This is a genomic window from Cellvibrio sp. OA-2007, assembly GCF_000953825.1.
GTDB lineage: Bacteria > Pseudomonadota > Gammaproteobacteria > Pseudomonadales > Cellvibrionaceae > Cellvibrio.
In genome coordinates this window covers 1-230,686 of the sequence record NZ_BBUL01000095.1, presented here as the reverse complement: position 1 = coordinate 230,686, position 230,686 = coordinate 1, and the positions used below count along the sequence as shown (strand labels likewise).

The following is a 230,686-nucleotide window of genomic DNA, read 5'->3' as shown; positions in this document are numbered from 1 at the left end:
CACACAAATGGCGACGGCTAAAACAACCACAATTGGGGTGTATATTTTGGCGAATTTTCGAATGAACAATTCAGTGGGAGCTTTTTGCGCAGCAGCGTTTTGTACTAACTCCAAAATCCTCGACAGTTTACTGTCGGTATAAGCGGTGGTAACTTTGACTTGTGATACGGTGTTGAGATTGATCATCCCCGCCAAAACTGCATCGCCTTTATTTTTCGTGTCAGGTTTACTTTCACCCGTCAGGGCGGCGGTGTTGAATGAGGCGCTTTGGGATAGAAGTTCACCATCCAGCCCTAATTTTTCACCTGCTTTAAGCTGGATAATATCGCCAATGTTGACTGTCTCTGCCTTAAGCGTAACGGCTTGATTATTGTGTATTACTGTCACTTCGTCGGGACGTTGATCGAGCAGTGTTTTGATATTGGTTTTGGCTCTTTTTACTGCCAAGGTCTGGAACACTTCACCAACAGAATAAAACAACATTACGGCAACACCTTCTGGGTATTCGCCAATCGCGAAGGCGCCGATTGTTGCAATACTCATCAATAGAAATTCTGAAAATACGTCACCCTTGATGATACTCTCAACCGCTTCTCTCAAAACCGGCAGACCAACGGGTAGATAGGCACCCACGTACCAACCAATACGCAACCAGCCAGTAAACCAAGGTTGCGGAAAATAATTATCCAGGATTAGCGCAATCAACAATGCTATTAAACTAATCGCGGCGGGCAGAAACAGTTTGACGTTACTGTCGCTACTGTTGGCATGATCGTGTCCGTCATCATTGGTGAGCTGATTGTGGTCGTCAGTCACACAACAACAGTCTTTAACGGATTTGTTTTTTATTAGTGCATCAGCTTGAGCGTTTATTTTTTTTTCTTCTGTACAGCACAGTTGTTTTCCCTGTGCATCGTAGCTGTGTGTATGTTTCATGGTGTTCCCTCTTGAGAAGTGGCGATTAAATTTGGGGGCATCATTGATGAATACTCAACATGGGCAAGCTCACAGTAAACCTCGTCAATATCACCGGGGTCAGTAAATTTCATGTGGTTTTTTTTGATAGCTCGTTTTAATGATCAATGTCTGCCGTTGTATGTCATTGATCACAACCGAAAAATATCCTTTGCGCCGAGTATTAGGGCGGTAATGCAGGTGACAAGGTGCGTAATCTGCATTGAGAGTTTTTAACAAAACGCCTTGGGAATCGAATATCTGAAGCTGCAACTGTCCGCACGCGACATGCGGTCTTTTTTGTGTTGGCCAGACGCCACTGCTTATCGTCAGCGCGCCGTTGTTAAATTTGGCGGTCGCGTTGCTCAACTCAAGGTTGAACTGACGCAACGCGTCGTCCTCGAACACAATATCAGCGACATTGGGATCTGTTGTTTGGCAAGCATTCAAGAACACGCCAATTGATAGCAGAATGAGTAGTCTTTTCAGAGTAGTCATGATTCATGCTCCTGCGAGGAAACCGGTCGATGACCTGGCAATGTGCCCAGGCCATCGGTTTTCATTTGATCTGCGCAATCAGCACCAAACACTAAGCCTTCTTAGAAAGTTAAGTCTTTGATGGAGTCGAGCTAAACTTGCTATGAAGCCAGTGATATAAAACCGGTAACACCAACAGAGTCAGTAGCGTTGAGGAAATGATCCCGCCGATAACAACTGTGGCCAAGGGGCGCTGTACTTCTGCGCCCGTTCCCGTATTGAGTGCCATTGGCACAAAACCAAGACTTGCCACTAATGCGGTCATGAGGACGGGACGTAAACGAACAAGCGCTCCTTCCGTCACAGCCAACATCAAATCGCCTTTTTCATGCCAGAGATCGCGAATAAAAGCGAGCATGACTAAACCGTTGAGTACTGCCACACCAGAAAGTGCAATGAAACCTATGCCCGCCGATATGGACATAGGCATATCTCGAATGGCTAACGCCAGCACTCCACCGGTGAGCGCCAACGGCACTCCACTAAAAATAATTAACGCATCTTTTAGTGAGCCAAAAGCCATGACGAGAATGCCGATGATAAGTAGCAGTGTCAGTGGCACCACAAGAGAAAGGCGCTTACTTGCCGATTCGAGTTGCTCAAACGTGCCACCATAATCCAACCAATACCCTGGAGGCATATCCACCTTGGCGGCAATTTGCGCTTTAACATCTTGCACAAATCCGCCCAGGTCTCGACCCCGGACATTTGCAGTCACAACGACCCGACGCTTACCATTTTCCCGGCTAATTTGTGCAGGCGCGGGAGAAATGTCGATGGTTGCTACTTCAGCGAGTGGAACATAATCACCGTTAGGCAATGGCACAGGTAAAAACTGGAGTTTCTCGACATCGCGCCGCACAGCCTCGGGTAATCGCACGATGAGTTCAAAGCGTCTATCGCCCTCATACAAGATACCTGCACTTTCACCACCAACGGCAGAGGCAACCCAATTTTGAAGTGCTGAGACATTCAAGCCATAGCGTCCCAACGCACTTCGATTTGGAATGATCGAGAGTGTTGGCAATCCTGTTACTTGCTCGACACGCGCGTCGGCCACACCTTCTACTTTACTGAGTGCTTCGAGTATGTCATTAGCCGTCAGTACCAACTGATCCAGGTCATCGCCAAACACTTTTATGCCAAGATCGGCTCTGACCCCTGAAATAAGTTCGTTGAACCGCATTTGTATGGGTTGGGTGAACTCATAATTATTGCCCGGTAATTCTTCTAACGATTTTTCCATTTCCTCAACCAGTTGCTCTTTGGTTTTATTGGGATTGGGCCATTCGGAACGCGGTTTTAAAATAACAAAATTATCGGCGACATTTGGAGGCATCGGATCGGTTGCAACTTCGGCGGTACCTATGCGGGCAAAAACTTTATCCACTTCGGGAAAAGATTTGATACGCTTTTCTAGAACTTCCTGCATCTCCACCGCTTGTTCGAGGCCGGTACCAGGGATTCGCATGGCATGTAAGGCGATATCGCCCTCGTTGAGTTGAGGAATAAATTCAGACCCCAGTGTCGTGGCCAGCCATGCGCAGAAAATGACAAGTCCGGTCGCGCCGCCAATCACAAACCAACGGAATTTAAATGCCAGCAACAATAAAGGCTTATACATTTGCTTCGTACCGCGAATGACAACGCCTTCTTGTTCACTGATTTTTCCACTTAAAAAAACCGCGACAGCAGCCGGAACAACTGTGAGGGATAGAACCATTGCGGCGACAAGTGCCATCACGACTGTTGCCGCCATGGGGTGGAACATTTTGCCTTCCACTCCAGTGAGGGAGAAAATCGGGATATAAACCACCGTGATGATGGCGACACCAAACAGGCTGGGCCGAATCACTTCCGAGGTTGCCTCGAAAACCACTTCCAAGCGTTCACGCAGACTAAGAGTTCCTTCGCGCTGGGCATGGGATAATCGTCGTATAGCGTTTTCCACAATGATCACGGTGCCGTCTACGATGATCCCGAAATCCAGTGCCCCTAGGCTAATTAAGTTTGCTGACACCCCGGTTTTTACCATGCCGGTTATCGTCGCCAGCATGGCCAATGGAATTACTGCCGCCGTGATCAGTGCCGCACGCAAATTCCCGAGCAAAAGGAAAAGCACCACAATCACCAATAACGCGCCTTCCAGAAGGTTTTTGCTGACCGTAGCAATGGCTTTATCGACCAGTGCTGTACGATCATAAACCGGCGTGGCAACTATGCCTTCGGGGAGAGAGGCTTGAATTTCAATCAGCCTTGCTGCTACGTCTCGCGCCACTGTGCGTGAGTTTTCCCCGATGAGCATCATTGCTGTACCTAGGACAGTTTCGACACCGTCCTGGGTTGCGGCACCGGTTCGAAGCTCTTTTCCGATAGCAATCTCGGCAACATCACTGATTTTGATGGGGACGGAATCGTGCTGCGCAACAATGACATTAGCAATGTCGTCCAGCGTTTCCAGTTGACCCGGCGAGCGCACCAGTAACTGTTGCCCATTGCGTTCAATGTATCCCGCCCCACGGTTGTCGTTATTGGATTCAAGTGCGCCAACTAAATCGTCCATCGACACACCGAAGTGCAGGAGTTGCTGTACGTCTGGCATAATGTGATATTGCTTGTTATAGCCACCAATACTGTTTACTTCTACCACACCCTTAACTTGCGCTAACTGGGGTTTGATTATCCAATCTTGAATTTCACGCAAGGCGGTGGAATCGTAAGGTTTGCCATCTTCCGTTTGTGCATCGGGAGCCGCTTGAACGGTATACATAAATATCTCACCCAAACCCGTCGAGATTGGTCCCATTTCAGGTTCCATGCCGGGAGGCAGCACACTTTTCATCGACCCCAGTTTTGTGTTGATAAGGTTCCGTGCAAAGTAGATATCGGTACCTTCGTCGAACACCACGGTAACCTGCGATAAACCATAACGGGATAACGACCGGGTATAGGACAAATTGGGTAAGCCAGCCAGCGCGGTTTCTATAGGATAAGTAATTCGTTGTTCGGCTTCTAAAGGCGAATAACCGGGTGCAGCGGTATTAATTTGCACCTGTACATTGGTGATGTCGGGTACGGCATCAATAGGGAGTTTTTGATAACTCCAATATCCGATGCCGACGATTAATAAAACAAAACTTAAAAACAGATAACGCCGCTCGATGGCTAAGCGTAGTAGTGAATCAATCATGCTACACCCCTTAGTGTTCGTGCTCGGCTTCAGATTTTTCGATATCAGCTTTAATGAGATAGCTATTTCGGGTTACGTACTCGATGTCTGGTTTCAGGCCAGATATCACCTCGGCATAGCTGTCATCTTTTCGCCCCACCACTAGAGGGATAAATTCGTATTTATTATCGTGTTTGACAAAAACCCCGGTACGCCCCCCTAGGATCTGAAGCGCGTCTATTTTTACGGCTACATCCACGCTGAATTCATCGATAACAATACGTCCTTCCGTCATAGAACCGGGAGAGAACATTGACATATCGTTGTTTAGTTTTGCGCGTGCAATAAGATACGGCTGCTCGTTATCGGCTGGGAGAAGGTGTTCAATCTTAGTTTTAACTTTTTGCCCGCTAATTCCCAAGAAAACCTCTTGCCCGGTTGTGACAGAGGAACGATGGGAAGGGAAAATACGCAACTCGGCCCACAAACTGTCGAAGCTCGAAATAGAGAACAATGTCTCCTCTCCTGTGACTTCGCCAGGATTGGCATGTCGTTGCACAATCATCCCGGCAATGGGCGCGCGGATAGCGTATTTTCGCAAGCTCTCGTTTGATTCGACCTCAGCGAGAAGATCACCGGCTGCAACTGTCTCTCCAATGGTTACCTGGACGGAGGATATAACGCCTGAAAATCGTGCTCGCACATGACTGGTTTTCTCAGGGGCTGTGGTTAATCGTCCATAAGTGACGATTGTTTGATGAAGTGTTTGTTCACCGGAGCGTTCCGTCACAATACCCACAGTTTGTGCCATGGTGTCTTCGATTTGACTGGTTCCTTCCTCATCCTCGTGACCATGTCCACCACTTTCCTCATGGCCATGCTCATCTTCATCTTCATGTTTCTTTTCGTCCCCTTGCTTATCTTCGTCTTCATGCTTCTCACCGTCCGCATGGTCGTGTCCAGATAAGCTGGGCTCCTCAGTGTGTTCATCTTCCTTATGTTGGTGATCATCGCTCTCCGCTGCTGCACTGGCCATGTAAATATCGGCAACAAAAAACACCAGTAATAATGCAAAAATAAAAACCACTCCCGGAGCGGATTTCAACGGATTTTTGGATGCAGGTTTCGTTAGGCGTTTATTCGTTGTTTTCATGGGTTAACCTCAACATTCTGTTCGTTCAGGGAGGAGCCAATCATTCGCTCCAGCTCAATTCGGGTTTCCTGCATGCGGGCAGCGGCTTCCACCAGCGCTTGCTGGACTTCCAGCAATTGGCTTTGCGCAAGGTTTAATTCCAGATAGCTGTAGCGCCCCCGGTCAAATGCATTTGCGGTGCTGCGCATAGCTTTCTTCAAAGACGGAAGGATCTGGTCACGCAACACCATCACTTCATCAACGGCTAACTGATGAGTTTCGTAAGCGGCGATCAGTTGGGCTTCCAGTTGGATTCGTGTTGCGTCTTTGTACCATTCCGCTTGTTGTTGGTTGGCGGTAGCCGTGGCGATTGCGCCACGAGCTCTCCCACCGCTACCCAAGGGCATACTCAGTCCAACCACCACAGCAGAGTCATCGCTTTCCTGAAGGCGGCGAACTCCCGCACTCCATTCCAGCGCTGGGCGACGCTCGCTTTGTGCTCGGCGCACTTCTGCCGAGCGGACATCGATCTCAGCTGAGAGAAATGCCAGATCAGGATTATTTGATAGTTTTTCCAGCAGAACAGGCAAGGATGTGGGTGACGGAACACCGTAGAGATCTGCTTTTACGGCGGTAAAGTCTGGAGAGGTATCAGCCCAAAATGCACTTAGCTTGATTCTTTCCGTCCTGACTCGCTGACTCGCTTGTCGCAACGCCAGCGTGGCGCGGGTTAGTGCGGCGTTGCCGCGCAAAAGCTCACTTTCGGCAGTGCCACCCGCTTGTACCTGCCGGGTAAGTGAAGTCAGGGTCTGTTGAAGTAACTGATGGGACTCCTCCTGAAGCGTGAGTTCTTCCTGCGCAACCAACAGGCGTATGAATTGCTGTGTAACAGCTGTCACCACATCCAATGTAATCACACGCTGGGATGACGCTAATTGTTGCTGGCGAGCAGTGACCAGATCGATCCTGGCATCACGTTGCCCGCCCAGCTCAATGGCAGAAGACAAGGAAATGGTTAACTCACTGGCTTTAGTCCCGCTAAAGGCGCCGGAGCCAGCCACATTTTCAAGATCGGTGTTAACCCGCAGCTCAGGTCCAAGTGCGGCTGTTTGTTTTTCCCCTGCGAGGGCATTGGCTTTGAAGCTATAGCCGACGAGCTGAGGGTTGTGCTGTAACGTGGCGCGAACGGCCTCGCTTAGCGATAATGTTGACTCCGCAGCCGCTACTGAAAACGCGCTACAGGACACAGCAATAGCCGAAATAGCCATTGCCCGATGGAAAAGTTGCATAGAAAACTCCAATCTAATTGGCAGTTTCCGACGCCGCTACAGGAACCCTGAGCGTGACTCGGAAAATGCAAAAACGCCCGTTATTACAGGGCTGTTAATAACAATCAGAAGGAAGTTACAGGAGGGGCGCGCAGTGGGGGGCGAATCCCGGCACGACGACGGGGATGATGAGCATTTTGGTAAAAGAAGAATAACGGTGTGGACTTTACTGCCAGCAATACAAAAATCGCTGCCAGCAGTATCGGTAATGATGGGTCAAATTTCAGGAGTTTTGCCAGAACCGACTTGGATACTTCTACATCAATATCCTGGTGCAATTCATCTGGCGTGTGGTGGGTTTGATGATCATCCATAACATCCAAGTGCATTGAAACCGGAGGTTCCTGTCCATCAAAACAGAAATGCCCATGCACGCCTGACCAGCCGATCATCAGCCACAGGAGCAATGCAAGGAGCACAAATGTTTTATGAACAGGACGAATTCTCACCTGGAGCAACACCCGGATAGTATATTCCAATTAGGATATATCAATTTATTCTCCTCAGCTACAGCTGAGCTTGCTAATTCGATTGCCGTTATTTGGGGTCGCAGCATGACTGCAAACCTGGAACTCCATCGTTTCTTATCTGCGCAATATGAGCATTCATTTTTTTGTAAAAATAGTGGCGGTATAGCCACCCTTTAATACCCTTCAAGTTAGTGGGATGCTTTGCATAAAACTCATCAGGGGTAGCAAAAATGCCGAATCGCTGTTTGATTCCTTCGCTTTGAATAAACGTACTTTTACCCGTCCACTCAACATTCGGGTTCTGAAGATCCTGCGTTGCCACCGCATAACCCAAAAATGGATGATGGCAATCAGGATATTTTTTCTGAACACTTTTTAGATAGGCTTCGTCGAGAATCAAGCCCTCCAACGAAATCCAGTTGTCCTGATAAAACGCCTCAACCCAAGTATGTACAATTTCATTAGGAGCCAGCCAATATACGAGTCCCGTAATTGCCCCTTTTTGCAATTTTTTATCAATTGTAAATCCATGCAGGCGGCAAGGTATTTCAATTGCTCGGAATAAGGCCATGAGCAATGTAGATTTGGTATTGCAATGTCCAAGTCCTTCACTCAGAACGGCAGACGCTTTCATGTCATCAGCTTGGGCGTTGTAGCCAAAGGGAATTTCATTTCTACAAAAATTATATATTTCTTTTGCCGCCTGTTCTTGCGGCATTTCTTTCCAGCGTCGCTGTTTAATTAGCGATTGAATATTCGGTGAATTGAAATCAAGAATGCGGGATGGTGCTAAAAGCGTTGTTAAATCCATAGTCTGTTACCTCGGTTATCGTTAGAAAATATACGTCAACTCGGTAAATGCAGTGTTATTTTTTTTTCGACTACCGAAATACGACTGTTGCTTTCCTGAAAAGTTATCCCATCCTAGCGTGATCTTTACGCTGTCATTCATAGAAAAATATCCCCGAGATCTTATCAAGTAACTACCGTGATTAATGTCACTGATCGCACTTAATTCAAATTTCAATCGGTCATTCATAAAACGATTGGAAATACGTAACGTGAAGCCTTTTTCGAAAGAGTCATAATCGCTATTAAGTCGGTCGATCCCGGCAGAAAATGGGATGGGTAATGTAAGAGTTGATGATGCTAAGGGGTAATTACGGTCGATAAAAAACATTTGTATATTAATATTGGCTGCGTCAAAAAAATCACGGTCCATGCCAAATGTGGCTCGCGTTACCCCTCGATCATTTTCAGTGAGCTGATCAATGTCAGTATGATTTAATTGAGAGTGGCTAATCTCACCACGCGCGGTCCAACAGGAAAAAGCTGTAGCAAAATCCAATCCGATGGATTTTGCTACAGGGTAATATCCCCTTAAGAATGGGGAAGGAGAGGATACTTCGGGTACGAATCGCAAGAAGCGGTCATAACCATGAAAATAAGAAAGGGACCAATCGAATTGCTCTCCGGTATGATCAATCTTGAACGCGTACTCCGCATCATCCGGTTCCGCTTCCAGCGTCAAGTTAGGCGGCAGCTGACCGGTTGGAATTCGATGATCTTCGAATCTGGCGAGCACCACAGCAAATGTGGTTTCGTCGGTAAAATTATATTGCACTTGCAGTGAGTTGATGCCCTTCCGCTGATCTTCATCTTCCGGTACTAGCAAAGTGAAATCACGTGCAGAGAAATAATCAGTCGGATTAATTCTATCGGCTCGGCCCCACGCAATAATTTGTCGTCCCACGCGTACCGACCACTGATCGTACTCAATTGAAAAATATGCCTCACGCGGATTGAAACGATCCCCGGTAACGTCGTTGTGATTAGTTTCATGCGCCTGGACGTTTAGGTTAAAAGACGTGTGCTCGGATATCGCTGGCTTCCAGTTAACAAAACACAGTGCTTGGCCAACGTCCTCGGCATTATCTAGATTACGGGTAGACGACCAATAACCCAACCGACATTCGCCGAAGGGAAGTGTCTGTGCCGCGAGATCGCAAGCAGACAAACTGATAACAGTTGAGACACCCGAGAGCAATCGGGTAAACGCGTATTTACTCATCAAATTATTCTTCTTTCTCCAAATAACGTTTGGAAAAATAGGATTCTTTAGCATCGTCCGTATTGGCCTTATAAGACTCCATAATCACCTGGGTTGAATGACCTGTTTGATGGTTGGTCACAGCAACGTTCATGGGCTGCCATTTCTGATTAGCGGAATCGACGTTTTGAATATTGGTATTCAAAACCGTTTTTAGATGCTTGCTGGACAGATCGTAAAATTCCATCTTATCGGCAACAAAATGTGTTTTGTTTACCCAGGTAGTGCGCTTGCTATAACCGGCTTTTTTCCCCACTTCAGCTGTCTTTGGCAGTGAATCAACCACGTACTGCGTATCAGTTTGACTCACCAACGTGTGGATCCACTCCTGCGGCTTGTGCCCAAGAATATCCCCATAAGAGAGGTCGGTACCGACGAAGCTGCTTTTTTTGTTGTCGGATGAAATGCGACGGCTTTTTTTCATCGCTGGCAGATACACCCAAATTTCATCTTCTCCGCCCAGATTCTCAACCAATAACGTTGTGGTGTTGCGGACGTCATTGGGTGATAAAAATCGGATGACGCGTTTGTTGATTGCTCCATCGCTCTCCAACGCGGTAACACCAAAGGTTTGCCTTACGCGTTGCTGACCCTTGTTATTCGTCAGCGTAAATGTTGCATTTGACACTGAGTTAATCACACGGGTTACCTGATAATTTTTTTCCATGACGTCTTGTGCTGACAACTCAGCCGCATAACTGTCATTGGGAGTTAAAAAGGCAAACATGAGAGCCAGCGCCAAGCAAGGGAATGTTGCTGTCGCCGCTTTGGCAGGTTCTGATGAAGTGTTACGTAAAAAATTCAATGGAAACCACTTTAAGAGTGAGGGCACAACCAGCAACGCTGCAATTGCACTGATTAACATCGAGGTAACGATTAACACACCAAACCAGATATGCACGTAGAATCCTTTTGATAACATCAGGACTGAATAGCCTCCCGCAATTGCCGTTGCAACATAGACAATGGCTTTTCCAGCTGTTCTCATTGTGCTTCTTAACGCGCGATCATAATCGTCATGCCCACGCAACTCTTCGCGCATGCGGTATAACAAATAAATAGCGTAGTCTGCCCCAATACCGATTGCCATTGCCGAACTCACAGCGTTGGGTGTATTCAATGGGATGCCAGTAAGACCCATTACGCCAAAATTAATCAGCACCGTAATCGCAAGCGGAATAACCAAACATACACCGGCTAAAAACGATCTGAAAATAACGATGCCGACGACAAATACAACGGCCATCATTTGAAGGATATTGCGAATTTTTCCTTCTACCAGCGTCTCGCTCAACGCCGATGATTGAGGAACACTCCCGCCGATCAAAATATCTATCCCAGTGCTAGCAAGTTTTGGGGCGAGAAAAGTCCGTATCTGCTCAACCGTAGCTTGTGAGAATTTACTGCTGTCATTTTTCATCCACACAATTAAATTGGCGTTTTGGTAGTCATAATCGACATACGAATCAAAATCGACTGGATCCGCAGATAGCGAGTAGAGAAACAGATATTGAGATATTAGTTCTGATGTGGACGGGAGCTGACGGAATTCCGGTTTTCCATCATTTAGGGATTGATTCATTTGCTTGATGAAATCCACCAACGATACCGTTTTTCCGACGCCGTCCATCTCCTCGATGTAGCGTTGGGTCTGCTCAATTAACTGCAGCGCTTCGGGCTCCTTCATTTGATCAACCCGCGAACTTTTAAAGACAACATATAACGTATTCGTGCCCGCCAAATGTGAATTTAAAAATGCATCGTCCTGACGAACTGAAATATTTTCAGCAAAATAACTTTTAGTAGAGTTTTCCTGATTGATATTGACGGCAGCGGCAAGCCCACCTAATGCTATGACACCGAATACAAGCAAAACGCGCTTGTAATGGATAAGCACTAAATCGCTAAAGCTGTCCGCCAATCGATCCCATTTTGAAGGAATATTGTGCAGTGCTTCTGAACTTCGTGTTTTCGGCGGCGGTAAAATGCTACGCAATGCGGGAATGAAGGTCATTTCGATTAGCAGTGCGCTGAGTATGCCCAAGCCTGTAAACATGCCAAACGTGCGTATGGTAGCGATATCAAAGGTAATCAAGGAAAAGAAGCCAACAATCGCTACTCCACAAGCCGTCATCATTACCGGTGCAACTTTTGTTAGCGATTCAATCACAGCCGTCTGGTTCACCTCCTTAGGAGGGAGGTCGGGAAACTGGGTTCGCTGGCGATCATATTCTTCGTAGTAGCGCTTCAAAATTTGAACCGCGTGACCGGCTGCCACTGCAAGAATAAGAATTGGAGTCGTTGCATTAAATGCATCCATCGGCACTCGCGCAAGACCCATAATGCCAAGCCCCCAGACTACAGCGAGAAGTGCTGTGACGAGTGGAAGCACTAAACCTTGAATGGATCGAAACGCTTCAAAATGAATAAGACCAATAATAATCAGGGCGATAGGAAACAAAATACCCATGCGTTGCGCGAACCGTTCAACCTGTGCAAAAAATATTGGCGTCCCACTGGCGGTAATCGTTACACCAGTTGATCGTTGAGCTTCGATAACGGCTTGCACCTGATCCATAATTTGACGAAATCCGCCGTCGCCTGCACTGATCGCAAACGATACCGAAACAACTCGTCTATCCGCCGACACCAATGTGCCCTGATATATCGGATTGGCGGCAATACGATTTTCTAATGAATCAATTGATTCTTGGGTAAACGGAGCCTCCAGCATAGGCTCGATCACCATTTCTTCCGCTTTTCCTGAGATAGCTTTTGCTTTGTTCGCAACAAGGCTCATTAATGTATGGCCTTTCACTCCCTCAATTTTGGGAAGCTCATCTGATAACGCTTCAATAACGGTAAGCACTTCGGGCGTCAACGCCGTCTCACCATTTGCAGCGCTTACACCAATAACAACCACGTGCTTGGAGCCAAACAATTCTTCGGCCGTGTTTGTGCCGATAACGTTCGGGTGGTGCTGGGGTAACATTGTGGTTGGATTGATGACAATTTTTAAATTCTTGATCTGCAATGCCAAGAAAACCGTCATTAGCACAACAGAGATTATGAATAAAACACGGAAACGTAAAACGGTATAAAAAAACGATCTCATGACGATTGATATCCTTCCTGCGTAACTTTTATTGCTGGCGCCAAATATTCTTGAACAAAATTCACAACGCGTGTTGTGTCGCGATCAGCACCCAAGATTAATTCTGAAGCACGGCAAGACAACCATTTTCTACCTACAACGAAAAACCCTGGTTCGGGAGTGATTCCTTTTTTCGCAACCAGATCATCAACCGAATTAACTCCTGGCAGACGCAACCAACTGACATTTTCTTTGTAACCGATGCACCAGATAACAACATCGGCTTGCACAACAGTACCGTCACTAAACAGTATATTATTCAATTCCGCGTTCACAGCCCGAGGCTTGATATCGACACCTTGTTGGATCAGCGCGGCGTTATTAGCGTAGGCAACTGGTATGGGGTCGCGCCTTTTTAGAATGCGGGCGATGGGTGATCGGGAACTTGCGTAGAGTACTCTAGCTTTGTGAAGCCACCAGAAAATGTCATGCCCGCCTATACGATTGGGTACCAACTTGCGCACGCGGCCGCATGCAAGCGTCACATTGTGTTTACCAGATAGTTCCGCTGCGATTTGCCGACCGGTTGCGCCATCGCCACATACGACAACATTGGAATTTGGAGCTATGGCTGTGTCATCAACATAATCAGAGCAGCGGATTTGTTGAACTTCTGACCAGAGATTTTTGGCAAACGGCGGAACAATCGACACTTGATTGGCACCACTGGCATTGATGACCGTTTTAGCGTGGATAGCCTGGCCCGTTTGGGTTTTTGCTACGAAATGATCACCCACTTTAGTGAGATTTACTATCTGCGTTTTTAATTGCAATTTTAAATCGTTAATAGCAGCAAAATTGGCCATATGTTCAGCAAATTCTTGTCCGGTTGCATAACCCTCCGGATCCCCCGGCAGAGAATATCCAGCCAGTTTGCAGAATTGGCGTGAAGTAAAGAGTCGCAAACTTTTCGGGCGATGCCGCCATACATCACCGATGTTCTCGCCGCCATCAACGATGAGGTAGGACAACTCCTTCCGATCAAGCAGATTACCGCATAGCAGGCCGCAATGGCCCGCCCCAACAACAAGACAATCCAACATTTAAATACCCAGAGCCTTTTTCATATCCATGGGGGTTCCGGATATCTCTGACCAGATAAATTCGGCAAGTGAACCGACAGTGACAAAATCGTAAGCGGCCGTAGGCTCAAGCTTTACACCGAAATGTTTCGCTAATTCAGTCAGCATATTTACGCGGGAAAAAGAATCGAGACCTATATAATCGAAGGACATGTTGTCATGAACCTCTTCATTAAAATCAGGATGATCGCCCTTCAATTGTTGCGTCAGGTGTTGACGAATCATCGCACTGACATCAGCCACACTTTGTGCAACAACGGGAGTTTGCATAGGAAGATTCATGATGGTTTCCTTTCACTAAAAATTAAACTGCCATGGCAGAAACGGGAGTTAATTGGGCCGGGGCTTGCCGTGCAGCCCGCGTTGAGAAGACAAGACGCTGATCAACATCAATCAAGGTGTTTTGATACATTTCCGCACATTTTAGCCGCTGGGTTTTACCACTTGATGTGCGCGGTATTCCGCCGAAACTTAAAAAGAAAATATCCTTGAGCTGAAGGTCATGAATTTGCGTAACCGCTGATCGTAATTTTCCGACAAGCTCTTGTAGGTCTGTGGTGTCTAACTTGGGCCCACGTCGTGGCAATTCGATAAAGGCAGCGACGCCTGGTGCATTGCCGTACTCATCCGCAAACACGGCAGCCTGAATGGATAAATTTTCAGCGAGAACGTTAATCAACGTTTCTTCGATATCGTGGGGATAATGGTTCTTTCCACGAATGATCATCAACTCTTTGATGCGGCCTGTTACAAACAATCCTTCCTCGCGCAAAAATCCCATATCCCCAGTTCGCATAAACGGACCGCGCCCACAGGCAGTGTAACCATTGAAGGTTGCCAACGTTGCGCGCGGATTTTGCCAATAACCAGCGGCAATACTTGGACCGGCCGCCCATATTTCCCCGACCGAGCTGTCACTCAATACGTGGTGGGTGTCCGGATCGACAATTATTAGCTCATGATCTTTCACGGCATTTCCGCAACATACCACCTTCTTTGCGTGCTCTGAGTATTCGTCCACGATATGTAACTGGTTGAGTTTCAACTGTTCACGATCAACCGATAGATAGCGTGGTGCGCGATCAGCAATTCCACCTGACAAGATCAGGGTCGCTTCCGCGAGGCCATAACAAGGTTTAACGGTGTCCGGATGTAAATTGCATACCGAAAAGAATTCATTGAATTCCGATAATGTTTTTTGTGCGACCGGCTCTGCTCCACAAAAAACTGTTTTTAACGCCGTTAAATCAATACCCTCAACCGAACCAGCTTTCGCTGCTTTTACACAATGCTCCAATGCAAAATTAGGTGCGGCAGTGGCAACTGCTTTGTATTTCCCCAATAACCGTAACCAACGAAGGGGGCTTTGAATAAAATGCAGTGGAGACATAAATATATAGCAACCACCCATAGCGAGCGGCTGCAACATCGCGCCTATCAGTCCCATGTCATGAAATTGCGGGAGCCACCCACCCACTACGGCGAATTCAGGCATATCTGCTGACACCTGAATTGCACGCTCATTCGCAATCAGTTGTGCGTGAGTAACAATGACGCCTTTTGGATTGCCGGTTGATCCGGATGTGTATTGAATAAATGCTGGAAAATTTGGATTAAGCGTTGCGACAAGATTGTCTTCAATTAGAGCACTGGCAGTCTCTACTTCAGCAAGCACGCTGATGGATTCCAAATTGATACCCGCATTGGACAGTCCAGTCATGGTTACTGCCTTCAATGATTCTGTCGTTAAAACCGCCTTCGCATTTGAATCCTGAATAATTTGTTTTAGTCGAGCGTAGTGGTGACCGTTTCTTGCCAAATTGGCTGGCACTGCTATCGCACCTGCGTACAAACACGCAAAAAATGCCACGACAAAATCCAAACCGGCAGGAAATAAAAGTAATATCGCTTGATCTTTGAGATCTACACTTCGCAAACCTGTGGCAAGTTGTTGAGCTCGCGTTTGCAATTCCTTATACGTTAACGACAATTCTTGCGAATCACCATCCTCTAGGAAAACATATGCACGTTCATCCGGACGAGTTTGGACGTAGTGTTCGATACAGGAAACAATTGTTTGTACATGATTAAGTGGTAAGGACATGATCTTCGCTCACGGGTTTACTGATTCGATTGAGAATGGACACGGCATTGGCAACAGCGTCGGTGAAAAACTTTATGTCCTCTTCCTGCGTATAAAGCCCCACGCTGACTCGCAAAGTTGATTTCACTTCCTCGTCCGTCAAACCCATTGAAAGTAATACATGCGATAACGACATTGTCTTGTTATTACTACACGCGGATCCCAAACTGACCTGAATACCGTTCAAGTTATCCAGAATTGCGGCGAGTGCTTCTGCCCGTATTCCCGGAATGCAAATACTCAAGGTATTCGGTACTTGCATGGAGAGATTTTTAGGGCCGTTAAAAACGACCGTCGGAACTTTTTGCGTCAGTTGCTTGCGTAACAAATCAGAGTACTGCGCAAACCGCTGTAAATTTTCGTCGAGTTGCTCGCTCGCCAATTTGGCAGCAGCCCCCATGGAAACGATCATTGCTACAGCCTCGGTGCCGCCACGATAGCCACGCTCCTGACCACCACCGTGTATCAAAGGCTCAAGAGTTACACCCCGGCGAATGTAAAGGCCGCCACAGCCTTTAGGGCCGTAAAATTTATGACCTGAAAATGACAAGGTATCCATACCCAGCATATGCGCATCCACTTTGATCTTTCCGACCGCTTGAACTCCATCTACATGAAAATGAATATTCCGGTCTCGTAATACCCGTGAGATGTCACAGATTGGCTGAATAGAACCGACTTCATTATTGGCGAGCATTATGCTGACGACGCGGGTATTAGGGCGCAGGGCTGCGAGTACCGATTCAGCTGAAATAATGCCTTCATTGTCAGGATTTAAACGACTCACCTCACAATGGAATGTACGCTCCAAATACCGAACCACTTCCAGAATAGAAGAGTGTTCCAGCGCGGAGATAATGATGTGGGCGGACTCCCCAGGCGCGGCAGTAAATTCACGCAGAAATACCCCCTTTAATGCCCAATTGTTCGACTCTGTGCCGCCTGACGTAAAGAACAGCTCATCTGTTGCGCAACCGACCAACTTGCATAAGCTTTCTCGCGCCTCACTTAAAAATGCGCCTACAGGTTTGACCAGAGCATATTTACTTGACGGATTAGCAAACGCTTTCGCTGCATTTACAAACGCATTTATTGCTTCTGAGCACACAGGTGTAGTTGCGTTGTAGTCAAAATATCCTTGTATAGACATGGTAGGGCTCCTCATCACTATGCGTGAAAAGTTTGCTGAAGTTTGGCAAACAAGTTATGAAGCATTTCCAGACAGTGATGCTGTGCAGGCTCAAGATCCCCGAGCATTTTATCGATTTCCTCTTTCGATAAATTACATACATCTGCAACGCTTGTGCCTTGAATTTTTTGACAGAAAACATTGCCTGTTGCTAAAGATGTCGCGCAACCCCAAGCAGCATAGGCTGCTTGTAGAATTAGGCCGTCTTGAATATTGAGTTGTACTTTGATGCGATCACCGCAAACCGGATTACCCAGCTCTATAGTGTTGGTGGATTGCACCAATTCAGCCGCATGGGTTGGGTTAGAAAAATTTCGAACAATAATGTCGTTAAACATGACAATTCCTTTACGTTTGTACGTTTGGAAATTCGGTGGGGTTCTGGTTCTTCCCCACCGTTATAGCGCTGTTAAGATCAGGCAGTGACGGGGCAGCTATTCTCAGCCTTTTCGTCTTCATCCATTTTGCGTTCGAGATTTACGGCGCAACATCCAAATTCCAGTGAGGATGGTGCACGCATGATGTATTCCATACGCTGGCCACTGCGACCTGAAGGACTCTCACCAGGAACGAGCGATACTATATCTTCAGTCAAAATCATCCCTGGCGTAGCTAGCGCAAGTGGGTCGAGAATTGCCAATACTCCATGCTCGCCATCCGCCACTTCCTTGCTTAAATCATTCATGTCACGCACGCTAAAGTGAACATAGGGAGACACGTGCTTAACTTGATGCTCGTCATCGATTGCCATTACGTTGGATTCAACTAGCGCATAAATATCGCGAATGCCGCTCGGTGGGATTCCCAAGTACTCTTCACACAACAAAGCAAATTCACGACGGGAGATCATCTGACCTGTGAAGCGTTTCCAGCCACCTAACGTGATAACCATACTGCCTTTATCAAGTGTCAATTTTTGGCCGGTTTGTTTCAGGAATTGCAACAAGCGATGAATCAAAAATGGTGGGCCAATGATGTGACGGGTAAATTGATTTTCCCAATTGGTAAGTTGGGCGATAGCATCTTCAGGAACAAAACGCTCTTCCCGAACCATAAAGCGATGCGTATCCAAAAGGCCAGCCAACATATTCAACGCCTTTATCATACCCATCTCTGGAATTTCTTCGGTTGACGGGCAAATATATAAGCCTGCCCCTTTGGAGATACCCAAGAATTCACGGTACATGGCGTAAATTGCAGATACCGCCAAATCAATTGTTGGCGCACAACGACGTGAAACACTGGGTATGCCGCTGGTTCCTGTACTGCGCATTTCATGTTCGATGGCATTCAGTGGTTTGGATAGCAGTTCGTGATTGCTTGCCGATTTAAATTTTGCAATTGGAATGAGGGGGATCTTGATTAGGTCGTCAAATGTATTGACGCTTGCAGGTGTAATGCCTTTTTCATCACAGGCTTCGCGGTAATACCGATTATTTTCATAGTGAAAACGAAAGCTGTCGATAATCAACTCTGCTTTAATCGCATCAAGCTTATCTTGAGGTAGGCGATAGAGTTCAGAAACGGATGCCACGGAAGCTTTAAGCGGGTCAATGCCCATATTTCGTAATGATTGGGTGATAGATAGTTGTTGCATGATCGCTCCTTAAGTAGCGTAGTTTAAAAAATAATCCTTCGTCGAGAGTTCGACAGAAATTAGAAAATCAATCGATAAATCACTACAGCTCTACAAATTGATTTATGTGCATTTGTTTCTATAACAACTTCCTCTGTGACCTTGTAGCCATTTTTTTGTGATTCAACAGAGAGTCGCTTGGTTTTAGCTCTAACAGAAGTTTCCGATTTGAGTGGGGCTAGAAATTGAACCTCTAATAGGCCGCAGTTAATAATGGATTTAACTGGTTTTCCCTTTGTATCAAAAAACTGTCTGTGAGCAGTAAGTACGGGAACCAACGATAAAATTAGAAAACCATGCGCTACTGTTGATTTGCATGGAAGTTCGCGCTGCGCCCGAGCCACATCCAAATGAATCCATTGTTCATCACGTGTCACCGCAGCAAATTCATTTATTATTTTTTGCGAAACCAATAGCCACTCCCCGACGAATTCTTCGGGTGAAGGATCAAATTGAAGATTTTTATCGTCAGTTGGTGAGACTGCTGTCGCGTGTGAATTATTGTTATTTTTGGTCAATAAATTGCGACTTATGTGTTCTTCAAAAAACGAAATATTATCAGTGTAGCGCTGTACGGCGCCAGATTTATACGCCTTTAATTGGTGCAATACGTACCCGACAAGTTCTGATTTTTGCTTAGCAAAACGATCTTTTGTGATGATCAACTGCTCAATCATACTCATAAAATTTCCTTTTGTTTTATCAGATCAACTTTTAAACATTTCATGCGACAGTCATCAGAATCTATTCCTTAGAGTTGTAATGTCTTCGTGTCAGGTGGCGAATTGTTGCATTAATTTCAGAAAAGTAAAGGCAGTAATGCCGTAAAGCAAACAAATTTTTACAAATTTTCAGTCAGTCATGATGACTAAAGCGACAGGCGTATTTGTTTTGTTAGGTTTATCATAAAATAGTGACATTAATGTTGAACTATGAAAATTTAAAATTCACAAATAAAAAATAAACTTAAATATATGCAGCAATTTTTTATTGGATGACATAGACGACAAAAATTAACTTGGATACAGCCCTGCGTTGATGTAAAGATATGCAGCAGCTAGTGCGGCAACGCCAAGTAGAATTATCCATTTAATGGTCTTCATAAAATCGCTCTCCTAATTCAAGAATGGATGTACTGCATGCGCCGTCATCTGTTGCAATATCGCGGGTTGCTCATGACATGCAATGAGCAACCGCGTATAACCGATTAATGATTGCCATGCCCCTCATGACTTGCGCTGGAGGTAGATTTATCCATGTCCATACCTTCGTGATTCATGCCTTCCATCTTCTCGTGATCCATGCTTTCCATATCTTTGTGTGAATCCATATCAGCCGATTTGGTGCTGCACTTTTTCATTAACGCCTGCATTACCGGATCATTCATATCCATCTTGGAGTGATCCATATTTTTCATTGCGTCACAATCCGGCGCTTCTGCCGTCATGGCATGTTCCGCTGGATCATGAGCAAAAACCGGTGCAATCATTAATAAACCAGAGAGCGCCAAAGCGCAGCCTAATAGTGATTTTTTCATTGTGAATTCCTCATTGTTTGTTGATAAAAACTAAGTAGAACCGCGTGATTTAAAACCACGCACGAATGCCCGCAACCCATTGGGTATCGCTGGAGGCTTCCCCATGTTCGCGTACAAAATCGGCGGTATTGCCGAAACTTTTTGTCCAATTAACGCCGATGTAAGGCGCAAACTCCCGGCGGATTTCATAACGCAATCGCAATCCAGCTTGGCCATCGGCAAGCCCCGAACCCGTCATCCGATCCATATCATTCTGGCCATAAAAGTTGAGGGTAATTTCAGGGGATAACACCAGCTTTTGCGTGAACATCCATTCATATTCCGCCGACAAACGCGCGGCGGTATCACCCGAATCACCAATAAAAAGTGCTGCATCAACTTCGAAAAAATAAGGTGCTAAACCTTGAATGCCAATAACACCCCATTCACGATCCGGTTCTGGTTTTAAGTCTTGGCGAAAGCCCATTTGAAGATCCCAAAAAGGAGCAACAGCGCGGCTGTATAGCGCCTGGATTTCTGCCTCTTCGATGGCACCATCCACTTGCTCTACATCGGTTTTAATCCATAACTTATTGAGGTCTTTCCCAATCCAGCCTTGCGCCTCAAGCACGTAGGGTTCAGCATCCTCGGCGTCGCGCCATTCCAATTGGTCGATCATCACTCGTGCCAGGAGTGGATCATCGCCTTCGTGGGCAAGCGTGGGGATACTGTGAAGCAAGGCCACAGCGAATAAGCTCAGGGCGAATTTTCCAGATAATGGTTTCATTGTTATCTCCTAAATGACCCGCACTTCACGCATCATGCCGGGCATGTGGTAAAGCAAGTGGCAGTGGTAAGCCCATCGACCTTTAGCATCAGCCGTGACGAGGTAACTAATGCGCGCTCCGGGTTGAACGATGATGGTGTGTTTGCGTGGAATGTATTCCGGATCCCCAGTTTCCAATTCACTCCACATGCCATGCAGATGAATGGGGTGGGTCATCATGGTGTCGTTAATGAGGATGATGCGTACACGTTCCCCATAACTCAGTTCGAGCGGTTTGGCATCGGCGAAATTGAGGCCGTTGATCGACCACATATAGCGACGCATATTGCCGGTCAAATGCAACTCAATTTCCCGTGAGGGTTCTCGTTTGTCATGGGTGGGATGAAGACCGCGAAGATCCGCATAGGTTAATACCCGGCGACCGTATAACTTCATGTGATCGCGCAGACCAATACCGGGATCAGTCAGTCCACTTTTGGGGGCTTCGGCATGACTGTCTACATGAGGACCAAATTCCGACTCTGCGTGGTTAATGTTGGCGAGAGGGTCAAAATTGCTGCCAAAACCAGCTTTGGCCAGCCGCGCCTTGCCCTTGTGCTGGCTGTGATCCATTTTCATCGCGGACATGTCGTGGCCACTATGATCCATTGCCTTCATGTCGTGAGCCGAATGATCCATTCCTTCCATTGCAGGCATTGAATGTTGGCTGTGATCCATCCCCGCCATGCCTCCCGCCATATCATGGCCACTGTGATCCATCGCCTTCATGTCATGGCTCGAATGATCCATGCCTTTCATTGCCGACATATCCTGGCTCATGCCACCCATATCGTGACCACTGTGATCCATGCCGGACATATCCATCCCCATTTCACGGTGACCTAAAGTGGGGGCTGGATCCATCGCGGGTATTTCGGCACGCAAGGCGATATCGGTGGTCAAGATGCCACGCGCATAGCCGGTGCGGTCATTGCTTTGGGCAAATATCGTGTAGGCACTATCAGCGGCTGGTTCAACGATGACATCGTAGGTTTCAGCCACACCTATGCGAAATTCATCAACCGTTACTGGCTGGATATTCTGGCCATCGGCTGCCACCACCGTCATCTTCAAACCGGGAATTCGAACATCGAAGATACTCATGGCCGCGCCGTTGATAAAACGCAAACGCACTTTTTCACCGGGTTTGCAGATCCCTAACCAACCATGATCCGGAGTAACACCGTTCATCAAATAGGTGTAGGTATATCCGGTCACATCCGAAATATCGGTTTCGCTCATGCGCATTTGGTTCCACATAGCGCGCTCTTTCCATGTGGCAGACAAGCCCTTGGTTTTCAGATCGCGCACCAGATCACCCACCGTACGCTCACGGAAATTGTAGTAATGGCTCATCTTTTTCAGGGTGCCATAGACTTTTTCCGGGGCGGTGTCGGTCCAGTCCGACAGTAGCACTACCATGTCCCGGTCATACGCCACAGGGTCGGGATCTTTGGGGTCTATAACGATGGCGCCCATCAAGCCAGTCTGCTCTTGGAATCCCGAATGACTGTGATACCAATAGGTGCCGTTTTGCTGGACATCAAACTCGTACACAAACGTTTCGCCCGGTTTAATGCCGTTAAAGCTCATTCCCGGCACCCCATCCATTTCAGAGGGCAGAATCATTCCATGCCAATGGATGGAGCTGTCGTGATCAAGTGTGTTGGTGACTCGTAAGGTCACACGCTCACCTTCTTTCCAGCGTAATACCGGAGCTGGCAGGCTTTGATTGACTGTCGTAGCAATGCGCTGCTTGCCGGTAAAGTTGACCTTTTGGTAGCCGATGGTCAGGTCAAATTGATTGCCTGATAGCGTTTCGGGGCCATTCACTGCCGCAGGCAATGCTGCCCAAAGGCGTCCGGATATCGGTAATGTACTGAGAGCTAACAACGATGAAGCCCCAAGTACAAAGCGACGCCGGGATTGCCCCCGCTGATCTATCAGCGCAGATGAATCCGTGTTTAGCGTGGCCGGAAGATTGTGATCAGCAGTTGCTAATTCCGGCAGTTGGTCAATCCCGGCAATGCAGGTGGGGGGAATTTTCATGCCCAATTCTCCTTAGTGAGACTGTTGTAGAGTGGTGATACGGGTATAAACCGCGCTGCCACCATTGGCTTTGAGTAACAGCACGTCATAAGGCGTGAATCGTTGGCCCATTTCCATGCCGGGGCTGCCAACCGGCATACCAGGTACCGCGAGCCCGAGAGCGTCTTTGGGTTTTTCAGCCAGAAAGCGGGTAATTACCCACGCAGGGATATGCCCCTCAAAAATATACCCCTCAGCCGATACAGCGGTGTGGCATGACTGAAATTGAGGGGCAATTTGATAGCGGTTTTTGATGGCATTGAGGTCATCAGGGTGGTGAATTTTGGATTGGTAGCCGTTGGAGTGCAGATGGTCTATCCATTCCTCGCAACAGCCGCAGGTCGGGCTTTTGTACACGTCCAGTACTGGCTGCGATGAGGCGGAGGTTACTGATGAATCCAACGAATTGGCGTGAGCAAAACTGGCGCTGAATAACGCCAACATGACTACCCGGAATGCAAAAAGCAATCGGGGAAAACGCAGGTTAAACATAGATGCTCCTAAACAACCTGAGGTTGTTAAACATCAATTTAGGATTAGGAGCAGTAGAGGCTCCCGTTAATAAGTCGGTGGACTTGTGCGCCAAAATTCAGGCGTAGCTGTCCTGTATTAACGGAAAATGGGTGGGCGATAGAGCGAAGATACGGGAGATTTAGGCGTTTGATTGTTATAGGAATCAGTAACCAAACTGTTTTCGATTAAGGCGTTTACGGACAAGCTATAGGCGAGCGCTGGTAACGAACAACTGCTGGACGAACAGTGACTCATTGTTTTGCAGCAGTCATGGGTTTGATTGAAGTCGGAATTAGTGTCAGAGGATCCCATCTGACTCATATCGTGATGCATTCCCATCATCGAGTGATCAATTGCCGTCATATCATGATCGTTGGCGGAGCTAGTCTCCATCAACTGACATGGCATAGCCACTACCGCCAACGACTGACCTAAAAAGATCAGAATTAGCAGTGCGATTATCCAGTGCTGATGACGGTGCGCAGTAATCATAAGATAAACATATAGGAAGAATGACCTAAAGCATATTCAATTGTAAGTAGACAGTCCAGCAGTCGGGCTGATTAATAGTCAAGGTTCACACTCTTTGCATTTTTAGCTAGTCTCAATGTGTCGGGAATACCTGAGTGGAGTAACCATTTAATTCCACCGTAATGTGCACCAACTCTTCATGAATACCCAATTGTTCTTTGAAGTAATCCGGACGGACATCACCATCTGTCACAAGTGAAAGAATACAGGCATATTTACCTTTCGCTACGCGCCAAACGTGTAAGTCGGTAATATCAGCTTTGACTGGACTTGCGGCAATAACGTCACGAATTTCAGCCACTACCGGCGCATCCATTTCTGCATCAAGCAAAACACGCCCCGTATCACGCAATAGACCATAAGCCCACACTGTCACCAGCACAGCCCCAGCAATACCCATTAAGGGATCGAGCCAATCCGCTCCCCACAGTTTGCCGCCTATCAGCGCCACAATCGCCAGAACTGAGGTCGCGGCATCCGTCAGCACATGTAGATAAGCCGAGCGCAAATTCAAGTCGTGATGATGGTGGCCATCTGCTGCATGATGATCATGGTGGTCGTGATGGTGCGCATGGTTACCCTTGAGCAACCAGGCACAGACGAGGTTAACCAGCAGGCCAATACCCGCAATTGCAATGGCTTGATCATAGTGAATAGGGGTTGGTGATAACAGGCGTTCAACTGACTGATACATCATGAGACCAGCTACGCCTAAAAGGAAAATTGCGCTGGTATAGCCACCTAGAACCTCAATTTTCCAAGTCCCGAAGGAGAATCGTGCATCCTGAGCAAGGCGTCGAGCCGCCGCATAAGCGAATACGGATAATCCAAGCGCCAGTGCATGGGAACTCATATGCCATCCGTCTGCCAGCAATGCCATCGAATTGTAAATCCATCCACCGCCAATTTCTGCGACCATCATTACCGCAGTCAATAGCACAGCCCAACGGATGTTCCGCTCCGCCAATGGGTTGCCCTCATTAAAGACGTGCGAATGTCGAAGAGCTTTTATATCGATATCGGGAGATTGCATTTGGAAGTATCCTTGGGACAGTTTCATATTAATATACTCCCCCCTAGTATATTCATAATGCGGTGATATTGTCCTATGGCTCATACAAACAAATCCAAAAAGCAACTGTTAAGCCGTGTGCGACGAATCAAAGGACAGGCCGAAGCACTAGAAAAAGCGCTGAACGAAGGTACTGAGTGTTCTGCAATTCTCCAGCAGATATCAGCTATTCGCGGTGCGGTTAATGGATTAATGACGGAAGTTCTGGAGGGCCACATTCGTGAACATCTTGGTGTGGGTGACGCTTCCTCAGAACAACGGCAGGAGGATTTGGATCAGGTAATAGACGTAGTGCGACGTTACATGAAGTGATACTTGTTGCGAGCGGATGAGTTCGATTTACCTCTATTGATTTACCTTCCTGATAGGCTATCTGTACTCATTTTTTTGCTTTTGGCAGATTTTATAGGCCTAACATTAGATAAGTCCTGATTATCTAATGTTATTTTAGGTTATTAATTGATCTTTTAATCCGCTTTGCTTAGTATGTAATTACATGGTATGTATTACAGTACGAAATAATCAGGGCGGAAACGATGGCAAACAGCGGCATTAATAAACACCAGGTCAAAAAGGCACGGGATGCGCTTGTTGCCAAGGGGCAAAACCCCTCTATCGATGCGGTGCGCATTGAGCTGGGCAATACCGGCTCCAAGGCCACTATTCACCGATATTTGCGGGAACTGGCAGAAGAAAACCCACTACATCCCGGCAATAAGCCAGCCATCAGCGAGACACTGGGTTCACTGGTTGAGCAGCTCGCTGCCCAGTTGCACCAGGAAGCCCAGGAGTTGATTGCCGAACGGGAAACCAGTCTGCAAGCCACTACCGACGCCCTGAAAGCCCAACTGGAAAGCCAGCAACAGACACTGGCCAGCACGGCCAACGAAAACCAGCAGCTGAAAGCCCGGTTAGCCGACTATGAGCAACTCCATAAGACTTCGACGGCTGACGTGGAGGCGCAAAAGATTTTGCTGGGACGCTTAGAGCAACAACTGACAGATAAAGGTGTATTGATAGCGGAGAAAGATAACCATATCCGTTCATTGGAAGAAAAACACCAGCACGCCCGAGAAGCCTTGGAGCACTACCGCCAGTCAGTTAAAGACCAGCGCGATCAAGATCAACGCCGTCACGAACATCAGGTACAACAACTACAAGCGGAGCTGCGCCAGCTAAACCAGACTTTATCGATCAAACAAACCGATTTGACCCAACTCAATACTGCCAATGCCGAGCTGACCGTTGAAGTGCGCCAGCTTCGCAAGGCTTCCAATGATGCAGGACAGCAGCTAAAGGTAGCAGAATCGAAATTGTTGGCCGTCAACGAGCAATACCAAACAACAACTCATCAAGTCGTCGAACTCACCGTCGTGCGCGATCAACTGTTTAGCGATAAGAACGACCTTAGTGAACGACTGGGACTGATGGAAAAATCATTCAAGGCTATCGAGATTGAGTTGGTGACAGTCAAAACCGAGCTGGCCGTGAAAAACCAATTGCTGGAGTCACTAGGCAACCAATTCACTCTCGCCAACCAAAACACGTAACGGAAAACAAGGATCAGATGACATGGCGAATTCAACAATCTCAGAAGCAACTCGGCGAGACATTTCTGACCTTATTCTCATCGAAAATATTGCCTGGAGCGGCAGGCTTGAGGAACCGGAGTTCCTTTCACGCTTGTACAATTTAAAAGAAATGCCATCCACGGATCACCGTTACGAAAATGCGTATGGCGATATTTGGCAGCACCGTGTGAATAATGATGACTGGAGTGATGACTGGGTATTTACCGACTCCCGATTCGATCTGATGCATACAGAAGCTGATATATTTCTGCGGTTCTTATGCGAAACACTGCATCCCGTAGTGAGAACATCCCAGGAAGACATCGAAAAATTAAAACAGGCATACAATTTATTATTAGCGAATGACGGTTACGAAATTGTGCCCAAAACAAAGGTCGGAAATCGGGAGTTGTATGCCGCACGCCAAATTGCATTATCCGCTGAACTCAATATCGCCTCCTTGAAAAAAGAATTTCTGGCAGCTGATGCCAGTTATGTGAATGCGCAAATTACGCGCATGGAAAGCGCTGTTGATAATGACCCGGGACTTGCGATAGGGACAGCGAAAGAGCTTGTTGAAACCGTGTGTAAAACCATATTAGAGGAACGAGGTATAACACTCGATGGCAACCTTGAACTACCCAAACTGGTAAAACAAACAGCGGCGGAATTAAAGCTAACACCTTCTGATATTCCTGATGAAGTGAAAGCGAGTGACAGTATAAAACGGCTGTTGAAAAATCTTGCCGATATCACCTACGGTGTTGCTGAATTAAGAAATAGCTATGGTACTGGCCATGGCAAAAATGCAAAATCCCGGGGGCTCAGCTCGCGGCATGCCAAACTGGCTGTTGGTGCGGCATCTACCCTAGCAATTTTCCTGGTTGAAACCCATGGCGAACGATAAAGCAGCTAAAGGAGACTGTATGGTCATACAATCGATTAAAACACAGTATAAAGGTTGCCAGTTTCGCTCTCGCCTGGAAGCTCGATGGGCAGTATTTTTCGATGCACTAAACATTATTTGGGAGTATGAAAAAGAAGGTTTTCGGCTCTCCGACGGAACCTTGTATTTACCCGATTTTTGGCTGCCCGAATTGGATTGTTTTTTTGAAGTAAAGGGTGCGGAACCAACGGATCGAGAAAAAAATATTGCAAAGCAGCTTAGCAGTGAAGCGCACAAACTGGTCATCATTGCGTCTGGCACCATGAACGTTGAAGAGTTAAGGGCCGGAGATGTATCCTACGGTGATTGGCCGGCGAAAGGTTTTGTGATGACCGCCTACGGTGGCGCTGCACAACATATGTGGAAACCCAAGGCTTTTTCTTTTGGTTTATGGGATTGGCTAGTCGGCACCGATCTTCCTCCCTTTATTGCATCCGAATTCCCATCCATCTCAATTCCGAACGAAGATTCTGAGTCAACGCGCGAGTTAATCATACGATTGGATCAGGAATACTATTTCAAAAAATATGGCAAAGATCATCCTCGATACCAGTGGGGGCGCAGCGAGAAAAACATTTCGTGGTGCCATGAAGATTCTTGTTATCAATTTGGCTTGGAGCCAGATCGAGAAAACTTAAACATACGCGCTGCATATGCAAGCGCACGAGGCGCGCAGTTTGAATTTAAGAAATAAAGTGATGTTTTATTAATCCACCTACTCATTGTGCACAGGTTTAGGATGCGTCCCAATTTGGTAATTTTTGATTTGTACGGAACCCTCATCCAGTTTGGAGTGAAGCATCATCCATTTCGTAAAGTGTTGCAGTGGGCGCGACAACAAGGCCGGTCTCCAGAACCTGATGACGCTCGAACCTTGATGACGTGCCCAGAAGATCCCGTTGAGCTATTCGCAGCGATGGGGATCTTTCCACCCGCACACATGATTGCACAGCTTCAGAAAGAGATCGAGCAAGAACTTGCCAGCCTGGCATTATTTGACGATGTGATCCCCACACTACGCCAGTTATCGGATTGGCGCATTCCCATAGCAATATGCTCCAACCTCGCAAAACCCTACGGTGCAGTGCTCGAACAATTATTGCCTGATGTTCCACTTCTCAAATGCTTGAGTTATGACGTGGGTTACATAAAGCCCGAGCAAGAAATTTACCAATGGATTGTGGATAGAGCGAAAGTGGATCCGGCACACTGTCTTTTCGTGGGCGACACCTTGTTGGCCGATTATGAAGGTCCAACGCAATTTGGTTTTCGCGCAAGGCATTTGATAAGAGGAACAAAACGTTCCACCGAAACGATTGGTACCCTTACCGACATTTTAGCGCTCAAGGAAATTGCATGTTAGTACCCGTTTATAAAGGAAGAAGTGCTGAGGAAATATTGAGCGACCACGTCTATTTTGATTCAGCGGGCTATTTCTATAGAGCGATGTCCTGGATCGATTATTACCATCGGAATAGAACATTTACTTCAATAATTTACGCGTGTGCTGATGCAAGGCTCGGAACTGAGCACCTGATGTTTGAAGAATTGGTCCTGCTTACAGATGCAAAGTTGTCAGAGGAAGCTTATAAAAAGTGTACCAGGGAAACCAATAAATTTCTAAAAATGATTAAGACACTAAACCCTGATCATGAAAAGCTCAACCTATTTACAAAAGCGCTGATTGAACTGGAGCCAGATGCTCCGAAATTGATTTTTTGGGATCTATCCGAAATGTCAAAATATTGGGGTAAGTATTCGCATTACTTACATTGGTTTGGTTCGCAAGACCGAACTACGGGTGAAAAAGTTTGGGTCGAAGACGCAGTACGTGAGGTATCAGAAATTACCCAAAAAATCTGGGTAAAAATGACCTCCGGTAGTAGAGGCGTTATGCCAATATCCGACATGACACAAGAAACACAGGCGATTTGGGAAGACTTTAAAAATGAAAAAATCAATTACAGCGATATTAAAATCCGGTTGCAATATTGATTTGCGGGTCTTGGTGAAACGGAAATCGTGGATAACAAGGTAAAAGGAAAAAAATGGATCACGTGGCTTTCAAGTTTCCAGACTATACCATGCTTATTATTGACCAACTGAGGCAATCTGATTGGTTCGCCAATTGCCTGCAAGTGGACACCGACGATGATATCTATAATCCGGCGCTGTATCTTTATCATAATCAGATAAACGGTGTCGCGTATCATTTAATTTTCGATCTCAATATCTATCAGTATGTACTGAGCGCCTATAAAAAGGCTGACAAGAAGCAGATCCACAGGGATGCAATTGCGTTAATGGTATTTTGTAAGTTCACCGATATCCTGGTGGATCCAACTTTCGCCATCTATGAAAAAATTAATTATGAAAATGATTTTTCTGATGAGATTCTTGACGATTTGATCCTTTTTAGGCAGCTCGATAATGCCGACATGGATCAATTTTCCCAGTTCGCCCTTGGCCATACAGATCTAATCGCATTACCGGCTCCGCCAGAAACCGATAAGGGGCAACTTCGACACGAATTGACTAAATACCATCGTTTAAAAAAATGGGACACGTTGTACCTGATAGTGTTAAAAATTACCTACCTTTGCCATTGCGATTCTGCGCCAACACATCAAAAAGTGCAGAAACTGCTTGATTGGTGTCATGAGTATTTTCTATTTAGCCTGGCTGCCACGAGCTTTGCGATAAGCCTGTTTGCTGCCTCATCGAGTTTAATGAAATATAAACCCGCCGCATCTCAGCAGGATAGGAAAAAAGCATTGTTGAATATGACGTGGGATTTATTCTACGTGGATAAATTTTTTGAAAAATGGGTCGCAAAAGATGGTTCGGTGGAATCTATCTACGCCACCAATGATGGACCGCTGAAAGACGTTCTTCACAGAGCAATCTCCCTACAGCTACAGCCTGATGCATTGCAGTTTGTGGAGGAGTTGCCAGACACTCTGATAACAGTCATCGCAGCGATTCCAGAACGGATGGCTGTTGAAAAAGGACGCAAACTGCGGAAAGGTATGGACTTCAAAACGTATCGAGACGCATTAATTTCGGAGCTTGAATTATCATTGCACGTCCGATGATCTCATTCTAAATATGGCGGCCAAACTTGGGGGGGTAAAAGACGACAGTCATCGGGATTGATTGCTTATACAGAGTGGCCATATCATAATTGACCTGCGGGGCGACTGACCGGATGAGATTGAGCGCCCCCCAGCGGGGAAACCCGTAACCGCGCAAGGCGGTTCGAGGCGAAAGCCGAAGTGATTCTGGATACGTACGATGAAAAGGCACCTTTGGGTGCCTTTTTTTATGAATCTCATAAATTAGATGTACTCAAAGCAATCCCGAATTTATTGGATTTCCCACCTATTTTTACGAAGTTCCACGCTTAGGTAGGAAACCTTATTCCTGGTCATCCAAGGATGTGGTCAGATACGTCTCGTTACGGATGACCATACGTCAACTCTGGGGCAGACAGATCGCGCTTAATGAGAATCATTTGCTATGGATAAAATTGGGGTTTTGTTTAAAGTTAACCTTATTTGGTGGCACTCCCAAGATGGAACGCTCTCTATTCGTGCGATCAATACTAGGCGAAGGGAATATTTTTACTGGCTGGCAATATTAGTAACTTTTGCCTTGGGTACAGCCCTTGGGGATTGGATTTCTGAGGGGTTAAAGTGGGGCTATTTGGCTGCCACATCTATTTTTGGCGGTTTAATATTACTCACCGCAATAGCGCATTACAAATTCAAAGCGAATACTGTCGCTTGTTTTTGGGTGGCTTACATATTAACCCGCCCGTTAGGGGCATCTATTGGCGACTTTCTTTCTCATTCAGTAAGAAAAGGTGGGCTTGGGTTTGGCACAGTTAACACCAGTCTTGTTTTTTTAATCATCATTATGGCCTTAGTTATTTATCTAACACTAAGCGATAAAACTCCGGACCGCAGGAACTACAATGAGTGATTTTCTGCGGATGAAAAAACAAAACCCGGCGTGAGTGCCGGGTTTATGGATAAGACATTGCTCGGTTTTTTACTTCGCCATTTTCTCAATTAATTTCTGGAATTCTTCATCGGTGCAATCCATGCATGTACCCTTGGGTGGCATTGCGTTAAAGCCTTCTTTTACATGTTTCAACAATACCTCGTTGCCTTTTTCTAGGCGCGGAGCCCAGGCTTCTACATCGCCAGTTTTGGGTGCGCCCATTAAGCCTCCATCATGACAGAGTTTGCAGGATTTTTCGTACTTGGCATTAATGGCTGCATCATCAGCAACTGACACGCCGGATACCATGATCAAGGTTACAAGTGCAGTAGACGCTAATTTCATCATGTTGTCGTTTTCCTCTTGGTTACACGGTTTACCCCTGGGGGATATTTTATATATTGCATTGATTAGTATAGGCAGGCTTTTGGTTTTGCTTTTACATAATAGCTTTTATAATTCTTTGCTTTTTTATCCATACAGCCTTCCAGATTTAATAGTCGCACCTTGCGGAAATCAATTGGATGGCTCTCAGCCTGCAGGGCAATAAAACCACTGCTATTCGGCGTGCGGTCATCCCACTGCAAATCAGTGTACTCCAGTACTTTTTTTCCGTTAATAAAGTGTTCGGCTTTTTCGCTGCCCTGTACGACTAATTCAGCAGTAACCCACTGATCGCCGTGAAATGTGTCGCTTGTAGAATTAATAATGTGATCTTCAGTAAATTTTCCATTAAATACTACGTGTGTGCCGGGAGTGCACAAATTGCCGGTCGAGCGCGGTTCTGTGCCATTACCACCCAGCAGTTGGTATTCCATACTACCGGGAAAATCCTGTTCCACTGCCATGGTTTTAGGATCTTGCGTGTGATACATAATGCCGTTATTGCGAAACGCCCAGGCCGGGCCACCTTTTACTTGCTCACCAACAAAGCGATACTCAACGTGAATTTTGTAATGAGAAAATTCGCCCGCATTAGAAAAAATATGACCAAAACGTTTGTCAAAATCTGTGTATTGATCATAGCGCACTTGCATCATGCCATCGGCAACACGGAAAGTATTAAACGCATTTTCGCCTAAAGGAAAGCCGCGTATTTTGATCGACCAGTTACTCAGGTCTTTGCCATTAAACAGATCGATCCATTCCTCCTGATCAGGATCATTCGCTGCGCAAGCTGTCTGGGTTAATAAGATCACAGCTGCCAGCGCAGCCCCGGTAAACCGCTTAATCATTTTTTATCCCCTTATCTGTTTTATTGGAGTTCATAGGTCTGAGCGAGTTAGAGCCAAACCTAAATCTACCTCAATTATCAGATAAATGATAAGGGATTTACAAAACCAAACCTCTCTCAGCGATGGCTAATCAAGCCAGCGTCGAATAAAAGTAGAGTCGGGATCATAGGTCTGGCGCTGTTTTTCGATATTAAACCGCCTCCGCCCACGCGGATCGGTACCTACTCCAGCAAGGTACTGCCAATTACCCCAATTAGCTGCTAGGTCGTAATCGATAAGCTGCTGTTCAAACCAGGCTGCACCGTAGCGCCAATCAACGCCTAATTCATTAATTAGATAACTAGCGACAATTTGACGGCCACGATTCGACATCCAACCGGTACGAAGTAACTGCCGCATAAACGCATTTACAAAATTATTTCCCGTATTGCCGTAACACCATGCAGTAAATTCCGACGAATAAAAACTCAGCAGCGGATTTTTATTTTGGATGCCGCGCAGCGCAAACATTTTTTTGCCGTAACAAAATGCGAGCCACTGAAAATACTCACGCCAAAGTAATTCGAAATATAACCAATAGGTGGATTCGTTAGCCTGATGCTCAGCTTCATAATCGCGAATCGCCTCCGCAACCTGACGCGCAGAAATGCAGCCAAATGCGAGCCAGGGCGATAACTTTGAGGAGAACCCCCAGCCATCAAGCTGATTGCGTGTTTCTTTGTAGGATGCAATCTTGTGTGAGCCTTGTAAAAAATATTTTAATTGCTTTAAACCCGCCTCGGTACCACCAGAAAACGCCAGAGCTAGTGGATGCGCAGGCATACGCTGCGCAGATAAGATTGCACACCACTTATCTAACACGCACACTGAATTATCTATTGTTACCTTGTGACGCAGGCGTTGCGGTTGAGGAAGCGCGCGACTTAGCGGTTGCTGCTCTACCCGCTTGCGAAATTGTGAAAAGATATCTGGTAGATCCTGTAAATCAAAGGGCAATTCGGCGCGATCAAACAGCGTAAAGTTCTCGCATTCAACAACACGAATATCAAGCGCACCTTTTACCCGAATCAGGTCATCGCATTCATGGCTACCCGGGTGCAACCCTACCCCTATACAACCCACATCCAAATGCTCGGCCAATCTCACCAGTTCGCTAGCGGGGTCACCATCAAGCACAATCAAATCACTGCCGCAGGCGCGTAGCTGGGAGCGAAGATCAACAAGGGATTCGAGTAAAAATGCCAGGCGATAAGACCCTATGCCTTTACTTTGATAGCGGCCCGGTACAAACCAGCGGTTGGGCAATACAAACACGCCCACCACCCCATCGCAGGATGCGACCAGTTGAGACCAACCGGGGTTGTCAGCCAAACGAAGGTCATACCTGAACCAATAAATCGCTGTTTTCATTCGTAAATAGCCCAAGAAACTAATGAACAACAATACGATTCGGCCGGGCTTTTGTATCATTCAGGGTGACCCACTTAACCGAAAAGTACGATAAAAATGTCTTTTATGAAAATCTAATCTAGCAAATAGGTACGCTACACATTGGAGCTTTTATAACGCTACGCAATACTTAAACCGGTGCCTGCGGAGCAGGTAAAAAGTGTGATTCCCACACGGAGATTTAAGCTCACAATGAGGTAGAAGATGGACTTGATTAGGAAAGATATAGAACTGATTCGCGAAGTTAGATGTTTGTGCCTGAAACATGATTTTGAAATCGCCGTTAGCAAGGCGCGCACTGTCACTGATCCTGAAACACGGGAAACCTTGTTGTTTATCTGTCGCTCGTTTAAGGCTGCACAGATAAACGTACAAGCAGCCTAACTCCTACGTAACAGGTTTTTTATTTGCGCGACTAGAAATAAAAGGCTCTCTGAACAAACAGAGAGCCTTTTCAATTATTGTGCGTGGATTTTATCCCCCACTCTCGCCAAACGCACCATAACCCCGCTGCGTAGGTGCCGCATTACCAAACGATTTTTAAGATGACGATAATTAAATGTTAACTCGGAATCCGTTAAATAAATTTGCTTGTCATTAGCTTGGTACTCTTCATCTTCGATTTGCTCTTCAACTCCCTCGATGGTGCGATACACGGCAAATTCACTAGACGGTGAAAATGTCACCAGATCATTTCGTTTTAAGGTGACATTACCCTGGGTTGCGATGATTATCCAAGTGCCCCAAAGTTTGCCGAGGTTAGTTTTTTGTTTAAGCTCTGATTCATGGCCAGCTAAAAATGCTAATCGCTCTTGCAACCCGCGCACTAACTTTTGTTCCCCTGCCAAGCTCTTTTGCATAGTAGTGGGAAGCGAAGGATCGCTCAGTTTTTCCAATAAACGAGTCAAAATTTGATAAGCAGATTCTTGATCATTATTTAAATAGTGTTCCGCGGTAGCGCGGTAAAGACTGGTGTATTCATCTACCAAATGATGGCCAAGTTGAATGCCTTCGCTCGGGCTGGTTGCTTGATTGAATACTGCTAGCGAATCTTTATGTTGTGTTTTGTCGCTTGCGGATACATACGACAGACTGATGTTGGCGATCGGCAGCGCCTTATCAATTGTGCGAGCGGGGAGATGGCTATCTTCCAGACGGTTAGCCAGAGTAAAAAATATTGCTCCGCCATTGCTGCTAAGAAAGACGGTAGGAATAGTAACTGAAACAGATTCGGTTCCCTGCCAACCCAGCATTGATCCGGGAATACCATAAATACCTGCAATGGCATAGTTTGCATTGGGCGTGATGGTTAGCGTTAAATCATGAGCCAATTGGCTCACCATAAAATCCAACTCGCGTTCAAACAAATTATTTACATCATTGGTGCTGCCCAGAAAAAATAGATTCCCTCCGCGCACACTGCTAATGCGAGTTGCCAGTTCTGCATCAAATTGTTCGCCGACTCCAATAGTGGTTAAACCTATATCATTTTTTGCGGCCGCAATCGCCATGCCCATAAAGGTATTGGCCTCGGTGCTGCCTACGTTAGGGCGTTCATCAGTAAATAACATTACCCGCGTATTGCCTGCAAAGTTTTTGCTGGTTTTGCTGGCGGTGTCATAACCCAAGCGCAAACCCGCTTCCATTGCGGTAGAGCCTTCCGAAATAATTTTCTCAATCTGGCGCAGTATAGTTTTTTTATTCTTTTTAGTGGCGGCAGTGGGCGCCAAATACACCTCAGTTGTATCGCCATAGAGCACGATAGAAATTTGATCTTTGTCGTTTAGCAAGCCCGTGACTTTGGCCAGGCTTTCACGCACCAGCTCCAGTGGGTGGCCGTCCATAGAGCCAGATTTATCCACTACTGCAATCAGGTTTAGCGGCTGGCGCGTCCAAGTGTTGGCATCTAGATTGGAGCCAAAACCAAGGCCCACTAATAATTTTGCCTGCGGCTGTGTAATTAACGATGCTGCAGTCACCTCTGAGGTGAGGCAAAATAATTGTGCGCAAGGCGTTGTAGAAGGAAATAGTAGATTGTGCTGGCTAAATAGACCTTCTGCTGTAATGGTGTCCGGGTGGGGGATACGTGCCTGTGCAACTTCGCCACGAAAATAATCAATATCCTGCGCACCGCCTTGTGTTACTTGAAAGCCAGTAACGATAATTTCTTCAACCGAATCATCCTCATCCTGTGCCGTCGCATAAGTACTGGTAAAAAAACCGAGCAACAGGGTTGCACTCAAGAACCAACCACACGTTTTAGTATGAAATTTCATATGCACTCCTTGGTAGTTATTGTTAAGCCGTTCAATTCATTTGCGGTTAGCGCCAAACGTCGCCATAAAGATTATCGTAGCTGGATTCTTTTACTACCTCGCAACCCACACTTTTTAAAAAAATCATCTGTCCTTGGGAAATATCCCGCCCTGCGTAAACGTAGTAGGCTTTTTTGGTGCGTTTGGGAAAGTGTTTAAAATACTTGGCGCGCTCGATCAGCAGCCAGCGCAAAAATATTTCAGAGGTATCCAGCCCTAAACCTAAAAATACTAAATTATTATTAAAAATGCAGTGCAGCCAAGTCTGCTCGCCGTTCCAGCGAGTGACGGTGTCATCGGTATATAAACGCTGCTCTCCTTTATGGATAAGCGCCCTCGCCCGCTCGACTGAGCCCATATAATGGCTTAAACCCAGGCGGATGCTACGCGAATAGCGCTGAATTCCGTTTATGTGCCAGATGCCAAATTCACGCGCTGGGTTGCGAATTTCACTTTCAGAAAAACAACTTCCCCAGGGGTAAAAGTCTGTAAAGCGCTGACCATCGGCATGGTGCAAATTCAGCGCTAAACAGTTAGATAATGTCTCGTCGAAATTAGTGGTTAAGATAGGTGTTTTATTATGTTTAGCCCAATTTACAATCCGCTGGTGATGCTCTTTTGCCGTCCAGCCGGTTAAAAAATCGCAGAATTCTTTTTGCAGATTTTTTTCTTTTAATTGGCTGCTTAGATCCAATGCGTCATAGAATTCAGTGAGCGAAATCCCGAGGGGGATGATTTGTGCATCTTCTTTAGTGTGACGCTGCCACAATTCAAGCAACATAGCATCCCACGAATTTAAACCCGCATCGCTGTTATAGCGATTAATGCCATTGCCAATTACCAAGGCGAGTTGATCTGGTTGGGTGCTGAGCAGAGTTTTTAAATTCATTATGAGCGCTCTATGGTGTGTTCTCGGATCTTATTGTTTATTCGGGGCAAGCATTCCACGCAAAATTGCCATTGTGTTGTTGTACGAGAATTTGTTTGGCATTAGCAACGCCAGCGCACTCATGGGTTAATATCACGCTGCCTTTTGGCAAGTTTAATCGCCATTCCAAACCCTGCACACCTAAGGCCGCAAACTGATGTTCATTGGCCACACTGACTAATAAAGGCGAGTTAATCGGTTCTTGTTGTAAAAATTCTATCTGTCGCTCAGCCCAAAATGCGCGTTCAATCACTGCAGGATAATCAGCAGAGCGAGTGCCTTGCACGGCAATCAGCGATGAAACTCCCACCAGTAACAAACCGATTTTTAAGTGATTCCCCAATACCAGCGCACGCGCAACCAACAGCAAGGGCAATATAATCGCTACTGCAGCGTAGTATTCATAAGACTGATGAGCCAGTAAAAAATAAGGGCCGTAAGCGATAATTAAAAAAGCCAATGCGGTCAGCCATTGCATAGGCGTCAGCGTGTTTTTTAAGGTGCGGATGCTTATCCAGTACACTATCGCCATAGGAACAAAACAAGCAGCGGCCCAGATCGCACCCAAAACATATCGCTCCATCACCAGCATGCGCAAGGCTTCACGCGGCACATTCAAAATCCATGCGACAAAGCTAAGTGAATTAATCACCAGGTTTTTGCCCAGGGTTAAACTGTAGGCTGAATGGTGGCTAGGCGTGAATTCTTTATAGAAATACAGCCATACTAAACAAATAACCACGCACAACAACCACACAATAAAATCGCCAGTTTTATAGGTTAGTTTGCCGTGCAAAAAGAATGCGAGTACCACGACCAATGCAGGAATCAAAATCGCTAATTCTTTGCTAAATAACGCTAGTAATTGCAATAGCGGCAAGATCACCAAAGCCAACCAACGCACACCGCCCTGCAAACGAGGCAACGCGATCCATAGCGCAAGCGTAGCACTAATAAAAAGCACCAGCGTTGGGCTGTTCATCGCCGCCACCCAATGCAAGGGCAAATAAGTAACCACATGCGCCGCATGCATGGCTGCTGTGAGCAGTGCAATCAGTTTTGGCTGCGGCCACTGCATCGCTCGCGCAAATTCAAAAGCGAACCAGGCTATGGCAAATAGCGACAAAAGCGTTAAACACCACAAATACACATGTGCATAAAACACATCGCCTTGTAGAAACTGCTCTACAAACCGCCAGCCCATATCCATACTCAATGGCCGCCAAAATCCGGTTTCCGACGCAGTCACAAACGGCAACCACCAAGGATCGCCATTCAAACGCGCCTCACGCGCCTGCGTCAGAAAGAAATAATCATCGCCCCAGAAGGGAGTAAACAGCGAGGGAAACCAGAGTGCAAAAGCAAACAGAATAAATGCTGAGATGCAGAAGTGCGGGGATTTAAATGTAAACAAAATAGGCCTTTTGAAATTTTTTTGATTAACCGTGGGGTGTTGCCAAAATCGAATACTTGCTGATAGCTAATTTATTTGCCGAACGTAGGTTGGCGCTGAGGAACGAAGCCCAACATGACCATGCGCATTTATTTCGATAATTCCCGAGCAAAAAACTTCTGGCTCACACGCGCCAGTTTTCCGTAATTATGCCCAACACCGCTGACGATATTTAACTGCACATTGCCCTTTCGTCCGTGCTCTTGCGCAAATTTGTTCATTGATTCAACCCAAAATTTGGCTCTATCAACATGGGTGTCGCCACCAATACCGTCAACATGACGCATTTTATCCAGATCCAACTCACCCACCACAACCTCTACAGGAATTTGTGTGGCAGTCAGCCAAGTGGACACTCGTGGCCGAATATCAATTGCTTGCCCTGCATTTTCACCTGGCCAATATGCGGTGTATTTACGCTTTGCCATTCCAAGTGGCCATTTATGTTCGTTGGATGGCAATGCAAACCATGCTGGCGCACTAAACGATGTTGCAATAACACGGTGCGGATGACGCACTAAATAGCGATTGGAAAATTGTGCGCCTGCAGAATGCCCGTAAAGATAAAAACGACCATCATAGGATTTTTTTGCCGCCTTATATTCGTCGATGATGTCATGAAGAAATATATCTGCACCCACTTTGCGCCCAAATAATCCACGATACCCACCATTGCCTGCACCATTAACCGTTGCAGCATAGTTTTCATTATCAAACACTGGAGCCACGAGGATTAACTTATGTTCGTCGGCAAACTTGCGCCAAATTTTGAGCGTATTGTAGGATGCCTCAACCGCTGTTTCCTTATCGCTGAACATGCCATGATTAACAACAAGAACCGTAAATTTATCGAGAGCACCTTCTGCGACATATTGATGGTACTGCCCATAACCGACAGCTTTCAACACAATACCGCCCTGTTCGCCCGCCAATCTCTGCATTTTTTTACTTGCATCGTCAGCTAAAGAAGTTACTGGCTGATTATTTTTTGGCGGCTTATCGGTAAAGTGAACACGCCCTTGTGCATCCGTCCATTTGTAAATCTCTGCCGAAACGGATAGCGAGCAAAACATAAGACCCGCTAAAAAAATAATTCTGAAACTCTTATTGAACTGCATCACAGTCATCCAATGTTGCTTATTCGTTACCTGCTTGAATAATTCTGTGTCTCAGGTGGTAATTTATATTTCAATCAAACCCTTTTTGATTTCATCCATTTTTTGAAGGGTTTACTTTTGATGAGGTCACCATAAACTTCCTGATCTTGAAAGTCTTCCGCGTGAAACTCCAACAAGAATTGGGTTTCGTATCGCTTCAACCACTCAACCGCAGTTTCATATTCCTCTTCACTCAATGCAGCTGTTACACCACTCCAGTAGGCGGCTTCAAAATCTGGCTCATAGTCAACAGCATATTTCAAAGTAGTTTGGGCACGCTTATAGTCATTCTTTAGAAGATAAACGCCGGCTTTTGTTGTTAACAGCGATGCATCCTCTTCGTAACGTAACTGTAATAGATCGATATTTTTTAATGCCTGATCATAATCCTTCATTAAAACATAGTGATCTATTAGCATGAATGTGTACCGCGGATTGTCGCCATGTATTTTTGCAAAGCTCGAAAGTTCAGCTTGATAGGTTTTGTCATCAACACTGGAGGCTAACATAACTATCGTAAGGTGTATGATGTCACTTTCAATGATGTAATCAGGCAAACTCCTCATAGATTTATAGGCATCTTCAAAGTTGCCATTCCGTTTTTGTTCCATAGCATCTGTCAGAATGGTATTAATCGAGTGCAATTCACTATCTGTGATTTTAAACATCGATAGTAAACCGCTTGATTGATTAAAAATCAGAGCCATAGTTTGGGCGATAGACTCACTCATAAAATGAGCATTTGCCATTACAAAAATATCATCAATGAAATATTTTCCCTTCTCTCTGTAAAGACTCAATTCATAGTAATTAGAGCCAGCGCCATCAAAATTTATGCGCACTATGGGTACCGGGCCGGTTTCTTTATGGACTACGCGCAGTGTTTTGGCCTTCGTGTTTTCCAGCGAAATCCCACTCAAGGCATTTTTGAATATCATCTCCAAGCTAATAATTTCAATAATCTTATTTTTTATTGCACCAGCAAGCTTTCTCTCTGGATTCATAAGTTTGATAGTTTTTTCTGCGAAGGCAGTTTTATCGAAGCGTTCATCTATCGCTTCAAAGTCACCGGTTTCAAGTGCGTGCACTAGCCAATCACTTATCTGGCTAGGTGACTCCTTCATTTGATTATTAAGGGGGCTAGATATTACCTGCTGGCTTATTAATAGCAGAGTGAATAAAAATCCCCAGATTATTTTAGGCATGATCCATCCTTATTAATTTCGTTTGTAAAAGCTGTTGGCGCACGCGAGCTTAGGTCAGCCTACCTGTCCATTATATTTTTCAGCCTGAACGTGTAGCCAATATCGCCGTAATGTCCAACGGTTCGCGATAAAGTGCAAAATCGGTTTCGCGGGATTGAATAGCAAGGATGGACATGCGGTCGGCGAGTTCATTGCCTTGAACGCCTACGTGGCCGTTTACGTGTAAGACTTGTACTTTGTCTTGCAGGGTTTGGTGCAGTGCATAAATCTCTTTAATCAGTTCGAGGTTTTTAATCTCACCGGTTTTCTTTTTCCATCCGGCTTTTTCCCAACCTTTTGCCCATTGCACAATACATTGAATGGCGTATTGGGAGTCAGAAAAAACCGCTGCGGTTTTGCCTTTGGCGATTTCATCTTTTGCCAATAACAAACCTTGGTGCAAGGCATTTAATTCCGCCGTATTGTTAGTGCCCATTGGGCTATACAAACCATACCAAAGCTCGGTGACTTTGTTATCTACATACACCGCCACACCCGATCCAGCCTCACCTGGGTTTGGTTCGCAACCGCCGTCGGTAAATATTTTTACCTGTTCAGGTAACGCATTAACTTCAGCCGCATTATAGGTTTTGATTTTGGCTCCAGTCGCCGCGCGACCACCGGTACCGGCAGAAGGTTTGGCATTACCAAACGCGGCTTCGGCTTCTTCGCGGGTTAAAAACGATTTATAACGCGCGCCATTAAACCCATCGACATTCTTTTTGCAAGTCGCCCAATCGGTAAAAATCCCCGTCTCCCGCCCTGCCCATACCACATAAAATTTTGAAGCCATTACACTCTCTTTAATCTATTAACAACGAATACTCGCGAATACTTAATTCATATATCGAACGTAGGTTGGTGCTGAGGAACGAAGCCCAACATGACTATATTACCTAACCATCCAAAGCTATTTTCACACAATGAAAATTGTCGTATTTTTTAATAATCATAAAAACGCTAACTTTTCTATTAAATTAATTGACTTTCTTCATCTGCCCCATCAACCGAACCGCAACTCCCACCAACACCAAAACCGCACCAATCATAATTCCCCAAAATAACAGGGTCTTCCAACCAATTTGCATTGAGTGGCGGGCGAAGTAGTTTATGTTGGGTTTTAATTCGGTGAAGGTTGTTTGTGCCCACTCTAACTCTTTGCCGTTCACTAACTGCGAAAAAATTTGGCTGCTGGTGTATTGGTTGTCGGGGGCGGCTTGGGTGTCTATGGCGATATTAAAGGGGGCGCTGTTGTTGGCGATAAATTGTAATAACTCGGGTTGGCGAGTGAATACCAGTTGTGGGTTGGCGTGAGTGCGGAGTAATTCATTGAGTTCAACGCGCCAGTGGGTATCGCTGTTTTGATGGATGTGGAGTGCGTCACTTTGCTGCCATGTACTGCCGACCTGGGCGTTAAACCAAATGCCTTGGTGGATTAATTGCCAAGGTTGTTTTTCGCTGCGGCGGGAAAATACTTTGATTTGATCACCATACACCACCTCACCGAGGTTGATGCTTAAACGGCTGATGGGTGCAATATCATCGCGCTCAAATTCCCATGCGGCGACGGCGGCTTTTTTGCCGCTGTTAATGGCGTGCAGTGCGGTTTGCTGTTTTTCAGCCAGAGTGCCAGATACTTGCCAACTATCGGGTGCGGGCGCGTTGGTGGTTTTATCGGTATTTTCAATTGCGACTTGGGTAAGCTGTAAATTTTCACCACCGCGCATAAATTTCAATTGCAAATAAGCGTATTCAAATTCCTTGAGGTTAAGCGTGATTTTATTGCGGGTTAATTGCTCGCCATCTTTGTGCAATTGCACCAGTGTTGTTTCGGTGATGGGTGTCCAGTTGGTCATATCGTTGGTGCCATTGACTTGCACTTCCAGATATTGATGCTGCTCACTCACTGGCCACAACACCATTAGCGCATCCGCACGAGTGCGCAAATCACTTAAATCCACCACATAAAAATCCGTAGGCGCGGTTTGGTCGAGCAGTTCTTCTTTATCGCTCTTTACTACACTCACGGAAATTTCATTTGCATCTAACCGAATGGACGCACTGCTTAACGCCAACAAGGTTTCCGGCGGGGCACCGACAGCTACCGGAAAAAAACGCACCGGCATTTGTTGCGACTGCTCAGTATTTTTTGCACTGGGCGCAACAAGGCGATACGGCAACTTATTGCCCTGCTGATCCGTCACCACCAGATCATTTAAGCGCGCATCGGCACTGTAGCGGTAAATATCATGTGTAAGTGTGGTTTGTACATAAATACCGGGAGCGGCATCGATTTGATAAACGGGGATGACTTCCGCGTTAACAGTCATCCCCAGCAAGCACGACAGAAATAAAAACCGCTTTTTAATTACATACATGAGTAACTCCACAATAAAACCTTTTCTTCTATTATTTATTTCGCTCGTAGATTTGGTTATACATCAATCCTAATCCCTAGATTTACGGACCCATAAAATAGATTCAAAGCCATAAAGAGCCCAAGTAGATCCGTCAAATGCTACTTTTCGTTTGAGCATATGATACGGTTCGGTAATTAATCCTTTTAATGCCAGTAGAAAAGGCCTGTAACGTTCACGAGCGTATTCAATTTTTCCTCCGGCAGATTGAAGCTTGGAAACCATTAAATCCAGCTCCACCGGTGCAACATGTTCGGAATCGTCAAAAAAATTTAGTGTTCCTGATCTGCTTGGAAATTTTACACTTGCACCGCAAGGTGTCGAAAGGTAAATCAATCCGTCAGGCTTAAGGGCATTCATCATAGCTCCGAGCACGCGCATTGGTTCAGCACAATGTTCGATGTTATGTGAACTAACAATGGCATCAAAACGATTGGGCATATTTTCAATGGCGCCTGCAAAATCATCGGGAGGAACCAAAATATATTCATTTGCAACTTCTGATGGTTTACCGACTTGATTATAGTCACCTATATCCAAGCCAACATAGTAGATATCGGGACGTTTTGATTTAAACCAATGAGGAGATCCATTCCCGCACCCCACATCAAGTAACATTGCATTTTGCGGCAAGGCCATCAAAAATCCTCCTTTGCCTCGGGCCGTCTCCCACAAAGGTTTAAGTTCAAATACTTTTGTTAATTTTCGAGAGAGTTTCATTTCTTGTCCTATTTAAAAACCCAACTATCCCACTAACTCTGTGTTAGTGCCCTAAAAATTACATTCAGCTATCACTTAAATCAGTTGATTAACATCAAAAATGCGGCTTATATCTGCCATTTCTATTCCAGAGTATCTTGTTCCACAGTTTTCGCCTTTGCAGGAATCGGTGATAAATAACCGATCAACAACATCAAACCGCCGACTACCATAAACGACACGATACGCGCGAGTGTGCCGGTGCCGGTTAGGTCTTTGGTGAAGAGTTTTAATAATACCAAGCCCAATAAACCGGCACCGAGCATCCATAATTTTCGCTCTTGCAAACGGCGCGATAGATTCATAATCGCCAGCGCGCAGACTGCCCACAAAATGGATAGTGACATTTGCACCACAATCGAATCCCACATCACGGCGGCGTTGTAGTCGATTGCGGCGTATTGGTGGATCGCGCGCAGTAACACAACATTGATCCACGCAAACACTAATACTCCCATCGCACCATAACGCAATTCTGTGGGTGTATTAGCAAGGCCGATAAAACCGCGTTTAACTGCATAGGCGAAAATAACCAGCACTGCCGCTTGCGCGAGATCGAGCGGATTTAAAATGGGTAAATAGAATTGATCTGTCATGCCCGAGTAGTGGCAGGCAGCTATAAACCAGAACAACAAACCGAGCATAAGCGGTGCGGGAATCAGGCTTTTATAATCGTTGGGATATTGCGCAAAAGGCCACATGGTTTTGTTAGTTAAATACAACAGCGCGAGCATAGGCGCCACTAAACAGACGAACCATAAAATAGCAGCACTGGTGCCGTACCAATGCAATTCGTTTTGCCAATAACTCGCTTCCCAACCCACCAGGCTAAACAAAAACCATGCAGTGAGCACATGATAAACGCTTAACAAGCCGCAACTGCTGCGCCCGGTTTGCTGCCATAAAAAACGGTATTGCACTGCGACAAAAAAACCGAGCGCCAATAAACCCCAATGCTGCGATGGATACACAGCGTAACCAATAAAAATACCTTCGCCAAAATTGTGCATTGATAACAACATACACAGCGGCAACAACCAGAACCCGATACGGGTTAATTCCGGCCAATGGATTTTTTTACTCAAGGCGACTAATGCCGCAACAGACGCGGCAAAAAATACGATCAATGCTGGAAACTGATACTCGCCAGCGATATGCACCTTGAGTTCTTCTGTGCCCGCCAACAACCACCAGAGCCAGCCAATAATCATCGTTAGGGTCGCGAGTGGTTTTTCAGCGCGCTTGCTGTGCTCGGCGAATCGCGTCAGCAAATACGAAATACACAATGCCGATGCTGCCAATATCAATAGGCTAATAAAATCGCCATCAATAATTGGCCGTGCGCCCGAATCCAAACCGTGAATAATTAATGAAAACGCGGCGGCCATATGCAACAGGTAGCCAGCACAGCGTGGCAATAAACGCTGTTGGCGCAAACCTATCCAAATTAAACCGGTGGCTTCCAGCGCCCAAGTGGCTGAAGTCCATTGCGCATCCAACGCGAGCGGGATAGTTAAGGTCGCAAAAGTAACACCGAGCGCGATAAAGGATTCGATCAAAACGCGATGAGTGGTTTGGTATTTTGCCCAGAGCACACGCGCCAGTGCGATATAAATCGCCGCGAGAATTAATGCGCTAATCGCCAAACCGTATTCGGTGTGTTTGAGCAATGCGGTTTGCAAACCAAACGCCACAATGGGTAAACCAAATACCAAACTGCCATCCACCAAGCCTTTTAAATTGGGCGGCTGTTTGAGCGAGAACAATATCGACACAGTTAAATAGAGCGCAAAAAACGCGAGCAAAAACGGCTGGGTGCTCGCATATAAATGGGGTTGATAATCGAGCACGCCCCACACCGAGGTGATCACAAAGGTAAATACAAAACCGACCCAATTGAGCAAGCGCCAGGTTTTAAACCAGGCGATGGCGAGAATGCCGATATTGAGCAGCAGATAAAAACTGAATAGACCGACGTGATTGCCGGAACCGTCGGAGGTGAGAATCGGTGCGAGAAAACCACCGGCGGTCGCCATCAGCGCTAATACTTGTGCGTTTTGTAAAATCGCCAGCAATGCCCCCAGCATCACAATAATAAACATCAGCGCAAATGCGCCGCCAGCCGGCATTAACGCATACATTTTTGCCGCGGCAAATACGGTGAGGTACAGCGCTGCTATACCACCACCCTGCAATACCAAACCATAACCCCCTGCCCGTTCGCGGGTTTTCCAACCTAAAACAATCAGTGCTATCGCCACCGCAGCGACTGCCGCCATGCGCAATTCGATCGGCAACAGCCCCTGGTTGGAGGCGTATTTGACTAAAAAACTCAAACCAAAAAACATCACCATCATGCCGATGCGCACAATCGGATTGCCTTCGGTGAAAAAGCGATTCACATAGGCGATGCCTTTTTCAAACAGATTAGGTTCCGCCGGTACACGGGCTTGTGGTGTGTATTGCGCAGTTGCAACGCTGGGCTTGATGGACTCGGCGGCGGGTTGTGCAGTGGATGATACTTCTGGCGGTAGCTCAATGCCGTGGGCTTTTAAGCGCTCGGCCAGCGGAGCTCTTTCGGTGGCAGGTTCAGGTGCAGATCGTGTAGGTGGCGCAGTTTGCGTAACCGGCGCCTGTTGTTTTTGCGCTGCTTGTGCGGTTTGCAACAGTTTTAGCGCGCGCTCCAGTTGTTTAAGGTTGCTGCTCAGCTGGAACGTTTTAGTGACTAAAAACCCCAGCGCTCCACCGATGATCCAACCGTTGTTGTAAAACACCGCTTCGCCCAACCCCATACCGACGAGCGTAAAAATAATCAGTAAAGCCATTTGAATTCCTTATAAGTGTTTTTTATCGTCTGTAATGAATTGAACGGTTTTGAGTGGCTCTAATACTTTTTCCTGCTCCAATTGCCATCCGGCAGAGGCGCAGAGTTGTTGCATCATGATTTGTATTTGTTGGTGGGCAATTTCTGGCAATTCGCTCTCTTGCGCTTTTTCCTGCATTAGTTTTTTAGCTTCGGCGAGGATTGCGGTGTAATCCTCGTTATCGAATTTATTGAGAATGCCTTGGTTGATGTCGTAGAACTTGTAGTCGGTATCGATAGAGATAATTTCCGGATCGGCAAAGTGTTCGATCACCAGAGTGCGACTATTGTGATCGCGGCGAAATTTCATTTTGGCGAAATCGTAACCTACGGACACTTTTGCCTTGGCCACCACCAGCGCTTTGCTATTGGTTTTGAAAATGCGGAAGAACGCTTTTTTGGTGTTGTGATCGTAAATTTCGGTGAAATACCCCTCGGCGAGTACCACCTTAAATACCTTTTCAATACGTTCTAGCAAGATGTGCGATTCAACCACAACATCCTGTTTGGGGGATTTGGATTTTTTGGCGTAGTACCAGGAGAAGATTTGCCATGCCGCAACACCGCCAATCACCATGGCCAGAATAAAAATAAGTACATCCATCGAGCGATCCCTTAAGCGGAAAAGTAAGAAGAGGCGAACCAAAACGATGCAGCTTAAACGGGCTTGGCGCCAAAGTCTATTTGCCGCAGGCCGCCAGTCATGGGGTAGAATAACGCCCCCGCAACGGTGCTGCCCGACGAGATTCCATGCCCGAATTTATTGCTGCAAAACCCTGTGCTGAAAAGCTTCGTATTACCCCGCTGGATTATCGGCCAGATTCTGCGCTCTGGTTTAGCTTGGTGCGCCATTTGCCGAATGCGCTTTGGTTGGATTCCGGCAGACCGGCAAGCAGTTATGGCCGCTTCGATATTATCGCTGCCGCGCCGCAGCAATTACTGACCACTCAGGGTGCGGTGACGCGCATCACCGAACAAGAGGGTGGCAGCCGCGATTCCAGCGAAGACCCGTTTGTTCTGCTCGCTCACGCCTTATCGCCATCTCAAGAACCACAACAAGAACAAACCAACTCTGCCCTGCCGTTTATCGGCGGTGCGCTGGGCTATTTTGGCTACGACCTCGGCCGCCGTTTGGAAAAATTACCCGCTTTGGCTCAGGCCGATATCCAGCTGCCGGATATGTGTGTCGGCATCTACCCCTGGGCGATTGTGCAGGATCACGCGCGGCAAACTGCCTGTTTGGTCATCAATGAGAGCCTGAGTCAAACCCTTGGCGGTGCTTATAACTTTTTGGAAATCGAGCAGCTGTGTCTCAATTCCGCGCAAAACCCGCTGTTTCACGAACTTAACAGCAGCCTTAAGAGTGCGGATAAATCCTTTAAAATCAATGATTTCGATAGCAATCTTAATGTGGACGACTACCACGTCGCGCTGGAAAAAATTCAGGCTTATATCCGTGCAGGCGATTGCTACCAAGTGAATTTTGCCCAGCGCTTCAGCGCGGAATTTAGCGGCGACCCATTTGCCGCCTACCTCGCCTTACGCGACGCACTGCCCTCGCCTTTCTCAGGTTTTATGCAATTGGAGAATGGTGCGGTGCTGAGTTTATCGCCCGAGCGGTTTATTCAAGTGCGCGGCACGCAAGTAGAAACCAAACCGATTAAAGGCACCATCAAACGCGGCGCCACCCCGGAACAGGATGCGTACAATGCCCAATGGCTGCAAAACAGCCAGAAGAATCGCGCCGAGAATGTGATGATTGTGGACCTGCTGCGCAACGATTTAAGCAAACATTGTGTACAGGTAAAGGTGCCGACATTGTGTGAACTGCAGACCTTTGCCAATGTCCATCACCTGGTCAGCACGGTCACAGGGGAATTGAAAGTCGGCGCCAATGCGATTGATGTACTGCGCGATGCATTCCCCGGCGGCAGCATTACCGGCGCACCAAAAATCCGCGCGATGGAGATTATTGAAGAATTGGAACCCACCCGCCGCTCACTTTATTGTGGCAGCTTGGGTTATGTGAGTGCGGACGGCCAAATGGATACCAGCATCGCCATTCGCACGCTGGTGTGTGACGGCAACAAAATTCACTGCTGGGGCGGCGGCGGGATTGTGGCTGACTCAGAAACTGAACAGGAATATCGCGAATCCATCGCCAAGGTACAGGTATTGATGGAAACGCTAGAGCAGAAATTTAATCGTTAAATGTAATTACACAACCCAATTCAAATACCAAAATAGGTCGAGGAGAGATAAATGTTAATCCAGAATCATCAAGTGGATCTCAATACCCCAACCGGCATCATGCGCTGTTATGTGTATCACCCCAAAGATTCCACCGAAATTGCCGATAAGAAATACCCCGCGATCATCCTCTACTCCGAAATTTTTCAACAAACCTCACCGATTCGCCGCAGCGCACAAATTATGGCTGGGCACGGGTTTATCGTGATTGTTCCGGAAGTATTCCACGAGCTAAACCCAATCGGTACGGTATTGGGCTATGACGATGCCGGGCGCGATAAAGGCAATGCCGATAAAATCGCCAAAACCTTGGAAGCGCACGATACCGATACCCAGGCGATGATTGATTACGCACAAACCCTGCCCTATTACTCCGGCAAAATCGGCGCTATGGGTTTTTGTTTGGGTGGCGGTTTGGCCTATCGCGCGGCGATTCATCCGGCCATTAGCGCCACCAGCTGTTTTTACGCAACCGACATCCACTCAGGCTTAACGCCATCCAACCCCGGCAATGAAAGCCTGACGCGCACCGGTGAGATTAAAGGCGAATTGCAAATGATTTGGGGCAAACAAGATCCGCACATTCCGCCCGAAGGCCGCGCAAAGGTCTATGCCAGTCTGGTTGCCAACAAGGTGAACTTCACTTGGCATGAGGTGAATGGTGTACACGCGTTTATGCGCGATGAAGGCGACCGCTACGATGCCGAGTTGCAATTGTGGGGCTATCAAACTGCGCTGGGCATGTTTAAGCGCGCGCTCTATTAATATCCCTTTTGCAGCAAACAATTCAAGGAAATCGCCATGAAAAAATTGATCACCACTGTATTGTCCGCACCGCTTGCGCTGAGCCTGACACTGGCCATTACTGGCTGTGGCAATAACACTGCAAATAAACCGCACGCGGATATGACCCAATCCGGGCTACAACTGGGTTCCGGTATTGATAAAAATAATATGGATCTCAGTGTTGCGCCGCAGCAGGATTTTTTCCGATACGTAAATGGTAAGTGGGTGGACAACACGCAAATTCCAGCCGACAAATCGCGCTGGGGTAGTTTTGATGCATTAGCGGAAAACGCCCGCGAGCAAGTGCTGGAACTGATTCAAGGTTTAGCGACCAAACAGCACCCGACCGATTCCGATGAACAAAAAATTGCCGACCTGTATCAATCTTTCCTCAATCAAGAGCAGATTGAGGCACAAGGGCTAAAGCCACTCGCCCCGTTTTTTACCCGCATCGACAATGTAAAAACCTATCAGGATCTCACCCGCTTATGGGGTGAGTGGCAGGTGTATGGCGTGGGCGTACCGGTGGAATTTTATATCGATCAGGATGATAAAAATTCCGATCAATACATTACCGGTGCATGGCAATCCGGTCTTGGTTTGCCCGACCGCGAATTTTATTTGAAAGACGACGCACGCTCCCTTGAGCTGCTTAAACAATATCAAACGTACATCGCAAAATTATTGGCGCTTGCCAGCATTCCTAATGCCGAACAAGCCGCTGCCAATATTGTCGCGCTGGAGAAAAAAATCGCGGCGCTGCATTGGAGCCGAATCCAAAATCGCGATCGCAATGCACTTTATAACAAGATGACAGTTACCCAATTAAATGACCTCGCTCCGGGTGTTAACTGGCAGGTGGTGACGAGTGCTGCGGGCTTGGCGAACATCAATGAACTGGTAGTCAATCAGCCCACCTATGTTACGGCACTGGCCAAACTGCAAACCCAGGTTTCTTTGGCGCATTGGCAGCAGTATTTACGGTTTCATCTGCTCAACAGTAATGCCAGCAACTTGAGCCGTGTATTTGACGAAGCGAACTTTGAGTTTTACGGCAAGGCTCTCAATGGCACCGAGCAACAACGTACACGAGAAAAACGCGCGGCGAGCCTGACTGAATCCAATTTGGGTTTTATGGTGGGCAAAATGTATGTTGCGCGCTATTTCAAGCCAGACGCCAAAGTGCGTATGGATAAAATGATTGAAAATTTGCGCGTTGCTTACAGCCAATCCATTAATGAATTGGAGTGGATGAGCCCCGCCACCAAACAACAAGCCCAAGCCAAACTGGCTAAATTCAATACCAAAATTGGTTATCCGGATAAGTGGCGCGATTACACCTGCGTAAAAATTATTGCGAATGATTTAATCGGCAATTTACAGCGCAGTGCCGAATGCGAACATCAGCGCGCTATTGCCAAGTTAGGCAAACCTGTCGACCGCAGTGAATGGGGCATGACACCGCAAACGGTTAATGCTTACTACAACTCCAGCATGAATGAAATTGTATTTCCCGCCGCCATTTTGCAGCCGCCCTTTTTTAATGTAGAAGCTGACGATGCGGTCAATTACGGCGGTATAGGTGCGGTGATTGGTCACGAATTCACCCACGGATTTGATGACCAAGGTCGCCACTCAGATGGCGATGGCAATTTGCGCGATTGGTGGACGGAGCAAGATGCAACCCAATTTAAAAATCGCGCGCAACTCATGGTCGAGCAATTCAATGCTTACAATCCTATTGATGATTTGCATCTGCAAGGCGCATTAGGTTTGGGTGAAAATATTGCTGACCTCGGCGGCGTAACGCTCGCACACAGAGCCTATATGAATTCGCAGACTGGAAAAAAGCGCAAAACCATTGATGGCTTTACCCCGGAACAGCGCTTTTTTATGGGCTGGGCACAGGTGTGGCGAATCAAATATCGCGACGAAGCCCTGCGTGTACAAGTCATCAATGGCCCACATTCTCCTGGCAAGTATCGCGTACTCGGCCCACTGTCCAATATGCCGGAATTTTACGAGGTGTATAACGTAAAGCCAGGTGATGGCATGTATCGCGATGAAAAAGTGCGGGTAAAAATTTGGTAGCTCGCACGCAATAACTAGGCACTTTTTTGCGCGTCCTGCTGACCGTCGCGCAAAAAAGTGGCCTAATCAACTGCTCACTCAGCAATCAGTCTTGGATGAATTTTTATGAGAAATGTATTTATTAAAATCTGTTGGCCGCTGTTGCGACTCTTCGAAACTGATGTGCAACCGGCAAATTACAAAGCGTCGCACCGATTTGCGCTGAATTTCATTGGGTTCGTATTTCTCTTGTTGTCGTTTGTGTCGGCATTGGTTGGCCATTCGAGTGGCGAGTTGGGCGCAATTATTCCGGCGGTGATTTTTTTGGGCGCAGGCTTATCTGCAGTCGTTGTGGGACTACTAGGCTCTAATGGCGCCGTTGCAAAAGTGTGGGGATCCAAATAACCCCTGCTGATGAAATCGTAATGGTTTCGTGATAATTCCGTGATGATTGAAATCGCGCCTGCGCGCACTCTACCTGTGTCAATAACACCACAGGAGCAACATCATGAAAAAGAACCTTTTCGCTGGCTTAATCGCTTTAACATTTATCCCATCTACGTTTGCCGCAGACTACAGCGTCAAAATTGAAAACCTGACCCACGGCACTTACTTCACTCCATTACTGGTTTCTGCTCACCCTGCTGGCACTACTTTGTTTACTAGTGGTATGCCGGCCTCTGCAAATCTGCAAGCAATGGCTGAGGGCGGCAATATTAGCGGCCTTGATGCTGACCTGAAGGCTCTCGGCGCAGTGAATATTGCCAACCCGGCAAGCGGCTTATTAATGCCCGGCAAGTACACCATGGCGGATTTAGGTAACCCGGGTGCTGCAAATACTCAGCTGTCGATTACGGCGATGCTGTTGCCCACTAACGATGGTTTTGTCGCGCTCAACAACCTCACATTGCCGACCATGCCCGGTACCTATACCTATCTTCTCAATGCTTATGACGCGGGCACTGAAGCCAACGATGAAATTCGCGGCAGCGGCGCAAGCGGTATGGCGGGAATGCCGGTTCCGCCGCCGTTGGAAGCATTGGTTGGCACCGGCGGCACAGGTGTCACCACTACTGCAGAAGGTTTTGTGCATATTCATCGCGGGGTATTGGGTGATCACAATGCCACTGGCGGCGCGAGTGATATAGACGCATCCAGCCAACGCTGGTTAAACCCGGTTGCCCGCGTGACCCTCACAGTTAAATAAGGAGCACTACCATGAACTATCAATGGTTTGGTTTTATCGGTATGGCTCTGGTATTGAGTGGTTGCGGTGGCAGTGATTCAAAACCCAAAAACACGGCGTCTTCCAGCTCCATGGCGATGAGCAGCATGATGGCCGCTAGCCCAGCTCCCAGTAGCAGCGCAATGGCCAGCTCTAGTATGGCCGCCATGACAACACTGAGCTATTCAGTGAAGGTGACCAATCTCACTGCGGCGCAGCCTTTATCGCCATTGGCCTACACGCTGCACAAAGCGGCGTTTAAGCCATTTACCATCGGCATGCCTGCGAGTTTGGGGGTTGAGATGATTGCTGAATCTGGCGCGACAACAGATTACATTGCTGAAGCCAGTGCGAATGCGGCGGTGATCATGGCCAATACCGCGAGTGGCATGACTATGCCCGGCGAATATAAAGAGTTCACACTCAATGCCATGGTGCCTATGGGCGAAGAAGACCAGCTCTATTTCAGTGTGTTGAGTATGTTGGTGAATACCAATGATGCTTTAACCGGTTTAAATAGCATCGCGCTCAAGCAACTGGCCATAGGGCAAAGCTGGACTTTTAACGCACTCAGTTACGATGCGGGCACTGAAAAAAATACCGAACTGCAAGCCAGTATTCCCGGCCCAGCAGCGGGCGGTGAAGGATTTAATGCCCAGCGCGATGACCTCGCAAATCAAGTGACTATGCACCCTGGTGTAATCACCCGCGACGATGGCAAAACAGATTCTGTTTTGACGCAAATTCACCGCTGGGACAACCCGGTTGCACGTATCACCATTACTCGTTTAGCTCCTTAAATGAGACTGCGCCTGAGGTTATTCATCATAACTTCAGGCGCTTTTGTCGTTACAGAACACTCTTTTTGACCTTCGCTGAAACAAAGGCTGGCTTCGCGCATCTGTATCCGACACTTTCAGAGGATTGATTATGTTCGCGTCCAAAGTCACTGCACTGCACCCTACTCATCCGCGCCGCTTTTTAGTAGTAGAAGATGAAACCGATTTGGGTAATTTGATCAAGCTCTATTTGCAGGACTTTCATGCCGAGATTGTAGTGGTTGAGCGCGGCGATTTAGGTCTTCACAAAGCGCTAACTGAACACTGGGATTTAATGATTCTGGATTTGCGTTTGCCCGGCATGGATGGTTTGGAAGTCTGCCGCGAGATGCGCAGCAAAGGTGTAGAGCTGCCGCTGATTATGTTAACCGCGCGCTCAACCGAGTTGGATCGTGTGCTCGGTTTGGAATTAGGTGCTGATGATTATTTAACAAAACCTTTCAGCTCCCTGGAGTTAGCTGCGCGCGTGCGCGCCTTGTTGCGCCGCAGTAGCCGCGCACAACAACCCGACACCCAAGAACCCAACTCGCTTCAAATCAATCAATTATTGCTGGATAAATTGCAGCGTCGCGTTTTACTCAGCGAAGTCGATATTGAATTAACCGCACGCGAGTTTGATTTACTGTGGTTTTTTGCCAGTCATCCCGGCCGTGTATTTAATCGCAGCGAATTATTGGACAAGGTATGGGGCTATGGCCACGAAGGCTATGAACACACAGTCAACAGCCACATTAATCGCCTGCGCGCTAAAATCGAACGCAATCCATCGGCACCAGAATATTTGCTCACTGTTTGGGGTGTGGGCTACAAATTTTGCGAGCACTCTTCATTATGAATCGTTTAGTTCCCAGTATGTTTTCCAATTTATGTGCGCGCTTGGCCCTGGCGTTTGTGGCATTGTTTTTAGTGTTAGGCGTTGCATTTTTAGTGCTCACGAATTGGAGTAACAATCGCTACTATCAAGAAGTTACGCAAAATCTAAATCAAAGTTTGGCGATGTATATTGTGCAGCGCGCGCCCTTAATTCAGCGGGGTATAGTCAATAAAACCGCAATGACTGAACTGGCCACGCTGGTGATGACCGTCAACCCTATAGTCGAAGTGTATTTGCTCGATCCGTCGGGAAAAGTACTCACCCACACGCTGCCGCCCGACACGCCAATCCGCCCGGAAATTTCCATTCAACCGCTGCAACATTGGCTCAATAAAACGCAACCATTTCCTATTCTGGGCGACAACCCGCGCGCCAATCAGGGTGAGCGCGTATTTTCTGTCTGGCCGGTTATGGATAATGAAAATCTAGCGGGTTATTTGTATGTCATTCTCGGCGGACAAAACGTACAGAGCCTGAGTGATTCATTGCGCGGTAGCTATATTTTGAAGCAAAGCCTCTCTGGACTGGCGGTGATTTTGCTATTTGCCATTATCAGTGCCCTGTTGATTTTTGCAGTGCTCACTAGTCCGTTGCGAAAACTCGCCCAGCAAATGAATGACTTTCAACAGCAGGAATTAAATTTACACCCATCTTCCACGCTAGAACCCGTTGCGGGTACGCGCGATGAAATCGTCTATTTAAGTTCGGCTTTTGCCGCCATGCGCACGCGTATTCGTGAACAAATGGAAAAACTGCAAGAGACAGATCGCTTGCGGCGCGAACTTATCTCCAATGTCTCCCATGATTTACGCACGCCACTCTCTTCTATGCAGGGCTATCTGGAAATGCTTACGCGACCCTCTATTACCCAGGAAGAGCGGCAAACTTATATGGATATTGCATTTAAACACTGCCGTCGCTTAACACAACTAGTAAAAGAGTTATTTGAATTGAGCAAGTTAGACGCTGGACGCATAACGCCGCAGTTAGAAAATTTTTCTCTTGCCGAGCTACTGCAAGATGTGGCGCAAAAATATTCATTGGCCGCACAACAAAAAAATATCACCCTAAGCACACCACAAACAAATCAGCTTTACATGGTGAACGCTGATATTGCTTTAATTGAGAGGGTGTTTGAAAACTTGATAGATAATGCATTGCGCTATACTCCAGAAAACGGTAGCGTAGAGCTTAGCTTGACCCACCAATCCAGCAGCGTAGAAATAGCGATACAAGACACGGGGATTGGTTTGGAAGATGAAGATATTCCCCATATTTTTGAACGCTACTACTGCGCACAAAAACCCACTGAATATCATCAGCAAAGTACCGGGTTAGGTTTGGCGATAGTGAAGCGAATTCTAGAGCTACATGGCAGTGTTATTCGCGTAGAGTCTAAACGGCGTCAAGGAACACTTTTTAAGTTCCCCTTACCACTCGCACGAACAAACAAATTACAATCCGAACAAGCAGCTTGATATATGTAATTGCATCATGTGTTTTCACTGAAGACTTAAGGAGGCTATATGAAAATGTCACTTCAAACTTCAAATGAACTACTGTGCTACCTAGCAGTTGGGGCGCTAATTGTTATCGCAATGAAGGGATTTTTTGGCTAATACCTGTTTATCCAGCCGGATTAGATTGTACCGCTGCTAGTACCTTATCAAGTTCTGAAATAAAAAAGGCAGATTGTTAGTCTGCCTCTAGTACGCCTTTCTCCGTTAAAACTTACAAACTCAATTCACGATTACTCGCCTTGATAAATTCCTTCTTCAAATCTTCGTAAGTGTGAACCGCGGGGAATTGCGGGAACTGCTCGATCACATTTTGCGGTGCGTGGAACAGGATGCCCTGATCTGCTTCGCCCAACATGGTGGTGTCGTTGTAAGAATCACCTGCGGCGATTACACGGTAATACAGAGTTTTCAACGCCAATACTGATTGACGTTTTGGATCGCGCTGGCGCAGGGTGTAACCCGCCACCATACCGCGCTCGTCGATATTCAAACGGTGACACAACAGGGTTGGGAAACCCAGTTGACGCATCAGCGGTTGCGAGAATTCGTAAAAAGTGTCCGACAAAATGATCACTTGAAAACGCTCGCGCAGCCAATCTACAAATTCAACCGCGCCGTCGAGTGGCTTGAGGGTGGCGATCACATCCTGAATTTCTTTCAAGCCGAGTTTGTGCTCTTCCAAAATACGCAGACGCTGCTTCATTAATACATCGTAATCGGGGATGTCGCGGGTGGTGGCTTTAAGTTCTTCAATACCCGTTGCCTTGGCAAATTCAATCCAAATCTCGGGGACCAATACACCTTCCAAATCAAGACATGCTAATTCCACAACAACCTCCAAAGCGGTTAATAAATAGGCTAAAAAGCCGAAAAGAGTGGCGGCAATCTACCCGTTTTGACCTGCTAAAGCAAACCCAAGCAGGGCGTATGACTTGGGCTGAAGTGCCCTGCTCTGGTATCCTGCGCGCCAAACAAAAAAAGTACCTATTACAGAATCGCCGTGAGTAGCTGCCATGACTGAAAATCAGATTAATCTTGTTGACCTTGAAGCCAAGCTGCAACAAGAAAGCCCGCAAAAAATTATCAAATATGCGCTGAGCCAATTCGACAATATCGCCATTTCATTTAGCGGCGCAGAAGATGTGGCGCTAATCGAGATGGCGCACAACTATCGCCCCGATGTGCCCGTATTTTGTTTGGACACTGGCCGCTTGCACGCGGAGACTTATCGTTTTATCGAAAAAGTGCGCAAGCATTACGGCATTAAGATCGATGTAGTTTCACCCGATGGCGATGCCGTGCGCGCATTAGTGCAGGAAAAAGGCCTGTTCAGTTTTTATGAAGATGACCACAAAGAGTGCTGCGGTATTCGCAAAATTGAACCACTGCGTAAAAAGTTGCTCACAGTAGATGCCTGGATCACCGGACAACGCAAAGACCAAAGCCCTACTCGCGCGGAAATCCCCGTGATTCAGGACGATAAATTATTTGCTCGCCCCGGTGATAAGCTCACCAAGTTTAATCCGCTGGCGAACTGGTCATCCAAAGAGGTGTGGGATTACATCCGCATGTGCGAAGTGCCCTACAACGAATTGCACGAACGCGGTTTTGTCTCCATCGGCTGTGAACCCTGCACCCGCCCGATTGCACCGGGGCAACACGAGCGCGAAGGCCGCTGGTGGTGGGAAGAAGCCACTAAAAAAGAGTGTGGTTTACACGCAGGTAATGTAGATTAAGCTTTCATCAAACGAAAAAAGACAGCCATGCCTATGCACCGTCACTGCCTTTTCATTTTACTGCTGAGTTGGATCATACCGCTGCAAGCTGTTGCAGGCGTGCTGCTCAATGCGACCTGCCCAGACAGCAGTGAGATGGACCATACAGCGATGCAAATGAATGAAATGGTAATGACGGACAACACGGCAGCAATGGACAAGATGCCCTGCTGCCCAGATAAGACCCCCAAGCAAGCCCCCTCGTGCAAAAACATGAATAGCTGCCACCTGTGCAAAACACCGGGGCAGATTTATCGTGTCGATGCATTAAGCCTTGCCACAAACCTCTCGTTAGCAGATGCCGTTATTCCACCAGCTGCCATGTTTAGCATGTTTAACCCTGCCAGTATTTGGCGCCCGCCCAGCACTACCTGAGTTAACACGATTTCACCTCGCCTGATTCCATAGGGAGCTTCTGCGCTCTCTATTTACGCAGGCGAGAAAATATTGATCGTCGCTCAGGAGTTATTTCTGTGACTATTTTTTCTTTTCGCCAACTCCCGCTTATTGCGCTGGGGATGCTGGCGCTTGGCACACTTATCGGCGTTTTGCTCGGCACCCATCAAGCGCCATCGCCCAGCAGTATCGACACAACATCTACAGATAAAACCGAACGCCAAATTCTGTATTGGTACGACCCTATGGTGCCCAATCAGCATTTTGATAAACCGGGAAAATCCCCGTTTATGGATATGGACTTGGTGCCGAAATATGCGACCACCAAGACCGAGGGGGCGAACCAAGCGGCGGTTAGGATTAAGCCGGCACTGGTGCAAAACCTGGGTATGCGCACGGCATTGGTGAAGCTCATTGCTGCCCAACGCGAGTGGGATGTTACCGGCAAGCTGGCGTTCAACGAGCGCAATCAGGCGGTGATTCAACTGCGCGCCGCTGGTTTTGTGAGTAAGGTCTGGCCATTGGCGGTGGGCGACAAGGTCACCATGGGGCAACCCATCGCAACGCTTGATGTACCCGAATGGCTGGGCGCGCAAAATGAGCTACTCGCCCAACCCCGTGAAAATCGCCGGTTATTACACACATTGCGCGAGCGCTTGCGCCTATTGGGCATGCCCGATTCCTTGATCGCGCAGGCTGAAAAAACTCGTCTGCCAATCACACAAGTCACCATCAATGCACCGATTAGCGGTGTGATCACCGAGCTATCGATAAAAACCGGCATGGCGTTAGCAAGCGGTGCCACTTTGGCGCGTATTAATAATATCGATAGCCTCTGGCTGGATGCCGCCATTCCCGAAGCACAAACCGAAAGTTTGCTCGCCGGTGCCAGAGCCTGCTTTTTTGCCACAAACCCGGGAGCGCCAGTTCTGCACGGCACGTTGGAATACTTGCTACCGACGGTCGATCAGATGTCTGGCACAGTGACCGCAAGGATTCTGCTGGATAACCCTTCATCACAACTCAAACCCGGCACCAGCGGGCGCGTTTGGCTGCAAAGCCAAAACGAAGAGCAGGCACTGGCAGTACCCACCGAAGCGGTGATTCGCACCGGCAAAACCACCTTGGTCATGCTGGCAGAAGCAGGCGGCGCATTTCGGCCAGTGCTGGTAGAAGCTGGCCATGAGGTGGGCGATCAAACTCTGATTCGCAGCGGCTTAAACGAGGGCGATAAGGTTGTCGTGAGCGGCCAGTTTTTGTTGGATTCAGAGGCATCGCTCCTGGGAATAACCGCCCAGAACCAGGAGATGAACCCGGAGATGATCCATGATTAAACAACTCATCTACTGGTCGGTGAACCATCGCATTCTGGTGTTATTTGCCTCCCTATTGCTTGCCGGCTGGGGAATCTGGGCGATAAAAACCACCCCGATTGATGCGTTGCCCGATTTGTCGGACACCCAAGTCATCATCCGCACAGCCTTTGCGGGGCAAGCGCCACAGCAGGTGGAAGATCAGGTGACCTACCCCATCGCCAGCAAAATGCTGTCGGTGCCCGGCGCCAAAACCGTGCGCGGTTATTCCATGTTTGGCGATAGTTTTGTGTACATCCTATTTGCCGATGGCACCGATGTTTACTGGGCGCGTTCGCGGGTGCTGGAATACTTGAGCCAAATGCAAGCGCAGCTACCAGCCACCGCCACACCCGCATTGGGGCCAGATGCCACCGGCGTGGGTTGGGTTTTTCAATACGCACTGATCGATAAAACCGGCCAACATGACCTCGCCCAATTGCGCGCCCTGCAAGATTGGTTTCTGCGTTTTGAGCTAGCCCCACTGCCAGATGTGGCCGAAGTTGCCACCCTTGGCGGCATGGTCAAGCAATACCAAATTTTGCTCGACCCCATTCGCTTGGCGGCACTCAAACTCAGCCACACCGATGTGATCGCAGCGCTAGAACAAGCCAATCAAGCCACCGGCGGCGGTTTGCTGAGCGTTGGTGAGGCGGAGTTAATGGTTCGTTCGACGGGTTACTTAAAAACCTTGGAGGATTTTAAATCCATCCCGCTCAGCGTTATGGGCGGTACTCCCATCACCTTGGCCGATGTCGCGCACATTCAGTTAGGGCCAGAACTGCGCCGTGGTTTGGCCGAGCTGGATGGCGAAGGTGAAGTGACCGGCGGCATAGTAGTTATGCGTTCTGGTGGCAATGCACGCGCCACGATTAGCGCGATTAAAACCAAACTGGAGCAGCTCAAAAGTAGCCTGCCCGATGGCGTCGAGTTGGTAACAACCTATGACCGCAGCCTCTTGATCGACCGCGCCGTCACCAACCTCAGCCATAAACTGATCGAAGAGTTTCTGGTAGTCGCGCTGGTCTGCGCCCTATTTCTCTGGCACCTGCGCTCGTCGATGGTAGCGATTGTATCGCTGCCGCTGGGCGTTTTAATTGCGTTTGCGCTAATGCGCCAGCAAGGCATCACGGCCAATATTATGTCGCTGGGCGGTATCGCTATTGCCATAGGTGCGATGGTCGATGCCGCAATTGTGATGATCGAAAATGCCCATAAACATATCGAGCGCTGGCAAGAGCAGCATCCGGACACTTTGCTTGCCGGTGAAAAACGCTGGGAAATCATCACCCAAGCGGCCGCCGAAGTGGGGCCTGCACTGTTTTTCTCACTGCTAATTGTCACCTTTTCCTTTATCCCAGTGTTTACCCTAGAGGCGCAAGAAGGCCGTTTGTTTGGGCCATTGGCATTCACTAAAACCTACGCCATGGCCGCCGCTGCGGGGCTTTCGGTCACACTTATCCCGGTGTTAATGGGGTATTGGATTCGCGGCAAAATCCCCGCTGAACACCAAAATCCGCTCAATCGTTTACTGGTTAAGGTCTATCGCCCGGTACTGGTTGGGGTACTGCACAAGCCAAAAATCACTATGGCGATTGCGCTCGCGGTATTGCTCAGCACCGCTTGGCCGCTTTCGCACTTGGGTGGGGAGTTTTTGCCGCCGCTGGATGAAGGCGACCTACTCTATATGCCCAGCGCCCTGCCGGGCTTAAGCACTCAGCAGGCGAGCCAACTGCTGCAACAGACGGATCGTTTGATAAAAACCGTACCGGAAGTCGCGCGAGTATTTGGCAAATCAGGCCGCAGCGATAGCGCAACCGACCCCGCCCCGCTGGAGATGTTTGAAACCACCATCCAATTTAAACCGCGCGACCAATGGCGGCCGGGCATGACCCCCAAGAAGCTGATGGCCGAATTGGATGAGCGGGTCAAAGTACCCGGTTTGGCCAATATTTGGATACCGCCGATCCGCAACCGTATCGATATGCTCGCCACCGGTATTAAAAGCCCGATTGGAGTAAAGATCTCCGGTAATTTCCTCGCCGATATTGATGCGACAGCACTGCAAATTGAGCAAATCGCCAAAACCGTACCCGGTGTTAGCTCGGCCGTGGCTGAACGCATTGCTGGCGGGCGCTTTCTGGATATCGACTTTAACCGCGCTGAACTGGCGCGTTACGGGCTGAGCATGAGTCAGGCGCAAACGGTGGTGAGCCACCTGATTGGCGGTGCAAATATTGGCGAAGTGCTTGAGGGCCGCGCGCGCTTTCCCATCAACCTGCGCTACCCGCGGGATTGGCGCGCCAGTATCGGCGAGCTGCACAAGCTCCCCATCATCACACCCAATGGCCAGCAAATCAGCTTGAGTACAATCGCCAAGATTTCGGTAAGCGATGACCCCAGCATGCTAAAAAGTGAAAATGCCCGGCTCACCGGGGTGGTGTATATCGATGTGCGCGAGCGCGACTTGAGTTCAACCGTCGCCGATTTACAGCGTGCGCTAGCGGAGCAAATCACGTTAAAACCCGGTGTCAGTATCAGCTATGCCGGTCAGTTTGAATTTATGCAGCGCGCTCAAGCACGGCTGCAGTGGATAGTTCCAGCAACACTCGCCATCTTATTGGCGCTGTTGTTTATGACTTTTTCGCGGATGGATGAAGCCTTGCTGATCATGGGCAGCCTGCCCTTTGCATTAACCGGCGGCGTGTGGATGCTGTATTTCATGGATTTTCCGTTGTCGGTCGCCACCGCCGTGGGGTTTATCGCACTGGCGGGTGTTGCCGCCGAGTTCGGCGTGATTATGCTGCTTTACCTCAAACAGGCGTGGCAGCAGCGTGTCGCTCAAGGCACTACCCAAAACGCGGATTTATTGGATGCAATTGAGGAGGGAGCCGTTCTGCGTATTCGCCCCAAAATGATGACAGTCACGGTGATTATTGCCGGCCTGTTACCCATCTTATTAGGCGAAGGCACCGGTTCAGAAATTATGAGCCGTATTGCCGCGCCGATGGTCGGCGGCATGATCACAGCGCCGTTGATGTCGCTATTGCTGCTGCCGGTGGGTTATCGCATGTTGAGAATGCGCACAGTAAATCGGCAGATTAATAGCACTAATAGCGTCGGTTAGGGATCAACTCCAGCTTGCCCGAATGACCTTCGGGCAACTGGCGAACTCTCTTGAAATTGGTAGACAATTTTTGATGGAAGCCGGATAAATACGCTAAGGTAGCATTGAGCACCACAATGAAATGCTCCAAATCGCTGACTTTTACCGGCACCATTTCCAGGCTATTAGAGTCAGATGTACGCATCAAACGCATAACGATACCCGCCTCGTTATCCACCTCTGGCACCCAATAAGCGCGCACCCATTCGTTGCGTTGCTGTTCGCAGTTCAAACAACGCTCCACCAGCGCGTCCAGCGTATGGTTTAAAGCGCCCAGCTCCACATCATGGTGCAACTCGCGAATCAACTCATACAGCGTGGAGACTTTTTGCTGAAAAGTCATGGGGCTCACCATGAATTCGCTTTGTGCTTCAGACGAATCCAAACTACACAGCACCAAGCTATCAACCCCCCGCTCCAAAGCGGTGAAGGAAACAACGATTTGCCCCAGGGCTTCATACAAACGGGTTTTATTAGACATGCATGTCATCCATCAATACCTCAGGTTCTCCAAGCCCAAAGCATTCATAGGATGCCAAGAGCCGAACACTATGGCATCTAAACACACACGCACAAAACAAGGTATAACACGATATTACAGCGCGCCTGACACCCTCCGCTGAGCCGTTATCACATCAGTGTTGCATGGATTAGTTTGGATTGTTGATGTCCGGTCTATTTCCCGCTAGCATATTTATTAAACTGATTATTTGTGCTGGATATATTTGGTAAACAGATATGAGATACACGCTACGCCAACTGGAAATTTTTGTCGCCATTGCACGTACCGGCAATGTATCGCGCGCTGCCGACGAGGTTGCCCTGTCACAGTCCGCGGCCAGTACGGCTTTAGCGGAGCTGGAGCGACAGTTTGATTGCCAATTGTTTGATCGCAACGGCAAGTTACTCAAACTCAATGCGCTGGGTAAAACCCTTTTACCGGTCGCGAGCAGCCTGCTCACCCAAGCACATGAAATTGAACAATTGTTGGCAGGAAAATCGGTTCTAGGTGATTTACGGGTGGGCGCCACCCTGACCATTGGCAATTATTTGGCGATCATGATTATCAGCGAATTTATGCAAAATCATTTGGATTGCCATATCGCGCTGCAAGTCAAAAACACCCAGGCCATTTTGCAGCAAGTCGCCGGTTATGATTTAGATGTCGGTTTAATTGAAGGCAGTTGCCATCACCCTGAATTACATGCAGAAACCTGGATTGAAGATGAGCTGGCAATTTTTTGCGCACCCAATCACCCACTCGCACAATCTGCCTCTATCTCGCTGCCAGAATTATTAACGGCGAATTGGATTTTACGCGAGCAAGGTTCAGGCACCCGCGAAACTTTTGATCAAGCATTACGCCACCATTTACCCGAGCTTAATATTCGCTTGGAACTGGAACACACCGAGGCAATTAAACACGCGGTAGAATCCGGCTTAGGCATTGGCTGCATTTCGCGTTTAGCGCTGCGCGATGCCTTTAAACGCGGCAGTTTAGTTGAGATAAAAATGCCGCAGCTGGATTTGCGTCGCCCATTTATGTTTGTGTGGCATAAAAACCGTTACCAAACGCCGGCGATGATTAGCTTTCTCGACTATTGCCGCACACTCACCGCCAATTTGCAGCGCAGCGATCAAATCCAGTTAACTTCTACTATTACCGGCTGATGAGTTTGTTATGACCCAACGCGATCAAATGCAGTATGACGTAGTGATTGTTGGCGCTGGCCCAGCGGGACTTGCCGCAGCGATTCGCTTAAAACAATTAGCGCAAACAAACGCGCGCGAACTCAGCGTGTGCGTATTAGAAAAAGGCGCCGAGGTAGGCGCACAGATTTTATCTGGCGCGGTACTTGACCCTATCGCCCTGAATGAATTAATTCCCGATTGGAACAGCAAAGGTGCACCAATTACCACTCAAGTAAAACAAGATCAATTTTTATGGCTGACTGAATCCAACCATTACAAAATTCCTGCCCTATTCTTGCCGCCATTGATGAACAATCACGGCAACTATATCGTGAGTTTGGGGCAAGTATGCCGTTGGTTAGCAACGCAAGCGGAAGAGTTAGGGGTAGATATATTTCCCGGCTTTAGCGGCAACGAAATTCTGTATGGCGATGACGGAAGCGTAAAGGGCATTATCACGGGTGATATGGGTATCGCGCGCGATGGCAGCCACAAAAATACTTTTTCTGCTGGCATTGAATTGCATGCGCGTTACACCTTAATCGCTGAAGGAACACGCGGGTCACTGGCTAAATCACTGGAGCAAAAATTTAATTTGCACGCGAATGCCGAGCCGCAAAAATACGGTTTGGGATTTAAAGAAATTTGGAACATTGATCCTGATTTACACAATGAAGGTGCAGTGCTGCATACTCAAGGCTGGCCGCTAGATAATCACACCGGCGGCGGTGGATTTTTATATCACTTGGCCGATAACAAAATCGCCGTGGGTTTTGTGGTGCATTTGAATTATCGCAACCCTTATTTAAATCCGTTTGAAGAGTTCCAGCGTTTTAAAACCCACCCAGCGATTAAACCTTTACTGCAAAATGCCAAACGGCTTTCCTATGGTGCACGCACCATTAATGAAGGCGGCGTGCAGTCTTTACCAGAGTTAGTATTTCCCGGCGGCGCGCTGATTGGCTGCGCGGCGGGTTTTGTGAATGTGCCGAAAATAAAAGGCTCACATAACGCGATGAAATCCGGCATGCTCGCGGCAGAAACTGTTTTTGAAGCGCTAACTAACGGCAATAGTCCTGCACTGCTAACGCCTTATCCTGAAAAAATACGCAACTCCTGGTTGTGGAAAGATTTACACGCAGTGCGCAATATCAAACCGGCACTCTCTGCCTTTGGCAACATAGGCGGGACACTGTATGGCGGATTGGATATGTGGCTGCATTCACTCGGCATCACCCTGCCCTGGACCTTAAAGCATAAACAGGCAGATCATGAAAGTTTGACTGTTGCCGAAAATGCGTACCCCATTTACTACCGAGCACCGGATGGGAAAATTACCTTTGATCGTTTGGCGTCAATTTATTTAGCCAATATCCAGCATGAAGAAGACCAGCCAATTCATTTGCGATTAACAGACAACACTGTGCCAATTGCGACGAATCTTGCTGTTTATGCCGCACCGGAACAACGCTATTGCCCAGCGGGTGTCTATGAAATTATCAAAACAGAAACTACTGCACGTTTGCAAATTAACGCCGCCAATTGCATTCACTGCAAAGCCTGCGACATTAAAGACCCCACACAAAATATAACCTGGGTGCCACCACAAGGCGGTAGCGGCCCCTATTACGAATCCATGTAAGTTTTTGTCGTGCGGGCGATTAAAATTCGCCCGCGTAACAGACCCCTGTGCCGCCCAGCCCACAGTAACCACCGGGGTTTTTGTGCAGATATTGTTGGTGATAGGTCTCTGCGTAATAAAATTCACCGGCCGGTAAAATTTCTGTGGTTATTTCACCCAAACTGTTTTCATTCAGCGATAACTGATAGGCCGCTTTTGTCTGCTCAGCCAACGCACGTTGCGTTTCATTAAAATAATAAATACCTGAGCGATACTGTGTTCCCCGATCATTGCCTTGGCGCATTCCCTGTGTTGGATTATGGGATTCCCAAAATACTTTTAATAAAATACCGAGTGAAATCTTACTAGGGTCGAAGACTACCAACACCACCTCATTGTGACCTGTTAATCCCGAGCACACTTCTTCATAGGTCGGATTGGGGGTATAACCTGCCGAGTAACCAACCGCTGTGGTGTACACACCCGGCTGCTGCCAAAATTTTCGCTCAGCACCCCAAAAACACCCCAAGCCAAATACAATCGATTCAAATCCATCGGGAAATGGCGGTTTGATCGGTGCATTGTAAATTGCATGCTGATTTTCCACTCGCATTGCATCGCTGCGCCCTCTTAGCGCCTGCTCGCGGCTGGGCATTTGCAGTTTTGTTGTTGAAAAAATCATACGCAGCTCCTGTGAAAATACTGTACGCAATAATGAAGATAATAAGCTCATAAACAAAAACGGTGCCCTCAGGCACCGTATGTTTATAGCTGTTTAAAACCAGCGGCTTATATTGAGTCGCTCCCACCAGGTCATTAACAATCTATCAACTGCCGCCTGTGCCGCGAAGCCCAATTTTTCGGGCAGGGTTTTCTTGTGGGTAAATTCTACTTCGTAAATATCGGCGTGCTCTGCTTGGGCAAAAAGATATTCATCGCTGGTTTGCAACTCATCAATTAAATTCACATCTTTTGCGCGCAAACCAAACCAGACCTCACCGGTAGCAACTTTCACTACATCAACTTGTGGCCGGTGCGAGCTAACAAATTCCTTAAACAGTACGTGGGTATCTTCCAGCTCTTCTACAAACTTGGCGCGGCCTTTTTCGGTATTTTCACCAAACATAGTCACCGTGCGTTTGTACTCACCGGCGGTAAACATTTCATAATCAATATCGTTTTTCTTGAGTATTTTATGAAAGTTAGGCAACTGGGCCACTACGCCGATTGAACCGAGAATCGCAAACGGAGCTGCTACAATTTTGTTCGCTACACAGGCCATCATATAGCCGCCGCTAGCTGCGACTTTATCGACACACACTGTCAGCGGGATGTTTTTGCTGGTGATGCGCGCCAATTGGCTCGATGCCAAGCCATAGCTATGCACCATGCCACCGCCACTTTCTACTTTCACTACGACCTCATCGGTCGGTTTGGCCAGTGTTAATACGGTACTAATTTCTTCGCGTAAATTTTCAACTTCAGACGCTTTGATATCGCCATAAAAATCCAATACAAAAACCCGCTTTTTAACAGAGGCTTCTGCTTCAGCAGACTCATCAGTTTTGACTGACGCGGATTCTTTTGCGGCCTTTTTCTTTTGTGCTTTTTCTTCTTTTAAACGTTTCTTTTCAGCTTTTTCAAATTCTTTGTATTCATCGTCGTCGAGCATGGCGTCGCGCAGAGAATCGCGCAGATGATCAAACTTTTCATTGAGCTTGGTCACCTCAATGTGACCCTTATCCGATTTTTTATTGCGCCCGCCCATAGACACCGCAAGCGTAATAATGACCCCAACCGCAACCACAAAGGTAACTGTTTTGGCGAGAAATAAACCGTAATCTGTTAAAAATTCCAATGGGTAAACTCCAAACTACTTTTAAATATAATTAAATAAATTGAACATCGATAAGATTAAAAAAACTCTGCCACAGCTTCTCGCGCAACTTGGTTGATGGGACGCGCAACCAGACCGGTATTAGACAAGCTAATTTCAAACAAGGCGCCATCCTTCATGGGTAAATAGGTAGCCGAGCCGTAAACCGCATCCACTACTGGTACCCATTGTGGATTTGAGTGAAAAATCCTCCAAACATCCACGCCATATAAACTGTTATGCACTGTATAGGCCGTGCGCTTGGCAGTGGTTTCTTGTTCAATATCGTAATACCGACCACTCAGACGCTCCAAGCGGAACGCAGGTTTAAGACCGAAGCTGGCGAGATAACCTTGCCACTTCACTATGCGAGCATCTAATTGCCATTGATCGCCGCGCAGCTCTACTCGCTGCTCTTTGCCATCTTTATCGGAGAGCACCGCAAAATAGTGCTGATCTTCAATCTTGTCAAAATTAATCGTGGCGACCACTTGTTCTTGCAGTACCTGTTTGTAGCTATAAACATCGTAAGCGGTGAGTGCCACCAATGCGGCAGCGGCGAATAGAGCCAAGCCAAAAATACCGCGACAAAAACCAGCAAACCAAGAGCTCTTCCAGAGCACAGTCACCGATTTATACGCAATATAGGCCGAAATAAGGCCAATAAAAATCGTCAGTAAGGTAAAAATCATACATGTCCTACCTGGGTTATCAGCTTGTTATTGTCGATGGTAAAGATGAATCTGACGCAAGTGTTCGATGTGATGCGCAATCAATTGCCCCGCTACACTAGCCGGTGCTGGCGTCTGAGGCAACTGATCGTAACGGAACCATTTCGCATCCACAATTTCCACTGGGTCGATTTGAATCTCGCCAGATTCGTATTCTGCAAAAAAGCCCAGCATTAACTGCCCGGGAAACGGCCAAGGCTGACTGCGGAAGTACTCCAACTTACCCACTTTAATCCCTACCTCTTCAATAACTTCGCGCCGCACGCAGTCCTCCACACTTTCACCCGCCTCCACAAATCCAGCCAGAGTTGAGTACATCACCCGTGTTGCACGTTGATGATGAGCGAGCAAAATTTCTTCGCCACGCCTGACAAGCACAATCATACAGGGCGATATACGCGGATAAAAACGCAACTCACAGGGAGTACAAATTTTAGCCCGGTCGACATGATCTTGATGGGTTTCCTTCCCGCAGCGGCCGCAAAAGCGATGATCGTAAAACCATTGCGCAACCTGCAGTGCTCGCCCTGCCAACTGAAATACCTCAACCGAAACGATTTCTAACTGCGAACGCAGACCGAGCCATTGGTATTGAGCAGGCACAGTGCCACCATTCACCACCAGAACCCATAAATCCTCACCATTGAGCACACCTAAGTAATGCTCGCTGGCGATAGGTAAACCAAGCTCTAGTGAATGGGATTCTGCAGCGAGCAACACATGCCCATCGCTGTCACACAATAATTGGTCACAGCGATAGCTAGGCGATGCAGCGACTATAATAAAACGCCGGTTGCGAGAGGCAACCGGCGCTACAGAGGAGGAATGAAACTCAAATGAAGCAAGATCAAAGCGAAAAGACATAATTAGACGTTGTAGCCCAGAGCCTGCAAACTTTCTTCTGCAATTTGCAGCACACTGGTATCAGCATTTTTATCGAGTTTGATCGCATCAAGATAATACTCAAGGCTAATCACTGCGTCGGCAAAAGTTTCCAACAAATGCTGAACTGCTGGATGTTGATCAGTCGCCAGCAAGTCTTCATCGACAAATCGCATACATCCCGCCAACACTTTTGCCGCACGCGGCAAGCCCAACAGAAACATGCCTCCGCGCACCGAATCTAAAATTCCGGTGATATTGCGAATATGACCTTTGTCGTAATTGGATTCAGCAAATGCAGAAAGCGCCCGTTTGACCATCGATAACCCGGCCTCTGCTTCATCGATAACAATTTTTTCCGCTTCCGCAATTTGGTTGTTGGCCATAGCTGCATCGCGGGAAAGCGCATTAATTTGCGCAACTTTTTCATCGGAAAGGTTGGCGTTATTTAAGCCGGCGATTGTGCTTTCCACATACAAAAGTGTGTCAGCAACGACTAAGAGCTCATCGGGTGTAACCGGGCTGTGATTCGCTTGCCATACTGCAATTTTTTCAATTTCTTGTTTAAGGCTGTTACTGGGCGAAACCAAACCGACAATCGATAAAATATCGGCCACTTTTTTTAGTGTCTCTAACAACTCGGGCGATTCACTTAACAGCTCCGCGCCACCCTGCGCGGCGCGCTCAAGAATGTTTTTAGTGCTATGCAACTCATCGGTTAGCACTGCTACCATCGAGCTGATGGTATTGGCGCTAGGGCCATTGAGGAATTCCATTTCGCGCGCGAGTTCTGCCTCGGTATAACTTAAAGGCGATACGCCATAAGCAGCCAAAACAGTTTTGGGAAGTTCTTGATCTGAGTGAGAGAGCGCCAATAGATAAATCAATTCTTTTTGTAGTGCCGGATCTACCTCTCGCCCTAAAACAGCATTGCCCTCGAATTGAAAGCGTTTTATTTCGCGCTCAACTGCACTGAACAGCATTTTTCGGCTTTTAGTCATGCGCATATTTTTTTCAGCTAAGGCACCGACTGTAGCGCCACTTAGCCACCAAAAATTACTGAGCGCACTGCCTGCAGCGGCAGATTCCAACCGCTGCAACGCGCGAGTCATCATGCCTAACGAGGCCTTGACCTGCACACCTTTAAGCACATTTAGTAAACCGGTTTGGTACATGTGGCGTAAGCGACGGACTAATACACTCAAATCTTCCGGCAATTGTTGTGCGGAAACCAATTCGCGGTTCGCTTTTACTGATGGCAGCGGATAAAAATAACTTTCAGGCAAAGGTGCTGCCTTACGCGCAAGCCGCAACTCATTGACATGAGGAATTAACAACATTGCCATGCTGCGTGCAGTTTGGGTGCAGTATTCAAGATAACGCGGCAGGATGAAAAAACTGGAGGTGAGTAATTCTAATTTTGCATCGGTTTTATCGTCTTCACCTAAGGTGATATCAGTGATGTGAACCACCAATTCTTCAGCCAATAAGTCCACGCCGCGCAATTGAATTAAGCTCAGAATGCCGCGTATTTGTTTGATTCCATCAATACAGCTTTGCAGTAGTTCGCCATTATTACGATCTTGTGAAAACTGCTCTAATCGGATGGCCGACTGCTCAATAGTGGCAACCAGTTCGTCCTGAACCATTTTGAGGGAAGCAAGGTTTAAGGTTTCTGTTGTGCTCACAATAACATCCTGGCGTTTGTCACTTAACGGGTAAGGCATGGCTATAGCACGCAGCTTAGCCATGCAATTTATATAAATCACATTGACTCTATACCATGTTTGGCGTTATTTCACCGCCGCCGTGCAAATTAGCGCGGTCAAGGCGGGAAGTTTGCCAAACATCTCTCAGTTACCGATGTGCTCTGTGTGTTTTTTCTGCTGAACGCCCAAATGGTAGCCAGGCAATTCTACTACTCACGCAACCATACACAGTTATCGCCACTACTCTTGGCAATCACTGCTAATTTTTGATTATGCAGCTCCAGCTCTTCTTCAGTAGCCATTATAACTGGCAGGGGTTTACGACCAGTAGCTAGACGGCGTAGTGCATTTTGGTCTTCGCCGTCTTCATTTTTGGATTGGTTACCGCCGAGCGATAGCGCAGTCTGCCCACCGGTCATTAACAAATAAACATCTGCCAGAATTTCGGCATCGAGCAATGCGCCATGCAACTCGCGCTGGGAGTTATCTACACCGTAACGCTTACAGAGTGCATCCAAATTATTTTTTTGGCCGGGATGCTTGGCGCGTGCCATTAGCAAGGTATCGATGACGTGACAGCGATCGCTGATACTGCCAAAACCTGGCCGCAGCATATTCATTTCATAGTTGAGGAAGCCGATATCAAACGCTGCATTGTGGATGATCAGTTCAGCATCGCCAATAAACTGCAAAAACTCATCGGCGATACGCGCAAATACCGGCTTATCCTCCAGCATAGCGTTACTAATGCCATGCACAGCTTGCGCGCCCGCGTCGATTTCGCGTTCAGGCTTTATATATTGATGGTAGTGACGCCCCGTCAAACGGCGGTTAAACAGTTCCACGCAGCCGATTTCGATAATCCGGTGCCCTTGAGAGGTTTCAAGACCGGTAGTTTCAGTATCCAGTACGATTTGCCGCATCTGTCCAAGCCTTCATCTAAAGCGGGTGTTAAACCCTGTTGTCTTCATTATAGGTATAGGGCGATAGCGCGCGAAGGCGCAACCCCATACCCGGTGCCGGGCCAAGAATTCGGGTGACAGCCAAACCGCGCAACGGGCGATAACGCTGCCAGGCGGGTTTGATGGGAGTGAGAGGAATATGATCTTTGCGTGCCACCACCATATAAAATCCGCCCCAAGGCAGGCGCAGCTTTTTACCCCAGCGCTCCATCCAATGCAAATGTTTAATTACCCCCTCTTGCGGCCAAGGTGGCCGGAAAAAACCTTGGTAAACTGAAATCGGCTCCATGTCTAACAAGGTCAACCAATCGATTAATCGCCCCAAACGCAAATATTGAAAGCGCCAGCGCGGCTGGGATTTAACAATACGGGCAAGACTGGCGCAAACACCCCAGAGACTCCAGGGGTTAAAGCCCACCACAATCAGATGCCCTTTGGGGATTACAATGCGAGTCGCTTCCCGCAAGAGATGATGCGGGCTTTGGCTAAAATCGAGGCTGTGATGCAGCAGCACCGCATCGATTGATTCGGCCGCCAGAGGCAAGTGATTGAAATCAACCAATGCACCAATGGGTGCTGGTGTTGTAGTCTGATGATCATCCAGTTGGGGATGCAATATAAAACGGTGAGTAATGCGGCTCTCTGTGGTTAAATCCAAACGGCCACTGATGCCAAGCTGCAGCAGATGATAACCAAACACACACTGCAAGCCATCAGCAATCGCCTCTTGTTCCTCTGTGAGCAGCGCTTTACCCAGTGGCGACCCAAACCAATCAGTCACATCATTAATTGACTCTTTTATCGGCAAGACCCCAAAGCGCTTTTTCCAGATTGCAGAAAAACGGATCAGTAATCGATGCGGTGTTTTTATCAACTTACGATGCATTTTTTACTCTTTCTCCCTGCGCCCAAGCACTCAGTACCAGACACATATATAAAGATCGCCACAATCTAGCACAAGCGCCAAGGCAAATTAGCTTTACATAGAACTGACCTGGCAAGCGTAGAATAAGAACATGATTCTTATGAGGCACGATTATGCTAACTATTACCCCTATTCCTGCACTGGACAGCAATTATTTTTGGGTGATTCGCCCTGATTTGAGCAGCCCATCGGTCTATGTTGTTGACCCGGGTGATGCCGCGCCAGTGATGGATTTTCTCATTCGCAGCCAGCTTGAACTCAGCGCTATTTTGGTCACCCATCGCCATCGTGACCATACCCAAGGAATTACAACCTTGCTTGAGCATTGGCAAGTCCCTGTGTACGGACCAGACTCAGAATTAATTCCACAAATAACCCACATCCTTAACAACAATGATGTACTGCAATTGGACGGTATCACATTCAGGGTAATTGCTGTGCCTGGTCATACTTGGGAGCACATAGTTTATTTTTGCGATAGCACCAGTAACCACCCTCCGCTCTTGTTCTGTGGTGATGCACTCTTCGCCGGAGGCTGTGGGCGTCGCTTTGACGGCACTGCAGAAATCATGTGGGACTCGCTGCAAAAACTCGCTGCCTTACCTGACGACACCCAAATCTATTGCGCCCATGAATATACTCAAGCCAACCTCGCTTTTGCAGTTGCAGTAGAGCCTGACAATATCGAGCTCTGCGCTCGTTTTGAACGGGTGCAGCACGCACGGGCACAAGGTCTTATTACACTCCCTTCAACTATGTTGCTGGAAAAAAGAACAAATCCATTTTTACGCTGTCAACAATCTGGCATCAGAATCTTCGCGGAAGATCGCTTAAAACAACTACTGAGAACTCCCGCAGAGATATTTGGTGCATTGCGTTTAATTAAAGATAACTGGCCAAACTAAATCGGATAAGTCCTAAATTTAAAGCCCAGACCAGCTCTCAAGTGGGTTGTGACAGGTTGCCTGTTATTCCGAATTAAGCGTTGACCGATACGACGCCTGCACCTAGAATCCGAAATCCGCAGCCCCCAATAAGGGCAGAGGCAATCACTAAGCAGCCGTTATTTGACGAATAAATAGGATGAAAGTCCTAACGCGAAAAATAAAAAGGCAAAAAACAACCGGTTTTTTCACCCTACAAAGACTGAAAAAAACCTCTGACAGTGACCCTATTGACCTATGAATCATTCCATTCGCTCTGCGCTGTTACCACTTATTTGTTTCACATGGTTTCTCATTCTCCCTGGATGTAGCACGCTCAAGCAGGTAGATAATCCTGTCGCAGAGACTTCCATAACCGAACCTACTCCTCCTGAAGAGTCCGAACTGGGCGCAAAACTGCGCGAGCATACCGGTGACTACGGCAATCTATGGGATGAGATTATCGAGGGTTATGACTTTCCGGATATCAGCGACGCTAAGGTCGATAAAAATCTTCGTTGGCTTGCCAACAATCAGCGCTATCTTGATCGGGTAACCGAACAGAGCAAACCCTATCTTTATTATGTTGCCAACGAGTTACGTGAAAACGGTATGCCGATGGAGTTGGCACTATTGCCCATCGTTGAAAGTGCATACAACCCGTTTGCCTCCTCCCCAAGCAAAGCGGTGGGCTTTTGGCAATTTATGCCCAATACCGGGCGCAATTTCGGACTTAAACAAAACCATTGGTATGATGGACGTCGCGATATAGTCGCCTCTACCGATGCGGCAGTGCGCTACCTCAAACGCTTGAACACCATGTTCGATGGCGACTGGTTGCTGACCATCGCCGCTTACAATGCAGGCGAAGGCACAATCCGCCGCGCAATTGAAAAAAACCGCAAACAAGGCAAAAAAACCGATTTTTGGTCACTGCCTCTTTCACAGCAAACCCAGTCTTATGTCCCCCAACTGCTCGCACTTTCCAAAGTGATTGCCGACCCGGAAAAATACGATCTGGAGCTGGAAGAAATTGAAAATAATCCCTACTTCACCACTGTCAATGTCAGCTCGCCCATCGACCTTGCACAGGCAGCGCGCATGGCGGAAATAGACCCCAAAGAACTGCGCAACCTCAATGCTGGCTACAACAAATGGATTACTGACCCCACCGGCCCACATCAATTACTGGTTCCTGTTGCCGATGCGGCACAATTTACCCTGAGCCTGGATAAACTCCCCAAAATAACACCTATTCAGGTTGCAGGAGATTACAAAGTAAAATCGGGCGACACTCTGGGTGCGATCGCCAAACGTTTCGGAACCAGCGTTGCCGCCATTCAATCGGCCAATAACTTAAAATCGACCCAATTAAAAATCGGCCAAAGCCTAAGTATTCCCGGTCAAACACCATTAAATTCTCCCTATGCCATTCAAGCCGAGCAAGAAATCGCCCAGCGCGATCAAAAAAATACTGGCACCTTTTACACCATCAAGTCAGGTGATAGTTTCTGGACCATCGCCAAAAAACACGGGACTAGTGTGAACAATTTACTGAAATGGAATGACATGTCAGCCAAATCCCAGTTAAACCCGGGGCAAAAATTATTGGTGATGAATGCAGCCGCCACCCAGAAAGACAATAAAATTACCTATCAAATTAAGAGCGGTGACACGCTGTACAAAATCGCCAATAAATTTGATGTATCTAAAAAAGATATTTTGAGCTGGAATAAAGTAAAAGATGAAAGCTACATTCATCCTGGTCAAGAATTAACAATTTATCTCACCGCAAAAAATTAACATCTTCATGCTTAGCGCATCAGCGCAAACTAAAAAGGCCAGCGTAATTACTGGCCTTTTTAGTTTGCGGTAACAGCAGGTCTTATTTAAACGTATTGCATGCCTCTATTTTTCCCTGTTCAAAACCGCGCTTAAACCACTCCACACGCTGCTTGGAACTGCCGTGCGTAAAACTTTCAGGGCGAACCGCCCCACCCGCTTGTCGTTGCAATTTATCATCACCAATCGCTGCGGCTGCATTGAGCGCCTCTTCAATATCGCCTTGCTCCAACATTTTTCGCTCAGTATCTGCGTAATAACCCCAAATTCCCGCATAACAATCTGCTTGCAGCTCCTGCTTCACCGAGAGCTGATTTGCCTGCGCTTTTGAGGCTTGTTGTTGCGCCTGCCTCACTTTTGCCGAAGTGCCTAGCAAGGTTTGCACGTGGTGCCCAACCTCGTGTGCAATCACATAGGCTTGGGCAAAATCACCCGGTGCGCCCAGTTTGTTTTTCATATCCTCATAAAATGCTAAATCGATATAGAGTTTTTGATCGCCCGGACAATAAAACGGCCCCATCGCTGCTTGCGCATAACCGCAGGCAGAGTTGACTGCGTTGCGAAATAAAACCAACTTGGGTTCTTGATAGGTCAGCCCTAATTTTTTAAATTCGAGATGCCAGGTGGATTCTGTGTCTGCCAGTACCACCGATACAAAATCAGCCAACTCCTGATCTTTAGGGGATAACTGTTGGGAGCCTGAACTACTCGCAGAAGGTGCTGCCAACTGTAATAAATCTACTCCCAGAAATTTTGCCCCAAAGTACCCCACCACAGCGATCAGCAATAAAATGCGCCCTACTTTTGTACGCAACAAAAACGGCACAATTCGAAGTAGAACGCCCGCACCGCCCATCGCCATTGATGGGCCACCAGAACCGCGTAAATCCTCAATGTTGTTACTGCGACGACCTTGTTTCCAGCGCATAATTTTACCTTTAATCGAATTTAATATTGTTGGTCTAACCTAATGGCTTAATTTGGTTTGGATTATTATTTGAATGCTCTTTATATAGTTAAATGAAATCAAAGCGCGCTACTATAACGCCCTCTTCTCAATAAAACCGAATCGCAAAGGAGTTTTTATGACTACAAGCCCTCTGGCTGGTCAACTTTTACCCGCAGATCTGCTGGTGGATCTCCCTAAATTGATCGATGCCTATTACAGCAAGAAACCCGATGTGGGAATCCCAGAACAGCGAGTCAGTTTTGGCACCTCCGGTCATCGCGGCTCATCGTTCAATACCAGCTTTAATGAAAATCATGTGTTGGCGATTAGTCAGGCAATTTGCGATTACCGCGCACAGGCGGGTATTACTGGCCCACTTTATCTCGGTATAGATACCCACGCGCTCTCGGAGCCAGCACAAATCAGTGCCGTTGAAGTATTGGCAGCCAACGGCGTGGAATTAATGCTCGCCAAAGGTGGTGAATACACCCCTACACCGGCGATCTCCCACGCTATTCTCACCTACAACCGTGGGCGCAACGCTGGTTTAGCCGATGGCATAGTGATCACCCCATCGCACAACCCACCCGATAACGGCGGCTTTAAATACAATCCACCCAACGGCGGCCCCGCCGACAGCGACATCACCAACTGGATGCAAGCGCGCGCCAATGAACTGCTGGAAAATAATTTGCGCGATGTAAAACGCATGGATTACCACCAGGCCATTAAGGCAAGTAACACCCATCAACACGATTACGTAACATACTATGTGAGAGATTTAATTAACGTAATTGATATGGATGCCATTCGCGGTGCAAACATTCACATGGGCGCCGATCCACTTGGTGGTGCCGGTGTCAGTTACTGGAGTGCGATTGCCGATTATTACCAACTCAATTTAAAAGTCCTCAATACTGCGGTTGATAAAACCTTTTCATTTATGACTGCCGATTGGGACGGAAAAATTCGCATGGATCCATCGTCCTCGTACACCATGCAAGGGATGGTTGAGCGACGCAACATGTTTGATGTCGCCTTCGCCTGCGATGCCGACCATGACCGCCACGGAATAGTGACGCCCAGTTGTGGTTTGCTGCCGCCCAATCATTATCTCGCCGTTGCGATTGAATATTTGTTTCAAAACCGCCCGCAATGGCGCGCCGATACCGCCATTGGTAAAACTGTGGTCAGCAGCGCAATGATCGATAAAGTTGCACAAAAAATTGGCCGCCGCTTGTACGAAGTCCCGGTTGGATTTAAATGGTTTGCGCCGGGTTTATTTGACGGTTCACTCGGTTTTGGTGGTGAAGAAAGTGCCGGTGCATCGTTCTTGCGCATTGATGGCAGTGTGTGGACTACCGACAAAGACGGCATTATTCCGTCACTGCTTGCCGCTGAAATCAAAGCCAAAACCGGCCGCGACCCTGGCGAATGTTACAAGCTGCTTGCCGATGAATTTGGTCATGCGGCTGAAGCTCGCGTAGAAGCGCCTGCCAATACTGCGCAGAAAAAAGCGCTTTCAAAAATATCACCCGAACAAATCACCTCAACCGAATTGGCTGGCGATAAAATTGAAAACATTTTGACTCAGGCGCCAGGCAATAATGCTGGTTTTGGCGGCATTAAAGTGATGAGTAAAAATGGTTGGTTTGCTGCGCGTCCATCGGGCACGGAAGAGATTTATAAAATTTATGCGGAAAGTTTTAAAGGAAAAGAGCACCTTCAGCAATTAATTGCTGAAGCGCAAGTGATTGTGGATAAAGCAATATCGTAGGTTTTGCCAAATATCACAAAAAAGAGCGACCACTCACTAGAAAGTGGTCGCTCTTTTAGTACGTCAAATATTTCATGATTAATGCAGAGAAAACACTTCCCTTTTGTTACTCCCACTCAATCGTCGCTGGCGGCTTGCTCGATACGTCGTAACACACGCGCGATACACCAGAAATTTCATTGATAATGCGGCCTGAAACTTTCTCTAACAAATCGTATGGCAGGTGCGCCCAGCGCGCGGTCATAAAGTCGACAGTTTCTACTGCGCGCAGGGAGATTACCCACTCATAACGGCGACCATCGCCTACTACACCAACGGATTTCACCGGCAGGAATACGGCGAAGGCTTGTGAGGTTTTGTGATACCAACCAGAAGCGTGCAGCTCTTCCAAAAAGATAGCATCGGCTTCGCGCAGAATATCGGCGTATTCTTTTTTCACTTCACCGAGAATACGCACGCCCAAGCCTGGACCGGGGAATGGATGGCGATACACCATGTCATACGGCAAGCCCAATTCCAAACCGATTTTGCGCACTTCGTCTTTAAATAATTCGCGCAGTGGTTCAACTAGTTTGAAGGCCATATCCTCGGGCAAACCGCCCACATTGTGGTGTGATTTAATTACGTGTGCTTTGCCGGTTTTAGCGGCGGCAGATTCGATAACATCAGGGTAAATCGTACCTTGTGCCAGCCATTTCACATCTTTTAGTTTGGTGGCTTCTGCATCAAACACATCGATAAAGGTGCCGCCGATAATTTTGCGTTTTTTCTCTGGATCGTTTTCGCCTTTCAGTTTATTTAAAAACTGATCTTGAGCATCGGCGCGAATCACCTTTACGCCCATGTTTTTGGCGAACATATCCATCACTTGGTCGCCTTCATTTTTGCGCAGCAAACCATTGTCGACAAAGACACAGGTGAGCTGTGAACCTATGGCTTTGTGCAGCAACGCGGCAACAACTGATGAATCCACGCCGCCAGAAAGGCCGAGCAATACTTTGTCGCTACCGACTTGTTCACGCACTTTGTTAATTGCATCTTCAACAATATTTGCCGGAGTCCACAGCGGCTCGCAAGCGCACAATTGCAAAACAAAATGTTCAAAAATACGTTGACCTTGCAGCGTGTGAGTCACTTCAGGATGGAACTGCACGCCGTAGAATTTTTTCGCTTCGTTGTACATACCGGCAATCGGACAAGATGGCGTAGATGCAAGCACTTCAAAACCAGCGGGCATTTTGGTCACTTTATCGCCGTGACTCATCCACACATCCAGCAATGCATTACCATCATGATCAACATGATCTTTAATATCTTTAAAGATCGCACTGTCACCCAGAACCTTTACTTGTGCGTAACCAAATTCACGCACATTAGAGCCTTCAACTGCGCCGCCCATTTGCTCGGCCATGGTTTGCATGCCGTAGCAAATGCCAAACACCGGAACACCCAACGTAAACACAACTTCTGGTGCGCGCGGCGAGTTCAGTTCATGCACAGATTCAGGGCCGCCGGCGAGAATAATGCCCTTGGGGTTGTATGCGCGAATTTCTTCTTCGCTCATATCCCAAGCGCGGATTTCAGAAAAGACACCGATCTCGCGCACGCGGCGCGCAATCAATTGGGTGTACTGTGAACCGAAATCGAGAATAAGGATTCGCTGTGCGTGAATATCGTGAGACATGCTGGTTCCTGCTCAAAAGTAAAATGAAAAAGAAAAACTAAAAATGAATTGCGTTTAAACGAAAAACTCGGGCATTACCCGAGTTTTTTGGCGTATTAGCAGCGGAGATTAACGCCCGCCACCGATTGGATAATTAGGTGCTTCTTTGGTGATCTGCACATCGTGCACATGGCTTTCGCCCATACCGGCAGATGTAACACGCACAAATTCAGGTTTGGTGCGCATTGCTTCCAGATCCGCACAACCGGTATAACCCATGGCTGAACGCACACCGCCCATCATTTGGTGAACAATCGCAGTCAATGAACCTTTGTAAGGTACGCGACCTTCAATACCTTCTGGCACCAACTTCTCAGCGCCTTGGCTTGCATCTTGAAAATAGCGATCGCTAGAACCAGAGGTTTGCGCCATGGCACCCAGTGAACCCATGCCGCGATAAGCCTTGTAGGTACGACCTTGATACAACTCCACTTCGCCCGGCGCCTCTTCAGTACCGGCAAACATAGAACCCATCATCACCGCGTGCGCACCGGCAACGATTGCTTTGGCAATATCACCTGAGTAGCGAATGCCACCATCGGCAATTGCAGGTACACCCGTGCCTTTTAATGCTGCAACCACGTTGGCGATGGCAGAAATTTGTGGCACACCCACACCACTTACAATACGAGTCGTACAGATCGAACCTGGGCCGATGCCTACTTTTACCGCATCTGCACCGGCTTCCACCAGTGCGAGCGCTGCGGCACCGGTCGCGATATTGCCGCCAATCACTTGCACATCGGGGTATTTGGTTTTGATCGCACGGACACGATCCAATACGTTTTTGGAGTGGCCGTGGGCAGTATCTACCACCAGTACATCTACGCCAGCTTCAACCAAAGCATCAACCCGCATTTCAGTATCGCGGCTGGTGCCAACACTCGCACCTACACGCAAACGACCTTCAGGGTCTTTGGAAGCGTTGGGGTATTTTTCGGCTTTGTTGATGTCTTTTACAGTAATCAAACCGCGCAGCTCAAACGCATCATTAACTACCAATACTTTTTCGATACGGTGCTTGTGCAGCAAGTTGCGCACTTCTTCGGCAGACACACCTTCTTTAACGGTAACCAATTGCTCTTTGGGCGTCATGATGCTGGAAACGCTAGCATCGAGATTGGTTTCAAAACGCACATCGCGCCCGGTCACAATACCAACCAAATCACCTTTGCTCAGTACCGGTACACCAGAGATATTATTTTTGCGAGTCAAGGCGATCAAATCGCGGATAGTCGCGCTGGCGTCGATAGTGATTGGGTCTTTTACTACACCGGCTTCGAACTTCTTAACCGCGCGCACTTCAGCCGCTTGCTGCTCAATAGTCATGCTTTTATGGATGATGCCGATACCGCCTTCCTGAGCGATTGCAATCGCAAGGCGCGATTCGGTCACTGTATCCATCGCCGCGGAGATAAGTGGAATATTCAATTGAATTTTGCGCGTCAACTGGGTTTTCAGAGACACGTCTTTGGGGGTCACGTCGGAATAACCGGGCACCAGCAAAACATCGTCAAACGTGAGGGCTTCTTCAGCAATCCGCAACATACCAACCAACCTCAAAGCAGGGGAAAAATAAACGCGAAATTATAGCGGCTTGGGGGCTTCCGGTAAACCAAAAACCACAACATCTAGTGTTCAAGGGCAAAGCTGAGGCTATCCCCTCGCGCCGTCATCCCCTAGAATGCGCCCATGACTACCGATCTGTTTAGCAAAACCTCCGAGCGCGAGATATTCAGTGTCAGCCAGCTTAACCGCTCGGCGCGGCAACTATTGGAAACCCATTTGCCCTTATTGTGGGTAGAGGGCGAGCTATCCAATGTCTCCATCCCCTCTTCCGGCCACTGGTACTTCACCCTTAAAGATGACCAGGCCCAGGTGCGCTGCTGCATGTTTCGCAACCGCAATATGCTGGTGCGTTTCAAACCCCAGCAGGGGCAACATGTACTGTTACGCGCGCGCGTCAGCCTGTATGAGGGGCGCGGCGATTACCAAATTATCGCCGAACACATGGAAGAAGCCGGTAGCGGCGCCCTGCAGCGCGCATTTGATGAACTCAAACATAAGCTATCGCAAGAGGGATTATTTAACGAAGCGCACAAAAAAGCCCTGCCCGATCTACCCAAACATATAGGTGTTATCACCTCGCCAACCGGCGCCGCGATTCACGATGTATTGAGCGTACTGGAGCGCCGCTTCCCGGGCATTCCCGTCACGGTTATTCCGGTTGCGGTACAAGGCAAAGAGTCGGCACCGCAAATCGTCCAAGCAATTGAGCTCGCCAATCGCGCTGGTTTGTTTGATGTATTACTGCTCACCCGTGGTGGTGGCTCGATGGAAGATCTTTGGTCATTCAACGAAGAAATAGTCGCCCGTGCGATTTTTAACAGCGAGCTGCCGATTGTCAGTGCAGTTGGCCACGAAGTAGATTTCACCATCGCCGATTTTGTCGCCGACTTGCGAGCGCCAACTCCATCCGCTGCCGCCGAACTGCTAGTACCCGATGGCGATGACTGGCTGGATAAATTTATCGGTTTTGAATTATTGCTTGAAGAGGCCATGTTGCGCCAGCTGCAGCAATGGCAGCGGCACCTACACAATTTGCGTCAGCGCTTGCGCCATCCACGTGAGCGCTTGGAGCAGCAGTCGCAGCGGTTGGATAATCTCGAACTGCGCTTGAAAAATCACATCAAACACTTGCTGGGCGATTGTAAAAATCGCATTCGTCAATTAGAAATTCGCCAGCAGGCGCACCATCCACAAGTGCGTTTGCACCAACTGCAAGAACGCATTGCGGCGCAACATCAACGTCTGCAAACCTCGCAATATCGTTTGCTTGAGCGCAAACAAAAAAGCTTGGGCGAGGCGGTGCGCATGTTAAATACACTCAACCCACTGAGTACACTTGAGCGCGGCTATGGCTTGATTACCGATGCGCAAACTCACAAGGTCATCACCAACAGCAATCAGGTAATGCCAGGAACCACTGTCAATGCCCGTGTCGCACAGGGAGAATTTGTGTGTCGGGTAGAGTCCATTAGCAAATAAACTGCGTATCTACTCATTTAAAAACCTGAGATAGATTGCGAACTAAATTCATGGCCAGTATATTGGCCACTTTCTTGTCGGAGCGCCTTGGTAGACATTGTCTGCACGAAGGCTGAGATGGGTTCGGCCCAATCCGTAGAACCTGAACAGGCTAATACCTGCGGAGGGAACAAGGTACTTATAGCTGCGGCTATTCCCTGCCCTCCGCCTCAAAATTCCGAGGCAATGTGATTAACCAACATCCCCAAACAATTGCTATAGCCGGTGCCGGTTTGCTCGGGCGTTTGCTCGCCTGGCAACTGCAAAAAGCGGGTATTCAAGTCACGCTATTTGAAGCAGGCAGTTTTACACCCGATACACCGCAAAGTAACCGCGCCGCCGCGTTTACCGCCGCAGGAATGGTTGCCCCCTTAAGTGAAGCAGTGGTGTCCGACGCAGATGTTTACCGCATGGGTATTTACGCCCTACAGCAATGGCCCGCATGGTTGGCACAATTACCGGCAACCGACACACCGCTGTTTTTTAATAACGGCAGCCTTGTTGTTGCACACCAGCAGGACACTAGCGAGCTGGATCAATTTGCGCGGGAATTGGGTTTTGTATTGCCCAATTGCACCGGCTACCAACAGCTGAACCAGCAGGAAATTCACCAACTCGAACCCGATTTACACAGCCATTTTCATCGCGGACTTTTTCTGGCCGACGAAGGCCATGTCAACAACCGCGAATTTTTACGCTTGCTGGGCGATGAAATTATCGCCACAGGGATGAATGTTCGCGCCCATACACCGGTTGATGTGTTTCCCGGAAAAATCCTAACCGAAAGTGGCGCAGAACATTTTGATTTGGTAATTGATTGTCGCGGCTTGGGCGCAAAGAAACAGCTGCGCAATTTGCGCGGTGTGCGCGGTGAAACCCTGCACGTAGAAACCAAAGAAATTCAATTGCAACGCCCAGTGCGTTTGATGCACCCGCGCTACCAGTTGTATGTGGTACCCAAACCCAATCACCGTTTTATTATCGGCGCAACTCAAATTGAAAGTGAAGATCGCTCGCCGGTGACGATTCAATCCAGTTTGGAATTAAGCAGTGCACTCTACACACTATCACCCGCATTCGCGGAAGCACGCATTATTGAAATGGATACCAACTTGCGCCCCGCGTTTATGGATAACTTACCCAAAGTAGCGGTGCAAGATGGCTTGATCACCGTCAACGGATTATTCCGCCACGGCTATTTACTCGCACCCGCTGTCGTTGAAAATGTGTTGGCACATATTCTCAACAAACCGGAACCGATTTTTTCTGCCCAGTTAAACTCGCACTAGAAAATACCAAGCTATGACAATTGAACTGAGTGTAAACAACGAAAAAAAATCACTGGCGGCCAATACGCTGCTCAGCGATGCATTACAACAATGGGACTATGGCGACAGCAAAATCGCCGTGGCGATCAACGGCGAATTTGTACCCCGCTCAACTTATAACGAGCGCGCATTATGCAACGGCGATCAAATCGACATAGTCAAACCGGTGGGTGGAGGTTGATATGAGTTATCACAAACCAGAAAAAGATTTCACACTCTACGGCGAAACATTTTCCAGCCGTTTTTTATTGGGCACCGCACTCTACGCATCGCCACAATTAATGCGCGACTCCATCATTCAATCGCGCTGCGAAATCGTCACCCTCGGCCTGCGCCGCCAGAACCCAGCCAATCGCGATGGCGATGCGATTTGGCAATACATTCAAGAGAGCGGCTGCCGTTTGCTACCCAATACCGCCGGTTGTAAGTCGGTAAAAGAAGCGGTGACACTCGCGGAAATGTCGCGCGAAATTTTCAACACTGATTGGATTAAGTTGGAAGTTGTCGGTGACGATTACAACCTGCAACCCGATCCGTTTGGTTTAGTAGAAGCCTCGGAAATGTTGATCAAAAAAGGTTTTAAGGTATTACCTTACTGCACCGATGATTTAATCCTGTGCAAGCGTTTGCTCGATGTCGGCTGTGAAGTATTAATGCCTTGGGGCGCCCCCATCGGTACCGGCCAGGGCTTATTAAATCGCTACAGCTTACGCACCCTGCGCGAACGCATTAAAGATGTACCCATGATTATCGATGCAGGCTTGGGCGCACCATCACAAGCAGCCGAGGCGATGGAGATGGGATTCGACGGCATTTTGTTAAACACTGCCGTAGCCAAAGCGCACAATCCACCGATGATGGCTGAAGCCTTTGGTGATGCAATTGATGCAGGAAGAAAAGCCTATAAAGCGGGATTAATGCAAAAACGCCAAACCGCCAGCCCGAGCACACCCACTATCGGCCAGCCGTTTTGGCATCAACAATAAAAAATAGATGCGCAGATTTACCGAATAAAACCGCTAATTTCCCCAAGCCCGTCTTTTAAACGGCGGGCAATTTTGGGGTCTTTACTTTCACCGGACATCACATACATTTGCATCATTCGGCTCAGACGCTGCAAATGAAACGCCATCTCCTGTTGCATGAGCGATGCATCGGCCACTACCTGGCTGATGCTGTGCGCCTCTTCGCTCGCCATAGATTCAAGCGACTCACGCAAATCTTCTTTAAATAACAAACTGCCTTTAAAGGTAGTGGCGATATGCAGCACAACGTTTTGCAACGAGTGCAATTTTCTATCGCCATGGGTATAACCCACTGAAGTTAAACAATCGCGCAAGTGCATAAACCAATTTTGCAAATGCAGATTTTGTTGCAGCATCCGCTCGGCAAATTCGGGCACACCACTGCCACTTACCACATTTGGCAGCGGCAACTCGCTACGCAAAATCATCGCCGCAACAATTTCGCAACTGCGATACAAATATGCGGCGCGGTTCATTTCCAATACCGGAATCACCTCCCGCCAGCGGCGCCCCTACGCTTTAAAGCGATTGAAATAAATACCCACCATCGCATCGGCAACGGCGAGCACCTGCCCCAATAGAGAAAGTTCACTTTCAACTTTTGCAAAAGGATAGCCAGTGCCGTCACAGCGCTCATGATGCTCCGCTACAGCGGTAATAGTTGCGGGTGACAACTCAGGAACCATCATTAATATTTTATTTGAAATATCCACATGGCTTTGCACATGGGCCCAATCATCTGCACTCAGGTCATCGGTTTTATTAAGAATATGCGGATTAAGATGCAGCATGCCCACATCGTGAACCAAGGCAGCCCAAAACACATCACTCGCATCCTGTACCGGTAAGCGCATTTCTTGTGCGATATACAGCGACCATAAACTGACACACAAAGTGCGTTGATATAAATCCGGCATTTGTGCGGCCATCACTGTCAAAAATTGTTGTACCAATGGCAAACGCGACAGCATCGCACACACAGGCTCAAGTGAACTGAGCGGATGTTTGCGCTCAGCCAATGATTGGAAATATTCCGTAGAGCGAATAATGTCGAGCAGGTGCTGCAGTAAATCTTCAGGGGAAATCAAAGTGGTAATTTGAATTGAATTGGCCAGTGGCCGCGCAAGTATTTTATTTTTTAGCTTCGCGATGCTATTGGGATTGAGCAATTCAGACTGAGCCAAGAGTAACTGGCCATCCAAGGTCTGAATATTTTCCATCGCTACAACCGGATTGGTAACAGACAGATTTGCTAGATAATCCGCATAGGCATCCAGTTGTAATGGATTCCATCCAGATGATTTATCACCCGACACGAATGACTGCTGATCACGCGACATACATAAAACCATCCGTGCAATTGATATTGATAGAAGAGCTTTTATTAATTATTCGAGATTCACTGATACAACTACTGCATTCAGGCTACCAATAAGTGTAGAAGAATTTCGAGTAGCCGCCGCCCCACAACTGTCTGCCCTACAATTAATTACAGGCAGGCTCCATTTTGGTTCAAAAATTGCAAAATTATACTTAGCACACAAAGCTTATTAGTAAATATAGGTTTTTCAATGGATTGGGGCGAAAAAAAGCACCAATTTGATGCGAAAAACACTCCAGATCAGCTTGATTGGGCAGAATGGAGCCATTATGAACCATGCCAACTTAAACAAACTGATTGCCGCAAACGGATTGCCCCCAGAGTTTAGACGCACTGTAAACGAGTGGTATCTGCCGCTCACCAAGGCCATAGCGGCAGAGCGCAGCGAACACACCTTGATCCTGGGGATACAAGGCTCACAGGGCAGCGGCAAAAGCACACTGGCACAATTTATTAAAATCCTACTGGAAGAAAATTCCTCGCTGCGCTGCATTGCACTGTCACTAGATGACTTTTATCTGCGCCACAGCGAGCGACAAACACTCGCGGAAACTATCCACCCGCTACTGCAAACGCGCGGTGTGCCCGGCACCCACGACGTAGAACTCGCCATTAATACAATTGATGCACTGTGCAAACTCAGCGCAAATGAAAGCATGCTAGTGCCACGCTTTAATAAAGCCATCGACGACCGTTTTCCTCCAGAACAATGGGATAAAGTCGCCGGTAAGGTCGATGTGATTTTATTTGAAGGATGGTGTGTTGGTTGCTCGGCGCAAGATGAAAAGACACTTAACTCACCCATCAACCGCCTCGAACAAGATGAAGATCCGGAGTGTGTATGGCGCCGCTACGTTAACCATGCGCTCACCGCTAGCTACCCCGCATTGTTTAAAAAAATGCATCGTTTGGTGGTGTTACAAGCACCCTCGTTTGATTGTGTTTACGCATGGCGCTGGCTGCAAGAACAAAAACTGATTGCCAACTGGCAAGCAAAAAATCCGGAGCAAACAGCAAAATTATTAGACGAAACCAGTGTGCGTCGCTTTGTCTCACATTTTGAGCGGCTCACCCGTCACTGTTTGAATACATTGCCAGCTCAAGCAGATTGGGTGTTAACCCTGAATGCAGAACACGATATTACTCGTTTCATCACCAAGGCAAGATTATGAATAATCCTCACCATAAAAAATTTTTAGTTGCTACTGATCTGGATGGCACCTTGCTCGATCACGACAACTATTCCTGGCAAGCCGCAAAAACCAGTATTGAACAGCTACAGGTTGGCGGCAGCATGATTGTAATCAATACCAGTAAAACACTTGCTGAGGTTCATGCACTGCAACAAGAATTAAACCTAGATGCCCCGTTTATTGTTGAAAATGGCTCGGCAATTTACGCACCGGTTACTTCATCAACCGCCCGTTTTTTAAAACCTTACAACAATGAATTTTCGCGCTTAGTACTCGGCACAGAAGCAACAGCAATCACTTATTTATTAAACCAATTACGTACACAACATAACTGGCAGTTTGAAGGTTTTAGCGATTGGTCGGTGACAGAGGTCATGCAACACACTGGCCTTGCGCAAGATAAAGCAGCGTTAGCAAAAGAGCGACAGTTTTCAGAACCCATTCTGTGGCAAGACAGCGAGGAAAATTTTTCTGCCTTTGCAAACGAACTAAGTAAACACCAATTAAAAACCCTACGCGGAGGCCGCTTTATTCATGTTTTAGGCAAGAGCGACAAAGGCACTGCCCTACTCGCCTTGCGCCAACAACTGCCGGACTATTCTAACACGCCATTGATTTGTTTGGGCGACAGCTACAACGACTTGGATATGCTGCAAATTGCGGATTATCCCGTTTTTGTACGCTCCCCTGCGCATGATTTTCCAGCTCACCAATGCGCTGTGCCACCTATCTACACAACCGCCTACGGCCCAGTCGGTTGGCATGAAGCGATTCAAAAAATCTTACAATAATCTGGAGTCTATTATGGGTGATTTTTATCAAAACGGGATTATCACAACACTGCACAATTTATCGCAGCGTCCACTTTCTGACATGGAGAAGGAACTAAAAACTTTTTCCAAAACCCGCCCAATGGGGCTGATTTTGCCATCGCTTTTTTCCGAACTGGAAGGCGATGCATTGGTCAACATAGTCAAAGAATTATCTACGGTTGATTACTTGGATGAAATTGTGATTGGGTTGGATCGCGCCAGTGAAGCAGAATACAAACATGCATTGGAATTTTTTAAACCCTTAAACCAAAACTTTAAAGTGCTATGGAATGATGGGCCACGTTTAAGAAAAATTGATGCGCAACTAAAAAGCGAAGGCCTTGCGCCGATGGAGGCAGGTAAAGGGCGCAATGTGTGGTACTGCATGGGCTATACCCTTGCATCCGGCAAAGCAGAATCCATTGCATTGCACGATTGCGACATTCTGACTTACGACAAATCCCTGTTAGCGCGCTTGCTCTATCCGGTCGCCAACCCCAATTTCAATTATGAATTTTGCAAAGGCTACTACTCACGGGTCGCCAATTCCAAAATTCACGGGCGCGTCAGCCGCTTGTTAGTCACCCCCTTGATTCGCGCGCTCATGCGCACCATTGGCCACTCCCCTTACCTCGATTTTATCGACAGTTTTCGCTATCCCTTGGCCGGAGAATTTTCCTTTCGCGCCGATGTAATGACCGACATTCGCATCCCCAGCGATTGGGGCTTGGAAATTGGTGTGCTCTCTGAGATGAACCGCAACTACGCCAACAATCGCTTGTGCCAAGCCGACATCGCCGACACCTACGATCACAAGCATCAAGAATTAAGCCCGGAGGATGCCGAAAAAGGCCTCTCCAAAATGTCGATCGACATCAGCAAAGCCCTGTTTCGTAAACTGGCTACCAATGGCGTTATTTTTTCAACGGAGACTTTTCGTTCAATTAAAGCAACTTATTTCAGAATCGCGCTCGATTTTGTTGAAACCTACCATAACGATGCGCGCATGAACGGTTTGCAATTTGATATTCACAGCGAAGAAAAAGCCGTTGAATTATTTGCGCGCAATATTTTACATGCAGGTAAAAGCTTTTTAGAAAACCCCATGGAAAAACCCTTTGTGCCCAGCTGGAGCCGAGTGAGAAGCGCCTTTCCCGATGTTTTATCGTCCATACATCAGGCAGTTGACGACGACATGAAAGAATTTGGACGCTAACTCATAGGCACTGACCAATAGAGTACTGACCAACAGGACACTTAATTATGTCGACGCGGATACAAAATGAATTAAAGTTTATTGTCGAAACCCATTTACAATTTATTTACCCAGAGCTCGATCATGCAGCCATTGCCGCCGAACTAATCGATGTAATGGGATTGGATGCGCACTGCCTTAAACCCTTAAATCACGAAAGCGCATGGGATCAACGCGATGCCTTTGTGATCACCTACGGCGATTCAATTAAACGCGAAGGCGAGCCGCCGCTGGAAACCTTAAAAACCTTTTATGAGCAGGAACTAAAAAGCGTCATTAATGGTGTGCACATACTGCCTTTTTTCCCCTACAGTTCCGACGATGGTTTCTCCGTTATCGATTATTTACAGGTCAACCAAAGTCTGGGCGATTGGGAGGATATTGAAGCCTTAGCGCAGCAATCTAATTTGATGAGCGATTTAGTGGTAAACCATTGTTCAAGTCGCAGCCTTTGGTTTGATAATTTTAAAAACTGCAAAGACCCGGGGAAAGATTATTTTTTTGAAGCCTCCCCCTCCGATGATTTAAGCATGGTAGTGCGCCCGCGCACCTCGCCTTTACTGCGTGAAGTGGAAACTCTTGAAGGCACTAAACATGTATGGTGCACCTTCAGCCACGATCAGGTGGATTTAAATTTCGCCAACCCCAAAGTATTAATTGAAATTGTGCGCACCATTAAATTTTATTTAGACAAGGGCGTGCGCACTTTTCGTTTAGACGCGGTGGCGTTTGTGTGGAAAGAAGTTGGCAATAGCAGCATCAATCACCCCAAAACCCATGAGATAGTGCGCTTACTGCGCAGCCTGATTGAACACCAGAATCCCAACGCCATTATCATCACCGAAACGAACATTCCCAATCACGAAAACCTGAGTTACTTCGGCAACGCCAACGAAGCTCACGCGGTTTATAACTTTTCCTTGCCGCCTCTCGTGTTGCACGCCATGGTCACCGGCAATAGCCAGTATTTAAAACGCTGGCAAATGAGTATGCCGCCCGCACAAGACGGCACTTTTTATTTTAATTTTCTCGCCTCACACGACGGCATAGGTCTGCGCCCGGTGGAAGGACAACTAAGCGATGAAGAGATAGGCACCATGGTTAATACCATGCAGAATTTTGGCGGGCGAGTCTCCTGGCGCTCCACTGCCATTGGCCAAGTCAAACCCTACGAAATTAACATCACTTATTTTGATGCCATGCAAGGCACGCAATTCGGCCCGGATCAATGGCAATTTAAACGCTTCATTTGTGCCCACGCAATTATGATGTCGATTGAAGGAATCCCTGCGTTTTACATTCACAGCTTGCTGGCAACCAACAATTACTACGAAGGCATAGAGCACTCGGGCCAAAATCGCACCATCAATCGTTTTAAATGGGAACTCGATGCGCTGCGCAATAAATTAGATGACGAAGCCAGCCATCACCACAAAGTTTTTGCCGAACAGCGGCGCCTGCTTGCGATAAGGTGTAAGCAAAGTGCATTTCACCCGAATGCCACACAATTCACTCTGCACCTTGGCGATCAAGTGTTTGGTTTTTGGCGGCAGAGCCCCAAACGCACCCAGAGTGTTTTTTGCATTCACAATGTCACTAACGAAACTGTCACCATACCGCTCAGCAGCATCAATCTCATCAGCATGGAAACCTGGACCGATCTAAACAGCGGCACTCAATACATAGATCAACACAGGGATTTGGTATTGCAGCCCTATGATTTTGTTTGGTTGACGAATAAACCCACATAGAAATTACATAAAAAAACGCCGCTCAATACTATCGAGCGGCGTCTATTGCATTTAATCAGAAAAGAAATCGAGCTAATTAATTGTAGTAATTGGTATAGAGCCCCATGCGCAGAGCCGAACCGGTATCGCGATTAGCAAAACGGTTTATTTTTACGGTGTAATAACCTGATTGGCTGGGTGTGAAATTAACATATTCAAAAGAGTTATCCCAGGAGTAAGAGCCACCCACAAAACTGCCGTTGGGCGCATACACTCTCATATCCAAATCCATTCCAATCGCATGTGCATTATTGCGATGATCATAGGTGTAGCTACCGCGATTCATCCAGGCTAATGCAACACGGGCTTTTTTGTAGCCGTTAGAGATATAAATGCGCGCAGTAATATATCCATCACTGTTACCGTCATTTTTATCGAACGTGCTCCAGGAGCTGTTATTGCCACTCCACCACGCCCAGTAACCCGAGTACTGCGCGCTTAAAAAATCAATACCGCCCAATCCAACCTTATCAAAACCACCACTAATTGCATCGGTAGCGCCCGCCAACATTTTTGCTTTGGCTAAATAGGGGCGATATTTCAAATAAGTCGAAGAGCTCATCATGTCTGCGGTAAACGCTGCTGCGTGAGGGCAAGACATACTTGTACCCGTCATAGTGAAACCACCAGCCGTAATGCTAGTACCCGGTGCAGAGAGTTCAGGTTTGTCATTACCGATATTAGGGTCGGTAAATGAAGAGCCGCCGTTGATGCTATTGGTTGAATCGTTGTAATTACCCACCGCGATAATATTTAACCCTTTACCTGGAGTAGAAATACTGCCCGTTGTGCCGCCAGAATTACCTGCGCTGTTAAACATAACAAGACTGTTGTTGTAACTGTAGTTATCCCAGTTGCGATCCGTGGTGCCATAGTTATTGCTTGATGCATCGCCATTGGAGCGTGTCGTAATGTAAATCGGATCGTTACCACCCACACCATCCAAGTCACTGTCATTGGGGAGCACAGCGCTGCCGCGGCAGTACAAAAATGAATTGGGCGATACACTGCGAATAATTGCGCCGACGTTGCGTGAGTGATCGGTTTCCGAACCAGCAAGGCGATCATAATTGGTAATGCGTGACTCATTGGCACAACCGCTTTCGGTCATGTAAATACCAATACCATCACCGCGAGTAGTACCAAACGGCAGCGCCCAATTAGTAATATTCGTAGCATTCATCGCTGCGTTAATATCGTCTTTAAATTCTGCCGTGGGCTCAACGCCAGCAATCATTGCGTCATTACTTTCGATCAACCGGGCAAGAACATCTGCAGTTAAGCTGGCTGTCAGCCCCTCTTCACCGCGCGCAAGTGCCTCGCGCGCACCTTTGGCATCCAATAATTTGTTAGCCTCTGCCCAGCGCTGAACGGCTGCGCTGCGCTGCAGGTTAGCTTCACGCTGTAACTTGCGTAGGGTTTCCGCGCTGGTATCACCAAACTGATTTAATTCTTTCGCGCCGAGTTCGCGCCCATTTACCACGCCGCTTGCGACTTCACCATTGCGAATCTCGCCATAGCCCGTTTCCACAGGAACCTGCAGGGTCACGCCAAGGTTCAATGCGATATCTACACTCAGTGTTTCGGTGAAGTTGCCTTTGCTGTGCATCGCCTTAACCCACTCAACCACACGTGGATCAAATTTTTCTGTTTTTGCACTGGGCACTTCGCGTTCGGAAATCGTCTTACCAGCAGAATTGAGGATTTGTGTTTTCACTTCGCCGTTAGTATCAATAATTTTGCTAAATGAATATTTAGCACCGTTAATAACCGCGATTTTTGTGTTATCCAAAGGAGTCTCGTTCGTTTGAGCAGTCACACTAAATGCGGTGAATGTACCAACAAAGCTAATAGCCAGCGCGAGAGAATTAGAAGTAAATGATGAGAGTTTCATAATAAGTTCCTTTATCAATTGAGGTTATGATTCAGCCCAAATATTCCTTTAGGCTGCACTCAGTTTAGATAGAGGAACGGACGCTAACTGTAAGTAAATACCGCAGAGAGTGTGACTTTTTCACATGGATTTGTTGTTGGCAATCAATGGTTGCCAGGAATATATGCCCCCAGTTGAGCCCCCAAATAACGCTGGGTGAAATGGAATTTCTATGAATAACGGTTAAAACAACATAAAAAACCCGCCCTGCATTCATGCAGGACGGGTTTTTAAGATTTCTGGAATTACCCAGAACTTTTATATGGTGCCCGAGGCCGGACTTGAACCGGCACGACCAAAAGATCGACAGATTTTAAATCTGTTGTGTCTACCGATTTCACCACTCGGGCAGAGTGCTTTTACTTCGGTAAGTAAAAGAAAAATGGAGGCGCGACCCGGAGTCGAACCGGGCTCAACGGATTTGCAATCCGACGCATAACCGCTTTGCTATCGCGCCATTTCGAGAGGCCGCAATTCTAGCGGACTCATTTTGAAAATCCTAGTCTTTTATCGATGAAGTCAAAAGGTTTTTTGACAGTTGTTTAAATGCTGCGCAGGTCGATCAAAAAGTCGTTATTTATCTGGCGATGCGGGCAACAAATAAGGCCAGGCAGCGCGCAAATAAAGCACCATCGACCAAAGTGTTAATGCTGCAGCGCCGGCCAAAGCGATAAAACCTATCGGGAGCAGTACCGGAATATTAGCTAGTAACACAATAATGGCGGTCATTTGCAGTGTTGTTTTAATCTTGCCAATACTGGAAACGGCAACACTGGCACGCTGCCCCACTTCGGCCATCCATTCACGCAGTGCAGAGATAACAATCTCGCGCCCCACGATTACAGCCGCTGCCACAACAAACCAAGCAGAGTCGTGGTGCAGAGTAACAAGCAGCAACAATGCAATGGCTACCATTAATTTGTCAGCAACTGGATCAAGAAAAGCGCCAAACGGCGTGCTCTGATTGTATTTACGTGCGACATAGCCATCAGCCCAATCGGTAATGGCAGCAACACTAAAAATCAATGAAGAGACTATATAAGCCCAGCCAAAGGGTAAGTAAAAGACCACCACAAAGAGCGGGATCAGAAAGATCCGCATCAAGGTCAGCTGGTTGGCAAGGTTCATAAGTGATTCCAGAAAAGCGATCTACATTCGGGCGCGATAATACACCAGCAGGAGGTCATTAACACCTTTTGGTTATATTACTGAAACATTTGAAGTATAGGTGAGCGGCTCTTAATCATTGTGGAAAAAGGCGTAGATCTCTTCTGCGAGCCGCTGACTAATACCGTTTACGCGGGCCAAATCATTGATGCTGGCATTTTGAACTTCGTGTAAGCCACCAAAGTGACGCAGCAACTCGCGGCGGCGATTTGCACCAATACCGGGAACATCCTCCAGAGTTGAGGTTTTGCGTTTTTTATCGCGCCGCTGCTTGTGGCCGGTAATAGCAAAGCGATGTGATTCATCGCGAATGTGCTGTATCAGATGCAATGCAGGTGAATCGCCAGGCAAGACAATTTCTGCCCCTGTCTCGCCATCAAACAGGGTTTCAAAACCTGCCTTCCGGGTCGATCCTTTGGCCACGCCGATCAGTAGAACGTTTTGCACACCCAACTCTGCAAGCACTTCTTTGGCCTTCCCCAGCTGCCCCTTGCCGCCATCAATCAATAGAATGTCTGGCAATTTACCTTCACCATTTTGCAAGCGTGTATAGCGCCGTGTAAGCGCTTGCTCCATTGCGGCGTAATCGTCGCCGGGTGTAATGCCGTCAATATTAAAGCGACGATAGTCGGACTTAAGCGGGCCGCTCGTATCAAACACTACACAGCTGGCAACCGTCAGTTCACCACTGCTGTGACTGATATCAAAACATTCCATCCGCTGGGGTGTGTCATCTAAATTAAGCGCTTCTTGCAAAGCGACAAAACGATCGAGCGAATTCTTTTTATTATTGATATGGGCGATTAAATTTTGATGGGCGGCCGTCGCAGCCATTTGCAACCATTGGGCGCGATGACTGCGTACCTGATGATTAATTAGCACTTGCCGCCCTACCGCTTGCTGCAGCGCAGCACTGAGCAGGTCAACCTCTTCAAGTTGGCTGCCAACAATAAGTTCACGCGGAATTTCACGGCCAGTATTGGCAAGATAAAACTGCGGAATGAATTCGGCGAGAATTTCTGCGGGTGTTTCCGCCAGGGTTGCCGATGGATAAAAACTGCGACTGCCTAAAATTCGCCCTTGACGAATAAATAAAACATGCACACAAATTGCGGATGCACGCATCTCGGCTGCGATCACATCTATATCGCCATTACCTTCTTCAATGACCTGTTGCGACTGTACCGTGCGCAGCGCGGTGATTTGATCGCGATAGGCCGCTGCTTTTTCAAAAGCTAACTCCTGCGCGGCAACATCCATTTTATCCGCCAATTCACCTAATAACTTATCCGCATTGCCGGTGAGAAAGAGACTGGTGTGATACACATCGGTTTTGTAATCAGCTGGGGAGATAAACTCTACGCAGGGTGCAGTGCAACGTTTGATTTGGTATTGCAGGCAGGGACGAGTGCGGTTTTTAAATACACTGTCTTCACACTGGCGCACACGGAAGGTTTTTTGCAAAAAATGCAGGCTTTCTTTTACTGCACCCACATTGGGAAATGGGCCAAAATAATCACCGCGCTTTTTCTTGGCGCCGCGATGAAATGAAATACGCGGGTAATCTTCGCCGCTGGAAATAAAAATATAGGGGTAGGATTTATCGTCACGTAGCAAAATATTGTAGGGAGGACGATTAGATTTAATCAGGTTCTGTTCAAGAATCAGTGCTTCCGTTTCACTGGCGGTAACCGTGACTTCGACTCGCGCAATTCGGCTTACCAACGCCTGCGTCTTTGGCGTTAAACCGGTTTTGCGAAAATAACTCGACAACCGCGCCTTTAAATTTTTGGCCTTGCCGACATACAAAATCGCACCATCAGCCCCAAACATTTGATAGATGCCAGGTTGCTGGGTGGTATTGGAGAGAAAACGGGAATGATCAAACAGATCAGCGCTGTTGTGCGTCATCAGAAAACAAGTCTGTGTAGATAAGACAAAAGCCGTTGTTTATACAACGGCTTCCGGATCAAGAAGATTATGCTTTACCGCTAGCAGGGTTAATTCAACATCGCTGTTTATATCCAACTTTTCAAAGATGCGATAGCGATAGGAATTCACCGTTTTGGGGCTTACACAAAAAGTATTGGCTATATCGTTTACTTTTTGACCATTGGCAATCAGCATGGCTGTCTGTAACTCTCGCTGGGATAACTTCTCAAACGGTGATTCCTGATTATTACCACCTGAAAAGGTTCTGAGTGCAAGCTGCTGGGCAATACTATTACTCATGTACAAATCACCGCGAATTACTTTATCGATCGCATCGGTAATCTCGGTGAATTCGGCTCCTTTAGTAACGTAACCTACTGCCCCAGCTTGCATCAGCCGTGTCGGGTACAGATCATCATCGCACGCGGTAACCGCAATAATTTTGAGTACCGGGTTTACCGTCAGCAATTTCTTCGTCGCTTCAAGGCCGCCCATACCGGGCATTTTTACATCCATCAGCACAACATCGGGCTTTAAAATACGCGCCTTGGTTACAGCTTCTTCGCCACTCTTGGCGTCCCCAACCACCTGATAGCCGTCTATGTCGGCTAGCATACGCACTATCCCCATGCGAACTAGATCGTGATCATCGACTACGAGAATCTTTGTCAAACTAGCCCCCAATCCGAAACCGGATACAAAACATTGTTGTTATAACTGCCATAAAAATCTCTGGCACATTTTTAATGATTGTAGTGAGACTACGAGCAAACTACCACTATTTAATGCGCCGTTTGGGCATCCTTAAATGCCAATAATCGATTATCGCGCTGTTTTTATTACCTTTTCAGAATTAATACCCACAACCTTCAGGCTAGTTTCTGAACGGCGCAGTAAATTAGAACCACTCATGGATAGGTTCGCGGTTCCATTTCCAGTATCACGCTGAATTGCTCAAGCACCGATTGCTTAATCAGCTCAGCCAATTCCAGCACAGCCGCACCCGAGACCTTAAGCGGATTTGTTAAAACAAGCGCTTGCTGTGCATGTACAACAGCTCCACCCACCTCTTTGCCACGCCAACCCGCCTTATCAATTAGCCAACCTGCCGCTAGCTTTATCTGATTTTCCGACACTGGATAGGCAACTATGTCAGGATGGCGCGCTTTCAAATTATTGAACTGTGTGTGTGCAATAACCGGGTTCTTAAAAAAGCTACCTACATTTGGAATTATCGCCGGGTCAGGTAATTTGGATTGACGAATCCGTATAACGGCAGCACTGACTTGCTGCGGGGTAATCTCTGCCTCGACTATATCAGCAAACGCTGCTCCTAACGCAGGATAAGTGAGATTTAGGTTCGGCTGTTTATGCAAGCGAAATGTTACCGAGGTGATCACATATTGATCTTTGAGCGCTTGTTTAAAAATACTATCGCGATAAGCAAAGCGACAACTTTCATTAGTAAAAGTGACCGATAAGCCCGAGCGAATATTTAACGCAGATAGTTCAGCGACCAACTCTTTGATTTCAACCCCATACGCGCCAATATTTTGGATGGGTGCAGCACCGACACTGCCGGGAATTAACGATAAGTTTTCCAATCCATAGAGCGCGTTATCGAGCGAGTACTCCACTAGCTGATGCCAATTTTCACCGGCCGCCACCTTCAACCAAACATAGTCATCATTTTCGGCGACTACCTCCCTACCCTGAGATTTAATGTGCACCACTAAACCGGGGAAATCATCGCGCAGAACTATATTGCTACCTCCGCCCAGTAGCAGCAAAGGCAAATTTTCGGTGCGCGCAAACGCGAGCGCTTCACGCAACTCATCATCGCTCTTTACACTAACAAAATACTGCGCCAGCGCAGGCACAGCGAGTGTATTGAATTTTTGCAGATTAAACTGCGGTAAAAAAAGTGGCACAGCCAGTTACCTAATAAAGGATTATTTGATAAAGAGTCGCTTCATTAATTCGCGATTTGTAGTGTCTGATAATTAACGAAATGAGTTGCTGCGAATATGGTTAAGCAGACCCTGTGCGGCGCCTTCGACCAAATCCAACACCAACTCAAATCCATCATTACCGCCATAATAGGGATCTGGTACTTCACGATAGTCATCGCGCTCACCAAACTCCAAAAACAAACCTAAATGGCCGGTGTAGGCCGATGGTTTCATGCGCTGCAAATCCATTAAATTGGATTTATCCATCGCAAGAATATAATCAAACTCAGCAAAATCATTGACACTGACTTGACGCGCGCGCAGCACCGACAAGTCATAACCACGCTGGTGTGCAGCGGCCACTGTGCGGGCATCTGGTGCTTTGCCAATATGCCAGTCGCCGGTGCCAGCTGAATCCACCTGAATTTTATGCTCCAACTTTTCGCGCGCAAGCAATTCACGAAAAATGCCGTCGGCGGTTGGTGAGCGGCAAATATTGCCCAAACAAACAAACAGTACTTTAGCCATAAGGATTTTAACCTTGCGTTTCCAAAATCGCTTTTACGCGCAATAAATCCGCTTCGGTATCGACACCACCGGGCACCGCAGCACAAGCTTCCGCGATATGAATTGCCTCGCCATTTGCCAACACGCGCAATTGCTCAAGGGATTCGATTTGCTCAAGTTGCGCTTGCGGCCAGGTAATAAAACGATCCAGCAATGCCACACGGTAGGCATAAATACCAATGTGGCGCTGCGCCGGAAAATTTTCCGGCAAATTATTGGCATTCTCTTTTGCAAAATGATCGCGCGGCCAGGGGATAGGCGCACGGCTAAAATACAGCGCTTTGCCCTGCTGGTCGGCAACTACTTTAACGATATTCGGGTTGCGGAAATCTTCAAAACTGTGAATAGGCTCGCTTAGTGTTGCAACACTCGCGTAATCATTTGCAGCGAGATTTGCCGCCACTTGATTAATCACGGCAGGCGGGATTAAAGGTTCATCACCCTGTACATTGACCACAATATCGCTTGCACTCAAACCCAGTTGCGCAACCACTTCTTGCAAACGATCGGTACCTGAGTTGTGGGCAGCCGAGGTCATACACACTCGCGCCCCAAATGCCAACGCCGCCGCTTCGATACGTGTATCGTCAGTGGCGATAATGACCTGTGCCGCATCACTTTCACAGGCGCGCTCATAAACGTGCTGAATCATTGGTTTGCCTGCAATCTCTTTTAACGGTTTTGCTGGCAATCGGGTAGAGGCATAACGCGCAGGGATAACGACATAAAAACTCATGATGGTATTCCGTCAATAAATTCTATTTTGATTTAAAAATGGATTTTTTCTGCATACAGATTCGCTCGAGCTTTTGCTGTAGCGCCTGCCAGAAACTATCCGGCAGACTGGCGGTAATCGGCAGATAAAACCAATTAGGCTGGGCAAAATCGCGGCATTTTACGGCGTCTTTTTCCGTCATCACTAGTGGCAAATGATTGGCTAACTGAAAATCCTGTTCACTATAAATATGATGATCGGGAAAGCTATGCAGCTTCGCCGTTAAACCTAACTCAGTTAGGGTGTTGTGGAAGCGCTGCGGATTACCGATACCGGCAACTGCATTAACCTGCACCGAACTCAATTCGTTGAGAGATACTTTTTCACTGGACTTAAGATTAATGAAGTCCTGCGCGCAAATCCGCATAGGCACATAAAATAGATCCACCAAGCCCGGCAATACAAAATCATCGGTTGGTGAGTTGACCACAACCCAATCAACCGTTTTAAGGCGTGACTTAGGTTCACGCAAAGGGCCAACCGGTAAACGCCAACCATTGCCCAAACCACGCTGGCCATCGACCACGGCGATTTCAATGTCGCGCCCTAAGCGATAGTGTTGCAGACCATCATCACTTAATAAGATATCGCAGTTTTCGTCTTCTAATACTCTTGCAGCCGCAACACGATCCGGCCCTACACAAACGGCACAGCCGGTTTGTTGGTAGATAGTAACTGGTTCATCGCCAGCTTCGGCGGCAGTGCTTTGTGCATTCAACAGATAGGGGTAATGACTGGCCTTGCCGCCATAACCGCGGCTGATAACACCGGGATTAAAACCCTGTTGTTGCAACCATTTCACCAGCGCAATCAGTAACGGTGTTTTACCGGTACCGCCCACCGAAATATTACCGACCACAATAACGGGAGTAACCAAGCGTTTTTGTGTGTAACGTTCAAACCAGTAGCGACGCAAATTTGCCAGCAAAACGAAAATACCCAGCAGTGGCATTAGCAGTAAAGTCCAGCGACGTTTACCGTACCATGCTGCCAACCAAGGGCTTTGTGAGTGTGCCGATGCCGAAGAGGCTGGCGCTTGTTTATCGGGAGAGCTCAATAGCAGATACCCTGTTGCAATAGTGACCCATCCAAAATAGAACACTAATGATCTACCCAAATAGTGGCACTGAAAAACAAAAAGGACTTTTGCATCCGGGATACAAAAGTCCTTCAGGTCGCGAAGCCGGGAGATTGTAACCGACTCGCTAGTCTTTTTCAGGCTCAGGTTGACGGGTGGTAATACTCAAATGGGCAAAACCTAATTGACCCGCCGCATCCATTGCCTGCACCACTGCTTGATGAGGTGTTTTGGCATCGGCCGTAATAACTAGCGGCACTTTGTTATTGCCATCGGCCATTTTGCTCAAAGCTGACTTCAAGGTTTCAATTTTGCTATTGACCAGCGCCTGCCCGTTGACCGCATAACTGCCATCGGTACTGATTAAAATTTCAATTTGATCCGGTAGGTCACTACTCTGTTCACCCACCGCTTCGGGTAAGTCCACACTCAAATGAGTCTCTTTGGTGAAAGTAGTAGAGACCATAAAAAAGATCAGCAACAGAAACACCACATCAATCAGTGGTGTAAGGTTGACCCCTTCATCTTCCGTTCTTTGGCGGCGAAATTTCACGTTGCGACCCCGCGCCTTAAACCAGTTTTACATCGACGCGGCGGTCGCTGTGTAAGGCATCCACAAGCTTAATGGCTTCTTCTTCCATAGTGACCACAATGGAATCAATGCGGCGCTGGAAAAACCGATGCGCAATCATCGCGGGAATTGCCACAATCAAACCCGCTGCGGTGGTGTACAACGCAACTGAAATACCGCCTGCCAACACACCGGTATTGCCAGTGCCTTGAACCATAATCGAATTAAATACCTGAATCATCCCAAACACTGTGCCCAACAAGCCGAGCAGCGGCGCTATGTTGGCGATGGTGCCCAAAATGTTTACATAACGCTCAAGCTCATGAATCACTTGACTCGCTGCCTCTTGCACCGAATCCTTCATGACCTCACGACCATGCTTGGAATTGCTTAAACCCGCAGCAAGAATTTGACCAAGGGACGACGATTGTTTGAGCTCGCGCAGTTTAGTTGCATCAAGCTGGTTATTTTTAATCCAACTCCACACTTGTGCCAGTAGCGTCTTAGGGGCAATTTTGGCTGGGTTCAGTGTCCAATAACGCTCAACACTGATCGCAATTACCAACAATGAACAGGCCAAAATTGGCCACATCAAAATACCACCAGCTAAAAAAATCTCAAACACAGATAGCTTCCTCTTATTATCTACTTCAGTTGAGCCTGTGGCTCTATGTTGCGGCGTACCTTACCACAAGAACCCGGGATTGCCATGGGGCAGATTGTTTTGTCTGCAAATGTGTGAAGAAGTTGCATCTGCCAGCAGTTTAAGACTCAATCAAACCAATAGCGACGCTGTGTTTGGCGATATTCGTATACTTGCTGCAATTGATGTTGATCCCACTCAAATACTAACGCTCCTGCTTCTGCCGTATTCATTTCACGGCTGCCGATAGACTGATAACGCTGACGAACCTGCGGATGAGGATGACCATGCTGGCTGCGATAGCCGGCGGAATAAACGACTATTTCCGGCTGCATTTTATTCACAAAACCAACACCAGAGGATGTACGACTCCCATGATGCGCCGCCAATAACAACTGCAGCTTTTGCGGCAATTGCTGTGTATAAAGCAATTGATTTTCTACCGAGGTTTCAATGTCGCCAGGCAACAAAATATGCTGCTCTCCATAACTAATCAGCAATACACAGGAGCGATTATTCGCACTGGCGCGCGCAAGCTGCACAAAGGGTAAAAACTCAAAACGTACTGTTTGCCAATACCATGCCGGAGTCTGATGGCAATTTTGTGGCTCGGCGATATTCTTTGCGGCTTGCGGTATTTTCGTTGGCTCACCAGCCAATAACTGATCGACGGAAACTTTTTCCAACAAACCGATCAAACCACCTGCATGATCCATATCGCCATGGCTCACTACCAATCGATCGACATGATGAATTCCTTGCGCATACAAATAGGGCGCCACTATGCCGCTGCCCGCGTCAAAATTATCGGTAAACTTGGAGCCTGTATCGTACACCAGCGTGTGCTCACCTACTCGAACAACAACCGCAGTACCCTGCCCTACATCCAATACCGTCAACGCTAAGTCGGGCTGATTAGGAGGAGCGATAAAAAAATTCAGTCCTGCCCCCAATAGCAATCCACCCCACCCCAGCACACGGGGAAATAGACCTTTGGGCAACAGCAACACACAACAACTTACAGCGATCAATACAGCAAAGGCTGGATTAAATGCCACCACCGGGCTGGACCAATAGCCACCCAATGCGAGCAGCCCGTCTAAAAATACTTTTAACAATTCCATCAACCAGCCAGCGCCCTGCAATAAAAAATCGCTAGTGCCGCCTAATAAATCGCGAACAGCAGCACTAATCAATAACAGCGGCACGACTAAGAAGGTGATCAACGGAATCGCGATGCCATTGGCAATTGGAGCAACCAAAGAAACAGTACTCACCAATAGACTCAAGGGCAGCAACAAACCAATAAACATGATCCATTGCGAGCGAATAAATCCCGTCAGTATATTAATTGCACTAAAACCAGACCAAGGCTCAATTGTTTTTTTAGCCACTAACCGACCAGAGAAACCAATTAATAACAATGCAACAGCACCAAAGGACAACCAAAACCCCATATCCAGCGCAGCTAATGGATCAAGCACCACAATCAGCGCAAGAGCAACACAAAAAATATCGACCACATTAATACTGCGCCGCCATAAACACGCCACATAAAACACGACCAACATAATTAACGTACGAACTGTAGGAATATTAAAACCGGCGAGCGCCGCATAATAGCTTGCACTGACAATCGCAAAACACCAGGCGAGTATCAATGCGGGGCAGCGATGCCAAATAATTTGCACACATTTACCCAAGCACAGACCAAGATAAAAACCAAAAATTGCCAAAAAACCAACATGCAAACCCGAGATGGCGATGAGATGACTAGTGCCTGTTTGCTGCATACGAAGCCACTGGTTTTTATCTACCAACGTGGAATCACCAATCAACAACGCAATTAAAATACCGCGCTCGCTGCTTTCGCTATGCGCCACCACCCACTGCTGTAGCTCGTAGCGTTGCCAATTGATCCAATCATCAAAGTGAAATGATTTTACTACTGACTTTAACGGCTCATTATCTCGCCCCTCAACAACATATCCGGTAGCACCTATACCTTGGCGCAACAGCCACGCTTGATAATCAAACCCAGCCGGATTAACAAAACCACGCGGGCGCTTGAGCCGCACGCGCAACTGCCAGTGATCGCCAATACCCAATTGCGGCAGTTCGCGCAGCGCACCATTACGTTGGAACTGATACCAACTCAATTGCAATTTGGCGGGGAAATTTTCCGGTTGAATTTCCTGTCCTGTAGCGGTAGCGATTGAGGCGACGCGAAGATTAAAACGCAAAAGGCGACTATTTTGTTTCGGCAACCCCTGAATCTGGCCTGTAACAATGAGATCTTTACCGGCCAAGCTGTCATCGACCTGCATAGCAAGCAAGCTTTGTCCGGCATAAATTCCCCAGGCTAAGCCACAAAACAGGGCAAACCAATAGCGGATACAACGCCATCGCCAAGATAAAATCAACAGAGGAAATACAAAATACAGGCTCCACAAGGGAGGTAGACGAGGAAAAAAACTAACGGCAATCACACCGAGAGAAAACAACAATAATGCGAAAGGCATGGCGATATTCCTTATTGCCAATTGTTATTCTGAAATGACTTCGAAGCACACTTCCTTTGTCATCCGATTGACCTACAGCTTATGGCATCCTGATGCCGTAAACAAGGCGCTAAGTTGTTCGCCAAGACATCTGATCTCATAGTGTTCAAGACAATTTATAGGCATAATGCCAGCTCATTTTTGGAGTACTCTGGTTTAAGCATGGCGCGCAATCTACTCAAACGATTTATTCCCACACCAGCTGCGATCAAAAGCAATCCCGCCCTGCACTTTTTGGGGGATTTGCTGCATGACCCCAACCTATTTCACTTAAACCGCCATTCGGTCTCTGTTGCCTTTTTTTGGGGCACCTTTCTGGCATTCGCCTTTCCATTGCCTGGGCAAATGGCCGTTGCCGCATTGGCTGCTTTATATTTCCGTTGCAATCTGCCAATCACGGTTGCGCTAGTGTGGATTACCAACCCACTAACCATTCCATTTTTCTTTTTTATCGCCTACAAAATTGGCTGCCTGATTCTTGGCATACCTGAAGAAGCATTTAAATTTGAATTGTCTTGGTCGTGGATTATGAACGAGCTAGAGCGACTAGCCCCGCCATTTTTAATGGGTTCAGTAATTATGGGATTAGTGTTGGGCGCCCTTGGCTACTTTGGCATGCAGTTTTATTGGCGCTGGCATGTGAACCACACTTGGAATAAACGCAAGAAAACACGCGCCGAAAAATTTAAAAAGTGACCCTCATTCGCTAAAGCTTTCCGCTCACTTCATCACCAATAAAAAAGCGAGCCTCAATTGAGGCTCGCTTTTTTATTGGCTGGCCAGTTAAGGCCTGACGATATCACCTTCAAGCCCGTTAACTTACTCAGGGCGCATATGGGGGAATAACAATACATCGCGGATCGACGGTGCGTTAGCAAACAGCATAATCAAGCGGTCGATACCAATCCCTTCACCTGCCGTTGGTGGCAAACCGTATTCCAAGGCGCGCACAAAGTCGGCGTCGTAATGCATGGCTTCATCATCACCGGCGTCTTTTTCACGCACTTGTTGCATGAAACGCTCAGCTTGATCTTCTGCATCATTTAACTCAGAGAAACCATTCGCTAATTCGCGCCCGCCGATAAAGAACTCAAAACGGTCAGTAACCGCTGGATTTTCGTCATTGCGGCGCGCCAAGGGTGAGACTTCAATTGGATACTCGGTAATGAAGGTAGGCTGATCCAATTTATGCTCAACGGTTTCTTCAAAAATTTCGATATGGATTTTACCGAGACCGTACGAATCCTTAACTTGAATACCCAACGCTTTTGCCGCTTGGGTTGCCCCCTCAATCGTGCTTAACTGTTCGCGCGTAATTTGCGGGTTGTATTGTAAAACTGAATCAAACACTGACATACGAGCAAATGGTTTACCAAAATCGTACTCGCTGGTTTGGTATTTCAACTTGGTGCCACCAGTCACTTCGATACACAACTTACGCAACAAGTCTTCAGTCAAATCCATCAGGTCTTTGTAATCGGCATAAGCTTGATAGAATTCCATCATAGTGAATTCTGGATTGTGACGAGTGGATACACCCTCGTTACGGAAGTTGCGGTTAATTTCAAATACGCGCTCAAAACCGCCAACCACCAAACGCTTCAAGTAGAGTTCCGGCGCGATACGTAAAAACATATCCATATCCAGCGCGTTGTGATGAGTGATAAATGGCTTGGCTGAAGCGCCGCCAGGAATCACATGCAACATAGGGGTTTCTACTTCCATAAATCCGCAGCCACTCATGTAGTTGCGAATAAAACTGATGCACTGTGAACGCAAACGGAAAGTGTCGCGCACTTCCGGATTTACAATTAAATCAACATAGCGTTGACGATAGCGAATTTCCTGATCGCTCAGGCCGTGGTATTTATCCGGCAGCGGGCGCAATGCTTTGGTCAGCAATTGATACTCTTCCAAATTCACATACAAATCGCCTTTGCCCGATTTGTGCAACGCACCTTTAACGCCGACAATATCGCCTATATCCCACAGACCCCATTTATCTTTAATGACTTCTTGCGCCGCTTTATCGGCATACAATTGGATTGAACCATCGCCATCTTGCAGCACCATAAATGGCCCACGTTTTGCCATAATACGGCCAGCAACACTCACCACCTGATTCAGCGCTTCTAATTCTTCTTTGGTTTTTTCGCCAAATTGCGCCTGCAAATCAACACTTTTATCAGCGCGACGGAAATCATTGGGGAAGGCATTGCCCTTCTCGCGAATCGCAGCCAATTTCTGGCGGCGCTCGGCAATGAGTTTATTTTCATCCTGTGCTTCTGTTTGTGCTGATTGGGTTTCGTTGCTCATAGTCTTCACTGAAGTTGAATTAAAAATGTAGGGTTAGATCTGAAAAAATTACAGACCGGCTTTTAAACTTTCGACAATAAATTGGTCGAGATCGCCATCCAACACTGCTTGCGTGTTAGAGGTCTGCGCACCGGTACGTAAATCTTTAATGCGTGAATCATCCAATACATAAGAGCGAATTTGGCTGCCCCAACCAATATCGGATTTATTATCTTCCATCGCCTGCTTATCCGCGTTGCGCTTTTGCATTTCCTGTTCGTACATTTTTGCACGCAACATTTTGTAAGCCTTGTCGCGGTTGGCATGTTGCGAGCGCTCGTTCTGGCATTGCACAACAATATTGGTTGGAATATGCGTAATACGAACGGCCGAGTCAGTTTTGTTAATGTGCTGCCCACCGGCGCCGCTGGCGCGGTAAGTGTCGATACGCAAATCTGACGGATTGATTTCAATTTCAATATTGTCATCAATTTCAGGCGAGACAAATACCGAGCAGAATGAAGTATGACGACGATTGCCGGAGTCAAAAGGCGATTTCCGCACTAACCGATGCACACCGGTTTCAGTGCGCAGCCAACCGAACGCATATTCGCCTTCAAAATAGATGGTGGCACTTTTAATACCGGCAACATCGCCAGCAGAAACTTCTTCGAGAGTAACCTTAAAACCTTTGGCCTCGCCCCAACGCAAATACATGCGCAATACAATTTCCGCCCAATCCTGCGCTTCTGTACCGCCGGAACCGGATTGAATATCGAGGTAGGCATTGTTGGCGTCGGTCTCACCGGAAAACATCCGGCGGAATTCGAGCTCACCCAACTGTTTATCCAAACGCTCAAGTTCAGCTTGAACATCTGCCACCATGGATTCGTCTTTTTCTTCCACGGCCATATCCAACAGTTCACGAGAGTCGCGCACACCGTTGTCCAGATCATCGATGGTTTTAACCACCATCTCCAATGCAGCGCGCTCGCGCCCTAAAGCTTGGGCACGTTCGGGTTTGTCCCAAACACTCGGCTCACCGAGGTCCAGTTCAACTTCGGCTAAACGTTCTTTTTTGAGATCGTAGTCAAAGATACCCCCTAAGCACATTGGTGCGCTCGGCGAGGTCTTTAAGGGCAAGTAATAAAGGATTAATTTCCATGATGATGCGCAATTTGATCCGGTTTAGGCCTGCAACAGGCAGAAAAAGCGAGGCGCGCATTCTACATGAGATGGCGCATGAGGCCAAATAACACGGCATTGCGTTCATTTTACTTACAAATATGATCTATTTGGGCTACCTGAATACGTAGAGCATCTGTATACTGCAGGCTGTAACCGGTTACACTTATTAATCACCAAAATCAAAACGATAATAACTCCCGGAGTCCTAATGAAGTATTCGATCAAATTGGCCACAGGTATCGCCCACCTCTGCATCACCCTTTTATTGGCTGCTTGTGGTGGCGGAGGCGGGAGTTCACCTACGCCAGCCACATCCAAAGCAGCATCCAGCACACTTATTTCAAGCGCCGCATCTAACTCGATCGCACCATCCAGCTCAAGCAGCTCGTCTATCCAGGCATCCTCGTCGAGCCTACCGTCAACTGCCAAATGCACTATTGACGGTAAGCAGTGGAATGTTTGTACCAGCGCTAGCAACAATTGGAATTTTGAGGGCGGCCACTATTGCATAGCTCAAGCATACTGCCCTACAAACCGTACCAGTCTTCCTATCGGAGCATTGCGCTCGGCGCCAATTGACCCCAACGCAAACGCCAAAACCCAAGCCACCTTTACCTACTTAAAAAGTATCTGGGGGCAAAAAACACTATCGGGCCAACAGGACTTAACCTGGAAAGATTCTATTGATATGGCTGGACGTGTTTTTGCCGATACCGGTAAATACCCAGCGATCATGGGCTATGACTTTATGAATTACGGTATGACCGCAAGCTGGGTGGAGGGCTTACGACAAACCCAAGAGGCCATCGACTACGCAAACAAAGGTGGACTCATTACATTTGCCTGGCACTGGCGAGATCCCGCATTATTGAATACCACCAATGTTAATAACGCCCAGTTTTACACCAAGGACACCAACTTTCAGATCCCTGTTAAGGACGGTGAGCTAGACACTGGCAGCGCCGCTTATACCCAAATTAATGCAGGCATTGATTTAATTGCCGGAGAGCTAAAGAAACTCAATGATGCGAATGTAAGCATATTGTGGCGCCCACTACACGAAGCCTCAGGCAATAACGGCAACGGTTGGTTTTGGTGGGGACGCAGCCGTACCGATGGGGTCCCTCAAGCATTCGCTCAAGTTTTACTCTGGCAACACATGTATGACCGATTAACCAATCACCATGGGCTACACAATTTGTTATGGGTGTGGAATGGGCAGAATGCCGCTTGGTATCCCGGCGACAACTACGTGGATATTGTCAGCCACGATATTTATGACAGTACTGACAACAAAACCTATAAATCGCAAATCGCAACCTATACACAAGCGCGCAAATACCCGTTTGAAACCAAGATGGTCGCATTAAGCGAAAATAGCTACATCCCCGACCCGGATAAAATCGCAACTGATGGCGCTTGGTGGTTATGGTTTATGACCTGGAATGACAGCGACACTGCAGCAGGAGTAACTAGCGCAGACAACTTTTGGACTGGTGAGCACTACAACACCAATGCGCACAAAACCAAGGTTTACAACCACACGAACGTTATTACGCTCGATGAGTTACCCGCCCTGTAAACAATCAATAAAAAAGGAGATCGAGTGATCTCCTTTTTTAGTTTTTATGCATCTAACCGAGCACATCAACAAATATTAATCATCTGAAATCTCAATCGTTGGCATAGCTTGGTTGGCATTATGTTGCTGGATATTCGCCACCAGCTTGCGTGCAATTGCACGATATTTTTGGCTGACCGCTGATTCAGGATCGGCCGCAACAGAAGGTTTTCCCTGATCTGCGTCGGCGCGAATAGACAAATCTAACGGCAGAGAACCGAGCAGTTCAGTTTGATAATCCCGCGCGATACGCTCGCCGCCGCCCTCACCAAAAATATGCTCTTCATGGCCGCAATTTGAGCAGGTGTGCATTGCCATATTTTCAATCACACCCAAAATAGGCACATTCACTTTACGGAACATTTCTATGCCTTTTTTGGCATCCAGCAAGGCGATGTCTTGCGGTGTAGTAACAATCACAGCGCCGGTGACCGGAACTTTTTGTGCGAGTGTAATTTGAATATCACCGGTGCCGGGCGGCATATCAATAACTAAATAATCCAGATTGTCCCAGCGAGTTTGCATCAGCAGTTGCTGCAGCGCACCTGTCGCCATCGGACCGCGCCACAACATCGGCGTATCTTCGGTAACCAAATATCCCATAGAAATCGATTGGATGCCGTAAGCATTGATCGGCAGCATTTGTTGCTTACCCTGCTCACCTACGATGTCCGGACGGCGCTGCCCTACGCCCAGCATTTGTGGCTGACTGGGTCCGTAAATATCAGCATCCAAAATACCCACGCGCGCACCTTCTGCCGCCAAGGCCAAAGCAAGGTTTACCGCCGTAGTAGACTTACCTACACCACCCTTACCCGATGCCACCGCAATAATATTTTTTACCTGCGGAATCGCTTGGGAATGTGCCGTACCTTGAGTTGTTGCCATAAATTAGACCTCTACCAAAAACGATCGAACAGCACTTTTTGAGCTGATGAAAATTGGCTGCACCCTAACAAAAAAGGGTGCCAAATGGCACCCTTTTTTACTGCTAACGAACTTGTCATCAACAGGATTATTATTGGTTAAGTTAGTTTACTTCAGCTAACTCTTCCAGATTGTCACGATCATGTTGGTGATCTTTAGCCAGCAACATATAAACCGATGGCAAGACAAACAAGGTAAAGAAGGTACCTATAGTCATACCCAACACCAGTACGATACCAATTGCATTACGCGCCTCAGCACCTGCGCCCGCCGCAAATATCAATGGCGTGTGACCGGCAATTGTGGCCACGCTGGTCATCATTACCGGACGCAAACGCAATGAAGACGCTTCGCGGATTGCATCCAATTTTGCCATGCCTTCTTCCTGCAATTTATTGGCAAACTCCACTACCAAAATACCGTTCCGCGCAATCAAGCCCATCAAGGTAACCAAGCCAACTTGCGAATAGATATTCAGTGTCGTGGTAAAACCATCGGTAAAGAACGGAATGGGCATAGGTATTTTCCAGAAGGTAAATAACAGGGCACCAAACATTGCCAGAGGCACTGAACCCGCCAAAATAACCAGCGGATCACGGAAGCTGTTGTATTGCGCCGACAACACCAAAAAGATCATCACAATTGCCATCAAGAAAGCCGGTAAAAATGTATTGCCTTCACGAATCAACTGCCGCGATTCACCGGTGTAATCAATGGTGTAACTTTTCGGCAGAATTTTACGCGCTTCAGCTTCAACATGCGCCAAGGCTTGCCCCAAGGGTGCACCGGTAACACCGCTGATTTTTACCGCATTAAGCTGCTGCATACGATTAATCGTGCGCGGCTCAGTAGAGTGACTAATGCTGGCAACCTGATCCAAACGAATTAAATTATTGTCCGGGCCGGTGACATAAAGACTCGCCAAATCATCCGGATTTAAACGCTCTACCCGCTTAACTTGTGGAATCACTTTGTAGCTTTGACCTGCCATATTGAAGCGATTGACATAACCACCACCCAATAAGGTTCCAACATCGTTAGTGACTGTCTGCAAATTCAAACCGAGATCAGCTACTTTTTCGCGATCAATACTGAGTTTGTAATCCGGCTGATCAACTTTTACATCCAATGTTTGGAAATAAAACATGCCAGACTTCACCATGATCTCTTGCACTTTTAATGCGTAATCATAAATTTCTTTAATGTCCGCGGTAGATGCCAACACTATTTCCACCGGGAACTGACCACCACCAGGCAATGCCGGCGGGGTAATAGGCAGAATTCTTACACCGGCAATGGCCGATAATTTCTGTTGCACTTCCGGCATGATTTCAAACACATCGCGATCGCGATCTTCCCAAGGTTTGGTCACCATGCCGGAAAAACCACCGGTAGGAAACGTCAACTGGAAAGTAAAGTCCGTCTCTGGAACACTCATAAAGACTTCGTTAACTTGTTTACCGTAATGCGATGCCTGATCCACAGTGGAGTTGGCTTGTGAATCCACTATACCGAAAATAACACCCTGATCTTCTGTAGGTGCTAACTCTTTGGGCGACATGTTATAGAGCGGAAAACACAAAATAGTAATGCCAATCCAGAAAACATAGATACCTGCGCGGTTCTGTAAACTCGCCGCTAACTTACGGCCATACCATTCACGAAAGCGTTCAAATGGTTTTTCCAGAGGCGCTTTTAAACCGGTATGGGGTTTGAGCATGCGCGAACCCAGCATCGGCGATAAGGTAATAGCAACAATCGCGGAAATTGTTACCGCACCTGCCAGCGTAATTGCAAATTCGCGGAACAATGAGCCAATCAAACCACCTTGTAAACCGATGGGGATATACACAGAAGCCAATGTCACTGTCATAGCCAAAATCGGCCCCGCCAATTCGCGCGCAGAAAGAATGGCCGCTTGAAACGGTTTCATTCCATCTTGAATATGACGCTCAATGTTCTCCACCATCACGATAGCATCATCCACTACCAAACCAACACAGAGCACAATTGAAAGCAGCGTTAACAAGTTCAGCGAGAAGCCACACACCTGCATAATAAACAGCGCGCCCACTAACGAAAGTGGAATCGCCAACACAGGAATAATGACCGAACGACTAAAACCAAGGAACAAGAAAATAACGACAACAATAATCAACAAGGTTTCCGTCAATGTTTTAATGACTTCATTAATTGCTGCATCGATATATTCAGTTGAGTCATAGGCGACAGTGCCCGACAAGCCCGTGGGCAATTCGGCCTTAATAGCCTCCATTTCTTTATTAACAGCTTTCATTACATCCAATGCGTTGGCATTGGGCGCAACCCAAACTCCCATAAATACCGCAGTGTCGCCCGAGTAGTTAACCACCGTATCGTAGTTTTCAGCACCCAATGCAACATCAGCAATATCGCTTAAACGGATAATGCCGTCGGCAGAATTGCGAATAACCAACTGTTTAAATTCATCAACACTTTTTAAATCTGTATCTGCACGCAAATTCACTTGGGTATAAGTGCCGCGAGTTTGCCCTACCGCTGCTTGTACGTTATTTGCAGCCAATGCCGCGCGAACTTGCACCGGCGTCACGTTTAGTGCAGCCATGCGTTCAGGCTTAAGCCAAATACGCATCGCAAAGGTTCTGCCACCCAATACATCTGCTTTTTGTACACCAGCAACTGCGGTTAAGCGCGGCTGAATTGAACGAGTTAAAAAATCTGTGATTTGGTTTTGCTCAAGAATTTCCGAACTAAAACTTAAATACGCCGCCGCAAATTGTGAGTCCGCAGCTTCAATACGAATGGCGGGCACCTCGGCTTCCGGAGGCAAATCACCGCGCACCTGATTCACCTTGGCCGAAATTTCAGTCATGGCTTTGAGCGGGTCATAATTCAAACGCAAGTGTGCAGTGACAGTAGACATCCCCATCGCACTTTGTGACTCGATGTAATCAATCCCGCCTGCAGATGCAATCGCACGTTCAATAGGTGTAGTGATAAACCCGCGCACTAGCTCCGCATTCGCACCGACATATACGGTGTTAATAATAATCACGGAAATATCGCTGCGCGGATATTGGCGTACAGTCAGATTGGAACCTGCCTGTATACCCAAAATTAAAATAAGCAGGCTCACCACTATAGCGAGCACCGGCCGTTTGATAAAAATATCAGTAAATTTCATAAGTAAGGCTCATGGGCTTTTTGGCTTATGGAGTAAAGCGTTGAGAAATGGAGCGCCCACAAAACGAGGGCGCACACTGCATTCACTGTTAGCTGTCAGCAGGGGTTGGCTCGAGCTTAAACTCTGGCGTTGGCAAAGCACTAACGGTTACCGCTTGACCATTTAATAATTTAAAGGCACCCGCACTGGCAACTACATCACCTGCTTTTAAACCATCAACAATTTCTACAAAATCACCGCGCGCTTTACCTAAGCGCACAAACTGTTGCCGCGCTTTAAAGGTGCCGGGTTTTTCACCCGCTTCAATAATAAAAACCGTATCGCCAAAGGGGGCATAAATCACCGCGGTACTCGGTACGGCTAATACCTCTTGCGGGTTAGATAAAGTCACTTTGGTTTCAACTGCCATACCAGGAATCAGCTGGCTTTTTTCATTTTGTAAATAAGATTGCACTATCGCATTGCGTGTTACAGCACTAATTTCCGCACCTATCGCGGTAATTTCACCTTTAATTGTTGCGTCTGAGCCATCGCCCACATTTACCTCAACAGGTAAACCGCGATCCATTTGTACCAGCCAGAACTGAGGCACCGGAAAATTAACTCGCACTGTATTGGTCGCCTGTAGCGACACAATTTCGCCACCCACTTGCAAGTCTTCACCCAAGTCAACCTTGCGGATACCCAAGCGTCCATCAAACGGAGCGCGCACGACTTTTTTCTCTAGCGTGGTTTTGAGGTCATTCACATCACCTTGTGCAGACTCCATTTGCTGTACCGCAGTATCAAGTTCGCTTTGCGAAACCGTATTGCGCTGACGCAGTGCAACCAAGCGCTCGTGATTGGATTTGGCCAAACGCAAACGCGCCTCAGCAGCACTCAATTGCGCCTGCTCGTTACCTGACTCTTGCACCAGAATCACAGTACCTTTCTTAACCTGCTCACCTGACTTAAAGCGAATATCTTTCACCTTACCCGCAACTTCAGCGGCAATCACAATACCTTCAGAAGCCTCCACCGTACCCATTGCAGTATATATGTTGGGCCACTGCTGAACTTCTGCCGTAAACGTGCTGACTGTCTCGGAAGGTGGTGGCGTATTTTCACCTGCACTCACCATGGCGGCTATCTGACCACCCTTAATACCGCCGACAATCAGCACCATTCCTATAAGGCTTGCTACGGCAACGCCGATTGATTTCACATTGTTCATAGATGAGGAACCATTGAGAGGAGAAAAAGAAATTACGACCAGAGCTGTATAGACACGCGGAGGGAGGCGATAAATCGACGGTATCCCAACCATTAACTTCGGCATTTTTCAGCCAAAGAATTGTTGCACAGCCACTGATTAAAACAAAAATCAACAAATGTCACAAAATGTAAAGGTATCCCAAACAATTTGGCCAGCAAGGAAGCCCTGCCGACCATTTGGTCGGTTAGGAGATACTAGTCCTTTTTAATGACAGATCCAAGAAATTGTTGAGTTTAGTAACAATTCATGACAATCATCATTTAGTAAACCAGCCATTCTCCATAGATGGGTGACAAGAACTGTCAGCAGCTATACTTTTTCGTTCGATTCAGGAGAGCTAATAGATTTAAACGCACTACTCAACATGTAATCTGCGGAATATTCTGATATGCCTTGCCATACAGGCTCATTAACAGTGCCGACACAATAAACATCTCCTGTAATTTTGTTCAACAGGTCACACAATGACCTATAGCGAACCAGCGAATCCCCAACAATATCCCCTTCAATCAGCACCACATTTGAACAATCGACAATAAAAGGTTGCTCTTTCATCAATATCCAGACACCGACAGCCTCAATCTGGATACGAATTAGATCGCATTGATATTTTTGAATGGAATCTATTTTAGGAATAAATTGACGAAATTTGTGCCCAGCAGAAAACAAAGAGGAAGCTTTGAGCCTTGCACCAATCACGCCGGCCAGTGACAAATGGCGCTCGATTAGCTTGGTCTTATTAAAACCAACATAGGGATCAGGATAAAAAATCAATGTGTGAGTAGCCATAAAATCATCCTTGCTATTCGTGTTAAATAGATCACTCCGTGATTGGCCAGAATTCAATCAAAGATCTCACCAAAAATCAACAAGTCAAATCAGTCGAGCTTATCGAGAAGTCTGGTAGGATTTGCCCTCTACTGACTCACTCAAGGATTATCTATGACCTGGGCACCCCACGTAACTGTTGCCACCATTGTTGAACGCGACAACCGCTTTTTAATGGTGTACGAAGAAGCCGATGGCAAAAAAGTGTACAACCAACCTGCTGGTCACTTAGACCCCAACGAAACACTGCAGGCAGCGGCGATTCGCGAAACACTGGAAGAAACGGGTTGGACGGTGAAATTAACCGGGGTTGTAGGGGTGAATTTATATACCGCACCCAGCAATGGAATTACCTACTTTCGCACCACATTCATTGCCGAAGCGGTTAGTCATGATGCTGAGCGCGCGCTGGATACAGGCATTATCGAAGCAGTTTGGCTTACTTATGAAGAGTTGCTGGCGCGCAAAGCTGAGCTGCGCAGCCCGATGACACTGCAAATCATTGAGGAATATCGTGCTGGGCGCCGCTTTCCCCTCAGCGTTGTTGGGTGATCTTGTCGGCTAAGGTGGCAGTGAAGGGCTGGGGCAGGTAAAATGCCCGCCTTTCCCTTTCCTTGCAGTTGCTCCTTATGTCAGATGTTATTCCCGCTGTTGCCTCGGGCCCAAAAGTGATCGTTGGAATGTCCGGCGGTGTCGATTCTTCAGTCTCTGCCCTGCTCCTGAAGCAACAGGGTTATCAGGTCGAAGGCCTGTTTATGAAGAACTGGGATGAGGACGACGGCACCGAATACTGTACCGCCAAGGCGGATTTGGCCGATGCTGAAATGGTTTGCGAACGCATTGGCATCAAACTGCATACCGCCAACTTTGCATCGGAATACTGGGATAACGTATTTGAACACTTTCTCGAAGAATATAAAGCTGGGCGCACGCCCAACCCAGATATCCTCTGCAACCGCGAAATCAAATTCAAAGTATTTATGGAATACGCGCGCAAACTGGGCGGTGAGCTGATTGCCACCGGTCACTATGTGCGCCGCGCTGATCGCGATGGCCATGCACATCTATTAAAAGGCCTAGACCCCAACAAAGACCAAAGCTACTTTTTACATGCGGTGGGCGAAGCTGAGTTCGCCAAATCCTTGTTCCCTGTAGGCGAGCTGGAAAAACCGGAAGTGCGCCGGATTGCAGAAGAACACGGTCTGGTAACCCACAACAAAAAAGACAGCACCGGCATTTGTTTTATTGGCGAGCGCCGTTTTAAAGATTTTTTGCAGCAATATTTGCCCGCACAGCCGGGGGAGATTCAAACCCCCGATGGCAAAGTGATTGGCGAACATATGGGTTTGATGTACCACACCATTGGTCAGCGTCAGGGCTTGGGTATAGGTGGTGTTAAAGGCGCGAATGAGGAGCCTTGGTTTGTGGTGCAGAAAGATTTGGTGCGCAATGTATTGGTTGCCGTACAAGGTACAGACCACCCGCTTCTGTATACCAATCATTTAATCGCTCAACAGGCCCATTGGATTAATGGCACTCCGCCCTCATCTACTATTACCTGCACCGCTAAAACACGTTATCGCCAACCCGATCAGGCCTGTGTGGTAACACTATTGGCCGATGGCACACTCGATGTGATCTTTGAACAGCCACAGCGCGCGGTTACACCTGGGCAATCTGTTGTTTTTTATGCGGATGATATTTGCCTCGGCGGTGCAGTAATCGAATCGACTGATAATCGCTAATCCATTAACAAGCCCTTTTTAAGTAGCTAAGAGAATTTCGCGTGAGCAAAAACTGGCAAGACATTACCCTCGCCCTCGCTGGCGTATTTCAGGCAACCGCCATGGTGGAACAGGTTGCAAAAACTGGCCATGTCCCGCCCGATGCCTATAAGTGCAGTATTGAAAGCATGCTCGACCTGAATCCTGAAAGTACACTCGCGGTTTACGGCGGCAACTTGGAAAACCTGCGCACTGGCCTAGAAGTGATGCGCGAACTCTTGCGCCCCGGTTCGCAAAAACATCGCGAAACACTGCGTTACGGATTGGGCGTATTACATCTGCAGAAAAAACTTGCCGGGCGCCGCGATATGCTGGGTGTTATTGGCAGCCGCTTGGAGCAAGTGGCACAACAAGCACAACATTTTTCATCGACGCACGAAAATGTTATCGCCAATTTGGGCACACTTTATACCGAAACCCTGAGCACGTTCCGTTTTCGCATCCAGGTGAATGGCGACTACAATTACCTGCAACAACAGCGTATCGCCAACCAAATCCGCGCCTTGCTGCTCGCCTCAGTGCGCTCAGCAATTCTCTGGCGACAAGTCGGCGGCAATCGCCTGCAACTCTTGTTTTATCGCAAACATATCGCACAACAGGTGGATGACTTTTTGCGCCGCATGTAATCCGGCCAAATCACACCCAGAACTCCCATTTCATTATTAACTTTTCATTTTCAAACGAGACGCATCATGGACAATTCATTTAATACGCTCACCGCGCTTAATGCGGTATCTCCGGTCGATGGCCGTTACGGCAGCAAAACCATTGCACTGCGCAGCATTTTCAGTGAATTCGGCTTGATCCGTTTCCGTGTCGAAGTGGAAGTGCGTTGGCTGCAACAACTCAGCCGCCTTGCTAGTGTACCCGAAGTACCGGCATTTAGCGCAGCGACCAATGCAGTGCTCGATAAAATTGTTTCTGACTTTAACGAAGCCGATGCACAAGCGGTAAAAGATATTGAGCGCACCACCAACCACGATGTAAAAGCGGTTGAGTATTTCCTCAAAAATAAATTTGCCGGCAATTCCGAACTCGAAGCGGTATTAGAATTTGTTCACTTCGCCTGTACCTCAGAAGATATTAACAACCTGTCGCATGCGTTGATGCTGCGCGAAGGCCGTAAAGTATTTTTGCAAGATGCGGAAGCGATTATTGATGGTATCGCTAAACTGGCACACGACTACGCCGAAGATTCAATGCTGTCGCGCACCCATGGCCAAACCGCATCACCTACTACTGTGGGTAAAGAAATGGCGAACGTGGCTGCGCGCTTGCGCCGCCAGTTAAAAACGGTCAAAGAAGTGGAATTGCTTGGAAAAATTAACGGTGCTGTGGGTAACTACAATGCACATTTGTCTGCATACCCGGATGTCGATTGGCAAGCAAACGCACAGGAGTTTGTAGAGAGTTTAGGTTTAAGTTGGAACCCCTACACAACGCAAATCGAACCACACGATTACATCGCCGAATTATTTGATGCGATTGCACGCTTCAATACTATCGTAATCGATTTTGACCGCGACATTTGGGGTTACATTTCACTCGGCTACTTCAAACAAAAAACCATCGCTGGCGAAGTGGGTTCATCCACCATGCCACACAAAGTGAACCCGATTGATTTTGAAAACTCCGAAGGCAACTTGGGCATCGCCAATGCGATTTTCACCCATCTCGCCCAAAAGCTGCCCATCTCTCGCTGGCAACGCGATCTGACTGACTCCACCGTATTGCGCAATATGGGTGTTGGTTTTGGCTACGGCATGATTGCCTATGCATCCACTTTGAAAGGTATGGGCAAACTGGAAATTAACCGCGCGCGTCTCGCCGAAGACCTGAACAACTCATGGGAAGTATTGGCTGAACCGATTCAAACTATTATGCGCCGCTACAACGTCGCAGAGCCCTATGAGAAATTAAAAGCCCTGACTCGCGGCCAAACTATTAACCGCGAAGTGCTGGCAGCGTTTGTAGAGACTTTGGATATTCCCGAACACGCCAAACAAACCATGCGCGAGCTAACGCCCGCCAATTACATTGGTAATGCGGTAGATCAAGCCAAGGCGATTTAAACCGTGAAATAATAAGGGCTCTTAAGAGCCCTTTATTTTTGAGACGTATTTTTTGGTAGGTATTAACAATGACAACACCCCTCACCCACCTTGGCGATATGCCAATCGAAGAATTCTTACGCGATTACTGGCAAAAAAAACCACTGTTAATCCGCAATGCTTTTCCTAATTTTGAATCGCCGTTGTCACCCGATGAACTTGCGGGATTAGCGCTGGAAGAAGAAGTTGAATCGCGCATCGTATTGGAAAATGGCACAACACCTTGGGAGTTGCGCAACGGCCCGTTTGATGAAAAAACCTTTGAAACTTTACCGGAAAGCCGCTGGACTTTATTAGTGCAAGCTGCCGATCAATACGTGCCAGAAGTTAACCAGATGCTCGATGCATTTCGTTTTATTCCCAACTGGCGCTTGGATGACATTATGATCAGCTACGCACCGGATCAAGGCGGCGTAGGCCCACACTTTGATTATTACGATGTGTTTTTATTGCAGGGGATGGGCAAGCGCCATTGGAAAATTGGCCAAATGTGCGACAACAACTCACCGCGCGTAGAAGGCACTCGCTTAAAAATCCTCAGCGAATTTCACACCACCGATGAATGGGTCGTCGAGCCGGGCGATATGCTCTACATCCCGCCGGGTATCGCCCACTGGGGCAATGCGCAAGGCGATGACTGCATGACCTACTCCATTGGTTTCCGTGCGCCCAGCCATGCCGACATCATTTCAGAGGTTGGGCAAGAAGTTGCACTGTCCATTGCCGATGATTTGCGGTTTAGCGATCCGGATTTAAAACTGCAAAATAACCCAGGTGAAATTGGCGCAGAAGCCATCGCACAAATTCAGAAAATTTTGCAGCAACATTTAACTGCTGAAAATATCGCCCACTGGTTCGGCAAGTTTATGACCGAGCGCAAATATCTCGATCACTGCGACGAAGAACCGCTAGAGATAGATGCCGACGAATGGCAATCCGCACTGGCTGATGGCGAATTACTCTGGCGCCACCCCTCTGCCCGCCTTGCGTTTCACAGCGATGAAAAAGGCACCCTGCTATTTGCCGATGGCGAAGCAATATGCTGTTCACGCGAGCTGGCAGAATTAGTCTGCAAAGAAGTAGAGATCAGCTGGCGCGAACTCAAGGATCTGGTACAAGACCCAATGAATCGCGCCGCCATGACGCAGCTGATCACGCAAGAAACCTTATTAGTCGACGAGTAATTTCCCTCCGTAGGATGGGTGGAGCCTAAGCGATACCCATCATTTCTCTGCTTGTTTTAACCAACGAGTAATGCCATGGTCCAAAACATCATTCTCACAAACTGGCAAATCCACTCTGCGGATTTAATCAACATTCGCACCGAAGTGTTCATTCAAGAACAGCAAGTGTCTGCAGCGGATGAATGGGATGGGCTAGATGAACAAGCGCTGCACTTTTTAGCGCTATCGGCTCAGGGTGAAGCCATTGGTTGCGCACGATTATTGCCAGAGATAGCAGCACATAAGTCTCTTTATCATATTGGTCGCGTTGCTATTCTCAAACCTTTTCGCAACCAAGGTATCGGCCATCAATTAATGCAATATGTAATTGCCTACTGCAAAAAAGCAGCGCCTGAAAATACGATTTATCTACATGCTCAAACAGAACGCCGTCAATTTTATGAGACGCTAGGCTTTGCTGCAGAAGGCGATGAGTTTATCGACGCAGGAATACTGCACATCAGTATGCACTTGACAGTACAAGGAGCATGACATGGCCGAACAATCATCCGCATGTGAAACACTTTGGCTGTTGGATGGAATAGCGGACTTTCGCTCCTACACTGAGCTACTCATTGCACAAAGTCATCGCTCTATTGCCGTTCTCACCCAGGATCTGGACACCCTGGTTTATGCCACCCCGGAAATTGTGCAAGTTGTATCTACATTTGCTCGCTCCAGTCGCAACGCGCAGGTACAAATATTGATTAAAAATACCAAACCCGCGATAGAAAGCGGCCACCCCCTAACACGTCTCGCGCAGCGACTCTCATCCAAAATTCTGGTGCGTAAAATGACCATTGAACCCAACAATAAAGAAATGGGGTTTGTGCTGGGCGACGCTAACAACCTTGTGTATAAAAATGACGATTCACTGCATCGCGGTTTTTTCAACTGTGCCGCCGCAGGTGAAATAAAGTCTTTGCGCGAGGAGTTTAATTACTTGTGGCAATACGGTGAGCCTGAACCCGAATTTAATCTACTGCATATCTAGCCTAGCGCCACCGCAATCATCCCACGCAAAATCTGTTGCCAAACTTCACAACCCGTAAAAAAAGCCGTTTTTGCCGGATAAGCTACACATTTTTTGTTGCTGATTACTTTTTTATCCTATATATATAGCGTCAATCCGTATTTGGGTGCATTTGAGCCTATAAATACAGGGCTTTTTCACTTTGTTTCAAACCGTATAAGCAGTATTGTGAGTATCGGCTAGACTCAGCAATTCATGTCGATGTTACACGAGCATCGCTGCTTAAAAGTTAGGCATACCCACTCTTCATCAATAATATAGAAGGAATCCAAAATGGCTGCTAAACAACCCGCCGCCCCTAAAGCTGCTGCAACTAAAGCTACAGCAGTAAAAAAAGCACCTGTCGCTAAAGTAGCTGCACCAAAAGCAAAAGCCGCCCCTAAAGCTGCTGTTAAAAAAGCTGCCGCACCTAAAGCCGCAGCCAAAAAAGCACCCGCCGTTAAAGCTGCGCCAGCTGTTGTTAAGCCAATTGCTGAACGTCAAAACAAAACTCAAATGCTGCAACAAATTGCTGACTCAACTGAGCTGAGTAAAAAACAAGTTCAAGCCGTTTTAGATGAATTGACCAACATCATTGAAGGTCACATCAAGAAGAAAGGCGTAGGCGAATTCGTATTGCCAGGCCTGCTAAAAATCACCACCGTGAAAAAGCCTGCTACCAAAGCACGCAAAGGCATCAACCCGTTCACCGGTGAAGAAGTAATGTTTAAAGCCAAACCAGCAAGCACTTCAGTAAAAGTACGCCCGCTGAAAAAACTGAAAGAAATGGCCGTTTAATCGTCGCCGCTTCTGCTACAAAAACCCGCAAATTCTTGCGGGTTTTTTATTTCTGCAAGGTCTTTACGCACGCTTTAAACAAGCTTGAAACCTTCTCCAACCAATGCATTTTGCAGGCGCTTAACACGCTCAGCAAGTTCAGCTGTTGTATATTCCTTAGCCGGTAGTTTGCCCCAGATGGGCTGAGGCCAAGCGGGATCATCAGTGAAACGCGCTATATGATGCACATGAAGTTGACGTACCACATTACCCAATGCAGCCACATTCATCTTGTCCGCATCAAATACACTGGTCATCACTTCTGCTAAACGGCAAGACTCGCGAATCAATTGCAGCTGCTCCTCTTCACTCAAATGATGGATTTCAAATACATCCTCGCGCTTGGGCACCAAAATACACCAAGGAAAATTTGCATCCCGACTTAACAGCAGCAGAGATAAATCAAATTCGCCGATAACAATAGAATCCTGCGCGAGGCGCGGGTGAAGTTCAAACATGATTGCCATCCTATTAATTGAGCAAGTGTTTATTGAATTGACTTATATTGACAAGATACGGGCCTAACCGTCCAAGACGCTATACCAATATCGCCAACCGCCGTAGAATATGCGCCTTTAAAACCCATTATAGCTACCAAGAAGTCATCACTATGCGTTCCAGCCGATTTTTAATTGCCACCCTCAAAGAAACCCCTTCCGATGCGGAAGTTATCAGTCATCAACTGATGCTGCGCGCGGGCATGATCCGCAAAATGGCTTCCGGTCTTTACAACTGGCTGCCGATGGGGCTACGTGTATTGCGCAAAGTTGAAAAAATTGTGCGCGAAGAAATGAATAAATCCGGCGCAATGGAAGTATTAATGCCAGTTGTGCAACCTGCTGAACTGTGGGAAGAATCGGGTCGCTGGCAGCAATATGGGCCGGAACTACTGCGCATGAATGACCGCCACGACCGCCCGTTCTGCCTCGGCCCAACCCACGAGGAAGTCATTACCGATCTGATCCGCAACGAGATCAGAAGCTACAAACAATTACCCGCTAACTTTTATCAAATCCAAACCAAATTCCGCGATGAAATTCGTCCACGCTTTGGCGTAATGCGTTCGCGCGAATTTATTATGAAGGATGCCTACTCCTTCCACACCAGCACCGAATCCTTGCAAGAAACTTACGATGTCATGCATGCAACCTACTGCAATATTTTCACCCGTCTAGGTTTGCAATTTCGCCCTGTACTTGCCGACACCGGCTCCATCGGCGGCGCTTTCTCCCATGAATTCCACGTACTGGCGGACAGCGGCGAAGACGATATCGCCTTCAGTAACGCCAGCGACTATGCCGCTAATATTGAGAAGGCCGAGGCTCTGCCACCTACCGCGCCGCGCCCTGCAGCGCAACATGTTATGCAAGAAGTAGCAACGCCAGGCAAACACAGCATTGATGAAGTGTGCGAGTTTTTGCAAGTAAGCCCACAACAAACTGTTAAAACCCTCATCGTTTTGGGCGCGATACGCGACGACAAAACCCAACCGCTCGTAGCATTGGTATTGCGTGGCGATCACGAACTCAATGAAATCAAAGCAGAAAAGTTAACCGGTATTGCATCGCCGTTGACCATGGCACCAGAGGCACGTATCAAAGCAGAACTTGGTGTTGGCGTTGGTTCTATCGGACCTGTTGGTTTAAAAATACCCGTCATTGTTGACCACTCAGCGGCGCACTTGGCTGATTTTGTCTGTGGCGCCAACAAAGATGGATTCCATTTAACCGGCGTGAATTGGGAGCGCGATGCGACGGCACCACTGGTTGCCGATATTCGCAACGTAGTCACCGGCGACCCAAGCCCATGCGGCAATGGCACATTGGAAATCAAACGCGGCATCGAAGTTGGTCATATTTTCCAACTCGGCACCAAATATTCTGAAGCTATGAAAGCCAAAGTGCTGGATGTAAACGGCAAAGAGCAAACCATGATTATGGGTTGTTATGGCATTGGCGTTACACGCGTAGTCGCTTCGGCAATCGAGCAAAACTTTGATGAAAACGGCATTATCTGGGCCGATTCAATTGCGCCATTCCACATCGCGATTGTACCGATCAATATGCAGAAATCCCCTGCTGTTGCCGCTAAATGTGAAGAGCTTTACGCACAGCTACAAGAACTGGGGTTCGATGTGTTGCTGATGGATGAAGACAAAGCGCGTCTCGGTACTATGCTCGCCGATACCGATTTGATGGGCATCCCCCATCGCATTGTGATTGGTGATCGCGGTTTGGAAGCTGGCACGATCGAATACAAGGGTCGCCGCGATGCAGAAAAACAAGAAATTGCCGCCGCTGACGTACTGAGCTTTTTGCAGACCCGCATCAAAATATAGCTATCTATTGATTAGCGATTGCAGCGCAATATTTTTTAAGCTGCAATCGCTTTTTCACATTTTCCCGCAAGCATTTACAGCCCGCTCAATTTTCTCGTTTTTAATTAACTTGCAATCCTACTATTACAAACTATCCAGTGGTAAAAACTCTTCTGGGGCTAATACTCTTTTGCTAATGCGAACCTTGGCAATTTCCCCGTTAAACCAATGTACTTCATTCATCCGCGCACCAATTGAGGTTTGGCCATTGGCTGCAATCGGTAAATAGTCTACCTGGCCAGCCAACTCTTTTTGACCATTTACGTAAGAAACAAATTCGCGATTTCTATAAGTAACTGCCGCATGTGCCCACTTGCCAACAGAATGTACTTTGGCCGAATCAATTAAGGTGAATTGCGATAGCTCCGATTTAATATAGGCATCCAAATACCACTGCTTTTTATCGTTCAACCGCAACTCGATGGTCACACGGCGATTGGGATTATCCGGTGATTCAACATGAAAAAAGCGCGGCTCCAAGTTATTTGGATAAGCATCAGCAGGTTTAAAAATAATCTCGATAGTAAATTCCGTGGCATCACCTAAAGGATTCGCATCAACCAATAAACGATCACCTTCACCATCAAAACTAACCACTTTCCCCGACTGACTATCAACAAGCGTTGGGTTTCCTTGCATTAGCGTGCGCTTCCCGCCAATCGCGTCCAGAGAATTCACCTCCCACACCAAGCTCTCACTCGGTTTCAATTGCTGCGAACCACAGGCTGCCAATAATAGCGTCGCAACCACAGCAGCAATCCGGTTTCTTTTTCTGGTTGGCCAGTGCATTAATTTACTCATCATCAACCCCTGTATAACGCGCCTGTTCTTGCAACAATTTACGCTCCACATCTCCGGGTGACCCAGTATTACGGGCCAATAGACTATAGGCGACAGGTACTAAAAATAATGTAAGGAAAGTAGCCACCAAAACCCCGGACATCACCACCACACCAATGACAAAACGAGTTTCGGAACCCGCACCCGAGGAAATAACCAAAGGTAATGCGCCGGCAACTGCAGTGAGACTGGTCATTAAGATGGGGCGCAAACGCGCTGACGATGCCTCAAGCAAAGCCTCAGTAAACTCCACCCCTCGGTCGCGCAATTGGTTGGCAAACTCCACAATCAAAATGCCATTTTTTGCTGCCAAACCAATCAACATAATCAACCCGATTTGAGAGTAAAGATTAAAACTGCTACCGGTAACATACAGCCCCAACATACCACCCAATATAGCCAGCGGCACGGTTAACATAATCACAAAGGGGTGCACATAGCTTTCAAATTGCGCAGCCAAAACCAAAAAGGTGATTAAAATTCCCAGCAAGAAAATAAACATCACTGAACCACCTGCGGTTTGGAAATCGCGCGACAACCCTTTGTAATCCACCATCGCCGTTGGCGGCAGATGCTCGCGCACTAGACCATTTAAATGATTAAGTGCATCACCAAGTGCAAGATTGTCAGACAGATTTGCCTCAATGGTTAAAGAGCGCATACGGTTGTAACGATTTAATTTACTCGCATCAGCAACTTCTTTCAGCGTCACCAAATTGGCAAGCGGAATTAATTCACCTGAATGTTCAGAACGCACATACATATTTTGCAAACTAGTGGTAGTGCGCTGCTCATCGCGCACGCCCTGTAAGATGACATCGTACTCTTCACCATCATCAATATAAGTTGTAGCACGGCGCGATCCCAACATAGCTTCCAATGTGCGACCAATATTGTTCACGCTTACGCCTAAATCGGCCGCGCGATTAGTATCAATGACCACTTCAACTTGCGGCTTGGTTTCTTTGTAATCCCAATCAATGCCCACCAGTCCAGGATTATTTTGCTCGAGTTTTTCCAACAAAATATCGCGCCATTGCGCTAACTCCTGATAGGTTCCACCGCCCAGCACAAATTGCACTGGCTTTTGCGCCTGGGAACCGAAGCCCTGCCGCATTACCGGTGCTGCGGTTACACCGGGCAAATCCGACAGTTTCTGGCGAATCTCATCCATTACCACAAAGGCACTACGGCGCAAGCTCCAATCATTCATTACCGCGATAATCATGCCTGAGTTGAAACTCTCAATCGCGCCAAATGAACGCGGTGCACGCACCATCAAGCGGGTAATTTCACCCGAGTCCACGTACTTCAACATCCGGTTTTCAATCTCGGTCATGTACTCTTCCATGTAGGCATAACTGGCACCTTCCGGGCCATTAACCATTACAAAAAAAGTACCCCGATCTTCACGCGGTGCGTATTCCGACGGTATTAACTGCGCTAGAAAAAACGTCCCCAGTAGCACCAACGCGAAACTCACAACTGCTAATTTTGCGCGCGCTAAACAAGCGCGAATCGCACGCTGATAGCGCAAACGTAAACGAAGCATCCATTGGTTAATTTTTTCTACAAAATTGTTTTTACTGTCGTTGCGCTTCAATACTTTGGAGGCAAGCATAGGTGAAAGCGTTAAAGCAATTAACGATGAAAAGCCAACAGCTGCCGCCATAGTGATGGCAAATTCGGAAAATAAACGCCCCACGTCACCTTTCAAAAAAACGATGGGAACAAAAATCGCAATTAACACCAGAGTTGTCGCAATAACTGCAAAACCCACTTCACGGGTGCCATCAAATGCTGCTAATAAAGGGGACTTACCTTTTTCTTCTATGTGCCGGACTATATTTTCCAACACCACAATAGCATCATCGACCACCAATCCTATCGCCAATACCAAGGCCAGCAGCGTCAACATGTTAACCGAAAAACCCATCACCGCTAACACCGTAAAGGTCGCAATAATTGAAACAGGCACCGCAACGGCAGGAACTAACATAGCACGCGCACTGCCGAGAAAGAGATAAATCACCAACACCACTAATGCAATGGCAATACTTAAGGTGATATACACTTCATGAATCGCACGCTCAACAAAAATTGAACTGTCGTAGCTGTCCTCGATACTCATTCCCTTCGGCAAGGTTGCGTTGATTTTATCGCGCTCTTGTTTAACCCCGCGCGCGACATCAATGGTATTAGCGGTCGATTGTTTGACAATTCCTATACCCACTTGTGTCACACCATTACCACGAAATAAGTTGCGATCTTCTTCCGTACCTTTTTCTACTTTTGCCACATCACCCAAACGAATTAAATGGCCATCCTTACCACGCTTTACCACTAGCTGACTAAATTGATCTACAGTGCGATAAGAGCGCGCCATACGTACGGTAAATTGGCGTTCTAGTGATTCAATACTACCCGCCGGTAATTCAATATTTTCGGCACGCAGTGCACTTTCTACATCATTCACGGTGAGATTACGTGCGGCCAACTCACGTCGATCCAACCACACGCGCATGGCATACCGCTGCTCCCCGCCGATACGCACACGAGCCACACCGTCGATAACCGAAAAGCGATCCACTAAATAACGTTGCGCATAATCGGACAATTCCGGCATGGTCATATTTTCCCCGGCAAAATTAAACCAGAGAATGACATCTTCATCAGAACTGACTTTTTGTACTTCCGGCGGATCTGCCTCATCCGGCAAATTTCCCAGAGCACGCGAAACGCGGTCGCGAATATCATTGGCTGCCGCATCCATATCGTGCCCAGTATCAAACTGCACAACTATATTGGATGCACCATTTTCACTCGATGACTCTATATAGCGAATCCCCTCTACACCGGAGATACGATCTTCAATAACTTTGGTGATGCGCGTCTCTACAATATTTGCCGCAGCGCCTGGGTAGCTTGTTTTGATCGACACGACCGGAGGATCAATATTGGGGTACTCGCGTAAAGTCAGGCGATCAAAGGCCACCACACCAAATGCAATTAATAAAATAGAAATAACCGATGCAAATACCGGCCGTTTAATCGAAATATCTGAGAGCATCATGATGATTTACCCTCAGTTCTTGTTTTGTTGGATGAGATCGGACAAGTGGGTCGATTCGCTTTGTTCTGCTACCGGAGCCTCTACCGCTAAAATTTTTACTTTTTGCCCTGGGCGAATTTTTTGCAAACCATGGGTAACTAACTGATCGCCTACCGACAAACCTTTTAATACTTCTACCGCGCCTTCGAGCCGCTCACCTATGGTAATTTGACGCCGCTCTACAACTGATTCTGCACCCTTTCTATTCACCACAAACACAAAATTATTACTGCCCAGCGGGACCAATGCGGCCTCTGAAATGACAACTGCATCGCGCGCCGCGGCCTGTAGGTCAACCAGCATTAACATACCTTGCCGCAATTCATGCTGAGGATTATCGAGCAATGCGCGAACTCTAATAGAGCGCGTCACCGGATCAATTTGGTTATCAATACTAACCACTTTACCGTGGAATTCCTTGCCGCCTAAATCGCGGCTTTTTGCTACGATAGCCAAACCTGTCGATAAGTTACGCAGATAAATAGCAGGCACGGTGAAATCCAATTTCATTTTTGTATCGTCATTTAATGTTGTGATTACACTGCCGGGTGATACAAGCGCGCCAACGCTGACTTCGCGCAACCCCATAACACCGGAAAATGGCGCCAATAAAATTAGATCTTTCAAGCGCGACTCAGTCGCATTGTAGCGCGCACGAGCAGCCTCATATTCGCGCACGCGCTGATCAAGCAGGGATTCAGAAGCGGCGCCGCGTTTAGCCAACAGAGCAACACGATCAAGCTGCTTCTTTGCCTCATCGGCATTGAACTGCGCCTCGGCTAATAATGCGGACTCTTCGCGGCTGGTCATTTCAACTAATACCTGCCCTTTTTGTACGCGCTGTCCATCATCAAAATTAATGCGTGTAATTTTTTTTGTTTCGTTAGATGTCAGGGTGATAGATTCATTCGCACGCAGCGTTCCTAGCGCCTCAATCGTGGTGCTCAAATTCATATTGCTGGCGGTTTGCACAATCACATCAACTGGCTTATCGGCAGGTGGCTGTGCGTTGCCAACCGTCGAGAACATAAAAACGCAAAAAAACAACGCATAGCGCGCACGATTGGATTGGCGCGCCGCTATAGCTAAGAACAGATTCATAATGGTCTCCCCAGGATTAAAATATCGCCATCATTTGAGTAGTTTTTCGGCGATACAAGAAAATGCACTGCCATAGCTAACTAAGAGCTACTGACATACGCATCAATACAAGCAAAGGATAATAGGCCGAAGACGGGAACTTACAAGTTTAACATTTGTTTACAAAATCAAACCTTTAGGTTCAATTGTGCAAAAATTTCCACGCCCGATAAGGGCGCGGTTAAGCAATTCAGGTTTATTTGTTCTCGGGAGAAAAGAGAATCGACGCAGAGTTAATGCAGTAACGCAACCCGGTAGGCTGAGGACCATCGGTGAACACATGGCCCAGATGGCATTCACATTTGCGGCAAACCACCTCCGTGCGCATCATATGATGACTGGTATCCAAATATTCGCGGATTGCGGTTTTACTCACCGGTGCATAGAAGCTGGGCCAGCCACAACCAGCATCGAATTTTGTATCCGCATCAAATAAAAGTTCGCCACAGCAGCGACAGCGATAATCACCCGCGTTGAACTCATTCCAATACTCGCCGGTAAAGGGGCGCTCGGTGCCCTTTTCGCGACAAATCCGGTATTGCTCTGGTGTCAGTTTTTCACGCCAGTCATTTTCATTAAATTTTTCGTTATCAGCCATAAGGATTTCCTTGACAGATCAACTAGTTAAGGTCGATTATTCGAGTGTTTTTCAACCGCAATCACGCACGACCGCATCCAAGGCATCTTACTGCAAATGAACCCGATTAAGAAATCCGACAAACTCAATGGAGTCTGTTACGACATACGCGGCCCAGTACTGGAGCACGCCAACCGCCTCGAAGAAGAAGGCCATAGAATCCTCAAGCTGAACATTGGCAACCCTGCCCCATTTGGCTTTTCTGCGCCAGATGAAATCATTCAGGACGTTATTCACAACCTGGTGAATGCCGAAGGTTACACCGCCTCCAAAGGTTTGTTTGCCGCACGCAAAGCAATCATGCACGAATGCCAGCGCCTGCAAATTCCTGGTGTGGATATTGAAGATATTTTTCTCGGCAATGGCGCCAGCGAACTCATCGTCATGGCTATGCAAGCTCTGTTGAATAATGGCGACGAAGTATTAGTACCGGCGCCTGATTATCCGCTCTGGACGGCTGCCGTAAACCTTGCGGGTGGCAAAGCACGCCACTACTTATGCGATGAACAAGCCGATTGGTTTCCCGATCTCGCCGATATTGAAAGCAAAATTACCGACCGCACCCGCGGCATAGTGGTAATCAACCCCAACAATCCAACCGGTGCCGTATACAGTCAAGAACTACTGGAAGCGATTGTTGAGCTTGCCAGACGCAATAACCTGATTATTTTTGCCGACGAAATTTACAGCAAAATCCTGTATGACGACGCCGAATTTATCCCCATGGGAAAATTGGCGCAAGACGTTCTTTGTGTCAGCTTTAATGGTCTATCCAAAGCTTATCGCCTTGCGGGTTTCCGCTCCGGCTGGATGGTGATTAGCGGCGCAAAACACCGTGCACGCAATTATATCGAAGGCTTGGAGATGCTCTCATCCATGCGCCTGTGCGCTAACGTACCGGCCATGTACGCTGTGCAAACTGCGTTGGGTGGTTACCAAAGTATTGGGGAGTTGATCATCCCCGGCGGCCGTTTGCGTGAACAACGTGACGCTGCGCTAAAAGCCATGGCAGATATTCCCGGCCTCACCTGCGTAAAACCCAAAGGCGCTTTGTACTTGTTCCCTAAGCTAGATTTGAACATGTACAAAATCAAAGACGACCAGCAAATGATTTTGGATTTTTTGCTGCAAGAAAAAGTACTGTTGGTACAAGGCACCGCGTTTAACTGGCCAAACCGCGATCACTTCCGCATCGTATTTTTGCCGCGCGAAGATGATTTAACCAAAGCCATTCAACGTTTTGGCAACTTTTTATCGCGCTACTCACAATAATTTTTTGTCATCTTCCAACGCAAAAAAAACCAGCCTGGCGCTGGTTTTTTTTACGTTCAAGATAAACTGGCAGCTACCTGATAAACCAAGAGCTTTAATTGCTGCTCCGAATCTACATCCGGAAAATCAGCATGGGGTTTTACACGCTCGATAAAAGTTGCCTGCGGGCACTGCTCGATAAATTGCTGCTTTAAAAACCCTTCACTCAATTCCGGTGCATTTAAACAAGCCAATACCAAGCCACCAGCAGGCATTAACTCTGGCAACCGGCGAATGACTTTTGCGTAATCTTTTTCTGCGATAAAACTGCCTTTTTGGTACGAAGGCGGATCAATAATTACCATATCATAGGGGCCTGGCTTCTTAACTCTCGCCCAGGACTTGAGGATGTTTTCGGCAACATATTCACTTTTATTTTTGGCAAGATTATTCAGTTGGTGATTTTCTCGCCCCAGATTTAATGCGGCGCTACTCATATCCACATTAACTACTTTCTCTGCACCCGCCGCAACAGCGACCACCGAAAATGCACAGGTATACGCAAAAAGATTCAGCACACGTTTACCTGCCGCATGCTGCTCAATCCACTCCCGGCCCGGCTCCATATCTAAAAAATAGCCAGAGTTTTGTTGTTGCGCCAAATGTAAATTAAACAGCAAATTGCCCCGACGCGCGAAAACTGTATCAGGTAAATTTCCGAATACAACTTCACTCGGCGCACTGGGCAAATAGCGTCGCTGCACCACTAACACCGTAGTTTCAGCATCAAACAGTGGGGTGATATTAATGAGTAGCTCATCTAGCCATTGCTCTGGTGGTGCAAAAAATAAGGTGATGAGTATTGCGGGCTGAAAAAAATCCACCGTAATAAATTCCAACCCAGGAAAAGTACGGCCACGCCCATGAAACACACGATAACTATCGATTGCAGTTTGAGAGTGTGTTTTTTCAGCGAGCAGGGCAAGGCGTTCAATAATAATTTGCATTAATGATCGCCCTCTGCGGAATAACCTACGGGATACATAATGGTTTCGCGATAACCGGTAATAACCGGGCGATAGCCACCAAACGCTATATCCAATTCTGCATCATTGGTATCCACCAATAGTGGGCGGCCATTCAGTGCAAGAATTTTTCCGCGCGCCGCAATAATATGAATGTTGTCTTTGCCGATACGACGCAAAATTGGAGGAGTAAATTGCTGATTGCCGCGTCCCAGAATATGCCCCTGCCCGCCAATTGCCGTAATAATCATTTTTGCTGCGCCGGAAAACTGATCCAACTGCGCAGTAATTTGCGCTGCACTTACATCAGTTGCGATCAATTCGTTATTCAATAGTAAATCAACCCCCAACAGACTACCGTCCAAACCGAGCTCATGTAAAAAGAGATGTGTCGTTGAGCCTGGCCCCACCAAATACAAGGTATCGGACTGCAATTGTTCTATCATCTCTTGCGTAACATCTAATTGCGCCAACTCATCGCGTTCGGTGCCCGCATTTTTAACTTGTTGCAAAAACTGCGAGTCTTCTGGCACCAACAAAGTACCGTAAAAACGCGCCCGCACCTGGCCATTGCGAAACGCATCCTCATCTATATCTTTTACATCGCGCTCTACAATATTCACCAAGGTGCCGTTTAATAATTGTTTGAGAATTTCACCTGCTGCTTCCGGCGCATTGGCGTAAACACCGGAGTGCATTTTTACCCCACAAGGAACACCCAATACTGGTTGCGATGTACTCACCACATCGGCAATTAAACGTGCAGTGCCATCGCCACCGGCAAACAAAATGAGATCCACTCCTTGTTGCGCAAGCGCAGTTGCAGCGGCGCAAGTATCTTGCGCACTGCTAGGCTGCTGTTGCGCAGCACCTATAATGTGTACGCTAAAACCCGCAGCATTAGCACAGGTTTCGCCCATATCGCCCGCAAAACAAAATATCTCTACTTGTTCGCGAAAATTGGCAATCACCTGTAACGCACGCTCCATACGCTGTTGCGCACGCGGCTCCGCACCGCGGGCAATTGCCTCTGAACGAATCTCATCGCCATCCGAACCTTTTAAACCTACACTGCCACCTAAACCTGCATAGGGGTTAATAATTAAGCCAAGTTTAAACACAGTTAAATCCTAATACTTGCAGCCACTGCTTATCGGCATAGCTGATATTTTCCAAGTGAACTTGATAATTGTGAAATTCGCGTCGAACCGGATAATGCTTACGCAAGCCATCAAATCCTTCACCAAAAACCACTTCGCCTGCAAGCGCTTGTGCCGCTAGCGTGCGTAAACGCAGGTCGTCCGCAGCGATATCGTAAATCTGCTTAATTAAGTTTTTGGCGATATTAAAAATTGTGGTGGGCTGTTCAATGCCATCAATACGCAATTGATTGTTTGCCAGCGGCGGCACCAATTGTTCAAGAGAAGATTGTGGTTTTTTATCAAGATAACGACAGAGAGAGCGATAAATCATCTCAGTACCGTTTAATTTGCCATCGTAACTGTACCCGGCAATATGCGGACTACCGAGCAGCACTTTATCCAACAGTTCTAACGATATATCCGGCTCAGGTTCCCATACATCCAGCACCACTCGTAAATCCTTGCGCTCGCTCAAAACATCTAACAACGCCTGATTATTAATAACCGGCCCGCGTCCACAATTGATTAACACTGTGCCGTTTTTTAACTGCTGCAATTCATCGCGCCCTAGCAAATGAAAGCTAGGGTGTGCCCCAGTGGTAACTAAAGGGGTATGCATACTGATCACATCACATGCAAGCACTTCTGCGAGGCTGGTGAGGTCCGGATTCCGTGCAGGTGTTAGGTTGGGGTCGTAGCAGCGCACATCAACACCCTGCGCTTTTAACCGTTTGTAGAGCAAGCCACCCACATTACCGCAACCGATAATGCCGAATTTTAACGGCAGCCAATTGATATCCAAATGACAAAGTGCCGCATACACGAACTCAACAACGGAGTTAGCATTACAACCTGGGGCGCTCGACCACTCAATTTTATTGGCATCTAAAAAGGTTTGATCCAAATGATCAACACCAATCGTGCAAGTACCTACAAACTTAACCTTGCTCCCTGCCAGAAGCGCAGAATTCACCTTGGTAACCGAACGAATAATCAGCGCATCCGCATCGCGCACATCTGCTGCGGTCATATTGCGGCCTGACATGCATACTACCTCACCCAAATGGCCAAAAAATGCATTAACCATTGGGATATTCTCATCCGCCACTATTCTCATAATCGCTCGCTTACACTTGAAAATGGGTACATTAGATTCATTCAGCAACAAAACTTGCCGCAAGATAAATCCAAGTAATAAAAAAAGTCCCCATAGCAGTTGTGCTTTAGGGATTTAGCATATACTTTATGTAGTGATGGTGACGTTAAAACCATCGTTCGGCGCCTGATCTACTAGATCGGGATCTGCCTCACTTTAGGGGGTGGTATTATGAAGATCTCAGACACTGGCCACAACATGGATAACGTGGTCGACCTCTTCTCCAGGAAAACCTATTCAGCCCTTCACGATGAGCGCTTCATCCGTCTTGCTCCTGAATTGGACGGGTTGGAAATGCTCTACTCCAACGATACCAGCTCCGAAAAACTCTATAGCCTCAAAATCCTTTGCTGGGGTCTACGCGCTAACGGCGAAGTTGTCGGCTTGGTGCCATGGCTCAATGACATTGTCCCCTGCCCCGACTTATGTGACCCGTTAAACGGCCACTGGGAAGGTTATTACGACCCGGGCATTGACGAACTTTTTTTTGAAGCGCCGATGCACAAAATCATTGAGCTGGAGACTGCCGCAGAGTATTACGAAATTCAGTGTGACAGTGGCGATGATGTGATTCAAGAATTGCCCGACACCATCGGCACCCATGCCGTGTTGGCAGTACCAGACAGCAAGAACTTGTCACTGGTAGAAGTTGTTAGTTGGAGTTTACATTTTGATGGTAGTGTTTACGCCATGATCAGCGACCCTGCTAAAGTTGTCAGCACACCAGTCTTACCGGGCGATGACTCTTTGTACGAAGCTCAAGGTAGTGAACATTTCCGTTACTTCTTCCAACACCAGATTGCCAACAAGATCAAAGCAGAAGATCCGGAAGCGATGGCTGCGATTTCGATGTTGGTCGATGGCATAGATTAATTTTTATTCCTACCGCATAAAAATAACGCCGCAAACGCGGCGTTTTTTAATTACAAAAAATATCCCAAATCTCGGTAGTAGTTTTTAACTCTTGTTAAAAACTACTTTTTACGGATATAAAAAAAATACTGTGTATCAGTTTCTTTTTGAGAAATTAATTCATGCCCAAGAAATAAACAAAACTTGGGAATGTCGCGCAGTGTCGATGGATCAGTTGCAATCACCTCAACAAGATTGCCGCTTGTCGCCTCGCGCATCACTTTATGCAACATCATCACTGGCTCAGGGCAAAGCAAGCCCGAAGCATCCAAACTTTTATCAATTGTGTCATTCATAGTTTTAAATCGTCTATCAACTTTTCGGCAAATAGCCAAGTGATTGCTATCATTAGGTCAACGGAAAAACATCCAGGACAAGACTTAACCACCGGGGAACCCTGTTCGATGTCTCGGAAACTAATAAGCGATTATATGCCAACCGATTTTTTTAGCCGCCAGGCTTTAGAGCTAACATTTCGCCTGCTACGCAACAATCACCCATTGCTGGCAAACGCCGTTAAACACACGTTAGATAATACTATGCCTGTACCTTATGAAGATTTGCAGTCTGCTTATACCGGCGAAATGTTACTTAATACTGAGGTGTTAAGCTCACTCAAAGCGCACGTCATAGGGAAAATTGTATCTGTATTAACCGACATAGGCGAAGAGGCATTAAAACAACACGACCTCCCCCCCAGCCATATGACTTTGATGCGCACACTGATTGAAGACTGGGTGCAACTCACCGAATGGGTTTTAGCACATACTACTGCAGACCAAAACGATCGAACTTCCTATCACTAATCATTCGACCCCGCCGCTCAATCAGTCATCAATACACACGCAGATGGCCGGTCACTTCTTCTCTATCGTGATACAACTGCTTAAATTGAATTTCCACTTTAAAACCTGCCTTTTCCAAGGCTGTGCGAATACGCTCTTCGCATTTTTTCACTTCCATGTAGCGCTGCTTCATCGGCAATTTCAAATTAAAAATCGCTTCGCGACAATTTGCTTTAGTAAACCAACTAATGACCATACTGGTTACGCGCGCGGGCTTATCAACAATATCGCACACCAACCAATGTACTGGCTTTTTCGGTTCGTATAAAAAACCATCGGTCAGAATATGCAAAACCTGCCCCGTCTCTAATAATTCTTTGTCCATAGGGCCATTATCAACTGCTTCTACATACATGCCACGCTGCACTAATTGCCAGGTCCACCCACCGGGTGCTGCACCAAGATCAACCGCGCGCATACCAGAGGCTAAGCGTGTATCCCAATCTTCTGCAGGGATAAAGTGATGCCAAGCCTCTTCCAATTTTAAAGTTGCTCGACTCGGCGCTTCTTTGGGTAATCGTAAGCGCGCAATACCCATTGGCCAAGGAGATGAGTTGTAAGCTGGAATCACTCCTAGATAAGCCTGAGTCCCCGAGATGAAAATCAAATGCAGCCGCATGTGACTACTCGGCTGAAATAATTTATTCGCCTTTAATGCCTTTTCAAATGGAGCGGTAAATTTTTTACTTAACCCGGAAAGCTCTTTGCCTTCATTGGTATCCACCGTTTCAATCACCAGCTCACTGGTGCGCGGCAAAGCCTCAGCGGCAGCCAGCAATGGTGTTACACGATCAGTCACCGGCAGATCGTCTATCAAACCGGCACATACAAACCATTGGCGCGCAAAAATAAGCTTGGTAAAACGCAGCTGTTTGGTAATTAAATCTGCGCCATTCGGCTCCTGGGTGATAAAAACAACATAGGCACTGTTATCTTTGGTTTTACTGTAACCATAAATACTTAGTTCACCCGCCAGATCGGTAATTTCTGCCGCACATTCTTTTTCAAAACCAGCCCGACAATGTAAAAATAAATGATTCACAGCTTTCTCTTTTTCAAATGATAATTAGGTTGCTGAATCTTGCTCCAGCAATTGGGCATCGCGGCGCGACAAAATACTGACTGTTTCAGTAGCCGTATCAAATACCACTACAATGTCGCGGCGTTTTAGCTGTTGTTTAATTTGCTCCACTTTTGTACTGAGCGATATCTCTTCAATACCATAATCAGTTCCCTCGCGCGTAATAAACTCCTCTATCAATCCCTGCAATGCATCGCTCGACAATTGTTCATAAGGAATAATCATCTATCACTCTTTCTATTTATCTAATGAAGGGATTGCAATTGAACAACACCCGACTTGTTCAGCAGCGACAAGCGGAGTAATCTTCACCTATCAAACCTATCTAAATACGTTACTTAAACAATAAGGAATCACCGTGAATACACAACTGGTTTTAACTGTTCTCTGCGATGATCGCCCCGGTGTTGTTGAACAACTTGCACAAACTATCACCGATCACCATGGCAACTGGCTGGAAAGCCGCATGGCGCACCTTGCAGGGAAATTTGCTGGAATCCTTCAGGTCGCAGTAGCGGATACTCACCACAGCGATTTGCGCACTGCCTTAAACGGACTAACTGACAAAGGTTTTAAAATCGTCATTGAAAATGCGTCCAATACCACTAAGCAAGACTGCCGCGAATTTAGCTTTAGCGTGGTAGGCAATGACCGCCCCGGCATTGTACGGGAGATTGCCCAAGCCTTTGCCGCCCGCCATATTAACATGGGCGAGCTGGAAACGGCGTGTTCAAGTATGCCTTGGTCAGGAGAGCCCCTGTTTGAAGCGACAGGGATCATTGAAGTGCCCAAATCGGTCGATATGAATGAACTCTATGACTATTTGGATAAAATTGCCGATGAATTGGCAGTCGATATTCGCCTGGAATCATCCACCGAGAGACATAATTAGCCTTGAACCGATTAAAACAAGAGCCAAAAATATGGCTCTTGTTCTTCTCCCATCTCCATTAATGCTTCAGCTTTTTTAGTTCCGCATCAAACTTTTCCAATTCAATATTGATTGCTGTTGTCGATATATTGACTTCATAAAATGAGCACAGCAGTGAGACGACCAATAGAATCAAGCTGACCGCAAACAAATACATCCCCGCAACCTGAAATGCCAGCAACAATGAAAACATTGAGAGAGTGCAAAATACAAAAGACAAAACACCAAAAGCCTGCATAAAACGAATAACCGTCATACGTGTGCGCAGATTTTCAATTTGACGAATCACTAAATCTTTAGATGGCGCATTATCCAGATTGCTCAACTGGCGAATGACATTGGCTAAGGTAACAAAGCGATTGGTGTATGCCAGCATCAACAATGAAATAGCTGGAAACAATAAACTTGGAGTGGTAATGGTCATTTCCATAACTATCTTCTTTGTGTTGTATTGTTAATTAAAGCGTTCGCGCCAGTAAATTATGCGATCGTGACCGCGATAACTACCAAAACCAAAACGTGCCGTAGGTAAGCTGACATCTGAATAATTACCATCCTGATTCCAATCAAAGCGTAACCAAGGGTAGCTAGTTAAATCCACATTTACATTAAAAGACCCTTGCCCACCACCACTAGGCGCCGTGAAAAAATGTTGCGCATTACCACTGGTGAAACTTACCTCTGTCGCATTCATTGTTGCGTAGGAGCCTGTGGTGCTTCCACCACTCAACGAAACAGTTAAATTGGCAGGAGTAAATATACTGCCGGCTGGATAATTGATTACACTGCGTAAAATTTTGGTACAACTATCATTTTGATTTGGAACGAAAAAGCTTCCTACCCAATACTCTGTAGAAAAATTGACTGGAAGATTGGCAGTTTCCGGACCGAAGGCATCATCAAGACGAAGGCGCCCATAACGTAAATTTAAGGTTGAACCAAGCGTTATTGCATTACAACTCGCACCACTACAGATACCTGTTGTAGATGCATTCATATTTAAATTTTGCAGGCTGCGATTATCAAACGTATCACTTAATTGCAGACCAACTTGCACACTTTCGAATGGGCCATCTGGAACATAGTTTGGCAAAAGCCGACTAAAACTTGCAGGCGATAAATTTAGCGATAGCTCGCCAGCAGACAAACTAGGCGCTACACCAGCGGTGAATCGCGACAGGTTAATACCCGAATTAGCATTTTCTGCCACATAACTGATCGTCGGCACAGTCCCATAGGCGGGTATGTAATTAGCTAACTTGTTATTAGCTATCCCCCTAGCTTCTATCGCATAGCTTAACGTTAGTGGTTGTTGCATATAAGAAAATGAACCGCAACTATTCGCAAGCGCTGAGCTTATCAAGGTGAAATGGCTCGGATAAAAACGCCCAAGAATTCCGCTCGGCGTTATCACACTCACATTGCCCTGCCCTAAATATCCTGTGCCAGATAGATTAGGTTCAAGCTTGAAGCTTCCCACTTCATTCCACACCCCCGGAATAATTGCACCGGCTGCCAACGCGCCATAAGGGTCAGTAATGCCATCTGAGTTATTATCCTCCCCGATGACCAAGTTACCCGCCACAGCACCCAGCGGGTAATCTGGCCGCCTGATAACACAACTTGCACCTGAACTTGTATTTCTTTCGGGGCAGCCCATTAACAATTGAATTTTATTGCGTTCAGCCGATAGACCACCTACAAGAACTTCATTACCAAAATTAGGCGTTGGATTACCCAGCGCATTTCGCGCCTGAACATTCACAGTAAACTTTTCACCGGCAGGGATAAAACCCTGTGTTGGATTACTGGTTCCGCCCGGATTTGTTTTAAAAGGCGCTGCAGCCTGTGCCGCACTGGTAACAGCCAAGGTATAAGGTTTAACAACAAAAGGATTACTGTTCGCAGACAAGGTAAGTTCAGGATCATTACCTGAAGCTGTAATTTTTAATCGCCCATATAATGTGACTTGGCCTACATCAGAATAATTAATAGCCATAGGTGCTTCGCCACTTGCATTAAAAGCAAGATTCACACTGTTATAGCTTACTGCTGCACCATTATTATTTGCCGCAATGGCAACACCATTTACCATTAGCGTCTGGAGGCTGACACAAGTTGTTGGATTATTGCAGCTAAAACCCAAATCAACCGGCAGGGTTTTTGAGGCAACCCTCGCTTCACACACACCAGTTTTTGGATTAGTGCTAATAACTTTTGCAATCGCACTACCATTCACTCCCGCTATTTGTGTAGGTATATTATCTAACGCCGAATTTTGTGCAATTCGCAATACTGTATTCACAAACTCAATTGTTGATGTGTTTGACGCTGTAGCACTTTCCGCCTTAATGGTTAAAGTTCCAGGTGTTGTCTGTTGTAAATATCGAGTAAAGCTTGATTCCCCGCCAGTAAAAGTAAAGGGATTCCCGCCCAGCCATACACCGGTTGCTGGGGTGGTACTAAGGGTAACAACTGTACCCGCTGGAGGGTTATACGCACTACCCGATGCATTTAATGCAGTAATAGTGACCGACTCTGCAGCGCACGTAATACCGGTTGGGTTATGCGTAATTGAATAAGATGACGGTGGCGTTACGCACTCATAAAGCCCCGCGGCCGAAATGGGCGATGAACCTGTCCCGCGGGGAATTGCGACATAAGAAGCGCTACTGGGCGTTTGCCAAAGCAATTGAGCAACCGCAAAACTTCCATTTTCATAAAACTCCAATTTAATCGGATAGGTTTTTCCCGCTTCCAAATTAACTGCCGCAGAGGTGTGCGTGGTAACTGCGTGGTCATTCCATTGATCAATCAACAAAACACCATTAACTGTTAAACGCACACCATCATCAGAATTGGTTTGGAAACGATGCACACCGGATTGAGTAACATGCACATAACCGTCCCACCTCACCGAAAAATTGTTGCTGCCTACACCTACAACTCCTGGAGCGCCCGTTCCCCAATCAAAATCAATTGGCCCATCGGAGCGCCGACCAGTAACCGGCGAAGTCAAGGTTTGATTATTAAAATAATCTCCCGTAATTCCTGCTGTTAACGTAGTTGCGCAGGAGGAGACAGGAGGGCTAGCTACTGGCGTACACTCGTATAAACCGGCCCCCATAGTTGGCAAAGGCCCACCGGGAATAGCAGTAAAGCTACTCGCTCCTGGCAACAACCAACGCAAACGTATGACCGCATTTCCACCGTTTTCGTAATATTCCAAGCGAATTTTGTAGGTGTTTCCGGCGACCAAATTAATATCTGAACTTGTATCCGTTGCTGCTGAGTGATCATTCCAATGATTAATAATTAGCGTGTCATTAATGTATAACCGCACCCCATCATCTGAAATTGTGCGAAATTGATACGCACCAGTCTGGGTCACACGCACATAACCATTCCATCGAATAGAAAAATTATCGGCATTAATTCCACTTGCACCAGGCGCTCCGGTGCCCCAATTAAAATCAATTGGTGCGTCTGAGCGCTCTGCCGAAGCTGGCTCAGTCAAGGTTCTATTATTGTAATAAATGCCAGTAATACCGCTGGTTACACCTGCAGAACAGTTCATGGGGGATGGAGGAAGTGGAGCCGCACCACACGCATTTGCAGGGGTAGAATTTGGCGAACATGTACCATACACATTGCCACCATTGGTGACATTAACGGTAGAGTAATTGGGTGCACTTAAACTGCCGTACACGGTAGAGTTATTAACGGTAATTGCCCCGCTATTACTGCTAATAGAAATTGAATTGGAACCAGAGCCAAGTGCACTGCCATTATCAATCGTTACTGTACTTGCACCAGAAATACTACCACTGGTCATAGTGACACCCGAAAATGTCGCAGCATTATTCGAGGTCATTACAAAATTTCCAGCTATCGTTCCACCAGTAATAGACATTCCGGACCGCGCTGTGGCGCCACCGCTTAAATTGGTGCCATTAGTAGTAATGGTGTTACTAGAGCTAGTGACTAAACCACTTATGGCGCCGCCGGTTAAATTAATATTACCCGTAGAAGTGACTGTGCCATTTACCGTAGTGCCAGTCAGTGTAATCACGCCACTACCACCATCCAAATTTCCATAAATTGTGTTAGTGCCAGTAGCAGTGATGGTTCCGTAGCTTGAAGTTAAATTAATGTTGACACTAGGGCTTCCTATTGTATTCCCAGCAAGGGAAAAACCATTATTTGCTAAAATCGTGGCATTACCACTGGATGTAATAATATCCCCGGCAGCCAAGGTCACACGGCCATTTCCGTTGCAGGTATAAGTAGAGCCAGAAACACTCCAGCTAGTATTACAAGGCGGGTATGTACCTGCACTCAAATTATAGGTTGCCGCGCGAGCAGCTCCAGCTGTGGTGAACAACACCAGCAACAGCAACTCAGACCACCACAATTTTTTCTGGCAAAAATAAAATGATCGCAACATTTATTCTTGCTCCCGATAGGCGCCAACTTGAATGCGGCGATTAGCACGAAAATGATCCTGCCCGCATGCCCCTTCACTGTTGATCGTGTAAAAACTTTTTGTCACACCTACTGCGGAGTTCGGCAGGTAATTAGCCGCTGCCCCAGGTGTGCAAGCACTGCCGTTTTGATAAAGGCAGCTACACCCCACCACCACAGTACAAATTTTTAAACCATTCACACCTGCAAAGTTATTATTAATAGCCATAGCCGCACAAGCTGAATCTGTTGCTTGCCGTGTTGCATTCGCTAAAAACAAAGCCTGCATTCCACGCTGAGCACCGCTCTCTGCGGCATAAAAGGCTTGAATGTTAGTAAATTCCTGAATGCCGGAATTTTGCGTTTGTGTTGCGGTGCGCGATATCGTCAATGCAAGCACACCCATCACAATCAAAATAAATAACGCCAACGGCAATAAGAACCCTTGTTGGCGTTGGTTTGTATTTTTTTTAAAGGATTTAAGGAACATTGCGAATCAATACTCCCTGGCTATACACAATTGATTCACCCGCATTGGAAAACTTCAGCGTGATATTAATTCTGGTGTTACGGTTCTCACTGCCCATCTGCAATGAAAACGGTTGTGGGCTAGCTGGATTTTCAACAGCTACATTGCGTGCAACTATGCTAAATCCGCCCGCCAGATCTACATTTGCAGCCGTCACATCGATACCATCATAAAAGCGCAGCTCATCGCCCACCACACAAAAAGCCTGTGGATTATCAAGCAGATAATAACGTTTATTAATAGAGTTTCGCTGCCACGTTTTAGCTGTCGTCAGAACTAGATTTCCGCTCGCATAATTAGCGCGGGAGGCAGGACTTGCGCCATAAATTTCATCTGAGCTCATAGCGCCAATACTAACGTAGCGAGGCGTACCAAAATCGACAACAACCGGTGACGCATCAATGGTTGCAGTGGCGACTGCAGAATTTTTGGCATCAGGCACAGGGGAAAAATAATTTCCTCCTGCGGCAATCGGCATAAATTCAACACAACTACCGGTATTGGTAATACGCACAGAATAAGGTAACGCAATGCGTAGTTGACGTGTCATGCGCTCCAACGCTTGGCGTGATGTATTGACTATTAGAGCGCGGGTTTGTGTGCGTTGATATGACTCCATTGTTTTTACAACAAAGCCTGTGCCTATAGTGGCGAGAATGGAAAGAATCACAATCACAGCGATGAGCTCTATCAGCGTAAACCCAGCTGATTCGTCCCGATTTGCAACCACAATTCCTTTTTGTCGCCGCATCAAGAGCAACATCAAAAATTTGCTCGCTCAGCAGCCAACAAAATGGTTTCGCCTCTGGGAGTAGAGACGCTGACAGTAATAAGTTTTATGGTATTGCCCGCATTAGTGCTTACTGATACCGAACGGGTATAACCGGGGTAAGGCGTATCGCTCCAATTGCGATAGTCATCCACATCATTCATATTGCTATCTGGAGTATCGTCGCAAGCTGAGCAAGCGGGAATACCACCAGTTGGCGTACTTTCGGAATATTTAAGGGAGAGTATTTCGTCTAATAGTGACTGCGCAGCCTCCAGAGCTTTTACGCGAACAATAGGGTCGACGTTGTTAATAGTTGCTTGACGATAAACACCCACTAACGCAAGCAGAGCAATACTAACCACCACGATAAAAACAACCATTTCAATCAGGCTAACGCCCAATATTTGAATGCGATTTGCGAGCAAACTATTGCGCATATGCATAACCACTCGCTTCAACTTGAATCGTTGCAGTTACTCCACTGCTATTACCCGAACCGGTTAACACTATTGGTGTTTTACTTGTACGCCCCAACTTATCGTAATTCAATGTCAGCGCTGGCAAATTGACACCTACCGGCACAGTCAGTGGGTAATAGTCGCTACCGGCTTTGATTGCAACACCGCTCTCTTTAACACTAATAGTGTTAGAGGTGAGTACCAAGCTAATATTACTGCGCATCATGGCTTGTTGTTGTGCAAAAAACAAAGCCGCGATGAGGTCATCGCGGCCTGATTGCACTGCGGCAGTATTGACTGGCCCCAGACGACTAAAAAGAGAGATTGAAATAATTCCTACCAATATCATCACGGTAATTAATTCAATTAACGAGAATCCTTTGGTTTGGTTATACAAAAGTCTCCTCAATCTCAACTCCATAGCCAGCCAAGGTCAATCAGCAAAGGCGGTAAAACTTGCTGTAGGTGTGTCAGTGGCGTCAAACGTTGAGTTGCCATTTGTATCATATGCCACAGTACAAACAGTACCCGCAGCTGCAGTAGCAGTTGTACTAATAACATATTTAGCAGGCAACCCACCATCCAACAAAGCACCCACTGCGGCGCAAGTTGCAATAGTAATAGGAGCAGGAGTTGGAGCAGTTAAACCGGCATTTACCGCGATTCTAGAGGCATGATTCAGGGCTGCCGCACTACCCAGCGCTCCAGCCACACCCTGTGCAGCAGATTGTTTTGCCGCGTCAGATAGATCAACAAATTTGGGTAAAGCAGTTGCCGCCAAAATCCCGAGAATAACAATTACCGCAATCAATTCAATCAAAGTAAAACCAGATTGTTGTTTCATAAACAAAGCTCCACACGGATAAAAATTTAGGTGAACTACACAAAACCAGCTCTATGCCACCGAGCCTTTTAAGCTACACATCCTTGGGTTCACAAATACTGTCGCATTTGCGAACAAAAACACTCTTAGTTAAAACAAAATATAGCTAAAACCATCAGAAATGCCAGTCTCAACACTAATTAATATTATTGTTTTCATTATTTACCGGAATAAAAAGTAATTTGCCATCCAAGGGGTAATAATCGAAATAGGCGGAACCATCTGAGAAACCATAGCGGCAGTTATTAGGCTGGGCAAATACCCGGTATTCATTGCGGCTCTCAATACCCGCGCCCTTGGTTATAGGCGCTGGATTTTGCAGAAGCAACTGCCACAACTGAAAGCAATCTTCATCGGTTGGTTGATAATCAGCAGTTACCGGGGCACCCAAGGAAACTGGCCAGCCTTGCGGAGAAAAATAAACCACCGCTCCGGTAATTTTAAGCGGCTCCGATCTACGCTCTTGGTTGACTACATTTTCTATCAAATACTCAACCCGAGCATTAGCTGCCCCAGTCATAAAGTGATGCGATATAATTTCCAGACGTAAAACCCGAGCATCATTGGCCATTAAGGAATAACGCCCAAGCGCGGCGAGCGCGATAATCGCAATAACGATCACCACAACAAAAAATTCGAATCGCCCATTGTGATAGGTTTGAATCAAACACACCTCACTTCTGAATGTTGTACATATCCCACATGGGTAGAAAGATGCCCAACGCAAGTATGGTGACAAAGCTTGCCATCACCACAATCATAATCGGCTCGATTCTATCGCTCAGCTGTTTTACATCGTATTCCACTTCACTTTCATAAAAAGCAGCTACTTCAGTCAACAGAGTGTCCACCTGGCCGCTTTCTTCTCCCACTGAAATCATTTGCAATACCAAAGGGGTAAACATGCCACTAACCAAATGGGTTTGAAACAAGCCTTCGCCGCGCTCCACCCCTGCGCGAATCCCACGAATCTTATCACCGAGATAAGGGTTATCTATTGTACGAGCACTGAGTTCCAGCGCATTAGACAGCGGTAAACCCGCATTAAGCATCAAACCAAATGAACGGGCATAACGAGCGAGAGATGCACGCTCGATAATATCGCCTACCACAATCAGCCGCAGTTTTTTACGCCCCCATACCCGGCTGCCCTCTGGAGTGTTTACATAGTGATATGTCCAAGCAACCAGTGCTGCTATAGCGGCTACAACATACATCCAATAATTGACAAAAAAATCTGAAATTCCAATTAATATGCGGGTAGGCAACGGTAGCTGCGCCCCAAATTTGGCGAACATACCGGCAAATGCAGGAATAACTTTTACGTTGATAATCCCAATGGCAATCGTAATCGCGATCAATACAAATGTTGGATAACGCAGTGCAGTCTTAATGCTTTTCATGGTCGCCAAATCACGTTCCATATACTCGCTTAACTGTTTGAACACCAAATCCAAGCGCCCTGAACTTTCCCCAACACTCACCAGGCTGACAAATAAATTATGAAATATTTTCGGGTGCGCACGCATTGCCGTAGACAACTCCACCCCGGCTTCCAGACGTTCGACAATGTCATTCAGCGCCTGTTGAAAGGCATAGTTACGTAGTGATGCAGACAAACCACGCAAGCCTTTTACCAGCGGAATTCCCGCGCGGGTGATGGTATGCATTTGACGGCAAAACATAATCAGTTCAACAGTTTCCACCCGCCCACGATTTGTCGCGCGCGCGAACTTTTCAGACAAGCTCAGCTGTTCAATAAATTCTTTAATTTCAACTGGCGTTACACCGCGCCCCAATAACTGATTCACAGCGGCATCCTGACTGGATGCATCCACTTGTCCGGTTATCAAACGGCCTTCAACATTGCGGCCTTTGAATTCGTAGATTGCCATAGTTATTTATTACCCGACATTTTAGATGTCATCAATTTGTGCGGATATACTCATCACTTCTTCAAGTGTAGTTGTACCTTCTATTGCATAACCCAATGCTGCTTCACTCAGCGTGACAAAATTAGGGACAGCGTAAGCCGCACGAGTAAACCCATTAATATCATTCACGCGCAAGGCTTCGGCCATTTCGAGATTTAACTCCAACATTTCAAAAATACCAATACGCCCGCGATAACCGGTATTGTGACAATGAGGACAACCTGTACCCTGCTTAAATGCAACACCACTAAAATCCCGCCCTTTACCAATGGTTGCCAGCAATTGCCGCTCGTTGGCATCGGGCGTATAAGCTTGAACACAACTAGTACAAATACGCCGCACCAATCGCTGTGCCACAATCGCTTTTAATGCTGTCGCCACTAAGTAGCCATCCACACCTATATCCATTAAACGCAGTGCAGAGGTAACCGCATCATTGGTGTGCAAGGTTGATAACACCATATGGCCGGTCATGGATGCACGCAGCGCAATTTCTGCCGATTCCGCATCGCGAATCTCACCAACCAATAAAATATCCGGATCCTGACGCAGTGTTGCGCGCAACACACTGGCAAAATTCAAACCGATTTTTTCATGCAGCTGCACTTGGCTAATCCGCGGCAAGCGGTACTCAACCGGATCTTCAACGGTGATGATTTTTTTCTCGGGTTTATTTAACTCTGACAAAGCGCCATAAAGCGTGGTCGTCTTACCGCTACCTGTAGGGCCGGTTACCAATACCAATCCATGCGGACGCGTGATGGCTTTGCGAAAACGATCAATCAAATAATCTGGCATGCCCACGTTACTTAAGGGGCGAACACCATCTGTTTGGTCAAGCAGACGCATTACTACTGACTCGCCAAACTGCACTGGCATAGTAGAAATACGCACATCGATATTGTGATGTTTCACTTTTAAATTAAAGCGGCCATCTTGCGGCAAACGTTTTTCTGAAATATCCATACCTGACATAAGTTTCAAACGAACCACCAAAGCAGAAGCAATGCGTTTTTCATTCATCACCTGCTCTAACAGCACACCGTCAATACGATTGCGGATGCGCAGCACTTTTTCATCGGGTTCGATATGAATATCCGAGGCTTTAGTATTGATCGCCTCTTCAAATATTTTTTGCAGTAGCTTGACTACCGGCGCTTCGCTGTCTGTAGCATCTACAGCAAAATCCGCCAAATCCAACGCAGACTCTTGCAGCTCTTCATCAAGCTCACCGGCAAGCGTGGCGATTTCACTGGCGCGGGTATACGCGATATCCAAAATATCCAGTAACTCCGATTCACGCACTACCGCCGGCTTAAGATTTTTTTGCAAAATACGTTGCAATTCATCCAGGCAAAAAATATCCGTCGGGTCAGCCATACCCAGTAGAAGACCATCAAAATCTTCGCGCAGCAGCATTACACGGTAACGACGCGCACTGGTTTCCGGTAATTGCTGTACTAAATCGCGATCAAAACGAAATTGTTTTAATTCCACAAACGGAATATCCAATTGCGCCGACAACAAACTCAATAGCGCATTTTCTTCAACGTAACCAAGTTCCACCAAGGTGGCGCCCAGCTTTCGCCCAGTGAGTTTTTGCTCTTGCAAAGCATGTTGCAACTGGGTTTCGGAAATCATATTTTTCTCGACCAGTAAATCGCCGATCCGAATACGCTTTTGCGAAAAATTGTTAGTCATAACTGTTTAACCAACTATTAGTGTTGATGAAGTAGCAATACAAATTATTGCTGCAGCGCAGCAATTCGCTGCTGAACATAGGTACGTACTTGCGGCTGCAAGTCGGCATATTGGTTTACCCGCTGATAAGCTTGCGCAGCCACCTGTGGTTGGTTAAGGGCGTCCTGTGCCAGTGCAAACCCCAACCAATACGCAGGCTTATCGCCAAACACGCTAAGCAACCGGCGATAATGATTAGCCGCCTCCAAATTCATTCCTGCACGCTGATACAAGCCCGCCAGTAGCGCACGGTAAGCTTCATGCTGCCCCGCTTCGCGAAAATGAGCTTCCAACAGCTGAATTGCCTGTGCATCCTGTTGCTGAATAACAGCCATCTTTGCCGTATAAAAAGTCCGCTCAACCAAGGGCAAATAATCTGCTTGCAGTAGGAGTGATTGCATTGCTTCAATACGCTCCTGCGCCGCAAAAATATCGAGCAAGGCTTTTACCGATTCCTGTGGCTGTGCGGTAGACCCAATAAACTGTTGCAGTTTCTCAATCGCAACATCCACCTGCCCTTGCGCGATTAATTGATTCGCCTGTTGCGCTTGCTGCTGATCTTGCCACTTGGCATTGGGCGTAATTGACAACGCTGGTTCGCCCTGCTCCATTTCATGCTCTTCCACAGGTTCGACAAATGGTTCTTGAATGCTGACAGACGTTAGATTTTCTTCCGTTGCGTCTACAGGCATGTGTTCAGCTTGCAGTTCTCGCTCAACTACTTGCAGATCTGCATTGGCATTTTGGTTTTTAAGTTCGCTTGTCGCAGCAACAATTTCATCGCTATCCGGTTGAATATTTGCATTGGCAACCACAGTTGATAACTGAGTAATCGCAGACTCCAAAGCAGCAATTCGTTCACCCAACTCAGGCGTCGATACTGCAGGCGCAGCAATGATTCGCTCAACTTCACTTGCTCCTTTTAATCCAACAGATTTACTCTCCGCTTGGGCTTGCTCAGCAATCGGTAATGCGTTCACTGATTCATCCGCAGCTTGTTGCGTAGCGGGCTTCAGCTTTAAAAACACAAGAATGGCTAACACTAAAAAAAATACAACTAAGCTAGGCAGTAGCGTGCGCGGCAAAGGCTTTGCTGCACTGGAGTTATAAAATAATTCGCGTTGCTCCTCCGCCTGTAGATCAACACTCGCCTGCGGCACGACTGCAATTGGATCAGTGCTTTTTTGTTGTTGTGAAAGATCCCTCAACATGTCGTTAAGCAAGCTCATTAGGTGTACCCCAATAAACCGGGAGCCAGTACAATAATAGCCGCTGCACTAGCGGCCAACATGGGCCACAACCAATAGTCGCGCCGCGCTAACCAGCGCCCCAATGATTTACTCTCTGCGGTATCACTAATTGCACGCACCATATGGCTGCGATTAACACGCTTGGCCGCCTGTCCATAAGCCGCAAGCATTGCCTTATGTGCCATCACATTAATCAAACGCGGTACACCACCGGATGCTTTATACAACAAACTTATTGCGGAATATGAGAATAAAGATGCACCGCGGTAACCCGCAGAGCTCAATCGATAGGCTAGGTAATCCGCCAGATTTTTTTTGGGAATTGTCTGTAAATACTCTGCAAAAACAATGCGCTGTTTAAGTTGGCGCAAGTCCGGGCGATCCAACAACTCATCCAGCTCTGGCTGCCCAAACAAAACAACTTGTAGCAATTTACTTTTTTCAGTTTCAAGATTAGTCAACAACCGCAGCGCTTCAATAGTTTCACGCGGCATCGCTTGCGCTTCATCCACAATCAGTACAACCTGCCGCTTTTGTTGCGCCAGCTCAACCAAACGTAAATTGATATCTTTTAACAGCTGGTAGGAGGGAATTTCAGGCGAGTAAGAAATACCGATTTCTTCAGCCAAAAACCACTTGAGTTCGTCGGGAGTCAAATAGGGATTAGGAATATAAGCAGTGATAAAATTATCGCCCAGGCTTGCCAATAACTTTCGACTCAACAGCGTTTTACCTGTACCAACCTCCCCGACAATTTTAATAAACCCTTCGCTGTGGCGCAGTGCCAGCACAAGTGTACTTAATACCTCGCGATGGCTCTGACTATTAAAATAAAACTGGGTGTCCGGGGTTAATGAAAACGGATGCTCCTGTAATCCAAAGTGTTGACGGTACATGGAAGGCCTCTCAGACAAACACACTGTGCATTTGCGATTTATTTCAACTGACTGCAACCGTTTTTACTGCTTACGATAGGCATCGCCAATACGTTGCATACTGCTTTGTGCGTCATTCAATTGTGCGTCCCAAGTTTTGTCATCAACAACAATTGGGCGCAGCAAAATAACTAACTCTGTCTTTGATTTACGTCTATTTTTGGTACGAAATAATGCGTTTACGCCAGGAATGTCACCCAGCAACGGACGTTTTCCGTTAGCATTATTGGTGGATTCAGTCATTAGGCCGCCCAAAACAATAACCTGCCCGTTGGCCGCTTTCACAATACTATCTGACTCACGCACACCGCGTAGTGCCAGAGGCAAAGCAAACTCCTGATCCCCCACCGTAAATACTTTTTGTTGGTCGGTAACTTCACTTACCACCGGATGAATGTGCAAAATCACTTCGCCTGTCTCGGAAATCTGTGGGGTCACATCCAGCGATATACCACTGAAAAAAGATGAGAGTTCGATATTGGGGGTAGAGGTTGTAGTGGCAGCGTTTTGCGTTTGATTACTCGAAATACCGGTCACAAAATATTCATCGGAGCCTACGCGTATAACGGCTTTTTGATTATTCACTGTAGAAACACGCGGACTGGAAAGCACTTGCACACTACCCTGGGTTTCCAGTAGCGATAACAACTTGGTTATATCCGTAACTTGTATTAAACCGGCTACTGTACCACCGATGCGTTCGCGCCCGTCGGTTGAGATAACTTCTCTTGTTCCATCTGGATTAGTGAAAATTCGCGTGATGGCCAAATCTCTAAATTCATCTACTGATGAACTGCCATCGGTGTTTAGGGCAAAGCCATCCTGAAGGTTTTTTGCTGCCGATATTTGCCCGCTAATCGCCCCCCAATTAACACCCGCTTCAAAGCCTTCACTAAGACGAACCTCTAAAATTTTTGCCTCTAAAATAACCTGCCGTTTAATACTCAACTCCGAGCGCTCTAGAAAAGTGCGCACAGCACTCAACTCATGGGGCATAGCTTTAACCACTACCATACCCGCTTGCGGGGTAATCATAACCGAGCGGCTTTCGGTTTCGCCGCCAATAATAGAAACAAGAGTTTTTTCCAGCGAAGCCCAAAAATCAGTACGGTTTAATGTTTGTACGCGGGAACCAGGGGTTAATGCTGAACCGGAGCCACCACTGTTTTCGCCTTGTCTTGCACTTTCAATCATGCCCAGCAAATTTGCAGTATCACTACCGCCACTATTGCCCCCACCGGAATTTGAATTGGAATTCGAATTATTACCGGATGCTTGCGCCCGACCAATCATCACACTTGTATCTGAAACACCTACGCGCTGCACATCCAAATAATTAATCTGAAATACTTCAGTGCGCATAGCATTGGCGTAAATAGTGTAAATGCCACGCTCTTTTTTAAATTCGTAACCATAAATATCGCGAGTAACACGCAGCACATCATCAACCGTGACATTTTTCAAATCGAGCGTCACACTGCCATGCACATCCGGATGTACCACCACATTGACGCCAGTACCATTTACCAGCCCAAGAAAAAAATCTTTAGCAGCCACATTGCGAACGGAAACATCAAAACGTTCATAGCTGTTTTTTACCGCACCATTTGCGCTTAGCGCCTGATTATCGAGTAGTGCTTTATTTACTTCTGGCGGTACAGATTTGGCCAAAGCCTTTTGTTCACGCTGCTGTTCAACTACTTGATCCATCGCGTTTTCAGTAACCAAACGCTTATCGCTATTATTGGTTGAGCACGCATTGAGCATTAATACAGCTAACGCAACACAGGATATTTTTTTAGGGTTGGTGAACATTGTCACTGCCTCAAATATTTTTTGATCGATTAGTGTCTTTTCAAAATGCTGGGCGATAAGCGCAGCACTAGAGTTTCTTCGGCTTGTTGCAGCACAACCACCTGCGCTGAAATGCGCTGCACTTTTACATTGGCTGACCCGGGAATTAACTGCCCTTCGCGTAGCGTTTTACCATTAATAATGGCGAGTTTTCGCTGCGGGCTGATTAAAATTGAATTTAGCGTAAATAGCTGCACAGCAGCACCAGACGCATTAACGGCGACATGCCCTAACGGCATTGTTGGATCCCGCACATCAGCGGTGGCTGGCTCAGCTATTAGGTCAACACTGAGCAATACTGCGCATAAACAACTTGCGATAGTTTTAGACACCTAGTAGCCCCTCTTCTGAACTCAGAGTGAATACACGAATATCGATCTCAGCATTAGGATATTGTTTTACTGTGTAATCAAGGGACTCCCAATAAAACTTCCACTGCAGTGACTCTATTTCCGTCATCAATTGAATTAACTGCGAGTAATTTCCGGCAACACGAATCAGCACCCCATGCTTATAAACGCCTGTACCCGCTGGCTGTGTTTTACCTTCTTCCTTTACTGCATCAGTTGTTACAGGCACCAACTGCAATTCAGCAGCCGCTAATGTACGCAGCTGCAACAGCTTTACACTAGCAGTGCGCAATAACACTTCTTCTAGCACCTTAGGTAGCTGTTCCGCACTTATTAAGCCTTGTGACAAACCGGACAGTTTAGTTTCTACCGCATCAATATCAGCGGTGAGCTTACGAATTTCGTTATTTTTGGCGATAGCCGGATCACTCGCCATCGCCATGGCCAATGTGTTGATTTGTGTTTCGAGTGAGCGCTGTTCACCGGAAATTTTATCGGCTTCTACTTGCAAAGCTTTGCGATCGCGATCAAAGTTTGCCTGCACCAGAAAATTCCATAACAGAAACACCACGGCGAGCAGAGTAATAAAAATCAATATCCGCTCGCGCAAAATGCGGCTATCAATTTTTTCACATAGATCTTTTATTGCGGGAGGCATTAAGGTGTACCTCGTGCTTTTTCATTCAATTTCAACAGCATTTGCACTGCTGTTTTTCCTTCCGAATTTGGTTCCGCTCTTGCAGCTTGCTTAGCCAGAGAAAAATCAAATAGCCCTTGGCTGTTTTTTACTGGCTCAATATTCAGCACGCCGAATGCAGACTGAGCAAATGCCACATCACTGCGCAAGCGCTGTATATATAAAGGAATTTGATCTGCTGCACGTGTTTTACCGGCAAACTCAGCGTAGTTGCCACCCGACTGGAGTGAAAATACTGAAAGACTTACCGTATCCAAAGATTGGCGTCCCAAGGCTTGCAGATGTGCGGAAAAACCTGTGTTATTGCCCAAGTCTTTATTGGCAATTATCGAAAATATTTGTTTGCGTCGATCCAACTCTTGCGTTAACTGCACAATTTGCTGGTCAAGCTCGACGAGATTATTACGCGGTCGCTGTTGCTCTAATAGCATAATACGCGCCTTAAGCTCTTCTACTTGCGCACGGCTTTGCTCCAGGGCTAATTCGCGCTCACGATTGGAGTTTGCACTATAGGCGCTAACAATCACCAACAATAAAACGAATAGGCCCAAACCCCATAGCATTTGCATACTGCGCAGGGGTTCGCGATTGGGCTGAAACTCCGGAAAATATAAATTGATCTGTTGCATTTTAGCCTTGCTCCACTTGATCTTGGCGCAGCGCGGCACCTATCGCATGTAACGCGAGCGAGCAAATATGTTCGGGAATTCCATCTGCAATCTGTAAGCCACTGGTGAGATCGAGCAAGTTGATGGTTACCGCAAGAGCATTGCGAATACTGGGCGTTAATTTATCGGCCGTCACATTTTCCCCACAGAGATAAATGTGGCTCGGTGGAACCTGACGCATTTGTCGCTCGAAATAATCCAGCGAGCGCTGCAACTCCAACACCAATGCCTCGCCGGGCAAATCATCAAGCAAGCCAGCGTTATAAGAGAGCGAAAACTGACGGGATAAATACAAATTACCATCGCGAATAATTTGCAAACTGCCGCCACCTTGCTGCAGTTTCACAATCGCCACACCGCGTTTTGTATCGCAGCAGTCTTCGGCCAAATTACGCAGTACCAATTCAGGAATATCAATCTTGTTTAATTTCAAGCCAGTTGCGCTAATCGCCGCTACTGCCGCCTCTATATTTTTGCGTTGAGCGGCCACAGCATAGGCCATACGGCTGGTACCACGGGCACTGTCTTCCGGCAGAAAGAAAGCATCGACAACCGCTTCAGCAATCGGAAACTGCACCAAATCTTTTATCCGCCAACGCAATGCTTCCGCCAATTCTTCTGCTGGCACCTTGGGTGCTTCGCCCAAAATTAATTGATAGCTACCCGGACTCATCACCAAATTACAAGGCACGCCCAGCAAACCCAGCTTGGTTAACCGGGCACGCAGAAGATCGGCTAATTCAACACCGGTTTCAGCAGGGATAAAATCGCAGTTCACTAGACAAGGTTGTTGTGTGGCCGGGCGGCGGACATGTGCAAAAGCCACGCCTGTGGGGCTAAAGTCCACACCCACAACCTGATTATGGCCATTTGCACCACGCAAAACGCTGGCTACTTTTTTCACAAGCTGCTTCAAATCTGAGCTCTCACCTATCGGGTTTACAATGGTTGCACTATCAACTTTTCACTAAACGGAAAAGATTGTGCAGGACAGCTAATAACTCTTGCTTATAATTGACCGTGGAAACATAACCTTTAACTAAGAACATAGACCATAAAGGTAAAAAAAGCCAAATGCTGCACATAGTTCTTTTTGAGCCGGAAATACCACCCAACACGGGAAACATCATTCGGCTCGCCGCCAATACCGGCTGCCAACTTCATTTAATTGAACCGCTGGGTTTTAAACTGGATGAGAAAAGCGTAAACCGCGCCGGAATGGACTATCGGGAAATACAGGACGTACAACTGCATAAAAACTGGGCTGCATTTTTGGCCGATGAAAAACCAGCGCGAATATTTGCCCTCAGCACCAAAGGCACCCGCTGCCACAGCGATGCGCAATTCCAATCCGGTGATTATTTATTGTTCGGGCCAGAGACGCGCGGGCTACCAGTGGATATCCGCGAATCGCTGCCTACCGAGCACGTATTGCGCATCCCGATGGCCGCTAATAGTAGAAGCATGAATTTATCCAACGCGGTGGCGGTGATGGTTTATGAAGCCTGGCGCCAATTGGGGTATGCTGGCGCGCTTTAGTAACAAGCGGGAAAATGCCGCTACAAATGAAGAGATTGAGTAATGAGCAAAATCCAGATTTTTATTGGCAGTGTCTATGGCGGTGCCGAGCAAGTAGGTGAAATTCTGAGCGAAGAGCTAAGCAAACTCGGCCATGAAGTCAGCTTGAACACTTACGCACGCGCAGAGGATCTGGCGCGCGACCCAAATGAAATTATCCTTTTGTGCCATTCCAATACTGGTTCAGGCGAATTGCCCGACAATATCCAGCCGCTGTATTTGCATCTCACCCGCGATTTTCCACGTATTGCCGGGCGCCGCTACGGCGTGGTCAATCTCGGCGATAGCTGTTACACCACGTTTAACGAAGCTGGACGCTTGCTGGATGCAGCTTTTGAAGATTTGGGTGCACAGCGTATCGGCGAGCCACTCGTGCTCGACGCAAGCAGTGGTGACGATGCAGCGACACTGGCGCGCGAGTGGGTACAGGATTGGGCAAAGCTGCTGTAACTAATCTATGTGTATTAACTGAGTTGATGCCAGTCATTAGCTGTGTGATTAAACGTAAGTGATCGATATGAGTGAAACCAAAACCATTGGCCTGTTTTACGGCAGCACCACCTGCTACACCGAAATGGCGGGCGAAAAAATCCGCAACGCGCTGCACGCATTGATCGGCGAAGAGCGCGTGGATGTTTTTAATATCGCCGATACACCAATTATTCAAACCCAATTTTACGATTATTTAATTTTTGGTATTCCCACTTGGGATTACGGCGAGCTGCAAGAAGACTGGGAAGATATTTGGGATGAATTGGATACACTCGATTTCAGCGGCAAAAAAGTTGCCATTTATGGTTTGGGTGATCAGGTTGGCTACCCCGAATGGTTTTTGGATGCGATGGGTTATTTGCATAGCAAACTCATGCATCGCGGTGCAACTCCCTGCGGTTACTGGCCGCGTGCGGGTTATGTGTTTGAAGCCTCCAAAGCACTTACGCCCGATGAGCAATATTTTGTTGGCCTGGCATTAGACGACGAAACCGAATTTCAATTGAGCGATGGACGCATCCAACAGTGGTGCGCACAAATTGTGGAAGAGTTTGGTTTGTGAGTGATTCAGCCAGCATCGGCCACGCCCAATTACAATGGGATGAAGATGGTCAGCCAGTATCCAGCGTGTTTGGCGATGTGTATTTTTCCCGCGCCAATGGCCTAGAAGAAACCCGCCACGTTTTTTTGCAACACAATCAATTAAGCGAGCGCTGGCAGCAACTTACCGCTGGCGAGCACTTCACCATTGCCGAAACCGGTTTTGGTTCCGGATTAAATTTTTTAGCCGCTTGGCAATTGTGGTTAAACACCGCACCTGCCAGCGCGCAATTACATTTTGTCAGCGTGGAAAAATTTCCGCTGACCAAACCGGATTTGCAACGTGCGTTGGCGCTCTGGCCCGAGCTGGATGAATTTATCGCACAACTGCTCGCAGCCTATCCCACCTTTGTCGACACCGGTTTTCATCGCCTGAGTTTTATGGATGGTCGCATCAGACTCACGCTGATTATTAATGACGCCGCCACCGGTTTTGCCCAACTGCTCGCCACACCCCACCCCGCTTTCGCCAGCCAGTGCGCCAAAATTGATGCCTGGTTTTTGGATGGTTTTGCGCCGTCAAAAAATCCGCAAATGTGGAGCGATGCATTATTTACCGCAATTCGCCAACTCAGCCATACAGGTACAACCGCCGCAACCTTTAGTGCGGCAGCTATTGTTAAACAAGGTTTAACACTGGCGGGATTTACTATTCAAAAAGTGCCGGGTTTCGGACGCAAGCGCGAAATGGTAAAAGCCTGCATGGAGCAAGCGCCAGCGATTAATTACCAAGATTCACGGCAACCGCGCAGCTACTCACCCTACCCTGTGCCCTGGACGATCAATACAAATACTGTCGCTGAAAAAAAACACGCATTGATTATCGGCGGAGGTTTAGCGGGCTGCACCAGCGCGCGCGCCTTGGCCGAGCGCGGCTGGGAAATTACCTTGGTGGAACGCCATGCAACACTTGCACAAGAGGCATCGGGCAACCCGCAAGGTGTACTCTACGCAAAGTTATCGCCTAAAAATGAAGCGCAGGCAGAATTTAATTTGCATGCGTTGCAGTTTGCACAACAATTTTATCGATCACGCTGGAATGATATAGGCGAGCGATGTGGTGTGCTGCAACTGGCGCACTGCGAATCGGAACAACAGCTGCATCAGCAATTGCACGAAAAATTTTCAGCCGCCGATGAACTGGTGCAATTTGTCGATGCCGCGCAAGCAACAGCGATTGCGGGGATAACACTTACGCAAAGTGCATTGTATTTTCCCGACGCCGGTTGGATTAATCCGCGCAAACTCTGCGAAACGCTCACTGATCACCCCGCAATAAAAATCATTACTGATTGCGCTGCACTGGTATTGGAACAACGGGATGACAATTGGCAAATCAATAACAACCCAGAATTGCGCGCACCGGTAGTGATTATTGCCAATGCCAGTGATGCAAAAGCGTTTGCACTTACACAGCACCTACCGATCAAATCGATTCGCGGGCAAATCACTTATCTTCCGCCAACCGATGCCAGCCGCCTACTCAAAACTATCGTGTGTAGCGAAGGCTATATCGGCCCCGCTGCAAACAATCAACACTGCACCGGCGCAACCTTTAATTTAAAAGATGAAACTCGTGAGTTGCGCGCAGAAGATCATCGTACCAACCTAGAAAACCTGCGTTCGCCGCTGCCAGAGTTATTGAATGAATGGCGCGATTTGGCGTTAGAAAATTTACCGGGGCGTGTAGCCTTTCGCTGCACCCTGCCCGACTATTTGCCGCTGATAGGTGCAGTGCCTGATGAACACGCCATGCTGGAGAACTTTGCCCCCCTGCGCAAAAATGCGCGTGCAGCAATTCATAAAACCGGGCGCTATCACTCAGGATTGTTCATTAATATCGGCCACGGCTCACGCGGACTAGCCTACACACCACTCTGCGCCGAATTATTGGCGGCGCAGATTAATCAGGAAACGCTGCCGCTGCCACGAGAACTCGCCAACGCGTTGAATCCGGCACGTTTTTTAATTCGCGACCTCATCAAGAACAAACGCTAAGGGAAAACCCTGTCTATACTCTTTAGCATTCCCTAAAGAGAGGTAACCCTATGCTGACCAACCGCACCTATGTTTTGGATGATGAAGTCGATTTTTTGCACAATTACTATGAGCGACTGGTGGTGCAGGAAGTGTACGACCAAAGTGAGCGCGTACAGCAAGGTGATCGGGATTTTCTCGCCGATGTCGCCTGTGTAGCCTTGAATCGCCTGCCGCCACGCTATATTCGCCACGACGTCGACATGACGTTTTTTATGTCGCCGCAGGATATGGTGGAGATTGAACGCAAAGTTGAGCAAGCAGTGACCGATGCACTGAACTACGTAGAAAGCCGCGAGCGCGGTGAGAACCCCAAATTGCCAGCGGTAGAGGTTTCACTTATTTCTACCCGTGCAGACAAACCTATAAAAACAGCCAGCAAGAATGCTGGAGATGAGACAAAACCGACTAAAGCCGCTCCGAAAGCGAAGGCTAGCAAGAAAAAGTCCTGATTTGTCCGGGCGATAAGAACCAACTTCGGTTTTTATCGCCTCAGTACCACTCCTATTTTGCTGCCCCCGCTACCGCATCCCCGGAGATGATCTGCGACCCGCTGCCGCACGCAATTACGGTACGCATGGCAGTCTCTACATTGATATGCGGCAATAAATCCACACATTCAGCGGACAAATGATAAACAAACCCCGATGTAGGAATGGGTGCTGTCGGCACATAAACGGTAACATCACCATTACTGTGTTTAGCGGTCACAATCGCCGTTACCGACACTCCGGCAGCACGACCCATCAAATACGCACGGCACACCTCGCCTTTTAACAGCGAGGTATTACCCTCGCCACCCAATAATTGGGACACTATTTCGCGAATTGTTTTATAGCCAGGCGCCAACCGGGTTAGCCAGGCGTCAATTTGGTCGTGAACCCACTCACCCACACTGGTTTTAATAAACAAACCAATCAAAAAACAGGCGCTGAGCAACAACAAAACGCCCAGCACATCAGCCATAAAATTGGTAAATGCCGTCTGCTCTACTAACCAGACACTGAGCGGCTCAATCAGTGAGCTCACTATCCCCAACAACCATTCCACTAACCACATAAAAATCGCAATCGGCAGGATTACCATAAATCCACCGATCAGGGTAATGCTGACAAACGAACGCAAACGCTTCATGATGAGAGCCTTTCAAATAAAGATGGAATTCCGAGTGAAACAAATACTTTGCGCACTATTGTGCACCAGCTTATTGTTTATAGCGAACCCTGCCCCAGTGACGGCAGCTGAATCAATCGCCTATGAATTGATTGCTGAGCGCACGCACAAACCCACTCTTTTTACCCAAGGTTTATTGGTGCATGGCGATCATTTTTATGAAAGCAGCGGCCTCTATAACCAATCCCTTCTGGTCAGTTATCCTATCGCGGAACCCGCCAGCACATGGGCAAAAATATCGGCACCTTTTACCAAAAAACAAACGATTCCGGAACGCTATTTTGCTGAAGGCTTGGCACTTCTGGGCGATAAACTGTATCTGCTAACTTGGCAAGAACAAACCCTATTGATTTACGACAAAACCACGCTGAATTACCAAAACAGCATCGCCTACAAAGGTGAAGGCTGGGGTTTGACCGAAGATGGCAGACAACTTATCCGCAGTGATGGTAGCGACGCACTGTACTTTCACAGTCCTGACGATTTCCGTATCACCAAAACAATAAAGGTATCTGACGCGGGCAGACCGATTTCGCAACTGAATGAATTGGAGTTTGCGGGGGGATTTATCTGGGCCAACATTTGGTATCAGGATCGCATTATAAAAATTGATCCCGCTACCGGAGATGTAATGGGTGAAATGGATTTATCGGAACTGAAGCAAAAACTTGAACTTAATAACAGCGAACAAGTGCTCAATGGTATCGCGTGGGATGAAAAACAACAGGCATTTTGGATTACCGGAAAACTCTGGCCAAAAATGTTTTTGATTCGAATTTCGCAGTAAAAAGCCCCGCACCAGGCGGGGCAATATCAATGCATCAATGATTTCTATTGGCAAACACTTCCTGTCACCGCTGGAATAGGTGCAGCGCCAGCACCTTTACTACCCTGAAAACCAAACTCAATGGTTTGACCTGGCTGGATAGTTGAATTCCAGCTTAGATTTTTTGCGCTATAGGGATTAGAGCCAGACAACGATGCATTCCAAAGATTAGTGATTCTGGAACCATCGCTATATTGCCAATTAACATTCCAACCATTAATAGGCTGTGACCCCGTATTTTTAATGCGCACTGCTGCTGTAAAGCCATTGTTCCATTGGCTGTTAATTACATAAGTGCAATTGCCTGCCGCCATTGCACTGGAAGAACTGCGCGATGAACTGGAAACACTGGAAGGTCTAGACGAACTTGATGAAACAACCGAAGGTACGGATGAACTGGACGGAATGATCGATGAGCTTGAACTTGAACCTATACAATTGTCTGAATTCGTATGATTACGAACAATCGACGTGCTAGTCACTCCACCTCTTCCATCACTTACCGTTAACTTGATGGCGTAAGAATGCGGCGGCTGCATATAAAAACGCACAGAAGGTTCAGTTGATGTGATCGGGCCTCCGTAACCACTGATTTCCCATTGATAAGTCAGTGGATCCCCATCCGGGTCAAAAGAACCAGATGCACTTACATTGCCGTACCAGGATCCGCAACGCACAGTTTCAAAGTTGTAGGTAATAGCAGCTACAGGCGGTTGATTGGCTGGCACTGAACTGCTGCTGGAACTATTGTTAAAAATACTCGCCGGTTTTGCGGTTGCCTTAATACCATTTACATCATTAATCGCCAAATTACCCCAAGCGGTCAATTCCTGTGGATTCCAATTGGTTACCATATCCAGCGCAGAGTTTTCATTGCCACTCCAACTCCAGGCAAAATAACCTACACCATATTCTTGTGCTATCTGCATAACATTAGAAGCAGGAAGCTGCACAGGAATGGTAGGTAAAGGCACTGAATAATGTGGGTGATAGTATGGCGCTGGCGCAAAGCCACCAATAACTAAAGGAGCACCAAGCTGGGAGAAACTCGCGACATAATCGCGCATTTTTTGTGGATCGGTATACGCATCAAACATTTCAACCGAATAAATAATTTTCTGCCCAGAGCTTCCATAAGGCCTCATATATTCCACTAATTCATGCATTCCTTTAGTAGGATCTTGCCCCCAAGTGTTACCATCTACCACCAACACAAACCGTGGAAAATAGTCAATAAAATAACGAATATACGTTTGCATGCGAAACACATATTCAAGATTCCCTGACATCTCACCTAGTGCCTGATTACCCAGGCCGAGCATAATGTAATCTTCCTGACCGATAAGAGCCGATCGAATATCTGACTGATAATAATACCCGACTATATCTGTTGGCGACTTTGAACCCATCGCATTGGGGTATCCCGCAACATCATTCGGCTCTAACACACAGACCGTTTTACTTTCTTTACACGCTTGGACAATTGCACGCAATTGAACGCCATTCAAATCTGATCCATTGCCGTAGACACCGGCAGCAAATTCAATTTGTACGGCGTTAGCACCTGCGGCACCAGCATATTTAATTGCTTGAACGGTACGTTCAGGAGCTAGGCTGTGATTTACCGTAATACCGCGAAATACAAACGGCTGCCGATTAGGGTCCAGTAGCACCCCTCCGTTAGCAATCCAATCTGCTGCCGCAGGGATTGATAACATGCCTATACTGGCGAGCGCCAAGGTTTTTTTTGCTAGAGAGAAAGACGAATTCATAACATTTCCTTTTGTCACCTTTGTATAAAATTACCGCAGGCGAATAAGATTATTGTTCAAAAAAACACACCAGACGTTGATGTGCTTATCCAGTTCTCTCACCATTCAAAGTAAGTTTGAAACACAACGACTATTTTTTATTATTTATGTGACGACCAAAAACACTAATTATTCTTATGGTTTTATAAAATCAGAAAAAGTGGCGGGACGAAAGATACTAAGCGAGCAAGATAGAATTAAACAAGAGGATGCGAGGCTGAATTGCGAACCAGTCGCCATAGCCAGCCTCAATAATATTGCAATTTTTTGCCTGTGAAAAAATCAGGTTGATTTGGATTTCAACATCTCCGCCAAACCTGCCCCTACTAAAGCGGCGCCACCCTGTGCCCAACCGCCATCAACCGGAATAACAGCACCACTGATATAGCTGGCAAAATCAGACGCTAAAAACAAACACGCATTGGCGATATCATCGGTTGAACCCATGCGCTGCAGTGGTACAGATTTTTTTACCGCTGCGCGAATCGCTTCATTTGGCGCTAAACGTTTCATGCCTTCGGTATTATCAATCGGGCCGGGGATAATAGAATTAATGCGCACACCTTCCACACCCCACTCCAAACACAAGGTGCGGGTAATCATATCTACACCCGCTTTTGCAGCACACACATGGCTCTGCCCCGCCATCGGAATTTCTGCTTGCGGCGCGGATATATTAATAATCGACGCGCCCGGTCTTTGCAGATGCGGATACACCGCCTGCATCACATGGAAAGTGCCGAGCAAATCGATTTCGATCACAGAGCGAAACCCATTGGGTGACATACCCATCGCTAGTGCGGGAAAATTTCCCGCCGCGCCCGACACAACCACATCCAGTTTTCCCCATGCAGCCGCAATCTCGGCTACACCATTTTTTACTGCCTCTACTTCGCGCACATCGGCGGCAAAACCACGAGCATCCGCAGCGCCACAATTTTTTAATGCTGCGATGGTGTCGTCCACCTTATCCTGTGTACGGCTCACCACCGCAACACGCGCACCTGCTTTGGCAAAGGTTTCGGCAATACCGCGATTGATGCCACTGGTACCACCCACGACGAGTACGTTTTTATTTTTGAAATCAAACGGAGTATTCATAATATTTTCTCAGGGTATTTTTATTTAAAAGCGAGAGAAGTCCGGTGCGCGCTTTTCAAAAAAAGCAGTGACCGATTCCTTGCATTCATCCGACGCCAAACCAGCCGCAAAACCGGTATATTCCGTACTTAATGACGCATCCACCGCAACATTGGTTGCCGCGCGCAACAAGGCTTTAGTGCGGCGCACAGCACCTGGCGGTTGCAATGCGAGGCGCGCAATTTTTGCGCGCGCAAACTCATTAAGTTCATCCACCGGAACTGCTTGGGTAACCAAGCCTAATAGCGCCGCATCGGCGCCAGAAAATGGCTCACCCAACAAAAATAACTCCGCTGCCTTTTGCTGCCCAACCAAACGCGGCACCAAATAACTGCTGGCATACTCCGGGCACAAACCCAAATTTACAAACGGTAGCTGCAGACGCGCATCATTTGCGGCATAGACCAAATCGCAATGCAACAACATAGTCGTACCAATTCCCACCGCATGGCCACGCACCACTGCAGCCACGGGTTTGCTGCAATGGCGCAACGCTTCCATAAAACGTACGACTGGGTGACTCTCATGAATCTCCGGTTCATTCATAAAATCCATCAGGTCATTGCCACTGGTAAAAAATTCATCGGTGCCCGTCAATACCACCACGCGCACCTCGTTATCGTCATCGGCGGCGTTAATCAAATCCGCCAAGGCACCATACATCGCAAGGGTTAGAGCATTTTTTCGTTCAGGGCGATTGAAGCTCAGGGTAAGGATACGGGTTTCAAGCTGGGCAATAATCTGCGGGATAGGGCTAGTTATCATTATCGGTTCCTTCATAGGGGCGTTAATGGAAATTGGAACAAGCTGGATAAAAGAGTCGTATGAGTATAGACAAACTCACCCAGCATGCGCAGCGAGACCGCACAAACCTATAAAAGATGGCATCCCCCACCCTCGGCAGGTACAATTCCAGCCCTTATTTCTTCAGTCTTTAGCGATTCCCTTACTTTATGAATATCCGCGAATTACTCAATCAAAAAGTCCTATCTGCCATGGCGGCCGTAGGTGTTCCCGCAGGTTTACCCGCATTAATCGCCCCAGGCAAAAAAGCTGGTTTTGGCGATTATCAAGCCAACTGCGCCATGGGTGCCGCTAAAGCCATGGGCACTAACCCGCGCGAACTGGCCGGTAAAATCGTCGCCGCACTGGAGTTGGATGGCATTGCCGAGAAATTGGAAATCGCTGGCCCCGGCTTTATCAATATCGATCTCAACCCCGAGTGGTTAGGTGAGCAAATTGCCAAGGCACAAGCGGATGCGCGCCTGCAGGTTGAACAAGTCGCCACACCGCAAAATGTGGTGATCGATTATTCCGGCCCCAACCTCGCCAAAGAAATGCACGTAGGCCATTTGCGTTCCACCATTATCGGCGACGCCCTCGCCCGCCTGCTGGAGTTCCAGGGCCACAATGTTATTCGCCAAAACCACGTGGGTGACTGGGGCACACAATTCGGCATGTTGATTGCCGAGCTGGAAGAACAATTGGGCGCCAAGGGCGATGAAGCCATGGAGCTCAAAGATTTGGAAGTGTTTTACCAACAAGCCAAAAAACATTTTGACGATGACGAAACCTTCGCCGATAAAGCGCGCGAGTATGTGGTGCGTTTGCAATCTGGCGATGCACAGATGTTAAAACTTTGGGAACAGTTCAAAACCATTTCCCTGCATCACAGCACCGAAATTTATCAGCAGCTCAACGTTACCTTAAAAGATAGCGATGTGCGCGGCGAAAGTTTTTACAACAACGATCTCGCACCCGTGGTAAAAGAATTACAAGAACAAGGTTTGGCCGTTGAGAGCGACGGAGCGCAAGTTGTGTTTCTGCAAGAGCTGGCCGATAAAGAAGGCAATCCATCGCCGATGCTGATTCAAAAACAAGGCGGTGGATTTTTGTATGCCACCACCGATTTGGCAGCACTGCGTTATCGCATAAAAACCCTTAACGCTAATCGCATTATGTATTTTATTGACGCGCGCCAGTCACTGCATATGCAGCAAGTATTTACCCTCTCACGCAAAGCAAAATTTGTGGATGAGTCAGTAAGCCTTGAACACTTGGCCTTCGGCACCATGATGGGCAGTGACGGCAAACCCTTTAAAACCCGCACCGGCGGCACAGTAAAACTCGCCGAGTTGTTGACTGAAGCCGTTGAACGCGCAACGGCGTTGGTAAGCGAAAAAAATCCCGACCTCAGCACCAGTGAAGTGGCAGAAATTGGTCGCAAAGTCGGCATAGGCTCAGTGAAATACGCCGACTTGTGTAAAACCCGCACTAACGATTATGTATTTAGTTGGGAATCCATGCTCAGCTTTGAAGGCAATACCGCGCCCTATTTGCAATACGCCTTTACCCGCGTACAAAGTATTTTCCGCAAAGCCGGTGTTACCCCAGAGTCGCTCACTAGCGCGATTTTAATTGGCACTGAACAAGAAAAAACCCTCGCGATCAAACTGCTGCAATTCAGCGAAGTATTGGATCAAGTCGCACGGGAAGCAATGCCTCATTTGCTCTGCACTTATTTGTATGAGATCGCCAGTTTATACATGACCTTCTACGAAGCCTGCCCAATCTTAAAAGATGGCGTCGCACCTGAATTGCGCGACAGCCGTTTGCGCTTGTGCCACTTGGTTGCAAAAACCATCGCGCAAGGGTTGGATTTATTGGGTATTGAAGTGATGGAAAAAATGTAGTTTCTCAATATCGCTTGAAAGTACAAACGCCCGGTTAATATCCGGGCGTTTTATTATTTACAACATTAGCACTCACAAATTTAGTAACCCACCGGATTTTTAATAAACTCCCATACAATCTTGCATCTTACATTCCAGCTCTTTGCTCGTTTTTCAACAATATTTTCAGGCAGTTCAATTTCATCGACTGAACCAACAATCTGGATACGTTTTTGATCAATTAATACTGTTTGATTAGACCGGATCACGCCAGCAGCGACATCTTTTAATGCCCTAAGCATCATTGATTTCATCTTTTTTATTATTCACCATAGAGATAAGCCGTTAAAACTTCACAATATAGTGAATAGCAACACCCTGCCCGCACCAAGAGCTTGAAGCAAGAGCAAAAATGTAATTTAATCAAGCTTATAAAAATGTGGCAAAGCCTATGGTCGGCTGCGACTAACCACCTATTCTTACTTGGTATATTCGGTCATATTTACCTCAATCCATAATAATGAGTCCGTATTTACGGAGGTAAAAATGAAATTATTAAGCATAATTCTTGCGGTTCTATTGCTGCTGTTATCGGCTCGTTACGGCGTGCTCTATTTGGATCAGCAAACTCTGCTGCAACAATTAGTTCAGCAACAAGCAGATTTTGACGCGCGCTTACAGCTAGAACGCAACAACCATCAAAAGGCAATTAATGACCTGCAAGATTTTATTGCCTTTGGTCAAACGGCCCTGCCTGCCACAAACAAAATGGTTGCTGCAAGCCCCAGTGCAACAACCACAACAAGTGCATTTGTGAGTATTCAACAAGAAAACCTCAAACGAACGCTGGAAAAGAAATACGCACTGCTTATGTCAAAATTGGCGCTCGCAGGATATGCACGCAGTGAACTGCAGGATTTACTACTGCAGCGCGAGCAAATTTTAGGCGCGAGCAGCATAGGCTATTACTCGTCACAAGCCGATACCGAAGAAGCTATTCGCAAACAGCAGGAGAGCCTGGCCGAGATTGATCGAAAAATTGCCCAGCTGCTCAGCTCACCAGAAGACAGAAAAACCTATGAACTGCTCAAAGACTCAGCCTACGAACAATATCAAATGAACAATTTTTTTGATCAGTTACAGACCGAATCACCCATACCAAGTGAAAAACGCGAAGCGCTGCTACTGAGTAAATTAGAACAAAAGCAAGAGTTTAATCGCTATTTGGAAACCACTGGAGAAACAATCGCTAACGCACCAGCGGCAGAAAAACCTTTTTTAATTGAAAAAGCACATGTAGCTTTGCATGACTATAAAGACAATTATCTCAACACTGCTCGCTCCACTTTAACTGAAGCGCAATACGATGCGCTGCGTGAACACGAACAAAAACACTTTAATGAAATGTGGGAAAGCTTAAAAGCGGGATGGGGCGCACAGTAGCATTGCGCAATTCGTATTTTATAACCCTCTCTGTCGCCAGAGAGGGGCTACTGATTTTTGCGAGCCGATTATTGTTTGTTCATTATTATAAAAAAATCAGAAAGCCGTAACATCTGACTTGCTAACATCGCAGTATGCAGTGTTCCAGTACTCGCCATACTTGGTAGACTCACTACCTTTTTGAACACCCTGAAACTCTTCACACACTTTTGGTGAGCCAGATTTGTAACCTTTAATTTTCAGATTGCGAATCGTTGCTTTATCACCAAAATTACGGTTCACTCCAGCGATGCTACCAATGGTTCCATCAATTGTTACATTGTTGATAACCACATAACGTGGGCCGCCATTGCTTGAACAATTACCGCAAGAGCGCCACAATTTTCCATTCACACCCTTGGCAGTAAACCCATTGGTAATTTCAAAGGTACTGTTTTTGGAATTATGTTGGAAAACTTTATCGGGTTTTGAACCTGGGGAGTTACTGGTGTTGTTGTACGCAGAACCGCCTGAAATAGTGAATTTAGTACCACTACTCAATAGCGAAGCTGCATCTTCACAAATATCTTCCCACACTACATTCTCTGCACGACAAGCACCGCTCGTACAGTGAATCCCATCAGCTCCGCCACTACCAGCAATGCGCACATTTTTAATGGTCGCATTTTTCAAAGTAATAACAGGTGGCTGTCCTTCTGCGTCACCGGGGCAAGTCAGACCGATAGTCTTGCCACCGCAATCGACGGTTTTGTTCTCAATTACCGCTCCGGCTTTACACTCAGCGCTACCGCCGGTTGAACCCGAACTGGATGCAACAGACGAACTGGTGGCCGTACTGCTTTTGCTGGAACTGGTGGACGACACTCCGGTACCGCTGGAGGGAATCGAACACTCTTTTACCGACTTAGCAGGAATCGGATCGGAACCAAAAGTGGCTACGCTACAACTAAACGAACCATTTAGCACTTTGTACACAAACTTGTCGTCCGCACCAAAAGCAACATTAGTCGCTTTAGATACTGAACAAGTTTCGCCAATTTTGCAGATGGTGGTATAGCCACTCGGACGATTGGCTGCCAAAACTACAGCAGAAGCGCCAATCAATACCGTTGTTATCATTATTTTTTTTAACATACTAAAAACTCCTAACTCCAAAGCATAGAGAGGAGCAGATTTTGCAAATCGCGTACAACCAATACATGCATGATGAACATACACGCCACTGACCGCGAAGAACATAAACTGCTGGTTTATGCCCGCAAAAATCCTAGCCCGATTAGAATATCAGCTTATAGATGCATGTAAATATGATTTATCGGTAGGAATTTAATATATTTATTGGTAACTTAGTTAAACGCGAATTCGATCACCTTAGGCCAAGGTGTTCAAAAACAATAACCGCACACCACGGCAGTGGCATTCCTCTTACCTGTATTGATTAACAACTTAAAACACGCCAACTTTCTGCTACAAATCGTAACAGCGGGGAGTTTTTTGTCGCCTAAAAAATAACTCTATTTTATGAAAACCATTTCGCTATTGCTGAAAACACTAAAACCCATTTTTTTTGGATTATTCCTTAGCTGCATTCTTACCCTATGGGGCTGCGAAAAAAATAATCCGCCCACAAGTACAGCCAAAATTGATGCCAAGCAGCAAAACACCGCCGTCATCCAGCATTTACAGGTACAAAACCCTGCTTTTTTTGCCGCTATATACAATGAAGAGCAGGTTTTTATTTCCGGCAGCGACGGCACAATAATTCAGGCTGACATAAACCCAGCTGCAACAGAAACGATTCAATGGAGCGCAGTAAAAACACAGTCGAGCGATAACATTCTTGCCATTGCAAGCGCTCCAAACAATGCCCAACTTGTTGCAGTGGGCGAAAATGGATTGATCCTCCAGTCAACTAAGCAGGATAAAAACTGGCAAAAAAAAATTAGCCATACCGACAAAAAATTAACAGCAGTTACATTTGACTCGGCACACCAAACCTGGATCGCTGGTGGTGACCAAGGTGTGCTATTACGCGGCACAGCAACCAATACTGAATGGACAAAAATCGATACTCGCCACAATGCCAATCTGAGCAATATCTATTATTTGGCAGAGCAAAAAATACTTGCCGCAATCGGAGAGAATGGCCTGCTGATGCTATCGCGGGATGGTGGAAGCCAATGGCAAACCATCACCCTACCCACTTCTGCTGCACTAATAAAACTGGTTGCGATAGATCGCACAATAATAATTGCCGGTACAGATGGCACCCTGTTGCGCAGTGAACATAACTGGGGCGATTGGCAGCTAATTAACATAGGCAGCTCGGCTTATCTCACTGATTTAATTCATGATGCGGCACACAACACTCTGCTGATTATATCTGCTGAGGGTGAAATAATTATTTCCGATGATGGCGGAAAAACATGGGCACCAGTGGCAGAGACTAGTGAATACCTCACCGATATATTGGCACTAAAAAATTCAGAAAAACTAATTGTCGCCGGAGCAAACGGCACGCAATTAATATCTGATAACGGCGGCCGCACCTGGAGCAAGCTCCCGCCATTAACATCAGCAAGTATCCATGGACTTATTAATATAGGTAATCGACATGTCATCGCCTACGGCGAGGGCGGCCTGTTGATGCAATCAGATAATGCGGGTGAAAACTGGCAACTTGTTCATGCACCAGTCACCGGTTTTGTACATCAACTAATTCAACTCACTACAAGCAATTGGCTAGCTGTCGGCGCCAAAGGTTTGTTACTAACTAGCAATAATCGAGGGCAAGATTGGCAACCTATTGAGTCGGTACAAAAATCCAGCGATTATTTTTTCTCAATTATTCGCGATAAAAAAACTGACACGCTAATTACTGCTGGCCCACCTGGCACAGTGTTAACATCTAATGATCAAGGCCAAAGTTGGCATGTTCGCTTTTCACTGGGCGATATTAATCAAGGGTATTTCCACCAATTATTGAGCGATGACAAAGGCACCATCGTCGCGCTCGCCGGCCCAGGCAACACTCACTATTCTCACAATTCAGGTACAACCTGGGCGGCAAGCGAACACGACAACAATAAACATTTATTTGCCGGAATCTACGACGCAACACATCGCCAATTTGTCGCTATCGGGCAAGCGGGAGCGATTCAAATTTCACAGGACGGAAAAAAATGGACAAGCATAACCGCCCATATCAATAAAAATTTACACGCGATTTATTCCACTAAAAGCAAAGTTTGGATTGGTGGCGAGGAAGGATTACTGCTGCGCTCGAAGAATGCGGGATCAACCTGGGAAACCATTAATACCAATACCCGGCATACAATTCTCAGCATTGTTGCATTGCGCAGTGGCACACTGCTCGCAACTGGCAATAATGGTTTGATTTTGCGCTTGGCCAATTCTGCTAGCGAGTGGCAAATTATTGCTAATCCCACTCAGGATGTCTTACGCAAACCTGTGCAAGACCCTGCAACCGACATTATCTATCTCGCCAGCCGGAGCGGCGCCATTCTTTACTCCAGAGATGATGGCCAACATTGGGCTACAATGGAACCTATCACTCAAGCATCCATTAAAACATTGGCGATAGATTCCGCGAGCAACACCTTGCTAGGTGGCGGTGAACGTCTGGTGAGAATCCCACTGCTCACTGCCGAATAAAAACGGCAGTATTTTTATAGCTACACCGATAAGAATCTATTGATAACGGGCATATCATGAAAAAAAATATCTGCACAAAAAACACAACACTTGTTGCAACACTGCTCTTTACGCTAAGTGCCTGCCAAAATACTATTCATACATCACAGCCACCCTCGCCATCCGCCCAGCTGACAGGGTTGGCATTTGAACAAAGGCCGCTGGCTAATGCACAGATACAATTAGTGGATTCGCAGGGCAAACAACTGCATACCACCAGCGATGAATCCGGGCGCTATGCGTTATCTTTAAACGGTATTACTGCTCCCCTGTTGCTTTCAGTTGTTGCGGAAGGTAAACCAGAAGATTGCAATCAAAATACAATACTGCGCCCTATTTGTATGGCAGCGGTTATAAACAGCTTTTCTACCGACCAGCAACAAGTCGGCAATATTAATCCGCTCACTGATCGCATTGTTTCTGATCTTGCAGTTGCGCAAGGGTTTATCGGTCCACAACAATGGGTAAACAGCAACACCATAAAATCACTCAATGCAGCGCAATTACATATAGCGCAAACCGAGTTGCGCAAAGGTTTTAAAAAAGCATTACAGCAAGCAGGCATTAAAGATGCGAATCACTTTAACCCTGCCACTTACCCAATGCAGGAAAATGATGGCTTAGCAGAACTTCTATCGCTCCTGCACCACAACCGTAATTACGATAACAATACAGGTGAAACCGGCCATGCCACACTGAGTGACATTAGTTTTCGTCCGATCGTCGGATTAAAAGCAGATGGCATTTACGAAACGTTTGATTTTAATCGGGCGCAGCAAGAGCGGCAAAAAATCCAATCTGCGCAAAAGCGTATTTTTATTGTAGGTGATTCAACCTCAGCGGTGTACGAACAGCTACGTTATCCACGAATGGGCTGGGGCCAAGCATTTGCCGCACAGTTTAAATCAGACAGCGACGTACAAGTAATTGTCGGTTCACGCTCCGGCCGCAGCTCGCGGGATTTTTATAATGGCCGTTGGTTCGCGCAAATGGAGCCATTGATTCAGCCAGGCGATTATGTATTTATTAACCACGGTCACAACGACCAAAATTGCGACTCCAGCAAACCGGTGCGCGGCGCGGCAGATGTAAAAAATCTCTGCACCTACCCCAACAACAGCGAAGGCCAACCACAATATCCCGATGCACAAGCTGAACTTTCGTTTCAACATTCACTGGAGCGCTATATAACAATAGCGCGCGAACGCGGCGCAAAGCCAATTTTATTTACACCGACTACGCGCATCAAGAATGCGCAGGGTCAACAAGCCACACCAGTGGTGCACAACCATTTCACCAAACAAAATACAAACAATGGTTATTTATTTACTGGAGATTATACGCAAACGATTAAAGACACTGCCACCGCTAACGCAGTGCCGCTAATCGATCTGGAAGCGGCGAGTATTGAATTTGTTAATGGATTAGCCGCTGGTGAGTGGAAAAACTATTGGCTGGTGGTTGACCCCGCCATCAATCGTTTTTATGCCAATAATGTTGCTGGTAGCACGCAGGCGCCCGATGGCACACACTTTCAACAAAATGGCGCTGAGATAATGGCGGGGTTAGTAGCGGAAGAAATTAATGCCAACAAAGAATTAAAAAAATTAGCGGAATACTTAAAGTAGTTACTTTCACTGGCTACTTAACAGCACATCTATTTTATGTAAATGTGTTATTAGAGAGGAAGATGGCAATTTCAATACAGAAAAATATTGCTCTGCCATAGGTGCAATACCGCAATTGCCCGGTAGTTGCATTTTCTGCTCGATCATAAAATACATACGCGGTAAAAATATAAATTGCAGCCATTGCGGAAAGCTCATGGTATCCACTGCAAACGGCTGTTCACTTGCCAGCGCCTCTGCCGAAATCATTTCTGCATCCCAGAGCTGCAAATAACGCAGTTCTTTTTCAACATCGATTAACAGTTCAGCGACGGAAATGTAAATGTTGCTCATAGGACTCTGTGATTTGTGTTGTTGGGCATCGCTGCGCTCAGCACCAACCTACAATTATTTATGAATAATCTGGGTAAACGGTGGCAGCGAATTTAAAATCGCTTTGCCGTAACGCTTGGTGATAATCCGGCGATCCAACAAACTGATTTTTCCCGTATCACTTTCGGTGCGCAACAAACGCCCGCAGGCTTGAATTAATTTAAGCGATGCATCAGGCACGGTTATTTCCATAAAGGCATTACCACCGCGCGCTTCAATCCATTCCGACAGCGCCGCTTCAATCGGATCATCTGGCACCGCAAAGGGCAACTTGGCGATAATTACGTGAGTACAATACTTGCCAGGCAAATCCACACCCTCGGCAAAACTTGCCAAACCAAACAACACACTGCCGTGCCCGTCATCGATTCGCTTTTTATGTTGAACCAGCATTTCCTGTTTGGAACTATCACCCTGAATCAAAATAATTTCGCGCAGGTCATCAGGCATATCCTCAAACACATCGAGCATTTGTTTGCGCGATGAAAACAACACCAAACTGCCTGCATCCGGATCAATTAAATTGGGCAAGTCATCGATAATAGCGAGCGTATGCACATCGGCATTGGTTGCCTCAACCGCTGCGGCGGGAATTTCCAGTGTCGCCTGCTGAAAATTAAACGGGCTAGGCACCACTTGATAGTGCGCATCATTCGGCGTGCCTGCACGCATTTGAAAGCGGTGAAAATTACCCAATGCGGTTAACGTAGCGGAAGTAATCACCGCGCCGCAAGCTTTTTCCCATAAGCTGTATTCAAGGGTTTTTGCTGCAACTATAGGGCTGGAGCAGACCTCCAAATCCATATTGCCGCTGCTATCAACTGGCGTTAACCAGCGCGCTTTAGGCACCGATGACGTTTTATCAGGCGTGGCAAAACTGGCCCACAAATCGCGATTGGCATCAGCGCGCGCTTGCCATGCACCGAGAATTGGATAGTGATTTTCCAAATCAATTTTGGGCACGGGGCAATGGGCATCTTCCATCGCCTCGTTTAGTTCGTCGCACATTTTTTTGAGCAGTTCGCTCAGGCGATCAAAACCTTTGTATAACTCTACGCAGGGAATAATTAAATCGGGAGGGATAACACCATTTTCAAAGCGATAGTGGGATTGGCGATCATCAAACGCGATGGATTGCGCAAGCTGTTCAAACACGGGATACAACTGATCCAAACGCTGCTTGCAGTCAATTAATGCGGCGGGAAGTTGTTCGCCGTAGCGATCCACATTGCCCGCACCGCTAATCACACCCAGCATAGCGCCAAGGGATTTATTGCATTGATCCAACCATTTGCTGGTGGAAAGCATGCGGCTGTGATGAGCAAAATGATTAAGCGCTTTTTGCGGTAGATGATGACCTTCATCAAATACGTAAATTGTATCCTCCGGCGCGGGCAAAATTGCACCGCCACCGAGAGCGAGATCGGCGAGCACCAGATCGTGATTGGTGACGATACAATCGACCGAGTGCATTGAATCGCGCGCTTTAAAAAAACTGCACGCCGAGACATTCGAGCAGCGCCGCCCGGTGCATTGGCGATGGTCGGTGGTAATTATTTGCCACTCGTTCTGCTCCAGCGCTTGCGGCCAGGTATCGCGCTCACCGTTCCACTTGTTTCCCGCCAGGGCATCCATCATGGATTGATAAAGTTTAATACCTACTGCAGATACACTAGGCAATTCATCTTCATACAATGCACGGGTGGGATTGCTGCCGCTTTCGTATTCCGCAATCACATTATCGAGTTTGCTCAAACACAAGTAACGGCCACGCCCCTTCGCCAGCGTGAACGAAAATGACAAACCACTGTTGCGATGCAACTCGGGTAAATCTTTATTAACAATTTGTTCTTGCAGCGCCACGGTTGCGGTAGACACCACTAGTTTTTTGCCCAAGGCTTTTGCCATGACAATCGCAGGCAATAAATAAGCGATTGTTTTACCGGTGCCCGTACCTGCCTCTACTACACAGATATGGCCACCGGCGCGCTCAACAATTTCACGGTGATTTTCGTCATCCAAGCTAATGCTGCCGAGGGTTTTGGCAATTTCGGCAATCATTAATTTTTGGCCGTAACGGGAGGTTAAGCCCTTGTTATCCAAAAATTGGCTGTACGCACTTTGAATTTGTTTTTTCAGCGCATCAGTTAGCATTAGCGATTTTACTCACCACAGCATTGGCATAAATACCCAGGGCAATTTCACGCTGACCGCTGGGAATGGCATTCATACGCAACTCAAATTCTGCTTTTTCGGCGCGCAATTTGGTTGGGTCATAAGTTGTATTGTCAGCACCATACTTCACTGCCGGCACTTTGCCATGTAGCATTTCGTAGGCAAAACAGTTGGTCGCGTGCAATACATAATTGCCCAGAATTTGATGATCCAGCGCCGCCATTAATTCATCGGTATCTGCGTAATCGCCATCCAGCACATCGCCAAAGGCTAAATGCACATTGCCTTTGTTGCCGCCAATGCCCAAGGCAATACTTTTAACATCTTCATGTTCTTCTTTTTGATAGCTGCCCTCGGTGCGCTGTAAATACAACTCGCGCGCTTTAGCTGCATCGCAGGGGTCAAGCTCATAAGAAATCGACACAGGAACTATACGCAACTTGCGCAGGTAATCCGAAAGGGTTTCAGTTTTAGGTTTGTTGAGCGCAATCATGCCCAGCACCGCGGAGTTGGTTTTATCGCAGCCATCTTTGGCGCGACCTTCACGCTGGGCGATCCAGATGCTGGAGTGCTCGTTGCAAATCGAGTGATAGATGTAACTCGACAAATATTTTGCCGCTTTTAATTTTTCGCGCGGCGCTTTGGCGGAGCGGTTGACGATAAAACTTTTATTAAGGCGCATTAAATCTGAAACAAAAGGCTTGGTTAGCAAATTGTCGCCAATTGCGATACGCAATGTATTGCAATCGTTGTGATACAACACCCAGTTCACAAATGCTGGATCCATAGCAATATCACGATGATTACTGATAAATAAATACGGCGTGTGTTTATCCAATTTTTCCAAACCAGAAACACTGAGCGATTTCACCCGGGTATTAACCATACCCTCCATATAATTTGCTACAACACTTTGAAAGCCTTTGACATCGTTAATGCCAGCCAATTGTTGGGTGAGCTTCATGCGCGCAAGCGGTTTTAACAGCCAACCTAACCAGCTATACAGCGACGGGAATTTTAAGCGGGTTACCGCATCAGCTAACTCAGGGTCAGCCAACATGCGTTCGATTGTGGGGCGAACTTCATCGTCGCGGTAAGGACGGATATCATCAAATTCATTCATAGCAGGAGATCATCACTCGAAGGTCAATATAGACGTTAAGTCTGGCACAAAATTGCAAGCAGGCGTGCCGATCTGAAATGGTGCCGCGAGCTTGGCTTATTGGCGCAAGCCAGCGAAAATAGCCGCACAAAATACCGAAAAGAGCCACAAAATGCCACCAAAAACACCCCTTAACGAAGCTCATGCGCACTGCCCATGCGGAAGTACAAAAGTATTAAATAACTGTTGTCTACCGTTTATTGAGGGTAAATACCATGCCAGTACAGCAGAGCAATTGATGCGCTCGCGTTACACCGCCCACGCGCTTCTGGCAATTGATTACCTCTGGGGCACCTGGAGCCCGGAACAGCGGCTGCGTTCAAGTAAGGCGGATATTCGCGCATGGGCGGAAAGTTGCGAGTGGCTGGGCTTACAGATACTCGGCACGCACCAAGGTGGCATAGAGGATGAATTTGGCATAGTGGAGTTTGTTGCCGTTTTCAAACAGCAGGGACAGTTGCATCAACACCATGAAGTTTCAGAATTCAAAAAAGTACTGGGGAAATGGCTATACATTGACCATCAACAATAGAAATCGCACAAGAATCACAAGGAAATGTGACTCAAGCATCGATCCGGACAAAAATTCACCACTCATCTCACCCAGTGTTCGACTCATCGAGTTTGGCTGCATAAACTGTGCGAGGCGTCATAAACTACAAAAGTAATAAAAACGTCTACACTCATTCTTGTCATATAGATACAGCGCCGCTTACATGCCTTATGAAAATTCTTCTAGTTGAAGACAGTGCAACTCTCCGCTTTGCCATGCGCAATTACATTATTGATGCTGGCCATGAACCTTTGCTTGCCCGCAGTGGTGAAGAGGCATTGCAACTACTGGAGAATACGCCAGTTGATATGATTATCATGGATGTCGAAATGCCCGGCCTAAACGGTTTTGAAACTACCCGTTTAATCCGTGAATGGCTCGCCGGCCATTGGATTCCGATTATTTTTGTCACAGGTTTAAATGAAGATGAAAATTATCGCGAAGGTATAGAAGCGGGCGGCGATGATTATTTAATCAAGCCGGTAAGTTTCATGATCATTAAGGCGAAAATTCGCGCAATGGAGCGTATCGCGGAAATGCGCGATCAGCTCAATCAACTCAATGCCGAACTCGAAGCGCTCAGCCAACTCGATAGCCTCACACAAATCTATAATCGCCGCACCTTTAATGAATTAGCGCAGCAACAATGGGCTCTGGCAAAACGCCACCAACAGCCGATCAGTGCGCTGATGATTGATGTGGATCATTTCAAATTATTTAATGATCACTACGGGCACCCGGCGGGTGATGCCTGTTTGAAAAAAGTCACGCAAGCGATCAAGAGTTGCCTACATCGCAGTACCGATATTTTAGGGCGCTATGGCGGTGAAGAATTTGTAGTACTGCTACCAGAAACAGATGCCAATGGTGCTATGCGTGTTGCGCAAGCGATTAGTGAAGCACTGGAAGATTTAGCACTGCGCCACGATGTATCACCCACCACTAATTTCGTAACCGCCAGTATTGGTGGCGCAACTTGTTTGCGCACTACAGGCCACGACTTGGAAGAGTTGATTAAAAATGCTGACCGCGCGCTGTATAAAGCCAAACGTGCCGGACGCAATCGCAGCTGGGTAGATGAAGTCGCCACCCACAAAACCTTATTGCTCGCCGACACTAATCAAGATTTGATCAACCATTTCAGTGGCCACTTGCAAGCACATTTTAATTTGTTAGTTGCAGACTCCCAGCGCGAATGTTTGGAGCTGGCAGTTGAATTACACCCGGATTTAATTTTGTTAGGTGGCGGTATAGCGGGAACAGAAGCAGGCACGGAGCTATGCAAAATTCTAGCGCGCACACCCAAAACAGCGAGTATTGCCATGGCGCTAGTATGCGAATCCGCCAATGCTGACAACACCAATCTGATTAAAAAATTGGGGATGAACCTCCTTTTTGATAAAGCCCTCAGCGGCCCGGCATTGCTCAATAAAATTGTTCAGGTGCTGCACTAATTTTGACCAGCCTATTTCCACTGAAAAAATGTACATAAAAAATCCGCTGTTGCACTGCACCAGCGGATTTTTTTATTGAGCCAAATTGAAAATTTTTATTAGTGTGAACGCAATGAGTTATACCAGCGCACCTCACGCGCATACTTATCCACTTGATCAACCACATCCAACACCAAGGCAAACAAGGCCATACGCACCAATACACCGTTATCAGTTTGGCGGAAAATCGCCAGGTTTGGGTTTGCATTTAAGTCATTATCTAACTCATTGGCATCGGCGCGGGAATCGCGCGGCAACGGGTGCATAATCACCGTATTAGGCTCGCAATATTGTGTGTAAATCGATTGATTTAAGCGGAAGCGGCCGCGATATAAATCGGCTTCGTCTTTGCTCGCAAAGCGCTCTTCTTGAATGCGAGTGGAGTATGCGATATCGATATTGCCAATGCTCTTGTGCAGGTCATCCGTCACTACTACAGCGTGACCGGCTTTACGCAAATCTTCCACTATGTATTCCGGCATAGCCAATTCTTTGGGCGATACCAGCGTCAGACTGATGTTGTTAAATACACACAATAATTTGCACAGCGAATGTACGGTACGGCCGTGTTTTAAATCGCCAATCATGGCGATACGCAAACCGTCGAGCGTACGATTTTTAGAGCGCAACTCTTTGCGAATGGTGTACAAATCGAGCAGCGCTTGGGTGGGGTGTTCATTGGCACCATCGCCGCCGTTGATCACAGGTACGCGGCTGCCCTCGGCAAATTCAGCGACTGAACCAGACTGCGGGTGACGCATACAAATCACATCGCTATAACCCGATAGAACCCGCGCAGTATCAAACAGCGACTCGCCCTTGGTAAGCGATGAGCTTTCAAATCCGGTAGTCTCGCGCACATTGCCGCCCAACAGGTTGAACGCCGAACCAAAGCTCACTCGGGTGCGGGTACTCGGCTCAAAAAACATATTGCCCAGAATCGCTCCTTCCAGCACCCGCGTGACCTTGCGGCGCAGGGCATAAGGCTCCATGGCATCGGCCACGTCGAAAATACGCTGAATATCAGCCCGTTCAAATTGCGTGATAGAGAGAATGTGCGCACCGGTAAAAATCACAAGAATTCCTTAGCGGAGACCGCTGGCCAGGAAAGGCAATTGCCTGAAGGTAACAGTAGAAGATGTAAAACGGCGACATTTTAGCGGCAGCGCGGCGCGATACCAACGGCATATGCAAAAAAAATCCCGCACGCCGCCGTATTCATCGCCTAACCAATCCAACGGGTATTAATCGACCGGAATTATGCGAACCAGCTCGGTATCTGCACGCCGCTCTTTGGTCGGTAACGATGGTATCAACCGGGTCAAGGCTGCTTCTGCGGTTGCACGATAGGTGGTCAATTTGCCGCCCATAATGGATAACACCCGCGGGTGCGCTTCGTTATCCACCGCAAACATCACCTCACGCGGGCGCGCAAAGGCGTTTTTGTCGCTCTTGGGTAATACACGTAAACCGGCAAAGGTTTCTATGCCCTCGCTTGGAATCGGTAACTGCGGGAAATAATGGCGCAAAGTTGCCAGCAAATAGGCCTGCTCTTCGGGCGAGCAACCCGCCTGTTCTGGCACACCATCGTGCACTTTTTCGGTGGTGCCCACCATTAACTTGCCCTCCCAAGGCAAAACAAAGACCGCGCGCTTATCCTTAGGAGCCTCTACATAAAAGTACTGATCCAACAAGGGCGGCAATAACACATGACTGCCCTGCACTAATTCGACCGGTTGTGGTGCCATCGCCGGGGTAATCCGCGCCAACACCTCATTTGCCCAAGGGCCAGCACAATTCACCAACACCCGGCAGCTGATCGATTGGGTACCACTGGCATCGGCAATATCCACTTTGCAACACTGGCCATTGCGCTCAGCGCCCACAAAGCGCGCCGGCATCATCACATCCGCACCTAACACAATGGCCGACTGCAATACCGCGCGCGTTAAAGCCGCATCATCGGTCTGTGCCTCTTGATAGCGAAATACAGCTTTCAGCCCATCTTGACGCAACCCCTTAAGGCTCGCCCAATCAGCTTGCGGCAATTGCTTAAACAGCGATGCCTTGTTTAAACCGGCCAACAGGGCATACAAACTCAAACCCGCGCGAATGGTCAGCGGCGAGCGAGTCGATTCTTCATAAATGGGAATATGCAAAGGCCGCAGCTTGACCAGCTCGGGCGCCAGCTTCAACAACAGCGCTCGCTCATGCAGACTTTCACGCACCAAGCCAAACTGGCCAGACTCCAAATAGCGCAATCCGCCATGAATCAATTTGGAGGACTTACTCGATGTACCCGCTGCCGGGGCAGTTTGCTCAACGACTAATACCGAATAACCCGCCGCCGCAGCTGCCTGCGCAACCCCGGCACCCTGAATACCTGCCCCAATGACGACTAGGTCGTATTTCATTGTTGTTATTCCGTGAAAAAGACAGGGGAAGTATAGATCAGAGCTGTAAAAATGTTCGACGGATATTCCACACACTTAGGATTTATGTAACCACCGCTGCATCGCTATTTGCCACCTACCAAAGCGCTGCGCCAATTCGGGATTTGCTTGGGGGGTAAACACATCTTCCTGCATAACGGGTTTCCAGTTTTGCGGTAAACCAGCGGCCATGCAGGCGGCGCCTTGAACTGTTGCGTCGGCGTTGTCGCTGCGATGCACCTTGGCATGAGTTAGGTCGGCGATTTTTTGGCAGACGCTATCGGCTCTGCTAAAACCGCCACTGATAATGAGTTTTTGCGCAGCACCCAATTGATCCATTAACTGCACGTTAATCACAATTTGGAAAATAACGGATTCAATCCAAGCGAGAACTTTTTCTTGCGGGGATAAGCCATCGCTAAATTGTGATTGCAAATCGGTTCGCCAATAAGGCGCACTTAAACCACCGACGGCATTTAAAAAGTAGCAATCTTTGTTTGGGTTTAATGCAAGCGCGTTTTTTATTGCTTGCGGTGTGATATCCAAACCTGTTTGCTGTTGGATAAAACTGATTGCAGCGGCGGCGCCATTTACGGTTGCCTCCCACGCGTAATATTTTTTGTCGGTAGGATTTTCTGGCAACCACAAAGGGCTGACCAATAAGCCCTCCGGCGCCTGCAGGTTTTCACTTACACGCTGGATAAAAGCACCGGTACCTATATTGATATAACAGCTATCGCGCTCTGGCAGACCGCGCGCAAAAAGTGACGCACCTTGATCGCGAGCACTGGCGGTAAAAGGGATGGTGTGATTGCCGAGGTTTAGATTACCGAAGCGGCTGTTGTGCGCAGTACAGCGCGGTAACACGGCGAGCGGGATTTTGAAAATATCCAGTAGCGATTGATCCCACTCGTTGCGCTGCAAATTCCACAGAAGTGTGCGCTGTGCGTGACCGGGATCGACAAGACTTTTTTTCCCCAGCAAATGCCAAAAAATATAACTGACGATAGGGCCAATACTGAGGCAACTATCTTGCTTCGCCTGCACAACGTTTTGATAATGCTCCAAACACCAGCGCATTTTAGTGGCGCCATAGTGCGGCGACAAACGCAAGCCAGTGAGTTGCTGGGCTTGCGAGTGGGTAAGCGAGATGTCATTTAAATAAGGTTCGCCGCGAATATCTTGCCAGCTCAGTACCGGCGTCAACGCTTCACCAGTCTGATTATTCCAACACAATAGTGATGAGCCCTGTCCAGCAAAACTCGCACTTTTGATACGTATTATGTCATCGCCCAGATGCTGCTGAATTTTTTGCAAACAGTCGCGAATTCCCGCGAGAATTTCTTCACCGTTTTGTTCGATATGTTCGTAAGTGGAGGCTTTTGGTTGGTGATGGGTAGTCGCACAGACGGCAGAGAAACAGCAGATTTGCTCGCCAGCAGCTGAATAAATAGCAACACGAGTGCTTTGACCGCCTTGGTCAATGGCAAGGTAGAGAGGGGTATGCATAAGGCCACTCACTCAATAATGATATTTGCAGTGTAGCAGGCAGGCACCAAGCATAAAAAACCGCTCTTGAGGTTCTCCCGGCAAGAGCGGTTTAAACATACATTTAAGCCAGCAATAAAGCAGCTACTTATTTGCGACTGTAAGACACATTACTCATAGTCACTTTAGCGGTGGTTATACCGAATTTTGCATAGCATGCAGCAAAGTCTGAGCACTTGGCACTGCCAACGGGATCTTGCGATTGCAGGTAGTTACCAAATTTGAGATAAGAAGCACCGCCATCCGATACGGCCAAAGTTTTAGACTTACCAAACGCTGCTACGGTTACCGTGCCGTAGTTATTAGTAGAGGTTAAGGTAAAACTTTCGCCAGTTTTTATCGTACCCAGTGCATATTTTTGTTCGCTGCCGCCGCTTGCAGGCAACATGCGCACATACACATCAAAAATGCCATCTTTTGCCACACTGTTGATAAAACCAGATTCGTCAGAGTCTGATACGTACACTTTTACAATAGTGCCAGTATCTTCTGCGTGGTATTGCAATGCGATTAACTTGCCGCCTTTTGATAAATCAACTTTGACATCGGCTTTAAAATACTCGTAATTTTTCGTCATACCCTGGCGCAGATCTTTTATCAGTTTTAACTCATGGCGCCAGCCGTTGCCATTAGATGTCACCACTTTTTCTACCAGCGCCTGGAACACCATAGAGCTGCCATTCACATAAGGGCTGCTGCCTTCCGCTTCAAAGTTGGAATAAATCGCCGCGGGAATACTGCCACCAGTTGCAGTACTTGAACTGGAAGAACTGCTGCTCGATTTCACACTGGAGCTTGAACTTGAGGCTGAACTGACAGTACCGCCCAGAGTATTAATATCCACTTCAGTAAGGCTAACCCAATTGTTAGAGGTGTTGCCGTGGCCAATTATTTTTACGTAGCGCGCAGCGGTATCGGTGATATTAAAATTTTGTTGGCTATTGGTTTTTGACGGTTGCACACCGTAAAACACCGTCGTCCAATATTTTTTATCGGTTGATACTTGAATCTCAATCGTAGCGTAGCGTTCAGTGCCTTTGTAAAACGCAATAGACAGGTCATCAACTGTATAGGTACCGCCCAAATCATACTGAATCCATTGACCTATGCCGTTGGCAGACCAGCGAGTATTGAGGTTGTTATCGATAGTATTGGCGGCGACATTGCCATCTGAACCACTGGAGGTAACGGTCAGTGCCATCGCATTAGTGCCAAACAATAGGCCACTGATAAGACCGGCATAACAAAACGGGCGCGCAGCAATGCGCATAAAGTTGGTGATATTCATAATGAGTTCTCTACATGAAAATTTATTAGGGTTATTAGCCATGTGTGTTTTTGGCATTACCAATTAATTATTGGCAACTCAATAATGAGAACAAATATCAAATATTATTACAAACCAATTTAAGCAATAAAACAAACCACTTATAGCATTAAGCGACACATTGGTAATACCAATCAAAAAATACTGTCATATATAAAAAATAAATCCATATACAAATAATGTATTACCAATTGATTCGAATCAGATGCAAAACAAAGCAAAACCAGCCGCTGATGATTAAACAACAGGGCTGGATCAAATAGAGATGTAACAATGACGGTACTAGCGGAAACGACTCGCGCTGAGTCGACTTGCTTGAAGGGGGTTACTCACTGGGGTTAGGTATGAAACCGCCATAGGGAAACTGGGCGATTTTATCGCCACCACCTTTGACCTCGGTAATCTTTGCCGGACCTTCTTTCTCAACTTCGTCGATACGCACTATAGAGTGCATCGGGATATAGGAGCGCTTTACTCCGGCAAACTCGGTTTTGAGCTTTTCTTCGGCGGGATCAATCAATAAACCGCTGCGTTCACCAAACACAAATTCTTCAATTTCGATGAAGCCATACATTTCGCTTTGGTAAATCGCCGAGCAAAACACTTCGTAAACCTGACCTTGGTTGAGGAATATTACTTTGTAAACGGGTTTAACTGCCATAAAACTCTCTTGAAAATAACGCAATCAACAGCTTGGGCAACACACCTGAACAGCCCTTGCAAAGGGCGCGCAGGATACCACATGTTTTCTCTATTCTCGCCCTCCCTGGCTGAATTTTATACAGCCACTTTCGCCGATTTGGTTATTAGCAAATCAATCCAGCACTGCATTGGTTTCCACATCAGAGTTCTTGCTGGGGCGACGCAGCAATAGCAATAACGGTAAGGCGGCGAGTGTCACCCACATCATTAGTTGAAAATCCTGTAGATAGGCTAGTGTCGCCGCCTGCCGCTGGACTTCGTTGTTAATCGCCAACAACCCTTGGCTGGTATTGATATTCCAGTGGCCAGTTTCGCCGACCTTCATCAAGGCTTGATTGTACGGGGTGATGTAATCGGCAAAGGCGGCATGGTTTTTCTGAATATTCTGCTGCAATTCCGCCATCACCACCGAGATACCGATACTGCTGCCGATATTGCGCGTAAGGCTAAAAAGCGCAGTACCTTCGTTGCGATAGCGCGCGGCCAAGGTTGAAAATGCCACCGTAGATAGAGGCACAAAGATAAACCCTAAACCAAAACCCTGAACAACACTGGTACGGATTATGTCCCAGCTGGTGATGGTGGTGGTAAATAGCGTCATCTCCCACAGTGAAAAAGCGGTCAGTAGCAAGCCAAATAAGATCTGGTGGCGCGGGTCAATTTTGCCCGAGAGCTTACCCACAATCATCATCGCCACCATCACACCCATACCGCGCGGCGCCATAACCAAACCAACATCCAATACTGGATAGCCCATCAGGTTTTGCAAAAACGGCGGCAACAACGCCATAGTCGCCAGCAGAATAATGCCGACGATAAACATAAAAATAATGCCGATGGAAAAGTTGCGGTCCTTAAAAATCGCCGGTTCGATAAAGGGCTGGCGATAAGTAAAAATATGGGCGATGAACCAATAAAATCCGAGCACCAACAAAATACATTCGGCGATGATTTCAGGGCTGTGAAACCAATTCAGGGTTTCACCACGGTCGAGCATCATCTGCAGTGCGCCTATACCCAGCGCCAGAAAAGCAAAGCCGAGCAAATCAAACCGGCGCTCATGTTCAATGGCCGTTTCTTTGACCGAAGACATAATGCCCAACAGCGCCAAAATACCAAACGGCAAGTTGATGTAAAACACCCAGCGCCAGCTGTAATACTCGGTAAGCCAACCACCCAACGTAGGGCCAAGAATGGGGCCAAGCATAACGCCCATACCCCACATCGCCATGGCTGAACCGTGTTTTTCCCGCGGGTAAGAATCTAGCAATACGGATTGTGACAAAGGCACCAAAGCCGCGCCAAATACGCCCTGCAGCACGCGAAAGAGAACTATTTGCGGCAGATTTTGTGCTGCGCCACAGAGCATCGAGGTGATAGTAAAACCAATCACTGACCAGATAAATAAGCGCTTGCGCCCAAACCGTGCCGATAAAAAACCGGTAAGCGGTAAAAAAATAGCGGCTGCCACGATATAGGACGTTAGCACCCAGGAAATTTGATCCTGAGTGGCAGACATACTGCCCTGCATATGGGGCAAAGCAACATTGGCGATAGTGGTATCCAGCGCCTGCATGATAGTCGCCAACATCACCGAAATAGTCAGCAGCGCACGGTTGGCAGGCGCTGGTTGCGCGGAATCGACTACCGCAGTTGATGTGTTAGTCACAAGTCATCTCGCCTAGATAGAAATACCCAAAAGCGAACGTTTGAACCGGGTATCGATCTTGATCTCGCTACTCAATCCGGCCTGTAACGCGGGAGCCTCTTTTGTTGGTGTAAGGCGGATACGCACCGGCACTCGCTGGGCAATTTTGACCCAGTTACCCGTTGCATTTTGCGCCGGAATCACCGAAAACTCAGCGCCGGTCGCCGGGCTGATGCTCTGCACTTCGCCTTCCCATTTCACATCGGGATACACGTCTACCGAAATTGAGACAGGCTGCCCTACCCGCACATGGGTCAACTCGGTCTCGATGAAATTAGCCTCTACCCACAGATTATCGGTTGCGACCAATGCCATCGCAGAAGTCCCCACTGCTAAAAACTCGCCGACTTCTGGCGGTTTGGTGACTATGCCATCTTTGGCGGCGATGAGTTTGGTATAACCCAAGTTCAATCTGGCCTGCTCAACCTCTGCCATCGCCGCGCGATAACTGGGGTGCTGCGCAACCGGCATAGATGCATCGCCGCCGAGGGATTCGGCAATTCGGCTCAGATCGCGCTCTAGCATAACTGCCTGCTGCTCGGTGATCCGGCGGGTATGACTCACTTCATCGAAAGTGGCTTTGGCAACCAATTTGCGCTCAGCTAAATTAGCCTGCCGCGCCTGCTCTTTGGTCGCATATTCCTGGTTAACACGCGCCAATTGCAGTTCCGACTGCTTTTCGCGGTAGCTGGCATGCAATACCGCGAGATTGGTGCGCACTTCATCCAACTTAGCTTCTGCCTTGGTAAGCGCGACTTCATAGGGTTTGGCGTCCAACACCAGCAGTAGCTGCCCCGCCTTGACCTGTTCGTTCTCACTCACCAACCGCTGGACCACTACACCTGATACCTGTGGGCGAATGCTGATCATATCGGCCTTGATATAGGCATTTTCAGTGGTGGCGTAGCGCCCACCAGAGAGGTAGATAAATAGTCCCAAGAGCAACGCCAGCGCCGGAATAATCACCAGCAACAGCAGACGACCTGGGGCATTTTTTTTACTCATCACTCAGTACCTCGGAGTTCTTTCATCTAATGACAATTAAGGGTTGCGGCTCAGCGCGGTCAGGTTCTCGCGCATCAGATTCAAACCGTGGAACAACACCTGCACCTGCTCGGGGGAGAGCCCCTCTAGCGCCTTTTGCTGATACTCGCGGGTTGCTTTATTGATCATGGTGATGATGGGAGCAGCAGCCGGTAGTAAATACAGCTGAAATGCGCGGCGATCTTTAGGGTCGGGGCGGCGCTCAATTAATCCGCTTTCTGCCAACTGATCTAACAATCGGGCAAGGCTAATAGGTTGGATCTCCATAAAGTCAGCCAAATCCACTTGGCGAATTCCCTGCCAACGGAATACGCCAAGTAAGGCGCGGGCTTGCGCCAAGGTCAGGTTGTACTGCTCAAAATAACGCGCGGCGATGCGACGGGTCAGGCGCAGGTTGTCGGTCAATAAAAAACCCAAGCTCTCTTGTTCCGGCACCAAGGCGGGGAGCTCATGGATAAATTCAGTTACAGATTCAGTCGCGATAGAAGAACTCATAGGTCACCCTTATTACAAGCCAGATATATAGTATACATAGCTTACTAATTTTCAAAGAATCGATTTGCTCATAAGTGGGGCTCAAGCTCACCTTTTGGTTATAAAGCCATCAATATCCTTGTACAGATGATCGCCTATACCCACTGCATCACCGATAACCGGTATACTGCGCCCCCATTTTTTATATTCCCCAGTCGATTCCCTTATGAACTTTGCCTCCCTCGGCCTCGCACCAGAATTACTCCATGCCATTAAAGTGATTGGCTATAAAACCCTGACGCCCATCCAGCAGGAAGCGATTCCCGCCGCGCGCCGCGGTATAGACCTGCTCGCCACCGCCCAGACCGGCACCGGGAAAACCGCCGCCTATAGTTTGCCGGTATTGCAGCAAATGTTGGAAAAACCCAAACACTGCGAAGCCGGTTTTGTGCGCACGCTGATCCTTGCTCCCACACGCGAGCTGGTACAGCAAATCGCCGAGGCGATGCAATCATTCGCCCAGTTCACCCAATTTAAAATCACCACTGTATATGGCGGTGTCAAACTGACCGGCCAAGCCAGTAAATTGCGCGCAGGTGTCGATATTTTGGTCGCCACGCCAGGGCGACTGATGGAGCATATCGAACTGGGCAATATCAATCTGGCTAAAGTGGAATTTGCCGTACTGGATGAAGCCGACCGCATGATGGATATGGGTTTTGTGACCGATATGCACGCGATCCTCACCAGCATCGTACGCAAGCATCAAACAATGTTTTTCTCAGCGACCAGTTCGCCGCTGGTGACTAATTTGGGCAAACAGGCGATGAATCGCCCTACCCTGATCTCGATCTCCAAGCGCAATTCCGTCGCCGAAACCGTTGATCACGTACTTTACCCAGTGGATAGCGACCGCAAATACGAGCTGTTCATTCATTTATTACGCGAGCAAAACTGGTATCAGGTGATGGTGTTCAGCAGCACCCGCGAAGAAGCAGAGAATCTGTACAAGGCGCTGAAAGACGACAAGGTAGATGCCGCCGTTATCCACAGCGAAAAAACCCAAGGCTCACGCAAACGCGCGCTGCAAGACTTTAAAGACAGCAAACTACAGGTGTTGGTGGCGACAGAAGTTGCTGCCCGGGGATTGGATATTCAGGGCTTGGACTATGTAGTCAACCTCGACCTACCGTTCTTTACCGAAGACTATGTGCACCGCGTAGGCCGCACCGGTCGCGCCGGTAAAAAAGGTGTCGCGATTTCATTGGTAACACCGGCGGAAGAGCACAAAATATCGCTGATTGAAGAGGCTATAGGCACCAAAATCAAACGCGAAAAAATTGTCGGTTTTGAAGTGACGGAACAAGTCGTCAAAGTGGTGAGCAAACCCAAAAGCGGTTTGTTGAAACTGGCAGCAAAGCCTTCCGGCAGATCCAGAGCGGGCGATCCGAAAAAATCCGGCTTTGCCAAATCTGGCGCATCAAAAGCTGGCTCGCCTAAATCAACCAAGGGCTCTAGCGCAACCGGCAGCAAACCGGCGAGTAAACCCAAACGCGCCAGCTCAAAAGATGCGCGCCCGGCCAGTACCTTAGGCCGATCAACTCGCCCGAAAAAGAAATAATTTTGTACAACTCCAAGCCACAAAATTCAGGACAATAAAATTCAGGGCAATAAAAAAGCCGCTTTCAGATTGCTGGAAGCGGCTTTTTTATCACTGGCCAATGTTTACTGCTCAATGTTTACTGGCCAAATGTTTACTCGCCCAAGTCTTCGTCATCATCCAGATTGTAATCGCCTTCTTCGCGAGGCTTGCGAATACCGTGTGCGGCTAAAATCTCGACGTAAAAACTATCGCCACCGGCAACCGCCACTTCATCCATTTTTTTAGTCAGTTCGCTCAAACGCACAACTTCAGCAACTTCTGAAGTCACACCAAATTTGCAATCAAATGCCCAGTAATCCACCCCCTTGGGCAGGGTTTTGCGGCGTTCGCGTTTTACGTATTTGCGCACTTCGTGTTTGATGGCCTCCAATACGCGGTCATTGTTTTTGCCTTCGACATGGAGTTTGAACGTCTTTTTCATGGTTTACCTATAAGAAATGAATTCGGCCGCAGCCAGATGCAGGCAGTAAGCGGGCGCGCAGTTTAGCACGGGCAGGATATTGCCGCTGCAAGCATCTGCCGGATAGCCGGCCTTTTCTATAGGCTTTACCCCATAAGATAGCTATAATGCGCGCCTTCTTTTTCTGCGCGTTTTTCGATCAACAGATTGGTTGAAACACGCATCAGTCAGCGTAATTCCAAGCAGGTAGTAGTTCGATGTCCACCACAGAAGCGCCCATTAAAAAGCTCTATATCAAAACCCACGGTTGCCAGATGAATGAGTACGATTCGTCGCGCATGAAGGATTTGTTGGGCGAGTCACACAATATGGTGCCGACCGAAGACCCGGAAGACGCCGATGTAATCCTCATCAACACCTGTTCGATTCGTGAGAAAGCGCAAGAGCGCTTGTTCCATGAACTCGGGCGCTGGAAAAAACTTAAGAAAAAGAACCCTGAGTTAGTGATCGGGGTCGGCGGCTGCGTGGCCAGTCAGGAAGGTGAAGCTATCGCCAAACGTGCGCCTTACGTGGATTTGATTTTTGGCCCGCAAACCCTGCATCGCCTGCCCGAAATGATGGAAACCAAAAAAACCGGTGGCGTTGTAGTGGTAGACATTAGTTTCCCCGAGATCGAAAAATTCGACCGTTTGCCGCAACCCGATGCCGACGGCGTAAGTGCGTTTGTGTCGATCATGGAAGGCTGCTCCAAATACTGTACCTTCTGCGTAGTTCCCTATACCCGCGGCGAAGAAGTCAGCCGCCCGGTGGCCGATGTAATGACCGAAATTCTCCACCTCGCCAAACAAGGTGTGCGCGAAGTCAATCTGCTTGGCCAAAATGTCAACGCCTATCGCGGTGATACCGCCGATGGCACCCAGATTGATTTAGCGGAGTTGATTACTTACGTTGCCGCTATCGATGGTATTGATCGCATTCGTTTTACCACATCGCATCCAGTGGAATTTAGCGATGCCTTAATCGAAGTGTACAACCAGGTTCCCGAGCTGGTGAGTCATTTGCATTTGCCGGTACAAAGTGGTTCAGACCGCATCTTGATGGCAATGAAACGCGGCCATACGGCGTTGGAGTACAAATCCAAGCTGCGCAAAATTAAAAAGAATCGCCCGAACATCAGTTTTTCATCTGACTTTATTATCGGCTTCCCCGGCGAAACCGATGCCGACTTTGAAGCGACCATGAAACTGATTCAGGATATGGATTTTGATACTTCCTACAGTTTTATTTACAGCGCGCGCCCCGGCACACCAGCGGCAGATTTCCCGGATGACACTCCGGAAGAAGTAAAAAAACATCGCCTCGCTATATTGCAAGACCGTTTGATTCAACAAGCGCTGGCAATCAGCCGCCGTATGGTGGGCAACACTGAACGCATTTTGGTGACCGGTTATTCCAAAAAAGACCCAGGTCAATTGTGTGGCCGTACCGAAAACAATCGCGTGGTGAATTTCCGTAGCGATAACGCCGATTTGATTGGCAAGTTCGCCGATATTCTTATCGAAGAAGCGCTGACCAACTCCTTGCGCGGCACATTGGTAAGCTCTGAATTGGATGCGGACTGGATAAAGTAATTACTTTGCAGAAAAACATTTCCAATAAAAAATCCCCGTGCGGGGATTTTTATTGGGATGAAAACGTGTTTGTCTACTCCATAATCGGTGGGCGCTTACGCGGAGGCACCTTGGGGCGACGTGGTGCAGCAGAGGCGGCGCGTAATTTTTTGTCGTGACGTTCACGCTGTGCCGCTTCATCACGGGTGGGTTCCATCATGCGCGTATAGGTTGAACTATCAAAACCTGCTGTCATACACAGATCCTGAATTTCTCGCTCGGTAAGATCAACCCACTGGCCAACCCGTACATGGGAGGGGATAAAAATATTGGCGTAGCGAACCCGCTTCAAGCGGCTCACTTTTACCCCTTGTGATTCCCACAAGCGACGCACTTCGCGATTGCGGCCTTCCATTACCACACAATAGAACCAGCGGTTTTTACCCTCACCAGCACCGTCCACTATATCGGTAAAACGGGCGACACCATCATCCAGCGCAACACCTTTTAATAGACTTGCACGCATTTCATCGGTTACTTCACCTTGAATACGAACGAGGTATTCACGATCAATCACTGACGATGGATGCATAAGTTTGTTCGCCAATTCACCATCATTGGTAAATAACAGTAATCCGCTGGTATTAAAATCCAAACGACCAACTGAAATCCAACGCTCACCTTTTAATGCCGGCAAGTGATCGTACACAGTCGGGCGACCTTCCGGGTCAGAGCGCGAGCAAATTTCACCTTCGGGTTTGTTGTAGAGAATTACACGACGACGGGTTAATTCACTGCGCAATACCACTCGCTGACCGTTTACAAAAATTTTATCTTGCGGCAGAACTCTATCGCCCAATTTGGCGATTTTGTCATTGACCTTAACCTGCCCCGCTTCAATCGCTCGCTCCATTTCGCGGCGCGAACCCATGCCAGCACGGGCAAGTACTTTCTGTAATTTTTCATCGCCAGGCGCGGCAGGTGCCAAGGTTTTTTCACTGGCGGCCGGTGCTGCTTTTGGCTTGGATGAGGCTCTAGAAGACTGTGCAGGTTTACCTGCTGCCGATTTCACAGGACGTTCGGATGCATCACGTTTATGCGCTGCATTATTTTTTGCAGGTTTTGCTGTAGCTGCTTTTTTATCGGCAGATTTCGCTTTTCCGGCAACTACTGGCTTCACAGCCTTGGTAGGTTTTTCAGGTTTATCTTGGTTGATTTTCTTCACCATAGGTTATTAAGCAGTTATTCACTGCGGGGTTCTTCTTCATTATCTGTTGCAGCTGTAGCTTCAGTATTTGCAGGCGCAGCATCTTGATCTGCATCGACAAACGCCTCTTCGCCATCTACAAAACCTTCTTCGTAAACAACACTTTGTGCATCTATCGGTTCAGCATCACCGTCAGCGATAGCAACAGGAGGGGTCGCATCTAAAGTCGGAGTATCCGGAATAGGTGCATCTGTATCTTTTTCACCTAAACCGGCCTCACCCAAATCCAGCACTGGATTTAATTCATCCAAATCGCGAATTTCACTGAGTGAAGGCAATTCATCCAAACTTTTTAAATTGAAATAGTCCAAAAACTGGCGCGTGGTAGCAAACAGCGAGGGGCGACCGGGAACATCGCGATGCCCAACGACTTTCACCCAATCGCGCTCCAACAGGGTTTTCATAATGTGCGAGCTAACTGCTACGCCGCGAATTTCTTCAATATCACCGCGGGTAATCGGTTGGCGATAAGCCACCAGTGCCAGTGTTTCGAGTAATGCGCGGGAATATTTTTGCGGTTTCTCTTCCCACAGGCGGTTCACCCAAGGCGCAAGATTATCGCGCACCTGAAAACGCCAACCGGAAGCCACTTCTTTCAATTCAAAGCCGCGCTCGGCACTGGCGGCTTGAATGTCTGCTAATGCGGCAGCAATCTCTTCTTTACTCGGTGCTACTTCGGCATCAAATAAATCCAGTAATCGCGCGATAGTCATCGGTTGACCAGCGGCAAGGATTGCGCCCTCGATAATCTTGCGCAACAACTCCGCATCAACCGGCATTTGGGTAACGGGTACAGTTGCCGATTCTTCAGTGTCAGACTCCTCGTGTGATAGGCGGGATTCTTCACCAATTTCTATTGATGTATCCCGATCCTCATCAAGAGTATCTTCTGTGATATCAATTTCGTTTGTCATTGTGTTCTGGCTTTTACATGAATGGGTGCAAAGGATTCGCTTTGGACAATTTCCACCAGCGACTCTTTAATCAATTCCATCACCGCAAGAAAGGTGACAACAACTCCAAGGCGCCCCTCTTCCGCCTTAAACAGGCTAACAAAGGGGACAAAATGTTGATGCGCCAGCGTATCCAATACTTGCGCCATACGCTCGCGGGTAGACAACTTTTCTTTGGATACGTGGTGACTTTCAAACATATCGGCACGGCGCAGCACTTCCGATAGCGCCAATAATAATTCCTGTAGTTCTACATCCGGATCAAGTCGCGTCAAGCTGCGATCCGGACCTGCTGCAGTGACAGGGAACACATCGCGCGCGACTCGCGGCACATGATCCAAATCCACAGCGGCCTGCTTAAAGCGCTCATATTCCTGCAAGCGACGAATAAGTGATGCCCGCGGATCTTCCTCTTCTTCGTGCTCTTCGGATGAGCGAGGCAATAACATGCGCGATTTGATCTCGGCCAGCATGGCTGCCATCACCAAATATTCTGCCGCCAACTCGAATTGATGAGTTTCCATCAAATCGACATAGGCCATGTACTGCGAGGTAATTTCCGAGACATTAATATCGAGGATATCAATATTTTGACGGCGAATCAGGTACAGCAATAAATCCAGCGGCCCTTCAAACGCTTCCAGAAAGACTTCCAGTGCATCGGGCGGGATATATAAATCCTGTGGCAACTGGGTATAGGCCTTGCCATGAACCATCGCAAAGGGCATCTCCCCTTGCTGCGGCCCTTGCGCAGCAGTTTGCCCCTCGGCCACTGCAGTGGCATTTGCACTCGCTGTTTCTTCAGGAACCGCTTGCGCAGCGGCAATAACATCCGAAGATGCTGCCGAAGAAGTCGTGTTGTCGAGGGTTTCACTCACGCAAGGTAACTCACAGGTTGGCCAATTAAATCAGCGGCTTTAGTGTAAGCCGGATAACAAGGGCGGCATTATAGCCATTTCAGGAGGCGCCGGACAGCGCGAACGCCTTACAAACAACTTCTTTATAGATCAACTAGTTAGATTCAAAAGGTGAGAAGTCACCTTTCCCTTGGCGCACGAGTTGCGGCAAGTCTTCGGTTAAATCAATCACCGTGGTCGGCTCCAAGCCGCAATAACCGCCATCAATTACCAATTCGACAAAGTGCTCAAGTGTATCGCGAATATCGTAAGGGTCTGTCATGGGGAACCCCTCACCCGGCATGAGCAAGCTGCTGGTCATTAACGGCTCGCCCAGCTCTTCCAACAGCGCCAGCGCGATTGGATTATCCGGCACACGCAAACCGATTGTTTTGCGTTTAGGGTGCATCAAGCGGCGCGGCACATCGGCAGTCGCCTCCAGGATAAAAGTATAAGCACCGGGGGTGTGGTTTTTAATCAAACGGAAGGCTTGATTGTTAACCCGCGCATAGGTCGCAATTTCGGATAAATCGCGGCACATCAAGGTAAAATTATGGTTTTTATCCAGTTTACGCAGGGTGCGAATGCGCTCCAAGGCATCTTTATCGCCAATATGGCAGCCTAATGCATAGGCGGAATCTGTTGGATAAACCACCAAGCCGCCTTTGCGGATAATATCGGCCGCCTGAACGATCAAACGGTGCTGCGGATTTTCGGCATGGATCTGAAAAAACTGGGCCATTGTGATGACTCCTTTTACGGCACACCTACCGACACCAATGCATCGGTCTGCGAAAATAATGTTAATGACTGTTGTTGGTTATAGCCTAATAATTCCCAAACCGGTTTGGCATGGGCAGGCAAACGCCCAAAGCTGCCCAATTCCTGCCAAGGCTGATCAGGGATATGAAAATCGGAACCACAGGATGCATAGAGTGATCGTTCATTCGCGATACGCAACAAATCTTCAGTCTGTGCTGCTGGCTGCAAGCCACTAATCACTTCTATTGCATCGCCACCTGCTGCAACAAACGAATCGGCCAGTGCACACATTTTGGTTCGCGTTAGTTCGTATTTGGCAGGATGCGCTAACACCGCCACCCCACCTGCGGCATGAATCCAGGCAATAACCTGATCCATCAAGGGCCACTGGTATTTCACATCAGCTGGTTTACCAGCACCCAGATACTTTTTAAAGGCGGCATTGATATTTTTGACTGCGCCTATAGCGACCAGATATTGCGCAAAGTGTGGCCGGCCCAAGGTGCCACTGCCTGCAAGTGCCTGAGCACCCGCTAAGGCACCGGGAAATCCCGCCTTGGATAAACGATCGCCAATTGCCAGCGCGCGCGCATTGCGTGATTGCTCTTGAAATTCTATCGCCGCAAGCAGTGCCGGAGAGTGAATATCGACTCCCAACCCGACAATGTGTACGCCGCCCCTGCCCCATTGACTGGAAAATTCTATGCCAGATATCAGGCTGATCCCTGCATCTCCTGCGGCTTTTTGTGCAATCCCCACGGCAGCTATGGTATCGTGATCCGTAATCGCCAGCACAGCCACACCACGCGCTTTGGCTCGCGCAACTACCGCCTCAGGGCTAAGTATGCCGTCAGAAAAATAGGTGTGGCAGTGCAGATCAAATATCACTCAAACTCCAAATAAGTACATCACCAGGATTGGTCATGACCGACAACAACACCGAAAAGAATGTGAGCATGTTAGCCGATAAACCACCCGCAGAGCCCGCAAATTCGCAGCCAAAACCCAAAAAAGAAAGTTTTTTAGCCAATCTGCTAATGAACATTGTTATTCCCACGCTGATTTTGACCAAACTCAGTGGCGATGAATATCTGGGAGCGACCTGGGGATTAATTATTGCACTCGCCTTTCCTATCAGTTACGGCGTGCGCGATTTTGTGATCAACAAAAAAATTAATATTTTTTCCGCTCTGGGAATTGTGAGTGTACTACTCACTGGTGGGCTAAGCCTCATGCATCTAGCCCCAAAATATTTTGCAATTAAGGAAGCCGCTATTCCCGGCATTCTTGGCATAGTGACACTGATCTCAATCAGAACACGCTACCCGTTAGTAAAAACGTTTATCTATAACGATAAGGTTCTAAAGATTCATAAAGTCGATGCAGCCCTACAACACTACGGCACGCAAAAATCGTTTGAACGAACGTTGACCACTGCATCCTTGATGATAGCCGCCTCATTCTTTTTATCATCCGTATTAAATTATGTTCTCGCTAAAGTTATTTTGGTCAGCCAGCCGGGCACTGCCGCATTCAACGCGGAATTAGGTAAAATGACTGCCCTGAGTTACCCAGTGATCGCACTACCTATGATGATCATTATGATGGGCACCTTGTTTTACGTATTTCGCAGTATTCGCCTGCTCACGCATTTAACACTGGAAGACGTTATTAACGATGGCAGCGAAGATTAAGCCCAAGTCAACGTTTCTATCGACAGATATTTGCACCACTTTTTTATTCCTAGAGAACATTCCATGCTTTACGCAATTATAAGTGAAGACATCAGCAACAGTTTGGAACAGCGTAAATTAGCGCGCCCAGCTCACATCGCACGACTCCAACAATTAAATGATGAAGGCCGCCTTTTTATCGCAGGCCCGCATCCAGCAATAGATAATAATGACCCTGGCGAAGCCGGATTCACTGGCAGCCTCGTGGTTGCTGAGTTCACCTCCCTTGCGCAGGCACAATCTTGGGCTGACGCGGACCCCTATGTCAGCGCAGGTGTCTATGCCAAGGTTGTCGTAAAACCATTTAAAAAAGTGTTGCCTTAAGTCTTTTTACTCTTCATTTTTAAGGATCTGAACAACCGTGAAAAAAACTTTTCTGCTTGGCTGTACGCTATCCATGTTTACACTGCCACTCTATAGCGCCCACAGCATGGCTGCTGATAAATATGTTTCTGACGTAATCTACATTCCCGTACGCAGCGACAAAAACCCACAAGCAAGTATTCTGCAACAAGGATTGGCAAGCGGCACCAAACTGAATTTCATTCGTGAAGAAACAGGCACCGACAACAACCAGTGGTCACTAATCATCACTCCCGAAGGTACCGAAGGTTGGGTGCGCAGCCAAAACATCACAGCGAAACCTACCGCAGCTTTGCAACTAGCGGCGCTGTCGAACTCATCGCGCGACCTAATGACCCTGCAAACTGAAAATGCGCAACTCAAAGAACAGCTTGCAAAAGTCCAACAAGAACACCAACAGCTATTAGCCGATACGGAAGACATGCGCCAAGCCGCCACCACCGCATTTAATCTAGAAGAAGAACATCAACGTATGCTCAAAGATAATCAGCTTTTGCAAACGCACGCCGATGTACTTAAAGCGGAAAATGAAAAACTCAAAAACACAGATCGCTTTAATCACTGGGTTTACGGTGGCGGACTAGTCTTTGGCGGTGTTTTTCTATCATTTATTTTGCAGGCCTTTGGCCGCCGCAAGCGCAGATCAGAATGGCGCTAAGGAAATTAGTATGTTTAAAAAACTCGCCTCTTTATTACTAGGTTTTAGCTTGATCACAAGCTCATACACTTTTGCGGTTGAAAATGCCTTAGTCGCCATAAAAACGGACCTAGGCACATTCGTGATTGAAACATATCCCAAAGCAGCGCCTCAAACCGTGCAAAATTTTCTCGGCTATGTCGATGCAAAGTTTTATGACGGCACCATTTTTCATCGTGTCGTTCCTGGTTTTGTTGTTCAAGGCGGGGGCATGACGTTTGATTTTGCTGAAAAAGAAACGCGCAAACCCATCCCTAATGAATCTATTAATGGCTTGGCAAATGATTACAAAAGCGTTGCTATGGCAAGACAACAAAACCCGGACAGTGCCACAGCGCAGTTTTATATCAACCTGAAAAACAACTCCGGATTAAATGCCACCGAAACAAAACCCGGCTACACCGTATTCGGGAAGGTCGTCGCAGGAATGGAGGTGATTGAGAAGATTGCACAGGAACCGCGCGGCATGTTTAAAGCGTTCCCTGAGGCGCCCAATTATGCTATCCGTATATTAAGCGCCACACGCACCGATGCAAATGGTTTGCGTACACTTATTGAATCACAAAACGCACCAAAACCATCCAGCATTAAAGATGCATTGGTACCCATAAATGAATTACAACAATAGCACTGCACTCAGCGTCAATTTAAATAAAATTGCGCTGATTAGAAACTCACGCCCCGGCGATTACCCCAGCGTAGTCGCACACGGTGAGACCTGCATTAAATCAGGCGCCGATGGTCTTACGGTTCACCCGCGCCCCGATCAGCGTCACATTCGCCCCAGAGATGTTTACGAACTCAGCGAGCTGGTTCAAGCTCACCAAGGCATTGAATTTAACATTGAAGGAAATCCCTACGCTGAGTCACTCGGTGATTTTCCGGGGTTTATTAAATTGGTGCAGGATGTACGCCCACACCAATGTACGCTGGTGCCTGACTCCAATGATCAGCTCACCTCCGACCACGGATTTGATTTAAATATTGCCTGCAAAAAATTACGCCCGCTCATTCGCGAGCTGCAAGATTTAGGGGTACGCGTCAGTTTGTTTATGGATCCGGATATTGAGCAAATTAGTCTTGCCAAAGAGTTGGGTGCTGATCGCATTGAACTCTATACCGGCCCCTATGCCGACGCCTACAAACAACAAGATGAAAAATTTCATGCGCTGTTTAAAACTTATCTCGACGCGGCAGAACATGCTAAAAAAATAGAGATAGGCTTAAATGCAGGGCATGATTTGAATCTAGACAACCTTGCACACTTCCGCCAAGTGCCATCACTATTGGAAGTTTCAATTGGTCATGCATTAACGGTCGACGCGATTGCGATGGGTATGCCCGCTGCGGTAACCGCATACAAAAAACTCTGCACGGCATAATCCTCATCTACTTTTCTAGCGCAAGAAGCCCAACATGAACAAACCCACTGAAGACAGTCCAGCCTATCTGGAAAAAAAACGTTTTTTCGATTCGCTCATGACTGTCTATGGCCGCAAAACCGTATTGGAAGCACTGCAAGACCCGGCAACATTTATTTATCGCTTGCACTTGGCCAGCAGCAATAAATCCGCAGCCATTCTTGATGAGATTATTTCACTGGCACAGGCAAAGGGCGCAGAAATTGTGTATCACGAACGGCAAGCCTTATCGCGCATCTCCAAAAATGCATCACAAGATCAAGGCGTAGCAGCCGATTTGCAATTGCGCGGCTATCAACTTTACGATCAATTTCTCACTGAAAATAACAACAAAAATTACACACTGCTCGCGCTCGACGGAGTACAAAACCCGCAAAACCTGGGCATGATTATTCGCTCAGCCTGCGCGGGCAATATTGACGGTATTTTGCTACCGCAAAAAGGCAATGCCCAGATTGACCCGCTGGTAATTAAAGCGAGTGCTGGCACGGTTTTTCGCGCACCCCTATTACGCTGCAAAGATCTGGCACAAGCCTTGGCTGACTTTAAGCAGTCGGGAGCAGTGGTCTGCGCACTATCATCCCACGCTTCAACCGAGTTAAAAAAATTTACCCCGAACGCGCCTTGTATTTATGTTTTAGGCAACGAATCGGATGGAGTTTCTCGCGAAGTAACCCAGTTGTGTAACGAGAATGTTTGCATCCCAATGAACAATGGCGTTGAATCATTAAACGTTGCAGTTACTGCCGCATTAATTGCATTTAGATAATCCAACTCAAGGCATCAAGTACAAAAAAGCAGACATAAAAAAACATAAAAAAAGAGGAGCAAGTGCCCCTCTTCTTAGACTCAGAACAGCTCAACTTACAGTTTGTAGCCGTCTTCCTCGTGTAGACTTAAATCCAAGCCAATACTTTCCTCTTCTGGTGTTACACGTAAACCAGAAGTGAACACACCGGTAAGTTTCAGCAGAATATAAGTGACTACAGCGGTATAAATAAACGTAACTACAACACCCAAGAATTGCACGCCCAACTGCTCACCCATAGTGGTAATGCCAGATGCAAACCCTTGACCACTGAACACACCCAGTTCGGTGGATGCAAAAATACCGGCGAGAATAGTACCCAGCACTCCCCCTATACCATGCACGGGGAATACATCAAGCGAGTCATCAATTTTCCAAACGCGCTTCACCAAGTGCGTCATTACAAAACAAACCACACCCGCGACAAGACCAATAATTAATGCACCACCCGGCCCAACATAACCCGATGCAGGTGTAATTGTTCCCAAACCTGCCACCATGCCGGTCACAATACCTAACACACTAGGCTTTCTGAAACGCATCCACTCAATCGTCATCCAGGCCAATGCACCTGCTGCTGCTGAAATATGAGTTACTAACATCGCCATAGCAGCATTACCATTGGCTGCCAGCGCACTGCCCGCATTGAAACCAAACCAGCCCACCCACAGCATACCAGCACCGGTTACCGTCATGGTCATATTGTGCGGCGGCATGGCAGTTGTGGGAAAACCATTGCGCTTACCAATCACAACAGCCGCAACCAGCGCCGCAACACCTGCAGTTATGTGCACCACAGTACCACCCGCAAAATCCAGTAAACCTTTCTCAAACAACCAGCCTGAACCAGCCCACACCCAGTGACAAACAGGGATGTAAACCGCAAACAACCAAAGTGCAGAAAAGATAAGCATTGACGAAAACTTCATCCGCTCAGCAAACGCACCAACAATCAGCGCGGGGGTGATGATGGCAAACGTCATCTGATACATCGCATGCAGGCTAAGCGGGATATCCCCTGCTAAGGCGTCCTCAGTAATATTCGCCATAAACACCATACTTAAGTCGCCAATCCATGCGTTTCCAGTTCCAAACGCCAAGCTATAACCGGCAATCAACCACAGAATCGACACCAGACAAGCAATCGCAAAACACTGCATCAGCACCGACAGAATGTTTTTTACTCGCACCAAACCGCCATAAAACAGCGCCAATCCAGGCAAGGTCATAAACAGCACTAAAGCGGTTGAGGTTAAAATCCAAGCTGTATTAGCACCATTAATGGCTGCATCTTGGGCGACAGCATCCTGACCAAACACAGCCAGCCCTCCCAACAATGCAACAAATTTGAAAAGTAGCTTTTTCATAGTAACCCCATGATGGTTTTTTATAGTTAATAGGACGTTCTCAATACAACCCAATCCCTGCAACAGAGTCTGCTCCCTTTTGATACAAAGTTAATTTCTTAATGGCATAAATCAGTTTGAACTGCCTTTATTCTCAACTCGCAATGCACCAACTTAAAGCATAAAATGCTCATTTTTAGGCGGATACCAAAAGAAATCGAAATAAAGCAAAAAATAAACCATATTTATTTTTTATTTATTATTCATACAGATATAAACAAAACCATAAATAGAACAGGGGTAAATCGCACCACGGAAACACATAGGACAACCAAGCAGATCAATATTGGTGCACAACCATCAACCATACGATTGTAGATGCCCACAAAGTCATCACCACCTATTTCCGGGCTGATGTGACAGGTCAACCTAATGACGAACCGTTAAACCATTCGCAAGGCTGCGCCATGATGCTAGTAAGGATGGGATAACTGCCAACACTAGAGCTATGATAAATACTGCCAGTAAATACTGCGCTTGCTGGATCGTGAAAACACTTGCTGCGATATGCAAGCCCCACTCGCTGATGAGCCAAGGTTGCAGGAGTTTAATACAGGCGATTAACAACAACTCGGCCGATGCCACCGACACCAGACACATCAGAAATACTTCACTGGCAATCAACATAAACAGGTACGCAGGCTCAGCGCTATGCTGGTGATGAGCATCAGAATCGGATCTGTGAGCGGCTGATTTTTGCGTGGAAAGAATTTGCACACCCGTTTGTCGCTCCTCATGAATGGCAGCCATTCCGGCAAGGGAGATACATAAGCTTTTATCGACAGGTGCCCCGGTAGGAGCAAGTATACCGGCGACAACAAAAGATGAAGATTTACGCTTGTTGGAATCCATCCCGCAGGTCGATCACGAATCCCTAAGTGAAGACGAGTTAGCGCAGGACTTACCAGCCGATAGCTTTAATGCCGACACCTCGGCATTTGAAAACCAAATTGCCAATGCGATTGCCGAATCAAAACAAATGCTCGCTGATGAAAAAAAATCCAGCCGCGATTGGCGCGACGCACTGAAATCTACCAATGTGCGCCCCGAATTTAACAATAAACGCATCCGCATTGCCGGTTATATAGTGCCGATTGAATACGACGAGAAACAAATCATCACCGAATTTTTTCTGGTGCCATACTTCGGCGCCTGCATCCATGTTCCACCGCCGCCACCCAACCAATTAATTTATGTGAAACACCCCAAAGGTTTTCAGTTACCAGACCTTTATACGCCCTTTTGGGTTGAAGGCACGCTAGCATTGGAAACTCAGGAAAATGAATTGGGGCTATCGTCTTACTCTATGCGCAACGTCAAACTCACTCGCTATGAAGAACCAGAAGAGCCAGAGTTTTTGAATAAAAGACCGATAACATCAGCTTTGCGCGATGCGGCAATCCTGTTGATTAGCCCTGACTTCAATGCGCATGTCCTTGTGTCCATTCGGGGAAAGGATCGGGCAATGTTTTCCAATAATCCTGTCCCTGCAATACCTCCTCTTCGCTGAGTAAACATTTATCCAGCTGTTCGGTGACAAAATTTTTATCAATATTTTGGCCAATAAAGACCAATTCCTGACGCATATCGCCAAAGGGCTCCACCCACTTATCCATAATGTAATTGACGTGCTCCTCATCTTCAGGCCAGCGCGCTTTGGGAATGGCTTTCCAGAACATTCCAGCAGCGCCGTGCTGGGCGATGCCGCCCGCTTGACTCCACTGCCCCGCCCACTGCGGACGCGATGCTAGCCAAAAAAATCCTTTTGACCGAAGTAACTTTCCTTTTACCGCTGGACTTGAAAAGAACTCGTAAATTTTTTCTGGATGAAACGGACGGCGCGCATGATAAGAAAAACTGCTAATGCCATACTCTTCTGTTTCCGGCGTGTGTTCACCGCGCATTTCTTTTAACCAACCCGGCGCCTGCTGGGCTTTTTCAAAATTAAATTTTCCTGTATTGAGCACCTTATCAAGCGGTACGTTTCCGCGCTCCACAGGGATAATTTCTGCATCGGGATTTAGCTTGGTTAAAATGGCGTAAAGCTCGGCAAGCTGTTCGGCGGTAATTAAATCGGTTTTACTGATTAGCAATACATCGCAAAATTCGATTTGATCTACCAGTAAATCAGCCACGTTGCGCTCATCTTCTTCGCCCAGACTTTCACCGGTTTCCTGCAGTGAAAACGCATCGTAATAGTCATCTAAAAAATTCACCGCATCGACCACTGTAACCATTGTATCCAAGCGCGCAACCTGCGAAAGACTTTGACCGTCTTCATCTTCAAAAGTGAAGGTTTCTGCAATCGGTAAGGGTTCAGAAATACCGGTGGATTCAATCACCAAATAATCAAAGCGCCCTTCTTGTGCCATGCGTTTTACTTCGATTAATAAATCCTCACGCAGTGTGCAGCAGATGCAGCCATTGCTCATCTCTACCAGTTTTTCTTCCGCGCGATTTAACTCCACCTGGTTTTGGATCAGCGAAGAATCAATATTCACCTCACTCATGTCGTTCACTATAACGGCGACACGGCGACTCTCGCGGTTGTTTAAAATATGGTTGAGCAAGGTGGTTTTACCGGCGCCTAAAAAGCCGGAAAGAACGGTTACGGGAAGTAGATTCATAGAGTTAGTTGCCTATAAGTGGTTTTAATCGGTCACGGGTACTTTTGGCATTACAGAGCACATTTGCCCCTGATTTACGTCTAGCACCCGAGCCAGACAATTGGAAATGTTATAATATAACACAAACCACAAAAAGGATAACTTTCTCACCCTTAGAAACAACACAATATTCGGATGCGAATGCAGTGATTAATACCAAACATCAAACAAAATTTAATTTTTATACACAAATTTGCATATAATGCGCCCGCACGTCCCTGTAGCTCAGCTGTATAGAGCGGGCTCCTCCTAAGAGTCAGGTCGGGGGTTAGAATCCCTCCAGGGACGCCATCTGAATTTTCGATTCGCCCTGAACAAGCAGCCCAGCGCCCATTTCTGGTCGAGACGCCAACAGAGAAAACCTAAGCAGCCCTCAAGCCTGCGTCCATTATGAATCTCATTTTATTATCACCAGACGATTTGCTCGCCGATAACCGCGCCTGCATTAAAAATCCGCGCCAACTTGCACATATCAAGCAGGTTCACGGCGCCGCCTTGGGCGATAAATTAAAAGTTGGCTTGATCAATGGGAATATGGGCAGCGGGCTGATTACCGAATTGCGCGATGATGCAATATCGCTGGAAATAGACCTACACCAACCCGCACCGCCCCCACTGCCATTAACGCTAGTGCTCGGTTTACCACGGCCAAAAATGATGCGCCGTATATTGCAAACCATTGCCACGCTCGGCGTTAAACAATTGCATTTGATCCATTCTTATCGCGTAGAAAAAAGCTATTGGCAAACACCCTTCCTAGATGAACAGAGCATTCGTGAGCAATTAATTTTAGGGTTAGAGCAAGGCTGCGACACCCAATTACCGCAAGTGCACTTACACAAACGCTTTAAACCGTTTGTAGAAGATGAATTGCCAACAATTGTAGCCGGTAGCCGTGCGCTGGTTGCACACCCCTATACACCCACCGCTTGCCCCTGCCAGATAGATTATTCACTGACACTAGCGGTAGGCCCTGAAGGAGGGTTTATTCCTTACGAAATTGATTTGCTGGAGAAATGCGGATTTGAAACAGTGCATTTGGGTGAGCGGATTATGCGGGTGGAAACAGCAGTGCCCTATTTGCTCGGCAGATTATTTTAATTAAAAAAACACATTCACTTTTATTCGCTAGCAAGGTCTCGCTGCAATATAACTTCAAACTCAGCGACCGGCACAGCCTGGCTTGATAAGTAGCCCTGATAATAGTCACAGCCGAACGATTTCAGAATCGCCAATTGTTCAGCCTCTTCTACACCCTCTGCAACTAATTTCATATCCAGTAAGCGCCCCATAGTAATAATAGTTTCGACCAATACACGATCGTTTCGGTCTTCGATAATATCGCGCACAAAGCCCTTATCAATTTTTAATGTGCTTACCGGCAAACGTTTGAGATAACTAATTGAAGAGTAGCCCGTACCAAAGTCGTCGAGCGAGAAACTGATGCCACGTTCACTCAGGGTTGTCATAGTCACAATAGCATCATCAACACGCTGAATAACAATGCCTTCGGTAATTTCCATGTCCAAAGATGCGGTTGGAATTGGGTATTTTTCCAGAGTTGCCAATACATCATCAACAAATGCCGCACGGCGAAATTGACGCGGGCTGATATTAATACTCATGGTCATGCCTTGCTTCCATAACCCTGCTCGATCCCATTTCACCAGCGTTTTGCAAGCAGCATCCAACACCCATTGACCAACATCGATGATCATTCCTGAAGTTTCTAACACTGGAATAAAATCAACCGGTGAAACCATACCTTTTGCTGGGTGATTCCAACGCAAGAGCGCCTCCGCACCCACCACTCGCCCACTGGGGATATCAATTTTAGGTTGGTAATACAATTCAAATTGCGACTCTTCCAGTGCGCGATGCAAATCGCCTTCCATGGTCAATTGACGGCTCACTTTGTCCGCCATCTCTTCATTAAAAAACTCAATTGAATCGCGGCCCTTTTCTTTTACCTGATACATAGCTGTATCGGCGTAGCGCAATAATTCATGCACAGAGTTATTTTTATCGGGGTACACCACTACACCCACACTACAAGTTACGCGCAGTTCCATGTTGTCATACATATAGGGCTGGGAAATGATGGCGCGAATTTTTTCGCTGATTTCACCTGCACGTAAGGCTGCGGTTTCGATGTTCTGATCTAACACCGTGAGCACAACGACAAACTCATCGCCACTCAAGCGCGCAACCAGATCTTCCTCTCGCACTGATTGTAATAATCTGTTTGCAACTACCTCCAAGACCCGATCGCCAACTGGATGTCCAAGGGAATCGTTAATGGTTTTAAATTGGTCGAGATCGATAAACAACACCGCCCCAAAATACCCATGCCGTTCTGCACGGCGCAACTCATGCTCAAGGCGCTCGACTAATTGCAAACGATTGGGCAAGCCGGTAAGGGCATCGTGGTGCGCCATAAATTCCATTTTGGCCTGTGCATTTTTTCGCTCGGTGATATCAACTGACACTATTAATGCAACTCGCTCATCGTAAAATGCGAGCGGCATAATGTGCGTTTGCAAAAATAGTTGTTTCCCAGTTGATGTCACAAAACGTTCTTCAATTACATCCAACTCTTCATTGCCACGAATGACCCGGTAATCGTTTTGCAGCATGGTGTCTATATCGAACACTGAATCTTTAAGTAGCTGGCGAACATGCAAGTTGCGCATTTGTTCAGGGGTATAACCCAGTTCATTAGCGAGCGCTTTGTTAGCAAATAAATAATAACCAGCGATATTGCGCGCGCCGATCATTACCGGTAAGTGATCGATAATTTGACGTAAATGCTCTTCACTTTTACGCAGAGCCAATTCAACTGCGCGACGCTTGGCGAGGGAAAGCTCAACCACATCCAATAATTGATTAGAACTGGCGATTAATTGCGCCAGCTCATCTTTGCGCTGTGCTGGTAATTGCGTGAGGCGATTAACGCCGGGATGATCGGGATTAATACTATTAATTTCACGCGATAGCCGCACTAACGGTTTAGTCAGGGTGTAATAAAAAACCACAAACAGCAGCAGCACTAAAAACATATTGCGCAGCAAACCAGTCATCAACGCAGTTTGTGAGCGGTTATAAAAGCCCTCCAAGGCCAGGTCCATATCCACCGAAAAGCGAATACTGCCAGATGTACCATCGGTGTAACCGGGCAACAATAGATTCGCAGTATATTCGCGAGTATTTTCAGTGATTTTGTTAGTGAGCCAGCGAGTTTTTACCTCTGGGCGCGTACTGCTGCCTTGCGCGAGCACATTGCCGGTGTCATCGTAAATTACAACTTCATAAATAAATCCATAGCGCAACAAGCCGTTAACCACTTCGTAGGAAAGCTCATCATCCAAAGTTGATACCGAGCGTACAGCAGGAGGGGTGGCAACTTGAATTACGCGGTCGATGAGTGTTTTGAGCTCTTTTTCCTGATTTAGAAAATCGAGATACAGCTGTACTGAACTTAATAAGAAGCTCAAAACAAACGCCAGAATGATGCCAATTTTGGCAAGCTGGAAAGAGATGCCATTAAAAAAGGAAGGCGCTTTATCTCTCATTGACCTAAGGTTTCCGGAGGACTTTATCAGTTATATGGGTGGGATAGTGCTTGCCTTACGCTGGCAATTTACGCTCAACCTGGCCTGAGTATAGAACAAGATTATCCCTGTCACCTAAATCTATAGTGTTATTTTCTATAGGAAAATTACCTTTTTGGCAGCAACAATGCAGCGTCGCTACAAGGCAGGGAAAATGACTCCGCAACCCCCGCTTGAGTAAGCTGCCCACGGTAAATATTCAAGCCCGCAAGCAGGCCAGCATCTGATTGCAGTGCCACAAAACCCTTTTCAGCCAAGCGAATAATGTAGGGCAAGGTTGCATTAGTCAGCCCTAATGTTGCTGTACGCCCCACCGCACTCGGGATATTCGCCACACAATAATGCACCACACCTTCTTCGATATAGGTTGGATGTTGATGTGTGGTCGGTTTGGATGTTGCAAAACACCCGCCTTGATCGATTGCAACATCGACTAGAACACTGCCGTTTTCCATCTGTGCGATCAGACCCCGACTCAACAATTTAGGCGCGCTGGCACCTGCGTTCAGTACGCTGCCAATAATCAAATCCGACTGCAGTGCTAACAAATCAATACGCTCTTGGGTTGCATATTCACAGATCACACGGCCGCGCCATTGCTCATCCAACTGCCGCAAACGCGCCAAGGATTTATCCATTATGTGCACCTGAGCACCCAAACCAACCGCCATAGCAGCCGCATTTGCGCCCACTACACCACCCCCCAATATCAATACTTTGGCCGGTGCAACTCCGGGAATACCGCCTAACAACACCCCCTTGCCGCCCTGCGCCATCTCCAGATGATGTGCTCCCGCCTGCACCGCCATACGCCCGGCAATTTCCGACATAGGTGTAAGCAAGGGTAAACGCCCCTGCCCATCCACCAGAGTTTCGTAAGCAATACAGGTCGCACCAGACGCCAGTAAAGCCTCGGTTAAAGTGCGATTGGCGGCCAGATGCAAATAGGTGAACAACAGATGGCGATCATTCAATAATGCATATTCTTCAAGTTGCGGCTCTTTGACTTTAACTATCAAATCCGCACTGACATAAACCTCGGCTAAAGAATTCAGCAGATGTGCTCCCGCTTGTTGATAGCAGGCATCGCTAAAACCCGCCGCCTGCCCCGCACCACTCATCACATAAACACTGTGGCCACGCCGATGTAATTCAGCCGCGCCTGCCGGTTTTAAAGCAACCCGATTCTCACCTGCTTTTATCTCTCTTGGGATACCGATACGCATAAACGATTTTCCTGTCATCAATTACTACCCAACTGAGTATAGCCAAAGGACTCAAACAAACTCATTCAGCTTGCAGCAAGTTGGCGCAACTTATGCTGCACAGATTATGAACAGTTTTTTGACGCTCAATTTGGATCAGAAATCGTGCACAAGTCAGCTATTAACCATTAATGCTGACAATTTGGGGCACTGCTGTGACAAAAATGAGGCCACCGAGGTAGTTATGGGTATCGATGTCAGTGATTTACGCGAGTTGATTATCAAACCTTATTTACACGGTTTAGGGGAGCATTCAGAGATTGCCGAGAACCTGCTGCTCGGCACCGCAGCACAAGAATCACTTTTGGGGTTGCATTGTTATTGCGCGCAAACCAAAGGCTTGGGGCTTTATCGCATCACCGCCGAAAAACATCAGGAATTGTGGGATACCTATTTAGTGCAGTTTCCCGATTTAGCTTCGCAACAGCGCGGTTTGGCCAGCCAGCAACAATTTCTTAAAAATCCCCACGCTGAATTGATCAGCAATTTAACTTACAGCACCGGTATGGCGTGGATGATTTACCGCCGCAGCGCGATAGACACCAATAAACCCGTCGATATATCCACCCTTGCCCAACTCTGGGCCAACCACTTCGATAACGGAACAGGCTGCCTCCGCAATCTGGATGACTTTATGCAAACCTATCGCACACTGGTAATGGATAACTCGAAAAAACTGGTGGCATGAGCTAGGAACATTAGAAACAACAAAGGCTGCAATGTGCAGCCTTTGTTGTTTTTGGCAGATGGATTATCAGTTAGTGGATATCCAATACATCCACATACTGAACCGCACTGTCGCTGCGATTTATCGGCGACACTATGCCGCAAGCATCTGCCTCATCGTCACCTGCTGGCGCATCTTTATTGGTTTTAAGGTTCACAAAATCGAATAAATTTAAATCGGCCAATTGCGATGGCTGGGTATTACGGATAGCCGAGAAAATGGTTTCGGTGCGGCCGGGAAATTGACGCTCCCACTGCTGCAACATGTCTTTAACAACCTGACGCTGCAGGTTTTCTTGTGAACCGCAGAGATTACACGGAATAATCGGGAAGCCTTTTAGCTCAGCAAAATGGGCAATATCTTCCTCGGCGCAGTAACTCAACGGACGAATCACTATATTGCGTTTATCATCGGCCAAGAGTTTGGGCGGCATGGCTTTTAATTTACCGCCGAAGAACATATTCAAAAATAAGGTTTCGATAATATCGTCGCGATGATGACCAAGCGCAATTTTGGTTGCACCGATTTCCTCCGCAAAACCATACAACGTACCGCGACGCAGCCGGGAGCATAAACCACAAGTAGTTTTGCCTTCCGGAATCACTTCTTTGACGATGCTGTAAGTATCACGCTCGATGATATGGTAAGGCACGCCGACCTGCTCCAAATACTGCGGCAAAATATGTTCTGGAAAACCGGGCTGCTTCTGATCCATATTCACTGCAACCAATTCAAACGAAATCGGCGCGGTCTTTTGCAAGCTCATTAATATATCGAGCATGGTGTAAGAGTCCTTACCACCCGACAAACACACCATCACCTTGTCGCCATCTTCGATCATGTTGTAATCGACAATGGCTGTGCCCGTCAGGCGGCGCAAGCGCTTTTGCAGCTTGTTAAATTCAAGGCGATCTTTGCGTTCGTGTAACTCTTTCATGGACTCAAAACTCATACGGGAAGGTAGCTCAAACGGCGACTGGGTCGGCGAGCGGCGCATTGTACGGATTTTGCGCGCAAGTTGAAACGAATCCCCCAAATCACGGCAAGATTTTGCCGGTCTATACTCTGGTTATTACCGGCTAAACAACTGAAATCGCTACAACTATTGTCTGGATACCCTATACAGACTGGCACCTCCAGCATCTGGCATAGGGCTTGCTCTTACCCCTATCAAGCCCCCACCCAAAGCAGTACCAGGGGAGAATTATTGCCGTGAGGAGGTAGTCATGTCGTTTTTCGACAAACTGTTTAGAAAAGGTGCTCGCTCATCTGCACCAACCAAAGCACCAGCCGCTGGGCAAGAGGACGTATCGTCCGCAAATAACATCCCTGAGCGGTATCTCCCACTGGCAGAGTTACACGCACAGCGGCAATTACTGGAGATAAAAATTACCGGCACCAGCCGTGTTTATCAGAGCATGATTCTGGCGATTGATGTCGAACGCGGCCTACTCTGGTTGGATGACCTTTTCCCCCAACAACTATTACTAGACGCAGGCGATGAAATTACCCTGCGCCACCATCGCAATGGCGAGCAACTGGTCGTTCGCGCCCCTATAGTTGCCATGGGCTCTACCTATGACGCAATAGGGTTTGCCATCGCCCTGCCTGAGTTTGTTTATTACATGCCCAGGCGCAACGCACCGCGTTTTATCGTCGGCCATCAATCCCCACTTTCGGTCAAAATTCGCACCCTTGGGCAGGAGCCCAGTTACGGCACATTGCAGGACATTTCTACCGGCGGACTACGCTTGATAGTAGCGGGCAATATGCTGCCCTACCTGCGCCATGGCGCTCTATTGCCAATGTGCGAGGTGGATATTAGCGATGAGCTACAAATTCGTTGCCGCGCGCGTATCTGTGCGTTTCGTATAGGTCGCAGCCCTTATCGCCATACCCAAATCAGTGTTGAGTTTATCGATATGGAGGAAGAGACGCGCGTTGCGCTCGCCCGATTTCTGCGCGAATCGCAACTCAGCCATAGTGGACTCTGCGCCCCAGAAACCATCAACAGCTACGCCGCCTGAGGACAAGCAACCCTGAGGAAACTAGAGATTCTTCTATTTTGAACTAGGATTTAACCACCAAAGCACATGATCCCTGCTTCAGTTTTTACACCGTGATAAAAAATCAGTGCGGAAGATCAAGTTATTGATGACATTTCAGGAAAGTATTCATGCGTAATAATGGTCACATCACCGGCAAGGAAATACATCTTTCCACTAACGACGAAATTGTATCCTCGTCTAATCTTCGCGGAGACATAGAATTTGCCAATGAGACGTTTTGTCGTATCTCCGGTTTTAGTCATGAAGAACTACTCAATCAACCGCACAATATTTTGCGCCACCCGCAAATGCCACCAGCCGCATTTGCCATGCTTTGGACAGCATTAAAAGCAGGCAAACCCTGGATGGGAATAGTTAAAAATCGCTGCAAAAATGGCGATCATTACTGGGTAGATGCCTATGTCACTCCTCTGCGTCAAAATGGCCAAGTATATGGTTATGAGTCCGTACGCGCTAAGGCTGATCCCGATGTGGTTCGGCGTGCTGAGTTAGTTTACGCGCGTTTAAACCAAGGCAAGCCCGCCTACTCCGCGGTGGAAAAATTTTGGAGCCAGTTCGGCAGCAGCGTATTAGTCGCCCTGTGCAGCTGGATCTTATTACTTCTGACCGCCAACTTATTTGCCTCACTCTCAATCAGCAGCCTACTTGCCGCAACAATTATTGCACTGATAACTGGCGGCGCAGCGCAGGTGTTACAGCAAAAACACATGGCACAAGCACTAGAAGAAGCTCACGCCACAATTAACGACCCTTTCGCCGCCTATATATACACGGGCCGCTGTGATGCAATGGGGGAAATTGAACTAGCACAACACGCAATGAAATCGCGCCTGCGTACAGCGCTCGGGCGCTTTGGCGAATCAGCAAGAGAGCTGCAACAAAAAGCTGGGGCCGCTCATCACCACGCGCGCAAAACCTATGAAGGCATGACCGCGCAACAACAAGAGACTGCCGGGGTTGCCACTGCCATGCAACAAATGGCGCTGGCAGTACAAGAAGTTGCCAGTGGCGCGAGCCAGACATCCATCGCCACCGGTGCAGCCATTGACGAAGTAGAGAAAGGCAATCAAGTAATTGAAGGCGCACGCCATGCCATAGACGACCTGTCACAAACAGTGGGTGATCTCGGCGGCGTATTAAATAAACTCAGCGAAGATAGCAGCAAAATCGCCAATGTAGTCGATGTGATTCGCGGGATTGCAGAACAAACTAATTTGCTTGCGCTCAACGCCGCGATTGAGGCAGCTCGCGCCGGCGAGCAAGGGCGCGGTTTTGCAGTAGTAGCTGATGAGGTGCGCTCACTCGCGCAGAGAACACAAGAGTCGACAGGCGATATCCAGCAAATTATTGGCAATCTGAGCAAGGCCACAGAGGATGCTGGGCTCAATATGAAGAACTGCTTGAATCTTGCTGATCGCAGCGTGCATGAAATGAGCAACGTGCGTACCGCGCTCGATTCCATTTCACAATCTGTAAATACCATCAACCAAATGTCCCATCAAATAGCGACAGCAGCAGAAGAACAATCATCGATGGCATTGGAAATTGAACGCAATACACAAACAATTGCCCATATCTCCAATGAAACACAACAAGAAATTAGTATTGCAGATAACCTCAACAGCGAGATGGATAAACTATCGCACAAACAACTGGATTTGATTCTCAGATTTAATTAATGCCGCCGTGAATTAACGCAATTGATTCAGCTTTTTACAAAAAATTTCGTTAAGCTTTGCGCAAGCAACTAATTATTTTCTGCGGATGATGTGGAACTCTCATGATATACAGCCAAGAAATTGCCAACCAAGATTTACTGCGCCTAGATCGTGCTCACGTATGGCACCCTTACACATCATTTACCCAACCCGGTACTGTTGCAGCAGTAAGCCACGCACAAGGGGCAGAATTACATCTGGCAGACGGCCGCGTTTTGGTTGACGGCATGTCTTCTTGGTGGAGCACACTGCACGGCTACAATCATCCGGTATTAAATCAAGCAGTGATTGATCAAGTTGGCAAAATGGCTCATGTAATGTTTGCTGGAATTACCCATGAGCCTGCCGTAAAACTCGCCAGCACACTTGCCAAAATAACTCCCGATGGATTAAATAAAGTTTTCTTTTCTGATTCCGGCTCTGTTGCAGTTGAAGTTGCACTTAAGATGGCAATTCAATATTGGCACTCTCAAGGTCAGGCTCAGCGCACCATGTTTCTAACATTAAAGCGCGGTTATCATGGCGACACTTTTGGTGCCATGTCAGTTTGCGATCCACACTCAGGTATGCACCATCTCTTTCACCGCTCGCTTTCTCATCATTTATTTGCAGAAGCGCCACCTTGCAGTTTTGATGAGACGTTTCAAGAATCCCATATTGCGAATTTTGCACAGCTCATCCAACAACATCGCCAAAAGATTGCGGCAGTCATTCTTGAACCGATTGTTCAGGGTGCTGGAGGAATGCGTTTTTATTCACCGGATTATTTACGGCGTGTACGCGAGCTCTGCAATAAAAATGAAATTCTTTTAATCGTCGACGAAATCGCCACCGGCTTTGGCCGCACTGGAAAACTATTTGCCTGTGAGCACGCCGGTATCAGCCCGGATATTTTATGTATAGGCAAAGCACTGACCGCAGGTTACATCACCCTGGCAGCAACACTCTGCAACGACAAGGTGAGCAACGGCATCTGCAGTGGTGAGAGTGGCATTTTTATGCATGGGCCGACCTATATGGCCAACCCGCTTGCCTGTGCTGTGGCCAATGCCAGCATTGATCTGCTGCTCAACTCCGATTGGCAGACAACAGTTGCAAACATCGCGCAACAAATGCGCGATGAATTGGCACCATGCAAAGATTTCTCATACGTGCGCGATGTGCGCGTGCTGGGTGCTATCGGGGTGGTCGAATTAGAAAACGCGGTGGATACGAGCAAGTTAATGCCGCTGTTTATCGAGTTGGGAGTGTGGATCCGCCCATTTGGCAATGTTATTTATTTAATGCCGCCCTTCATCATCAGCAAAGATGAATTGAGCAAATTAACATCATCAATATTGAAAGTAGTCGCAACACTCACAAAGTAGCCGCGAGGGTCAAGGGGAGCCAACTCCCCGATTCAACCCACCTCTTTAGCATTAGGCAAGCAAGATACTATCGCTACCGCTGCATTTCATACTTGCGCATTTTTTCTACCAGGGTGGTGCGGCGCACGCAAAGCTTATCTGCTGCTCGAGCAACAACACCACCACAATCATTCAACGCTTGCTGAATTAAACTCATCTCTAAATTGGTAATGTACTCACGTAAGTCAATACCTTGTTCGGGCAAAAGCGGAGTGTCGTTCATATTCACATAACTGGTACTACCTGATACTGCAGTACCATTTGCATTTGCTGGCGCGTGCACGAAATCTTCATCGGTTACATCCACATGACGATACTTTGCCGGTAAATCTTGCACACCAATTACACCAAACGGATGCATGATTGCCATGCGCTCAACCAGGTTAGCAAGCTCGCGCACATTACCGCTCCATTCATGCTGGCAGAGCGACATAATTGCTGCCGAATTAAAACGAATAGAACCACGCTGCTCGCTTTCCATGCGCGACACTAACTCGTTCATCAATAATGGAATATCTTCAGACCGGTCTTTTAGTGATGGCAGCTCGATAGGAAATACGTTCAAACGATAGAACAAATCCTCACGGAAAGTATTATCCGCAATCATCTGCTCAAGATTACGATGGGTTGCAGCAATTACCCTAACATCTACCGGCTGGGTTTTGTTGCTACCAACACGCTCGAAGCAACGCTCTTGCAATACGCGCAAAATTTTAACTTGCATATTAAGCGGCATATCGCCAATTTCATCTAGAAATAAGGTGCCGCCCTCTGCCATTTCAAAACGGCCAGCGCGCGAATTAATCGCACCAGTAAATGCCCCTTTTTCATGACCAAACAATTCACTTTCGAGTAACTCCGCTGGAATTGCACCGCAGTTAACGGGAACAAAAGGCTTGTCGCGACGTGGCGAGTTATAATGCAGGTTACGCGCAACTACTTCTTTACCCGTACCCGACTCACCAGTAATCAACACTGAAACATCTTTATCAGCAACCTGCGCCATCATTTCACGCACGTTTTGAATTTCGCGACTGGTACCTACCAGACTGCGAAACAAATGCACGGGGCGCCGCTGAGGCTGTCGCTTACTCGTAGATTGCGCTTCGCGATACAACTGGGCGCGATGCAGTGTATCAACCAGCTTGTTATAGGTAGGAGGGAGAGAAAGAGTAGCAATAACCATAAAGCGATAGAGATCATCCAATCCCTCATCGGCATTTTGATTTTCATCGCCAACCAAGACAACTGCCAACTCATCATTCCAAGAGCGGATTTCTTTAAGCAGCTGCGCAAGAGATTGATTGCTGTCACGATAATCACCAATCAAGATCGCAACATAGTCTTCGCCGTTATTTTCCTCGGCAACAGCAGCCTGCCAAGTATTGCTGGCGGTTGTGCGTGTGGTTTCGCTAAGGAAATCCAGCAAAATTTTTAAATCGTGTCTGCGTGACTGATTATCGTCTATAACAAGAACTTTATTGTTGCGCCACATACCCCAAGACCTTTTTCATTTCATACCAACACCCCGACGACAGATAAAATATCAGTCAAGGCAAAGAAACGGCTACTTGGAGTAAGTAATAGACGAGACACTGATCTTAGTCAAACTTATGGCGAAATGTTTTTGGCGTTTTAACAGCATTTAATCAACCAGAATAATTATTCGCCAAATTTACGCCTTTTCAGCTTCGCAACAACTAAAAAACAGTTAACGGTAGATATTGAGTAATTACACGAAAACCACACAAATTGTTTCTACGATTTGTTGTTTTATGATGAATAGTTTTATGGCTGGGGCGATGCAACTTGCGGCGCAATTTCATCCCATCCGGATTTAATTGTCTTTAATAATTGAATCGCTTCATTAACTTTTTCGACATCATTCAACTTGGATGCTTCCAACAACTTAAGGTTAATGTACTCATAAAGCTGATCAAGTCGCTCAGATAACTCTCCAGCATCCATATCCAACGAGCTACGCAAGCCGCCAATAATGCTGATGGCCTTACCCAACAACTCGCCTTTTGCCGCAAGATCTCCGCGCTCAATAGCTCCTTGAGCTGCCGCCAAACGCCCAAGTGCACCTTCAAATAGCAATTGAATTAAACGATGTGGCGAAGCATTGTTAATTTCTGATTCAATACCCAACTGACGATATTGTTTCAGCGCTTCTTGTGGTTTGTAGTTAGACACGGACTATCCCCTGCGAGCAGTTATGTATCTTAAGGCTAGCAGGGCTAAGAGGCTTTTGCGAGTTTTGCTATAAGAGAGTTGTTTTAAAAACCTTATGAACTAGTGCTTTTAACACTTATTTCACAATTTTAAGCAAGGGCACATCCATACCAGCCTACTTAGGTCGCATGAAGAAGCGTCACTTCACGCTGACATTGGGCTATCAGGCCAGCATAAACACCTTTCAACTCCCCTAACGCACATACCAATGTAGACTTGTCATCGCGATTTGCTGCGATCACCTTATCGATCAACAATATGCAAATGCGATCCAAATGCCGAACCTTTTCCCAATCCTCCTGCTGTAATGCGGTGGTTAATTCTCGCTGCAGATGACGCATAGCCATAATGCCAGCTTCGCCACGGTATTCAGGAGCAGACACCAACTGAATCGCCATAATAAACCCCTCTTTACACGTGACTTCCAATCGCATCCCAGGCGGTTTTTATCTCGCCCAGCAAACGACCGCACTCATCCAGATACTCCGGATTGTTTTCATAATTCGCCTGACTAAGGCGGCGAATGACATAGTCGTATAAACCGTCAAGATTAGCGGCAAGAGCGCCACCCTCTTTGTCATTCAAGCTACCCTGTAACCCGCCCACTATGGCCACTGCCTTGCCAATTAACTCACCTTTACGGGCAATCTGATTTTGTGCCATGGCACCTTTAGCCTGGGCGATGCGCTCTAACGCGCCTTCAAACAACATTTGTATTAAACGGTGAGGAGATGCTGTTTCAACACTGGAATGTACTTTGACGCTGGCATAATTTTGAACGGCAGAATAAGAATTCATATATCACCACAGAGTGTTTGAATTTTGCTTTGCTGGCCGGAGCGACCAAACAACCCCAACCCTATAAGCTAACGGCACCAATCGCAAAACCTTTAACCTGAAACCGAGAAAAATGTAAAAAGACTATGCCGCAACTTGCGAGATTACTATGCAAGCCACGTGATAAATTCATTTCGGATTCAGCCACAACAACTAAAGTAAATGTAACCATCGCAAAGGAGATATTCATGAACAACCATTTTGTTTCACTGTTGTATGCAACGATTCTTGCAGGTATCTCCAGCACTTGTGTCGCCGAGTCTTTACGCTGTAAAACGAAGCTCACTCACCTCGGTGACACTAAAGCCGAAGTCCTCGACAAGTGCGGCAACCCCATAATGACCGACAGCTTCTGCCAACCAATCGCAACCACTACTCAAGCTCAGGGAATACAAAATGGCGATAACAATGTACAAAACAATATCGCTATAGCGACATGTGAAAATATAGATATCTGGACCTACAACCCCGGCAAAGGCAAATTCATCACGCACCTGTATTTTGCTCGGGGTCAGCTGCAGAGTATTCGCTATGGCGACAGGGTGAAATAAGAGCACATTGAAAAACTATTGCACAACCCGATTTACTGTATATAATCACAACCACTGTACAAATAAACAGATACGGGAGTGCATCATGTCTGACTTAACACCGCGCCAAGAACAGGTACTGCAACTTATTCGTCAATACGCAGATGAAACAGGTTATCCGCCCACGCGCGCCGAGATCGCACGAATTCTCGGCTTTAAGTCAGCCAATGCAGCCGAAGAACACATTAAGGCCCTGGCGCGCAAAGGTGCGATCGAAATCATCCCTGGCGCCTCGCGCGGAATAAAATTGCCAGAAATACAAGCAGGCATACCCATTATTGGGCGCGTTGCAGCAGGCAATCCGATTCTTGCACAAGAGCATATAGAAGATTATTGCAATATCCCCCAGAGCTTTTTCTCACCCAGTGCAGATTTTTTCCTGCGCGTTCACGGCATGAGTATGAAGGATGCCGGCATTCTCGATGGCGACTTGCTCGCGGTTCATAAAACTGATCAGGTTCGCAACGGCCAAATCGTGGTTGCCCGCATAGGCGAAGAAGTTACCGTTAAGCGCTTCAAACGCTCAGGCAACAAGGCAGAAGTTGAATTGTGGCCAGAAAATCCCGAATTTGATGTCATCTTGGTTGATATGCGCGACCAGGAGTTCAGTATTGAAGGCCTCAGTGTAGGAGTAATTCGCCGTGACTAACATCGCCCACGTCATCCCCACCACTACTACTCGGCAGCAACCCGCGAGCGGCGTCACCGAGCTGGTATTAACCAGTGACTCCCCTGAACAGGTTGCACTACTACTGCCAATGATTGCCTTTCTTAGCAATGCATGCAACGATCGCTGGATTACCTGGATCGCGCCCCACAATATCAGCCGTGAATTACTGGAATCTTATGGTGTTAATACGCGCTATATTCGAGTTATTCACTGCCAAAACCCGCAAACACTCTTATGGATTACGTGGGAAGCGCTCTCGGCAGGCAACAGCCACACAGTGATATCAAGCCCGGGTAAGTTAGCAGATAAAGAGCTTGCCCAACTTGAGATGGCAGCCAAGATCGGTGAGTGTCAGGGATTACTGCTCAGAGTGCGCTAAGTTAATCGCGCGTTAATTAAGCACCGTTAATGATGGGATTGTACTTCGAATAAATGAAGTATCGCAGGGAGGCAGCCTCAGCCTGTATAGCAGAAGTTAATGCAGCATTAATTTTTCGGTATCACTTAACTCTTCAACTACATCATCTAACATAGCTTCCGCCTGTTCATCAGCTATATCGCCTGCAGCTTCCATCCCTGCTTCAATCATTGCTTTGGCAACTAAAAATTTTTCTTCCCCCAAAAAAGCCAGAGATTCTTCTGAAAAACGAATTGTCACCAGAGGCTCATTCTTCTCATCATCAGCACGCGCCAAAGCCACATCACCATTCAGCAATTCAACAATTTCATAAAAAGACGACATGACTACCTCGGCTGCCTCAACTTAAAATGGGGGCGCATTCTAACACCCAATTACCTCAAAGCCTATTTGACAGACTACCGGGGGGAAACAGCTATAGACAAGGGCAGAACCGTTGGCCTTCATCAAAAATAAAGGGCCAACGTATGTTGACCCCTTATTGGCACTGCAGGTTTGATCCGGCTGATTAATTCAGGCGCTCTAACACCGTGGTAATCCCCTGCCCCAAGCCTATGCACATAGTGGATACACCCAAATTTAAATCGCGATCTTGCATCACTGTCAATAAAGAACCGGTGATACGAGTTCCCGAGCAACCAAATGGATGCCCCAGTGCAATAGCGCCGCCGTGTAAATTGACCTTATCATTCATCACCTCAAGCAATTTAAGATCCTTCAGCACCGGCAATGCTTGAGCAGCAAACGCCTCATTCAGTTCAACAGCATCTATATCGTCGATAGTTAAATTGGCCGCCTTCAACGCCTTTTCAGTTGATGGCACAGGGCCATAACCCATGATCGACGGATCAACACCCGCAAGCCCCAGTGAAACCACTTTGGCGATAGGTTTTAAGCCCAATGATTTCGCACGCTCTGCCGACATCACCAACATCACCGAAGCACCATCACTTAATTGCGATGAGGTACCCGCAGTGACCTGCCCATTTTTGGGGTCAAACACAGGTGACAATTTAGACAAGGCTTCTACCGTTGTTTCTGGTCGAATAGTTTCGTCCTGATCGACGGAGATTAAAAAACCATCGCTGTTATGACCATCAACCGCAATAATTTCGTGGCTAAACTTACCCGTTTCACGTGCATGAGCAGCCAGTTGATGGGAGCGCGCACCGAACTCATCCATTTGCTGGCGATTGATGCCGTGCAAGAGCGCGAGATACTCAGCGGTCATTCCCATGTTGCCCGCCGCTTTGGCGACAGATAAACCCAATAAGGGATTGATACTGACCGATTCATACATGGGTAAATGCCCCATATGCTCAACACCACCAATCAGGTACACATCGCCTTGCCCTGCACGAATATTGACGGTTGCAGTATGCAGCGCCGACATAGAGGAGCCGCACAGGCGATTAATCGTTTGCGCAGGAATGGTGTGCGGCAAACCCGCCAGCAATAAAATATTGCGCGCGATGTTAAATGCCTGCTCTTCGCGCTGCATAACGCAGCCCCACAACAGGTCATCGATAGTATTGGGGTCAAGTGCCGGATTACGCGCCAGCAAACCTTTGATAATCGCAGCCGAAATATCATCGGCACGCATATGACGAAAGCAACCGTTTTTAGAGCGCCCCATGGCACTGCGGGCAAAGTCAACAATGACGGCGTCGCGTGGTTGTAAGCTCATTAGAATGACTCCTTAGCCGTAAAATTTTTGGTTGTTAGCCGCTTTGGCTTTGAGGCTTTCTGGTGCGTCATAAAGAGCACCCAAGGCGGCAAATTTTGCGGCCATATCACAGAAAGTTTGCGCGCCGATAAAATCAATCCAGCGGAAAACGCCACCGCGGAACGGAGGGAAGCCAGTGCCATAGACCAATGCCATATCCGCTTCTGCAGCCGTTTCTACTATGCATTCATCGAGACAGCGTGTTAATTCGGTGGCCATTGGAATCATCATGCGCGCGACAATATCTTCATCGCTGATTTCAATAGCACCTTGAATACATGGCTTAAGAATATCGGCCACTTCAGCAGCCGCCACTTTCGCTGGCTTACCTTTTTTATCCAACACGTAATTGTAAAAGCCCTTCTCGTTTTTCTGACCGAGGCGACCAGCAGCAAAAAGCGCATCGGTGCACGAGGTAAAGTCACGCTGCATACGATCGGGGAAACCATTGGCCATCACTTTTTCGGCGTGGACTGCGGTATCTATCCCCACCACATCTAATAAATACGCAGGACCCATTGGCCAGCCCCAGGTTTCCATCAATTTATCGATACGCTGAAAATCAACACCATCGCGCAGCAACATCGCAAAACCAGCCAAATAAGGGAACAGCACGCGGTTGACTAAAAAGCCGGGGCAATCTTTTACGACGATAGGTTTTTTACCCATGGCATTGGCATAAGCTACGGTGCGAGCGATAGCGTTGTCCGATGTCTTTTCACCGCGAATTACCTCCACCAAAGGCATCATATGGACGGGGTTAAAAAAGTGCATGCCGCAGAAATTCTCTGGCCGCGCCAAACCTTCGGCAAGATAAGTGATCGAAATAGTCGAGGTATTAGAGGCGAGCACTGTATCGCTGCTGACTTTGGCTTCCACCTCAGCCAATACCGCTTTTTTCACTTTTGGATTTTCAACAACCGCCTCAACCACGATATCAATTTGGTCAAAGCCATCGTAAGTCAGTGCAGGCTCAATACGATTCAGTACGTTGCCCATTTCAGTTGCGGTTAATTTTTTGCGCTCAACACGTTTGCTTAATAATTTATTGGCCTCGGACAAACCCAGATCAATGCCTTGCTGGGCGATGTCTTTCATTTTAATCGGCACACCTTTTAGCGCGGATTGATAGGCAATACCGCCACCCATAATCCCAGCGCCAAGTACCGCTCCGCGTGCAATTTTTTTATCGGCTTTTTTCTCCCAACCCTTGGCTTTTTTGCTCAGCACTTGCTCGTTGATAAAAATACCCACTAGGGATTGAGCAACTGGAGTAAGTGCCATTTTGGAAAAGTTTTCCGCTTCGATTTGCAGCGCTTCATCGCGCCCTTTATCGGCCGCTTTTTGCATCGCTTTAATCGCAGAAACAGGCGCTGGATAATTGCGCCCAGCCTGCCCACCCACAAACGCTTTTGAGGTCTCAAAGGCCATCATGGATTCGATAAAGTTTAATTTTAACGGGGCTTTTTTCTGCGCGCGGCGAGCTTGGTAATCGAACTTGCCATTTATACACTGCTGCAAACAATGCAGTGCCGCATCATGTAGTTTTTCTGGTTCAACAACCGCATCAACAACACGCGCGGTTAATGCAGCTTCTGCATCATTTTCTTTCCCCGCAGCAATCCATTCAACTGCTGTATCAAGGCCGGCCACTCGCGGTAAGCGTACAGTGCCGCCCCAACCAGGAATAATGCCTAATTTAGTCTCGGGCAACCCGACTTTGGCAGCCGTGCTGGCGATGCGGTAATCGCATGACAAACAAAACTCCAAACCACCGCCCAATGCGAAACCATTAATCGCCACAACAGTGGGAAATGGCAAATCCTCAAGGCGACAAAAGTTGCGATTATTAGTCGCCAAATGGCCAGTAATTTGTTCAGGGCCAGAGGCAAATACTGCTCCGAACTCCATAATATCGGCGCCTACAATAAACACATCCTTTGCACTTTTGATCAACAATCCTTGAATATTTTTTCCATTTTCGAGTAAATCGAGTACTTGCTGAAGCTCAGAAACAACAAGCAAACTGAACTTGTTTACCGATTCACCTTGTAAATCAAAGGTTAACTCAGCAATACCATCAGGTAGTAATGACACCTTTAAGGCTTTTCCTTGAAACATAATAAATCTCTCTTTCTAGTAAGGAACGAGGAGGGAAACATGGTTTTGAGTGTAGCAGGCTGGCGTAGAGTTGCCTTATAGGAGTGCAAACTGCTGGGCTTTAACGCACAAAAAATTACGCACATCACCTTTGGTGCACAAAAAGCGAACAACGAAATAGACTCGCATCATATGAGGAAAGGTTGATTAAGCGATACGGTTGACTGGCAGGGACATAAAAACTATCGCCCTGGCCTAGCATCTGCCCTCCGCTTAGCAAGGTCAATTGCAAACACCCACTCAATAACACACCACAACTATCTACTGCGGCGGTACTAAACGCGGTGAACTGCCCTGCCGACAGACACTCAATTCGAGCGTCCAACTGCCGTTGCTGCACTTTTGAATCGTGGCCATTCAATGATGTGACAACATTATTTGCTTGGCGATCAACAGGGAGTTGAAAATTAAAAAAGTCGGCCAGACTAATCGGAAATACGGCAAGTATGCGACTAAGCGATTGGATACTTGGGCTTACCTGCCCCTGTTCAATCATTGAAATACTGCTATTAGTCACACCTGCGCGCTTGGCCAATTCACGCTGAGAAAAACCAAAAGCCTCGCGAATCAGTTTAATTCGCGCCGCCGTATCCAAAAGAACAGAGGTAGAAGAGGCAGTGTCAGCCGATTCACTGGAGATAATAGTAATATTAAGGGAAGTTTCTATACCAGTTGCATCATTCGACATGCTTGGTACCCAAACAAAGAAAAGCACTGGGTTAAGTACCCAGTGCCAGAAGCGGAACTTACTTTTTGGAGGCGAGCAATTGATCTCGCTCAGCTGTTGGCAGATTATCCACAATCAACTGATAAGAATGATCAATCATGCGCTGAATCTGATCACTAGGAACAGTGCCATCCAAAATAATGGTATTCCAGTGTTTTTTGTTCATTTGAAAGCCAGGGCGAACAGCCGGATATTGCTCTCGCAGCTGCAATGCAAGATCAGGATCGCACTTCAGGCTAATACGTGGCACTCCCCCCTCTGCGGTGAGAGTCGAGAACATCTTATGGCAAACTTTGTAAACCGCCATATCAGGGCCAGAAGGAAACATTTCTTTGGCTTGATGTTTAGTTAAAAGGTATTTCTGTGCGGAAAGAAAATCCATGTTTTAGTCCTTTATCGAACAACTCGGGTCGATTAAAAAGCTATAAATAGGGTTAAGGTCGAACACTTACATTAATAATCTTTTGTCACTGCAAGCTCCTACATGCAATACCTCTCAAGTATAGGCACCAAATACAAATTGTGTTTGTCACCAACATGATCGGCCTGCTCCCTCACCTAATGCTTATTCTGCATCACCTGCACGAGAAACGATAGCAAGAATGGCGCAGAATTCATCTAATTTTATTTTGGCGGCTATTTTATGGTCAATGCGACCACTTCTCATCCCGCCCGTTTAACAAATACCACCAAATTCACACAATTGTTAAGATTTGGAAGATGTGTCGTAATTTCTTACACTCTCAACTGAAGACTAGCATATATGAGCTTAGTGAGTAATTGCATATATATTATTTGTATATCGTTAAAAAACACCTAAAAAGACGTACGCCTATACTCTCGATACTCTGGATACCAAAAATTCTTTTCAATCTTTTCCTCAATTAACTCCAGCGGAATGGGCAACGCAACACCATCGGCAATTGCTTGAAGTATGACAGTTTTGGCTATCACTTTACTCACCTCCCGAATGCTCTCCAAGGGGGGCAGTAAAGCCCCGCTCCCAGTTTGGACAATAGGTGAAGACTCGGCTAATGCCTTACTTGCTGCCATCATCATATTATCGGTCACACGTGCGGCCTTCGCTGTGATAACCCCCAAACCAATGCCGGGAAAGATGTAGCTGTTATTACATTGAGCAATTTCAAATCGCTGCCCCCCCATGTCGACTGGCTGAAAGGGGCTGCCAGTTGCAACCATTGCCTTCCCAGACGTCCAACGCAGTATATCAACCGGCTGAGCCTCTACCTGTGAGGTAGGGTTGGAAAGCGGCAGTATCAAGGGGCGCTCGCAGTGAACTTGCATTGCCTCAACCACCGCTTTGGTAAATAAACCCGCTTGACCTGACACACCAATCAATACAGTAGGATGAGCATTGCTAACTGCATCTAATAAATTGATGCACCCATCCCCCCTTTTATGAGTCAACACCCAGTTATTGACCACCTCATCGGGAGTGCAAAACGGAAGCTGAAAATCGAACAGCCCCGGCATCGCTCTTTGCAGTAAACCATCGCGACTGATCAAAAAAACTCTGCTGCGCGCCTCTGCATCACTAGCGCCTTCTGCTTTCATTTGTTTAATGATTTGATCGGCAATGCCACACCCAGCAGAACCAGCGCCAGCAAACACAATTCGTTGGTCTTTGAGCAGCTCACCCTTAGCTTTGCACGCAGCCATCAAAGTTCCGACAGCAACAGCCGCAGTCCCCTGAATATCATCGTTAAAACAGCAGAGCTGGTCACGATAACGGTAGAGTCGAAGACTGGCGCGCCGAGTTTAGGTAGTGGCTTCCTACTCCTGCTCTTTCGATTAATGCAGGT

Annotated in this window: 211 protein-coding genes, 3 tRNA genes and 1 riboswitch (1 of these 215 cut by a window edge); of the genes, 79 read left to right on the top strand and 135 right to left on the bottom strand. The window is 47.2% G+C overall.

Annotation, left to right across the window (positions count from 1 at the left end; genetic code table 11):
- From AWU77_RS16715 to dmeF, 22 genes are all read right to left on the bottom strand, one after another.
- On the bottom strand, positions 1–936 hold the 5' portion of the coding sequence (locus tag AWU77_RS16715; RefSeq protein WP_062065846.1) for a heavy metal translocating P-type ATPase. 1,107 nt of this gene lie to the left of the window's left edge; only the first 936 of its 2,043 coding nucleotides appear in the window; its start codon is at positions 934–936; the stop codon falls past the left edge of the window.
- A 99-nt stretch (positions 937–1,035) separates the two neighbouring features.
- Positions 1,036–1,452 (bottom strand): hypothetical protein, encoded by a 417-nt coding sequence (locus AWU77_RS16710; protein ID WP_062065843.1) that lies wholly within the window; start codon positions 1,450–1,452, stop codon positions 1,036–1,038.
- A 109-nt stretch (positions 1,453–1,561) separates the two neighbouring features.
- Positions 1,562–4,681 carry an efflux RND transporter permease subunit gene (locus AWU77_RS16705; RefSeq protein WP_062065840.1) on the bottom strand — a complete coding sequence of 1,040 codons (3,120 nt, stop codon included), beginning with the start codon at positions 4,679–4,681 and terminating at the stop codon, positions 1,562–1,564.
- Positions 4,682–4,691: 10 nt separating this feature from the next.
- Positions 4,692–5,813 (bottom strand): efflux RND transporter periplasmic adaptor subunit, encoded by a 1,122-nt coding sequence (locus tag AWU77_RS16700; protein ID WP_084618508.1) that lies wholly within the window; start codon positions 5,811–5,813, stop codon positions 4,692–4,694.
- A complete protein-coding gene (locus tag AWU77_RS16695) occupies positions 5,810–7,081 on the bottom strand; it encodes a TolC family protein (RefSeq protein WP_062065837.1) in 1,272 nt (423 codons plus the stop codon). Before AWU77_RS16695 ends, AWU77_RS16700 begins: the two co-directional genes overlap by 4 nt.
- A gap of 104 nt (positions 7,082–7,185) precedes the next feature.
- On the bottom strand, positions 7,186–7,569 hold the full coding sequence (locus tag AWU77_RS16690) for a hypothetical protein (protein ID WP_152625387.1): 384 nt from the start codon (positions 7,567–7,569) through the stop codon (positions 7,186–7,188).
- An 88-nt stretch (positions 7,570–7,657) separates the two neighbouring features.
- Entirely contained in the window at positions 7,658–8,401 is a 744-nt protein-coding gene (locus tag AWU77_RS16685; RefSeq protein WP_062065832.1) for a transglutaminase family protein, read from the bottom strand.
- Positions 8,402–8,422: 21 nt separating this feature from the next.
- Positions 8,423–9,661, bottom strand: a complete 1,239-nt coding sequence (locus AWU77_RS16680) for a hypothetical protein (RefSeq protein WP_152625386.1) — start codon at positions 9,659–9,661, stop codon at positions 8,423–8,425.
- A 4-nt stretch (positions 9,662–9,665) separates the two neighbouring features.
- Positions 9,666–12,815 carry an MMPL family transporter gene (locus tag AWU77_RS16675; RefSeq protein ID WP_062065826.1) on the bottom strand — a complete coding sequence of 1,050 codons (3,150 nt, stop codon included), beginning with the start codon at positions 12,813–12,815 and terminating at the stop codon, positions 9,666–9,668.
- Positions 12,812–13,897, bottom strand: a complete 1,086-nt coding sequence (locus tag AWU77_RS16670) for an NAD(P)-binding domain-containing protein (RefSeq protein WP_062065823.1) — start codon at positions 13,895–13,897, stop codon at positions 12,812–12,814. Before AWU77_RS16670 ends, AWU77_RS16675 begins: the two co-directional genes overlap by 4 nt.
- A complete protein-coding gene (locus AWU77_RS16665) occupies positions 13,898–14,218 on the bottom strand; it encodes an acyl carrier protein (protein ID WP_062065820.1) in 321 nt (106 codons plus the stop codon).
- Positions 14,219–14,240: 22 nt separating this feature from the next.
- Positions 14,241–16,040 carry a fatty acyl-AMP ligase gene (locus AWU77_RS16660; RefSeq protein WP_062065816.1) on the bottom strand — a complete coding sequence of 600 codons (1,800 nt, stop codon included), beginning with the start codon at positions 16,038–16,040 and terminating at the stop codon, positions 14,241–14,243.
- On the bottom strand, positions 16,024–17,229 hold the full coding sequence (locus AWU77_RS16655; RefSeq protein WP_062065813.1) for a cysteine desulfurase family protein: 1,206 nt from the start codon (positions 17,227–17,229) through the stop codon (positions 16,024–16,026). Before AWU77_RS16655 ends, AWU77_RS16660 begins: the two co-directional genes overlap by 17 nt.
- Positions 17,230–17,246: 17 nt before the next feature.
- A complete protein-coding gene (locus tag AWU77_RS16650; RefSeq protein ID WP_062065810.1) occupies positions 17,247–17,606 on the bottom strand; it encodes an iron-sulfur cluster assembly scaffold protein in 360 nt (119 codons plus the stop codon).
- 77 nt (positions 17,607–17,683) lie between these two features.
- Positions 17,684–18,865 (bottom strand): LuxE family acyl-protein synthetase, encoded by a 1,182-nt coding sequence (locus AWU77_RS16645; RefSeq protein WP_062065807.1) that lies wholly within the window; start codon positions 18,863–18,865, stop codon positions 17,684–17,686.
- A 59-nt stretch (positions 18,866–18,924) separates the two neighbouring features.
- Entirely contained in the window at positions 18,925–19,587 is a 663-nt protein-coding gene (locus tag AWU77_RS16640; protein WP_062065804.1) for a MaoC/PaaZ C-terminal domain-containing protein, read from the bottom strand.
- Between the two features lie 524 nt (positions 19,588–20,111).
- Entirely contained in the window at positions 20,112–20,393 is a 282-nt protein-coding gene (locus AWU77_RS16635; protein WP_062065977.1) for a hypothetical protein, read from the bottom strand.
- A gap of 97 nt (positions 20,394–20,490) precedes the next feature.
- The gene (locus AWU77_RS16630; RefSeq protein WP_062065800.1) at positions 20,491–21,207 is read right to left on the bottom strand and encodes a copper resistance protein B; all 717 of its coding nucleotides are present in this window, start codon (positions 21,205–21,207) and stop codon (positions 20,491–20,493) included.
- 9 nt (positions 21,208–21,216) lie between these two features.
- Positions 21,217–23,139, bottom strand: a complete 1,923-nt coding sequence (locus tag AWU77_RS16625) for a copper resistance system multicopper oxidase (protein ID WP_238582500.1) — start codon at positions 23,137–23,139, stop codon at positions 21,217–21,219.
- 168 nt (positions 23,140–23,307) lie between these two features.
- Positions 23,308–23,826 (bottom strand): DUF411 domain-containing protein, encoded by a 519-nt coding sequence (locus tag AWU77_RS16620; RefSeq protein WP_193747553.1) that lies wholly within the window; start codon positions 23,824–23,826, stop codon positions 23,308–23,310.
- 117 nt (positions 23,827–23,943) lie between these two features.
- The gene (locus tag AWU77_RS20190) at positions 23,944–24,339 is read right to left on the bottom strand and encodes a hypothetical protein (protein ID WP_084618505.1); all 396 of its coding nucleotides are present in this window, start codon (positions 24,337–24,339) and stop codon (positions 23,944–23,946) included.
- A 112-nt stretch (positions 24,340–24,451) separates the two neighbouring features.
- The gene (gene dmeF / locus AWU77_RS16615; protein ID WP_304413307.1) at positions 24,452–25,438 is read right to left on the bottom strand and encodes a CDF family Co(II)/Ni(II) efflux transporter DmeF; all 987 of its coding nucleotides are present in this window, start codon (positions 25,436–25,438) and stop codon (positions 24,452–24,454) included.
- Between the two features lie 48 nt (positions 25,439–25,486).
- Here dmeF and AWU77_RS16610 point away from each other — a divergent pair, with 48 nt between their 5' ends.
- The 8 genes from AWU77_RS16610 to AWU77_RS16575 all read left to right on the top strand — a co-directional run bounded on the left by AWU77_RS16610 (position 25,487) and on the right by AWU77_RS16575 (position 31,951).
- The gene (locus AWU77_RS16610) at positions 25,487–25,762 is read left to right on the top strand and encodes a metal/formaldehyde-sensitive transcriptional repressor (RefSeq protein ID WP_062065794.1); all 276 of its coding nucleotides are present in this window, start codon (positions 25,487–25,489) and stop codon (positions 25,760–25,762) included.
- Positions 25,763–25,986: 224 nt separating this feature from the next.
- A complete protein-coding gene (locus AWU77_RS16605) occupies positions 25,987–27,000 on the top strand; it encodes a DNA-binding protein (protein ID WP_062065791.1) in 1,014 nt (337 codons plus the stop codon).
- A 22-nt stretch (positions 27,001–27,022) separates the two neighbouring features.
- Positions 27,023–27,928: an abortive infection family protein gene (locus tag AWU77_RS16600; RefSeq protein ID WP_062065788.1), complete on the top strand. Its 906-nt coding sequence runs from the start codon at positions 27,023–27,025 to the stop codon at positions 27,926–27,928.
- Entirely contained in the window at positions 27,915–28,661 is a 747-nt protein-coding gene (locus AWU77_RS16595; protein WP_152625385.1) for a hypothetical protein, read from the top strand. Before AWU77_RS16600 ends, AWU77_RS16595 begins: the two co-directional genes overlap by 14 nt.
- A 45-nt stretch (positions 28,662–28,706) precedes the next feature.
- Positions 28,707–29,330 (top strand): HAD family hydrolase, encoded by a 624-nt coding sequence (locus AWU77_RS16590; RefSeq protein WP_062065783.1) that lies wholly within the window; start codon positions 28,707–28,709, stop codon positions 29,328–29,330.
- On the top strand, positions 29,324–29,962 hold the full coding sequence (locus AWU77_RS16585) for a hypothetical protein (RefSeq protein ID WP_062065780.1): 639 nt from the start codon (positions 29,324–29,326) through the stop codon (positions 29,960–29,962). Before AWU77_RS16590 ends, AWU77_RS16585 begins: the two co-directional genes overlap by 7 nt.
- 53 nt (positions 29,963–30,015) lie before the next feature.
- Positions 30,016–31,062 (top strand): hypothetical protein, encoded by a 1,047-nt coding sequence (locus AWU77_RS16580; RefSeq protein WP_062065778.1) that lies wholly within the window; start codon positions 30,016–30,018, stop codon positions 31,060–31,062.
- A gap of 424 nt (positions 31,063–31,486) precedes the next feature.
- Complete coding sequence (locus AWU77_RS16575; RefSeq protein WP_062065775.1) at positions 31,487–31,951, top strand: hypothetical protein; 465 nt, start codon at positions 31,487–31,489, stop codon at positions 31,949–31,951.
- Between the two features lie 69 nt (positions 31,952–32,020).
- On the opposite strand, the gene AWU77_RS16570 is transcribed toward AWU77_RS16575, so the two are convergent.
- The 3 genes from AWU77_RS16570 to AWU77_RS16560 form a co-directional block, all read right to left on the bottom strand.
- The gene (locus AWU77_RS16570; protein WP_084618504.1) at positions 32,021–32,320 is read right to left on the bottom strand and encodes a cytochrome c5 family protein; all 300 of its coding nucleotides are present in this window, start codon (positions 32,318–32,320) and stop codon (positions 32,021–32,023) included.
- 62 nt (positions 32,321–32,382) lie between these two features.
- Positions 32,383–33,207, bottom strand: coding sequence for a DUF1080 domain-containing protein (locus tag AWU77_RS16565; protein WP_084618503.1), 825 nt, complete (start codon positions 33,205–33,207; stop codon positions 32,383–32,385).
- A gap of 126 nt (positions 33,208–33,333) precedes the next feature.
- Positions 33,334–34,617, bottom strand: coding sequence for a DASH family cryptochrome (locus tag AWU77_RS16560; RefSeq protein ID WP_062065772.1), 1,284 nt, complete (start codon positions 34,615–34,617; stop codon positions 33,334–33,336).
- A gap of 243 nt (positions 34,618–34,860) precedes the next feature.
- On the opposite strand from AWU77_RS16560, the gene AWU77_RS16555 reads away from it, so the two are divergent.
- On the top strand, positions 34,861–35,040 hold the full coding sequence (locus AWU77_RS16555) for a hypothetical protein (protein ID WP_062065769.1): 180 nt from the start codon (positions 34,861–34,863) through the stop codon (positions 35,038–35,040).
- A gap of 74 nt (positions 35,041–35,114) precedes the next feature.
- Here AWU77_RS16555 and AWU77_RS16550 read toward each other — a convergent pair whose 3' ends face one another.
- From AWU77_RS16550 to AWU77_RS16505, 10 genes are all read right to left on the bottom strand, one after another.
- Positions 35,115–36,932 (bottom strand): VWA domain-containing protein, encoded by a 1,818-nt coding sequence (locus AWU77_RS16550; RefSeq protein WP_062065757.1) that lies wholly within the window; start codon positions 36,930–36,932, stop codon positions 35,115–35,117.
- Positions 36,933–36,978: 46 nt separating this feature from the next.
- On the bottom strand, positions 36,979–37,860 hold the full coding sequence (locus tag AWU77_RS16545; protein WP_062065754.1) for a hypothetical protein: 882 nt from the start codon (positions 37,858–37,860) through the stop codon (positions 36,979–36,981).
- Positions 37,861–37,897: 37 nt separating this feature from the next.
- Positions 37,898–39,313, bottom strand: a complete 1,416-nt coding sequence (locus AWU77_RS16540; RefSeq protein WP_062065752.1) for a hypothetical protein — start codon at positions 39,311–39,313, stop codon at positions 37,898–37,900.
- Between the two features lie 128 nt (positions 39,314–39,441).
- Positions 39,442–40,470 carry a DUF4124 domain-containing protein gene (locus AWU77_RS16535; RefSeq protein WP_193747552.1) on the bottom strand — a complete coding sequence of 343 codons (1,029 nt, stop codon included), beginning with the start codon at positions 40,468–40,470 and terminating at the stop codon, positions 39,442–39,444.
- Between the two features lie 74 nt (positions 40,471–40,544).
- On the bottom strand, positions 40,545–41,714 hold the full coding sequence (locus tag AWU77_RS16530; protein WP_062065745.1) for a lipopolysaccharide assembly protein LapB: 1,170 nt from the start codon (positions 41,712–41,714) through the stop codon (positions 40,545–40,547).
- Positions 41,715–41,793: 79 nt separating this feature from the next.
- Positions 41,794–42,546 carry a ribonuclease H family protein gene (locus AWU77_RS16525; protein WP_062065742.1) on the bottom strand — a complete coding sequence of 251 codons (753 nt, stop codon included), beginning with the start codon at positions 42,544–42,546 and terminating at the stop codon, positions 41,794–41,796.
- 184 nt (positions 42,547–42,730) lie between these two features.
- Complete coding sequence (locus tag AWU77_RS16520; RefSeq protein WP_062065739.1) at positions 42,731–44,131, bottom strand: DUF3999 family protein; 1,401 nt, start codon at positions 44,129–44,131, stop codon at positions 42,731–42,733.
- Positions 44,132–44,200: 69 nt separating this feature from the next.
- Positions 44,201–44,890 carry a bifunctional 2-polyprenyl-6-hydroxyphenol methylase/3-demethylubiquinol 3-O-methyltransferase UbiG gene (locus AWU77_RS16515; protein WP_084618502.1) on the bottom strand — a complete coding sequence of 230 codons (690 nt, stop codon included), beginning with the start codon at positions 44,888–44,890 and terminating at the stop codon, positions 44,201–44,203.
- A 122-nt stretch (positions 44,891–45,012) separates the two neighbouring features.
- Positions 45,013–47,754 carry a DUF2339 domain-containing protein gene (locus tag AWU77_RS16510; RefSeq protein ID WP_062065732.1) on the bottom strand — a complete coding sequence of 914 codons (2,742 nt, stop codon included), beginning with the start codon at positions 47,752–47,754 and terminating at the stop codon, positions 45,013–45,015.
- A 9-nt stretch (positions 47,755–47,763) separates the two neighbouring features.
- On the bottom strand, positions 47,764–48,396 hold the full coding sequence (locus tag AWU77_RS16505) for a DUF4230 domain-containing protein (protein ID WP_062065730.1): 633 nt from the start codon (positions 48,394–48,396) through the stop codon (positions 47,764–47,766).
- 146 nt (positions 48,397–48,542) lie between these two features.
- Here AWU77_RS16505 and pabB point away from each other — a divergent pair, with 146 nt between their 5' ends.
- From pabB to AWU77_RS16465, 8 genes are all read left to right on the top strand, one after another.
- Entirely contained in the window at positions 48,543–50,003 is a 1,461-nt protein-coding gene (pabB, locus tag AWU77_RS16500; protein ID WP_062065728.1) for an aminodeoxychorismate synthase component I, read from the top strand.
- A 51-nt stretch (positions 50,004–50,054) separates the two neighbouring features.
- A complete protein-coding gene (locus AWU77_RS16495; RefSeq protein WP_062065725.1) occupies positions 50,055–50,807 on the top strand; it encodes a dienelactone hydrolase family protein in 753 nt (250 codons plus the stop codon).
- A gap of 36 nt (positions 50,808–50,843) precedes the next feature.
- Positions 50,844–52,919, top strand: a complete 2,076-nt coding sequence (locus tag AWU77_RS16490) for a M13 family metallopeptidase (RefSeq protein ID WP_193747551.1) — start codon at positions 50,844–50,846, stop codon at positions 52,917–52,919.
- Positions 52,920–53,024: 105 nt separating this feature from the next.
- Positions 53,025–53,303, top strand: coding sequence for a hypothetical protein (locus AWU77_RS16485; RefSeq protein WP_062065722.1), 279 nt, complete (start codon positions 53,025–53,027; stop codon positions 53,301–53,303).
- Between the two features lie 103 nt (positions 53,304–53,406).
- Positions 53,407–54,105, top strand: a complete 699-nt coding sequence (locus tag AWU77_RS16480; RefSeq protein WP_062065719.1) for a spondin domain-containing protein — start codon at positions 53,407–53,409, stop codon at positions 54,103–54,105.
- 11 nt (positions 54,106–54,116) lie between these two features.
- Entirely contained in the window at positions 54,117–54,923 is an 807-nt protein-coding gene (locus AWU77_RS16475) for a spondin domain-containing protein (protein ID WP_062065717.1), read from the top strand.
- Positions 54,924–55,053: 130 nt separating this feature from the next.
- Complete coding sequence (locus AWU77_RS16470; protein WP_062065711.1) at positions 55,054–55,797, top strand: response regulator transcription factor; 744 nt, start codon at positions 55,054–55,056, stop codon at positions 55,795–55,797.
- The gene (locus AWU77_RS16465; protein ID WP_062065709.1) at positions 55,794–57,314 is read left to right on the top strand and encodes a HAMP domain-containing sensor histidine kinase; all 1,521 of its coding nucleotides are present in this window, start codon (positions 55,794–55,796) and stop codon (positions 57,312–57,314) included. The genes AWU77_RS16470 and AWU77_RS16465 overlap by 4 nt, the downstream gene beginning before the upstream one ends.
- Before the next feature lie 253 nt (positions 57,315–57,567).
- On the opposite strand, the gene thrH is transcribed toward AWU77_RS16465, so the two are convergent.
- Positions 57,568–58,185: a bifunctional phosphoserine phosphatase/homoserine phosphotransferase ThrH gene (gene thrH, locus AWU77_RS16460; RefSeq protein WP_062065707.1), complete on the bottom strand. Its 618-nt coding sequence runs from the start codon at positions 58,183–58,185 to the stop codon at positions 57,568–57,570.
- Between the two features lie 184 nt (positions 58,186–58,369).
- Between thrH and AWU77_RS16455 the strand changes: the two genes are divergently transcribed.
- From AWU77_RS16455 to AWU77_RS16440, 4 genes are all read left to right on the top strand, one after another.
- Positions 58,370–59,092 (top strand): phosphoadenylyl-sulfate reductase, encoded by a 723-nt coding sequence (locus AWU77_RS16455; RefSeq protein ID WP_062065705.1) that lies wholly within the window; start codon positions 58,370–58,372, stop codon positions 59,090–59,092.
- A gap of 27 nt (positions 59,093–59,119) precedes the next feature.
- Positions 59,120–59,506: a hypothetical protein gene (locus tag AWU77_RS16450; RefSeq protein ID WP_062065702.1), complete on the top strand. Its 387-nt coding sequence runs from the start codon at positions 59,120–59,122 to the stop codon at positions 59,504–59,506.
- 98 nt (positions 59,507–59,604) lie between these two features.
- A complete protein-coding gene (locus AWU77_RS16445; protein ID WP_062065694.1) occupies positions 59,605–60,861 on the top strand; it encodes an efflux RND transporter periplasmic adaptor subunit in 1,257 nt (418 codons plus the stop codon).
- Positions 60,854–64,006: an efflux RND transporter permease subunit gene (locus AWU77_RS16440; RefSeq protein WP_062065691.1), complete on the top strand. Its 3,153-nt coding sequence runs from the start codon at positions 60,854–60,856 to the stop codon at positions 64,004–64,006. Before AWU77_RS16445 ends, AWU77_RS16440 begins: the two co-directional genes overlap by 8 nt.
- Here AWU77_RS16440 and AWU77_RS16435 read toward each other — a convergent pair.
- Positions 63,990–64,526: a hypothetical protein gene (locus AWU77_RS16435; RefSeq protein ID WP_062065688.1), complete on the bottom strand. Its 537-nt coding sequence runs from the start codon at positions 64,524–64,526 to the stop codon at positions 63,990–63,992. The genes AWU77_RS16440 and AWU77_RS16435 overlap by 17 nt on opposite strands.
- Positions 64,527–64,783: 257 nt before the next feature.
- On the opposite strand from AWU77_RS16435, the gene AWU77_RS16430 reads away from it, so the two are divergent.
- Positions 64,784–65,716: a LysR family transcriptional regulator gene (locus AWU77_RS16430; RefSeq protein WP_062065686.1), complete on the top strand. Its 933-nt coding sequence runs from the start codon at positions 64,784–64,786 to the stop codon at positions 65,714–65,716.
- Between the two features lie 10 nt (positions 65,717–65,726).
- Positions 65,727–67,379, top strand: a complete 1,653-nt coding sequence (locus AWU77_RS16425; RefSeq protein ID WP_062065683.1) for an electron transfer flavoprotein-ubiquinone oxidoreductase — start codon at positions 65,727–65,729, stop codon at positions 67,377–67,379.
- 19 nt (positions 67,380–67,398) lie between these two features.
- Here AWU77_RS16425 and msrA read toward each other — a convergent pair whose 3' ends face one another.
- The 7 genes from msrA to AWU77_RS16390 form a co-directional block, all read right to left on the bottom strand.
- Entirely contained in the window at positions 67,399–68,040 is a 642-nt protein-coding gene (msrA, locus tag AWU77_RS16420) for a peptide-methionine (S)-S-oxide reductase MsrA (protein WP_062065681.1), read from the bottom strand.
- Positions 68,041–68,133: 93 nt separating this feature from the next.
- Positions 68,134–69,216 carry a protease SohB gene (gene sohB, locus AWU77_RS16415; protein WP_062065677.1) on the bottom strand — a complete coding sequence of 361 codons (1,083 nt, stop codon included), beginning with the start codon at positions 69,214–69,216 and terminating at the stop codon, positions 68,134–68,136.
- Positions 69,217–69,272: 56 nt separating this feature from the next.
- Positions 69,273–69,926, bottom strand: a complete 654-nt coding sequence (locus AWU77_RS16410; RefSeq protein WP_062065674.1) for a hypothetical protein — start codon at positions 69,924–69,926, stop codon at positions 69,273–69,275.
- 27 nt (positions 69,927–69,953) lie between these two features.
- Positions 69,954–70,829, bottom strand: a complete 876-nt coding sequence (nudC, locus tag AWU77_RS16405) for an NAD(+) diphosphatase (RefSeq protein WP_062065671.1) — start codon at positions 70,827–70,829, stop codon at positions 69,954–69,956.
- Positions 70,830–70,831: 2 nt separating this feature from the next.
- Positions 70,832–72,535, bottom strand: coding sequence for a pilus assembly protein (locus tag AWU77_RS16400; RefSeq protein WP_238582499.1), 1,704 nt, complete (start codon positions 72,533–72,535; stop codon positions 70,832–70,834).
- A gap of 230 nt (positions 72,536–72,765) precedes the next feature.
- Positions 72,766–73,479 (bottom strand): DNA polymerase III subunit epsilon, encoded by a 714-nt coding sequence (dnaQ, locus tag AWU77_RS16395; RefSeq protein WP_062065668.1) that lies wholly within the window; start codon positions 73,477–73,479, stop codon positions 72,766–72,768.
- Between the two features lie 28 nt (positions 73,480–73,507).
- Positions 73,508–74,404 carry a methyltransferase domain-containing protein gene (locus AWU77_RS16390; protein ID WP_084618501.1) on the bottom strand — a complete coding sequence of 299 codons (897 nt, stop codon included), beginning with the start codon at positions 74,402–74,404 and terminating at the stop codon, positions 73,508–73,510.
- Positions 74,405–74,556: 152 nt separating this feature from the next.
- On the opposite strand from AWU77_RS16390, the gene gloB reads away from it, so the two are divergent.
- Together gloB and AWU77_RS16380 are read left to right on the top strand one after the other, a co-directional pair.
- Complete coding sequence (gene gloB, locus AWU77_RS16385) at positions 74,557–75,348, top strand: hydroxyacylglutathione hydrolase (RefSeq protein ID WP_062065665.1); 792 nt, start codon at positions 74,557–74,559, stop codon at positions 75,346–75,348.
- A 276-nt stretch (positions 75,349–75,624) separates the two neighbouring features.
- Complete coding sequence (locus tag AWU77_RS16380) at positions 75,625–77,169, top strand: LysM peptidoglycan-binding domain-containing protein (protein WP_084618500.1); 1,545 nt, start codon at positions 75,625–75,627, stop codon at positions 77,167–77,169.
- 82 nt (positions 77,170–77,251) lie between these two features.
- On the opposite strand, the gene AWU77_RS16375 is transcribed toward AWU77_RS16380, so the two are convergent.
- Entirely contained in the window at positions 77,252–78,136 is an 885-nt protein-coding gene (locus AWU77_RS16375; RefSeq protein WP_062065662.1) for a neutral zinc metallopeptidase, read from the bottom strand.
- Positions 78,137–78,293: 157 nt separating this feature from the next.
- On the opposite strand from AWU77_RS16375, the gene pgm reads away from it, so the two are divergent.
- Complete coding sequence (gene pgm / locus AWU77_RS16370; RefSeq protein WP_062065659.1) at positions 78,294–79,934, top strand: phosphoglucomutase (alpha-D-glucose-1,6-bisphosphate-dependent); 1,641 nt, start codon at positions 78,294–78,296, stop codon at positions 79,932–79,934.
- A 106-nt stretch (positions 79,935–80,040) separates the two neighbouring features.
- Here the strand turns inward: pgm and guaA are convergent, their stop codons facing one another.
- Both guaA and guaB read right to left on the bottom strand, forming a co-directional pair.
- Complete coding sequence (gene guaA, locus AWU77_RS16365; RefSeq protein ID WP_062065656.1) at positions 80,041–81,618, bottom strand: glutamine-hydrolyzing GMP synthase; 1,578 nt, start codon at positions 81,616–81,618, stop codon at positions 80,041–80,043.
- A gap of 108 nt (positions 81,619–81,726) precedes the next feature.
- Positions 81,727–83,205: an IMP dehydrogenase gene (gene guaB, locus AWU77_RS16360; RefSeq protein WP_062065653.1), complete on the bottom strand. Its 1,479-nt coding sequence runs from the start codon at positions 83,203–83,205 to the stop codon at positions 81,727–81,729.
- Between the two features lie 144 nt (positions 83,206–83,349).
- Between guaB and xseA the strand changes: the two genes are divergently transcribed.
- The 4 genes from xseA to AWU77_RS16340 all read left to right on the top strand — a co-directional run bounded on the left by xseA (position 83,350) and on the right by AWU77_RS16340 (position 87,058).
- Entirely contained in the window at positions 83,350–84,705 is a 1,356-nt protein-coding gene (gene xseA, locus AWU77_RS16355; RefSeq protein ID WP_062065650.1) for an exodeoxyribonuclease VII large subunit, read from the top strand.
- Between the two features lie 68 nt (positions 84,706–84,773).
- Positions 84,774–84,891: riboswitch (TPP riboswitch) on the top strand.
- A gap of 41 nt (positions 84,892–84,932) precedes the next feature.
- A complete protein-coding gene (thiO, locus tag AWU77_RS16350; RefSeq protein ID WP_238582497.1) occupies positions 84,933–86,033 on the top strand; it encodes a glycine oxidase ThiO in 1,101 nt (366 codons plus the stop codon).
- A gap of 13 nt (positions 86,034–86,046) precedes the next feature.
- Positions 86,047–86,253, top strand: coding sequence for a sulfur carrier protein ThiS (thiS, locus tag AWU77_RS16345; RefSeq protein ID WP_062065647.1), 207 nt, complete (start codon positions 86,047–86,049; stop codon positions 86,251–86,253).
- 1 nt (position 86,254) lies between these two features.
- Positions 86,255–87,058 carry a thiazole synthase gene (locus AWU77_RS16340; RefSeq protein ID WP_062065643.1) on the top strand — a complete coding sequence of 268 codons (804 nt, stop codon included), beginning with the start codon at positions 86,255–86,257 and terminating at the stop codon, positions 87,056–87,058.
- Positions 87,059–87,075: 17 nt separating this feature from the next.
- On the opposite strand, the gene AWU77_RS16335 is transcribed toward AWU77_RS16340, so the two are convergent.
- Positions 87,076–87,573, bottom strand: coding sequence for a hypothetical protein (locus AWU77_RS16335; RefSeq protein ID WP_152625384.1), 498 nt, complete (start codon positions 87,571–87,573; stop codon positions 87,076–87,078).
- 36 nt (positions 87,574–87,609) lie between these two features.
- Positions 87,610–88,437, bottom strand: coding sequence for an HD-GYP domain-containing protein (locus tag AWU77_RS16330; protein ID WP_062065637.1), 828 nt, complete (start codon positions 88,435–88,437; stop codon positions 87,610–87,612).
- Between the two features lie 310 nt (positions 88,438–88,747).
- Here AWU77_RS16330 and AWU77_RS16325 point away from each other — a divergent pair, with 310 nt between their 5' ends.
- From AWU77_RS16325 to AWU77_RS16310, 4 genes are read left to right on the top strand one after another with little or no spacing between them, the layout of a single operon-like run.
- On the top strand, positions 88,748–89,650 hold the full coding sequence (locus AWU77_RS16325) for a hypothetical protein (RefSeq protein WP_062065634.1): 903 nt from the start codon (positions 88,748–88,750) through the stop codon (positions 89,648–89,650).
- Entirely contained in the window at positions 89,647–90,462 is an 816-nt protein-coding gene (locus AWU77_RS16320) for a mannosyl-3-phosphoglycerate phosphatase (protein ID WP_062065631.1), read from the top strand. Before AWU77_RS16325 ends, AWU77_RS16320 begins: the two co-directional genes overlap by 4 nt.
- Before the next feature lie 13 nt (positions 90,463–90,475).
- Positions 90,476–91,699 carry a hypothetical protein gene (locus AWU77_RS16315; protein ID WP_062065628.1) on the top strand — a complete coding sequence of 408 codons (1,224 nt, stop codon included), beginning with the start codon at positions 90,476–90,478 and terminating at the stop codon, positions 91,697–91,699.
- A gap of 47 nt (positions 91,700–91,746) precedes the next feature.
- Positions 91,747–93,489 (top strand): alpha-amylase family glycosyl hydrolase, encoded by a 1,743-nt coding sequence (locus AWU77_RS16310; RefSeq protein ID WP_062065625.1) that lies wholly within the window; start codon positions 91,747–91,749, stop codon positions 93,487–93,489.
- A 76-nt stretch (positions 93,490–93,565) separates the two neighbouring features.
- On the opposite strand, the gene AWU77_RS16305 is transcribed toward AWU77_RS16310, so the two are convergent.
- The 13 genes from AWU77_RS16305 to AWU77_RS16245 all read right to left on the bottom strand — a co-directional run bounded on the left by AWU77_RS16305 (position 93,566) and on the right by AWU77_RS16245 (position 106,668).
- Positions 93,566–95,422 carry a S8 family serine peptidase gene (locus AWU77_RS16305; protein ID WP_062065622.1) on the bottom strand — a complete coding sequence of 619 codons (1,857 nt, stop codon included), beginning with the start codon at positions 95,420–95,422 and terminating at the stop codon, positions 93,566–93,568.
- Positions 95,423–95,724: 302 nt separating this feature from the next.
- Positions 95,725–95,811: transfer RNA gene (locus AWU77_RS16300), tRNA-Leu, on the bottom strand.
- 33 nt (positions 95,812–95,844) lie between these two features.
- A tRNA-Cys gene (locus AWU77_RS16295) sits at positions 95,845–95,918 on the bottom strand.
- 116 nt (positions 95,919–96,034) lie between these two features.
- The gene (pgsA, locus tag AWU77_RS16290; RefSeq protein WP_062065619.1) at positions 96,035–96,589 is read right to left on the bottom strand and encodes a CDP-diacylglycerol--glycerol-3-phosphate 3-phosphatidyltransferase; all 555 of its coding nucleotides are present in this window, start codon (positions 96,587–96,589) and stop codon (positions 96,035–96,037) included.
- Between the two features lie 111 nt (positions 96,590–96,700).
- Positions 96,701–98,539: an excinuclease ABC subunit UvrC gene (gene uvrC, locus AWU77_RS16285; RefSeq protein WP_062065616.1), complete on the bottom strand. Its 1,839-nt coding sequence runs from the start codon at positions 98,537–98,539 to the stop codon at positions 96,701–96,703.
- Between the two features lie 39 nt (positions 98,540–98,578).
- A complete protein-coding gene (locus AWU77_RS16280; protein WP_062065613.1) occupies positions 98,579–99,232 on the bottom strand; it encodes a response regulator in 654 nt (217 codons plus the stop codon).
- 236 nt (positions 99,233–99,468) lie between these two features.
- Complete coding sequence (gene murB / locus AWU77_RS16275) at positions 99,469–100,491, bottom strand: UDP-N-acetylmuramate dehydrogenase (protein WP_062065610.1); 1,023 nt, start codon at positions 100,489–100,491, stop codon at positions 99,469–99,471.
- A 72-nt stretch (positions 100,492–100,563) separates the two neighbouring features.
- A complete protein-coding gene (locus AWU77_RS16270) occupies positions 100,564–101,040 on the bottom strand; it encodes a low molecular weight protein-tyrosine-phosphatase (RefSeq protein ID WP_062065607.1) in 477 nt (158 codons plus the stop codon).
- 7 nt (positions 101,041–101,047) lie between these two features.
- Complete coding sequence (kdsB, locus tag AWU77_RS16265) at positions 101,048–101,815, bottom strand: 3-deoxy-manno-octulosonate cytidylyltransferase (protein WP_062065604.1); 768 nt, start codon at positions 101,813–101,815, stop codon at positions 101,048–101,050.
- Positions 101,816–101,837: 22 nt separating this feature from the next.
- On the bottom strand, positions 101,838–102,911 hold the full coding sequence (gene lpxK, locus AWU77_RS16260) for a tetraacyldisaccharide 4'-kinase (RefSeq protein WP_062065954.1): 1,074 nt from the start codon (positions 102,909–102,911) through the stop codon (positions 101,838–101,840).
- A gap of 148 nt (positions 102,912–103,059) precedes the next feature.
- Positions 103,060–103,485: a biopolymer transporter ExbD gene (locus tag AWU77_RS16255; protein WP_062065602.1), complete on the bottom strand. Its 426-nt coding sequence runs from the start codon at positions 103,483–103,485 to the stop codon at positions 103,060–103,062.
- 16 nt (positions 103,486–103,501) lie between these two features.
- Entirely contained in the window at positions 103,502–104,128 is a 627-nt protein-coding gene (locus AWU77_RS16250; protein ID WP_062065599.1) for a MotA/TolQ/ExbB proton channel family protein, read from the bottom strand.
- Positions 104,129–104,274: 146 nt separating this feature from the next.
- Complete coding sequence (locus AWU77_RS16245) at positions 104,275–106,668, bottom strand: DNA internalization-related competence protein ComEC/Rec2 (RefSeq protein WP_062065596.1); 2,394 nt, start codon at positions 106,666–106,668, stop codon at positions 104,275–104,277.
- Between the two features lie 201 nt (positions 106,669–106,869).
- On the opposite strand from AWU77_RS16245, the gene AWU77_RS16240 reads away from it, so the two are divergent.
- Positions 106,870–107,403, top strand: a complete 534-nt coding sequence (locus tag AWU77_RS16240; RefSeq protein ID WP_062065593.1) for a DUF2062 domain-containing protein — start codon at positions 106,870–106,872, stop codon at positions 107,401–107,403.
- A 123-nt stretch (positions 107,404–107,526) separates the two neighbouring features.
- On the opposite strand, the gene lysS is transcribed toward AWU77_RS16240, so the two are convergent.
- Positions 107,527–109,023, bottom strand: coding sequence for a lysine--tRNA ligase (gene lysS / locus AWU77_RS16235; RefSeq protein ID WP_062065589.1), 1,497 nt, complete (start codon positions 109,021–109,023; stop codon positions 107,527–107,529).
- Positions 109,024–109,071: 48 nt separating this feature from the next.
- Positions 109,072–110,167 (bottom strand): peptide chain release factor 2 gene (prfB, locus tag AWU77_RS16230; RefSeq protein WP_152625383.1). Its coding sequence is split into 2 segments (ribosomal slippage): positions 109,072–110,094 and positions 110,096–110,167, totalling 1,095 coding nucleotides; the frame shifts between segments, so codons are not numbered across the junction.
- Positions 110,168–110,398: 231 nt separating this feature from the next.
- On the opposite strand from prfB, the gene AWU77_RS16225 reads away from it, so the two are divergent.
- Positions 110,399–111,772 carry a glycosyl hydrolase gene (locus AWU77_RS16225; protein ID WP_062065586.1) on the top strand — a complete coding sequence of 458 codons (1,374 nt, stop codon included), beginning with the start codon at positions 110,399–110,401 and terminating at the stop codon, positions 111,770–111,772.
- 75 nt (positions 111,773–111,847) lie between these two features.
- Here the strand turns inward: AWU77_RS16225 and apbC are convergent, their stop codons facing one another.
- The 4 genes from apbC to AWU77_RS16205 all read right to left on the bottom strand — a co-directional run bounded on the left by apbC (position 111,848) and on the right by AWU77_RS16205 (position 117,966).
- Entirely contained in the window at positions 111,848–112,699 is an 852-nt protein-coding gene (gene apbC, locus AWU77_RS16220) for an iron-sulfur cluster carrier protein ApbC (protein WP_084618497.1), read from the bottom strand.
- A gap of 142 nt (positions 112,700–112,841) precedes the next feature.
- Positions 112,842–115,922 carry an efflux RND transporter permease subunit gene (locus AWU77_RS16215; protein ID WP_062065583.1) on the bottom strand — a complete coding sequence of 1,027 codons (3,081 nt, stop codon included), beginning with the start codon at positions 115,920–115,922 and terminating at the stop codon, positions 112,842–112,844.
- 88 nt (positions 115,923–116,010) lie between these two features.
- Complete coding sequence (locus AWU77_RS16210; protein WP_062065580.1) at positions 116,011–117,135, bottom strand: efflux RND transporter periplasmic adaptor subunit; 1,125 nt, start codon at positions 117,133–117,135, stop codon at positions 116,011–116,013.
- Positions 117,136–117,486: 351 nt separating this feature from the next.
- A complete protein-coding gene (locus tag AWU77_RS16205; RefSeq protein WP_062065577.1) occupies positions 117,487–117,966 on the bottom strand; it encodes a hypothetical protein in 480 nt (159 codons plus the stop codon).
- A 153-nt stretch (positions 117,967–118,119) separates the two neighbouring features.
- Between AWU77_RS16205 and AWU77_RS16200 the strand changes: the two genes are divergently transcribed.
- The 8 genes from AWU77_RS16200 (at position 118,120) to AWU77_RS16165 (ending at position 124,933) form a co-directional block, all read left to right on the top strand.
- Positions 118,120–118,557 (top strand): NUDIX hydrolase, encoded by a 438-nt coding sequence (locus tag AWU77_RS16200; protein WP_062065574.1) that lies wholly within the window; start codon positions 118,120–118,122, stop codon positions 118,555–118,557.
- A gap of 77 nt (positions 118,558–118,634) precedes the next feature.
- Complete coding sequence (gene mnmA, locus AWU77_RS16195; RefSeq protein WP_062065571.1) at positions 118,635–119,750, top strand: tRNA 2-thiouridine(34) synthase MnmA; 1,116 nt, start codon at positions 118,635–118,637, stop codon at positions 119,748–119,750.
- A gap of 41 nt (positions 119,751–119,791) precedes the next feature.
- Positions 119,792–120,415 (top strand): high frequency lysogenization protein HflD, encoded by a 624-nt coding sequence (gene hflD / locus AWU77_RS16190; protein ID WP_062065568.1) that lies wholly within the window; start codon positions 119,792–119,794, stop codon positions 120,413–120,415.
- 66 nt (positions 120,416–120,481) lie between these two features.
- Complete coding sequence (purB, locus tag AWU77_RS16185; RefSeq protein ID WP_062065565.1) at positions 120,482–121,861, top strand: adenylosuccinate lyase; 1,380 nt, start codon at positions 120,482–120,484, stop codon at positions 121,859–121,861.
- Positions 121,862–121,929: 68 nt separating this feature from the next.
- On the top strand, positions 121,930–123,084 hold the full coding sequence (locus AWU77_RS16180; RefSeq protein ID WP_062065562.1) for a cupin domain-containing protein: 1,155 nt from the start codon (positions 121,930–121,932) through the stop codon (positions 123,082–123,084).
- Positions 123,085–123,159: 75 nt separating this feature from the next.
- Positions 123,160–123,615, top strand: a complete 456-nt coding sequence (locus AWU77_RS16175; protein ID WP_062065559.1) for a GNAT family N-acetyltransferase — start codon at positions 123,160–123,162, stop codon at positions 123,613–123,615.
- A gap of 1 nt (position 123,616) precedes the next feature.
- Positions 123,617–124,117 (top strand): hypothetical protein, encoded by a 501-nt coding sequence (locus AWU77_RS16170; RefSeq protein ID WP_062065556.1) that lies wholly within the window; start codon positions 123,617–123,619, stop codon positions 124,115–124,117.
- 312 nt (positions 124,118–124,429) lie between these two features.
- Positions 124,430–124,933, top strand: a complete 504-nt coding sequence (locus AWU77_RS16165; RefSeq protein ID WP_062065553.1) for an HU family DNA-binding protein — start codon at positions 124,430–124,432, stop codon at positions 124,931–124,933.
- A gap of 74 nt (positions 124,934–125,007) precedes the next feature.
- On the opposite strand, the gene AWU77_RS16160 is transcribed toward AWU77_RS16165, so the two are convergent.
- Positions 125,008–125,430, bottom strand: coding sequence for an HIT domain-containing protein (locus tag AWU77_RS16160; protein WP_062065550.1), 423 nt, complete (start codon positions 125,428–125,430; stop codon positions 125,008–125,010).
- Positions 125,431–125,582: 152 nt separating this feature from the next.
- Between AWU77_RS16160 and AWU77_RS16155 the strand changes: the two genes are divergently transcribed.
- Positions 125,583–127,310, top strand: coding sequence for a proline--tRNA ligase (locus AWU77_RS16155; RefSeq protein WP_062065547.1), 1,728 nt, complete (start codon positions 125,583–125,585; stop codon positions 127,308–127,310).
- A gap of 123 nt (positions 127,311–127,433) precedes the next feature.
- On the opposite strand, the gene AWU77_RS16150 is transcribed toward AWU77_RS16155, so the two are convergent.
- The 4 genes from AWU77_RS16150 to msrB form a co-directional block, all read right to left on the bottom strand.
- A complete protein-coding gene (locus AWU77_RS16150) occupies positions 127,434–128,150 on the bottom strand; it encodes a LamG domain-containing protein (protein WP_062065543.1) in 717 nt (238 codons plus the stop codon).
- Positions 128,143–131,262, bottom strand: coding sequence for an efflux RND transporter permease subunit (locus tag AWU77_RS16145; protein WP_062065540.1), 3,120 nt, complete (start codon positions 131,260–131,262; stop codon positions 128,143–128,145). Before AWU77_RS16145 ends, AWU77_RS16150 begins: the two co-directional genes overlap by 8 nt.
- 12 nt (positions 131,263–131,274) lie before the next feature.
- Positions 131,275–132,402: an efflux RND transporter periplasmic adaptor subunit gene (locus tag AWU77_RS16140; protein ID WP_238582495.1), complete on the bottom strand. Its 1,128-nt coding sequence runs from the start codon at positions 132,400–132,402 to the stop codon at positions 131,275–131,277.
- A 235-nt stretch (positions 132,403–132,637) separates the two neighbouring features.
- On the bottom strand, positions 132,638–133,039 hold the full coding sequence (msrB, locus tag AWU77_RS16135) for a peptide-methionine (R)-S-oxide reductase MsrB (protein ID WP_062065537.1): 402 nt from the start codon (positions 133,037–133,039) through the stop codon (positions 132,638–132,640).
- A 96-nt stretch (positions 133,040–133,135) separates the two neighbouring features.
- Between msrB and AWU77_RS16130 the strand changes: the two genes are divergently transcribed.
- Complete coding sequence (locus AWU77_RS16130) at positions 133,136–134,350, top strand: pyridoxal phosphate-dependent aminotransferase (protein WP_062065535.1); 1,215 nt, start codon at positions 133,136–133,138, stop codon at positions 134,348–134,350.
- A gap of 56 nt (positions 134,351–134,406) precedes the next feature.
- Here AWU77_RS16130 and AWU77_RS16125 read toward each other — a convergent pair whose 3' ends face one another.
- Genes AWU77_RS16125 through AWU77_RS16115 form a run of 3 tightly spaced genes read right to left on the bottom strand, consistent with a single transcriptional unit; the run spans position 134,407 to position 137,583 of the window.
- Entirely contained in the window at positions 134,407–135,336 is a 930-nt protein-coding gene (locus AWU77_RS16125) for a class I SAM-dependent methyltransferase (protein WP_062065534.1), read from the bottom strand.
- On the bottom strand, positions 135,336–136,475 hold the full coding sequence (locus AWU77_RS16120; RefSeq protein WP_062065532.1) for an ATP-NAD kinase family protein: 1,140 nt from the start codon (positions 136,473–136,475) through the stop codon (positions 135,336–135,338). The genes AWU77_RS16125 and AWU77_RS16120 overlap by 1 nt, the downstream gene beginning before the upstream one ends.
- Positions 136,468–137,583, bottom strand: coding sequence for a 4-phosphoerythronate dehydrogenase (locus AWU77_RS16115; protein WP_238582492.1), 1,116 nt, complete (start codon positions 137,581–137,583; stop codon positions 136,468–136,470). The genes AWU77_RS16120 and AWU77_RS16115 overlap by 8 nt, the downstream gene beginning before the upstream one ends.
- A 240-nt stretch (positions 137,584–137,823) precedes the next feature.
- On the opposite strand from AWU77_RS16115, the gene AWU77_RS16110 reads away from it, so the two are divergent.
- The gene (locus tag AWU77_RS16110) at positions 137,824–138,525 is read left to right on the top strand and encodes a hypothetical protein (protein ID WP_062065528.1); all 702 of its coding nucleotides are present in this window, start codon (positions 137,824–137,826) and stop codon (positions 138,523–138,525) included.
- A gap of 101 nt (positions 138,526–138,626) precedes the next feature.
- Here the strand turns inward: AWU77_RS16110 and tusA are convergent, their stop codons facing one another.
- Positions 138,627–138,860: a sulfurtransferase TusA gene (tusA, locus tag AWU77_RS16105; RefSeq protein WP_062065526.1), complete on the bottom strand. Its 234-nt coding sequence runs from the start codon at positions 138,858–138,860 to the stop codon at positions 138,627–138,629.
- Positions 138,861–138,995: 135 nt separating this feature from the next.
- Here tusA and AWU77_RS16100 point away from each other — a divergent pair, with 135 nt between their 5' ends.
- Entirely contained in the window at positions 138,996–139,370 is a 375-nt protein-coding gene (locus AWU77_RS16100) for a hypothetical protein (RefSeq protein ID WP_062065524.1), read from the top strand.
- Positions 139,371–139,398: 28 nt separating this feature from the next.
- Here the strand turns inward: AWU77_RS16100 and rlmM are convergent, their stop codons facing one another.
- Positions 139,399–140,451, bottom strand: coding sequence for a 23S rRNA (cytidine(2498)-2'-O)-methyltransferase RlmM (gene rlmM, locus AWU77_RS16095; RefSeq protein WP_062065522.1), 1,053 nt, complete (start codon positions 140,449–140,451; stop codon positions 139,399–139,401).
- A 24-nt stretch (positions 140,452–140,475) separates the two neighbouring features.
- Positions 140,476–140,715: a YheU family protein gene (locus tag AWU77_RS16090; protein ID WP_062065521.1), complete on the bottom strand. Its 240-nt coding sequence runs from the start codon at positions 140,713–140,715 to the stop codon at positions 140,476–140,478.
- Between the two features lie 133 nt (positions 140,716–140,848).
- Between AWU77_RS16090 and AWU77_RS16085 the strand changes: the two genes are divergently transcribed.
- Positions 140,849–141,382: a glycine cleavage system protein R gene (locus tag AWU77_RS16085; protein WP_062065518.1), complete on the top strand. Its 534-nt coding sequence runs from the start codon at positions 140,849–140,851 to the stop codon at positions 141,380–141,382.
- A 58-nt stretch (positions 141,383–141,440) separates the two neighbouring features.
- On the opposite strand, the gene AWU77_RS16080 is transcribed toward AWU77_RS16085, so the two are convergent.
- The 17 genes from AWU77_RS16080 to pilM all read right to left on the bottom strand — a co-directional run bounded on the left by AWU77_RS16080 (position 141,441) and on the right by pilM (position 158,859).
- The gene (locus tag AWU77_RS16080; protein ID WP_062065515.1) at positions 141,441–141,851 is read right to left on the bottom strand and encodes a DUF2721 domain-containing protein; all 411 of its coding nucleotides are present in this window, start codon (positions 141,849–141,851) and stop codon (positions 141,441–141,443) included.
- 24 nt (positions 141,852–141,875) lie between these two features.
- On the bottom strand, positions 141,876–145,868 hold the full coding sequence (locus AWU77_RS16075; RefSeq protein ID WP_062065511.1) for a DUF6701 domain-containing protein: 3,993 nt from the start codon (positions 145,866–145,868) through the stop codon (positions 141,876–141,878).
- Entirely contained in the window at positions 145,869–146,375 is a 507-nt protein-coding gene (locus AWU77_RS16070) for a hypothetical protein (RefSeq protein ID WP_062065508.1), read from the bottom strand.
- Positions 146,365–147,144, bottom strand: a complete 780-nt coding sequence (locus tag AWU77_RS16065) for a prepilin-type N-terminal cleavage/methylation domain-containing protein (protein ID WP_238582490.1) — start codon at positions 147,142–147,144, stop codon at positions 146,365–146,367. The genes AWU77_RS16070 and AWU77_RS16065 overlap by 11 nt, the downstream gene beginning before the upstream one ends.
- A gap of 32 nt (positions 147,145–147,176) precedes the next feature.
- Complete coding sequence (locus tag AWU77_RS16060; RefSeq protein ID WP_062065940.1) at positions 147,177–147,623, bottom strand: hypothetical protein; 447 nt, start codon at positions 147,621–147,623, stop codon at positions 147,177–147,179.
- Positions 147,613–148,041, bottom strand: a complete 429-nt coding sequence (locus AWU77_RS16055) for a type II secretion system protein (RefSeq protein ID WP_062065505.1) — start codon at positions 148,039–148,041, stop codon at positions 147,613–147,615. Before AWU77_RS16055 ends, AWU77_RS16060 begins: the two co-directional genes overlap by 11 nt.
- A 36-nt stretch (positions 148,042–148,077) precedes the next feature.
- Positions 148,078–148,488: a type II secretion system protein gene (locus AWU77_RS16050; protein ID WP_062065502.1), complete on the bottom strand. Its 411-nt coding sequence runs from the start codon at positions 148,486–148,488 to the stop codon at positions 148,078–148,080.
- A 175-nt stretch (positions 148,489–148,663) separates the two neighbouring features.
- The gene (locus AWU77_RS16045) at positions 148,664–149,194 is read right to left on the bottom strand and encodes a hypothetical protein (RefSeq protein ID WP_152625382.1); all 531 of its coding nucleotides are present in this window, start codon (positions 149,192–149,194) and stop codon (positions 148,664–148,666) included.
- 7 nt (positions 149,195–149,201) lie between these two features.
- On the bottom strand, positions 149,202–150,422 hold the full coding sequence (locus AWU77_RS16040) for a type II secretion system F family protein (protein ID WP_062065496.1): 1,221 nt from the start codon (positions 150,420–150,422) through the stop codon (positions 149,202–149,204).
- 21 nt (positions 150,423–150,443) lie between these two features.
- Positions 150,444–152,162: a GspE/PulE family protein gene (locus AWU77_RS16035; protein WP_062065494.1), complete on the bottom strand. Its 1,719-nt coding sequence runs from the start codon at positions 152,160–152,162 to the stop codon at positions 150,444–150,446.
- Between the two features lie 44 nt (positions 152,163–152,206).
- Positions 152,207–153,430: a hypothetical protein gene (locus tag AWU77_RS16030; protein WP_062065491.1), complete on the bottom strand. Its 1,224-nt coding sequence runs from the start codon at positions 153,428–153,430 to the stop codon at positions 152,207–152,209.
- Entirely contained in the window at positions 153,430–154,347 is a 918-nt protein-coding gene (locus tag AWU77_RS16025) for an ExeA family protein (protein ID WP_062065488.1), read from the bottom strand. Before AWU77_RS16025 ends, AWU77_RS16030 begins: the two co-directional genes overlap by 1 nt.
- Before the next feature lie 63 nt (positions 154,348–154,410).
- Positions 154,411–156,201 (bottom strand): pilus (MSHA type) biogenesis protein MshL, encoded by a 1,791-nt coding sequence (mshL, locus tag AWU77_RS16020; RefSeq protein WP_062065485.1) that lies wholly within the window; start codon positions 156,199–156,201, stop codon positions 154,411–154,413.
- Between the two features lie 29 nt (positions 156,202–156,230).
- Entirely contained in the window at positions 156,231–156,572 is a 342-nt protein-coding gene (locus AWU77_RS16015; protein WP_062065482.1) for a hypothetical protein, read from the bottom strand.
- Positions 156,565–157,248: a hypothetical protein gene (locus tag AWU77_RS16010; RefSeq protein WP_062065479.1), complete on the bottom strand. Its 684-nt coding sequence runs from the start codon at positions 157,246–157,248 to the stop codon at positions 156,565–156,567. The genes AWU77_RS16015 and AWU77_RS16010 overlap by 8 nt, the downstream gene beginning before the upstream one ends.
- Complete coding sequence (locus AWU77_RS16005; RefSeq protein ID WP_062065476.1) at positions 157,248–157,916, bottom strand: hypothetical protein; 669 nt, start codon at positions 157,914–157,916, stop codon at positions 157,248–157,250. Before AWU77_RS16005 ends, AWU77_RS16010 begins: the two co-directional genes overlap by 1 nt.
- A 1-nt stretch (position 157,917) precedes the next feature.
- Positions 157,918–158,859: a type IV pilus biogenesis protein PilM gene (gene pilM, locus AWU77_RS16000; RefSeq protein WP_238582489.1), complete on the bottom strand. Its 942-nt coding sequence runs from the start codon at positions 158,857–158,859 to the stop codon at positions 157,918–157,920.
- Positions 158,860–159,029: 170 nt separating this feature from the next.
- Between pilM and trmL the strand changes: the two genes are divergently transcribed.
- From trmL to AWU77_RS15975, 5 genes are all read left to right on the top strand, one after another.
- Positions 159,030–159,494, top strand: a complete 465-nt coding sequence (trmL, locus tag AWU77_RS15995; protein WP_062065470.1) for a tRNA (uridine(34)/cytosine(34)/5-carboxymethylaminomethyluridine(34)-2'-O)-methyltransferase TrmL — start codon at positions 159,030–159,032, stop codon at positions 159,492–159,494.
- A 42-nt stretch (positions 159,495–159,536) separates the two neighbouring features.
- Complete coding sequence (locus tag AWU77_RS15990) at positions 159,537–159,983, top strand: flavodoxin domain-containing protein (protein WP_062065467.1); 447 nt, start codon at positions 159,537–159,539, stop codon at positions 159,981–159,983.
- Between the two features lie 67 nt (positions 159,984–160,050).
- Positions 160,051–160,587: a flavodoxin FldB gene (gene fldB / locus AWU77_RS15985; RefSeq protein WP_062065464.1), complete on the top strand. Its 537-nt coding sequence runs from the start codon at positions 160,051–160,053 to the stop codon at positions 160,585–160,587.
- Positions 160,584–162,623, top strand: coding sequence for a bifunctional tRNA (5-methylaminomethyl-2-thiouridine)(34)-methyltransferase MnmD/FAD-dependent 5-carboxymethylaminomethyl-2-thiouridine(34) oxidoreductase MnmC (mnmC, locus tag AWU77_RS15980; protein ID WP_062065461.1), 2,040 nt, complete (start codon positions 160,584–160,586; stop codon positions 162,621–162,623). Before fldB ends, mnmC begins: the two co-directional genes overlap by 4 nt.
- A 50-nt stretch (positions 162,624–162,673) precedes the next feature.
- Positions 162,674–163,114 carry a late competence development ComFB family protein gene (locus AWU77_RS15975; RefSeq protein WP_062065458.1) on the top strand — a complete coding sequence of 147 codons (441 nt, stop codon included), beginning with the start codon at positions 162,674–162,676 and terminating at the stop codon, positions 163,112–163,114.
- Between the two features lie 52 nt (positions 163,115–163,166).
- Here the strand turns inward: AWU77_RS15975 and AWU77_RS15970 are convergent, their stop codons facing one another.
- Positions 163,167–163,796, bottom strand: coding sequence for a DUF502 domain-containing protein (locus AWU77_RS15970; protein WP_062065454.1), 630 nt, complete (start codon positions 163,794–163,796; stop codon positions 163,167–163,169).
- 34 nt (positions 163,797–163,830) lie between these two features.
- On the opposite strand from AWU77_RS15970, the gene AWU77_RS15965 reads away from it, so the two are divergent.
- Complete coding sequence (locus AWU77_RS15965; protein WP_062065450.1) at positions 163,831–164,622, top strand: glutaminyl-peptide cyclotransferase; 792 nt, start codon at positions 163,831–163,833, stop codon at positions 164,620–164,622.
- A 44-nt stretch (positions 164,623–164,666) separates the two neighbouring features.
- Here AWU77_RS15965 and AWU77_RS20780 read toward each other — a convergent pair whose 3' ends face one another.
- From AWU77_RS20780 to AWU77_RS15950, 3 genes are all read right to left on the bottom strand, one after another.
- A complete protein-coding gene (locus AWU77_RS20780; protein ID WP_062065447.1) occupies positions 164,667–166,433 on the bottom strand; it encodes a cellulose binding domain-containing protein in 1,767 nt (588 codons plus the stop codon).
- 321 nt (positions 166,434–166,754) lie between these two features.
- Positions 166,755–167,573, bottom strand: a complete 819-nt coding sequence (locus AWU77_RS15955; protein WP_062065444.1) for an SDR family oxidoreductase — start codon at positions 167,571–167,573, stop codon at positions 166,755–166,757.
- A gap of 24 nt (positions 167,574–167,597) precedes the next feature.
- A complete protein-coding gene (locus AWU77_RS15950) occupies positions 167,598–168,377 on the bottom strand; it encodes an enoyl-CoA hydratase (RefSeq protein ID WP_062065441.1) in 780 nt (259 codons plus the stop codon).
- Between the two features lie 188 nt (positions 168,378–168,565).
- On the opposite strand from AWU77_RS15950, the gene argS reads away from it, so the two are divergent.
- Positions 168,566–170,305, top strand: coding sequence for an arginine--tRNA ligase (gene argS, locus AWU77_RS15945; protein WP_062065438.1), 1,740 nt, complete (start codon positions 168,566–168,568; stop codon positions 170,303–170,305).
- Between the two features lie 80 nt (positions 170,306–170,385).
- Here argS and AWU77_RS15940 read toward each other — a convergent pair whose 3' ends face one another.
- Positions 170,386–170,598 carry a hypothetical protein gene (locus tag AWU77_RS15940; RefSeq protein ID WP_152625381.1) on the bottom strand — a complete coding sequence of 71 codons (213 nt, stop codon included), beginning with the start codon at positions 170,596–170,598 and terminating at the stop codon, positions 170,386–170,388.
- 232 nt (positions 170,599–170,830) lie between these two features.
- Between AWU77_RS15940 and AWU77_RS15935 the strand changes: the two genes are divergently transcribed.
- The gene (locus AWU77_RS15935) at positions 170,831–171,727 is read left to right on the top strand and encodes a hypothetical protein (RefSeq protein ID WP_062065431.1); all 897 of its coding nucleotides are present in this window, start codon (positions 170,831–170,833) and stop codon (positions 171,725–171,727) included.
- 96 nt (positions 171,728–171,823) lie between these two features.
- On the opposite strand, the gene AWU77_RS15930 is transcribed toward AWU77_RS15935, so the two are convergent.
- Positions 171,824–172,861: a pectate lyase gene (locus tag AWU77_RS15930; RefSeq protein ID WP_062065427.1), complete on the bottom strand. Its 1,038-nt coding sequence runs from the start codon at positions 172,859–172,861 to the stop codon at positions 171,824–171,826.
- Between the two features lie 387 nt (positions 172,862–173,248).
- Between AWU77_RS15930 and AWU77_RS15925 the strand changes: the two genes are divergently transcribed.
- Positions 173,249–175,402, top strand: coding sequence for a YCF48-related protein (locus AWU77_RS15925; protein WP_062065424.1), 2,154 nt, complete (start codon positions 173,249–173,251; stop codon positions 175,400–175,402).
- Positions 175,403–175,458: 56 nt separating this feature from the next.
- Positions 175,459–177,069 (top strand): GDSL-type esterase/lipase family protein, encoded by a 1,611-nt coding sequence (locus AWU77_RS15920; RefSeq protein ID WP_062065422.1) that lies wholly within the window; start codon positions 175,459–175,461, stop codon positions 177,067–177,069.
- 6 nt (positions 177,070–177,075) lie between these two features.
- Here AWU77_RS15920 and AWU77_RS15915 read toward each other — a convergent pair whose 3' ends face one another.
- Genes AWU77_RS15915 through AWU77_RS15905 form a run of 3 tightly spaced genes read right to left on the bottom strand, consistent with a single transcriptional unit; the run spans position 177,076 to position 180,739 of the window.
- Positions 177,076–177,402 carry a YqcC family protein gene (locus AWU77_RS15915; RefSeq protein ID WP_062065419.1) on the bottom strand — a complete coding sequence of 109 codons (327 nt, stop codon included), beginning with the start codon at positions 177,400–177,402 and terminating at the stop codon, positions 177,076–177,078.
- A 54-nt stretch (positions 177,403–177,456) separates the two neighbouring features.
- The gene (dinG, locus tag AWU77_RS15910; RefSeq protein WP_062065417.1) at positions 177,457–179,595 is read right to left on the bottom strand and encodes an ATP-dependent DNA helicase DinG; all 2,139 of its coding nucleotides are present in this window, start codon (positions 179,593–179,595) and stop codon (positions 177,457–177,459) included.
- Positions 179,585–180,739 (bottom strand): 1-acyl-sn-glycerol-3-phosphate acyltransferase, encoded by a 1,155-nt coding sequence (locus tag AWU77_RS15905; protein ID WP_062065414.1) that lies wholly within the window; start codon positions 180,737–180,739, stop codon positions 179,585–179,587. Before AWU77_RS15905 ends, dinG begins: the two co-directional genes overlap by 11 nt.
- Positions 180,740–180,890: 151 nt before the next feature.
- Between AWU77_RS15905 and AWU77_RS15900 the strand changes: the two genes are divergently transcribed.
- The gene (locus tag AWU77_RS15900; RefSeq protein WP_152625380.1) at positions 180,891–181,310 is read left to right on the top strand and encodes a YchJ family protein; all 420 of its coding nucleotides are present in this window, start codon (positions 180,891–180,893) and stop codon (positions 181,308–181,310) included.
- Positions 181,311–181,501: 191 nt separating this feature from the next.
- Positions 181,502–182,785 (top strand): diguanylate cyclase, encoded by a 1,284-nt coding sequence (locus tag AWU77_RS15895; RefSeq protein WP_062065408.1) that lies wholly within the window; start codon positions 181,502–181,504, stop codon positions 182,783–182,785.
- 98 nt (positions 182,786–182,883) lie between these two features.
- Here AWU77_RS15895 and AWU77_RS15890 read toward each other — a convergent pair whose 3' ends face one another.
- The 8 genes from AWU77_RS15890 to AWU77_RS15855 form a co-directional block, all read right to left on the bottom strand.
- Complete coding sequence (locus tag AWU77_RS15890) at positions 182,884–183,900, bottom strand: aspartate carbamoyltransferase (RefSeq protein ID WP_062065405.1); 1,017 nt, start codon at positions 183,898–183,900, stop codon at positions 182,884–182,886.
- A 168-nt stretch (positions 183,901–184,068) separates the two neighbouring features.
- Positions 184,069–185,238, bottom strand: coding sequence for a glycerol-3-phosphate dehydrogenase/oxidase (locus AWU77_RS15885; RefSeq protein WP_062065402.1), 1,170 nt, complete (start codon positions 185,236–185,238; stop codon positions 184,069–184,071).
- A gap of 75 nt (positions 185,239–185,313) precedes the next feature.
- Positions 185,314–186,765 carry an FGGY family carbohydrate kinase gene (locus AWU77_RS15880; protein ID WP_062065399.1) on the bottom strand — a complete coding sequence of 484 codons (1,452 nt, stop codon included), beginning with the start codon at positions 186,763–186,765 and terminating at the stop codon, positions 185,314–185,316.
- 127 nt (positions 186,766–186,892) lie between these two features.
- Positions 186,893–188,092 carry a polysaccharide lyase family 7 protein gene (locus AWU77_RS15875; RefSeq protein WP_062065396.1) on the bottom strand — a complete coding sequence of 400 codons (1,200 nt, stop codon included), beginning with the start codon at positions 188,090–188,092 and terminating at the stop codon, positions 186,893–186,895.
- Positions 188,093–188,456: 364 nt separating this feature from the next.
- Complete coding sequence (locus tag AWU77_RS15870; protein ID WP_062065393.1) at positions 188,457–188,792, bottom strand: DUF1820 family protein; 336 nt, start codon at positions 188,790–188,792, stop codon at positions 188,457–188,459.
- Between the two features lie 153 nt (positions 188,793–188,945).
- Complete coding sequence (locus tag AWU77_RS15865) at positions 188,946–190,502, bottom strand: DHA2 family efflux MFS transporter permease subunit (protein ID WP_062065390.1); 1,557 nt, start codon at positions 190,500–190,502, stop codon at positions 188,946–188,948.
- 12 nt (positions 190,503–190,514) lie between these two features.
- On the bottom strand, positions 190,515–191,546 hold the full coding sequence (locus tag AWU77_RS15860; protein WP_062065388.1) for an HlyD family secretion protein: 1,032 nt from the start codon (positions 191,544–191,546) through the stop codon (positions 190,515–190,517).
- Between the two features lie 36 nt (positions 191,547–191,582).
- Positions 191,583–192,080, bottom strand: coding sequence for a MarR family winged helix-turn-helix transcriptional regulator (locus AWU77_RS15855; RefSeq protein WP_084618494.1), 498 nt, complete (start codon positions 192,078–192,080; stop codon positions 191,583–191,585).
- A gap of 205 nt (positions 192,081–192,285) precedes the next feature.
- Between AWU77_RS15855 and AWU77_RS15850 the strand changes: the two genes are divergently transcribed.
- Entirely contained in the window at positions 192,286–193,680 is a 1,395-nt protein-coding gene (locus tag AWU77_RS15850) for a DEAD/DEAH box helicase (protein ID WP_062065385.1), read from the top strand.
- 133 nt (positions 193,681–193,813) lie between these two features.
- Here AWU77_RS15850 and AWU77_RS15845 read toward each other — a convergent pair whose 3' ends face one another.
- Positions 193,814–194,143, bottom strand: coding sequence for a DUF6172 family protein (locus tag AWU77_RS15845; protein WP_062065382.1), 330 nt, complete (start codon positions 194,141–194,143; stop codon positions 193,814–193,816).
- Between the two features lie 236 nt (positions 194,144–194,379).
- On the opposite strand from AWU77_RS15845, the gene miaB reads away from it, so the two are divergent.
- Positions 194,380–195,753: a tRNA (N6-isopentenyl adenosine(37)-C2)-methylthiotransferase MiaB gene (miaB, locus tag AWU77_RS15840; protein WP_062065380.1), complete on the top strand. Its 1,374-nt coding sequence runs from the start codon at positions 194,380–194,382 to the stop codon at positions 195,751–195,753.
- Between the two features lie 73 nt (positions 195,754–195,826).
- Here miaB and rluB read toward each other — a convergent pair whose 3' ends face one another.
- From rluB to AWU77_RS15815, 5 genes are all read right to left on the bottom strand, one after another.
- Positions 195,827–196,720, bottom strand: a complete 894-nt coding sequence (rluB, locus tag AWU77_RS15835; RefSeq protein ID WP_062065935.1) for a 23S rRNA pseudouridine(2605) synthase RluB — start codon at positions 196,718–196,720, stop codon at positions 195,827–195,829.
- Positions 196,721–196,974: 254 nt separating this feature from the next.
- Entirely contained in the window at positions 196,975–197,913 is a 939-nt protein-coding gene (scpB, locus tag AWU77_RS15830) for an SMC-Scp complex subunit ScpB (RefSeq protein ID WP_238582486.1), read from the bottom strand.
- A complete protein-coding gene (locus tag AWU77_RS15825; protein ID WP_238582503.1) occupies positions 197,910–198,725 on the bottom strand; it encodes a ScpA family protein in 816 nt (271 codons plus the stop codon). The genes scpB and AWU77_RS15825 overlap by 4 nt, the downstream gene beginning before the upstream one ends.
- A 238-nt stretch (positions 198,726–198,963) precedes the next feature.
- Positions 198,964–199,590 (bottom strand): L-threonylcarbamoyladenylate synthase, encoded by a 627-nt coding sequence (locus tag AWU77_RS15820; protein WP_062065377.1) that lies wholly within the window; start codon positions 199,588–199,590, stop codon positions 198,964–198,966.
- Positions 199,591–199,604: 14 nt separating this feature from the next.
- The gene (locus AWU77_RS15815) at positions 199,605–200,498 is read right to left on the bottom strand and encodes a PHP domain-containing protein (RefSeq protein WP_152625379.1); all 894 of its coding nucleotides are present in this window, start codon (positions 200,496–200,498) and stop codon (positions 199,605–199,607) included.
- A 68-nt stretch (positions 200,499–200,566) separates the two neighbouring features.
- On the opposite strand from AWU77_RS15815, the gene AWU77_RS15810 reads away from it, so the two are divergent.
- From AWU77_RS15810 to rlmB, 6 genes are all read left to right on the top strand, one after another.
- Entirely contained in the window at positions 200,567–201,304 is a 738-nt protein-coding gene (locus tag AWU77_RS15810) for a VC0807 family protein (RefSeq protein ID WP_062065926.1), read from the top strand.
- A gap of 63 nt (positions 201,305–201,367) precedes the next feature.
- Positions 201,368–201,667, top strand: coding sequence for a YciI family protein (locus AWU77_RS15805; RefSeq protein ID WP_062065374.1), 300 nt, complete (start codon positions 201,368–201,370; stop codon positions 201,665–201,667).
- A gap of 37 nt (positions 201,668–201,704) precedes the next feature.
- Positions 201,705–202,364, top strand: a complete 660-nt coding sequence (locus AWU77_RS15800; protein ID WP_238582483.1) for a TIGR04211 family SH3 domain-containing protein — start codon at positions 201,705–201,707, stop codon at positions 202,362–202,364.
- Between the two features lie 10 nt (positions 202,365–202,374).
- Positions 202,375–203,031: a peptidylprolyl isomerase gene (locus AWU77_RS15795; protein WP_062065371.1), complete on the top strand. Its 657-nt coding sequence runs from the start codon at positions 202,375–202,377 to the stop codon at positions 203,029–203,031.
- Positions 203,015–203,785 carry a pyridoxine 5'-phosphate synthase gene (locus AWU77_RS15790; protein WP_062065368.1) on the top strand — a complete coding sequence of 257 codons (771 nt, stop codon included), beginning with the start codon at positions 203,015–203,017 and terminating at the stop codon, positions 203,783–203,785. Before AWU77_RS15795 ends, AWU77_RS15790 begins: the two co-directional genes overlap by 17 nt.
- A gap of 34 nt (positions 203,786–203,819) precedes the next feature.
- Entirely contained in the window at positions 203,820–204,593 is a 774-nt protein-coding gene (gene rlmB / locus AWU77_RS15785) for a 23S rRNA (guanosine(2251)-2'-O)-methyltransferase RlmB (protein ID WP_062065366.1), read from the top strand.
- Between the two features lie 95 nt (positions 204,594–204,688).
- On the opposite strand, the gene AWU77_RS15780 is transcribed toward rlmB, so the two are convergent.
- A complete protein-coding gene (locus AWU77_RS15780) occupies positions 204,689–205,999 on the bottom strand; it encodes an ammonium transporter (RefSeq protein ID WP_062065364.1) in 1,311 nt (436 codons plus the stop codon).
- 408 nt (positions 206,000–206,407) lie between these two features.
- Positions 206,408–206,890: a hypothetical protein gene (locus tag AWU77_RS15775; RefSeq protein ID WP_062065362.1), complete on the bottom strand. Its 483-nt coding sequence runs from the start codon at positions 206,888–206,890 to the stop codon at positions 206,408–206,410.
- On the opposite strand from AWU77_RS15775, the gene AWU77_RS20185 reads away from it, so the two are divergent.
- Positions 206,877–207,548: a DUF3299 domain-containing protein gene (locus AWU77_RS20185; RefSeq protein WP_238582481.1), complete on the top strand. Its 672-nt coding sequence runs from the start codon at positions 206,877–206,879 to the stop codon at positions 207,546–207,548. The two genes, AWU77_RS15775 and AWU77_RS20185, sit on opposite strands and share 14 nt — an antisense overlap.
- On the opposite strand, the gene zigA is transcribed toward AWU77_RS20185, so the two are convergent.
- Positions 207,460–208,665, bottom strand: a complete 1,206-nt coding sequence (zigA, locus tag AWU77_RS15765) for a zinc metallochaperone GTPase ZigA (protein ID WP_062065358.1) — start codon at positions 208,663–208,665, stop codon at positions 207,460–207,462. The two genes, AWU77_RS20185 and zigA, sit on opposite strands and share 89 nt — an antisense overlap.
- Positions 208,666–208,918: 253 nt before the next feature.
- Between zigA and AWU77_RS15760 the strand changes: the two genes are divergently transcribed.
- A tRNA-Arg gene (locus AWU77_RS15760) sits at positions 208,919–208,995 on the top strand.
- Between the two features lie 99 nt (positions 208,996–209,094).
- Positions 209,095–209,805 (top strand): 16S rRNA (uracil(1498)-N(3))-methyltransferase, encoded by a 711-nt coding sequence (locus AWU77_RS15755; protein WP_062065355.1) that lies wholly within the window; start codon positions 209,095–209,097, stop codon positions 209,803–209,805.
- A 20-nt stretch (positions 209,806–209,825) separates the two neighbouring features.
- On the opposite strand, the gene AWU77_RS15750 is transcribed toward AWU77_RS15755, so the two are convergent.
- Together AWU77_RS15750 and ald are read right to left on the bottom strand one after the other, a co-directional pair.
- The gene (locus AWU77_RS15750; protein WP_062065352.1) at positions 209,826–212,276 is read right to left on the bottom strand and encodes a bifunctional diguanylate cyclase/phosphodiesterase; all 2,451 of its coding nucleotides are present in this window, start codon (positions 212,274–212,276) and stop codon (positions 209,826–209,828) included.
- Between the two features lie 146 nt (positions 212,277–212,422).
- Entirely contained in the window at positions 212,423–213,541 is a 1,119-nt protein-coding gene (gene ald, locus AWU77_RS15745) for an alanine dehydrogenase (protein ID WP_062065349.1), read from the bottom strand.
- Between the two features lie 106 nt (positions 213,542–213,647).
- On the opposite strand from ald, the gene AWU77_RS15740 reads away from it, so the two are divergent.
- The gene (locus tag AWU77_RS15740; RefSeq protein WP_152625378.1) at positions 213,648–214,268 is read left to right on the top strand and encodes a hypothetical protein; all 621 of its coding nucleotides are present in this window, start codon (positions 213,648–213,650) and stop codon (positions 214,266–214,268) included.
- A gap of 70 nt (positions 214,269–214,338) precedes the next feature.
- Here the strand turns inward: AWU77_RS15740 and ttcA are convergent, their stop codons facing one another.
- Positions 214,339–215,244 (bottom strand): tRNA 2-thiocytidine(32) synthetase TtcA, encoded by a 906-nt coding sequence (gene ttcA, locus AWU77_RS15735; protein WP_062065343.1) that lies wholly within the window; start codon positions 215,242–215,244, stop codon positions 214,339–214,341.
- Between the two features lie 289 nt (positions 215,245–215,533).
- On the opposite strand from ttcA, the gene AWU77_RS15730 reads away from it, so the two are divergent.
- From AWU77_RS15730 to bioA, 3 genes are all read left to right on the top strand, one after another.
- Positions 215,534–216,334 (top strand): flagellar brake protein, encoded by an 801-nt coding sequence (locus tag AWU77_RS15730; protein WP_084618489.1) that lies wholly within the window; start codon positions 215,534–215,536, stop codon positions 216,332–216,334.
- Between the two features lie 149 nt (positions 216,335–216,483).
- Positions 216,484–218,055 carry a PAS domain-containing methyl-accepting chemotaxis protein gene (locus tag AWU77_RS15725; RefSeq protein ID WP_062065339.1) on the top strand — a complete coding sequence of 524 codons (1,572 nt, stop codon included), beginning with the start codon at positions 216,484–216,486 and terminating at the stop codon, positions 218,053–218,055.
- Between the two features lie 101 nt (positions 218,056–218,156).
- Positions 218,157–219,461: an adenosylmethionine--8-amino-7-oxononanoate transaminase gene (bioA, locus tag AWU77_RS15720; RefSeq protein WP_062065336.1), complete on the top strand. Its 1,305-nt coding sequence runs from the start codon at positions 218,157–218,159 to the stop codon at positions 219,459–219,461.
- Between the two features lie 73 nt (positions 219,462–219,534).
- Here bioA and AWU77_RS15715 read toward each other — a convergent pair whose 3' ends face one another.
- From AWU77_RS15715 to fliS (AWU77_RS15700), 4 genes are all read right to left on the bottom strand, one after another.
- Complete coding sequence (locus tag AWU77_RS15715; protein ID WP_062065333.1) at positions 219,535–220,995, bottom strand: sigma-54 dependent transcriptional regulator; 1,461 nt, start codon at positions 220,993–220,995, stop codon at positions 219,535–219,537.
- A gap of 293 nt (positions 220,996–221,288) precedes the next feature.
- On the bottom strand, positions 221,289–221,696 hold the full coding sequence (gene fliS, locus AWU77_RS15710; protein ID WP_084618488.1) for a flagellar export chaperone FliS: 408 nt from the start codon (positions 221,694–221,696) through the stop codon (positions 221,289–221,291).
- Positions 221,697–221,854: 158 nt separating this feature from the next.
- Entirely contained in the window at positions 221,855–222,133 is a 279-nt protein-coding gene (locus AWU77_RS15705) for a hypothetical protein (protein WP_238582478.1), read from the bottom strand.
- Positions 222,134–222,146: 13 nt separating this feature from the next.
- Positions 222,147–222,533 (bottom strand): flagellar export chaperone FliS, encoded by a 387-nt coding sequence (gene fliS, locus AWU77_RS15700; protein WP_062065330.1) that lies wholly within the window; start codon positions 222,531–222,533, stop codon positions 222,147–222,149.
- 227 nt (positions 222,534–222,760) lie between these two features.
- On the opposite strand from fliS (AWU77_RS15700), the gene AWU77_RS15695 reads away from it, so the two are divergent.
- The 3 genes from AWU77_RS15695 to AWU77_RS15685 all read left to right on the top strand — a co-directional run bounded on the left by AWU77_RS15695 (position 222,761) and on the right by AWU77_RS15685 (position 224,211).
- Positions 222,761–223,123: a DUF2845 domain-containing protein gene (locus AWU77_RS15695; RefSeq protein WP_062065327.1), complete on the top strand. Its 363-nt coding sequence runs from the start codon at positions 222,761–222,763 to the stop codon at positions 223,121–223,123.
- A gap of 85 nt (positions 223,124–223,208) precedes the next feature.
- Positions 223,209–223,811, top strand: coding sequence for a transcriptional repressor LexA (lexA, locus tag AWU77_RS15690; protein WP_062065325.1), 603 nt, complete (start codon positions 223,209–223,211; stop codon positions 223,809–223,811).
- Entirely contained in the window at positions 223,804–224,211 is a 408-nt protein-coding gene (locus AWU77_RS15685; protein ID WP_062065322.1) for a cell division inhibitor SulA, read from the top strand. The genes lexA and AWU77_RS15685 overlap by 8 nt, the downstream gene beginning before the upstream one ends.
- Positions 224,212–224,307: 96 nt before the next feature.
- Here AWU77_RS15685 and AWU77_RS15680 read toward each other — a convergent pair whose 3' ends face one another.
- From AWU77_RS15680 to maeA, 6 genes are all read right to left on the bottom strand, one after another.
- On the bottom strand, positions 224,308–224,574 hold the full coding sequence (locus AWU77_RS15680) for a hypothetical protein (RefSeq protein ID WP_062065319.1): 267 nt from the start codon (positions 224,572–224,574) through the stop codon (positions 224,308–224,310).
- Positions 224,575–224,758: 184 nt separating this feature from the next.
- A complete protein-coding gene (fadA, locus tag AWU77_RS15675; protein WP_062065316.1) occupies positions 224,759–225,937 on the bottom strand; it encodes an acetyl-CoA C-acyltransferase FadA in 1,179 nt (392 codons plus the stop codon).
- A gap of 12 nt (positions 225,938–225,949) precedes the next feature.
- A complete protein-coding gene (fadB, locus tag AWU77_RS15670; protein ID WP_062065313.1) occupies positions 225,950–228,100 on the bottom strand; it encodes a fatty acid oxidation complex subunit alpha FadB in 2,151 nt (716 codons plus the stop codon).
- Between the two features lie 121 nt (positions 228,101–228,221).
- Positions 228,222–228,824: a helix-turn-helix domain-containing protein gene (locus AWU77_RS15665; protein WP_062065310.1), complete on the bottom strand. Its 603-nt coding sequence runs from the start codon at positions 228,822–228,824 to the stop codon at positions 228,222–228,224.
- 58 nt (positions 228,825–228,882) lie between these two features.
- A complete protein-coding gene (locus AWU77_RS15660; protein ID WP_062065307.1) occupies positions 228,883–229,245 on the bottom strand; it encodes an MmcQ/YjbR family DNA-binding protein in 363 nt (120 codons plus the stop codon).
- Between the two features lie 434 nt (positions 229,246–229,679).
- Positions 229,680–230,579 carry an oxaloacetate-decarboxylating malate dehydrogenase gene (gene maeA, locus AWU77_RS15655; RefSeq protein WP_238582502.1) on the bottom strand — a complete coding sequence of 300 codons (900 nt, stop codon included), beginning with the start codon at positions 230,577–230,579 and terminating at the stop codon, positions 229,680–229,682.
- Positions 230,580–230,686: the final 107 nt, after the last annotated feature.

Bases quoted from the DNA above. Each gene is read 5' to 3' on its own strand.
- AWU77_RS16605 (WP_062065791.1), top strand. From the start codon at position 25,987: ATGGCAAACAGCGGCATTAATAAACACCAGGTCAAAAAGGCACGGGAT.
- AWU77_RS16490 (WP_193747551.1), top strand. From the start codon at position 50,844: ATGAAAAAATTGATCACCACTGTATTGTCCGCACCGCTTGCGCTGAGC.
- fliS (WP_062065330.1), bottom strand. From the start codon at position 222,533: ATGAATTCTTATTCTGCCGTTCAAAATTATGCCAGCGTCAAAGTACAT.
- AWU77_RS15950 (WP_062065441.1), bottom strand. From the start codon at position 168,377: ATGATAACTAGCCCTATCCCGCAGATTATTGCCCAGCTTGAAACCCGT.
- AWU77_RS16030 (WP_062065491.1), bottom strand. From the start codon at position 153,430: ATGAGCTTGCTTAACGACATGTTGAGGGATCTTTCACAACAACAAAAA.
- fldB (WP_062065464.1), top strand. From the start codon at position 160,051: ATGAGTGAAACCAAAACCATTGGCCTGTTTTACGGCAGCACCACCTGC.
- AWU77_RS15795 (WP_062065371.1), top strand. From the start codon at position 202,375: ATGTTTAAAAAACTCGCCTCTTTATTACTAGGTTTTAGCTTGATCACA.
- AWU77_RS16510 (WP_062065732.1), bottom strand. From the start codon at position 47,754: ATGGCTTTACTGATTATTTTTACGCTCGTCGGTATGGGGTTGGGCGAA.
- scpB (WP_238582486.1), bottom strand. From the start codon at position 197,913: ATGACAAACGAAATTGATATCACAGAAGATACTCTTGATGAGGATCGG.
- AWU77_RS16245 (WP_062065596.1), bottom strand. From the start codon at position 106,668: ATGCCTTTCGCATTATTGTTGTTTTCTCTCGGTGTGATTGCCGTTAGT.
- AWU77_RS16040 (WP_062065496.1), bottom strand. From the start codon at position 150,422: ATGGCAATCTACGAATTCAAAGGCCGCAATGTTGAAGGCCGTTTGATA.
- AWU77_RS16130 (WP_062065535.1), top strand. From the start codon at position 133,136: ATGAACCCGATTAAGAAATCCGACAAACTCAATGGAGTCTGTTACGAC.
- rlmB (WP_062065366.1), top strand. From the start codon at position 203,820: ATGAACAAACCCACTGAAGACAGTCCAGCCTATCTGGAAAAAAAACGT.
- AWU77_RS16700 (WP_084618508.1), bottom strand. From the start codon at position 5,813: ATGAAAACAACGAATAAACGCCTAACGAAACCTGCATCCAAAAATCCG.
- AWU77_RS16525 (WP_062065742.1), bottom strand. From the start codon at position 42,546: ATGGCTTCAAAATTTTATGTGGTATGGGCAGGGCGGGAGACGGGGATT.
- msrB (WP_062065537.1), bottom strand. From the start codon at position 133,039: ATGGCTGATAACGAAAAATTTAATGAAAATGACTGGCGTGAAAAACTG.
- AWU77_RS15790 (WP_062065368.1), top strand. From the start codon at position 203,015: ATGAATTACAACAATAGCACTGCACTCAGCGTCAATTTAAATAAAATT.
- AWU77_RS15715 (WP_062065333.1), bottom strand. From the start codon at position 220,995: ATGTGGCGCAACAATAAAGTTCTTGTTATAGACGATAATCAGTCACGC.
- AWU77_RS15900 (WP_152625380.1), top strand. From the start codon at position 180,891: ATGCCACCAAAAACACCCCTTAACGAAGCTCATGCGCACTGCCCATGC.
- AWU77_RS16550 (WP_062065757.1), bottom strand. From the start codon at position 36,932: ATGAAATTTCATACTAAAACGTGTGGTTGGTTCTTGAGTGCAACCCTG.
- dinG (WP_062065417.1), bottom strand. From the start codon at position 179,595: ATGCTAACTGATGCGCTGAAAAAACAAATTCAAAGTGCGTACAGCCAA.
- AWU77_RS15780 (WP_062065364.1), bottom strand. From the start codon at position 205,999: ATGAAAAAGCTACTTTTCAAATTTGTTGCATTGTTGGGAGGGCTGGCT.
- AWU77_RS16125 (WP_062065534.1), bottom strand. From the start codon at position 135,336: ATGCAAATTATTATTGAACGCCTTGCCCTGCTCGCTGAAAAAACACAC.
- AWU77_RS16225 (WP_062065586.1), top strand. From the start codon at position 110,399: ATGAAGTATTCGATCAAATTGGCCACAGGTATCGCCCACCTCTGCATC.
- argS (WP_062065438.1), top strand. From the start codon at position 168,566: ATGAATATCCGCGAATTACTCAATCAAAAAGTCCTATCTGCCATGGCG.
- AWU77_RS16705 (WP_062065840.1), bottom strand. From the start codon at position 4,681: ATGATTGATTCACTACTACGCTTAGCCATCGAGCGGCGTTATCTGTTT.
- AWU77_RS16075 (WP_062065511.1), bottom strand. From the start codon at position 145,868: ATGTTGCGATCATTTTATTTTTGCCAGAAAAAATTGTGGTGGTCTGAG.
- AWU77_RS16610 (WP_062065794.1), top strand. From the start codon at position 25,487: ATGGCTCATACAAACAAATCCAAAAAGCAACTGTTAAGCCGTGTGCGA.
- mnmA (WP_062065571.1), top strand. From the start codon at position 118,635: ATGTCAGATGTTATTCCCGCTGTTGCCTCGGGCCCAAAAGTGATCGTT.
- AWU77_RS16450 (WP_062065702.1), top strand. From the start codon at position 59,120: ATGCCTATGCACCGTCACTGCCTTTTCATTTTACTGCTGAGTTGGATC.
- AWU77_RS16600 (WP_062065788.1), top strand. From the start codon at position 27,023: ATGGCGAATTCAACAATCTCAGAAGCAACTCGGCGAGACATTTCTGAC.
- AWU77_RS16050 (WP_062065502.1), bottom strand. From the start codon at position 148,488: ATGAAACAACAATCTGGTTTTACTTTGATTGAATTGATTGCGGTAATT.
- AWU77_RS15990 (WP_062065467.1), top strand. From the start codon at position 159,537: ATGAGCAAAATCCAGATTTTTATTGGCAGTGTCTATGGCGGTGCCGAG.
- gloB (WP_062065665.1), top strand. From the start codon at position 74,557: ATGCTAACTATTACCCCTATTCCTGCACTGGACAGCAATTATTTTTGG.
- AWU77_RS16005 (WP_062065476.1), bottom strand. From the start codon at position 157,916: ATGCAACAGATCAATTTATATTTTCCGGAGTTTCAGCCCAATCGCGAA.
- AWU77_RS15850 (WP_062065385.1), top strand. From the start codon at position 192,286: ATGAACTTTGCCTCCCTCGGCCTCGCACCAGAATTACTCCATGCCATT.
- AWU77_RS16200 (WP_062065574.1), top strand. From the start codon at position 118,120: ATGACCTGGGCACCCCACGTAACTGTTGCCACCATTGTTGAACGCGAC.
- dmeF (WP_304413307.1), bottom strand. From the start codon at position 25,438: ATGAAACTGTCCCAAGGATACTTCCAAATGCAATCTCCCGATATCGAT.
- AWU77_RS16530 (WP_062065745.1), bottom strand. From the start codon at position 41,714: ATGCCTAAAATAATCTGGGGATTTTTATTCACTCTGCTATTAATAAGC.
- AWU77_RS15895 (WP_062065408.1), top strand. From the start codon at position 181,502: ATGAAAATTCTTCTAGTTGAAGACAGTGCAACTCTCCGCTTTGCCATG.
- AWU77_RS16170 (WP_062065556.1), top strand. From the start codon at position 123,617: ATGGCCGAACAATCATCCGCATGTGAAACACTTTGGCTGTTGGATGGA.
- AWU77_RS15725 (WP_062065339.1), top strand. From the start codon at position 216,484: ATGCGTAATAATGGTCACATCACCGGCAAGGAAATACATCTTTCCACT.
- bioA (WP_062065336.1), top strand. From the start codon at position 218,157: ATGATATACAGCCAAGAAATTGCCAACCAAGATTTACTGCGCCTAGAT.
- AWU77_RS15940 (WP_152625381.1), bottom strand. From the start codon at position 170,598: ATGAAATCAATGATGCTTAGGGCATTAAAAGATGTCGCTGCTGGCGTG.
- AWU77_RS16115 (WP_238582492.1), bottom strand. From the start codon at position 137,583: ATGGTTAATGCATTTTTTGGCCATTTGGGTGAGGTAGTATGCATGTCA.
- guaB (WP_062065653.1), bottom strand. From the start codon at position 83,205: ATGTTGCGGATTGCTGAAGAAGCCCTCACGTTTGACGATGTTTTGCTG.
- AWU77_RS16145 (WP_062065540.1), bottom strand. From the start codon at position 131,262: ATGATGCTCTCAGATATTTCGATTAAACGGCCGGTATTTGCATCGGTT.
- tusA (WP_062065526.1), bottom strand. From the start codon at position 138,860: ATGAATGACACAATTGATAAAAGTTTGGATGCTTCGGGCTTGCTTTGC.
- AWU77_RS16090 (WP_062065521.1), bottom strand. From the start codon at position 140,715: ATGATTATTCCTTATGAACAATTGTCGAGCGATGCATTGCAGGGATTG.
- nudC (WP_062065671.1), bottom strand. From the start codon at position 70,829: ATGTCTTTTCGCTTTGATCTTGCTTCATTTGAGTTTCATTCCTCCTCT.
- dnaQ (WP_062065668.1), bottom strand. From the start codon at position 73,479: ATGCGGCAAATCGTACTGGATACTGAAACTACCGGTCTTGAAACCTCT.
- AWU77_RS16155 (WP_062065547.1), top strand. From the start codon at position 125,583: ATGCGTTCCAGCCGATTTTTAATTGCCACCCTCAAAGAAACCCCTTCC.
- purB (WP_062065565.1), top strand. From the start codon at position 120,482: ATGGACAATTCATTTAATACGCTCACCGCGCTTAATGCGGTATCTCCG.
- AWU77_RS16035 (WP_062065494.1), bottom strand. From the start codon at position 152,162: ATGACTAACAATTTTTCGCAAAAGCGTATTCGGATCGGCGATTTACTG.
- AWU77_RS16320 (WP_062065631.1), top strand. From the start codon at position 89,647: ATGAATAATCCTCACCATAAAAAATTTTTAGTTGCTACTGATCTGGAT.
- AWU77_RS16535 (WP_193747552.1), bottom strand. From the start codon at position 40,470: ATGCAGTTCAATAAGAGTTTCAGAATTATTTTTTTAGCGGGTCTTATG.
- AWU77_RS16025 (WP_062065488.1), bottom strand. From the start codon at position 154,347: ATGTACCGTCAACACTTTGGATTACAGGAGCATCCGTTTTCATTAACC.
- AWU77_RS15665 (WP_062065310.1), bottom strand. From the start codon at position 228,824: ATGTCGAATGATGCAACTGGTATAGAAACTTCCCTTAATATTACTATT.
- AWU77_RS16630 (WP_062065800.1), bottom strand. From the start codon at position 21,207: ATGAAACCATTATCTGGAAAATTCGCCCTGAGCTTATTCGCTGTGGCC.
- AWU77_RS16455 (WP_062065705.1), top strand. From the start codon at position 58,370: ATGACTGAAAATCAGATTAATCTTGTTGACCTTGAAGCCAAGCTGCAA.
- AWU77_RS15695 (WP_062065327.1), top strand. From the start codon at position 222,761: ATGAACAACCATTTTGTTTCACTGTTGTATGCAACGATTCTTGCAGGT.
- AWU77_RS16430 (WP_062065686.1), top strand. From the start codon at position 64,784: ATGAGATACACGCTACGCCAACTGGAAATTTTTGTCGCCATTGCACGT.
- AWU77_RS16545 (WP_062065754.1), bottom strand. From the start codon at position 37,860: ATGAATTTAAAAACTCTGCTCAGCACCCAACCAGATCAACTCGCCTTG.
- pgm (WP_062065659.1), top strand. From the start codon at position 78,294: ATGACTACAAGCCCTCTGGCTGGTCAACTTTTACCCGCAGATCTGCTG.
- AWU77_RS16310 (WP_062065625.1), top strand. From the start codon at position 91,747: ATGTCGACGCGGATACAAAATGAATTAAAGTTTATTGTCGAAACCCAT.
- AWU77_RS16695 (WP_062065837.1), bottom strand. From the start codon at position 7,081: ATGCAACTTTTCCATCGGGCAATGGCTATTTCGGCTATTGCTGTGTCC.
- AWU77_RS15935 (WP_062065431.1), top strand. From the start codon at position 170,831: ATGAAATTATTAAGCATAATTCTTGCGGTTCTATTGCTGCTGTTATCG.
- AWU77_RS15820 (WP_062065377.1), bottom strand. From the start codon at position 199,590: ATGGCCCAGTTTTTTCAGATCCATGCCGAAAATCCGCAGCACCGTTTG.
- fadA (WP_062065316.1), bottom strand. From the start codon at position 225,937: ATGAGCTTACAACCACGCGACGCCGTCATTGTTGACTTTGCCCGCAGT.
- AWU77_RS15775 (WP_062065362.1), bottom strand. From the start codon at position 206,890: ATGGATTCCAACAAGCGTAAATCTTCATCTTTTGTTGTCGCCGGTATA.
- AWU77_RS16175 (WP_062065559.1), top strand. From the start codon at position 123,160: ATGGTCCAAAACATCATTCTCACAAACTGGCAAATCCACTCTGCGGAT.
- AWU77_RS16475 (WP_062065717.1), top strand. From the start codon at position 54,117: ATGAACTATCAATGGTTTGGTTTTATCGGTATGGCTCTGGTATTGAGT.
- AWU77_RS16650 (WP_062065810.1), bottom strand. From the start codon at position 17,606: ATGTTTAACGACATTATTGTTCGAAATTTTTCTAACCCAACCCATGCG.
- kdsB (WP_062065604.1), bottom strand. From the start codon at position 101,815: ATGAGTTTTTATGTCGTTATCCCTGCGCGTTATGCCTCTACCCGATTG.
- AWU77_RS15955 (WP_062065444.1), bottom strand. From the start codon at position 167,573: ATGAATACTCCGTTTGATTTCAAAAATAAAAACGTACTCGTCGTGGGT.
- guaA (WP_062065656.1), bottom strand. From the start codon at position 81,618: ATGTCTCACGATATTCACGCACAGCGAATCCTTATTCTCGATTTCGGT.
- AWU77_RS20190 (WP_084618505.1), bottom strand. From the start codon at position 24,339: ATGATTACTGCGCACCGTCATCAGCACTGGATAATCGCACTGCTAATT.
- AWU77_RS16110 (WP_062065528.1), top strand. From the start codon at position 137,824: ATGAAGATCTCAGACACTGGCCACAACATGGATAACGTGGTCGACCTC.
- uvrC (WP_062065616.1), bottom strand. From the start codon at position 98,539: ATGACGCACAACAGCGCTGATCTGTTTGATCATTCCCGTTTTCTCTCC.
- AWU77_RS16435 (WP_062065688.1), bottom strand. From the start codon at position 64,526: ATGTCTAATAAAACCCGTTTGTATGAAGCCCTGGGGCAAATCGTTGTT.
- AWU77_RS16165 (WP_062065553.1), top strand. From the start codon at position 124,430: ATGGCTGCTAAACAACCCGCCGCCCCTAAAGCTGCTGCAACTAAAGCT.
- zigA (WP_062065358.1), bottom strand. From the start codon at position 208,665: ATGAATCTACTTCCCGTAACCGTTCTTTCCGGCTTTTTAGGCGCCGGT.
- AWU77_RS16160 (WP_062065550.1), bottom strand. From the start codon at position 125,430: ATGTTTGAACTTCACCCGCGCCTCGCGCAGGATTCTATTGTTATCGGC.
- AWU77_RS15855 (WP_084618494.1), bottom strand. From the start codon at position 192,080: ATGAGTTCTTCTATCGCGACTGAATCTGTAACTGAATTTATCCATGAG.
- AWU77_RS16515 (WP_084618502.1), bottom strand. From the start codon at position 44,890: ATGAAACTCTCTCGAAAATTAACAAAAGTATTTGAACTTAAACCTTTG.
- AWU77_RS16080 (WP_062065515.1), bottom strand. From the start codon at position 141,851: ATGGAAATGACCATTACCACTCCAAGTTTATTGTTTCCAGCTATTTCA.
- AWU77_RS16645 (WP_062065807.1), bottom strand. From the start codon at position 18,865: ATGCAACAACTATCTATCACCCAATCATTACGAAATATGGGCATTGAC.
- AWU77_RS16575 (WP_062065775.1), top strand. From the start codon at position 31,487: ATGGATAAAATTGGGGTTTTGTTTAAAGTTAACCTTATTTGGTGGCAC.
- AWU77_RS15920 (WP_062065422.1), top strand. From the start codon at position 175,459: ATGAAAAAAAATATCTGCACAAAAAACACAACACTTGTTGCAACACTG.
- AWU77_RS15975 (WP_062065458.1), top strand. From the start codon at position 162,674: ATGCTGACCAACCGCACCTATGTTTTGGATGATGAAGTCGATTTTTTG.
- AWU77_RS16585 (WP_062065780.1), top strand. From the start codon at position 29,324: ATGTTAGTACCCGTTTATAAAGGAAGAAGTGCTGAGGAAATATTGAGC.
- AWU77_RS15860 (WP_062065388.1), bottom strand. From the start codon at position 191,546: ATGAGTAAAAAAAATGCCCCAGGTCGTCTGCTGTTGCTGGTGATTATT.
- AWU77_RS16675 (WP_062065826.1), bottom strand. From the start codon at position 12,815: ATGAGATCGTTTTTTTATACCGTTTTACGTTTCCGTGTTTTATTCATA.
- AWU77_RS15915 (WP_062065419.1), bottom strand. From the start codon at position 177,402: ATGAGCAACATTTACATTTCCGTCGCTGAACTGTTAATCGATGTTGAA.
- AWU77_RS15680 (WP_062065319.1), bottom strand. From the start codon at position 224,574: ATGTCGTCTTTTTATGAAATTGTTGAATTGCTGAATGGTGATGTGGCT.
- AWU77_RS16555 (WP_062065769.1), top strand. From the start codon at position 34,861: ATGGACTTGATTAGGAAAGATATAGAACTGATTCGCGAAGTTAGATGT.
- AWU77_RS15705 (WP_238582478.1), bottom strand. From the start codon at position 222,133: ATGGCGATTCAGTTGGTGTCTGCTCCTGAATACCGTGGCGAAGCTGGC.
- AWU77_RS16060 (WP_062065940.1), bottom strand. From the start codon at position 147,623: ATGCGCAATAGTTTGCTCGCAAATCGCATTCAAATATTGGGCGTTAGC.
- AWU77_RS15905 (WP_062065414.1), bottom strand. From the start codon at position 180,739: ATGAATGAATTTGATGATATCCGTCCTTACCGCGACGATGAAGTTCGC.
- AWU77_RS15755 (WP_062065355.1), top strand. From the start codon at position 209,095: ATGAATCTCATTTTATTATCACCAGACGATTTGCTCGCCGATAACCGC.
- AWU77_RS16180 (WP_062065562.1), top strand. From the start codon at position 121,930: ATGACAACACCCCTCACCCACCTTGGCGATATGCCAATCGAAGAATTC.
- AWU77_RS16590 (WP_062065783.1), top strand. From the start codon at position 28,707: ATGCGTCCCAATTTGGTAATTTTTGATTTGTACGGAACCCTCATCCAG.
- AWU77_RS16215 (WP_062065583.1), bottom strand. From the start codon at position 115,922: ATGAAATTTACTGATATTTTTATCAAACGGCCGGTGCTCGCTATAGTG.
- miaB (WP_062065380.1), top strand. From the start codon at position 194,380: ATGTCCACCACAGAAGCGCCCATTAAAAAGCTCTATATCAAAACCCAC.
- AWU77_RS16560 (WP_062065772.1), bottom strand. From the start codon at position 34,617: ATGAAAACAGCGATTTATTGGTTCAGGTATGACCTTCGTTTGGCTGAC.
- AWU77_RS16070 (WP_062065508.1), bottom strand. From the start codon at position 146,375: ATGTTCCTTAAATCCTTTAAAAAAAATACAAACCAACGCCAACAAGGG.
- AWU77_RS16595 (WP_152625385.1), top strand. From the start codon at position 27,915: ATGGCGAACGATAAAGCAGCTAAAGGAGACTGTATGGTCATACAATCG.
- thiS (WP_062065647.1), top strand. From the start codon at position 86,047: ATGACAATTGAACTGAGTGTAAACAACGAAAAAAAATCACTGGCGGCC.
- AWU77_RS16305 (WP_062065622.1), bottom strand. From the start codon at position 95,422: ATGAAACTCTCATCATTTACTTCTAATTCTCTCGCGCTGGCTATTAGC.
- AWU77_RS16670 (WP_062065823.1), bottom strand. From the start codon at position 13,897: ATGTTGGATTGTCTTGTTGTTGGGGCGGGCCATTGCGGCCTGCTATGC.
- AWU77_RS16620 (WP_193747553.1), bottom strand. From the start codon at position 23,826: ATGTTTAACCTGCGTTTTCCCCGATTGCTTTTTGCATTCCGGGTAGTC.
- AWU77_RS16565 (WP_084618503.1), bottom strand. From the start codon at position 33,207: ATGATTAAGCGGTTTACCGGGGCTGCGCTGGCAGCTGTGATCTTATTA.
- AWU77_RS15925 (WP_062065424.1), top strand. From the start codon at position 173,249: ATGAAAACCATTTCGCTATTGCTGAAAACACTAAAACCCATTTTTTTT.
- AWU77_RS15805 (WP_062065374.1), top strand. From the start codon at position 201,368: ATGCTTTACGCAATTATAAGTGAAGACATCAGCAACAGTTTGGAACAG.
- AWU77_RS16520 (WP_062065739.1), bottom strand. From the start codon at position 44,131: ATGTATGTAATTAAAAAGCGGTTTTTATTTCTGTCGTGCTTGCTGGGG.
- xseA (WP_062065650.1), top strand. From the start codon at position 83,350: ATGACTACCGATCTGTTTAGCAAAACCTCCGAGCGCGAGATATTCAGT.
- AWU77_RS16685 (WP_062065832.1), bottom strand. From the start codon at position 8,401: ATGGATTTAACAACGCTTTTAGCACCATCCCGCATTCTTGATTTCAAT.
- AWU77_RS16150 (WP_062065543.1), bottom strand. From the start codon at position 128,150: ATGAGTAAATTAATGCACTGGCCAACCAGAAAAAGAAACCGGATTGCT.
- AWU77_RS16240 (WP_062065593.1), top strand. From the start codon at position 106,870: ATGGCGCGCAATCTACTCAAACGATTTATTCCCACACCAGCTGCGATC.
- lexA (WP_062065325.1), top strand. From the start codon at position 223,209: ATGTCTGACTTAACACCGCGCCAAGAACAGGTACTGCAACTTATTCGT.
- msrA (WP_062065681.1), bottom strand. From the start codon at position 68,040: ATGATTTTTTCAACAACAAAACTGCAAATGCCCAGCCGCGAGCAGGCG.
- AWU77_RS16410 (WP_062065674.1), bottom strand. From the start codon at position 69,926: ATGATTTTTACCTTACTGACGATTTTTATTGGCCTTATTTCGGCCTAT.
- AWU77_RS15880 (WP_062065399.1), bottom strand. From the start codon at position 186,765: ATGCATACCCCTCTCTACCTTGCCATTGACCAAGGCGGTCAAAGCACT.
- AWU77_RS16335 (WP_152625384.1), bottom strand. From the start codon at position 87,573: ATGAACCGCGCCGCATATTTGTATCGCAGTTGCGAAATTGTTGCGGCG.
- AWU77_RS16465 (WP_062065709.1), top strand. From the start codon at position 55,794: ATGAATCGTTTAGTTCCCAGTATGTTTTCCAATTTATGTGCGCGCTTG.
- AWU77_RS15870 (WP_062065393.1), bottom strand. From the start codon at position 188,792: ATGGCAGTTAAACCCGTTTACAAAGTAATATTCCTCAACCAAGGTCAG.
- AWU77_RS16330 (WP_062065637.1), bottom strand. From the start codon at position 88,437: ATGTCGCGTGATCAGCAGTCATTCGTGTCGGGTGATAAATCATCTGGA.
- AWU77_RS16655 (WP_062065813.1), bottom strand. From the start codon at position 17,229: ATGTCTATACAAGGATATTTTGACTACAACGCAACTACACCTGTGTGC.
- apbC (WP_084618497.1), bottom strand. From the start codon at position 112,699: ATGGCAACAACTCAAGGTACGGCACATTCCCAAGCGATTCCGCAGGTA.
- AWU77_RS15730 (WP_084618489.1), top strand. From the start codon at position 215,534: ATGTCGTTTTTCGACAAACTGTTTAGAAAAGGTGCTCGCTCATCTGCA.
- AWU77_RS16580 (WP_062065778.1), top strand. From the start codon at position 30,016: ATGGATCACGTGGCTTTCAAGTTTCCAGACTATACCATGCTTATTATT.
- AWU77_RS16140 (WP_238582495.1), bottom strand. From the start codon at position 132,402: ATGAATCTGTTCTTAGCTATAGCGGCGCGCCAATCCAATCGTGCGCGC.
- AWU77_RS16315 (WP_062065628.1), top strand. From the start codon at position 90,476: ATGGGTGATTTTTATCAAAACGGGATTATCACAACACTGCACAATTTA.
- AWU77_RS16425 (WP_062065683.1), top strand. From the start codon at position 65,727: ATGACCCAACGCGATCAAATGCAGTATGACGTAGTGATTGTTGGCGCT.
- AWU77_RS16635 (WP_062065977.1), bottom strand. From the start codon at position 20,393: ATGATTGCACCGGTTTTTGCTCATGATCCAGCGGAACATGCCATGACG.
- AWU77_RS16505 (WP_062065730.1), bottom strand. From the start codon at position 48,396: ATGGATGTACTTATTTTTATTCTGGCCATGGTGATTGGCGGTGTTGCG.
- AWU77_RS16660 (WP_062065816.1), bottom strand. From the start codon at position 16,040: ATGTCCTTACCACTTAATCATGTACAAACAATTGTTTCCTGTATCGAA.
- AWU77_RS16640 (WP_062065804.1), bottom strand. From the start codon at position 19,587: ATGAGTATGATTGAGCAGTTGATCATCACAAAAGATCGTTTTGCTAAG.
- AWU77_RS16325 (WP_062065634.1), top strand. From the start codon at position 88,748: ATGAACCATGCCAACTTAAACAAACTGATTGCCGCAAACGGATTGCCC.
- AWU77_RS16665 (WP_062065820.1), bottom strand. From the start codon at position 14,218: ATGAATCTTCCTATGCAAACTCCCGTTGTTGCACAAAGTGTGGCTGAT.
- AWU77_RS16570 (WP_084618504.1), bottom strand. From the start codon at position 32,320: ATGATGAAATTAGCGTCTACTGCACTTGTAACCTTGATCATGGTATCC.
- AWU77_RS15750 (WP_062065352.1), bottom strand. From the start codon at position 212,276: ATGAGAGATAAAGCGCCTTCCTTTTTTAATGGCATCTCTTTCCAGCTT.
- AWU77_RS16210 (WP_062065580.1), bottom strand. From the start codon at position 117,135: ATGAACAATGTGAAATCAATCGGCGTTGCCGTAGCAAGCCTTATAGGA.
- ttcA (WP_062065343.1), bottom strand. From the start codon at position 215,244: ATGAAAGAGTTACACGAACGCAAAGATCGCCTTGAATTTAACAAGCTG.
- AWU77_RS16010 (WP_062065479.1), bottom strand. From the start codon at position 157,248: ATGCCTCCCGCAATAAAAGATCTATGTGAAAAAATTGATAGCCGCATT.
- AWU77_RS16480 (WP_062065719.1), top strand. From the start codon at position 53,407: ATGAAAAAGAACCTTTTCGCTGGCTTAATCGCTTTAACATTTATCCCA.
- AWU77_RS16270 (WP_062065607.1), bottom strand. From the start codon at position 101,040: ATGGCTAAAGTACTGTTTGTTTGTTTGGGCAATATTTGCCGCTCACCA.
- pgsA (WP_062065619.1), bottom strand. From the start codon at position 96,589: ATGAACCTTGCCAACCAGCTGACCTTGATGCGGATCTTTCTGATCCCG.
- AWU77_RS16440 (WP_062065691.1), top strand. From the start codon at position 60,854: ATGATTAAACAACTCATCTACTGGTCGGTGAACCATCGCATTCTGGTG.
- AWU77_RS16380 (WP_084618500.1), top strand. From the start codon at position 75,625: ATGAATCATTCCATTCGCTCTGCGCTGTTACCACTTATTTGTTTCACA.
- AWU77_RS15845 (WP_062065382.1), bottom strand. From the start codon at position 194,143: ATGAAAAAGACGTTCAAACTCCATGTCGAAGGCAAAAACAATGACCGC.
- AWU77_RS15970 (WP_062065454.1), bottom strand. From the start codon at position 163,796: ATGAAGCGTTTGCGTTCGTTTGTCAGCATTACCCTGATCGGTGGATTT.
- lysS (WP_062065589.1), bottom strand. From the start codon at position 109,023: ATGAGCAACGAAACCCAATCAGCACAAACAGAAGCACAGGATGAAAAT.
- AWU77_RS20780 (WP_062065447.1), bottom strand. From the start codon at position 166,433: ATGAATTCGTCTTTCTCTCTAGCAAAAAAAACCTTGGCGCTCGCCAGT.
- AWU77_RS16390 (WP_084618501.1), bottom strand. From the start codon at position 74,404: ATGCATCGTAAGTTGATAAAAACACCGCATCGATTACTGATCCGTTTT.
- mshL (WP_062065485.1), bottom strand. From the start codon at position 156,201: ATGTTCACCAACCCTAAAAAAATATCCTGTGTTGCGTTAGCTGTATTA.
- AWU77_RS16100 (WP_062065524.1), top strand. From the start codon at position 138,996: ATGCCAACCGATTTTTTTAGCCGCCAGGCTTTAGAGCTAACATTTCGC.
- AWU77_RS15810 (WP_062065926.1), top strand. From the start codon at position 200,567: ATGTTAGCCGATAAACCACCCGCAGAGCCCGCAAATTCGCAGCCAAAA.
- AWU77_RS16340 (WP_062065643.1), top strand. From the start codon at position 86,255: ATGAGTTATCACAAACCAGAAAAAGATTTCACACTCTACGGCGAAACA.
- AWU77_RS16680 (WP_152625386.1), bottom strand. From the start codon at position 9,661: ATGAGTAAATACGCGTTTACCCGATTGCTCTCGGGTGTCTCAACTGTT.
- pabB (WP_062065728.1), top strand. From the start codon at position 48,543: ATGCCCGAATTTATTGCTGCAAAACCCTGTGCTGAAAAGCTTCGTATT.
- ald (WP_062065349.1), bottom strand. From the start codon at position 213,541: ATGCGTATCGGTATCCCAAGAGAGATAAAAGCAGGTGAGAATCGGGTT.
- AWU77_RS15930 (WP_062065427.1), bottom strand. From the start codon at position 172,861: ATGTTAAAAAAAATAATGATAACAACGGTATTGATTGGCGCTTCTGCT.
- AWU77_RS16470 (WP_062065711.1), top strand. From the start codon at position 55,054: ATGTTCGCGTCCAAAGTCACTGCACTGCACCCTACTCATCCGCGCCGC.
- AWU77_RS15875 (WP_062065396.1), bottom strand. From the start codon at position 188,092: ATGAATATCACCAACTTTATGCGCATTGCTGCGCGCCCGTTTTGTTAT.
- AWU77_RS15885 (WP_062065402.1), bottom strand. From the start codon at position 185,238: ATGAAATACGACCTAGTCGTCATTGGGGCAGGTATTCAGGGTGCCGGG.
- AWU77_RS16710 (WP_062065843.1), bottom strand. From the start codon at position 1,452: ATGACTACTCTGAAAAGACTACTCATTCTGCTATCAATTGGCGTGTTC.
- AWU77_RS16485 (WP_062065722.1), top strand. From the start codon at position 53,025: ATGAGAAATGTATTTATTAAAATCTGTTGGCCGCTGTTGCGACTCTTC.
- AWU77_RS16205 (WP_062065577.1), bottom strand. From the start codon at position 117,966: ATGGCTACTCACACATTGATTTTTTATCCTGATCCCTATGTTGGTTTT.
- trmL (WP_062065470.1), top strand. From the start codon at position 159,030: ATGCTGCACATAGTTCTTTTTGAGCCGGAAATACCACCCAACACGGGA.
- AWU77_RS16375 (WP_062065662.1), bottom strand. From the start codon at position 78,136: ATGCGCTGGAAACAAGGTCGTCGCAGTAACAACATTGAGGATTTACGC.
- AWU77_RS15740 (WP_152625378.1), top strand. From the start codon at position 213,648: ATGAACAGTTTTTTGACGCTCAATTTGGATCAGAAATCGTGCACAAGT.
- AWU77_RS15660 (WP_062065307.1), bottom strand. From the start codon at position 229,245: ATGGATTTTCTTTCCGCACAGAAATACCTTTTAACTAAACATCAAGCC.
- AWU77_RS16495 (WP_062065725.1), top strand. From the start codon at position 50,055: ATGTTAATCCAGAATCATCAAGTGGATCTCAATACCCCAACCGGCATC.